We start from the raw sequence: 228,451 nt of genomic DNA, 5'->3' as shown, positions 1-228,451 counted from the left end.
GGCGACCGACGCGGAAGCGACGCCGCAGGCAGACGCGACCGAGACTCCGGCGGAGCCGGAGGCGACCTTGGTCGCGGAGGACACCGACGCGTCCGAATCCGCCCCGCAGGGGCAGGAGGTGGAACCCGAGGCGGTCACCGCCGCCGACGCTCCGGAGGAGCAGGAGAGCGCGGCGGAGCCCGCGACCGCGGAGGCGACCGAGACCCTGGCGGAGCCGGAGGCAGTCGTCGCCGCCGACGACGCGAGCCCGGCCGAGGCCGAGGTCGAGACCGAGGCGGTCACCGCCGCCGACGCTCCGGAGGAGCAGGAGACCGCGGAGGCGACCGAGACTCCGGCGGAGCCGGAGGCCGAGGCGGCCACCGAGATCACCGAAGCCGTCGAGGCGGTGGAGGCGGACACCGACGGCACGAGCCCGGCCGCCGCTCCGGAGGAGCTCGTCGAGACGCCGGACACCGACGACACGGCCACCGCCGAGGCGACGCCGCAGGCGGACGCGGCCGACACCCCGGCGGAGCCGGAGGCGGTCGTCGCCGCCGACGACGCGAGCCCGGCCGAGGCCGAGGCCGAGGCCGAGGTCGAGGCCGAGGCGCCCGCCGGTGAAGCCGACACGGACGCCGACACCGACACCTCCGCCGACACCGATTCGGCCGGCGCGCCCGCCCTCCCCCTCGCCAAGGTGAAGGCCGCCGCCCCGCACCTCGCCGACGCCTACAAGGCCGCCGGCGCCGTGCTCAAGAAGCAGGGGCTCACCGGGGCGCGGGCCGCCGTGTACCTCGTGGTGGACCGGTCCGGTTCGATGCGCGGGTACTTCAAGGACGGCTCCGTCCAGCGTCTCGCCGAGCAGACCGTCGCCCTCGCCGCTCACCTGGACGAGGACGCCACCGTCACGACCGTGTTCTTCTCCACGGACATCGACGGCACCGTCGAGCTCGCCCCCGCCGACCTCACGCCCACCCGCGTCGAGGAGGTCAACAGCACGCTCGGCCGCCTGGGCCGCACCAACTACCACCGCGCGGTGGAGGAGGTCCTCGCCCACCACGAGAAGGCCGACCCGGCGCGACCCGCCCTGGTCGTCTTCCAGACCGACGGCGCTCCCGAGTCGAAGACGGCGGCCACGGCGGCGCTGGCCGAGGCGGCGGACCGCCCGCTGCACTGGCGGTTCGTGGCCTGGGGCGAGGAGGACAACAAGGCCTTCGACTTCCTCCGGAAGCTCGACGGCACGCCCCGTACCGCCGCGTACTTCCCCGGCGCGACCCCGGTCGAGACGGCGCACTCGGCGTTCTACGCCGGTCTGCTCGCCGACCTGGAGTTCTAGAAAGAAGCAGGGGTGACGGTGACCGGCAGGGTCACCGTCACCACCAGCCCGCCGCCCTCCTCCGCACCCCGCGCCACGGCCGTCACGGCGCCCCCGTGCGCGACGGCGATCGACCGCACGATGGAGAGCCCGAGCCCCGCGCCCGGCCCCATGCGGTCCCGCCCCTCGCCCCGCCGGAAGGGCTCGAAGAGCCCGGCGACCTGGTCCGGCGGGACGACGGGCCCGGTGTTGACGACGGTCAGCACCCCGCCCTCGACGCCTACGTCGACCACTCCCCCCGGCACGTTGTAGGCGACCGCGTTCGCGACGAGGTTCCGGACGAGCTGCGAGAGCAGCACCCGGCTCCCCCGTACGACGCCCCCGTCGAGGACCACGTCCACGTCCTCGTACTCCTCCGCGACGACCTCCCCCAGTGGCACGTCCTCCCGCTCCGCGAGCCCCCGCTCGCTCCGGGCGAGGAGGAGCAGCCCGTCGATGAGCCGTTCGCTACGCCGGTTGGTGTCGAGGAGTACGTCCCGCACCGCGCAGTCGTCGTCCAGCCCCACCTGGATGGCGGCGCGCTGGGTCGCCAGGGGAGTCCGCAGCTCATGGGAGGCGTTGGCGATGAACCGGCGCTGACTGTCGAAGGCCGTCTCCAGGCGTCCGAGGAGCGCGTCGATCGTGTCGCCGAGCTCCTTCAGCTCGTCGTCGGGCCCGCTCGCCGCGATCCTCTCGTGCAGGTTCCGCTCGGAGAGCCGCCGCGCCCGGGCGGTCATCTCGTGCACGGGCCGCAGGACCCGCCCGGCGGTCCACCACCCGACGACGACGGCGCCGCAGGCCATGACGACCAGGGCGAGGCAGGACCACATGAGCATCTGGTCGCCGGCGGCGGCGCTGATGTCGTCGCCGAGCCGGTACGCCTCGACGACGGCGACCCCGTCCACCTTCGAGACGATCGCGTCGGTCTCCCCGTCCGTACCGGCTCTGACCAGCAGGTTCACGAGGAGGAGCAGGAGGGCCCCGAGGACCAGGAAGACGCCCCCGTAGACGAGGGCGATCCGGGTCCGGATGGTGGACCCCGCCCCCAGGACGGGCCCGCTCACACCACGTACCCGACGCCCTGCACGGTCCGGATGAGCCCCGGCTCCCCCACCTTCGCGCGCAGCTTGCTCATGCAGACCCGTACGGCCCCGGTGAAGGGGTCGGCGTGGGCGTCCCAGGCGCGTTCGAGGAGCTCCTCGGCGGAGACGAGTGCGCCGTCCGCCTCCAGGAGGATCTGGAGGACGGAGAACTCCTTGGGGGAGAGGTCGAGGTCGCGCCCGTCGCGGGTGGCGGTCCGCCGGGCGGTGTCGACGCGCAGCCCGTCGCGTTCCAGGAGGGGCGGGATCGGCGGGCGGGCGGAGCGCCGGCGCAGGGCGCGTACGCGGGAGACGAGCTCGGGGAACTCGAAGGGTTTGCCCAGGTAGTCGTCGGCGCCGAGGTCGAGGCCTGCGACGCGGTCCTCGACGGCGGTGGCGGCGGTCAGCATGAGGATCCGGGTGGGCGAACCGGCGGCGACGAGCCGCCGGGCGACCTCGTCGCCGTGGACGCGGGGCAGATCGCGATCGAGGACGAGGACGTCGTAGGGACTGACGGCATAGGGACTGACCTCGTAGCGACTGACCTCGTACGAGTCCAGGCCAAGCCGCTCCAGGGCATCGTCGCCGCCATGGACGATGTCGACGGCGAAGCCGGCCCGCCGCAGGCCGACGGCGACGAGCTCCGCGAGGACGAGCTCGTCCTCGGCCACCAGTACACGCATGGCCCCATCCTCCCCGCCAGGATGTTTCGCAGACCTCTCCCCCTGGCCCGCCCACGTTTATCGATGTGAGTGGATCTTCGTACGACCGTTAGGATTTCGACCATGGCGGCCACTGGATCCGAGAAGCAGGGGGCGAAGGCGTTCTACGTCACGACCCCCATTTACTACGTCAACGACGCTCCTCACCTGGGCCACGCCTATACGACCGTCGCAGGCGACGTGCTCACGCGCTGGCACCGTCAGCGCGGCGAGAAGGTGTGGTACCTCACCGGCACGGACGAGCACGGTCAGAAGATCATGCGCACGGCCGAGGCGAACGACGTCACGCCCCAGGCCTGGTGCGACAAGCTCGTCGAGGAGGCGTGGAAGCCCCTCTGGGAGCACCTGAACATCGCGAACGACGACTTCATCCGCACCACGCAGAAGCGTCACACCGACCGCGTCCAGGAGTTCGTGCAGGACCTGTACGACAAGGACGAGATCTACAAGGGCGGCTACGAAGGCCCGTACTGCGTGGGCTGCGAGGAGTACAAGCTCCCCGGCGACCTCATCGAGGCCGAGGACGGCACGAAGCTGTGCGCCGTCCACAAGAAGCCGGTGGAGATCCTCAAGGAGGAGAACTACTTCTTCAAGCTGAGCGAGTACGGCCCGAAGCTGCTGGAGTTCTACGAGGCGAACCCGGGCTTCATCCAGCCGGAGTCGGCGCGCAACGAGGTCGTGAACTTCGTCAAGCAGGGCCTGGAGGACCTCTCCATCTCGCGCTCGACGTTCGACTGGGGCGTCCCGGTGCCGTGGGACGAGAAGCACGTCATCTACGTGTGGATCGACGCGCTCCTGAACTACGCGACGGCCGTCGGCTACAACGAGAACCCGGCGAAGTTCGACGAGACCTTCCCGGCGAACGTCCACCTCATCGGCAAGGACATCCTGCGCTTCCACGCGGTGATCTGGCCCGCGATGCTGATGGCGCAGGGCCTGCCGGTCCCGGGCCGCGTGGCCGCGAACGGCTGGCTGATGGTCGGCGGCGAGAAGATGTCGAAGTCGAACCTGACGGGCATCAAGCCGCAGGACCTGACGTCGCACTTCGGCGTGGACGCGTACCGCTGGTACTTCCTGCGGGCGATCGCGTTCGGCCAGGACGGTTCGTTCTCGTGGGAGGACTTCACGGCCCGCTACACGAGCGAGCTGGCGAACGACTACGGCAACCTCGCCTCGCGCGTGGCGGCGATGGTCGGCAAGTACTTCGACGGCGCCCTGCCGGCCTCGGCGGCCGACGGTGACGCGGAGAAGGCGATCCAGGACGGTCTGACCAAGGCGGTCGCGACGGCCGACGCCAAGATCGGCGAGGAGCTGGACTTCCAGGGCGGCATCCTGGCGATCTTCGACTTCGTGAAGCAGGTCAACGGCTACATCACGGAGCAGGAGCCCTGGAAGGTCGCGAAGGACGACTCTCCGGAGGGCCAGGCCCGCCTGGCGACCATCCTCTACACGGCGGCCGAGTCGCTCCGCGCGGTCGCGGTCCTGCTCAACTCGATCATGCCGGAGACCTCGCAGGCGCTGTGGGACTCGCTCGGCGCCGAGGCGTCCCTGGGCGCCCTGGCCGCGCAGCCGGTCCAGGACGCCGCCACGTGGGGCCAGCTCCCGGCTGGCGCGACGGTGACGAAGGGCGCGGTGCTGTTCCCGCGCCTGGAGGACCCGAAGAAGGACTGACGCCCCCGGCGTACGCGTACGAAGAAGGCCGCCGTCCCCTGCGAACAGGGGCCGGCGGCCTTCGCCGTCCTACGGAACGGGTCACCAGGTCAGGGCGAGGGCGGCGACGGCGGGGGCCATGTAGACGAGCGGGAAGGGCACGTGGGCGTACGAGCGGGCCCGCACGATGGTGATCACGGCGCCGGCGAAGTACAGGATCAGCCCGATCGCGGCCAGGGTCCCGATGACCGGCACGAAGAACCCGACGACGAGCCCGGCGGCCCCGGCGGCCTTGGCGGCGCCGAGCCAGTTCCACCACGACCGCGGCACGCCGTACGCGGCGAGGGGCTCGACGACGAAGGCGGCCTTGAAGAAGATCGCCGCGGCGGAGAACCCGGCCATGAAGGCGGCGACGGCGGTGACGACGACTGCGGTGGTGGACATCTCGGTGAACATCGCGGTGGCTCCTTCAGCCTCTCCCGTGTCCGCCTCGACCGAGCCGGACACAGCACTGACGGAGCCCGGAACGGATGTGTGACAGCCCGCGCGAAAAAACTTCAGCGAACCCAGTTCTTCAGCGGTTCCGTGTCCAACTCCATCCCCACCGGCTCCGGCAGGGAGACCGCCTTTCCGAAGGGCACGGTCGCCACCATCTCGTACCGCTCCCCGTCCGGCTGGGAGTGGACCTTGACCTCGCACGTGGTCCTGTCGACCAGCAGGTACACGGGGATTCCGGTCTCGGCGTAGGCGCGCGGCTTCTCGACACGGTCGCGATGGCCGGTGTCCGAGTCGCCGGAGGTGACTTCGACGACCATCAGGACGCCGTCGGCACTCGCCCACTCGCCTTGGCCGACGAACGCGTCCAGCGGAACGAGGCAGCCGTCGGGGCGGGCGTTGCCCGTACGGTACTTCTCGACTCTCAGGCCCTGGTCCGGGTAGAGCCACCAGCCGGCGTCCCTCTGGATGCAGAGTCGCGTCAGCCACTCGATGGTCCGCCCGTGGTCCCCGTCCGGCACAGCCTTCTCGCCGATCTTCCGGTCGATGAACTCCAGACGCAGGGACTCGTCCACGCACTCGCCAAGACGTGCACGTTCTTCGAACCCCTCCTGAGTCAGGACGCTCACGGCAGAGTCCTCCCGTATCGGTGGTGCCTTCCATTCGCCATGGCAGGCACGTTGACATATGCCAACGGCCTGGGCGCCGAGAATCCTTGGCCTTCATCCCCCCGGGTGACACAGCCGCCCCACAGGCCCGCCCGAGGAAACGCCCAGGTCCGGTGCCTAGCGTGCGCGGCATGGTCGTGACGCGTGAGGACGAGGTGCTGGCCCGGGCTGCGGTGGAAGGGCTGCTTGCGGGGGTGGAGTTGACGCCCAAGCCGGGGCTTACGGATGCCCGGGAGGCGGATCTGCCGGGGCTGAGGTGGTCCGCGCGGGCGCTGGAGCCGGGACTCGCCGCGATGGCGGCGACGGCGCGACGGGTCGGGGAGCCCGGGAAGGCGCTCCGGGGCGAGCTCGGGGCCATCGGGCGGTCCACCGAGCGGTCCATGGCGCGGGCGGACGGCGGGGCGGACGGCGGGGCGGGCCTGCACCACGGGGCCGTGTGGCCGCTGGGGCTGCTGGTGGCGGGGACGGCGCTCGCGCCCGGCGGGACGGTGGAGGAGGTCACCGGACTGGCGGGGCGGATCGCGACCCATCCGGACAGCCGGGCACCGCGCGTGGCCACCCCCGGCTCGTCCGTCTCCGTCCGGTACGGCGCCGCCGGCGCGAGGGGCGAGGCGCGGGCCGGGTTCCCGCACGTGCGGCGGGCGTTGGCGGCCCTGGACACGGCCCGGCGGGGCGGGGCGCGCGAGCCCGAGGCCCTGATCGGCGCGCTGCTCACGGTGATGACGACGCTCCAGGACACCGGCCTGCTGCACGCGGCGGGGCCGTACGGCCTGCGCGAGGTGCAGGACGGGGCCCGGGAGGTCGTCGCGGGCGATCTCCCCCTGGACGCCTTCGACCGACGGCTACGCGAACGGGACCTGCACCCGAGGGGCAGCGGCCACCTGCTCGCCGCCGCCCTGTTCCTGGACGCCCGCTAGGCGCTCCGACGAACGACCACGGTGCATCAGCCGCCCAGGAAGATGCTGCCGGTCACAGCGACGACCAGGGCCACCACGCCGAGGCCGACGAGGAGAAGCCCCAGGGCGAAGACCATGTCCCAGGCCACCTTGAACGGCGAGTAACACACCGCCCTCCTGTCCGTACCGGACGTTTCATAGGCGACGTAGGGGGTCCCGCTGATGCTCTTGCCGCTGATCTGCCGCTTCGTGCCGTCCAGCTCCGTGTACGCGTAGGACGCGGTCCCGTTGTAGGTGTAATCCACGACCTTCTCCGCCTCGACGGTGATGCCGTACCGGGGCAGGTACCACTGCAGGTACGCGAGGTAGACCAGGACGGCACCGAACGCGGAGAGCCCGAGGCCGAGGGGAGCGACGAGCAGGGCCATCAGCACGCCGAGCCATTCACCCTGGAGCCCGACGGCCAGGGCGAGGGCGAGGGATACGCCGCCGATGGCGATCGCCACGTTCCTCAGCATGCGCTGCCACGGATCGTCCTCGGGCTCGGGCGCGGTGTGGGTGGACACCAGCGTCGAGCCGTCGACCGTCTCGGCCTCCTCGGCGCGCACGGGCAGGGCCGCGGTGACGGCCGGGACGAACAGCGCCGCGGCGGCCTCGCTCACGCCGTCGAGACGGTGCACGGCGGGCGCCGTCCCGGGCGGGGCCACGAGCTCGACCGTGACGGTGCGCCCCTCGGCGCGGATGTGTGCGATCGCCTGGAGGGGGATGTTCACCTCCTCGGCGTTCCGGCTCCACATCAGCGCGTCGCCGGTGAACTGGAGCACGGTGCCGTGGGAGTCACGCAGGACGGGTATGGACGACGGGTTCGACATGCCGGAGATCGTAAAGGCCTGACGGGACCGTCGGTCGCTTCGCGAGGAATCCTGGTCCATCCGGGCCCGAGAGGCAGCGGCAGCGGCCACCTGCCGGCCGCTGCCCTGTTCCTGGACGGCCGTCAGGCGTCGCTGCCGGTGTGGGTCTCGTCCGGGTCGACGCCCATCGTCAGCGTGGCGACGACCCCCTTCGCGATCTTCCCCTTCGGGTACTTGAGGGTGAGGAGGCCGCCCTCGGCGCCGTTGCCGGGATAGATGGTGTCGTCGTCGAGGGGCGTGCGCTCGGTGGTGCTGGTGGAGTACGGGGCGACCTCGGCGGAGTCCAGAACGGCGGCCTCCGCGAAGAAGAGCTGCCCGGTGTGGCAGGTGTGCCCGCCCTCGTAACCGGTCGCCGTCATCTTCCCGCCGACGTGCACCTTGGTGTGGACGTGCACGCAACGCCCCCGGTACCAGCCGGGGAAGACCGTCCGGAACTCCACGTACCCGTGCTTGTCGGTGAGCTGGGTGCCGCGCAGGTACCGCTTGTCGTCGGTGGGCTCCTCGTGCCCGCCACCACCTCCACCGCCGGGGCCGCCGGTCGGAGGCGTACCCGTGGGCGGGGTCCCGGTGGGCGCGTCAGTGGGCGGCGTACCGGTCGGAGGCGTACCGCCCCCAGGAGCCCCACCCCCACCACCCGTGCTGAGACTCTCGTACCCCGAGTAGATCCCCAGCGCGTCGCAGTGCCAGATGTCGACGGCGGCGCCCCGCAGCGGCTTGCAGGTCTCGGAGTCGATCACCTTGAGCCGCACGGTCATCGGGATGCCCTCCCGGTCCTCCGTGATGTCCTTCCGGATCTTGTCCGCGTCGATGTAGTACGGCCCTTCGGTCGTCTCCGACGTCAGCCGGTAACAGGCCTCGCCCGCAGTGGGCTTGGCGGACGCCTGCTCCCCGGACGCTCCGTCCGCCGAGGCGGTGGAGACGACCCCGGCGCCGATCCCCGCCGCGACCACGACCCCACCACCCGCGACGAGCGCCCGCCGCCGGGTCATGTCCCGCCTGTGCTTCTGGTTTTCGCTCATGGGCGAGGACCCTAGGAAGCAGGCCTGTCAGGAACGTGGGAGCGGGCTGTGGGTTCCTGTGTACGTCAGTTGCGGACGGCGTACGAGACGAAACCCGCCCAGGCGGTCGGCGTCAGCGCGAGCTGGGGACCGCCGAGGTTCTTGGAGTCGCGGACGTGGACGGTGGCGGGCGTGGTGGCGACCTCGATGCAGGAGTCACCCTCGCTGCCGCTGCTGTAACTGCTCTTGCGCCAGGCGACCTCGATGCAGGAGTCGCCCTCGCTGCTGCTGCTGTAGCTGCTCTTGAACCACGCCAGTTCGGAGGCGTCCCCGGCGGAGATGTTGCGGATCATGTCTCTCCCAGCAGTTGCTCAATGAGGGCAGTCGACTCACGCGGAGTGAGGGCCTGAGCCCGGATGATGCCATACCGCAACTCCAGGATATGGAGCTGTTTCGGCTCGGTCACCGGCCGCCCGTTGGCCACAGCCGCAGAGCGTCCCACCGCCGATCCGTCATCGAACTTCAGCACTTCAATACCGCCCGCCAGTCCGGCGTGCTCCTCGCGATTCATCGGCATCACCTGAAGCTCGACGCTGCGCAACTGCCCAACCTCCAACAGGCGCTCCAGCTGAGCCCGGAGCACCATCCGCCCGCCCAACGGGCGGCGCAGCGTCCACTCCTCAAGGACGAAACTGAGTTCAGGGGCGGGATCTCTCTGGAAGATGGACTGCCGGGCCACACGACCCGCCGCCATCCGATCGACCTCGTCCTGCGTGTACGCCGGCCGCCGCATCAACAGCAGCCCGCGGGCGTACTCGGGCGTCTGCAAGAGGCCGTGGATGTTGAGCGGGTCGTACAACTGAATCTCGACCGCTCGCTCCTCCAGCTTCGCCAAGGCCCGCACCTTTTTCGGGTACCGGACCTTCGCCACGTCCTCCTTCATGGCCGAGATCAGCCCATCCGCTCCCAGTACCTCGTCCGCCTTGTCCAGGAACTCAGGTCGGGGGATCCGCTTCCCGCTCTCGATCTTGTAGATGAGGTCCTCGCCGTAACCGGTGGCCGCCCCGAGCTCGGCGGCGCGCATCCCCACCGCCTCCCTCCGCAGCCTCAACTGCCGCCCCACAGTGGCGACTACGGCCACGCCCCAGTCATCGTCGGGATCGACCTCCCACCCCGGCTCGTCCGCTTCGGTCTTGAGCCGCTGCGCCCCACCGTCCACCGACATACCCGCACCCTTCCCTCGCCCCTTCGTGGCGCGACACCTCCCCCGGAAGGGCTCCGGACAGCCCGGACAGCAGTGGACAAGCTCCGGACAGTCACCCTACGCATCGGCGTCGTCACTGTTCACGGTAAGCGGGGGCGGCCACGCTCGGTGACGTGAATCAGCAGAACACCACCCAAGTCCTTTCACCCGCACGTCACTTCAGCGTTCTCCTGTCCTCCACGCCACGCGGGGCCCGGCTCGCCCGGCTGCTCGCCGTCGAGTGGATGTGGGAGCACGAGGTGCCGTACGGCGTGACGGAGGCCGCCACCCAGGTCGTCGCCGAACTCGCCGCGAACGCGGCCACGCACGGCAGGGTCGCCGGCCGGAGCTTCCGGCTGGCGCTCGTCACCCACGACAGCGTCCTGCGCATCGAGGTGACGGACACCCGAGGCGAGAACCTCCCACGCCTCCAACCACCCATCCCCCCAAGCGACTCCGGACGCGGGCTGCTCCTCGTCGAGGCGCTGGCCGACCGGTGGGGTGTCGGGCTCGGCCCCGTACCCCGGAAGACCGTATGGGCCGAACTCGACCTGCCACGCCCCTGACCTGCGAAGACGATGCAGCCACCGAACCCCGGAAATGCGGAGTTCGGTGGGGCGGAGGGTCTCCCAAAGGACGACCACAGAGAGAAAGAACCCATACCAAGCCCCACCCCTCCCGCCCCGGGCGCACGCTCACTCATGCGGGTGAAGAACATCAACTCAGCTGGATTTCGCCCCGGTTGCCTGCCTTACGCTCAGCTCGGCTGGCATATGACCGCAGACATACGTCGGCCCTCGCCGGGACGGCAATCCCAGTGCGAGGGCCTGACCAAGAGGAAGCAGCATCTTCCCCATGGGTGTTCAGAACACTAGCGTGCGACCGCACTCCCAGTCCCGTAACGACGGGAAAAACCACTCCTCCCGGAGTACCCGGAGGCGCTACGGCGGCGTAGTCCACGACAACGCCCGCCACACCACCCGCTTCACGGTGGTCGGCAACCACCTGGCCCAGCACGAGGACCTGTCTCTCGTCGCGATCGGCCTGGGCGTCCACATCCAGTCGCTCCCGACCGGCGCCCAGGTCGACATCGACACCCTCGCCGAGCGCTTCCCCGAGGGAAAGACCCGGATCGCCAACGCCCTGCGCGAGCTGGAGACCCACGGCTACCTGCGGCGCACCCGGGTACGCACGGACGGGGGCCGCATGGTCACCCGTACGGTCTCCTGCAACCAGCCGGGCCGAACAGGCGGCGGCGAGGGCGACCCGAGCCCCCGCCCCCAGCCCCGGCGGGCACCCGACAAACCACCCCGCCGCCGAGCCCTCCCCGCCGTACCGCAGCCCGCGTACCCCGCCCCGGATCTCCTCCAGACAGCCCTGGGCGTCCTCTCCGGCCTCCGCCGCGAGGACCCCCGACTCCTGATCTCCGCCACGGACGCCGAACACCTCGTCCCGGGCGTCGCCGCCTGGCTGGAGCGCGACCTCACGCCCGAAGCCGTACACCGCGCCCTGACCGCCGGCCTCCCACAGGAACCCCTGCACCGCCCGGCCGCCCTCCTGGCCCACCGCCTCACGGCCCAGCTCCCACCACTGCCACCGTTCCGCACCCCGAACGACCCGGCCGCCCGGCACCCCCTCCAGAACTGCGACACCTGCGACCGCGCCTACAGAGCCCCCGAACCGGGGAGCTGCCGCGACTGCGCGGCCGGCTGAGGAAAGGCTGCCTGGCATGAAGGTGATGACTCGGCCCGATGGGCACAGACGAGGAGCCCCCATGACCATCGCCCCGGACGACGCACGGCAGACCGCCTCCTTCCGCTATCGGGCCATGCGGGACTTCGTCCAGTCCACGGACGACACCGTGCCCGGCAAATTCGAGGTCACCAAGGAAGGGATCGTTCACGACATGACGGCGCCCGTCGGCCCGCACGAGCTGACGACCGTGCACCTCCGCAGACGCCTTGAGAAGGTGATGCCGGAGGAGATGGTGGCCCATACGGGCGAACCCGACGTCGAGGACGCCTCCGAGGGCATCATGCGTCGACCCGACGTGATGGTGATCGCCCTCGCGGACATGGACGTCCCTGGCTCCTTCGACCCCCGCTCGCTCTTCGCCGCGATCGAGGTCGTCTCCCGCTCCAACCCTGACAACGACTGGGTGGTCAAAGTGCGCGACTATCCCTTGATCGGCGTCCCTTCCTACGCGGTCTTCGACCCCCGCACCGGCACCGGAGCCGTCCTCACCGACATCCACCCCACGCCCGACGGCCCCCGCTACGCCACCCGCAAGGACTTCGTCTACGGCGAGGACGTCACCATCGCCGAATGGACCATCTCGACGGAGGACCTGCCGCGTTACGGAAGCGAGCCCGGCGACCAGCCCTGAGCCGCGTGCCCAGGCCGGCCGCCGCCATACTGCTGGTCCTGGAGCAGCGCGGCCTCGACGTTCCCGACGACGTCCGCGACCGCGTCACCAGCTGCACCGACCCCGAGACGCCGCGTGGCTGGCTGGCCCGCGCCGTCACCGCCGCGTCGGCCGAGGAGATCTTCGCGGACGGGTAGAGCCGGCGGGGAGTACGGAAGGGGCCCGGGGACGAGGTTCGTCCCCGGGCCCGCGCGTCGCCGCCCGACTTGACGGGCTCGGTCCTTAGTTCGTTGCTCGTGTGAATGGGCGCGTGGCAGCATGCCTGAGTGACTGGGAACGGGGACGGGATACCGGAGCCTCGACGGGTTTCGAGACTGGCGGATTTGGCGGACGGATCGGTCCCGGTGACCCCGCTGGAACCGGAGGCGGCTCTCGCGACCCCGGCCGCACGGGCCGTGCCGGAGCCTGGGCCTGAGTCTGAGGTCAGTGACCAGGCGGCCGTAGCACGGCGGGAGTTTGCTCGCTTGCTCGGCGAATTCCGGCGTACCGCCGCGCTGGTGCCGTTCGACGACTCCGAAAGCCTGTGGACGGCGGACTTCAACGGGGTCCGCTGGATCTGCGCGTTCTCGGACGAGGAGGCGCTGGCGCGGTTCGCGGTCGCGCGGGGGGAAGCGGGGCGCGAGTGGACGTACCGGACGGTGCTGGGCGCGCGGCTGCTTGACGTGATGGTGCCGATGCTGCCCGGGCCCGGTGGGGTCGCGCTGGACGCGGGCAGTGCGGACGGGGCGCTGTTTCCGCCGGTGGCGGGGATCGTCCCGGACGAGGTGGCGGTGGATCTGGGCGAACGGGGAACGGGGGCACGATGAGCGGAACCGATCCTGATCTCGCGGCGCCGGCGGCGGCGCTGGCGGCGATAGCGAAGGGCATCGACCTGGCCCATGCCGAGCTGAAGGAGCTCGGCATGATCGGCGAGGCGTCGACGGGCCGCGGGTTCTCCGATCTCGCCCTGTCCGGGCTTGAGTTGGGGCACGGCGGGCTGACGTCGGAGTTCGAGACGTTCTGCGAACGGTGGGAGTGGGGGATCCGAGCGCTGACCCTGCGCGGAAACGGGTTCGCTCAGGCGGTCGGCCTGTCCGCGGGCTCGTTCGCGGAGCAGGAGCAGTACGTCAAGGACTCGATCAAGATCGGCGTGAACTCCCTCAACGGAAACCCGCACCTGTCCGAGGACGACGTCAAGAAGATGCGCTGGGACACGATCCGTGACCAGCACACCTGGGACAACGCGGACTGGAGCCCGGAGTCGGTCATCAAGACCCAGCACGAAGTCGATCAGCTCTGGCAGAACACCGGCTACGACGTCATGGATTCGGGGCTGGACTCGATGGAGCGTTCCGGGGTGATCGACCCGGCGGACCGCGACCGTATGGACGAGCGGCTCAGGGAGGACCTCGACCCTGACCAGGCGACCGTCGAACAGGCCGAGCAGCCGCGCTGGGGGGAGAGCCGCTGATGGTGGACTTCGGTGGTCTGCTCGACAAGGGCATCGACAAGATCGGCGAAGGCGTCGACAAGGGCAAGGAGATCGTCGGCGAGGCCGTCGACCACGCGACCGACAAGGTCGGCCAGGGCCTGGACAAGGTAGGCGCGCACGACTGGGCGGACTCGGTCGAGGACTGGGGCGACGGGGTCGCCTCCTCGCTCGGTGCGCAGGTCGGGGAGCAGCAGCTCGGGCAGACCGAGGACGCGGACGAACTCGTCCACGGCAAGCCGGAGAAGATCGCCGAGGCGGTCAAGAACCTGCGGGACTTCCAGCGGGCGTTCGACCTGGTCGGCAGCGGGATGAAGCAGCTGGACTCCGGTCACTGGAAGGGCGAGGCGGCCGACGCGTTCCGGGAGAAGTTCAGCACCCTGCCGACCGACTGGCTGCATGCGGCGGACGCGATGGAGAACGCTGCCAAGGCGCTGGAGACGTACTCCACGGCGGTCGTGAGCGCGCAGGGCAAGGCGCGTGAGGCGATAGCGCTGTACAAGGAGGCCGACCAGGACTCCAAGTCGGCCGTCGACACGTACAACAAGAAGGTCGACGCCTACAACGCGGCGCGCACCGGCGACAGTCCGCTGCCGGATCCCGGTGCCTTCTCCGATCCCGGCAAGGCCAAACGGCAGCGCGCCCGGGAGATCCTGAACGACGCGCGGCAGGCCCGTAACGAGGCCGGGGAGACCGCGAAGGCAGCGGTCGGCTCCGCGCTGGCACACGCGCCGAAGGTGCCGACGGGCCGAGAGAGAGCCTTGCTCGAACTGACCGACTACAGCCTGGGGCAGAGCATCGAGCTGGCCCATGTCGGCGGTGGCGTCGTCAAGGGCGCGGCGGGGCTGGTCAACTTCGTCCGGTCGGTGAACCCGACGGACCCGTACAACCTGACCCACCCGATGGACTACTACAAGGGCGTCAACATGACGCTCGCCGGCCTGGTGTCCACGGCGGCGAACCCGGACAGGGCGCTGAAGAACGCCTGGGACGCGGCGAAGGGCGACCCGTCGGAGTTCATCGGCCGGCTGCTCCCGGAGCTGCTCGGCACGAAGGGCGCGGGGCTCGCACGCAGTGGTGTGCGCATCGGGCTGAACGGCACCAAGCAGCTGCCCGACGGGCAGAAGCCGGACGGCAGCCGCGCGGACCAGGAGAAGAACCCGCCCAGCACCTGCAAGACGGGCAAAGAGACGCGGTGCGAGCGGGATCCCGTCGACATCGCCACGGGCCGCATGCTGCTGCCCCAGACCGACATCGCCCTGCCCGGCTCGCTGCCTCTCGTCTTCCGGCGCGGCTTCGACTCCTCGCGCCGCTCGGGACGCTGGTTCGGCCCGACGTGGTCGAGCACGGTGGACCAACGGCTGGAGATCGACTCGGAAGGCGTCGTCTTCAGCTGTGACGAAGGCAGCCTCCTCGCCTACCCCCACCCCGCGCCCGGCGTCCCGGTCATGCCGAACCACGGTCGGCGGTGGCCCCTGGACCGTGTCGAGGACGGCTACACGATCACCGACCCCGACACCCGCAAGGTCTGGCACTTCACCGACCACGGCGACGGGCTCGCGCTCCTGGCCCAGATCGACGACCGCAACGGCCGCTGGATCACCTTCGAACACGACGAGTCGGGCGCCCCGACGGCGATCGTCCACCACGGCGGCTACCACCTGAAGCTGACGACGAGCGAAGGCCGGGTGACCGCGCTCGCCCTCGCGGGGGCGGCGGCGGACGGCTCCGACCAGGAGATCCTGCGTTACGGCTACACGGATGGCCACCTGACAGAGGTCACCAACTCCTCAGACCGTCCACTTCTCTTCGGCTGCGACGAGCAAGGCCGCATCACCTCCTGGACCGACACCAACGGCAGCCGCTTCGACTACGTCTACGACGACCAGGACCGCTGCACCTACCAGTCGGGCACGAACGGCCACCTCGAAACCACCTTCACCTGGGACGACGTAGACCCCGCGACCGGGCTCCGCGTCACCACCCTCACCGACGGCCTGGGGAACACCTCACGCCACCTGATCAACGAGCTCTCGCAGGTCGTCGCCGAGATAGACCCACTGGGCGCGGTCACCCGCTTCGCGTACGACCGCCACAACCACCTGCTGTCCCGCACGGACCCGCTCGGCCACGTCAGCCGCACCACCTACGACGAACACGGCCGCCCGACCCTGGTGGAGCGCCCGGACGGACGGCAGGCACGAGCCGAGTACGACGCACGCGGATTCCCGATACGCATCGCCGGCACCGACGGCAATGTCACCCGCCAGACCTTCGACGAACGCGGCAACCGCACGTCGGTGACGGACCCCTCGGGAGCGCGGACGGAGTTCGCGTACGACGAGTCGGGCCGGCTCACGTCGGTGACGGACCCGCAAGGCGCCACCACGCGAGTGGTACTGGACGACCGCGGCCTGCCCGTCGAGGTCACCGATCCACTGGGAGCCACGGCCCGCTACGAAAACGACGCGTTCGGCCGTAAGGTCCGCGTCACCGACCCCCTCGGCGGGGTCACCCGACTGGAGTGGACGGTCGAGGGCCTGCCGTCCCGGCGGACCGCACCCGACGGCACGGTGGAGTCCTGGACGTACGACGGCGAGGGCAACTGCCTGAGCCACACGGACGCGATGGGCGGCACGACCCGCTTCACGTACACCGACTTCGACCTGCTGACGTCCCGCACGGGCCCGGACGGAGTCCGCTACGAGTTCTCCCACGACACGAACCTGCGACTGACGCGGGTGACGGACCCGCGGGGTCTGACGTGGGACTACGCCTATGACCCGGCGGGCCGACTGGTCACGGAGACGGACTTCGACGACCGCGCGTTGAGCTACGCCTACGACGCGGCGGCCCGACTGACGTCCCGCGCGAACGGACTCGGCCAGACGATCCGATTCGACCGCGACAGCCTCGGCCGAATCGTCCGCAAGGACGCCGAAGGGGCGGTCACCACCTACGAGTTCGACGTCTTCGACCAACTGGCGACGGCGACGGGCCCGGACGCGACACTGCAACGCCTCCGTGACCGCTACGGCCGTCTCGTCTCCGAGACGGTGAACGGCCGCACGCTCGCGTTCACGCACGACGCGATGGGGCGGCGAGCAGGACGGACGACGCCGGGCGGTTCGACGAGCACGTGGGCGTACGACGCGGCGGGCCGCCGAACGGAACTGACGAGCTCGGGCCGGAGACTGGCTTTCACCCACGACGCCCTCGGCCGCGAAACCACCCGCCACATCGCGGACTTCGCCGTCTTCACGTCGTCGTTCGACACGATGGGCCGCCTCACGTCCCAAGAGGTCACCGACGGCACGAGCGGCCGCCTCCAGCACCGCGCGTACACGTACCGCGCGGACGGCGGCCTCGTAGGCATCACCGACGCGCTCTCCGGCCCGCGCCGCTTCGACCTGGACGGGGCGGGCCGGGTGACGGCCGTCCACGCGCACGACTGGACGGAGCGGTACGCCTACGACGAGACCGGCAACCAGACGGAAGCGTCCTGGCCGACCACCCACCCGTCCCACTCCGCGACGGGCACACGCGCCTACCAGCGCACGCGCATCACCAGCGCGGGGTCCGTCCGCTACGAACACGACGCCCAGGGCCGGACGGTCCTGCGCCAGAAGACCCGCCTCTCCCGCAAACCGGACACCTGGCGCTACGAGTGGGACGCGGAGGACCGCCTCACCGCGGTGACGACCCCGGACGGCACGGTCTGGCGGTACGCGTACGACCCCCTGGGCCGCCGAATATCCAAGCAATCCCCAAGGGAAACAGTCCACTTCACCTGGGACGGCACGACCCTCTGCGAACAGACGACTGAGGACATCACCCTCACCTGGGACCACGCGGGCCTACACCCCTTGGCCCAGACGGAACGCCGCACCGCCCCGGACTCCACAGACGAACGCTTCTTCGCGATCGTCACCGACCTCATCGGCACCCCGACGGAGCTCGTCGACGAATCAGGCGAACTGGCCTGGCGCACCCGCACGGCCCTCTGGGGCACCACATCCTGGAACAAGACAGCCACCGCCTACACCCCCCTCCGCTTCCCGGGCCAGTACTTCGACCCCGAATCGGGCCTCCACTACAACCACTTCCGCTACTACGACCCGGAATCGGCCCGCTACCTCAGCCAGGACCCACTGGGCCTGGCCCCGGCGGACAACCCTGCGACCTACATCCACAACCCGCACACCTGGAGCGACCCGCTGGGGCTCGGTCCCTGTCCGACCCGGATCGAGGGCGGAGGCTGGGACTTTCGTGGGGGTGCGAACCCGCTGGACATCATCCCGAAGGACGCCGTTCAGGAACCTTGGAAGCCAATCCCGGGTGGTGTCGAGCACGGCATCAAGTGGAAGTGGACGGACGATGTCACGGGCAAGACAGTGCGTATGCGCGTGCACGGTCCTGACCTCGGACCGCATGCCGGCGAAAATTCCAGAAGCGGTCCCATCTACCGAATCCAGATCTCGCACCAATTCCAGGACGAGACAGGTAAGCTCTACCACCCTCAGATCGGAAACCCGAAAAGCCCGAACTACAATGAGAAAGCAATCAACGACACCCACGTTCCGTGGCCCAGCGATCTGCCGATACCGTACCCACACTGATCCGAAGGATGGGACACATGGAAAGCAAGTACTACGTCGACTTCCTCCGGGATCTTCTGAGCCCCGACGAATCGGTGCGTACGGAGGCAAGCGACCGAGTTCAGGACTTCGTCAACCTGCTCTCCGGCACCCAGGCCAGAGTAGTGGGGGACCTGATCGCCATGCTGACTCCACACGAGGAGTCCCGGGTGGCCCTGGAGGCGCTCCTGCACGCCCTGAGCGATCTCGACGGGTGCGGGAAGCTCGAAGGCGTCGATCTCTCACCCCTGAGGGAAATCCCGGAATCCGCCATCCACGTCGAGCACCGTGAATACATGGAGGAATTCGCCCCGCGATGAGCACAGCAGCGTCGGAGAAGACGGGACCGGGGACTCAGGGCGTGGCACGCGATGCAGAGTAATCAGCACACAGCTGCTGTCATCCCACGCTGGGCACCTGAAGAGATCAGATCAATTCCGTGGAACTAGGATTCCTCCCCACCATCCCGCTGAACAGGCACCCAGATTCTGGATTCGTTCTCTTCTGCGCCACCGGCGCCCTGACCGAAGTTGTCGACTGGCTGACCGGCGTATGCGACAGCCTCGATGGCGATGCCGCACCGGAGCGAGTCAGTCGATTCATCGACCGCGGCGGCGACCTGGTGTATCTGTGACTTTCCATGCCGGCCACCCTCACGAGGGCACCCTCCACAGCCATTCCGAGCAGGAAGGCCCGTTGCTCGGACCGGACGGAGGCTTCGCGCGGGCATGGCTGACCGGCAAGAGCGTGGTTCCTGTCCCTGCCGGCACCCGTCTGGACACCGCCGTGATGTGCCGCGTCGAAGCAGGGTGTCGGGCTGTGGGCGCGCAGCACCCTATCGACGAGTCAACCGCGGCCGTTGCCCATGGCGTCTCGGCCTCGGTGGTCCCGCGTCAGCCCACCGAGATCGGCCTCGTCGCTCCTGCTCCTCTCGTGCTTCTGCACACCCCGGACCTGCAAGGAGCCGTTCTGTTCCCCGAACCGGGGTACACGCTGATTGCCGGTTCTGAGGCGTTCCTGGCCGCCGCCGTGCCCGAAGGAATCGATGCGGCACGGGCTCGATTCGGACGCTACGCACGAGCGATGAAGAAGCGGTGGCCATATCTCCAGAGGATCGCCACCGCCTACCCGCCTGCACACAGAGCGTGGTCGCACCCCAGCGATGTCACACCGGGCACTGCTTCAGCTCGCCTGGTGTCACTGCTCGGCGCCTTTACTCAGGGAACGTGCACCGCGCCTGAATTCGCCGACGGATGGTGGGAAGCCCGGAGAACCACGCATTCTCAGGGAGAACGGGCAAGCGGAGACTTGGCCGATCTCCTCGATGGAGTGTTCATGCTGCTTGAGGAGTACACACCCGACCCTGAACTCAGAGAGTCCGGCGACCTGACGGACAGTGAGCTGCGGGAGGGTGTCCAAAGCTTGGTCCGGAACACGGAGCGAGGGGCGGAAAGAAGATGATCACGTCTGCTCCCGACGACGGGATCCCCAAGCAATACCTCGACGCTGCTTCGCCGGCGGAGCTGGAACGCTACGTGCTGACGCCTGCGGTCGCGGCCTGGCCGCTTGAGCACTGGGTGCAGTTGAGGGTTCTCGCGGTCGGCCGCATGCAGTCCTCTGCCCTCTCGCGCGAGACCAGGCTCCGCTGGGGACACCTCGCCCTCTCCGCGATCTCCGGAATGGCGCGGAACCAGACGCCCCAGGAGACGATGGCCAACTCCGCCCGCGCGCGTGCCTACATGATCCTGGAGTTCGGCGTGAGCGACTGCGACGCGGCGCGGGACCTCCCCGCTCTCTGCTCGGAGATCCTGCGGAACCTGGGAGTCTCGCTGGAGGCGGCCGAGCGGCTCGCCGAGGATTGGCGGTCGACACCCCGGGAGCGGATGCTCCGACTACGCCGGATCAAGAACATGCTGACTCCGCTGCTTCCCCTTCACGCGCTCCTGAAAGAGGGTGACCCTGTATTCCAAGAGGCGCGAGCCTGGATGAAGCTCATTCCACACCTCCCTTGATAGGCGGACCCATCAGGTGGACGAAACGGAAATCGACAAGCTCCAGATCCATTCCGTGGAGCAGTCCAGCCCTGACGGAGGGGTCTGCATCGCTCGGGTCATCGGGGGCATCGTCCGGACCGGGCAGTCATTCGTCCTCGAAGAGAGCGACGATCCGCGAAGGTTCACACTGGACCGGATCGAGAAATACGGGCGCCCCGTGGAGTTCATGGACCCTCCGCACTCCGTGTTGGTCCACCTGTCCGGCTGCCCCCCCACCGGGCTCCGGTTCGGGAATGTCCTGGTGTGCCGGCCTGACAGTCACGGCCATGGTCACGCTCTCTGCGACGGGTGAGGGAAAGGAGGTCCTGGCACATGTCGAAGCTCTTCGACCTGGCCGGTGAGACGCTCAGCGGGCTCGGCTCGTTGCGGTGGCTGCGGGTCAGCGGTGGGCGCCACCCGCAGTACGGGTACCACCAGGTTCCCTTCCTGGGCTGGAGGTTCGAGGAACCGAGCGCCGAGAAGCTCCGGCGCATCGAGCGGGCTGTCGCCACGACTCCGACCCAGGTGGACTGGCGCATCGACACGTCGCGACGGAACTGGCTTCTGGCTCCCGCCCGCATCCTGGGAGACGGCGAGAACGCCGCGGCCTCGCCCGCCTTCGACGACCGCGTCAAATCCGCTATGCAGGACCAGGATTTCTGCGTTCGAGCATGGGCGGACCTCGGTGCGATGCTACGGACCCTGCGCGAGCTGCGGCCCGGGCTGAAGATGACCTTCACCGTGCGCCCCGGGCAGGGCGAACCCAGCGCCTTCGACCTCGGGGACATCACGTGCGAGGGGGAGAGCGGAGCGGTGGGGTCGGCAGGTCATGTCCCCGACCAGGGGATGATGATCCACCTGTCGGTTCCGCTCCTTCTCGACTCGCTGCGCCCCCTCTTCACCGGCGAGAGGAAGGCGGTCTCCTTCGTGGGTGCCGGCACGTCGTTCCGGCTCGACTTCAGGCACGACCGGAAGGGAACCGTGTCCGTTTCGGCGCAAGGGGCGGCGGTGGGGACATGCGGTCTCGAGGAGCTCGCGGACGCGGTTCTCCGACCCGCTCAGGAGTTTGCGGAGAAGGTTCTCTCGGTCCTTCCCGAAGGGGACGGCGCGAGAAGGGACTTCGCTGCCTCCATGGAGCGGTTCCGTGCGTCGACGACGTGAGGCTCCATGCCGCCGTGCGGCGCGAAGGGGCCCGGAATCATTGGTGGTTCCGGGCTCCTTCGATAACAGAGCGTCAGTGAGCAGAATCGCTCGGACGAGATGCGAGCACTGGTCAACGAACTGGAGAACTGGCCGTGACCGGCGTTGAATTCCTCGCCACTGTCATCACCACCGGAGAGCTGCATGGCCTCCGGATCGGCTCGACACTCGACGAGGTCGACCGGGCATTCCGTCATCCCTTCGTCGATGTCGTCGGCGAAGAAGGGGCGTGGTTGCGGCGGGACTATGGACTCGTCGAGTTCGCCTTCAACCCGGAGCCGGAGCCGGAGTGGGTCATGGCCACCGCGTCGATCCAGTTGCACCGGCTCGCGTCGGACGACGACCTGGCTCAGGCATGGGCGCGAAACATGGGCGTCGAGTTTCGCCGGTACACCTCCTGGGAGGATTGCGCGACAAGCTCTCCCGTACGCAAGGCGTCCCGGAGCTGAAGATCACCGACCAGGGCGGATTCCTCCAGCACCGGGCCGCGTCCTCGAACGTCTCCGTCCTCGTCGTGGACGATGAGGACGAAGAGCGCGGTTACCGCGTCGGCAACGGCGACGTGTGGAGTCTCGATCTGTGGGCGCCGTTCCGGGCGACCTGATGGCGCGCCGGCCAGCGGTGGTCCTACGTCAAGCGACCCGAGGGCGTGACGCTCAGCAGGCTCTCGGTTGTCCTGTCGTGTGACGAGGGGGCCGTGTCCGGCCTCGCGAGTCGTCTTCGAGGGATCCAGGAGCGGCTCGGCTGATCTCCGCCGCTTATGCCGAAGGGCCCGGAACCGTTGTGCGGTTCCGGGCCCTTCGGTGACAGAACGTCAGTGACTAGCGGGCCGCGTCCGGGTGGACCGCGTCCGTGATCGGGCGGTCTTCGGACGGCTTCTCGGCCGTCTTCTCGACCGGCTTGCGGAGCTGGATGTTCAGCTCGCGCAGGCGGGACTCGTCCAGCTCCGTCGGGGCGCCCATCAGGAGGTCCTGGGCGTTGCCGTTGAGCGGGAAGGCGATCGTCTCGCGGATGTTGGGCTCGTCCGCGAGGAGCATGACGATGCGGTCGACGCCGGGGGCGATGCCGCCGTGCGGCGGGGCGCCGTACTCGAAGGCGCGGAGCATGCCCGCGAACTCGTGCTCGACCGTCTCGCGCGAGTAGCCCGCGATCTCGAAGGCCTTGAACATGATCTCGGGCTCGTGGTTCCGGATCGCGCCCGAGGACAGCTCGATGCCGTTGCAGACGATGTCGTACTGCCAGCCGAGGACGTCCAGCGGGTCCTGGGTCTCCAGGGCCTCGATGCCGCCCTGCGGCATGGAGAACGGGTTGTGCGAGAAGTCGATCTTGCCGGTCTCCTCGTCCCGCTCGTACATCGGGAAGTCGACGATCCACGCGAAGCGGAAGACGTTCTCCTCGAACTGGCCGGCGCGCTTGGCGGCCTCGACCCGGACCGGGCCCATGATCTTGGAGACCTCGTCGAACTCGCCCGCGCCGAAGAAGATCGCGTGGCCCGGCTCCAGGCCGAGGCGCTCGGTGAGGACCTTGATGTTCTCCTCGGTGAGGAACTTGGCGATGGGGCCCGTGAGGGCGTTGCCCTCGCCTACGCGGACCCAGGCCAGGCCCTTCGCGCCGAGGGAGACCGCGAAGTCGCCGAGCGCGTCGAAGAACTTGCGCGGCTGGTCGCCCGTGTTCGGGACGGCGAGCGCGCGGACGTGCTTGCCGGCGAAGGCCTTGAACTCCGACGCCTCGAAGACGTCGGAGATGTCGACGAGCTCCAGGGCCGTGCGCAGGTCCGGCTTGTCGTTGCCGTACTTCAGCATCGACTCGCGGAACGGGATCCGCGGGAAGGGGGAGGTCACGTGGCGGCCGCCGCCGAACTCCTCGAAGATCTCCGTCATCAGCTTCTCGATCGGCTGGAAGACGTCTTCCTGCTCGACGAAGCTCATCTCGACGTCGAGCTGGTAGAACTCGCCCGGCGAGCGGTCCGCGCGGGCGTCCTCGTCGCGGAAGCAGGGCGCGATCTGGAAGTAGCGGTCGAAGCCGGAGATCATCAGCAGCTGCTTGAACTGCTGCGGCGCCTGCGGCAGCGCGTAGAACTTGCCCGGGTTCAGACGGGACGGGACGACGAAGTCGCGGGCGCCCTCGGGGGAGGTCGCGGCGAGGATCGGGGTCGCCATCTCGTTGAAGCCGAGGGCCACCATCTTGGAGCGGATGGAGGCGATGACGGCGGAGCGCAGCATGATGTTGCGGTGCATGCGCTCGCGGCGCAGGTCGAGGAAGCGGTACTCCAGACGCCGCTCCTCGTTCACGCCGTCGTCGGTGTTGACCGTGAACGGGATCTGCTTGGCCGCGCCCAGGACCTCGACCGTGGCGGCCTCGATCTCGATCTCGCCGGTGCCGAGCTCCGGGTTGACGTTGTCCGCGCCACGCGAGACGACCTTGCCGTCGACGCGGACGACGGTCTCCTTCGTCAGCTTGTCGAGGACCTCGGCCGCGGCGGTGCCGGGGCGGGCGACGAGCTGCGTGATGCCGTAGTGGTCGCGCAGATCGATGAAGAGGATGCCGCCCAGGTCGCGCCGATTGTGCAGCCAGCCGCTCAGCCGGACGTCGGTGCCGACGTCAGAGGCGCGGAGCTCGCCGCAGGTGTGGGACCTGTACCGATGCATCGTCGTTCATCCAGTCTTCGATATCGGGATCTTCGGGATCTTGGGGTGGGTCGCCGCGCGCCCGCACTTACGGGACGCAAGTCACAGGACACGCAGACAGACGCACCCAGGGTACCGGCCGCCCCATGATCCCTTTTCGAATACTCTCAGTGGCGACCTGCTGTCCGATATTCATAAAGTGGGGCAATGCGCACCGAGGACGTCCTGGCCGCGATCGCGACCGGCCTGTGGCGCTGGGACAACGCGTCCGGGATCGTCTCGCTCGACGCCGAGGCGGCCCGGCTGCTCGGGCTGCCCGCCGAGTCGGTGCGGCTCACCGAGGCGGCCGTACGCTCGCGATTTCACCCGGTCGACTGGAACGAGATCGACGGCGTCGTCAATCTGGCCGTCGCCGAGGGCACCCTCGCCGAGGCCCGGCTGCGGATCATGGACGAGCACGGCCGGGTGATCCGTACCGTACGGAGCAGGTCCAAGCCCCTCATCGAGGGCAACGACTACCAGCTCGTCGGCACCCTCCAGGAAGTCGCCGAGCAGCAGCCCGGCACCGCCGCGCACACCCCGATCACCGGCGACTGGCGCCGCTCCCGCGAGGCCTTCCTCCTCGACGCCGGACGGGCCCTCGCCGAAGCCCGCTCGACCGCCGAGGTGCTGCGCGTGGCGGCCTCCCTGTCGATGCCCGGCTTCTCGCCCGACGGGCTCGCCGTCTTCGGCGTGGCCGGCGACCGGCTGACCGTCATCGGCCACCACGGGCACAGCCAGGGCGACGAAGGTCCGTTCTCGTCGATGGCGCTCGACACCGACTACCCGGCCGCGGAGGTCGTACGGACCGGGCGGGCGATCTACCTGCCGACACCCGACGAGTACCTGCGCCGCTACCCCACCACCTGGCCGCTCGCCCAGCGCTTCGGCCGCCGCTCCTGGGCGTTCGTGCCGCTCGTCGTCGCCGGGCGCACGATGGGCGCCTGGATGGCCGCCTTCAAGCACCCCGTCGCCTTCACCCCCGACGAACGCTCGGTGCTCACGACGGTCGCGCGGATGCTCGCGCAGGCCCTCGCGCGCGCCGGGGTGGCCGAGTCGGAGCGGGAGCTGTCGCTCGGGCTCCAGCGGACGATGATGCCGGTCCTCGGCCCCGGCATCCCCGGCATCCAGGTCGCCGCCCGGTACGTGCCGACCGGCGGCGGGCTCCAGGTCGGCGGCGACTGGTACGACATGATCCGGCTGCCCGGCGGCACCACCCGCGCCGGCGGGCACGGCGCCGGGCGCATCGCGCTCGTCATCGGCGACGTCCAGGGCCACGACGTGCGGGCCGCGGGCCTCATGGGGCAGCTGCGGATCGCCCTGCGCGCGTACGCCTCCGAGGGCCACCGGCCGGACGCGGTGCTCTCGCGCGCCTCGCGCTTCCTGTACGGGATCACGGACGGCGACGACGGGGAGAACGTCGGCCCGCGCTTCGCGACCTGCCTCTACCTGGAGGTCGACCTGGAGACGGGCACGGTCGACATCGCGCGCGCCGGCCATCCGGACCCGGCGGTACGGATGAACGACGGAACGGTTCTCCTCAGGCCCACGGCCGGCGGTCTGCCGCTCGGCATCGACCCCGACACCGACTACCCCACGACCCGGCTCACCCTGGAGCCCGGCGAGACCCTGATGATCTGCACCGACGGCCTCCTGGAGACCGGCGGGCACGACCTGGACACCGGCTGGGAGCGGGTCAAGGAGCTCCTGGAGTCCCACGACGGCGAGGACCTGGAACAGCTCGCCGACACCCTCGTCGAGGCCGTCCACGGCCCCGGCTCGCACCACACGACGGGGCCGCTCGCCGACCGCCGCGAGGACGACATCGCGGTCCTGCTGCTCTCCCGCCGGCCCGCGGGCGCGCTGCCGGAGGCCCCGCGCCGCACCCTGATGACGATCGCCCAGGCGGAGCCGGAGCGGATCGCCGAGGCGCGCGAGCAGCTGCGCCAGCTGCTGCACGACTGGACGGACGAGGACCAGCTCGACTCGGCGGTCCTGATGGTCTCCGAGATGGTCACCAACGTCCTCGTCCACACGGACGGCGACGCGCTCCTGGTCGCCGAGGTCGCCTGCGACGAGAAGGCGCGGCGGCTGCGCGTCGAGGTCTCCGACCAGAGCGACGAGCTGCCGCACAAGCGGCACCCGGGCGAGATGGCGTCGAGCGGCCGCGGCCTGCTCCTGATGGAGATGCTGGCGGACGCGTGGGGCTTCGACCCGCGGGGCGAGGGCAAGTCGATCTGGTTCGAGCTGAACGAGACACCGTCGGGGAACGGCTGCTGCGGGTAGGGCGTAGGCCGGGGGGCGAAGGCCGGGTGGGGCGTAGGCCGGGTGAGGCGTAGGCCGGGTGAGGGTTGGGCCTTGCCTCGTGCCGCCCCGCCGCCCGCCGCCCGCCGCACGGCTCCTCGTACGGCGCGCTCGACCCCCTCGTACGGCGCGCGCGGCCGCCTCGTACGGCGCAGACTGGTGTCGTACGGCCGCCGGGGGGACCACGGAGCGTGCCATGGACATCCACAAGGTCGGCAGCGACACCACCGTCCTGGCCGACAGCCTCGAAGCCCCCGGGGTCGGCCACATCCCCGCCAACGCCTTCGTCCTGACCGCCGCGGAACCGGTCGTCGTCGACACCGGCCTCTCCGTCGAGGACCGCGACTTCGTCGCGTCGCTCGGCGAGGTCATGGACCCGGCCGACGTGCGCTGGATCTGGCTCACGCACCCCGACCGCGACCACACGGGCGGGATCTTCGACCTGCTCGACGCGGCCCCGGACGCGCGCGTGGTCACGACCTTCATCGGCTTCGGCATCATGATGACCGAGCGGGCGCTGCCCATGGACCGGGTGTACTTCCTCAACCCGGGCCAGTCCCTCGACGTCGGCGACCGCACCCTGCACGCCTTCCGGCCGCCGCTCTTCGACAACCCCGCGACCGTCGGCTTCTACGACGACAGGACCCGGATCTGCTTCAGCTCGGACTGCTTCGGCGGCCCGATGCCGACCGCCGAGATCGCGGAGAGCGGGCACGCGAGCGACCTGAAGCCGGAGGACCTGCGGCGGACGCAGCTGCTGTGGGCGTCGATCGACAGCCCGTGGGTGCACATCGTGGACCCGGAGAAGTACCGGGCGACGATCGCGCCGCTGCGGGAGATGAACCCGGAGATCGTGCTGTGCACGCATCTGCCGCCGGCCGTGCGGATGACCGACCGGATGCTGGAGACGCTCGCGATGGCCCCGGACTCCGACCCGTTCGTGGGGCCCGACCAGGCGGCCCTTGTGCAGATGCTGGCCTCGTTCGAGCCGGGCGGGATGGCGACCGCTTAGGGAAGCTAGGGAACCTCGGGAGCTTCGGGAGCTTCGGGAGCTTCGGGAGCTTCGGGAACCTCGGGATCTTCGGACTCGCGGGGCGACCCGTACCGCGCACGCAGCTCGCCCAGGACGCCCGTCGCCGCCGCGGTCAGCGGTACGGCGAGCAGCATGCCCAGGATGCCCGCGACGGACGCGCCCGCCGTGATCGCCAGCATGACCGCGGCCGGGTGCATCTGCACGGTCTTGCTCTGGACGAAGGGCTGGAGGACGTTCCCCTCCAGGACCTGGACGGCGAGGACGATGCCGAGCACCCACAGCGCGATGACGAAGCCCCGGTCGGCGAGGGCGACGAGGACGGCGACGGCGCCGGAGAGGAAGGCGCCGAGGTACGGGATGTAGGCGGTGACGAAGACGAGCGCGGCGAGCCCCACCGCACCGGGCACGTCGAGGACGAGCAGTCCGACGCCGATGATGACGGCGTCGACGAGGGCGACGAAGGTCGTCCCCCGCATGTACCCCTCGACGGCCCCGAAGGCCCGCCGGGCCATGGCCTCGACGGTGTCGCCGGTGGCGCGGGGGGCGAGGGCGCGCAGGGCGCCGGCGGCCCGGTCGGAGTCCTTCAGGAAGAAGAAGATCAGGAGCAGGGCGAGGACGGCGGTGGCCATCATCTGGGCGACGACGCTGAGCCCGCTGATCACCCCGGAGGCGGCGGTCCCGCCGAACTGCTTGAGGAGGCCCTCGGCGTTCTTGGCGAGGTCGTCGAGGGAGGTGCCGGCGGCGCCGAGGTGCTCCGCGATGTCGGCGGCGGCCTGGCGCAGCGAGGAGATGATCTGGTCGCCGGTGTCGATGAGCGCGAGGACGACGATGTACGTGGCGCCGCCGACGACCGTGAGGACGGCGACGACGGTGAGCGCGGCGGCGAGCGACTTCCGCACCTTCATGCGGAGGAGCCGCTTGTAGAACGGCCTGAGGAGGGCGGTGCCGAGCATCGCGAGGAGCACGGGGGTGACGGCCGTCTGGAACACGACGCACAGCCAGATGCCGACGGCGGCGACCCCCGCGGCGAGCAGCAGGACCACGCACCACGCGGCGAAACGACGGGCGGGTTCGGGGAGGAGCGCTCGGGTCGTCTGCACCCGTCCACCGGACCACGCCCGTCGGCGTGTCGTCGCGTGCTGACGGCCGTACGGGTGACGGCCCGTCACCAGCGGTTCGACACCGGTGACGTACGGTCTCCTACCGGCCGTTCGCCGCTACTCGCCGATCCCGTGGACCGCCGGGATCGTGCCGAGCCGGCCCGCCTGGAAGTCCTCGAAGGCCTGGCGGAGTTCGGCCTGGGTGTTCATGACGAACGGGCCGTAGTGCGCCATGGGCTCGCGGATCGGCTGCCCGCCGAGGAGGACGACCTCCAGGTCCGGCGTGTGGCCGTCCTGCTTCTCGTCCGCGCGGACGGTGAGCGTGCCGCCCTTGCCGAAGACGGCGGTCTGGCCCATGTGGACGGGCCGGCGTTCGGCGCCGACGGTGCCGCGGCCGGCGAGGACGTACGCGAGGCCGTTGAAGTCCTCGCGCCACGGCAGGCTGATCTCGGCGCCCGGCCGCAGGGTGGCGTGGATCATCGTGATCGGGGTGTGGGTGATGCCGGGGCCCTCGTGGCCGTCGAGCTCGCCCGCGATGACGCGGAGCAGCGCGCCGCCGTCGGGGGAGGTGAGCAGCTGGACCTGGCGGCCGCGGATGTCCTGGTAGCGCGGGGCCATCATCTTGTCGGCCGCGGGCAGGTTCACCCAGAGCTGGAGGCCGTGGAAGAGTCCGCCGCTGACGACGAGGGACTCCGGCGGGGCCTCGATATGGAGCAGACCTTGACCTGCGGTCATCCACTGGGTGTCGCCGTCGGTGATGGTGCCGCCGCCGCCGTTGGAGTCCTGGTGGTCGAAGGTCCCGTCGATGATGTAGGTGACGGTCTCGAAGCCTCGGTGGGGGTGCCAGGGCGTGCCCTTGGGCTCGCCGGGGGCGTACTCCACCTCGCCCATCTGGTCCATCATGATGAACGGGTCGAGGTACTGGTAGTTGATCCCGGCGAACGCGCGGCGCACCGGGAAACCCTCGCCCTCGAAGCCGGACGGGGCCGTGGTGACGGCGAGCACGGGGCGGGAGACGGCGTCGGCCGGGGCGGCGACGCGCGGCAGGGTGAGCGGGTTCTCGACAGTCACAGCGGGCATGACCGGACCTCCTAGGTGCGACCTTGTACGTCCACTTTAGTTGAACGCTGAACTTTCTGCCACCCGGAACGCGGAACGCCCGGGAGGAATTCCTCCCGGGCGCCCCATGGGGTCAAGAATCGGTCAGCCGTACATCCGGCGCATCGCGTAGTCGACCATCTGCTCCACGGCCTTCGCGTCGAAGACCATGCGGTGGTCGCCCTCCATGTCGAGGACGAAGCCGTAGCCGGTCGGCAGCAGGTCGATCACCTCGGCGCCGGTGATGACGAAGTACTTCGACTCCTTGCCCGCGTACCGCCGCAGCTCCTTGAGCGTGGTGAACATCGGGATCACCGGCTGCTGGGTGTTGTGCAGGGCCAGGAAGCCGGGGTTGTCGCCGCGCGGGCAGTAGACCTTCGAGGTCGCGAAGATCTGCTGGAAGTCCTCGGGGGCGAGGGTGCCGGTCGTGAAGGCGCGTACGGCGTCGGCAAGAGACGGAGGCGAGGGCTCCGGATAGAGCGGAGGCTGCTGCGCGTAGCCCTGCTGCGGCGGGGCGTACTGCTGCTGGGCACCCGGATTCGGGTCGTAGCCGTACATGGGCCCTGAGCCTACTGCGTCACAGATGGCCCGGAAGGGGTTGCTCTTATTACCGGTGGGTAGCATCATCGGAGAGAGCGTGTTGCTACTCGCTGGTACGTGTACGAGGAACCTGCCTCCCCGAGCCTTTACGGAGCCGTCGCCATGGGGCACTACAAGTCGAATCTCCGCGACATCGAGTTCAACCTCTTCGAGGTGCTCGGCCGCGACAAGGTGTACGGCACCGGTCCGTTCGAGGAGATGGACGTCGAGACCGCCAAGAGCATCCTCGACGAGATCCGCCGCCTCGCCGAGAACGAGCTCGCGGAGTCCTTCGCCGACGCCGACCGCAACCCGCCGGTCTTCGACCCGGAGACCAACACCGCCCCCGTACCGGCCTCCTTCAAGAAGTCCTACAAGGCCTTCATGGACTCGGAGTACTGGCGCCTCGGCATCCCCGAGGGCATCGGCGGCACCACCGCCCCGCGCTCCCTCGTCTGGGCCTACGCGGAGCTCCTCCTCGGCTCGAACCCGGCCATCTGGATGTACTCCTCCGGCCCGGCGTTCGCCGGCGTCCTCTACAACGAGGGCAACGAGGCGCAGAAGAAGGTCGCCCAGATCGCGGTCGAGAAGCGCTGGGGCTCCACCATGGTCCTCACCGAGCCCGACGCCGGCTCGGACGTCGGCGCCGGCCGCACCAAGGCCGTCCAGCAGGAGGACGGCTCCTGGCACATCGAGGGCGTGAAGCGCTTCATCACCTCCGGTGAGCACGACATGGAGGAGAACATCCTCCACTACGTCCTCGCCCGCCCCGAGGGTGCGGGACCCGGCACCAAGGGCCTCTCCCTCTTCCTCGTCCCGAAGTACGAGTTCGACTGGGAGACCGGCGAGCTCGGCGCCCGCAACGGCGTCTACGCCACCAACGTCGAGCACAAGATGGGCCTCAAGGCCTCCAACACGTGCGAGATGACCTTCGGCGACCAGCACCCCGCCAAGGGCTGGCTCATCGGCGACAAGCACGAGGGCATCCGCCAGATGTTCCTCATCATCGAGTTCGCCCGCATGATGGTCGGCACGAAGGCGATCTCCACCCTCTCCACGGGCTACCTCAACGCCCTGGAGTACGCCAAGGAGCGCGTCCAGGGCACCGACCTGGCCAACTTCATGGACAAGGCCGCGCCCAAGGTCACCATCACGCACCACCCCGACGTCCGCCGCTCGCTGATGACGCAGAAGGCGTACGCGGAGGGCATGCGCACCCTCGTCCTCTACACGGCCTCCGTGCAGGACGAGATCGCGCTCAAGGAAGCGGCCGGCGAGGACGTCAAGGCGCTGCACGGCCTCAACGACCTGCTGCTCCCGATCGTCAAGGGCTACGGCTCCGAGAAGGGCTACGAGCAGCTCGCGCAGTCGCTCCAGACCTTCGGCGGCTCCGGCTTCCTGCAGGAGTACCCGATCGAGCAGTACATCCGGGACGCCAAGATCGACACCCTCTACGAGGGCACCACGGCCATCCAGGGCCAGGACTTCTTCTTCCGCAAGATCGTCCGTGACCAGGGCGCCGCCCTGAACACGCTCTCCGAGGAGATCAAGAAGTTCCTCGCGGTCGGCACCGGCGGCGAGGAGCTGGCCGGCGCCCGCGACGCGCTCGCCAAGGCCGCCGTCGACCTCGAAGGCATCGTCGGCACGATGATCACCGACCTCACCGCCACCGGCGAGGACGTCAAGAACATCTACAAGGTCGGCCTCAACACCACCCGCCTGCTGCTCGCCTCCGGCGACGTCGTCGTCGGCTACCTGCTCCTCAAGGGCGCCGCTGTCGCCGCCGAGAAGCTGGCCGCCGGCGCCACGGGCAAGGACGTCGCCTTCTACCAGGGCAAGATCGCGGCCGCGAAGTTCTTCGCCGCGAACGTCCTGCCGGGCGTCTCCGCCGAGCGCGCGCTCGCCGAGGCGATCGACTCCTCGGTGATGGACCTGGACGAGGCCGCGTTCTAAGGAACGCCACCACGTCCTGCCGGCACGGCCCGTCCCCGGGGAGGGGGGCGGGCCGTGCCGTTTTTCTTTGGGGCTCGGTTCGCCTCCGGGGCGCTCCAGCCGGGCTCACGGCCCCGACCGTGCTCGACCCCTCCTCCGTCGGGGCCTCCGCGCGCTCGGGACCGTTCCCCCGGCCGCGCCCCTTCGACTCACTCGCCGGGCCCATGTGGGCGCCGGTACCCACCGGCCCCTCAGGAGCCGTGCTGCGTAAGGTGGGGCCCATGAGCAGCGCAGCTTCCCGCCCCACGGCCGGCCCCTTCGACCGCGGTCACACCGATGACCTCATGTCCTTCCTGACGGCCTCCCCGTCGGCGTACCACGCGGTGGCGAGCGCCGCCTCACGCCTGGAGAAGGCCGGCTTCCGGCGCGTCGAGGAGACCGCCGAGTGGGACGGGACGAGCGGCGGGAAGTACGTGATCCGCGGCGGCGCGATCATCGCCTGGTACGTGCCGGAGGGCGCCGCCGCCCACACCCCGTACCGGATCGTCGGCGCCCACACCGACTCCCCCAACCTGCGCGTCAAGCCCCGCCCCGACATGGGCGCCCAGGGCTGGCGTCAGGTCGCCGTCGAGATCTACGGCGGGACGCTCCTCAACACCTGGCTCGACCGCGACCTCGGCCTCGCCGGCCGCCTCACCCTCCGCGACGGCAGCCACCACCTCGTCAACGTGGACCGGCCGCTGCTGCGCGTCCCGCAGCTCGCCATCCACCTCGACCGCGGCGCCAACGACGGCCTCAAGCTGGAGCGTCAGCGCCACATGCAGCCCATCTGGGGCATCGGCAAGGTCCACGAGGGCGACCTGATCTCCTTCGTCGCCGCCGAGGCCGGCGTCGACGCCGAGGACGTCACCGGCTGGGACCTCATGGTCCACCCCGTCGAGGCGCCCGCCTACCTGGGCCGCGACCGCGAGCTCCTCGCCGGACCGCGCATGGACAACCTCCTGTCCGTCCACGCCGCCGTCGCCGCGCTCGCCTCCCTCGCGGGCCGCGACGACCTCCCGTACATCCCGGTCCTCGCCGCCTTCGACCACGAGGAGAACGGCTCCGAGGCCGACACCGGCGCCCAGGGCCCGCTGCTCGGCAACGTCCTGGAGCGCTCGGTCTACGCCCGCGGCGGCGCCTACGAGGACCGGGCCCGCGCCTTCGCCGGCACCGTCTGCCTCTCCTCCGACACGGGCCACGCCGTCCACCCCAACTACGCGGAGCGCCACGACCCGACGCACCACCCGCGCGTCAACGGCGGCCCGATCCTCAAGGTGAACGTCAACCAGCGGTACGCCACCGACGGCAGCGGCCGGGCCGTCTTCGCCGCCGCCTGCGAGAAGGCGGGCGTGCCCTGGCAGTCGTTCGTCTCCAACAACGACATGCCCTGCGGCACGACGATCGGCCCGATCACCGCCGCCCGCCACGGCATCAAGACCGTCGACATCGGCGTCGCGATCCTCTCGATGCACAGCGCCCGCGAACTCTGCGGCGCCGACGACCCGTACCTCCTCGCGAACGCGCTGGTCGCCTTCCTGGAGGGCTGAACTCCCCACACCCCCAGGGGCGTTCGTCTGCTCCCGGTGCCGCACGCACCGGGAGCGGTACCTTTTTCGGGACGAAGTTGCGGGTTCGAGAGGTCGAGTGACTCTCCCTCTTCCCACCCCCGTCCATAACTCAGTAAGTTACTGAGTTATGGACCTCACAATTATCAAGCACGCCGTCGAGGCCGACGATGGCGCCAAGCGACTCAGCATGCGCTTCATCAAGAAGTACGCGGCCCGGGATAGGATCCGGCTGAGCAGCGAACTATGCGAGCAGATCAGTGCAGAGCTTGACAAACTCGACCTAGTCACACTTCCTCGCACTCTTCCGACATCAGAGAACGAGTATGTATGGATCATCCAGAAGAGCGACGTCCTGGGTGAAGTCGTCTATGTCGCCACAGTTCTCGCAAATCTTGAGAAGCTCGGCGCGAACCCCATTCCGAAGCTGTTCGACAACTACCCGCAGGCTAAGGCGGGGTTGATCTGACGGCGCACAACCGGAAGCTCTTCGCCCGCATGTGGAGATCTCCAGCAGCCCTCCATGCCGGAGCGTCGCCCTCCACGCCCTCCCATCAGGCCTTGATCGCCGAACCTCGTACAGGCGAGCGACTCACGAGGAATCTCAACTCCAGTTATGCCGTTGAGTTTTACGTTTGCGGCTGACATGGTCGAAGTGTGACCACCAGCTGAACTGACATGTGCGCAGTGCGAGTTGGCCACACCTACTGCCACTACGTCAGACCTGGAGTCCTCATGAACAGCGCAGGCCACCGGGGTTCCCCCCACCTCGCGGCGTATGACTCGCCCTTGGGCAGCCACGACCACAAGCCGGGGGGCACCCCGGCGAACGACCCGACGAAGCGGGCGAACGACGGGCTGCTGCAGCCGCCCCACGACGAGCCGCCCTGGCGAGCCCTCTACCTCGGCGGCTCCCGCGGCCGGTCGGGTCGGACGATGTCCGCCTTGGAGATCCCTCTCCCGGAGCTGATCTCGTTCAACGACGGGATCAGCATGCACCTCAAGGAGATGAAGAGGCCCCGGCCGACCCGGCACCTGAGCCACCGGTACACCACGGCCGCGGGCTTCTTCGACCTTCTCAACGCCCTCTCCCCGGCCGCGGCGACCGTCTTCCACACCGGTAAGGCGCACATCGACCGCGCGATCGGCGCCGCCCTGGACTGGCTGGTTCACCACCGCGTCACGGATGGGGGAGTGACGCTTGCGCTGATCCGCACGAGCTGCGGGCTGGTCTGGTACCACCTCGCACCGAAGGGAGCGGCTCCTCTCTCGCCGGACTCGCCGCTGCTCACGAGGCTTCCCTGCCCCCAGCCCGAGGCGCGTCTTCCCCTCGTCCTCGCACAGCACCACACGTGGGCCAGCCACCAGTTCCGCACTCGCGGGACCGACACCGCCGACCCCCGTCTGCCCGCGCTGCCGCCGCCCGGTGCGGCCCACCCGATCATCCTGTCGCCCTGAACCGCTCCTTGGGGGTGCCGAGTTCACACCACTCGGCACCCCCCGGGGGTATGCCTCGCCATCCCGTCCCATCACCGCGGAGGTCCATCACCGTGTCCACCGGCATGCCCACCCCCCTCTCCCTCGAAGTCCCTTGGGGAGGAGAGACGATCCAGGTCTCCAACATCGGCCGTCAGCTCCCCCAGGAACCCACCGCGGAGCAGGTAAGCCTCGTCACCGAGGCCGCGCGGAGCAATCCGGGAGTGCGCCTTCCGGACGCGGCTCTGGCGGCGATAGCCCGTACCACAACGCGGCCGGATGCCTTGGCCGTACAGCTCCGCCCCACCACCGAGGACCCCTCCGGCGTGCTTCTGGTCGAGAACGTGGAGGGAGCGACCCTGCACTCGGCCGTGACCCGGGTGTTGACGAGCGAACTGTTCCCCGGCCCCCAGCCCCGTACGGGCATGGAGGTCATGGAGGTGCCAGACCCGCAGGTCCACGGCCTCACCCATGACGGTCGGCCCAGCGCCATCGTCCAGTACCGCTACAAGGACCTCACGCACCTGCGGAACCACGTGTGGCAGACCATCCACGCCACCCTCTCGATCAACTCCTACGCCACATCCATCCTGACCCGGTCGGTGACCCGCAACCTGATCGCCCACCCCGTGGAGATCACCTTCGAGGACGACACCGAGTCGTTCCACGTGCTCGCCGTGAGGGACGGCATCACGCGGCTCGCGAGTGCCTGGGCCGTCCTCGCCGGACCCGGCGCCGACGCTGGAGAGGCCGCCGCCCTCGCCCGAGACGCCCTGCTCGGCGATATCTCCGGCAGCCTCTCCAGTGGCTCTGACCTGGGACGACAGCTCTCCGAGGCCCGGGAGAACTGGCGCGGAGAGCTCCGCAAGGAGTTCGACGAGGAGGCCGGCAGCCTGGCGCCCGGCCCGCGCACCGCGCAGATCTTCCAGTCCTACGTCGTCCCGGCCCAGATCGCCGTCGGCATCGACGGCCACGCGGGCCGCCTCCTGTCCCCGGAGGACCTCTTCGACGACGCCATCCGTTCCGTACTCGCCTCCATCCACGTCGAGTTCAAGCAGTGGGACGCGGCAGCCCAGAACGTGGAGGTCATCACCCGGGCACTCAAGCGGGTCATCCAGACCGGGGACCCGCGCTGGAGCACGGCCCAGCTCCAGGACGTGTACGGCCTCGCCGTCGGGCGCATCGGCGTGGACACACTCCCCGAGCTGTTCGGCGCCGACACCGCACCTCCGGCCACCGCGCTGTGGCGCGCCGTGTACCTCGTGAGCGCGTTGACCCAGCCCGACCTCCTCGACGTGCTGAAGGACCAGGCCAAGGCCATCAAGGGCGGCCAGCGCATGAGCGTGAAGGGCTTCGGTGAACTCCTCGGACCCGTGATCGACCTGCCGTGGCGCTCCCAGAAGAAGCTCGTCACCAAGCAGGCGCGCAACGCGTGGAACAACGGTGGTGTGCTGACCAGCGCCGTCACCGACGAGTGGACCCCCCAGCCCACGACCGACTTCACCACGCTGGTGGAACCCGCCATGCGGGGCGACGTCGACGCCCGCTGCACCCTGGCCGTCGCGGGTGGGGTGGCGCTCATCGCGGACAAGCTCCTGACGCGGAACGTGGGTTCGTCGCTCGGCGTTGCCAAGGAGAAGGGAGGAGTCCCGTTCCGCTCCGACGTGCACCGCGTCATCGAGGGGCTCTCGCGGCAGGACAACGAACTGGGCCTCTGGACCCTGGCGACGGTCGCCAACACGTTCCGGAGTGACGACCTCCCGCAGAACTCGGTCACCAAGCGGAGTCTGATCGGAAAGGAGACGACCGGCTCCACCAGCACGCCCTACATCTATTTCCGGGTCGACCTGGAGGCCGAGGACAAGATCGCCCGGACCCGCGAGGGCGTGCCGGAGATGCTCTACGAATGGGACGTCGTGGCGGCGTCCGACCCCGGTCGCGCGCCGAAGCCCGCCCTGCCCTTCGACACTCCGCCGGCCGGGCCGGAGACCGCGTCGGACCGGGAGGAGGACACCGGAATCCGGGTCAGCGCACCGGACTCGGAGTCCGGAACGTACGAGGACGCCTTCCTGCCCTACGAAGAGGTTCCGGCACCACGGACGGAGGAATCCGCTCTCCTTCCTCCCAGCCAGCGCGCGGCCGAGCACCGCAAGCACCTCCGCCTCCATGTCCAGGCGGCCCGGGACTCCCTGGACCACCTGCTCTACCTGGAGCCGGAGATCGGCGCGCACACCCCCCTCGTGCCGCTGGCCCTCCTCGACGACCTGCACAAACTGCTGCTGGGCATGCAGACCGACATGGAGAACCTGCGCCGGAAGATCACCGACGACCAGCACCAGGACGATGATCCGGAAGGCTCGGAGGACTCGGAGGACCTCCTGTCCTGATCTGCGGCGTCCCTGGACGGCCGTGGCCGGACACGGCCGTCCACGCGAAACATCCGGGAAAGCCCCCGCCCGGCAGCCTCGTCCTCATGCACCGTCACGAGGGCCCGTCCCGGGGGAAGTTCGTCACCGGTATCACCGCCGCCGTCGCGCTCGCCGCGGCGGCGGCGGGCGTCGTCATCGCCCGGTACGACGACCGGCCGCCGTGGGGCACGGACATCGCGTACGAGGGCGGCTACATCCTGGCCTCCCGCATCCGCGGGTACGACGTCGACGGCTCGCGCACGAAGGCGCTGCTCGCCGGGGAGTGCGCGCTCATGGAGCGGCAAGGGATGGGCGGCGAACGGGCCGTCCACGACCCGGCGGCGTGGGTGGCCGGGTGCCTGGACGGGGCTGCGGGGCGCCCGTCCAGGAACCAGGGGATCGTGCGTTAGGCGTCCATGCCCGCGAGGATCAGGGGGAGGCGGGCCGTGCCCGTATCCGTGATCTTCACCGGGACGCCCCAGTCCTGCTGATGGACGTGGCAGGCCGGGTATTCGTTGGCGGGGTCGTCGTCGCAGGACGCGGCCATCGCGGAGACGTGCAGGACGCCTTCGGTCAGCTCCGGGTTGAGGTCGAGCTCCCGGAAGAGGTCCGTGCCCGTGCCCTCGCCGCCGAGCAGCAGCTCCGGCGGGGTCGAGGAGACCAGGAGCCGCGTCGACGGGCCGTAGCGGTCGTCGAGCTTCTGGCCCGTCGGGGCCTGGAAGACGACATCCAGGCGGAGGCGGCCGGGGGCGACCTCCGTCGCCTCGCGCTTGGTGCGGTGGGCGACCGACTCGACCTGGACGGCCTCCTCGGGCAGCCGGAGCCGCGTCAGCCGGTGCCGGGCGGACTCGACGACCACGATGTCGCCGTCGACGAGCACGGCGCCGCTCGGCTCGCGCAGATCGGTGGCGAGCGTCGTCACCTCGCCCGTCGCCGGGTCGAAGCGGCGCAGGGCGTGGTTGTACGTGTCGCTGATCGCGACCGAGCCGTCGGGGAGGGCGGTCACGCCCAGCGGGTGCTGGAGCAGGGCCTGGCCGGCGGCGCCGTCGCGGTGGCCGAAGTCGAAGAGCCCGGTGCCGACGGCCGTGTGCACGACTCCTTCGGTGTCGATCCAGCGCACGGAGCTGGTCTCGGAGTCGGCGATCCACAGCCGGTCCCCGGTGGCGGCGAGCCCGGACGGCTGCGCGAACCAGGCCTCGGCGGCGGGGCCGTCGACGAGTCCCTCGTTCGTCGTCCCGGCGGCGACCTCGACGGTCCCGCTCTCGGGGTCGTACGTCCAGATCTGGTGGACGCCGGCCATGGCGATCCACACCTTGCCCTGCCACCAGGCGACGTCCCACGGCGAGGACAGGTCGACCTCCAGGGCCGGCCCGGACGTGGGCGACCCCTGCCACCACTGCTTTCCGGTGCCGGCGACGAGCTCGATCGCCCCGCTCTCCGGGTCGAACACGCGCAGGGCGTGGTTCACGGTGTCGGCGACGACGACCTTGCCGTCGGGCAGCAGCGCGAGGCCCTGCGGCTCCCGGAACACCCCTTCGCCGATCCGCCGCACGACGGTCTCCCCGTCCGCCGCGAGCTCGACGAGCTGGTGTCGGGTGGTGTCGGAGACGAGGAGGTTCCCGGACGGCAGCAGGACCGCCTTGCCGGGGAACCGCAGATCGGTGGCGACGGGCTCCGGCGCCACGTACGGCCCGTCCCCGCGCCGCAGCGTCCCCTTGGCCTCGTGCTCGGCCTCCAGCTCCTCGACGAGCGTCCGGATCGCGTTGGCGTGCCCCTCACCGGCGTGCTGGGCGACGACGTACCCCTCGGGGTCGATCACGACGAGCGTCGGCCAGGCCCGGACGGCGTACTGCTTCCAGGTCGCGAGCTCCGGGTCGTCGAGCACGGGGTGATGCACCTCGTACCGCTCGACGGCATCGACGACGGCCTGGTGCTCGGCCTCGTGCACGAACTTCGGCGAGTGCACACCGACGATGACCAGCGTGTCCCGGTGCTTCTCCTCCAGGTCACGCAGCTCGTCGAGGACATGCAGGCAGTTCACGCAGCAAAAGGTCCAAAAATCAACAATAACGCACTTACCTCGTAGGTCGGCGAGGGTGAGCTCCTTGCCTCCGGTGTTGAGCCAGCCACCCTTGCCGATCAGCTCGGGGGCACGGACACGGGCACGTCGGCGGGGCTCGGGCGCGGGGGTATGCGCCGGGGCGACATCGTTCATGCTTCAAGCTTGCCATCCGGCCGTGAACGCCGGATCACGCCTGTACGGCGTCGCCTGCCCAATGGATCCGAATGCGCTGCTCCGGAACGATCCTCTGCCCGCGCGCCCCCTTGCTCACCTCAACACGGTCCATGGCGAGCGACAGCCGTTCGCGCCGGGCCTCGTCCGTCGTGTCGGTCCACGCCTCGCGCAGGGTGACGCCATCAAGCATCGGCGACACGTCCACGGACGGCACGGGGAGCTTGCGGAGTTCCGTGCGAAGCCCCTCGATGCGCCCCTTCAGGCGCTCCGAGAGCCGGGCGTAGCGCTCCACGGCTGAGGTTCCGCTGAACTCGCCACGTACGTAGCGCGCGTCCTCCAGATCAGCCAGGCGGGCTTCCTGATCCTGGATCTCGCCCGTGAGCGCATCGCGTTTCGCGAAGGTCTCCGGGTCCGCACGGCGCACCCAGCGATCCGCGATCGCGGCGAGCAGAGGATCGTCCGGTTCAAGGGACGGGAGCTTGGTAAGGAATTGTTCGGTCACGTACCGGTCGACCGTCCCGGCCAGCGCCGACGCTCCGACGCATTGGTTGCCCGCGCGCCGCGCCATGCACTGGTAGCTGCCGCCCACACAGTGCATCCGGCGACCACAGCCAGGAACTGCGCAGTAGACAAGTCCTGTGAGAAGGGCCGTCCCCGCGGGCTTCGGGCGGCGCTTTCCCGCATGGACGAACGTTCTCGATTCCAACGTGCGGATGATCCGTTCACGCTCTCCAACCGTGATAATCCCCTCGCCGATCCCGACCATTTCGAGTGTCTCGGGGTCGCGGTACGGAAAGACCCTGCCCGTGTACTTCCGCTCACCGTCGTCCGTCTCGACGGTCTCGGTCTCCGGCATCAGGCCGGCGAACGCCGGGGATCGCAGGAGCTGCATGATGCTGGCCGCATTCCACTGCCCACCCCTGGGCGACGGGATGTCGTGCTCATTGAGAAGTCGGGCGATCTTGACCAGCGATGTTCCGGCGAGCGCTTCGTCCGCGATCAGACGGGCATAGACAGCGCACTCCGGGTCGTGGGTGAGCTTCTTCGTCTTCGTGTCGACGAGCAGTCCGTAAGGAGGCTGTCCGCCGATCCACTGCCCCTTGCTGCGCAGGTAGCGCTTGGCATGGCCGACGCGCGCGCCGAGATTCTTCGATTCGGACCGGGCGAGCTCGGCGAGCATCGCGACAGCCACGCGCGTCGAGTCGTTCGAGGTGTCGAGACGGTCCAGGACAGAGACGAGGCGGCCACCGGCCTTCTCAATGTCGTCCAGCACCTTGCCGACCTGGCCGATCCCCTTGCGGGACAGCCGGTCCAGTTTCCAGACGATGAGCGTGCCGACAACTCCCGCAGCGACTGCCGCCAGCGCGGCGTCGAAGCCCTTGCGCTCAACGGTCTTGTAGCCAGAACGCCCTCTATCCATATGGACCTTGCGGACAGTCAGGCCGTTGCGTTCGGCCCAGGCACGGCAGTCGGCTTCCTGCCGTTCGATTGCGGTCTTGCCGTCCCGGTCGAGGGACAGACGGAGGTACAGGTCACAGATCGTCTTCTGATGCACACATTCAGCGTGTCCACGCAGCCGGGACTCTCTTGCCTTTCTCGAGCAATAGGGGACAGAAGCGTTTTTCTCGTGATATCGGCAGGGTGCCGTACGAGTGGAAAGTGGGGGCCGGGCGGGGCGGGGAGGCGTGTCTTGGGCGGGGACGGTGGGGTGGGGTTGGCGAGCATGGCCCCCATGACGCACGTGGGCAGATCATCGGATTATTACCGCCATCGGGTGAGAGGCGGACTGCTGGTGGGGCTGCTCGTCCTGCCCAGCTTGGCTCTGCCCGGGCTGCCGGGGGCGTGGGCGGCGGGTGGGGTCGGGGACGGGGCGCTGCGGATGACCGTGACCGTGAACGGGCGGGCGCACAGTGGGGTGCGGCCGCCTGCCGTACGGGTCGGGGCGCAGGTCGTGAAGCGGTACCGCCTCATGAACAGCGGGGAGGCCCATCTGTACGGGGTCCGGGTCGTCGATCCGGCGGTGCCCCCCGGGGCCGTGCGCTGCCCCGGGCGCACGCTCGCCGCGCTCGGGGAGCTGGAGTGCGTCGCCCGGTTCCCGGCGGCCGGCGGGGCACACCGGGCCACCGCGCGCGTCCAGGGCGACATCCCGTCGCTGCGGCGGCGGCTCACCGCGACCGCCCGCACCGGGTACACCGGGGTCGCCGGCGGCCTCCGCCTCACCGAGCGGGTCACGGTCCCGGGAGCGGGTGCGGGCTCGGGCGCGGGGCGGGGGCGGGGGCTGGGGGCGGGGGTGGTGTCGGGGTCGGGGTCGGTCAGCGTCTCGTACCTCGTGACCAATCGTGGCAACCGGGCCGTCCACGCGGTACGCGTCGGGGACCCGGGGCTGGGGCTTGCGCCCGGGGCCCTCGACTGCGGGGCGGGCAGCGGGACCGTCGCCGTACTCGCGCCCGGGGCCTCGGCCCGCTGTACGGCCGTCGTGCGGCGGCCGCCCGGCACCCACCGGAGCACCGGACTCGCCTCCGGCAGCGACCGGGTCACCACCTACGGGCCCGGCGGCGAGCGCCTCCGCGCTCCGACGCTCACCGCCCGGTCCTCGGCGGTGTTCACGCTTCCGCGACGCGCGAGCGTTGCGGCGCCCAAGGCGAATCGGCTGGGGAGCGGTGGGGCGTCGGGGGGCCGTGCCGTTCCAGGTGCTCCTGGGGGTGTGGGGGTTGCTGGGCCCATTGGAGCCACTGGAACGTCCGGGGCCTCTGGGCCCATTGGGGCCGCTGGGCCGTCTGGGCCCACTGGGCCGTCTGGGCCGTCTGGGGCCACTGGGCCCGCTGAAGTTGCCGGGGCTGCGGGGGCTCCCGCGATTCCGCGGGGTGCTGCGGGCGGTGCGGAGGCTGCGGCAGGTGCGGTCGTGGCTCCCGGGGGCGCGGGGGTCGCCGCCGGGGCCGTTCCCGTACCGGCTCCGCCTCCCCCTCCGCCGCCGGCACCGCCCGCCGTCGGGCCGGACGACACCCGACCCGTCGCCGGTGAGCGGACCGGCACCACCCCTACCCCCACCGCCCGCCGCGCCGCCGTCCTCGACAACGAGAGCTTCCTCGGGCGGCTGCGGCGTCGCGGCCGGGAGGCGCACGAGCTCGGGATCGTGATCACCCTGCTGCTGCTCCTGATCCCCGCCGCGATCGCCGCGGCCCTCCTCGGCAACCGGCGGGGCTGACCATGGCCCTGTTCGAGACGCTCGTCGTCGTCCTCGGCGTCGCGTTCGTCGCCGCCCTCGCCGTCGTCGCCAAGACCAGGCTCTTCCCGGTCGGCGACGACGAGGAACCGCGCGAGGACGTCGCCGAGTACATCGCCATGATGGTGTCGGTCCTCTACGCCGTCGTGCTCGGTCTCTGCCTGGTCTCCGTCTGGGACACCCGCTCCTCCGCCGCCGACCACGTCCAGGCCGAGGCGAGCGCCCTGCACCAGACGTACCTGCTCGCCGACGCGCTCCCCGCCGGCCATCGGCAGCCGCTGCGCGACGCCGCCCGCTCGTACGCGAACCACGTCGTCGGCGTCGAGTGGCCGGCGATGGCCGCCCGCGAGCCCCTCGACGCCTCCGGCTGGGCGATGCTCGAACAGCTGCGGCGCGCGAGCGAGGTGTCCGACTCCGACAAGGTGTCCGAGCACATCGCCGCTCAGGAGGTGCTCGCCCAGCTCGGTTACGTCGACGACGCGCGGCGCGGCCGGGAGGCGGCGGCGCAGGAGCGGCTCTCCCCGGTGCTGTGGACGGGCCTGATCATCGGCGGCGCACTGACGCTGGCGTTCATGTTCCTCTTCGGGATCAAGAGGAGCACGACCCATGTGGTGATGGTGATGGGCCTTTCCGGCTTCATCGCGTTCACGGTGCTGCTGATCCATCAGCTCGACTCGCCCTTCGGCGAGACGCTCGGCGCGACCCCGGACGCCTTCGTCCGCTATTTCTCGGCGTGAGCCGAGCGATCACGGGGCAGGCATATCCGCGTGAAATATCTCGTACGGGACAAGATCTTCGCGATCGGCGACGACTACTGGATCGAGGACGAGCAGGGCCGCCACGCCTTCCTCGTCGACGGCAAGGCCATGCGGCTGCGCGACACCCTGGAGCTGAAGGACCCCGACGGGCGGGTCCTCATCGCCCTGCGCCAGAAGATGTTCAGCCTCCGGGACGCGATGACGATCGAGCGGGACGACCGCCCCCTCGCGAGCATCCGCCGCAAACGGCTCTCGCTCCTGCGCAACCACTACCGGGTGACCCTCGTCGAGGGCACCGAACTGGACGTCAGCGGACGGATCCTGGACCGGGAGTTCACCGTCGAGTACGACGGCGAGCTCCTGGCCCACATCTCCCGGCAGTGGTTCCACGTCCGCGAGACGTACGCCGTGAACGTGGTCCGCGAGGACGCGGACGCGGCGCTGCTCGTCGGGGTGGCCGTGTGCGTGATCCGGATGGCGGAGCGGGAGCGCGAGGACTGACCGTTCCTCACATGGCCTTGCACGGCCTCACGCCGCGTACATGGCCTACATGGCCTTGGCCAGGGCCTGCTCCAGGTCCGTCCACAGGTCCTCGACGTGCTCGATGCCGACCGAGATCCGGACCGTGCCCGGCCCGATGCCCGCCGCCGCCAGGGCCTCGGCGTCGAGCTGGTGGTGCGAGGTGGAGGCCGGGTGCATCACCAGGGTCTTCACGTCGCCCAGGGAGACGCTCAGCGACGCCACCCGTACCGCCTCGACGAACGTCCGGCCCGCCTCCCGGCCGCCCGCGAGGTCGATCGAGATCACGCCGCCGCCCCCGTCCGGCAGCAGCCGCTCGGCGATCTCCCGGTCCGGGTGGCTCGCGAGGGCGGGGTGGCGGACGGCCGTGACCGCCGGGTGCGCTTCCAGCCGGGCGCCGAGCTCGGCGGCGTTCGCGCACTGGCGCGCGATGCGCAGCGACAGGGTCTGCATGCCGCGCAGGGTGAGCCAGGCGGCGAACGGGTCGGTGGACGCGCCCTGTTCGACCGTGTGGCGGCGGACGTCGCGGTGGAGGTCGGGGTCCTTGAAGACGGCGACGCCGCCGAGGACGTCGGCGTGGCCCGCGAGGTACTTGGTGGCGGAGTGCACGACGATGTCGGCGCCGTGGTGGAGGGGCCGGCACAGCAGCGGGGAGGCGAAGGTGTTGTCGACGACGACCGGCACCCCGGCCTCGCCCGCGACGGCGGCGAGCGCGGGCAGGTCGGAGACGCGGGTCGTCGGGTTGGCGATGGTCTCCAGGTAGAGGAGGCGGGTCTCGGGGCGCAGGGCCGCCCGCACCTCCTCCGGGTCCGTACCGGAGACGTAGGTGACGTCGACGCCCCAGCGCGTGGCGAGGTCGGTGAGCACCGCGTACGTACCGCCGTACAGGCAGGTCTGGGCGACGACATGGCCCCCGCTGCCGAGCAGGGCGTGCAGGACGCCGTTGACGGCGCCCATGCCGGAGGCGAAGGAGAGGGCGGCGGCCCCGCCTTCGAGGCGGGCCACGGCGTTCTCCAGGGTGCGGACGGTGGGGTTGCCGTGACGGCTGTACATGAACGCGTCGGGGGAGGTGAAGGCCTCGGCGAGGGCGTCGGCCGAGTCGAAGGCGAAGACGTGACCCTGGTGGAGGGGCACGCCGAGCGGCCTGCTGCCGGTGATCTCGACGTGGGGCGGGTGGACGGCGAGAGTCTCGGGGCGGATCCCCGGCTCGGAACGGATCCCCGGCTCGGGACGGATCCCCGCCTCGGGGCGGATCGTCTCGGGAGAGGGGAAGGCGGCTGCGGAGTCGGCGTGGCTCATGTGCCCAGTCTGTGGACCGGCCGTTTGCCTTCCCAGGTCCAATCCCGGCAGATTGGTTCGGCGATGGAGCCAATCAGTCTCTCCCCCGACACGATCGACGCGCTGGTCGCCCGGCTCGGCCGCTGGTCCGCCGGGCGCGGCCCGCTCTACCTCCTGCTCGCCGCCCGGCTGCGCCGGCTGATCGACGAGGGCGCGCTGCCGCCCGGCACGCGGCTGCCGCCGGACCGGCGGTTCGCGACGGCCCTCGCCGTGGGCCGTACGACGGTCGTCGCCGCCTACGACACCCTCCGCCAGGAGGGGCGGCTCGTACGCCGGCAGGGCAGCGGCACCCGGGTCGCCCGGGCGGCGCTCGCGCCGGAACGGCCCCGGGTGACCGAAACGTCGAACCCGCTCTTCCTGCACCTCCTGGAGGCGCCCGACGACGTGATCCTGCTGAGTTGCGCCGCGCCCTCGCAGCCGCCGCCCGAGCTGGCGGAGGCGTACCGCTCGCTCGTCCTGCCGGACGCGGACCTCGGCTACCACCCGGCCGGGCTCGGCGCGCTGCGGGCGGCGGTCGCCGCGCGGTACGCGGCGCGGGGCGTGCCGACCGGTCCGGAGCGGATCCTCGTCACCACCGGTGCCCAGCAGGGCCTTTCGCTCCTCACCCGGCTGCTGCTCGCGCCCGGCGACGGGGTGCTGGTGGAGGCGCCGACGTACCCGGGGGCGCTCGACCTCTTCCGGGAGGCGGCGGCCGTGCCGCTGCCGGTGGCGGTGGGCCCCGACGGTGTGGACGTGGCGGATGCGGTACGGGTGATGGAACGTCACCGTCCGGCCCTGGCCTATGTCGTGCCCCGCTTCCAGAACCCCACCGGGACGGTCCTGCCGCCGCTCGCCGGCCGCCGGCTCGTCGAGGCGGCGAACGCGCTGGGCGTGCCGCTCGTCGACGACGAGGTCCTCGCCGACCTCGCCTTCACTCCCGGTGAAGGGGAGCCGTCGCTCTCCTCCTACGGCGAGGTGATCGCGGTCGGGTCGCTGAGCAAGGTCGTGTGGGGCGGGCTGCGGATCGGCTGGGTACGGGGTCCGGCGCCGCTGATCGCCCGCCTCGCCCGGCTCAAGGCCCTCCACGACCTGGGCAGCGACCTCCCGTCCCAACTCGCCGCGACCCGCCTCCTCGACGACTTCGCCCCGGTCCTGGCCGCCCGCACGGCGGCGGTACGGGCGGGGCACGACCACCTCAGGGCCGAGCTCGCCCGGCGGCTGCCGTCCTGGTCCTGCGCGCCGGCGACCGGCGGCCAGACCCTGTGGGTGCGGCTCCCGCACGGCGACGGCGTCTCCTTCGCCCAACTCGCCCTCCGGCACGGCGTCGGCGTCCTCCCGGGCGCCACGACGGACGCCCTCGGCGGCAGCCTCCGCCACCTCCGACTCCACTTCCTCGCACCGCCCGAGGTCCTCACGGAGGCGGTACGGAGACTGGCGGCGGCCTGGACGGAGTACGCCCCGGACCCGGAGGCGGAGCGCGCGTCCCTCCATGCGATCGTCGTCTGACGACCGAGGCACATCTGACGACCGAGGCATATCAGGGGGCGCCATGCACACCGCCGTCACACCGTTCGCGCTGCGCCCGTGGCGCGAGGGCAAGGGGTACGAGCGGAGGGCCGGCTGGCGCGGCGCCTCCGCCGAGTTCGGCGAGATCACCGTGGAGGCGCCGCTGCGGCAGACCGTGCAGGAGGTCGTCGTCTCGGAGCTGCGGGGCGGTCTGCTCCCGCCGGCGTCGTACGAGGCGCGGGGCATCCACACGGAGACGATCCGGCTGCCCACCCTGAACCGCGCGACCCTCCGCGTCGGCGACGCCCACGTCTCCATGACCCGCAACCGGCTCGGCGCGACGGCCCGTCAGCGGGCGCTCCAGCTCCGGTACGGCGGCGACCACTACCGCCTGTGGGCGCGGGACCGGCGTTCCTGGACGCTGGAGCGCGCCGCGGACGCCGAGGACCCGGGGGTCACCGTGTCGGTCCGCGGGGCGGGGCGCGGGAGCCGGCGACGTCTCGACGTCACGGTGTCGGGCCGGGCGGGCGCCGCGGACGTGTCCCTGGCGCTGATCTTCGCCGGGGTGGACCGCGCGGCGCTCACCCGGGGCGGTGCGGTCCGCGCGGGCTTCTCCCGCGTCGGCCGGCTGTGGGCGGAGGCGCAGGCCTAGGCCCGAGTGGTCCCGCCGGGCTGGAGGAGAGAGGCTGGAAGTGAGCGCGTCCGGGTGTCGAGGGTGCGTACCGAACGGAGCGCCTGCCCGGTCGGAAAGGCCGCGTCATGCGCATGCTGCTGAAGGTCCAGATGGACACCCAGGCCTCCAACGAGGCCATCAAGCAGGGCACCCTGCAGAAGATCGTGGAGAAGGCCATGGCGGAGCTCCGACCCGAGGCCGCCTACTTCACGGCCCAGGACGGCTGTAGGACCGCCTTCATCTTCTTCGACCTGGCCGACCCGTCCCAGATGCCGAAGATCTCGGAGCCCTTCTTCCTCCAACTCGGCGCCAAGATCTCCTACACGCCGGTCATGAACGGGGAGGACCTGAGCAAGGGCCTCGCCGCGCTCACGCCCGACAGCTGACCGCCCGACCGCCCGGCCGCCTCAGGCGCGGCGGACGCGCGGCGCCGCGATGCCCAGGACGCGGTCCTTGAGCGCCGGGAACTGCTCGCGCGTCGTCGTCACCTTCGCCGGGTCGAGGACGACCCGCAGGATCTCCTCGTCCGGGCCCGCCTCCGCGAGGACCTCGCCCCACGGGTCGACGACGATCGAGTGCCCGGCCTGTTCGACGCCCGCATGGGTGCCGGCGGTCCCGCAGGCGAGGACGTACGCCTGGTTCTCGACCGCCCGCGCCCGGGCGAGGAGCGTCCAGTGCTCGCGGCGGCGCGCCGGCCAGCCGGCGGGGACGACGAACGCCTGGGCGCCCGCGTCGACGAGACCGCGGAAGAGCTCGGGGAAGCGCAGGTCGTAGCAGGTGCCGACGCCGAGCGTGAGGTGCGGCAGGTCGACGGTGACCAGGTCCTCCCCGGCGGCCATCATCACCGCCTCGCCCTTGTCGAAGCCGAAGCGGTGGATCTTGCGGTAGGAGGCGGCGAGTTCGCCGTCGGGGGAGAGGACGAGCGAGGTGTTGTAGAGGGCGCCGCCCTCCGCCTCGACGAACGATCCGGCGTGCAGCCAGACCCCGGCGTCCCGCGCGGCATCCGCCATCGCCCGGTGCGTGGGGCCGTTCAGCGGCTCGGCCTCGGCGGCGAACTGCTCGTACGCGAAGGCCCCCATGGGCCACAGCTCGGGGAGGACGACGAGGTCGGCGTGGCCGGATTCCTCCCGTACGAGACGGGCCACGCGGGCCCGTCGGGCGTCGACCGGTTCGTCCGGGTCTACCGCGATCTGGATCAGCGAGGCGCGCACACTACCACCGTCCTGGCATTCGAGCCGTCAACACCGGCCTACGATCGTCACACGAAAGCACTGCCGGGGTGCCTTCGGGCAGCGTAACTTAGCGTCCGAGCCTCCCACCCAGTCGTGTTTTCAGCCCGCGCACCGAAGAACCGCCGAGGGGTCCCGTGACCGTCCATCCCAGCCTCCAGAACTACGCCGACGCCTGGACCCATTCCATCGAGGCGATAGCCGAGCTGGTGCAGCCGCTCGTGGAGGGCGAGTGGAACCGGCCGACCCCGTGCATCGGCTGGTCGGTACGGGACATCGTCTCCCACGTCATCGGCATGGAGACGGAGATGCTGGGCGACCCGCGCCCGATCCACTCCCTGCCGCGCGATCTGTACCACGTACGCAGTGACTTCGCCCGCTACATGGAAGTCCAGGTCGATGTGCGACGGCACCACACCGCGCCGGAGATGACCTCGGAGCTGGAGTACATCCTCATCCGCAGGGCCCGCCAGCTCCGCAACGAGAACCGCTCCCCCGACCACCTGATCCGCGCCCCCCTCGGCGCCGAGCAGTCCCTCGAACTGGCCTACCGGATGCGCGCCTTCGACGTGTGGGTGCACGAGCAGGACCTGCGGGTCGCGCTCGGCGTGCCGGGCAACCTGGACTCGGCCGGCGCGCACATCACCCGGGACGTGCTCCTGGAGGCACTGCCGAAGGTGGTCGCCAAGGACGCCGGGGCGCCCGCCTCCTCGGCGGTGGTGCTCGACGTGACCGGTCCGGTGGAGTTCCTGCGGACGGTGCGGGTCGACGCGGAGGGCCGGGGGACGGTCGACGGGGCGCCCTCGCTGGGCCCGGCGGTGACGCTCGCGACGGACTGGGAGACGTTCGTACGGCTCGCCTGCGGTCGCGTCCGGCCGGCCGACGTCGCCGACCGGGTCAAGGCGGAGGGCGACGAGGACCTGGCGCGCGCGATCCTCGACAACTTCGCGGTGACGCCCCGCTAGAACGGCTTCACGCCGGTACGTGCACGGCCTCCACGCGGCTCGCGACGAGCCGCTCCCGCTCCCTGCGGTGGGTGCGGGCCTTGAGGCGCAGGATCTGCACGATGCCGAACGCCTCCAGGACGAAGACGGACGAGAACGCGATCCGGTAGTCGCCACCGGTCGCGTCGAGCAGCACGCCGACGGCGAGCAGCGTCGTCATCGAGGCGACGAAACCGCCCATGTTGACGATGCCCGAGGCGGTGCCCTGACGCTCCGGCGGATTGGCCGGGCGCGCGAAGTCGAAGCCGATCATCGAGGCCGGTCCGCAGGACCCGAGGACCAGACAGAGGGTGATCAGCAGCCACATCGGGGCGTGGTCACCGGGGTACGCGAGGGTGGCCCCCCACAGCAGCGCGGTGGCCGCGACCGTACCGAGGGCGAGCGGGAGGCGGGCGTTGTGGTGGCGGGCGATGATCTGCCCGTACGCGAGGCCGACGACCATGTTCGAGAGGACGACGAGGGTCAGCAGCTCGCCCGCCGTGCCGCGGGACAGTCCCTGCGCCTCGACGAGGTACGGCAGCCCCCACAGCAACAGGAACACCATGGCCGGGAACTGGGTCGTGAAGTGGACCCACATGCCGAGCCGGGTGCCGGGCTCCCGCCACGACTCCGCGATCTGGCGGCGGACGAAGGCGGCGCCCGCGTGCCGGACAGGCTCGGGCTCGTACCCCTCGGGGTGGTCCTTGAGGAAGAGCAGCAGCAGGACGAGGACGAGGACACCCGCGAGCGAGCTGCCGACGAAGGTGGTCGTCCAGCCGAGGCCGTGCAGGGCGCGGGCGATGAAGATGGTCGAGACGAGGTTGCCGGCCATGCCGAAGAGCGCGGCGACCTGGCCGATGAGCGGGCCGCGGCGGGCGGGGAACCAGCGGCTGCCGAGCCGCAGGACGCTGATGAAGGTCATGGCGTCGCCGCAGCCGAGGAGCGCGCGGGAGGCGAGCGCCGTGCCGTAGGTGGGCGAGAGCGCGAAGCCCAGCTGGCCGAGGGTGAAGAGCAGGACTCCGAGGGTCAGGACCTTCTTGGTGCCGAGCCGGTCGACCATGAGCCCGACGGGTATCTGCATGCCCGCGTAGACGAGCAGCTGGAGTATGGAGAAGGTGGAGAGCGCGGAGGCGTTGACGTCGAAGCGGTCGGCGGCGTCGAGTCCGGCGACGCCCAGGGACGTGCGGAAGATGATGGCGACGAAGTAGACGGCGACGCCCACGCCCCAGACGAGGGCGGCCCGGCGGCCGCCGGGCGGGTCGCCGGGGAGGGTGACGGCGGAGCCGTACCCGTTCCCGTTCCGGTTCCCGTTCCCTGTCCGGTTCCCGTTCCCTGTCCGGTTCCTGTTCCCTTTTGCGTTCCCCTTCCCGCTTCGGTTCGCGTTCCGGCCGCGGCGGGCCCGTCCCTTCCCCTTGTCGGGGTTCACCGGTCCTCACCCCGGACCAGGACCTTGACCCAGGTGAGGTGCTGGCGGACGCAGTGGGCCGCGCCCTCCACGTCGCCGGCGCGGATCCGGTCGAGGATCTCGGCGTGCTCGGCGATGTTCTTGGCGATCCGGTCGGGCTGGGACTGCATCACGGCGACGCCCATGCGGAGCTGACGGTCGCGGAGCTGGTCGTAGAGGCGGGCGAGGATCTGATTGCCGGCGTGACGGACGATCTCGGCGTGGAAGCAGCGGTCGGTGATCGCGACCTCGGCGAGGTCCCCGGCCTCGGCGCGCTGCTTCTGCTCCTCCAGGAGCTCTTCGAGCCGCTCGATCAGCGCGGCGGACGCGGGCACGGCCCGGCGGACCGCGAACTCCTCGACGAGCAGCCGGGTCTCGACGACGTCGGCGATCTCCTGCGCGGAGACGGCCAGGACGAGGGCGCCCTTCTTCGGGTAGAGCTTGATCAGCCCTTCCATCTCCAGCTTGAGCAGCGCCTCGCGGACGGGGGTCCGCGACACCCCCACCGCCAGCGCGAGCTCCCCCTCGGTGAGCAGGGTGCCGCCCTCGTAACGACGGTCGAGCACCGCCTGCTTGACGTGCATGTAGACGCGGTCTGCGGCTGGGGGTGCGGATGCCATGCGTACAGCTTAGATACAACAGAGGTGCAACAGGAGTCGTCGTCCAGGATGCGGACGGAGGCCCTTAGATCCGGAAGTCGTAGTAGCCCTCGCCGCCGACCAGGACGGAGGTGAAACACATGGGGAGACCGCCGGGTCCGCGCGGCACCTCCTGCGAGGTGCGGCGTGTGAAGCCGAGTGACAGACCGGCCACGAACGGGTCCTCGCCGGCGCCGTCGTGGACGCGCCACCCCTGACCCGCGAGGACGTCGAAGATGGCGTCGGCGGGCGTACGGAAGACGTCCTGCCCGTGGAGGAGCACGCGCGTGGGCGTCTCCTTCCCCTCGCCCGGCCACCACAACTCGACGGCCGTGACGGTGTCCTCCTCCTCAAGGAGCACCTCGACGCCCACGCCCGCGCAGGACGTGGAGAGGGAGGCGCGCCGCGTCCCGGGACGGAGCCGGATCCGGGGCTCGCCCCAAGGCGTCGCGGCGGCCTCCGCCTCGTCGAGGTTCATGCCCAGGCGTATGGGCCCGGCGCCGTGCGGCGGTTCGAGGTGGAGGTCCATGCCCTCTACCCAAACATCCGGTGGCGGCAGATGCCACCACCGGATGTCGTCACCGGATGTTTCACGTGAAACGGGCGAACCCGCCTACCTCATCAGGGAGATCACGCCCAGGTGATGAGCCGCTTCGGCTGCTCCAGGATCGCGGCAATGTCCGCGAGGAACTTCGAGCCGAGCTCGCCGTCGACCAGGCGGTGGTCGAAGGACAGCGCCAGGGTCGTGACCTGACGTGCCTTCACCTTGCCCTTGTGGACCCACGGCTGGAGCTTGATCGCACCGACCGCGAGGATCGCGGCCTCGCCCGGGTTCAGGATCGGCGTACCGGTGTCGACGCCGAAGACGCCGACGTTGGTGATCGTGAAGGTGCCGCCCTGCATGGCTGCCGGAGTCGTCTTGCCCTCGCGGGCGGTGGAGACCAGCTCGCCCAGGGACTTCGACAGCTCGGGCAGGGTCTGCGCGTGCGCGTCCTTGATGTTCGGCACGATCAGACCGCGCGGGGTGGCCGCGGCGATGCCCAGGTTCACGTACCGCTTGAGCACGATCTCCTGCGCCGCCTCGTCCCAGGCCGCGTTGATGTCCGGGTTTCGCTTCACCGCGACCAGCACGGCCTTCGCGACGAGGAGCAGCGGATTGACCCGCAGGCCCGCCATGTCCTTGTCGGACTTCAGCTCCTCGACCAGCTTCATCGTCCGCGTGATGTCGAACGTCACGAACTCCGTGACGTGCGGCGCCGTGAACGCCGAACCGACCATCGCGGCCGCCGTCGCCTTCCGCACACCCTTGATGGGGATACGGGTCTCCCGGGCCTCCGACGACACCTCGGCCGCCGCGACGGGAGCCGGCGCCTGGGCCGGAGCCGGGACCGGGACCTGAGCCGGAGTGGCCACGGGAGCCGGGGCCTCGACGACCGGCGCGGGAGCGGGAGCCGCCGCCGCGTGGACGTCCTCGCGGGTGATGATGCCGTCCGGGCCGGTCGGGGTGACCGTCGCCAGATCGACGCCGAGGTCCTTCGCGAGCTTGCGGACCGGCGGCTTGGCCAGCGGGCGGGCTCCGGCCGGCGCGTGCCCGTTGAGCTGCTCCGGTACGGAGACGGCGACGGGCGACGCCTGGACCGGGGCGGCCGGGGAGGCCGGGGCGGTGCCCGCGGGGGCCTTGCGCGCCCGCCGCTTGGTGGAGCTGGCGGCCACGCCGTAGCCGACGAGGACCGGCTGGCGGCCCTTGGGCTCGTCGTCCTCGGCCTCCGGGGCGGCGGGGGCCGCCACCACCGGGACGGCCTCGGCCACCGGAGCCTCGGGCGCGTCCCCGCCGCCCACGTTCACCGAGATGATGACCTGGCCGACGTCGACCGTCGTCCCCTCGGGGAAGCGCAGCTCGTGCACGGTCCCGTCGAAGGGGATCGGCAGTTCGACGGCGGCCTTGGCCGTCTCGACCTCGCACACGACCTGTCCGTCGGTGACCGTGTCGCCGACCTGGACGTACCACTTGAGGATCTCGGCCTCGGTGAGGCCCTCGCCCACATCGGGCATCTTGAATTCGCGGATCGTCACGGTGCTCTCCTCAGTACGCCAGCGAGCGGTCGACGGCGTCGAGCACGCGATCAAGACCCGGCAGGTACTCCTCTTCCAGGCGCGCCGGCGGATACGGCGCGTGGTAGCCGCCGACCCGCAGGACGGGGGCCTCCAGGTGGTAGAAGCAGCGCTCGGTGATCCGGGCGGCGATCTCCGCACCGGAGCCGAAGAACACCGGCGCCTCGTGGACGACGACCAAGCGGCGGGTCTTCTCGACCGAGGCCTGAATGGTGTCGAAGTCGATCGGGGAGATCGAGCGGAGGTCCACGACCTCGATCGACTTGCCCTCCTCGGCGGCGGCCTCGGCCACCTCCAGGCAGGTCTTCACCATCGGGCCGTAGGCCACCAGGGTGAGGTCCGTGCCCTCGCGGGCGACCCGTGCCTTGTGGAGCTCGCCGGGGATGGCCTCGGTGTCGACCTCGCCCTTGTCCCAGTAGCGGCGCTTGGGCTCGAAGAAGATGACCGGGTCGTCGCTCTGGATGGCCTGCTGGAGCATCCAGTACGCGTCGGAGGAGTTCGCCGGGGTGACGACCTTGAGGCCCGCGACGTGCGCGAAGAGCGACTCGGGGGACTCGGAGTGGTGCTCGACGGCGCCGATGCCGCCGCCGTACGGGATGCGGATGACGACAGGCATCTTCACGGTGCCGAGCGAACGGGCCCGGATCTTCGCCAGCTGGGTGACGATCTGGTCGTACGCCGGGAAGACGAAACCGTCGAACTGGATCTCCACGACCGGCCGGTAGCCGCGCAGCGCGAGGCCGATCGCGGTGCCGACGATGCCGGACTCGGCGAGCGGGGTGTCGATGATCCGGTCCTCGCCGAAGTCCTTCTGCAGACCTTCGGTGATCCGGAAGACACCGCCGAGCTTGCCGACGTCCAGGCCCATGACGAGGACCTTGGGGTCGGTCTCCAGGGCCTTGCGCAGCGACTCGTTGAGCGCCTTCGCGAGGGGAAGCTTCTGAACAGCCATGATTACTCGGCCTCTCCGTTCGCGAAGGACGCCTGGTACGCGGCGAACTCCGCGCGCTCCTCGTCGACGAGCGCGTGCCCGTCCGCGTACACGTTGTCGAAGATCGCCATGTGCTCCGGGACGGGCATGGCGCGCACGACCTCGCGGACCTGCTTGCCGAGGGCTTCGCTCTCCGCCTCCAGCTCCTCGAAGAAGGCCGCGTCGGCGTGGCCCTCGTTCTCCATGTACGTCTTGAGGCGCTGGATCGGGTCCTTCGCCTCCCAGGCCTCGCGCTCCTCGTCCCGGCGGTACTTCGTCGGGTCGTCGGAGGTGGTGTGGGCGGCCATGCGGTAGGTGAACGCCTCGATGAGCGTCGGGCCCTCGCCGTTGCGGGCGCGCTCGAGCGCCCAGCGGGTCACGGCCAGGCACGCGAGGACGTCGTTGCCGTCGACGCGGACGCCGGGGAAGCCGAAGCCGGCGGCGCGCTGGTAGAGCGGGACGCGGGTCTGCTTCTCGGTGGGCTCGGAAATGGCCCACTGGTTGTTCTGGCAGAAGAACACGACCGGGGCGTTGTAGACCGCGGAAAAGACGAACGACTCGTTGACGTCGCCCTGGCTCGAGGCGCCGTCGCCGAAGTACGCGAGCACGGCGGAATCCGCGCCGTCCTTGGCGATACCCATGGCATAGCCCGTGGCGTGCAGGGTCTGCGAGCCGAGGACGATCGTGTACAGGTGGAAATTGTTGGTGCTGGGATCCCAGCCGCCGTGGTTCACACCACGGAACATTCCCAGCAGGTTCGTGGGGTCGACCCCACGGACCCAGGCGACGCCGTGCTCGCGGTAGGTCGGGAAGACGTAGTCGTCGTCCCGCAGGGCGCGGCCGGAGCCGATCTGCGCGGCCTCCTGGCCGAGCAGGGAGGCCCACAGGCCCAGTTCGCCCTGGCGCTGGAGGGACGTGGCCTCGGCATCGAAGCGACGGGTGAGGACCATGTCGCGGTAGAGACCGCGCAGCTCCTCGGCGCTCAAGTCGATGTCGTAGTCGGGGTGCTGGACGCGCTCTCCTTCGGGCGTCAGCAGCTGGACGAGCTCGGGCTCCGTCGCTACCGCTTCGGCGCGCGTGCTCGTCTTCTTGGTGGTGCTCGTGCTCGCGCTTGCGGTGCGCTTGGTGCCGCTGCTGCGTCGCGTCGTCTTGCGCGCTGCAGTGCTCTCCACGGTCACGTGCGTGCTCCTCCGTCGGTCCGGCCCCCGGGTTCGCCGGGCAGGCCAGTGCGGCTCCGCCTTCTCCGTGCCTTCGCACGGGGTGGGTGCGACGCGGCCGGGGTCGGGCGTGACAGGTGTCCCGGTGAGCGCCGTCATAGGCACGTTACCCATAGTGCGCCATTCCTGCGAAACCCCACTTGACCTGCGATTTTGCTTGGATTTCCAAGTAAATCGAGAAAAGGGGGACTCTGCCCTGGTCAGCGCATGGACAACGGCCCGACGCCGTCGTCGGAACAAGCGGCACGGTATCCCGCGCACCCCGGGCGCGGGAAGAGCCAATATGTGAGACTGACTGGGTGCGCGAAGAAGGAAAAATCCGGGTATTTCTGCTGGACGACCACGAAGTCGTCCGGCGCGGCGTCCACGAGCTGCTCTCCGTGGAAGACGACATCGAGGTGGTCGGCGAGGCCGGGACGGCGGCAGACGCGCTGGTCAGGATCCCTGCGACCCGCCCCGACGTCGCCGTGCTCGATGTCCGGCTGCCGGACGGCAGCGGGGTGGAGGTGTGCCGTGAGATCCGTTCGCAGGACGAGAGCATCACATGCCTGATGCTCACCTCGTACGCCGATGACGAGGCGCTGTTCGACGCGATCATGGCCGGGGCCTCGGGATACGTCCTCAAGGCCATCCGGGGCAACGAGCTGCTGAACGCCGTGCGGGACGTGGCGGCAGGCAAGTCGCTGCTCGACCCGGTGGCGACCGCCCGCGTCCTGGAGCGGCTGCGCGACGGCAACAACCCGAAGGGCGACGACAAGCTCGCCAACCTGACCGACCAGGAGCGCAAGATCCTGGACCTGATCGGCGAGGGCCTGACCAATCGAGTCATCGGCGAGCGGCTCCATCTTGCGGAGAAGACCATCAAGAACTACGTCTCCAGCCTGCTGTCGAAGCTGGGCATGGAGCGGCGTTCGCAGGCCGCGGCGTACGTGGCACGGCTCCAGGCCGAGCGCCACTGAGGCCCGCGCGGCCCCTGGCCTGCCCGTGCGTCACCCGTACGGAGCAGCCCGGGGCCGACGGCCCGGATTCGGGACCTACGTCCCCGTGAAGGCGGGGCAGGGGCCCCTTTTCCGACACGCTGCCGGTGGCGGAGAGTGGAAGCCATGTCCACCGAGGAGATCCGCGCCATCGAATTGCTCGGCCGAGTGTCGTACGGCCGGGTGGCGACGAGCATGCGAGCGATGCCGTTCGTCGCGCCCGCCCGGCACATCGTGACCGACGGACGCGTCATGATCCGAATGCACAGAGGACTCGGCTACCACCGGGCCTGCAATGGCAGCGTCGTCGCGTACGGCGCGGACAACTTCAACACCGGGGCCGAGAAGATCTGGTCCGTGCAGTTCACGGGCACGGCGGAGATCGTCGAGCCGACCGAGGAGCAGCTCGGGGCGTTCGGGCCCGAGCCGCGGGCCGTGGACGACGAGCCCTTCGAACCGGTCTACATGCGGATCGAACCGCAGTTCGTGACCGTGCACGAGCTCGACTACTCGGCCGGGGACGCCGCCGGGCCGGCCGGCCGCCCCGTCGAGCTGCACTCCATGGACCACTCCACGGAGCGGCCCGTGGACCATTCCCTGGAGCGACATCTCCACCACGTAGCGTGATCTAACATTTGGGGAGTGCCGCGCTCATCTGCAACCCTCGCTCCGCCCGTCGGCGCCCTCCTTCGCCGCTACGCGGCCGCGGGCGAGCCCCTCGCCTGCGAACCCGTCACCCAGGGCCTGCTCAACCGCGGCTACCGCCTCTCCACCACGCGCGGCACCTACTTCCTCAAGCAGCACCTGGACGCCCCCACCGCCGACCGCGCCACCATCGTCCGGCAGCACCGCGCCACCCAGCGCCTGCACGCCCTTGGCCTGCCGGTCGCCCCACCTCTCGCCGACAGCCGGGGCCGTACGGTCGCGGTCATCGACGGCCTCTGCTACGCCCTCCATCCATGGATCGACGGCCGGCACCGCGACGGCACCCAGCTCTCCACCGGCGGCTCCCGCCGCCTCGGCGCGCTCCTGGGGCACGTCCACACCTGTCTGGAACGGGTCATGGAGTCCCCGCCGCCGGGGGACGACCACGAGAGCGCCCGCCCCGAGGACACCTTCCGTGCCATCGAGGAACTGATCGGCCTCGCCCGCGCGCACCGGCCCCACGACAGTTTCGACGCGCTCGCCGAGCACCGGCTGCGGGAGCGCCGCCGGCTGCTCGCCCAGCACGCCCACCACCGGCCGCCGCCGGCCGCCGCGTCCGGCTGGGTGCACGGCGACTTCCACCCGCTGAACCTGCTCTACCGGGGCGCGGAGCCGGCCGCGATCGTCGACTGGGACCGCCTCGGGGTCCGCCCGCGGGCCGAAGAGGCGGTCAGGGCGGCCGCCATCTTCTTCGTACGGCCCGGGGGCGAGCTGGCCCTGGAGAAGGTGCGGGCGTACGCGCGGGCGTACCGGCGGGCGACGGGCGCCGACGGTGCCGAGCTGGCCGCGGCGGCGCACCGGGTGTGGTGGGAGCGGCTCAACGACTTCTGGACGCTGCGCTGGCGCTACCAGCTGCACGACCGAAGGGCCGACCCGCAGTTTCCCGCGGTGTCGGCCCTGGCGGTCTGGTGGACCCGGGAGTACGACGCCGTGCGTGACGCCTTCGCCGGCTGAGCGGGCGGGAGGCGGGGCGCAGGCGGCTTCCGGCGGGTCAGCCGGTGGCGGTGGAACCGCCCGTCGGCGGGGTGTCGCCGTCGCCGCCGTCGTCGGTGGGATCGCCGGTCGGGTCGACCGGCGGCTCCGTGGTGCCCGTCGGGTCCGTCGGCGGCGCCGTCGTCGTCTCCGTCGGCGTCGTCTCGGTGGTCGTCGGCTCGGTGGCCGTCGGCTCCGTCGGCGTCGGCTCGGTCGTCGGCGGCTGCGTGGTCGTCGGCTGCGTGACCGGCGGCTCCTGCGTCCACGGCGGCTGTGTGGCGCCGCCCCCGGTCGACGTGTCCGGGTCCCGCGTCTGCTCCTCCTCGGTGGAGGGCTCCTCGGAGGGGGTGGGCTCCTCGGAGGGCGTCGACGGCGAGTTGCTGACGGTCGTCGGGATCGGCGTCACCTTCTCGCCGCCCTTCTTGCTCGCCGCGTCGATGGCGTACACGACACCCGCGACGACCGCGACCAGCGCGAGCGCCACGAAGAGGATCAGCTTGCCGCGGCCGCCCCGGCCGCCGCCGTTCGAGCCGTACGCCCCGTCCTGGCCGTAGCCGCCGGTGCCGCCCGTGCCGCCGTCGTAGCCGTACCCGCCGACGGCCCCGTCGTCCGGGTTCATCTGCGGAAGGATCCGGCCCTGCGCGGTCTCCCCGTGCATCGGGTGACCCATCGCGGTCGTCGCCGCCATGCCGCCGCCGGGCGTGTGCCCGCCGTCGTGCATGTCGACGGGACCGGTGTTCCACGCGCCGGTGTGGCCGCCCAGCTGCTGCAGCATCTGCAGGCCGTACTGGATGAGCCCGCGCATCTCCTCCGCGCTCTGGAACCGGTCGTCCGGGTCCTTCGCGAGGGAACGCATCACCAGGCCGTCGAGCTCCGGCGGCACGCCGGGAGTCACCTCGGACGGCGGGACCGGCGCGTCCTGCACGTGCTGGTACACGACGGAGAGCGGCGTCTCACCCGTGAAGGGGGGCCGCAGCGCGAGCAGCTCGTAGAGCAGGCAGCCCGTCGCGTACAGGTCGGAGCGGTGGTCGACCGCCTTGCCGAGCGCCTGCTCGGGGGAGAGGTACTGCGGGGTGCCCATGACCATGCCGGTCTGCGTCATCGTCGACTGCGCGCCGTGCAGGGCGCGGGCGATGCCGAAGTCCATGACCTTCACGGCGCCGCTGTGCGTGATGATGACGTTCGCCGGCTTGATGTCGCGGTGCACGATGCCGTGCTGGTGCGAGTAGGCCAGCGCCTCGAGGACACCCGAGACGATGATGAGCGCCTGCTCGGGCCCCGGCGCGTCGGCGCTGATCAGCAGGTCACGGATGGTGCGGCCCTCGACCAGCTCCATCACGATGTACGGCACGGGCCGGCCGCCCACGAGGTCCTCGCCGGAGTCGTACACGGCGACGATGGCGTGGTGGTTGAGCCCCGCGACCGACTGCGCCTCACGGGTGAAGCGCGCCTTCGAGACCGGGTCCTCGGCGAGATCGGCGCGGAGGAGCTTCACCGCCACCGTGCGCCCGAGGCGCACGTCCTCCGCGGCGAAGACCTCGGCCATGCCGCCGCGGCCGAGGCGGTGCGTCAGCCGGTACCGTCCGTCGCCGACGACACCACCGACGCCCCACGATTCCGCGTCCGAGGACGGCACACCGCCACCTGTTCCGGATTCGGGTGCCATCAGTCCTCGCCGTCGTCTGTCGTGCCGTGTCCAGTCGTCACGCTACAGGCTCCGTACGACATCACGGTCCGCGGTTGACCGGCCATCCAATCCCGTCCACGTACACCTGTGCAAATTCGACGGGTTTCCGCGGACACTTCGGGAACGCTTCGAGGACACGTCCTGTGCGGAGGGTCACGGAACGGGCACGCGGCTTGACGTGTCGGTGCCCTGGGGCAGACTTGGCCAGGAAATTCCGGAATTCGACGCCGCCACGCGCGCGTAATGGGGGAAGCACAGATGAGCCAGGACGGCGCACAGGGCCGCTATGCGGGCGGTTCGGTAGCGGGCGGCCGGTACCAGCTGCGCGATCTCCTCGGCGAGGGCGGCATGGCGTCGGTGTACCTGGCCTACGACAGCGCCCTCGACCGACAGGTCGCGATCAAGACGCTGCACACGGAGCTCGGCCGCGAGGCGTCGTTCCGCGAGCGGTTCCGGCGCGAGGCGCAGGCCGTCGCGAAGCTGTCGCACACGAACATCGTCTCGGTCTTCGACACCGGCGAGGACACCCTCGACGGCGCCGTCATGCCGTACATCGTCATGGAGTACGTGGAGGGGCAGCCGCTCGGCTCGGTCCTCGCCTCCGACGTCCGGCAGTACGGCGCGATGCCCGCCGACAAGGCGCTCAAGGTCACGGCCGACGTGCTGGCCGCCCTGGAGGTCAGCCACGAGATGGGCCTGGTCCACCGGGACATCAAGCCGGGCAACGTGATGACGACCAAGCGCGGCGTGGTCAAGGTCATGGACTTCGGCATCGCCCGGGCGATGCAGTCCGGCGTCACGTCGATGACGCAGACCGGCATGGTCGTCGGCACCCCTCAGTACCTCTCCCCCGAGCAGGCCCTCGGCCGCGCGGTGGACGCCCGCTCCGACCTCTATTCGGTCGGCATCATGCTCTTCCAGCTGCTGACGGGCCGTCTCCCCTTCGACGCCGACTCGCCGCTCGCGATCGCGTACGCGCACGTACAGGAGGAGCCGGTCGCCCCGTCCTCCGTCAACCGCGCGGTGACGCCGGCGATGGACGCGCTCGTCGCCCGGGCGCTGCGGAAGAACCCGAACGAGCGGTTCCCGAGCGCCGCGGCCATGCGCGACGAGTGCCTGCGGGTGCTCGCGGCCGGTCAGACCGGCGCCCCGATGATCGTCCAGGGCGGTCCGGTCAGCAGCGGCTCGGGCGTCGGCTCGGCGGTCTTCCCGCCGGTCGGCCAGACCCCGCCGCCGCAGCCGCAGCCCGGCCCGCACGGCGTACAGCAGCCGTACCTGCCGCCGACGCCGCAGCCGGGACCGTACGGCCCCGCGACGCCCGCGCCCGGCCCGTCGTACGGCTACCCGCAGCAGGCCCCGACGCCCGCGCCGGTCTACCAGACCGCGCCGACCCCCTCGCCGTACGCCACGGGCCCGATGCACGCGCCGGCGCCCGCTCCCATGGCGACGGGCGGCGGCTCCCGCCGGAACACCCCGGTGCTCGTGGGCGCCGTCGTCGCCGTCCTCCTCGCGGTCGGCGGACTGATCGTGGTGCTCGACAAGGAGGACGACCCGGGCAAGGAGGCCGGCGGCACGGGCGGCACCACCGGCGGCACGGAGCAGACCCAGACGGCGGCACCCGGCCACAAGGGTCCCGACCTGACCAAGACCATCGACGTGAAGAAGTGCACCCAGCCGTCGGAGTCGAGCGACGACCCCGCCAAGTTCGAGGTTCCCAACTTCACGTACAAGAACATCCAGTCGGTGAAGGACTGCGCCCGGGCGGCCGGGTGGAAGATCATGACCCAGACCCCCGTGGACGAGGCGACGTACGGCGAGGGCACGGTCCTGGAGCAGTACCCGCCGGCCGGCGAGGACATCACGGCCGACGACGCCGAGTTCACCCTCAAGATCTCGACGGGCAATCCGCCGCAGTAGGAGGGACGGCCGGTGGGAACGGCCGTCCCCTTTTCCTCCCCTGACGTCCACCACCCCCGTCCCGGATGCCGGAAGTGTCCCGGCATGTGACGCTGAGTCGACACCTTGGCGGCTCGGTACGGGAGGGGGTCACCCGGTGACTCCAGCACTGCGCAGAGCACGGGCACGGGCCCTCGGCCCCGCGCTCGCCTGCACGTTCGCCTGCGCGTTCGCCCTGTGTGCCGCGCCCCTCGCGTACGGGGCGGAGGCCCCCGGCGGTACGCGGGTGGCCGCGCCGACCACGCCCCCCGCGTCACCCCCGCCGACCACCCCGACCGGGCCCTCCAGACCGTCCGTGCCGCCTGCCACGGGGACGACACCCTCCTCCTCCACGACGCCCCCCGGGGTCCCGCCGCCCTCCACCCCTGGCCCCGGGACGGGAACCGGAACCGCGTCCGGAAGCGGGTCCGCGTCCCCCGGGCGCACCGGCAGCCCCGGCACACCCGTCCCGCCGGCGCCCGCGCCGACCGGCACCGCGCCGCCCTCGCCCTCCACCACCGCCCCGTCCTCTCCCGCCGCGCCGAGCTCCACGCCCACCGACGCCCCCGCCCCCAGCGACGCCACCTCCCTGGCGGGCCGACCGGCCGGAGAGGGCCACCCGCGACCCGGCCGCTCCGAGACGCCGCCCGCCGCCCCGCCGGGCGCCGACCCGCCGTCGGCCGACCCCTCTCGTACCAGGACGGCAACAGACTCCGACCCGTACGAGGCCGCCGAGGAGGACGTCGAAGCGGTACGCGAGGAGGACGAGGCGCTGACCGAGGTGGCGCCCGCGACCCGGCCCGCCGCCGCGCCCGGGACGGCGGCCGAGGCCGCGCCCACCCTGGTCGACCAGCGGATTCCCGTGCTCACCCTGGGTGTGGGGATGGCGCTGATGGGGCTCGGCATCGGTTTCCTGGGGCTCCGTATGCGCCGCCGCTGAGCCGCTCGGCCCGCCGGGTCCCCCTTGAGTCGGACTCTCGCCTTCCGTCTCAGGACGGTTGTCGGCCACGACATACCCGGTATACATACTGAGTATGTCGATCCGTCATGGGCTGCTCGCCCTTCTCGAACGTGGCCCTCGCTACGGCTCCCAGCTCCGTACGGAGTTCGAGTCCCGCACCGGCTCCACCTGGCCGCTCAACGTCGGCCAGGTCTATACGACGCTGAGCCGTCTGGAGCGCGACGGCATGGTCGCGCAGGGGGGCCAGGACGAGGCGGGGCACGCGCTCTACACGATCACGGACGCCGGTCTCGCCGAGCTCAGGACCTGGTTCGAGAAGCCGGTGGACCGCACCAGCCCCGCCCGTGACGAGCTGGCCATCAAGCTCGCCATGGCGGTGGGTGCGCCCTGCGTCGACATCCGCGACGTCATCCAGTCCCAGCGCCGGCACACCGTGAAGGCGATGCAGGACTACACCCGGCTCAAGGCCCAGGCGCTCGTCGCCGTCGAGAACGGGGGCGCGCGGGAACGGGACGACGTGGCCTGGCTGCTCGTCCTGGAGCAGCTGATCTTCCAGACCGAGGCCGAGGCGCGGTGGCTGGACCACTGCGAGGCCCGGCTGATCCGCCTGTCGTCGACAACGGCTTCCGCATCCGCATCCGCATCCCCGCCGGTATCGACACCGACACCGACACCGGCTTCGGCTTCGGCTTCGGCTTCGGCTTCGGCCGATGCGAACACGACCACCCCGGCATCGGCTTCGGGCGGGGCGCGCTGACCGCACGGTCGCACCCCACCCCGTACCGCTGTCGCACCACCTTCCACCGCTCGCTCCGTACCGGCCGAACGCCGCGTACGTCCAAGGGGGACCCCTCCATGTCCACACAGCAGCCCGTGCTGCAGCTCCAGAACCTGACCCGTGTCCACGGCTCGGGCGCCACCGAGGTGCACGCCCTGCGCGGTATCGACCTCGCCGTGTACCCCGGCGAACTCGTCGCCGTCATGGGCCCGTCCGGCTCCGGCAAGTCCACGCTCCTCACCATCGCGGGCGGCCTGGACACCCCGACCTCCGGTCATGTGATCGTCGAGGACACCGACATCACCACCGCGAGCGTCAAGGAGCTCGCCGCCCTGCGCCGCCGCAGCATCGGGTACGTCTTCCAGGACTACAACCTCATCCCGGCGCTGACCGCCGCCGAGAACGTCGCCCTGCCGCGCGAGCTCGACGGCACCTCCGCCCGCAAGGCTCGCGTCGAGGCCCTGGCCGCCCTGGAGGAGATGGGGCTCGGCCACCTCGCCGACCGCTTCCCCGACGAGATGTCCGGCGGCCAGCAGCAGCGCGTGGCCATCGCCCGCGCCCTCGTCGGCGACCGCCGCCTCGTCCTCGCCGACGAGCCGACCGGCGCCCTCGACTCCGAGACCGGCGAGTCCGTGCTCGCCCTGCTCCGCTCCCGCTGCGACGCGGGCGCCGCCGGCGTCCTGGTCACCCACGAGCCGCGGTTCGCCGCCTGGGCCGACCGGGTCGTGTTCCTGCGGGACGGCGCGATCGTCGACCAGACCGTGCGCAGCGAGGCCGACTCCCTCCTCTCGGGCCAGGTGGCGGAGGCGTGAAGACCTGGTTCCACTCCTGGCGGGCCGCGATCCGCATCGCCCGCCGCGACGCCTGGCGCTCCAAGGGCCGCAGCGCCCTCGTCCTGGCGATGATCGCCCTGCCCATCCTGGGTGTCAGTGCCCTCGATCTGACCTACCGCAGCTCCGAACTGTCCCCCACGGAACGGGCGGACAGATCGATGGGCACGGCGGACGCGATATTCCGGGACGCCCACGCCGAGGGCGTTCCGATCCTCCAGGACCCGCCGGGCGAGATGCACACGCCGGTCAAGGACTACAAGGACGAGCCGTGGCCGAACGGCCCCACCGACGTCACCAAGGCGATCCCGGCGGGTTCCACGATCGTCACGGACCGCTCCGGCAGTGCCAAGCTGACGACGTCCCACGGTCTGCTCTCCGCCGAGGTGCGTGAGCTGAAGGCGTCCGACCCGATCACCCGCGGCATCACGACCCTCCTCTCGGGGCGTTTCCCGGAGAAGAACGACGAGGTCATGGCGACCTCGCACTTCCTGGAGGTCAGCGGTCTGTCGGTCGGCTCGACCCTTTCCGCCCGCAACTTCGACCGTACGTATCGGATCGTCGGCTCCTACGAACTTCCCGACGCGCTCGCCGTCCCCCAGGTCAACGCACTGCCGGGTGCCTTCCTCACCCCGTACGCGAAGGCTGTCGAGAAGTCCGGCATGCCCACCCCCGACACCTCCACCTCGTATCTGGTGAAGAAGTCCGGTGGTTTCACGTGGAACACGGTCCAGCAGATCAACGCCAAGGGCGTGGTCGTCACTTCGCGTGCCGTCATGATCGACCCGCCCGCCGAGTCCGAGGTGCCGCTCTTCCAGAAGGAGGGCTGGGGAAGCTTCGACTCCAGCCCGGCGGCCGACGCCGCCGCTCTCGCCGCCGTCGCCACCGTCGTCGGCCTGGCGATGCTGGAGATCTGTCTCCTGGCCGGACCCGCGTTCGCGGTCGGCGCCCGCCGCTCGCGCCGCCAGCTCGGTCTGGTCGGGGCCAACGGCGGTGCCCGCAGCCACATTCGGGCCATCGTGCTGAGCGGCGGTCTCGTCATCGGCGTCGCCGCGGCCGTCGTCGGCACGGTCCTCGCCGTGATCCTCACGCTGGCGCTGCAGCCGGTCCTCGAGGACATGATGAACCAGCGGTTCGGCGCCTTCGACGTGCGGCCGCTGGAGCTGCTCGGGATCGCGCTGCTCGCCGTCCTGACCGGTCTGCTCGCCGCCATCGTCCCGGCGATCACTGCCTCCCGGCAGACCGTCCTCGCCTCGCTCACGGGCCGGCGCGGCGTCCGCCGCAGCAGCCGTGTCCTGCCCCTGATCGGCCTCGCGGCCATCCTGCTGGGCGGCGCGATCGCGCTCTTCGGCTCGATCGCCACCGAGTCGGTCGTCATCGTGGGCGGCGGCTCCGCCATCGCCGAGCTGGGCGTCGTCGCCATGACCCCGGCCCTGGTGGGGCTCTTCGGTCGCACCGGGCGCTGGCTGCCGCTCTCCCCGCGGCTCGCGCTGCGGGACGCCGTCCGGAACCGGGGGCGTACGGCACCCGCCGTCGCCGCCGTCCTCGCCGCCGTCGCGGGCACGGTCGCCGTCTCCACCTTCATGGCCAGCAGCGAGGCACAGCAGAAGGCCGCGTACGAGGCCCGGCTGCCGCACGGGGCGGTCTCCGCCTTCGTCCTGGAGGAGGGCGGCCGGGACGTCCCCGCGGTCCGCGAGGCGATCCAGCGCTACCTCCCCGTCGACGTCCGCGCCGACGTCGAGCGGGTCTCGGTCGGCAAGCCCGGCTGCGCCCCCTGGGGCGGCGGCGGGGCGGGCTGCGGCCGCTACGAGGTCGTGCTTCCCAAGGCACACGAGTGCCCGCTGTACGCCACCTCCCTGCCCGGCGGCGTCGACCCCAGCGAGAAGTACACGCCCGAACAGCGGCGGAAGCTGATCACCGAGGACTGGCGGTGCGACCAGTCCTCCCGCGGCGGCTGGATGTCCGTCGACGGCGGTCTGCTCGTCGGTGACGCGAAGGTCCTCCAGGTTCTCGGCGTCGACGACCCGGGCGCCGTGAAGGCCCTCGCCGAAGGAAAGATCGTCAGCTTCTCCCGGGCCGAGATCGACAAGAACGGCACCGTCGGCATCAAGCAGGTCACCGACATCGCCGCCGCCGACAAGGCTTCCGAGAAGGGCCTGCCCGCGCCGGGGAAGGTCAGCTCCGTCCCTGCCTATCTGGTACCCAAGGGGCAGAAGTCCTACGGCGTCCAGTTGCTGATGACCCCGGCCACCGCGAAGGCCGCCGGACTCTCCACCCTGCCGGCCGGTGCGTACTTCAGCACCGAGCGGATGCCGGACACCGAGGCGCGCCAGAAGCTCGACGGCGAGCTCGCCAAGCTCGGCAGCAACGCCGAGCTGCACGTCGAGGAGGGCTTCGTCAACGAGGACAGCCTCTTCGTGATCGCGCTGGCCGTCTTCGCCGGCCTCGTCACCATCGGCGCCGCCGGTATCGCCACCGGGCTCGCCCAGGCCGACGCCGAGGCCGATCTGAAGACGCTCGCCGCCGTGGGCGCCCCGCCCCGGGTCCGCCGTACGCTCAGCGGCTTCCAGTGCGGAGTCGTCGCGGCGATGGGCGTGGTCCTCGGATCGGCAGCCGGCGTACTGCCCGCGATCGGGCTCCGGCTCACCGAGGCACGCGAGGCGACCAACTTCTACGAGCAGGCCATCGCTCAGGGTTGGGACAACGGCCTTTCGGGCCCGCCGTACGTGCCGATCGTCATCCCCTGGGAGACGCTGGCCGGGCTGCTCGTCGCCGTACCGCTCGGCGCCGCGCTCCTCGCCGCCCTGGTGACCCGCTCGCGCGGCGCCGTGGCCCGGCGCGCGGCGACCTGACAGACCCGGCCCCGTCGGTTCGTTGCGTTCCTGTGCCCCTGTACGAGGGTGGATCACTCTCGTACAGGGGCACACCGTGTGGTGAGGCATGTGTGCGAGAGAATGGCGGCATGGAGATGCCGAGGAATGACAGGTCGCAGGAGAGCCCCCAGGTCCTCATCGTGGGACAGGACGGAACGGCGCTCGGCGGCACTCAGGGTGACGACGAATCCCGCGAGGTCCCGGTGACGGAAATGGTCGAGCAGCCTGCGAAGGTCATGCGGATCGGCAGCATGATCAAGCAGCTCCTGGAGGAAGTACGTGCGGCCCCTCTCGACGAGGCTAGCCGCGTCAGGCTCAAGAACATCCACGCCAGCTCCGTGAAGGAGCTGGAAGACGGGCTCGCTCCCGAGCTGGTCGAGGAACTGGAGCGGCTCTCCCTGCCGTTCACGGACGAGGCGGTCCCCTCCGAGGCGGAACTGCGGATCGCGCAGGCCCAGTTGGTGGGGTGGCTGGAGGGCCTCTTCCACGGCATCCAGACGGCGCTGTTCGCCCAGCAGATGGCGGCCCGCGCCCAGTTGGAGCAGATGCGCCGGGCGCTGCCGCCGGGCGCCTCGCACGACGATGACGACGACGACCGCGGTCACGGCCACGCCGTGCGCTCGGGGCCGTACCTGTAGTCCGCGAGGGCGGAACGGAGGAGGGGCCCGGCGCATCGAGTGCGCCGGGCCCCTCCTTCGTGTCCTGTCCCGCGGATCAGCCCTGCGGCGCCAGCAGCAGCACCTTGCCGACGTGGCCGCCGGACTCCAGCACCCGATGCGCCTCGGCGGCCTCCGGCATCGGCACCGTACGGTCGACGACCGGCCGGACCGTGCCCGCGCCGATCAGCGGCCAGACGTGCTCGCGGACGGCGGCGACGATCGCGGCCTTCTCGTGCGGCGGGCGGGAACGCAGCGTGGTCGCCATGACCGCCGCACGCTTGGCGAGCAGCGCCCCCAGGTTGAGTTCGCCCTTCACGCCGCCCTGGAGCCCGATGATCACCAGCCGGCCGCTGACGGCCAGTGCCTTCACGTTCCGCTCCAGGTACTTGGCGCCGACGATGTCCAGGATGACGTCCGCACCGGCCCCGTCCGTCGCCTTGTGCAGCTCCTCGACGAAGTCCTGCTCGCGGTAGTCGATGAGGATGTCCGCGCCCAGTTCGGCGCAGCGGGCCAGTTTCCCGGGGCTCCCGGCCGTGACCGCGACCCGGGCGCCGACCGCCTTCGCGAGCTGGATCGCCATCGTGCCGATCCCGCTCGCCCCGCCGTGCACGAGCACCGTCTCGCCGGGGCGCAGGTGGGCGATCATGAAGATGTTGGACCAGACGGTGCAGGCGACCTCGGGGAGCGCCGCGGCCGTGGTCAGGTCGACGCCCTCCGGCACCGGCAGGAGCTGGCCGACCGGGACGACGACCTTCTCGGCGTATCCGCCGCCGACGAGCAGCGCGCAGACCTCGTCGCCGACGGACCAGCCGGACACTCCGGGCCCGATCGCGGAGATCCGCCCCGAACACTCCAGACCGGGGTATGGAGAGCTGCCGGGCGGCGGGTCGTAGAAGCCCTGGCGCTGGAGCAGATCGGCGCGGTTGACCGCGCTCGCCACCACCTCGACGAGGACCTCGCCCTCGCCGGGCACGGGATCGGGCACCTCGGCCCAGACGAGGGCCTCGGGACCGCCGGGTTCGGGAATCGTGATCGCGTACATGGCGGCGAGGCTACTCCGGCGGTCGGTGCCCGGTCCCGCACCCTCAGTCCTGCGGTGGCGTGGTGAGCGGGGTCACCGGCGCGGCGCGCACGATGGTGATCACCCGGTCGGTGGGCTGGAGCGGACTGGCGGCCTTGTCGTCGTAGCTGAGCAGCCGGTGGCCACGGAGCACGCTCACCACGAGGTCCTCGGTCTCCCGCACGCTCTTGCCCGCCTCGGCCTTGGTCACCGGACGCTCGACGAGGTCCAGGCCGGAGCCCTGCTGGATGAGGTCCTCCATCACCGTGCCGGCACTGGGGCTCAGCACGGAGAGGCCGAGCAGCCGGCCGGCGGCGCTGGCGCTGGTGATCACCGCGTCCGCGCCGGACTGGCGCAGCAGCGGCGCGTTCTCCTCCTCGCGGACCGCGGCGACGATCTTCGCGCCCCGGTTGAGCTGGCGGGCGGTCAGGGTGACCAGGACGGCCGTGTCGTCGCGCTGGGTGGCGATGACGATCTGACGGGCCCGCTGCACCTCGGCCCGCAGCAGCACGTCGCTGCGCGTCGCGTCGCCGACGACACCGACGAAGCCGTCCGCGTTCGCCGTCTCGATCACCTTGTTGGAGGGGTCGACGATGACGATCTGGTCCTTGTTGAGGCCGGTGGCGCAGAGGGTCTGGATCGCGGACCGTCCCTTGGTGCCGAAGCCGACGATGACGGTGTGGTCGCGCAAGGTGGACCTCCAGCGGTTCAGCCGGAACTCCTCCCGGGTCCTCTCCGTGAGGACCTCGAGAGTGGTGCCGACCAGGATGATCAGGAACAGCACGCGCAGGGGCGTGACCAGCAGGATGTTGGCGAGCCGCGCCGTGTCGCTGTACGGGACGATGTCGCCGTAGCCGGTGGTGGAGAGCGTCACGGTCGCGTAGTAGACGCAGTCGAGGAAGTCGAGCGTCTCATTGGCGTTGTCGTGATAGCCATCGCGGTCGACATAGACGATGAGCACCGTCAGGAGGAGCACGCCGAGCGCCATGAGGAGCCGTTTGCCGACCTGCCGCAGCGGCTTCTCGACGACCCGGCGGGGCAGCCGGATCTGGGGACCCGCGATCCGCTCGTCCGCGTTGCGGGCCATCACGTCACGGCTGGGAAGTTTCACGTGAAACACACTCCTTCGGCCGGGGCGTCCCCCGCCGGTGTCGGCCAGGGAAGGCCGAGGATCTCCAGGTGCTGCCCCGATCGGGCACCACCGGGTGGGACGACCGCCAGGCCGTCGGCCGCGGCGATGCCACGGAGCATGGCCGGTCCGTTGTAGTGCAGCGGGACGGCCCGGTCGGCGCGGCGGACGACCGGGACGAGCCGGGTGTCGTGGGGGTGCCCCTGGACCTCGTCCTGGACAGCGGCCCCACCGGGGGCGCCGTACGACGCCCGGGAGTGTCCGGCGAGGGCGGCGAGCAGCGGCTCGGCGAGCGTGAGGAGCCCGGAGACGGCCGCGAGCGGGTTGCCGGGGAGCCCGACGAGATGGCGGGGGTCCGCGCCCGCGAGCCGGGCGAGCAGCATCGGATGGCCGGGCCGTACCTTCACGCCGTCGACGAGGAGGGTGGCGCCCGCCGCGTCGAGCACGCGGTGCAGATGGTCGACGGGCCCGGCGGCGGTCCCGCCGGTGGTGAGCAGCAGGTCGGCGGTGGAGCCGGTGACGGCGGCGTACAGCTCCTCGGCGTCGTCGCCGATCCGGCGGGTGGCGAGGACCTCGGCGCCGAGGGCCTCCAGCCAGGGTCCGAGCATCGGGCCGAGGGCGTCACGGATGAGCCCCTCGTGGGGGAGTCCCGCCGTGAGCAGCTCGTCGCCGAGGACCAGGATCTCCACCCGGGGGCGGGGGAGGACGGGCAGCGTGTCGTAGCCGGCGGCCGCGGCGAGACCGAGGACGGCGGGGGTCACGACGGAGCCCGCGGGGAGCAGCCGGTCTCCGGCGCGGCACTCCTGGCCCCGGGGGCGGATGTCCTGCCGGGGCCGCACCTCGCGCAGGGCGTGCAGGGTGTGCAGGAGCGAGCCGGGCGTCATACCGCTCTGCTCGGTGCGGGAGTGCTCGCCGCGGATGACCGCGGTCGTCCCGGCCGGGACGCGGGCTCCGGTGGCGATCCGTACGGCCTCGCCGTCGGCCAGTACGGCCGCGGGGGCGTGGCCCGCGAGGACGGCACCCTCCTCACGGACCGTCCAAGGGCCCGTCCCCGCGACCGCCCAGCCGTCCATGGCGGAGGTGTCGAAGGAGGGCAGGTCGGTGAGGGCCAGGAGCGGCCCGGCGAGGACCCGGCCGAGCGCCGCGCCGAGCGGAACAGCCAGCGGCTCCCGCACACCGTGCCCGGCCTGGCCCGCCAGACCGGCTTGAGCGGCCTGACCGGCCTGAGCAGCTTGAGCCGCCTGACCGATCTGTACGGCGCGGGCCGCGGCGCCGGCTTCGGCGGCGGCTGTCCGCGCCGCGGGCCAGGGGGTGGCGCGGTGCGGCTCCTCGGGCGCCGGTGGGCGGGGAGCGGTGTCGGGGGCCACGAGGGCGGACTCCTTGAGGGTCATCCGGCCTCGTCCTGTTCGGCGGCCCAGCGCTTGGCGAGCTCCGCCGCCTTGCGGGCCGCCTCGGCGACCGCCTCGGGGCCGCCCCCGGCAGCCGCGCTCGCCGCCGCGTAGCCGACCAGGAAGGTGGTCAGGGGCGCGGCGGGGCGGGCCACTCCATGGGCGGCGTCACGGGCCAGGTCGAGCAGCACGCCGGTGTCGACGTCCAGCTCGATGCCCAGTTCGTCCTTGACTGCGGTGATCCATTCGTCCAGCACGGTCCCATGCTCCCTGACGCGGGCCCGGGCCGTGGCGATGTCCTCCCAGGTGTCGCAGTCGAAGGAGGCGAGCGGACCGGCGGCGACCCGGGTGAGGCGCAGCCCGTCCGTGAGGTACCGCACCGGTGCGTGGGCCAGTCCACGGAGGTCGTGAGTGAGCCGGGTCAGCTCGCGGACCAGCGGAGCCGTCCGGTACGCGGCGACGAGCGGCTGGTCCCGGCCGTCTTCGTCGGTGAGGACGGCGGCGTCCGCGTCGGGTGCCCCGGCGAGCCCGTCCAGGAGGCGCCGGACGGTGTCCTGGCCGAGGAAGGGCAGGTCGGCGGAGAAGACGAGGAGGACCTCGGCCTCCGTCTCGCCCACGCCGGCGGCGATGGCGGGCATCGGGCCGCCGCCTGGCGGCTCCTCCCTGGTCCAGCGGACGGGGCGGGCGGTCGGGCGGGGGTCCCCGACGACCACGGTCCGGCCGGCGTCGGGGCAGGCCGCGAGCACCCTGTCGAGGAGCGTCCGGCCCCCTACCCGTAGCCCGGGCTTGTCGGAGCCGCCGAGGCGCCTGGCGGCGCCCCCGGCGAGCACGACGGCGTCGTATGCGGTGGTCACCCCAGCAGTATGGGCCGCCGGGCACCGCGGACGTCCGGCCCGTCCCACCACAAGAGACGGGACGGGCCGGACGGACGGGGTGTCAGACCGTGCGGAGCAGGACCGCGGGCTGTTCGACGCAGTCCGCCACGTACCGCAGGAAGCCGCCCGCCGTGCCGCCGTCGCAGACGCGGTGGTCGAAGGTGAGCGAGAGCTGCACCACCTGACGGACGGCCAGTTCGCCCTGGTGGACCCAGGGCTTGGGGATGATCCGGCCGACGCCGAGCATCGCGGCCTCGGGGTGGTTGATGATCGGCGTGGAGCCGTCGACCCCGAACACCCCGTAGTTGTTCAGGGTGAACGTGCCGCCCGTCAGATCGGCCGGCGTGAGCGTGCCCTGCCGGGCGGACTCCGTGAGCCGGGCGAACTCCGCCGTGAGCGACTCGGCCGTCCGCGTCCCCGCGTCCCTGACCACCGGGACGACCAGACCGCGCGGGGTCTGGGCGGCGAAGCCGAGGTGCACGGCCGGCAGCCGGACGATCTCCCGGGCGGTCGTGTCCACCGTGGAGTTGAGCTCGGGGAACCGGGCCAGGGCGTGGGCGCAGATCCGGGCGAGGAGCGCGAGCAGCGAGATCTTCGGCCCGCCCGCCGTGTTCATCGCGCGCCGGGCCGCCATGAGCTCGGTCGCGTCGGCGTCGACCCAGCAGGTCGCGTCCGGGATCTCCGTACGGCTACGCGACAGCTTGTCCGCCACCACACCGCGGAGCCCGCGCAGCGGAATCCGCTCACCGGCCGCCGCGGCACCCGCCGGAGCGGACACGGAGGCACGAGCGGGTGCGAGAGCGGGTGCCGGGGCGACGGCCGGCCGGTCCAGGGCCGCGAGCGCCAGCTCCACGTCCGCCCGCAGGATCAGCCCCTCGGGCCCCGATCCGCGGACCTCCCGCAGGTCGAGTCCCCGGTCCCGGGCCAGCTTCCGTACGAGCGGCGAGATGACCGGCACCGGGCCCGCGGGCCCGGCGGACGCCGGAGCCGCTGCCACGACGGCCGCGGGTGCGGGGGCGGGGGCGGGGGCGGGGGCGGGGGCGGGGGCGGCCGGAGCCTGGGCGGCCGTCGGGCTCGCGTGCCGCACGCGTCGGCGCCGGGCGGCGGGGCCCGCCGTGCCGTAGCCCACGAGCACGTTGCCCGAGTACTCCGAGGAGACGGCGGACTCGGCGGCGGACCCGCCCGCCGTGGGGGCCGCTTCCGGAGCGGCCTCCGCGAGCTCCTCCGGCGCACCCGTGCCGCCCACCGCGACCGTCAGGAGCGGCGCGCCGACGGGCAGTTCGGTGCCCTCCTCGCCGTACCGGGCGGTGACGACGCCGCCGTACGGGCAGGGCACCTCGACCATGGCCTTGGCCGTCTCGACCTCGACGACCGGCTGGTCGATGGCGACGACGTCGCCGACGGCGACGAGCCAGCGGACGATCTCGGCCTCGGTGAGACCCTCGCCGAGGTCGGGCAGCTTGAATTCGAGCACCTGGGCCATCAGCTCTGCGCCTCCCACTGCAGCCGTGCCACCGCGTCCAGGACCCGGTCCACGCCGGGCAGATGGTGCCGCTCCAGCATCGGCGGCGGGTACGGGATGTCGAAGCCCGCGACCCGCAGCACCGGCGCCTCCAGGTGGTGGAAGCAGCGCTCCATGACGCGCGCGGCGATCTCCGCGCCGGGGCCGGCGAAACCGGTCGACTCGTGGACCACGACCGCCCGGCCCGTGCGCCGTACCGACGCGCAGACGGTCTCGTCGTCGAACGGCACGAGCGAGCGCAGATCGACGACCTCCAGGTCCCAGCCCTCGGCCTGGGCGGCCTCCGCCGCCTCCAGGCAGACCGGAACCGACGGGCCGTAGGTGATCAGGGTGGCGCCGGTGCCCCGCCGCCGTACGACCGCCTTGCCGATCGGCTCGACGGGCGCGGGCGCCTCGGGCGACCAGTCGGACTTCGACCAGTAGAGCCGCTTGGGCTCCAGGAAGACCACCGGGTCGTCGGAGGCGATGGCCGCGCGCAGCAGCCCGTAGGCGTCCTCGACGGTCGCAGGGGTGACGACGTGCAGTCCGGGGGTGGCCATGTAGTAGGCCTCGGAGGAGTCGCTGTGGTGCTCGACCCCGCCGATCCCGCCGCCGTACGGGACACGGATGACGATCGGCATCGGCATCGCGCCGCGGGTGCGGTTGCGCATCTTCGCCACGTGCGAGAGCAGCTGCTCGAACGCCGGGTAGGCGAAGGCGTCGAACTGCATCTCCACGACCGGCCGCAGGCCGTACATGGCCATGCCGACGGCCGCGCCGAGGATGCCCGCCTCGGCCAGCGGGGTGTCGGTGCAGCGGTCCTCGCCGAACTCCTTGGCGAGCCCGTCGGTGACCCGGAAGACACCGCCGAGCGTGCCGACGTCCTCGCCCATCACGTGGACGGTCGGGTCCTCGGCCATCGCGTCGCGCATGGCGCGCTGGAGCGCCTGCGCCATCGTCGCGGGCTTGGGCTTCCCGGCGGCACCGGCGGCCTTGGCCGCCTTGGCCGCCGCGGGGCCGGTCGTCGCGGTCGTCATCACGCCTCACCCTCGGCTTCGAGCTCGGCGCGCAGCTGCGCCGCCTGTTCGCGCAGCTGCGTCGTCTGCTCGGCGTACACGTGGGAGAAGAGCTCCATCGGGTCGAGCACCGGGTCGGCGTTCATCCGTTCGCGCAGTTCCGCCGCCATCGTCTCGGCGGCCTCCGCCGCCGCGCGCCTGCCGTCCTCGTCGAGCAGACCACGCTCCGTCAGTTCCCGTTCGAGGATCAGGATCGGGTCGTGCGCACGCCAGGTCTCGACCTCGCCCGCGGCGCGGTAGCGGGTGGCGTCGTCGGCGTTGGTGTGCGCGTCGATCCGGTAGGTGATCGCCTCGACGAGGGTGGGGCCGCCGCCGCGCCGCGCGCGTGCCACGGCCTCGGTCAGCACCTGGTGGACGGCCACCGCGTCGTTGCCGTCGACGAGCCGGCCCGGCATCCCGTATCCGACGGCCTTGTGGGCCAGGGAGGGGGCGGCGGTCTGCTTGGCCAGCGGCACGGAGATCGCGAAGCCGTTGTTCTGCACGAAGAAGACCACGGGGGCCTTCCAGACGGCCGCGAAGTTCAGCGCCTCGTGGAAGTCGCCCTCGCTGGTGCCGCCGTCGCCGACCATGGCGAGGGCGACCACGTCGTCGCCCTTGAGGCGGGCGGCGTGGGCGAGGCCCACCGCGTGCGGGAGCTGGGTGGCCAGTGGGGTGGAGAGCGGCGCGATGCGGTGCTCGCGCGGGTCGTACCCGGTGTGCCAGTCGCCGCGCAGCAGCGTCAGCGCCTGCACGGGGTCAAGGCCGCGGGCGACCGCCGCGAGGGTGTCGCGGTACGAGGGAAAGAGCCAGTCCCGCTCCTCCAGGGCCAGGGCGGCGGCGACCTCGCACGCCTCCTGGCCGGTGGTGGACGGGTACACGGCGAGCCGGCCCTGCTTGGTGAGAGCGGTGGCCTGCGTGTTGTACCGGCGGCCGCGGATCAGCTCCGCGTACAGCCGGAGCAGCAGCGCGGGGTCGGCGTCGGCCACGGCGTCCGTGCCGAGCACGCGCAGCGGCTCGGCGTCGGGCAGCAGCGGGGCGGGATCGGTACGCGGCTGCCACGCCGGCGGCGGGGTGGGCCGGTAGGCGGGAACGGCACCGGGCGGCTCTTGGACTGTCGAACTGCGCTGTTGCAACGAGTCCACCTCCTCGTGGGAGCGGGCATAAGACCCGAAGGCGGGTGGCGCGAGTGTGGCGCGCCTCACCTACCGATTGTTCGGTCGTGGAGGCATTTTGGCTACAGGCACCTTCAGCCTGTGGACAAACGGTTCTCCACAGCCTGGGATAGGAGCAGGTCGTCCACCGGAGAGAGGCGGGGGGACATGGCGGAAGAACAAATGGCCGTCGACCGGAGCGGGGCTCCGGCCGACGCCACAAGCAGGACACTGGGCGGAACACCGGACGCGGCACGAGGCGGGACATTGGGCGAGGCACTCGACAGGCCGCTCGGCGGGACCGAGGGCGAGGTCCCCGAAGAGGCCCTGAGCGCGCCGATCGGCACACCGACGGGCGCCCCGCCGCCACGCCCGCTGGACGCGATCGACCGCGACATCCTGAGGTTGCTGCAAACGGACGGCCGCGCCTCGGTACGCTCCGTGGCCGAGCGGGTGCACGTGTCCCGGGCCAACGCCTACGCCCGGATCAATCGGCTCATCGACGACGGCGTGATCCGCGGCTTCAGCGCCCGCGTCAACCACGAACGGGCGGGGCACGGCGCCTCCGCCTACATCACGCTCAAGATCGTCCAGAACTCCTGGCGGACGGTCCGCGAGCAGCTCAGGGCGCTGCCGGGCGCCACGCACATCGCGCTGGTCAGCGGCGATTTCGATGTGCTGCTGCTCGTGCACACCCCGGACAACCGGACACTGCGCGAGCTGGTGCTCACCCGGCTCCAGTCGATCCCCGAGGTGCTGTCGACCCGCACCCTGCTGGTCTTCGAGGAGACCGACCTCAACACCGACCACCGCCTCTGACCACCCGAAAAGCAGGACGGCCCCCGTAGGGGCCGTCCACAATCCGTCCACGCTCGCTCAGCGGGCCGTCCACAAGCCGTCCACGCTCGCTCAGCGAGCGGTCCGCAGCCCGTCGAACGCCAGATGCGCGACGGTCTCGGCAAGCTGCTCCCGCTCCGCCACCGCGTCCGGATGCGGCCGGTACCACTCCACCAGCGAGTTGATCATGCCGAAGAGCAGCCGGGTCGCCAGCCGGATGTCCACGTCCGCCCGCAGATCACCCTCCGCCGCCGCGGCCTTCAGCAGGTCGGCCACCCGATGGTCGAACTCGCGCCGCCGCTCCATCGCCCACCGCTCGGTCGCGGTGTTGCCCCGCACCCGCAGCAGCAGCGTCACGTACGGCAGCTCCGCGATCAGCACCTCCACGGTCCGGCGCGTGACGTACTCGACCCTCTCGACGGCCCGGCCGCGTACCGCTCCCGGCTCGTCGAGCACCGAGAAGAGCCCGTCGAGCGCCCGGCTGACCGCGCGCCGCAGCAGCTCCTCCTTGCCGGACACGTGGTGGTAGATCGACGACTTGGAGATCCCCGCCGCCTTGGACAGGTGCTCCATGGAGGTGCCGTCGTAGCCGCGCTCGTTGAAGACCCGTACGGCGACCGAGAGCAGCGTCTCCGGGGTGTACGTGTCGCGCTTCGCCGTCGTCATCGGCCTTCCTTTCCTATCCGGGCCGCATCGGCGCTTCCCTTGCGGGCGGTGGCCAGGCACGGCGCGTACCGCCCCGTCGGGTAGCGCTTGTTCATCTCCGACAGCAGGTCGCACACACGCATGTGCCCCACCTTCTCGGCCCACTCCAAGGGGCCGGCGGGGTAGTTGACCCCGAGCCGCATCGCCGTGTCCACGTCCTCGGCGGTGGCGACGCCCCGGTCGACCGCGTCGGCCGCCAGATCGGCCAGCATCGCGACCGTACGGGCGACGATCATGCCGGGCACGTCACCGATCACCGACACCTGCTTGCCGAGCGCCTGGAAGAGGCCCACGGCCTCCGCGAGGACCTCGGGCGAGGTCCGCTCCCCGGTGGAGAGCACGATCCGGGTCGCGCGCGCGTAGTCGAGCGCGAGATCGAAGTAGATGATCTCGTCGCCGAAGTACTCGAAGGCGGTCTCACCGTCCGCGAGGACGAGCTGACCGCCGCCCGGCAGCACGATGAACCCGTCGCCGCCCTTGCGCCGCACCTTGATCCCCGCCTCCTCGAAGAGGTCCGCCAGCGGCTCGGCGGGCCCCAGGTCGCCGCGGACGACGATCCTCGCGGGTGCCTCGGCGGGCGGCGCGTTGTGCGGCTCGGGCCGCTCGGCGCCCTCCTCGTACGAGAACCAGCCCTGCCCCGACTTGCGGCCGAGCCGCCCCGACTCCACGAGCCGCCGCTGCGCGAGCGACGGCGTGAACTTCGGGTCCTGGTAGAAGGACTCCCAGACCGAGCGGGTGACGGCCTCGTTCACGTCCTGCCCGATGAGGTCCGTGAGCTCGAAGGGCCCCATGCGGAAGCCGCCGCACTCGCGCAGGGCGGCGTCGATGGTGGCGGGGTCGGCCGCGCCCTCCTCGTAGACCCGCAGGGCCTCCGCGTAGAAGGGGCGCGCGACCCGGTTCACGATGAAGCCGGGGGTGTCCGCGCAGCGCACCGGCGTCTTGCCCCAGCCCTTCATCGTCTCGTACGCGCGCGTGGCGACGTCCGCGTCGGTGGCGAAGCCGCTGACGACCTCGACGAGCGGGAGCAGGGGCGCCGGGTTGAAGAAGTGGAGTCCGACGAACCGGCCGGGCAGGCGCAGCCCTCCCGCGATCGCGGTGACGGAGAGGGAGGAGGTGTTCGTGGCGAGGACGGTGTCGTCGCCGACGACCTTCTCCAGGTCGGCGAAGAGCTGCTGCTTGACGGGGAGGTGCTCGACGATCGCCTCGACGACGAGCGCCGCGTCCGCGAGCTCTTCGAGGTCCGCCGCCGCGTGCAGCCGTCCGACGGCCGCCTCGCGCGCGGCGGCGTCCAGGCGGCCCTTCTCCACGAGCCGGTCCAGGCGGGCGGTGAGGGCGGCCACGGCCTCCCCGGCCCGGCCGGGGGCGCTGTCGTAGAGCCGTACGGGATGGCCGGCGACCAGCGCGACCTGGGCGATCCCCTGGCCCATGGTGCCGGTGCCGACGACGGCGACGGTGCGGTCCTGTGCGAGGGCGGTCGGCTCACTGGCGGTCACGTCGTCGCTCCCCCTGACGGTCACGTTGGCGCTCATAGGAGTGATCCTCCCCGATGGGTTTTCCACAGGATCGGCGGACCCCCTTGTCCCGACCGATCGTTCGGTTACTCTAACTCCGTACGTGTCTCCCTGCCCAGCTCGACGAGGAGTTGGTCCAACCATGGCCACCGCTCTGCCGACCACCGACCGTCTGGCCGAGAAGCACCGGTCCACGCTCGATCAGGCACTCGCCACGATCCGCACGCGCGCCTACTGGTCGCCGTACCCCGAGCACCCGAAGGCCTACGGGGAGGACGGCTCGCTCGACGCCGCGGCCGGTCTCGCCGCCCACAAGGCCCTGCTGAACACCCGCTTCGAGCTCGACCAGCCCGGCACGGACGGCTGGACCGGCGGCGAGGTCTCGCCGTACGGCCCGGAGCTCGGCATCGAGTACCCGCACGCCGACATCGACGTCCTGCTGCCCGCGATGCGCGCGGGCACGGCCGCCTGGCGCGACGCCGGGGCGGAGACCCGCGCCCTCGTCTGCCTGGAGATCCTGTCCCGGATCTCGGCCCGCACCCACGAGTTCGCCCACGCCGTCATGCACACCAGCGGGCAGGCGTTCATGATGGCGTTCCAGGCCGGCGGCCCGCACGCCCAGGACCGCGGCCTCGAGGCCGTGGCGTACGCGTACGAGGAGCAGACCCGCACCCCCGCCGGGCGGTCCGGCTGGTCCAAGCCCCAGGGCAAGCGCGACCCGCTGGAGCTGTCCAAGGAGTTCACCCCGGTCGGCCGCGGCATCGCCCTGGTGATCGGCTGCAACACCTTCCCCACGTGGAACGGCTACCCGGGCCTGTTCGCGTCGCTGGCCACCGGCAACCCGGTCCTGGTCAAGCCGCACCCGCGCGCCGTCCTGCCGCTCGCGCTCACCGTCAGCGTCGCCCGCGAGGTGCTCGCCGAGTCCGGCTTCGACCCGAACCTGGTCGCGCTCGCCGTCGAGCGCCCGGGCGAGGGCATCGCCAAGACCCTGGCCGTGCGGCCCGAGGTCCGGATCATCGACTACACCGGCTCGACCGCCTTCGGCGACTGGCTGGAGGCCAACGCCCGCCAGGCGCAGGTCTACACGGAGAAGGCCGGGGTCAACACGGTCGTGGTCGACTCGACCGACGACTACAAGGGCATGCTGGCCAACCTGGCGTTCTCGCTGTCGCTGTACAGCGGCCAGATGTGCACGACCCCGCAGAACCTGCTGATCCCGCGCGACGGCATCACCACCGACCAGGGTCCCAAGGCGTACGACGAGGTCGTCGCCGACCTCGCGGCGGCGGTCGGCGGCCTGCTCGGCGACGACGCCCGGGCGAACGGTCTGCTCGGCGCACTGGTCAACCCGGACGTGAAGGCGCGTCTGGAGGCGGCCGCGGGCCTCGGCGAGGTGGCGCTCGCGTCCCGTGAGGTCGTCAACCCCGACTTCCCGGACGCCGTGGTCCGTACCCCGGTCATCGTGAAGCTGGACGGCTCCAAGCCGGACGCCCAGGCCGCGTACTTCTCCGAGTGCTTCGGCCCGGTCTCCTTCGCCGTCTCGGTGGACTCCACCGCCGACGCCCTGGAGCTGCTGCGGCGCACGGTCCGCGAGAAGGGCGCGATGACGGTCGGCGCGTACACGACCTCGGCCGAGACCGAGCGCGCGGTCGAGGAGGTCTGCCTGGAGGAGTCGGCGCAGCTCTCGCTGAACCTCACGGGCGGGGTGTACGTCAACCAGACGGCGGCGTTCTCCGACTTCCACGGCTCCGGCGGCAACCCCGCGGCGAACGCGGCGCTGTGCGACGGCGCCTTCGTCTCGAACCGCTTCCGGGTGGTGGAGGTCCGCCGCCAGGCCTGACCCCGGACCGGTACCGCGGGGGCCCTCCGGGGCCTCCGCGGCCTCTGCGGCCTCTGCGGCCGGTCAGGAGAACGGATCGGGCGAGCGGATACAGGTCCGCAGATCAGGCGAGCGGATCAGACAGAGATGTCGATCTCCGCGTACCGCTGCACCCACGCGTGCATGGCGATCGCGGCGGCCGCTCCGGCGTTGATCGACCGGGTCGAGCCGAACTGGGCGATCGAGCAGACCATCTCGACACGGGCGCGTGCCTCGTCCGTGAGCCCCGGGCCCTCCTGCCCGAAGAGCAGCACACAGCGGCGCGGCAGCACGGTCCGCTCCAGCGGCACCGCGCCCGGGAGGTTGTCGATCCCGATGATCGGCAGGCCCTCGGCCGCCGCCCACGCGGTCAGCGACTCGGTGTCCGGGTGGTGGCGGACGTGCTGGTAGCGGTCGGTGACCATGGCGCCCCGCCGGTTCCAGCGCCGTCGGCCCACGATGTGGACCTCCTTCGCGAGGAAGGCGTTGGCGGTCCGTACGACCGAGCCGATGTTGAAGTCGTGGCCCCAGTTCTCCACGGCCACGTGGAAGTCGTGACGCCGGGTGTCGAGGTCGGCGACGATCGCCTCCCGCGTCCAGTACCGGTAGTCGTCCACGACATTGCGCCGGTCGCCGCCGGCGAGCAGCTCGGGGTCGTACCGCTCGCCCTCCGGCCACGGCTCCGCGTGCGGCCCGACGCCGATCTCGGGGCCGAACCCCTCGTCGTACTGGACCGGCTCGGCCGCCTCTGCCGCTGCTTCTGCCGCTTCCGCCGCCTCGGCTCGGGGATTCTCTTCGGTGGTGCTCACCCGACGAGGGTACGGGGGCCCTGCTCCTCACCCGTACGGCGCTGCTCGGGCAGCGCTCCGGCGGACCGCCGGAGCCCGAGCAGCCGGTCCCTGCCCCGCGCCGCCCGTGCGCCGAGGGCCACCAGGAAGGCCGTCGGCAGGAACACCGCATCGGCGGAGATCATCGCGAGGGAGAAGACCGGCAGCCCGAGGAGCAGGGCGATCCCGGCGTGCTCCAGCATCATCGCGACCAGCAGGACGTTCTTCACCTTGCGGTGGAAGAGCGTGAACGGGAAGGCGACCTGCACGATCACCGTGCCGTAGGTCAGCAGCATCACCATGATCCCGCTGGAGGCGAGCAGCTCGGAGAGCGCGGGCCAGGGCGAGAAGTAGTCCAGGTGGAGCGGGTAGTAGAGGGCGGTGCCGTCCTGCCAGCGCGAGCCCTGGATCTTGTACCAGCCGGCCGTGGCGTAGATCAGACAGACCTCGGCCATGATCACGACGAGGGCGGCGTTGTGCGTGAGGTTGGCGAGGACGTCGAGCAGGGTGCGCGGTTCCCCGGGAGCGAGCCGGCAGACCAGCCACCACAGCCCGTGCCCGAGCCACAGCACCCACAGCAGCACCGGCAGCCACCACTCTCCGGTGACGTCGCTGAACCAGGTGGCGGCGAGCAGGAAGCCGCCGAGCACGATCCACAGCAGCGGACCGACGACGTCCTCACGGACCCCGCGGGCGGCCCCGCGGGCGGCCCTCCTGGCGTCGAGGGACCACACCTGGCCGCAGCGGGTCAGGACGAGGTAGATCGCGGCGAGGTGGAGGACGTTGTCGCCGCCGTCGCCGAGGAAGACGGAGCGGTTCTGCAGCGAGAGGACCCCGACCATGAAGACCACCGACACGGCCCGGGTGTGCCAGCCGACGAGGAGCAGGGCGGCGGAGAGCACCGCGAGCCCGTAGACGAGCTCGAACCAGAGCCGCCCGTCCGACCACATCAGCACGGAGAAGGACCGGTTGTCGGCGATCAGCCGGCTCGCCAGCTCCCAGGACCACGGGCCGTCGGGCCCGTACATCTCGTGCCGGTGCGGCAGCTCGCGCAGCAGGAAGACGAGCCAGGTCAGCGAGAAGCCGATCCGCACGATCGCGGTCTGGTGCGGGCCGAGCGCGCGGCCCGTGACGGCCTGGACGGCGCGGGCGATCCGCCGGTCGAAGGGCTCACGCGTCCGCGCGCGCGTGGCGGTGGGACCGCTCATCGGCCCGCCTCCCCACGGCTCGGGCCGACGGCGTCCGTGTGGCTCCGTGAGGCGCCGTCCGGCCGGTCGGCGTCGGTCACCTGCCACCACGGGAAGTCGCGGTAGGAGGAGGTGACGTCGTGCTTCTCCGTGCTCCACCGGGGCGCGGGTACGGGCCGGGTGACGGCGCGCAGCTGGACGCGCCGCACGTCGGCCCCTGCGACGGAGGCGTGGCCGTCGAGCCGGAGCACCGCGATCCGACGCATGTACTCCTCCGAGAGGTGACCGCGCAGCCCGATGGGGCTGTCGTCGGCGGAGTGCGTGTTCAGGTAGAAGTCCACGGCCCTGCGGAGCTCGTTCTGCTGCGTGTGGCTGGGCAGCGGGTTGTGGCGGATCGCCGCGGCGTCCTGGGCGGTGAGGTCGATCCAGCCGGTGGTGCGGCGGCCGTCGCCGGTGGTGACGACCTCGGCGCGGACCTCGACGGAGACGTTCTGCTGGAGGGGGTTGGGCGCGAAGAGCTTCCAGTTCTGTTCGAACTCGGGGAAGACCCAGTCGGCGACCGCCTGGCCGTGCCGCTTGGTGAGCGTGTTGGACGGTGCGACGTGCAGGAACACCATCGCCAGGTGGACGCAGACGAAGACTCCGGCCACGGCGAGCGCCACGGCGGCGACGACCTGGTAGGGCAGCGACAAGGCCATGATCCCGCTGCCGGCCGGCGTCGTCGCGGTACCGGCCGGACCCGCGGCGGTACCGCCCGGACCCGCGGCGGTACCGGCCGGACCCTCCGCGGGCGAGCCGTTCGTCACCGCGTCAGCGTCCGTTTCGACGTCCGCGTCGATGTCCCTTTCGACGTCCGCGTCCATCCCGCCCCGATCCCGATCGGCCCACCTCGGTTATCCACAGGGTTGACACCATACGGGCCACCGACTCACCATTGAAGTCATTGAACCGAACGATCGGTCGGTAGGGGGTCCGATGACCGCAGTGACGGCAGGGACGACAGGAACCACGGGCGCGCCCGGCGTGTCGGACGCGGCCGTAGCGGCGACACAGGCCGCCTACGAAGCCGTTTTCGACGCCGCAGTGGCCGCCGACGAGCGGATCGAGCCACGCGACTGGATGCCCGAGGCCTACCGCGCCTCACTCGTCCGGCAGATCGCGCAGCACGCCCACTCAGAGATCATCGGCATGCAGCCCGAGGCGAACTGGATCACCCGCGCGCCCTCGCTGCGCCGCAAGGCGATCCTCATGGCCAAGGTCCAGGACGAGGCCGGCCACGGCCTGTACCTGTACAGCGCCGCGGAGACTCTCGGCACCAGCCGCGACGAGCTGCTCGACAAGCTCCACTCCGGCCGCCAGAAGTACTCCTCGATCTTCAACTACCCGACGCTGACCTGGGCCGACGTCGGCGCGATCGGCTGGCTCGTGGACGGGGCCGCGATCACCAACCAGGTCCCCCTGTGCCGCTGCTCCTACGGCCCGTACGCCCGCGCGATGGTCCGGGTCTGCAAGGAGGAGTCGTTCCACCAGCGCCAGGGGTACGAAGCCCTTCTCGCGCTGTCGAACGGCACCGAGGCCCAGCACGCCATGGCGCAGGACGCGGTGGACCGCTGGTGGTGGCCCTCGCTGATGATGTTCGGCCCGCCGGACGACGAGTCGACCCACACCGCCCAGGCGATGGCCTGGAAGATCAAGCGCCACACCAACGACGAACTGCGCCAGCGCTTCGTCGACATCGCCGTCCCGCAGGCCGAGGCACTCGGCCTCACCCTCCCCGACCCCGACCTCCGGTGGAACGAGGAGCGCGGGCACTACGACTTCGGCCCCATCGACTGGACCGAGTTCTGGGACGTCCTCAAGGGGAACGGCCCCTGCAACGACCAGCGGCTGAGCAAGCGGCGCCAGGCACACGAGGACGGCGCCTGGGTCAGAGAAGCAGCCGCGGCCTACGCGGAGAAGCACACCGGAAAGCACGGGGAGGCACAGGGATGACGAGCGACGGTTGGCCGCTGTGGGAGGTGTTCGTGCGCTCCCGCCGCGGACTGTCCCACACCCACGCGGGCAGTCTCCACGCGCCCGACGCGGAGATGGCCCTGCGCAATGCCCGCGACCTGTACACCCGCAGGAGCGAAGGCGTCTCGATCTGGGTCGTGCCCTCCGCGGCGATCACCGCCTCCTCGCCCGACGAGAAGGACCCCTTCTTCGAGCCGGCCGCGGACAAGCCCTACCGCCACCCGACGTTCTACGAGATCCCGGAGGGGGTGAAGCACCTGTGAGCGCCCCCGACACCCGCGAGGCCGCAGCGATCACCACCGCCGCCCTCGCCCTCGGCGACGACGCCCTCGTCCTCTCCCACCGCCTGGGGGAGTGGGCCGGTTCCGCCCCCGTCCTGGAAGAGGACGTCGCCCTCGCGAACATCGCGCTCGACCTCCTCGGCCAGGCCCGCGTCCTGCTCTCCCTCGTCGGCGACGAGGACGAACTGGCCTACCTCCGCGAGGAGCGCTCCTTCCGGAACGCACAGCTGGTGGAACAGCCCAACGGCGACTTCGCCCACACCATCGCCCGGCAGCTGTACTTCTCCACCTACCAGCGCCTCCTGTACGGACAGCTGGCGGCCGGCGACGGCCCCTTCGCCGGCCTGGCGGCCAAGGCCGTCAAGGAGGTCGCCTACCACCAGGACCACGCCGAGCACTGGACCCTGCGCCTGGGCGACGGCACCCCCGAGAGCCACGACCGGATGCAGCAGGCCTGCGACGCCCTCTGGCGGTACACCGGCGAACTGTTCCAGCCCGTCGACGGCCTCGACCTGGACCGCACGGCCATGGAGAGCGCCTGGCTGGACTCCGTCACGGCCGTCCTCGACAAGGCCACGCTCACCGTGCCCGCCGGCCCCCGCACCGGAGCCTGGGCCGCGGGCGCGGGCCGCCAGGGCCTCCACACCGAGTCCTTCGGACGGATGCTTGCCGAGATGCAGCATCTGCACCGCAGCCACCCGGGGGCGACATGGTGACCATGACGGCCCTGGAGGAGGAGCTCAGCCGGATCGCCGGCGCCGTTCTCGACCCCGAGATGCCCGTCCTCACCCTGGAGGAACTCGGCGTCATGCGGGGCGTCCACGTCACCGGCCCGGGCAGCGTCGAGGTCTCCCTCACCCCGACGTACACGGGCTGTCCCGCGATCGAGGCGATGTCCTCGGACATCGAGCGCGCCCTCCACGAGCACGGCGTGCCCGACGTCTCCGTCGTCACGGTCCTCGCCCCCGCCTGGTCCACCGACGACATCAGCGAGGAAGGGCGGCGCAAGCTCGCCGAGTTCGGCATCGCCCCGCCCCGCCCCCAGGGCCCGGCCGGCGGCGGCCCCGTGCCCCTCACCCTGGCGATCCGCTGCCCGAACTGCGGCTCCACCGACACCGAACTCCTCAGCCGCTTCTCCTCCACCGCGTGCAAGGCCCTCCGCCGCTGCACCGCGTGCCGCGAACCGTTCGACCACTTCAAGGAGCTGTAGATGCTGCCCTCAGCCGCCGGACGGGCCGGGTTCCATCCGCTCAGGGTGAGCGACGTCGAGCGGCTCACGGACGACTCCGTGGCCGTCACCTTCGCGGTACCGCCCGAGCTCCACGAGACGTACCGGCACCTCCCCGGACAGCACCTCGCCCTGCGCCGCACGGGCGAACAGGGCGAGGAGATCCGGCGCACGTACTCGATCTGCGCCCCCGCCGCCCCCGCGGGCGAGCCCCCCGTCCTGCGCGTGGGCATCCGGCTCGTCGACGGCGGCGCGTTCTCGACGTACGCGCTCAAGGAACTGACCATCGGCGACCTCGTCGAGGTCATGGAACCCATGGGCCGATTCGCGCTCACCCCGCGCCCCGGCCACTTCGCCGCCGTCGTCGGCGGCAGCGGCATCACCCCGGTCCTGTCCATGGCGGCCACGCTGCTCGCCCGGGAGCCCGCGGCCAGGTTCTGCCTGATCCGGAGCGACCGCACCGCCGCCTCCACGATGTTCCTCGACGAGGTGGCCGACCTCAAGGACCGCTACCCGGACCGCTTCCAGCTGGTCACCGTGCTCTCCCGTGAGGAACAGCAGGCGGGACTGCCCTCCGGCCGCCTCGACCGCGAGCGGCTGGACACCCTGCTGCCCGCGCTCCTGCCGGTCGACGAGATCGCCGGCTGGTTCCTCTGCGGCCCCTTCGGGCTCGTCCAGGGCGCCGAGCAGGCGCTGCGCGGCCTCGGAGTGGACCGGGGCAGGATCCACCAGGAGATCTTCCACGTCGACGACGGCTCGGCACCCGCGCCGGTCGCCGCGGCCGACACCCCCGCACACGCGACCCTGACCGCGACCCTGCACGGCCGCTCCGGCACCTGGCCGGTCGACCGGGGCGAGAGCCTCCTCGACACCGTGCTGCGCTCCCGCGCGGACGCCCCGTACGCCTGCAAGGGCGGCGTGTGCGGCACCTGCCGCGCCTTCCTCGTCGGCGGAGAGGTGCGGATGGACCGCAACTTCGCGCTGGAACCCGAGGAGACCGAGGCCGGCTACGTCCTGGCCTGCCAGTCCCATCCCGTCACCCCGGACGTGGAGTTGGACTTCGACCGCTGACGAGTCCCGGCACCGCCATTCCCTTCCGCTAGAACCTGTTCTATCTTGACGGCTCGTCAGGGCAGAGAGAGCAGGAGCGGCAACGGGAGGGCAGGACAGTGGACTTCACCTTCACCGAAGAGCAACAGGCAGCGGTCGAGGCGGCCAAGGCGGTCTTCGCGAGCGTCACGCCCGACGCGGTACCGAGCCCGGCCCTCACCCCGGGCGCCGTCTCCGAGGACCTCGACCGATCACTCTGGTCCCGCCTCGCCGCCGCCGACCTGCTCGGTCTCGTCCTGCCCCCCGAGCACGGCGGCGCCGGACTCGACCCCGTCGCGTTCTGCCTCGTGCTGCGCGAATCCGCCCGCGTCCTCGCCCGCGTACCCCTGCTGGAAACGGGCGCCGTGGCGATGACCATCGCCCGGTACGCGGACCCGTCGACGGCCGCCGCGCTCCTCCCCCGAGTCGGCCGCGGTGACCTCGTCCTCACCGCCGCCTCCCACGGACGCACCGGCCACGACCCGGCCGACCGCGCCGTCACCGCCCGCCGCGACGGCACCACCTGGATCCTCGACGGACTCCAGAGCACCGTCCCCTGGGCACACGGCGCCGACCTCATCGCGGTCCCCGCGCACACCCCCGAGGACCGCACCGTCCTCGCCCTGATCCCCCGCACCCACGAAGGCGTCACTCTCGCCGAGCAGTACTCCACCAGCGGTGAACTCCTCGCCGAACTCCACCTCGACGCCGTACGCCTCGACAGCACCGAGGTCATCGACGCCGAAGGCGCCTGCGCGCGGCTGAGTGAGCTCCTCACCACCGGCACCTGCGCACTCGCCCTCGGACTCGGCGAGGCCGTCCTCACCATGACGAGCCAGTACACCGGCAAACGCGAACAGTTCGGCCACCCCGTGGCCACGTTCCAGGCCGTCGCCGTCCAGACCGCCGACCGCTACATCGACCTGCGCGCCATGGAGGCCACCCTCTGGCAGGCCGCCTGGCGCGTCTCCACCGGGGCCGACGGGGCGCTCCCCGCGGCCGGGGACATCGCCGTCGCGAAGATCTGGGCGTCCGAGGGCGTCCGGCGCGTGGTGCAGACCGCCCAGCACCTGCACGGGGGCTTCGGCGCCGACACCGACTACCCCCTGCACCGCTACCATGCCTGGGCCAAGCAGCTCGAACTGTCCCTCGGCCCCGCAGGCGCCCACGAGGAGGCCCTGGGCGACCTCCTGGCCACCCACCTCCTGGCCTGACGACCCAGGCCTCAGCTCAGCTCAGAAGAGCTCAGAGGACGAAAGCCGGGCTCCCGCTTCCCGTCACCATCGGACGCCCGGCACCGTCCCAGGCGAGCATCCCGCCGTCGATGTTCACCGCGTCGAAGCCCTGCTGCACCAGATACTGCGTGACCTGCGCCGACCGGCCGCCCACCCGGCACATCACATAGGCACGACCGTGCTCGGCCACCGCCTCCGTCACCTCACCGAAGCGCGCCACGAAGTCGCTCATCGGCACGTGCAGCGCACCCTCGACATGCCCGGCTTCCCATTCGTTGTCCTCCCGGACGTCCAGCACCAGCGCATCGGCCGGCACGGCAGCCGCGTCCACCGAGGGCAGCGGGGAGAAATTCATGGGACTGGCCTTCTCTCGTCAGAACCGCCCGACGAAGTTCGAGCGCACGGAAAAAACCTACTCCACCAGCTTGGCAAGCTCGGTCTCACGCTCGGAGACCTGCGCGAGCAACTGCTCCGCGACCTCCTCCAGGAGCCGGTCCGGGTCGTCCGGAGCCATCCGCAGCATCGCGCCGATGGCGGACTCCTCCAGCTCACGCGCCATCACGGACAGCAGGTCCTTGCGCTGCGCCAGCCACTCCAGGCGGGCGTACAGCTCCTCGCTCTCGCTGAGCCGCTCCTCGGCCGGCACAGGACCGGCCGCCCATTCGTCGGAGAGCTCGCGCAGCTGCGCCTCGTCGCCTCGGGCGTAGGCGGCGTTCACCCGCGTGATGAACTCCTCGCGGCGCTGCCGCTCGGCGTCCTCCCTGGCCAGGTCGGGGTGGGCCTTGCGGGCCAGCTCGCGGTAGAGCCTGCGGGCCTCCTCGCTGGGCCGGACCCGCTTCGGCGCCTGCACCGGCCGCTCGTTGAGCATCGCCGCCGCCTCGGGGGAGAGGCCGTCGGAGTCGATCCAGTCGTGGAACAGCTCCTCCACCCCGGGCATGGGCATGACCGCGGCCCGCGCCTCCTGGGCCCGCCGCAGATCCTCGGGATCCCCGGTACGCGCCGCCCGCGCCTCGGCGATCCGCGCGTCGAGCTCGTCGAGCCGCGCGTACATGGGGCCGAGCTTCTGGTGGTGCAGCCGCGAGAAGTTCTCCACCTCGACCCGGAAGGTCTCGACGGCGATCTCGAACTCGATCAGCGCCTGCTCGGCGACCCGCACGGCCCGCTCCAGCCGAGCCTCGGGCCGCTCGTCCGCAGCCGGCGCCTCCGCCCCCCGCGCGCCACCGGCGGACGCCCCACCACTCACAGACGCCTCACTCTCAGCCCGCTCGCCACCCACGGACGGCCCGCTCTCAGCCCGCTCGCCACCCACGGACGGCCCGCTCTCAGCCCGCTCCGGACCCGCGGACGGCCCGCTCTCGGCCCGCTCGCCACTCACAGACGGCTCGCCCGCAGGCCGCTCGTCCGCGGACCGCTCGGGCTCGGGCCCGTCGTTCGCACCCTGGTCCACGCTCACGTTCACGCCCGCCCACGTCCTCGCTCCGGCTCGTCCCACCCAGCCTACGGTCCTTCGGGGGGGCCTCCCCCCTCCCTCCCCCTCCCCTCCCTCCCCCCGGTGCGGGCGTCGGTCAGACGCCCAGTTCCGCAGCTATCCGCCCCGCCCTGACCGCGGCGAGCAGGTCGGCGTGGTCCGCGGTGGTGCGGTCCGCGTACGTGACGGCGAACGACGCGACCGCCTCGTCCAGCTCCTCGTTCTTGCCGCAGTAGCCGGCTATCAGACGCGGATCGGCGCTGTGGGCGTGCGCCCGGGCCAACAGCGCCCCGGTCATCCGGCCGTAGTCGTCGACCTGGTCCACGGTGAGCGCGGCGGGGTCGACGCTGCCCTTGCGGTTACGGAACTGGCGCACCTGGAAGGGGCGCCCTTCGACGGTGGTCCAGCCGAGCAGGTTGTCGCTCACCACCTGCATCCGCTTCTGCCCGAGGACCACCCGCCGCCCCTCGTGGCCGTGGTCCGGCACGGTGAAGCCCACGGCCGGCAGATACGGCAGGAGGGCAGAGGGTCTCGCCTCCTTCACCTGGAGCACCAGCGGCTCGCCGCGGTGGTCGAGCAGCAGCACGACGTAGGAACGGGTGCCGACGCTGCCGGTGCCGACGACCCGGAAGGCCACGTCGTGGACGGCGTACCGCGCGAGGAGCGGCAGCCGGTCCTCGGACACGGTCTCCAGATAGGCCCCGAGGGAGGCGGCGACGGCCGCCGCCTCGCCGTCGGGAACCCTGCGCAGTACCGGGGGAGCGTCCACGAATCTGCGGCCGCCGCCCTCGGCTTCGGTCACGGCCTCGGTCGAGCGGGCGGCGAACCGGGCGCTGGTGTTGTTCCGGGCCTTCGCGGAGACCCTTTCCAGGGTGCCGAGGAGGTCGCGGGCGTCGGTGTGCGAGACGAGTTCCTCGTCGGCTATCGCGTTCCAGGCGTCGAGGGCGGGCAGCCGGGCCAGGAGGCGCATGGTGCGCCGGTAGGCGCCGACGGTGTCGAACGCGGCCGCCCGGCACACCTCCTCGCTCGCGCCGACTTCGCGCCCGGCGAGGACGAGAGAGGTGACGAGCCGCTTGAGGTCCCATTCCCAGGGGCCGACGATCGTCTCGTCGAAGTCGTTGAGATCCATGACGAGCCGGCCGCGGGCGTCGCCGTAGAGGCCGAAGTTGGCGGCGTGGGCGTCGCCGCACAGCTGGGCGGATATCCCGGTGACGGGGGTCGTGACGAGGTCCTGCGCCATCAGTCCGGCGGATCCGCGCAGGAAGGCGAAGGGGCTCGCCGCCATCCTCCCGACCCGTATCGGTGCGAGCTCGGGCACCCGGTCCCGGCTGGAGTCCTCTACGGCGCGGACGGCGTCCGGCCGGTCGGCCGCGAGGGCCGGCCGGTCGTGCGCGGAGCGGGGCACGCGGCCGCGCAGTCCCTTGCCGGCGTCCCTGGAGGAGACCTCTGCGCCGCTGTCTGCCGCACGGCGCGCGAAGCCCGTCACGTGCGGGACGCGCTCACCGTCCGCCGCCCCGTCCGTACCGCGCTGTCCCGGCACCACGGCCCGGATCTCGTCCATGGGATGCCCTCCCCCGATGCGATGTCCAACATCATCCGGCCCTGACGGTACCGCCGCACCTGATCGACCGTCTCCCCCTGTGGACAACGCCCTGTGGACAACCTCAGACGGCGACCGCCTCCTCCATGTCCTCCTCCATCTCCTCCTCGATCCCGTCCCCTGCCGGGACCTTCTCCCCGACCTTCGTCCCGACCTTCTCCTCGGCCTTCTCCTCGGCCTTCTCCTCGGCCTTCAACCCGCCCGCCGTCCTCAAGGTCTCCGCCCCGGCCTTCACGGCGCCGTTCCTCCTGGCCTCCACGACCCCCGCGGTCACCACGAGGGCGGCTCCGGCGAGGAACCACAGGGCGAGGACGAGGACGTGTCCGCCGAGCGCGTGACCGCCGAAGTACACATGGCTGCGGACGCCTTCGACGAAGCCCGCGCCGTTCCAGAAGGCGTGCAGCGCGCCGAAGAAACCGGGCTGGAGCTCGGGCCGGTAGATGCCGCCGGAGCTCGTGAAGTTGAGCATGACGAAGAGCACCATCAAGCCGAGCGTGGTCCAGCGGCGCAGGAACGTGTGGAGGCCGACGCCGACGAGCAGGATGCCCGCCGCGTACAGCCAGGACATCGCCCAGACTCCGCCGAGCCCCTGGTCGACGAGGTGGAAGACCGGTCCGGCGAACAGGGTGCCGATCAGGCTGACGACCAGCGACATCCCGGCGGCGAGGAGGGCCCTGATCCGCATGGGCAGGACGGCGCCGGCTCCGCCGATGACGGCGACCGAGGCGTAGGAACCGATGCTGAGGGCGACGAGCAGGAAGAAGACCCCCTGGCCGGTGGGGTCGCCGGAGGCGACGGGGGCGACGTCGGTGACCTCGAGCGGGGCGTCCTGTGCGGCGGCGACCTTGGTGAACACCTTCTCGAGGGCCATGGCGCTGGTGTCGGACGAGCCCGAGGCGACGAGGAGCTCGGGCTTCTCGCCGGGGACGTAGGCCCCGAAGCTGCCCTGCTCGCGCAGCGAGGTGACGGCCGTGTCCCGGTCGGCGACGGTACGGACGTCGAGCGCACCGGCGCCCTCGTCCTGGAGCGTCTGCGCGAGGACCTGGGCGCTCGGTCCGGAGCCGACGACGTCGACGCGCAGGTCGTGGGGCGCGGGGGCGTGGAAGGCGCCGAGGTAGGCCAGGCCCATGCCGACGCACATCAGCAGGGGAGTGAGCAGATGCCCGAGGACATGCCGCAACGCGCCGTTGGTACTCGGTCCTGCGGACACCGGGAACCTCCATGGTTGGCTTTTACAACTAAAGAACCGTTGTACTATACAACTGAACCCGCAGGCAACGACACCCGACGACAGGGGAGCGCACCATGACCGGTGGCGCAGAGGTACCGCGCGAGGCGTCCGTGGACGTCATCCAGCGCGAGCTGACGGCCTTCGCGCGCCGCGCCCGCGCCGCGGCGGCCCGGGTCCACCCCGAGCTCCCGCTCGTCTCCTACACGCTGCTCGCCCACATCGACGACCAGCGCGGCTGCCGCGCCACGGACCTCGCGGCCCACTACCTGCTGGACAAGTCGACGGTCAGCCGCCAGGTCGCCACCCTGGAGAAGCTCGGCTTCGTCGAGCGGCGGCCCGCCCCCGACGACCACCGCGTCCAGGTCCTGCACCCCACCGAGGCGGGCGCCGAGGTCCTCGCGTCAGCGCAGACGAGCCGCCTCGCCGCCTACCAGGAACGCCTCAGGGACTGGTCGGCCGACGACCTCGCCCGGTTCGCCGCGTACCTGCTCCGCTACAACACCGCGAGCACGAGCGGCCACCCGGACACCACCCCGCGCTGACCCACCCGACCCGGCCCCACGCCAGGAGAGGCCTACAGCCCCGCGTCCCGGGCCAGCAGCGCCGCCTGCACCCGGTTCTCGCAGTCCAACTTGGCCAGGATCCGGCTCACGTACGTCTTCACCGTGGCCTCGCTCATGTGCAGCCGCCGGCCCGCGTCCGCGTTGGACAGCCCTTCTCCGAGCACGGCCAGCACGTCGCGCTCCTTCTGGCTCAGCGCCGCCACCCGCACCCGCGCCTGCTCCGACCGCGCGGCCTCCCGGCCCGTGGCGAGCCGCTCCACCACGTGCCGGGTCGCCGCCGGCGACAGATAGGCGTCCCCCGCCGCCGCCGCTCGCACCGCCCTGATCAGCTCGGCAGGCGCCGTGTCCTTGAGCAGGAACCCGGCTCCCCCGTGCTCCAGGGCCCGCAGCACGTTCTCCCGCTCACCGAAGGTCGTCAGGACGATCACCCGGGCTGCCGGTGCGGCCCGACGCAGCTCCGGCAGCGCGGAGAGGCCGTCGAGCACCGGCATCTGGATGTCGAGCAGCACCACGTCAGCGGCGTGCGCCCGCGCCGCCTCGACGGCCGCCCGGCCGTCGGCCGCCTCGGCGACCACCTCGATGTCCGGGTCCGAGATGAGGATCATCCGGATCCCGGCCCGGATCAGGGGCTCGTCATCGGCGATCACGACCCTGATGGGCTGCCCTGCCACAGCTTCTCCCCCACGACTCCGATGGGGCCGAGGACAGCGTCACCGCTGCTCGACCACGTACGACTTCTTCTCGATCAGCTTGCCGTCCTTGAAGCAGAACCGGAAAACGGGCTCCTCGTCGAAGGACTCACCGGTCTCCGAGGAGAGCAGCAGCAGACAGTCGGCGCCCTCCGGCCGCTCGGGCCCCTTGCCGCCCAGGCCCGCGGTGGCGATCGAGTCGCCCGAAGGGAGTCGGTCGCGGACGTCGCGCTCGGTCATCCCGACCTTCACCGCGTCGTACTGCTCGGGTTCGATCATCCCTTTCTCCAACGAACCGATCATGAAGAAGAGACCGAAGCCCGCCGCCACCACGAGCAGGACGACCGCGCCGAGCGCGATCCCGCAGCCCAGCGCGACCCCGCCGCCCGCGCCCATGCCCCTGCCTCTGCCCCCGCGCACCGCCATCGCCAGCTCCCGCTCCGTGAACGTCCAGTCGGCCGGTCCGACCACGACCGGACGACCATCGCCCACCAGAGGTCTCGTCGACTGCTGCCGGAAGTCGTCGGCGGCATCGACCAAAGGCGCTGCCTCGGCGACGGGTGCCGCTCCGTACGGCAGCATCCCGGCCACGCGGAACCCGCCTCCGTCGGCCGGACCCGCGTGACACATGCCGCCGACCAGCCGGGCGCGCTCGGCGAGTCCCGTCAACCCCTGTCCGCCGCTCACCACGTCCTTGGCCGGGCCGCCCGTCGACGCCTCGTTGAGGACCTCCACGACGAAGGTGTCCGGCTCGTACCGCAGCTCGACGGCGATCGGCGCCCCCGGCGCGTACTTGTAGGCGTTGGTCAGCGCCTCCTGCACGATTCTGTACGCGGCGTGGTCCGCGGCCGGTGCAAGCGGCCGCTCCTCCCCGAGCCGGCTCAGCCCGACGGTGGTTCCGGCCGCCCTGGCCGCCACCACGAGCCCCTCGATGCCGGCGGTCCCCCGCGCCGCCCGCCCCGTCTCGTCCCCGGCCCGCGCGGGCGCCGAAGCCGTTCCCTCCGTCGCCTCGATCCCGTCGCGCAATATGCCGACGACCTCCCGCAGCTCCTGCATCGCCGTCACCGAGGCGTTCCGCAGGACTCCGACGACCTCGCGCTGCCGCTCGCTCAGCTCCCGGTCCACCTCCAGGGCCCCCGTGTGCACGGCGATCAGCGCCAGCTGGTGCCCGAGGCTGTCGTGCATGTCCTGGGCGATCCGCTGCCGCTCCCGCAGCCGCGCCTGCCAGGCCACCATCGTCCGCTCCCGCAGCAGCTGCGCGTTGCGCTCCTGGAGGGCGTGCAACAGGGTCCGCCGCTGGGTCCAGTAGCGGTGGGCGAGCCCGGGCGCCAGGGTGGTGCCGAGGTAGTAGAGGGTCGCGAGGAAGGCCACCGTGAGCAGCCGCTGCCGGTCCCAGGTCTCCAGGAGCGTCCCGCCGACGTCCAGGACGAAGGCGGCCATGAACGCGGCCAGCGCCCGCCCGGCGCCTGCGATGTACCGGCCGGCCGACCAGCTGACCACGATCAGCAGCGGCCCGAATCCGGGCAGGAAGGGAGCGAGCGCCGCGGCGACGACGAGTACGCCCGCGGGCAGCCTGCGCCGCAGCAACGACAGCACGGCGGCACCGGCGGCGACCCCGGCGAGCCGCCAGCCCTCACCTCCCAGGAGCTCCTCGCTCCCGGCGGCGAGCAGCGCGACGACCACGGCGAGCGAGATCTCACCGGCGGTCCTGCGCCGCGACCAATGTCCCGGTACGGCGAACCATCCCCACCAGGCGGCGACCCTGCCCCCGATCGCGGTCCCGACCCCAGCCCCGGTCCCGGTCTCGTTCCCGCTCGCGCCCGGGTCCCCCGATTTCGACATAACGTCCACGCTCGCACCCTAGGCAGCGACCCCACCCGCGGACGTCCGTCTTTCGTCTCGCCCGGCGACGACAAAAGTCGCGACCTCGCCCCGCCCCACCCCGGAGGCGACCCCGCGGGCCCGACGTGGGAAGGCTCACACTCCGCGGCACACACGCGAAAGCCCCGTAGGTCGATGACCTACGGGGCTTTCGTCTGGTGCGCGAGGGGGGAGTTGAACCCCCACGCCCTTTCGGGCACTGGAACCTGAATCCAGCGCGTCTGCCTATTCCGCCACCCGCGCATTGGTGGCCTCCATGCCCTCTCACCTTTCGGTGCGAGCGCCTGGCGACATCTGAAGATTAGCACGTCGCAGACCGTGGATTCACATCCCTTGTTTCGCCCCCACTCCCGCAGAACAAGGAGAGAGGGAGGCCTGAGGGAGACCCCGAAGGGAACGAGTGGGGAAGGACAGGAAGGGGAGACAGGAAAGCGAAGGAGACGGAACGACCGGATGCAACGGATGGAACGGGTGGACCGGATGCAACGGATGCAACGGGCGGAACAGGTGGAAGGGAGGGAAGGGAGGGAACGGGTCGAACGGAAGGAGACGGGAGGAAGGTGACGGACCGCACTCCGTCTCCGGGGCCGGACCCCGGTCCCACCGCCGCTCCCTCGGCCGGGTGCGGGACACTGTCCACAGGCCACCTCTACGATCCGGGGGAAAGGTCTGTGAGAGGTGACACTCGTCCACAGGGCAGAGAAGGGGAACCAGCCGATTTCCCGACGCGTGGATACGATCAGTAAGCAGTACCAGGACGACAACGACGGAGGAGGTGCCCCATGGGAGTCCTGAAGCGATTCGAGCAGCGTCTCGAAGGTCTGGTCAACGGCACCTTCGCCAAGGTCTTCAAGTCCGAGGTCCAGCCCGTCGAGATCGCCGGCGCGCTCCAGCGCGAGTGCGACAACAACGCGACGATCTGGAACCGCGAGCGGACCGTCGTCCCGAACGACTTCATCGTGGAGCTGAGCGCGCCGGACTACGAGCGCCTCAGCCCCTACTCGGGTCAGCTCGGCGACGAGCTCGCCGGCCTGGTCCGGGACTACGCGAAGCAGCAGCGGTACACCTTCATGGGCCCGATCAAGGTCCATCTGGAGAAGGCCGACGACCTCGACACCGGTCTCTACCGGGTGCGCAGCCGCACCCTCGCGTCGAGTACGTCACAGCCGCAGCCGCCCGCGGCCGGACACCAGCAGCACCAGCAGCCCCACCAGCAGCAGGGCCAGGCGCAGGGCCGCGGCGGTTACGGGTACCCCCCGGCCGGCGCCCCGCCCATGCCCGCCTCGCCCCCTCCCGGCGCCCCCGGCCAGCGGCCGACGGCAGCCGCGGGACGCCCGGCGGGCGGCCCCGTGGCCATGCCCGGCACGGGATCCGGGGCCGGAGCGGGCTCCCAGGTCCGCCGCTGGATCGAGATCAACGGCACCCGCCATCAGATCTCCCGCCCGACCCTGGTCCTCGGCCGCAGCACCGACGCGGACGTGAGGATCGACGATCCCGGCGTCTCCCGCCGGCACTGCGAGATCCGGACCGGAACGCCCTCGACGATCCAGGATCTGGGATCCACCAACGGCATCGTGGTGGACGGGCAGCACACCACCCGCGCTACGCTCCGCGACGGCTCGCGGATCGTCGTGGGTAGTACCACCATCGTTTACCGGCAAGCCGAAGGGTGAAGCGGGGGCAATGTCAGAGCTGACCCTGACGGTCATGCGGTTGGGTTTCCTGGCCGTTCTGTGGCTGTTCGTCATCGTGGCCGTCCAGGTCATCCGTAGCGACCTGTTCGGAACGCGGGTGACGCAGCGCGGTTCACGGCGCCAGGACGCCCGGCCGCAGCAGAACACGCGCCAGCAGGCCGCCGCGCCGCCGCAGCAGCGTGGGCAGCAGCCCACCGCGGGCGGGCGGCAGCGCCGTGGCGCGCCGACCAAGCTGGTCGTCTCCGAGGGCACCCTCACCGGCACCACCGTCGCCCTCCAGGGCCAGACGATCACGCTGGGCCGGGCGCACGATTCGACGATCGTGCTGGACGACGACTACGCGTCCAGCCGGCACGCCAGGATCTACCCGGACCGGGACGGCCAGTGGATCGTCGAGGATCTCGGGTCCACGAACGGCACCTATCTCGACCGGACCCGCCTCACCACCGCGACGCCGATTCCGCTGGGCGCGCCGATTCGCATCGGCAAGACCGTCATCGAGCTGCGGAAGTAGTACGACAATGAGCGGAGCGACCGGAGGGTGGGCAGTGTGGGTCGAGACCGGCTGTACCCCGATGCAGCGTCGACAGGGCAGGTGCGCATGACTCTGTCCCTGCGTTTCGCCGCGGGCTCCCACAAGGGCATGATCCGCGAGGGCAACGAGGACTCCGGCTACGCCGGCCCCCGGCTGCTCGCCATCGCCGACGGCATGGGCGGCCAGGCCGCCGGTGAGGTCGCCTCCTCCGAGGTGATCTCCACGCTCGTCACGCTCGACGACGACGTCCCCGGTTCCGACATCCTCACCTCGCTCGGTACGGCGGTGCAGCGCGCCAACGACCAGCTGCGGATGATGGTCGAGGAGGACCCGCAGCTCGAGGGCATGGGCACGACGCTCACGGCCCTGCTGTGGACCGGTCAGCGCCTCGGCCTCGTGCATGTCGGCGACTCACGCGCGTACCTGCTCCGTGACGGTGTCCTCACCCAGATCACGCAGGACCACACCTGGGTCCAGCGCCTCGTCGACGAGGGCCGGATCACCGAGGAAGAGGCCACCACCCACCCGCAGCGTTCGCTCCTCATGCGCGCGCTCGGCAGCGGTGACCACGTCGAACCCGATCTCTCCATCCGCGAGGTCCGGGCCGGCGACCGCTATCTGATCTGCTCCGACGGCCTGTCCGGCGTGGTCTCCCACCAGACCCTCGAGGACACGCTCGCCAGCTACCAGGGCCCGCAGGAGACCGTGCAGGAGCTGATCCAGCTCGCGCTGCGCGGCGGCGGCCCCGACAACATCACGGTGATCGTCGCCGACGTCCTCGACGTCGACGGCGGCGACACCCTCGCCGGTCACCTCAGCGACACCCCGGTCATCGTGGGCGCGGTCGCCGAGAACCAGGCGGCCCAGCTGAACGACGGCGGGGCGATGCAGACGCCCGCCGGCCGCGCCTCCGGCCTCGGCCGCCCGGCCCCGCACCAGCAGCCGCCCGCGGGCGGCTTCGGTCCGCCCGGCAGCGGCGACGACCACGGCTACGGCGGCATGCCGCCGCAGGGCTCCTTCGAGTCGTACACGGACGACGACTTCGTCAAGCCGCGCACGGGCCGCAAGTGGCTCAAGCGCTCCTTCCTCCTCGTCCTGGCCCTCGCCGTCGTCGGCGGCGGGCTCTACGGCGGCTGGCGGTGGACGCAGACGCAGTACTTCGTCGGCTCCAAGGACCAGCACGTGGCGCTCTACCAGGGCATCAGCCAGGACCTGGCCTGGGTCTCGCTGTCGAAGGTCGAGAAGGACCACCCCGAGATCGAACTCAAGTACCTCCCCGCCTACCAGCGGAAGCAGGTCGAGGACACGATCGCGGGCGGCACCCTCGGCAAGGCCGAGACGAAGATCTCCGAGCTGGCGGCGCAGGCCTCGGCCTGCAAGAAGACCGAGCAGCGCCGCGCCGCCGCCGAGAAGGCCGCGGACCAGGCGAGCAAGCCGCCGGCCGAGACGCCGGAAGGCACGGCCACCCCTGACTCCAAGCCCACCACAGCCGCTCCGTCCCCGGGTCCCACCCTCACCGCGGAGGAGCAGAAGCTGGCCTCGAACTGCGGCAAGCAGTAAGCACCCGTAGGGGGCCTTTCACCACCATGAGCGTTGTCACCAACACGACCACCATCGGCGCGATCGAGGCGCCGAGCCGCCGCAACACCGAGCTGGCGCTGCTCGCGTTCGCCGTCGTCATCCCGGTGTTCGCGTACCTCAACGTGGGCCTGGCCATCGACGGCAAGGTCCCGGCCGGCATGGCCGGGTACGGGCTCGGTCTCGCCCTGCTCGCGGGCGTCGCGCACCTCGTGGTGCGGAAGTGGGCCCCGTACGCGGACCCGCTGCTGCTGCCCCTCGCGACCCTGCTCAACGGCATGGGCCTGGTGCTGATCTGGCGCCTCGACCAGTCGCCGCGGCTGATCGCCACCTCGATGCGCCTGTACGACAGTTTCAGCCCGGACGCGCCGAGCCAGATGATGTACTCGGCGATCGGCATCGCCATGTTCGTGGGCGTGCTGCTGCTGCTGAAGGACCACCGTGTCCTCCAGCGCTACACGTACATCTCCATGGTGGTGTCCCTCGTCCTGCTGCTGCTGCCGCTGGTCCCGGGCCTCGGCACGGACAGCTTCGGCGCCAAGATCTGGATCCGGGTCGGCGGCTTCTCGATCCAGCCCGGCGAGTTCGCCAAGCTGGTCCTGGCGGTGTTCTTCTCCGGCTACCTGATGGTGAAGCGGGACGCGCTGGCGCTGGCCAGTCGCCGGTTCATGGGTCTCTACCTGCCCCGTGGCCGCGACCTCGGCCCGATCCTCACGATCTGGGCGGTCAGCCTCCTCATCCTGGTCTTCGAGAACGACCTCGGAACCTCGCTGCTGTTCTTCGGCATGTTCGTGATCATGCTGTACGTGGCGACCGAGCGGACCAGTTGGATCGTCATGGGTCTGCTGATGGCAGCGGGCGGCGCGGTCGCCGTCAGCTCCTTCGCGAGCCACGTCCAGTCGCGTGTGGCGGCCTGGCTCGACCCGTTCGAGTGCCTGAAGACGGCCACCGACCCCAACATGCTCAACGCCTGTGACCAGATGACCCAGGTGCTGATGTCCTTCGGCTCCGGCGGCATCCTCGGCACCGGCCTCGGCCAGGGCAACTCGGACCTGATCGGCTTCGCCGCCAACTCCGACTTCATCTTCGCCACCGTCGGCGAGGAGCTCGGACTCGCCGGTGTCATGGTCTTCCTGCTCATCTACGGGCTGATCGTCGAGCGCGGTGTCCGCACCGCCCTCGCCGCCCGTGACCCCTTCGGCAAGCTGCTCGCGATGGGCCTCTCCGGCGCCTTCGCACTCCAGATCTTCGTCGTCGCCGGCGGCGTGATGGGGCTCATCCCGCTCACCGGTATGACCATGCCGTTCCTCGCGTACGGCGGTTCCTCCGTGATCGCCAACTGGGCACTGATCGGCATCCTGATCCGGATCAGCGACACGGCGCGCCGTCCGGCGCCCGCGCCCGCCCCGTCCCCCGACGCCGAGATGACCCAGGTGGTCCGTCCGTGAACAAGCCGCTGCGCCGGGTCGCGATCTTCTGCGGCCTGCTCATCCTCGCCCTGCTCCTGCGGGACAACTGGGTGCAGTTCGTCCGCGCCGACGAGCTGACCTCGCATCCCAAGAACACCCGTGTCCGGATCGAGCGGTACGCGAACGAGCGCGGAAACATCATCGTCGACGGCAAGCCGATCACCGGCTCCGTCGACTCCAAGGACGAGTACTACAAGTACAAGCGCACCTACACCGACGGCCCCATGTGGGCCCCGGTCACCGGCTACGCCTCGCAGGCCTACGACGCCAACCAGATCGAGAAGATCGAGGACGGCATCCTCACCGGCAACGACGACCGGCTCTTCTTCGACCGCACGCTCTCCATGTTCACGGGCGAGAAGAAGAGGGGCGGAGACGTCGTCACCACCCTCAACGGCGCCGCCCAGAAGGCCGCCTTCGAGGGCCTCGGCGACAACACCGGCGCCGTCGTCGCGATCGAGCCGTCCACCGGCAAGATCCTCGCTCTGGCCTCCACTCCCTCGTACGACCCCGCCTCCTTCGCCGGCTACTCGAAGAAGGACGAGAAGGCCTGGGTCGCTCTGGAGAACGACAAGAGCAAGCCGAAGCAGAACCGCGCGATCCGCGAGATCTACCCGCCCGGCTCGGTCTTCAAGGTCGTCACCGCCGCCGCGGCGCTGGAGAACGGCAAGGTCACCGACATCAACGCGGCGACCGAGACGCCCGAGGGCTGGAAGATCCCGCTCTCCACGGTGCCGATGAAGAACCACTCCGGCGGCTGTGCCAACGCGAGCCTGAACGAGGCGCTGCGGGTCTCCTGCAACTCCGTCTTCGCGAAGCTCGGTGACGACGTCGGCCGCGACAAGATGGTGGAGATGGCCGAGAAGTTCGGCTTCAACGCCGAACAGTTCACCCCGGTCCGCTCCGCTGCCTCGGTCTACGACAAGAAGGCCGACCGCGGCGGTAACGCGCTGTCCTCCATCGGCCAGTTCAACACCGCGACCACCCCGCTCCAGATGGCGATGGTCACGGCGGCGATCGCCAACGACGGCAAGCTGATGAAGCCGTACATGGTCGACAAGCTGGTCGCCCCGAACCTCGACGTCATCAAGCAGAACGACCCGGAGGAGATGAGCCGGCCGGTCTCCCCGGAGAACGCCCAGAAGCTCCAGCAGATGATGGAGAACGTCGTCTCCAAGGGCACCGGCGGCAACGCCGACCTGAACATGGACGGCGTCAAGGTCGGCGGCAAGACGGGTACGGCCCAGCACGGCGAGAAGAACGCCAAGCGTCCGTACGCCTGGTTCATCTCGTATGCCAAGACCGACCAGGGCTCCCCGGTCGCCGTGGCCGTGATCGTCGAGGACTCCGAGGGCACCAACCGCGAGGACATCAGCGGTGGCGGCCTGGCCGCCCCGATCGCGAAGGACGTCATGAAGGCGGTCCTCAAGAGCCGGGGCTGATCCCGGAACGGTACGAAACACCGAGACGGTACGAACCAGGTACCGGTCAGGTATCAGCTACCGGCCCCGAGCGGTACGCCGTCCAGGGGCCGGTAGCGTATGCGCGAACAGCACACACCGCCGGACCACCCATGGGTGCGGTCGGGACAGACGGAGAGGGCTGGATTAGCTATGGAAGAGCCGCGTCGCCTCGGCGGCCGGTACGAGCTGGGCTCGGTGCTCGGCCGTGGTGGCATGGCCGAGGTGTACATCGCCCAGGACACCCGGCTCGGCCGCACCGTCGCCGTGAAGACGCTGCGGGCCGACCTGGCCCGCGATCCGTCCTTCCAGGCCCGGTTCCGCCGTGAGGCCCAGTCCGCCGCGTCGCTGAACCACCCGGCGATCGTCGCGGTCTACGACACCGGCGAGGACTACGTCGACAACGTCTCCATCCCGTACATCGTGATGGAGTACGTCGACGGGTCGACCCTGCGCGAGCTGCTGCACTCGGGCCGCAAGCTGCTGCCCGAGCGCACGCTCGAGATGACGGTCGGCATCCTCCAGGCGCTCGAGTACTCGCACCGCGCCGGCATCGTGCACCGCGACATCAAGCCGGCGAACGTCATGCTGACGCGCACCGGCCAGGTCAAGGTCATGGACTTCGGCATCGCGCGCGCCATGGGCGACGCGGGCATGACCATGACCCAGACCGCCGCCGTGATCGGCACCGCCCAGTACCTCTCCCCGGAGCAGGCCAAGGGCGAGCAGGTCGACGCCCGGTCCGACCTGTACTCCGCGGGCTGCCTGCTGTACGAGCTCCTCACCGTCCGTCCGCCCTTCATCGGCGACTCCCCGGTCGCGGTCGCGTATCAGCACGTCCGCGAGGAACCGCAGCCGCCGAGCAACTTCGACCCCGAGATCACGCCGTCGATGGACGCCATCGTCCTCAAGGCACTGGTCAAGGACCCCGACTACCGCTACCAGTCGGCGGACGAGATGCGCGCGGACATCGAGGCCTGCCTCGACGGTCAGCCGGTCGCGGCCGCCGCGGCGATGGGGATGGGCATGGGCGGCGCGCCCGCGTACGGCGGGGGCTACGGCGGTTACGCCGAGGACCAGCCGACGACCGCCCTGCGCCAGGCCGACCCGGCCGGTCAGACGTCGATGATGCCCCCGATCAACGGGGACGACGGTGGCTACGGCTACGACGACCGCCCGGACCGTCGCCGCGGTGGTGGCCAGAAGAAGTCGAACACCTCGACGATCCTGCTGGTTCTCGCGGGCATCCTGGTGCTCGTCGGCGCGATCTTCATCGGTGTCTCGCTGATGGACAAGAACGAGGGCCCCCAGCAGGTCACGGTCCCCCAGCTCGTCGGTCAGCCGCTGAAGACGGCGGAGGGTCTCGCGGCCAACGCCCAGGTGAAGGCCGTCCAGGCCGGCACCGAGCGCTGCGAGGAGCCCAAGGGCTCCATCTGCCGCCAGGTCCCGGTCGCGGACAACGTCGCGAAGATGGACACCGGCAGCACGATCCAGGTGTACGTCTCCGAGGGCGCCCCCCTCGTAGAAGTCCCAGACGTCATCGAGCAGTCCCAGGAGCGCGCCGAGCAGACCCTCAAGGCCAAGGGCTTCACGGTCAAGGTCGAGCAGGAGGAGTCCCAGGACAACCCGGGCTCGGTCCTGCGCACGAACCCGGACGCCGGCACCAAGGCGGAGAAGAACTCCGAGGTGACGATCACTGTCGCGAAGCAGATGCTCTCCGAGCTTCCCGACCAGAAGGGCCGGACCTACGACCAGGCCGTCCAGCAGCTGAGCGCCGTCGGCTTCACCAATGTGGCCCGGCAGGACGTGGACTCCGACCAGCCCAAGGACACGGTCATCGACATGACCCCGCAGGGCGGCACGGACCAGCCGAAGGACGTCCAGGTCACGCTGAAGGTCTCCAAGGGCCCGCAGCAGACCCAGGTCCAGATCCCCGCGGACATCGGCGGCAAGCAGTTCAAGGACGTCAAGGCGCAGCTCGAGGCCTTGCAGCTGGTCGTCGTCCAGTCGGGCTCCGACAAGGAAGACGCCATGGTGATGACCTCGACCCCGGCGCCGGGTTCGATGGTCAACACCGGTGAGACGGTCACGGTCATCACCGTGGGCGGCACCGGTGGCGACCAAGGCGGCAACCCGGGTGGCAATCCTGGCGGAGACCAGGGCGGCGACCAGGGCGGCGGCGGCGGCTTCTTCGACTGACAGCCTGATCCGCACCCGTACGCGTACACACGACCGAGCCCCGGCATCCCAAGGATGCCGGGGCTCGGTCGTGGCCGGGACTCAGCCGAACGTCAGCGCAGTTCCGCCGGCGGGGTGCGGTCGCGGTCGACCTTTTCCGTGCGTTCCAGTTCGCCCCAGACGATGTACCGGTAGTCCGAGGTGTACATCGGGGTGCAGGTCGTCAGCGTGATGTAGCGGCCCGGCTTGCTCACGCCCGATTCCTTCGGGACGGGCTGGAGGACGTCCACGTTGAACTTCGTGGTCTCCGGCAGCGTCTTGTAGACCTTGTAGACGTACCAGGTGTCCTTGGACTCGAAGACGATCGGGTCGCCGGTCTTCAGCTTGTGGATGTTGTGGAACTTCGCGCCGTGCCCGTCGCGGTGCGCGGCCAGCGTGAAGTTGCCCTTCTTGTCCTGCGGGAGGGCGGACTTTATCGGGTCGAGGTAGTAGCCGGCGACGCCGTTGTTCAGGATGCCGGGGGTGGTGCCCTGCTTGACCAGGACCTCGCCGTTGTTCATGGCCGGCACGTGCAGGAAGCCGATGCCGTCCTTGGTGTCGAGGGCGCCGGGGCCGTCGGCCCAGCGGTCGCGGACCTGGGCACCGTCCTGGTCGGCCGCGCGGTCGGCGAGGACGTTGGTCCACCACAGCGAGTAGACGACGAAGAGTCCGAGCACCAGACCCGCTGTGATGAGGAGTTCGCCGAAGACGCTGATGGTCCCGGCGATCCGGTTGCGCGCGCGTGCCACTAGGTCGTCCCGTCGTCCCGTCCGGAGGTGTCGGGTCTCAGCCTACGAGTGCCTCGGGCTTTCCCTTGCTGCGCGGGCGTTCCTCGACCAACGTGCCCCAGACGATCATGCGGTACGTGCTCGTGAACTCGGGCGTGCACGTGGTCAGCGTGATGTACCGGCCTGGCTTCGTGAAGCCGGACCCCTTCGGGACCGGGTCGATCACCGAGATGTTCGACGGCGCGGTCTGGGGCAGGATGCTCGCCATCGCGTAGGTGTAGTACGCGTCCTGGGTCTCGACGACGATCGGGTCGCCGGGCTTGAGCTGGTTGACGTACCGGAACGGTTCGCCGTGCGTGTTGCGGTGTCCGGCCACGGCGAAGTTGCCCTGCTTGTCGGAGGGCATGGCCGTCTTGAGCTTGCCGTCGGCGTAGTGGCCGACCATGCCCTTGTCGAGGACCTTGGTCTTGTTGATGCCCTCGGCGATGGGCACGACGACGTCGAGCTTGGGGATGTACATGATGGCGAAGCCCTCGCCGGGCTCGAAGGCCTCCGGCTTGCTGTCGCCCTTCGCCCAGGTGTCCTCTATCTGTTCCTTGGCGCGGTCGGTCTGCTGACCGGCGCGGATGTTCGTCCACCACAGCTGGTAGGTGACGAAGAGGAGCATGACGACGCCGAAGGTGATGAAGAGTTCACCGATGATCCGGCTGGCGACGACACCGACGCTGTCCTTGGCCTCGCGGGCGGCGCGGCGGGCCTCGACGCGCGAGAGGGGGCGGGATTCGCCCGCCGTCCCCCTCCCCGCGCCGGCGGCGGGGGCGCTGCCGCGGCCCTTGCCTCTGCCGCCCTTGGCCGCGCGGCGCCGCTCGGCCCGCCCGGGCCCCTGAGGCCCCTGAGGCCCCTGAGGCGTCTCCACGGCCCGCAGGGCCACCGTCTCGTCCCGTGGGGCCGGTGAGGCCTGTGGGGGCTCCTCCGGCGCGTACGACGCGTACGTGGGCTCGTGAGAGGCCGCGTCATACGGCGGCTCGTACGGCGGCTCGTACGTCGGCTCGTGCGGCGGCTCATACCTCGGCTCGTGCGGTGCCTCGTAGGCGGGCTGCGGCGCGTACGTCGGCCGGGGGCCGTACGGAGCCTCGTACGCGGGGCCGGCCTGGGCCTCGTACGCGGGGGCCGCCTGGGTCTCGTACCCGGGGGCCGCCGGAGTCTCGTACGCCGTCGGCTCGTAAGGGAGTTGCTCCCCCTGCCCGTACGGGTCCACGGGTATCGGCTCCGGCCCCGGGCCTCCCCCGTCCCGGAACCACGGCGAGCCCGTCGTCACGCGACGGCCTTGCCCACCACCGGCGCGAGCCCCGCCGACCGGCCGACCGCCCCCTTATCGCCGCACCGCTCCAGCCAGTTCGCGAGCATCAGGTGGCCGTGCTCGGTGAGGACCGACTCGGGGTGGAACTGAACGCCTTCGACGGGCAGTTCACGGTGGCGCAGCCCCATGATGATGCCGTCCTCGGTCCGCGCGGTGACCTCGAGCTCGGCCGGCAGGGCGGCGGGCTCGGCGGCCAGCGAGTGGTAGCGGGTCGCCGTGAAGGGCGAGGGGAGGCCGGCGAAGACGCCCTTGCCCTCGTGCGTGACAGGGGAGGTCTTGCCGTGCAGCAGCTCGGGCGCACGGTCGACGACGCCGCCGTACGCCACGGCCATCGACTGCATGCCGAGGCAGACGCCGAAGACGGGCACGCCGGTGTCGGCGCAGTGCCGGACCATGTCGATGCAGACCCCGGCCTGCTCGGGCGCGCCGGGTCCGGGCGACAGCAGGACGCCGTCGAAGCCGTCCTGTGCGTGGCTCAGCTCGACCTCGTCATTGCGGAGGACTTCGCACTCGGCACCGAGCTGGTAGAGGTACTGGACGAGGTTGAAGACGAAGCTGTCGTAGTTGTCGACGACGAGAATGCGCGCGCTCACTGGCCGTCCACCGTCACATCGTTGAACGGAAGCAGGGGCTCCGCCCAGGGGAACACGTACTGGAAGAGGGCGTAGACCACCGCGAGTACCAGCACGATCGAGACCAGTGCCCGCACCCACGCGTTGCCCGGCAGATGCCTCCAGATCCAGCCGTACATGACGTCGACCGCCCCTTCCGTTCGTTACGGGGACCAGAGTACGGGGCGAGGGGGCCGTGGGGGGTCAGCTGTCCAAAGCCTGTGGACGACCGTCGGTCACCGGCTGTGTGGCGTCGAGGTGCGCCCAGACGATCAGCCGGTGGCTGCTGCCCCACTCGGGCTCGCAGGTGGTGAGGGTGAGGTAGCGGCCGGGCCCGTCGTAGCCGGCCGCGTTCTTCTTGAGGGGTTTCGGTACGGGGGCGACGACCCCGACGTCGGTGGGCAGGGTCCTGTAGGGGCCGCGGTCGATCCGGTACGTGAACCAGGTCGTCCCGTCGGTGAGGACGACCGCGTCGCCGGGGCGCAGCCGCGGGAAGTCCTTGAAGGGGTCGCCGTACGTGCGGCGATGGCCGGCGACGGCGAAGTTCCCGGTCGCGCCGAGGCGGGTGGTGGCCGCGTAGTGCCCGAGGCCCTTCTTCAGGACGCCCGAGTCTGTGCCTTCGAGGACGGGCCACTTCCAGTCCTTGCCGAGCCGGGGGACGTACATGACGGCGATCCCCTTGCCGGGGGCGTAGGGGCGCGTCGTGGGGGCGGGTGGGGACGAGGGCCCCGGCGCGGGCGCCGGTGCGAGCGGTGCGTCCGCCCACTCCCGCTGGAGGGTGTCGATCTGGCCGGCGCTCGCGCTCTCGGCCTGGACGCCGGTCCAGTACAGGACGTACACGACGAAGAGGACGATCAGGGTGCCGACGGTCAGGCACAGCTCGCTGAAGGTCCGCACGACGAGACGCAAGCCGCCCACGCGCCCCTCCCTGCAGTCCCTCCGGTCAGCTCACCGGCTTCGCGTAGTGGAGGTCCACTGTGCCCGAGTAGCCGGGCAGAGTCACCGCCTTGTGGTCGTCGACTTTCCAGCCGAGCCCGTACGCCTTGACGTACAGCTGGTAGTTCTGGAGAGCCGGGGACTGGGCGAGCGCCTTGCTCAGCTTCCCGCGGTCGCCGACGGCCGTGATCTTGTACGGGGGCGAGTAGACGCGGCCCTGGAGGATCAGGGTGTTGCCGACGCAGCGCACGGCGCTGGTGGAGATGAGCCGCTGGTCCATCACGCGGATGCCCTTGGCGCCGCCCTGCCACAGGGCGTTGACGACGGCCTGGAGGTCCTGCTGGTGGATGACGAGGTCGTTCGCCTGCGGCTCGGGGTAGCCCGGGGCCGCCTGGGCGTTGGGCGGGGCGTCGTCGAGGGTGACGGTGAGACCGGAGCCGGAGACCTCCTTGGTCCCCGCGGTCGCTTCGAGGGCGTCGAGCTTCGCGTCCTCCGCACGGGTGGAACCGTCGTCGCGGGCGGCGAGGCCGTCGACCTGGGAGCGGAGGGCGGCGGTGGACTCGTCGAGCCCGGCGTTCTTGTGGCTGCGTTCCTCGATGAGGTCGGAGAGCCTGAGCAGCGAGGCGTCCGTGCGGATGTTGGTGCCCTTGGCGGTGTTGAAGCTCGTGACGAAGATCAGTCCGGCGAGGGCGAAGACGGCAAGGGTGAGCACCCGGACGGGGCGCCACCTCGTGGTGCGGCCCGGCCCTGTGGGAGTGTCGGCGGAATTGCTCAACGTACCCTGATCCCCTTCGGTGCCGCGGAACCACTACGCTAACGGACGCCCGGGGGACGCAGTCTTCCTCCTACGTCACATCCCGGCGCCAGCCACAGTTCCCTGCGCGGTCACGCAGCGCATCGACAGGAGAGTCCCTCGTGCCGAAGTCACGTATCCGCAAGAAGGCCGACTTCACGCCTACGCCTGCCAAGCAGGCCACCAACATCAAGCTGACGAACCACAGCTGGGTGGCCCCCGTCATGCTGGCGTTGTTCGCCATCGGGCTGGTGTGGATCGTCGTCTTCTACGTCACCGACGGCTCGATGCCGATCGAGGCGATCCGCAATTGGAACATCGTGGTGGGCTTCGGCTTCATCGCGGCGGGCTTCGGCGTCTCCACGCAGTGGAAGTAGCGACGTAGCGAAGCAGCGGGGCAGCGCAACAGCCCGCGATTTATCGGCTGGACCGGCGGCTCGTCAAGCTCTCCCCTGAACTTATCCACAGCGTTGTACACAGCACTGGATAACTTACGAAGATCTGTGGATAACTCGGACGAGGTTGACGCCGGTATGACCGCTTTGTGAGCGCGATCACCTGCCGTGGAACGCACTGCACCCCTCGCCTCCCTGGAGAAACACCAGGTCAGAGGCGAGGGGTGCAGTCTTTCCCCACAATGCGGGGACAAGCCGCCCCACGCTGTGGATAACTCTGGGGAAAGCTTGGAAAAGAGCTCGTCCACAGCCCCCTGCGCTCAGGTGAGCGCAGCGGATCGGGCGAGTACCAGCCCCAGGTCGAGCAGGAGCAGCAGTCCACAGGCCCCGTACTGCACGAGGTCCCTGCGCGCCCTCGGCGCGTGCACCAGCGCGTACGTCACCAGGACGCCCGCGACGAGACCACCGACGTGGGCCTCCCAGGAGATCCCCGGACGGGTGAAGGTCATGAGCAGCGACAGCGCCACGAAGAGGACCACCGGCCGCATGTCGTGCCGCTTGCGCCGGGCCAGCACGAACCAGGCGCCGATCAGGCCGTAGACGACGCCGGAGGCGCCCAGCGAGGGCTGGTTCTGCGCGGCGACGAGATAGGCGAGCACGGAGCCGGAGAGTCCGGAGAGCACGCACAGGACCACGTACCGGATCCGGCCGAGCTCGGGCTCGACGATCCCGCCGATCACCCACAGGCCCAGCACGTTGAAGAGGATGTGCCAGACCTCCTGGTGGAGGACGGTCGACGTCAGCAGCCGGTACCACTCGCCGTCCGCGACCCCGACCACCTCGCCGAGGGCCGGCATGTAGGCGTAGCCGATGAGCACGAGCTCGTCGACGAGCCGGTCCCCGAACAGCAGCACCATCAGGTAGACCGCGAGGTTGATCCCGATCAGGATCTTGGTGACCAGACGGTCGTCGGCCGCCACCCGGCCGCCCGCGAGCGTCCGGGGCTGGTTGGCGTCGGCGGCGTGGCCGGTTCCCGAACCGTTGCGCACACAGTCCGGGCACTGGAAACCGACCGAGGCGGAGATCATGCACTGCGGGCAGATGGGCTTGTCGCAGCGGGCGCAGCGGATGCCGGTCTCGGCCTCCGGGTGGCGGTAGCAGCGGGGCAGGCCGGACTGCGGGTCCATGGGAGGTTCCTTCCCTTGCGTCCCTTCCGTCACTTCCGCCTCAGCGCTTCTCGATCACCACGGAGTCGATCACCACGTCCTGGAGGGGGCGCTCGGTGTGCGGGTCGGTCGCGACCGCCGCGATCGCGTCCACGACCTTCCGGCTCTCCTGGCCCGCGACCTCGCCGAAGATGGTGTGCTTGCGGTTCAGCCAGGTCGCGGCGCCGACCGTGACGAAGAACTGCGAGCCGTTGGTGCCCGGGCCGGCGTTGGCCATGGCCAGCAGGTACGGACGGTCGAAGAAGAGCTCCGGGTGGAACTCGTCGGCGAACTCGTACCCGGGTCCGCCCGTGCCGTTCCCCAGCGGGTCGCCGCCCTGGATCATGAAGCCCTTGATGACCCGGTGGAAGACCGTGCCGTCGTAGAGCGGATCCGAGGAGACCTTGCCGGTGGCGGGGTGCGTCCACTCACGCTCGCCGGAGGCGAGTTCGACGAAGTTGCGCACCGTCTTCGGGGCGTGGAACGGCATCAGCCGGACCTCGATCTCGCCCAGGCTGGTCTTGAGGATCGCGTACAGCTGCTCGGCCACGGTCGCCTTCCGTCCACGTCGTGTCGTATCGCGTCATGTCACGTCTGTCTCTGGCGTGACCGATCCTCGCATGCCCTGGATCACCGCCCCACATGCCCTGGATCACCACCGCACATGCTCCGGATCACCGTCTCGCATGCTCCGGATCACCGTCTCGCATGCTCCGGATCACCGTCTCGCATGACCCCGGCTCACCGCTCCGCGCGTCCCTGCTCGCCGCTCCGCATGCCCCGGATGCCCGCCCCGCATGCCGGACCCCGATCCGACGGGCATGATTCCGAAAAGGATGGAAAGGTGAAAAACCGACATCGTCGCCACCGAGGAGGAGGAATCCCGTGACCCGCATGGACAGCGTGCGCGCCGCGTCAGATTCGGCGAAGGAGAGCGTCCTGCACGCCGCGGAAGTGGTGGCGCCGTACGCCGAAACGGCCAAGGACCAGGCCACGCACTACGCGCACGAGGCGCGGGTGCGGATCGCGCCGAAGGTCTCCAAGGCCACACGACAGGCCCGAGCACAGGCGCGTGCGCAATACGCCTCGTATGTCGCACCACACGTACCACCGCGGGTCGACGCGGCCGCGCACCGCGCGGCGGTCATGACCCGCTCGGCCGCCCGTCAGGCGACCGACTACACCGTTCCGCGTGTCGAGCACGCGGTCGCCGCGACCGGTCCCGTCCTTGAGGAGGCCGGGTCGCGTTCCACCGCCGCCTGGGCCGCGCTGCGCGGGCAGGTGACGCCGAGGGACATTCAGAAGATCGTGAGGAAGCACGAGCGGCGGGCCAGGGCCGGACGCCTCGCCAAGGGACTCGTGGTCCTCGGCTTGGTGGCCGGCGGCGTCTTCGCCGCCTGGAAGTGGTGGGACAAGCAGGCCAATCCCGACTGGCTGGTCGAGCCGCCCGCTCCTACCGAAGTAGGTGAGGGATCCACGCTGTCGTCCGCCGACGGCAGTAACGGATTCCTCGATCCGGAGGTGCAGTTCAAGGAGACCGAGGCCGAGATCGAGGCTGATGCCGAGATCGAGGCGGAGGCGGAGGCCGAAGCCGACGCCGAGGCCGCTGCCGATACGGAGCGCGACGAGCGTCGCTGACCGCTGCGGTCGGCCGGTCTGGAGGGTCTGGAGGGTCTGAAAGGTCTGGCGGGTCTGGAGCTGAAGGGTCTGGAGGAGGTCTGAGGGTCTTGCTCTGAGGATCTCGCGGTTCCACGGGCGCGGGGAGTACGCGTACGCATACGTCGGCTCCCCGCGTCCTACGCGCCCGCCGCCGTCGCCGTCGCGGCGAGCGCCGTCTCCGTCAGCGCGGCCGGGTCGCTCTCGGCCGCTCCACCCGCGTGGCGGTGGCGGACGGAGGGGGAGGAGCCGTGGGCCTCGGCGCCGATGCGCTGCTTGATGGTGGGCGGCAGGGAGCGGTCACCGGCGAGCGGCCACCGATGCGTCCGCTGTGCCGGTACGGAGACGAGGGCACGCTCCCCGGCGGCGGGGACCGCGGCGGCAGCGGCGGAGCCGATGGGCTCCTCGGGCTGCTGCACGGCGGGCTGCTGGGCCGCGGTGGCGGTGCTCGCCAGGCCGACGGAGGCGAGCAGGGCGAAGAGGACGGAGATGAAGGCGGTCCAGAACTGCTTGACCTTGGCGGTGGCCATGATCCCTCACTTTCGTGACGTTCTCGGATGGTTCATTTCGGGTTGCGCGCTTTACGTACTTTCCACATGATGTGGATGCGACCCGAGATTCCCGCGGAACGACGCCGCCGCCGCGCAGTTCTTCCGATGAACACCACCCGTACGGATCAGTGGCCACCTCCCGGCCCCGGCGCCTAGCTCACCGCCTTCTTCACCAGCTCGGCGATCCGCGCCTCGTCGGCGGCGGTCAGCTCCTTCAGGGCATAGGCGGACGGCCACATCGTGCCGTCGTCGAGGTTCGCCACGTCGTTGAAGCCGAAGGTCGCGTACCGCGCGTTGAACTTCTGCGCGCTCTGGAAGAAGCAGACGACCTTGCCGTCCTTGGCGTACGCGGGCATCCCGTACCAGAGCTTCGGCGCGAGCTCAGGGGCGCTCTCCTTCACCACGGCGTGGATGCGCTCGGCCATGTCCCGGTCCGAGTCCTCCATCTCGGCGATCTTCGCGACCACGGCCGCCTCGTCCTCCGCCGCCTTGTCGGCGCGCGATCCGCGGCGCGCGGACGCCTTCACCTCCTTGGCGCGCTCCTTCATCGCGCTCCGCTCCTCCGCCGTCCATTCCTCGGGCTTCGTCTCGGCCGCGGCGGTCTTCTTGGCGGGCTTCTGCGTGTTCGTCATGGCGGGCTTCCTTGCTCTCGTACGGAATACGGATGCGGGTACGGGTACGGGTACGGGTCTGGCTAGGGGTAACGGATGCGGCTACGGGCGGTACGCGCCGGCGATCTGCCGAGTCGTGGCGTTGAGCCGGTTGAACAGGTTGGTGACGCCGACCATGAGGATGATCGCGGCGAGTCGCTTCTCGTCGTAGTAGGTGGCGGCCGTGTCCCAGACTTCGTCGGTGACCGCGTCGGGCCGGTCCGCCAGCCGTGTCGCGGCCTCGGCGAGCCCGAGGGCCGCCCGCTCCGCCGCGGTGAAGTACGGGGCCTCGCGCCAGGCGGCGACCGCGGCCAGCCGCTCGTCGCTCACGCCGGCAGCACGGGCCGTTCTGGCGCCGCCGTCGACGCAGGCGGCGCAGCCGTTGATCTGGCTGACCCGCAGGTGGATCAGTTCCAGCGTCTGCCCGTCCACGCCGCCGGAGCGCACGGCGGCAAGGAGTTCCTGGACGGGCCGCGTCGCGGCGGGCAGTACGGCGACGGGGTTCCGCATACGGGACCGCAGTTCGCTCCGCACCTGTTCACCTCTTCCGGGTCGGTGCCCCGTTCCCTCGGGGCGTGACTCCATGACAGCCCGTTCCGCCCGCCGCGGCCATCGCGGTGGGACACCGTGGGACAGGTGAAACATCCTTGACCTGCGGTGAGTTGGCTCGGAAGACTTCGCCCCGCGCGGGACGGGATCACAGCACCACAGCGGGATACGACGACGACGGGGGACCCATGGACGCACGACCGGCCGACTCACACGCGAGAGCCGCGGGATCGAGAGCCTCGGACGCGAGGGCCGCGGAAGCCAGAACCTCGGACGCCAGAGCCGCGGAAGCCGACCCGCAGGAGGAGCTGGCCGCCCGGCTGCGCCTGCTCCACGAGCTGTCCGGGCTCGGCGTACGGGCCCTCGCGCGGGACACCGGCCTCAGCTCCTCGTCGCTCTCGCGCTACCTCAACGGCCGGACCGTGCCGCCCTGGCCCGCGGTCGTCGCCCTGTGCCGCCTGGTGAAGCGGGACCCCCGCCCCCTGCGGCCCCTGTGGGAGCGGACCTCGAACCCCCTGCCCGCGCCTCCGAAGAGCAGCCGGCAGATCCGGCCGCTGCCCCGCAACGACCTGCCGCGCGACGTGCCCGACTTCACGGGGCGCGAGGAGCGGCTCGCCGCCGTGTTCGCCGCCGTCGAGAGCCACCGGGCGGTCTCCGTCGACGGCATGGCGGGCGTGGGCAAGACCTGTCTCGCGGTCCACGCCGCGCACCGCCTCGCCGCCGATTTCCCGGACGCCCAGCTCTATGTGGACCTGCACGGCTTCACCGAGGGCCGGCCGCCGCTCGACCCCGACTCCGCGCTGCGGATGCTGCTGGCCGCGCTCGACGTCCCCTCCGAGAAGGTCCCGCGCGAGGGCGTCGAGGAGCTGGCCGCCTGCTGGCGGTCGGAGCTGGCGCGCCGCCGGGTCGTCGTGGTCCTCGACAACGCCGCCGACGCCGACCAGGTCCGCCCGCTGCTGCCCGGCGCCGGGCCGTCCGTCGCCCTGATCACGAGCCGCAACCGTCTCCTCGGCCTGGACGAGGTGCCTCCGGTCTCGCTCGACGTCCTGAGCCCTGCGGAGAGCGCGGAGCTGCTGGCCCGTGCCAGCGGCGACCCGGGCGGCCCCGACAGCAGGCTCGCGCGCGATCCGGAGTCCGCCGCCGAGGTGCTGCGGCTGTGCGGCCGGCTGCCGCTCGCCCTGCGGTTGGCCGCGGCGCGGCTGCGGCACCGCCCGGGCTGGACCGTGGGGATCCTCGTGGAGCGGATGTCGGAGGGCGCGAGCGAGGGTGCGAGCGAGTTCGACGCCGAGTTCGGTGCGGCGTTCGCCATGTCCGTACGGCAGCTGGACCGCGCCCGGGCCCGGCTGTTCCGGCTGCTCGGCCTGCTGCCGGGGGAATCGTTCGACGCGTACGTGGTGGCGGCGCTCGCGGACCTGCCGCTGCGCGAGGCGCGGGCGTCCCTCGAGGACCTGGTGAACGCGCACCTCGTCCAGGAGCCGACGCCGGGCCGCTACCGGCTGCACGACCTGGTGCACCAGCACGCGCGCCGGGCCGTGGCGGAGCAGGACGCGGCGCGCGAGCGGGAGCGGGCCCTGCACCGCGTACTGGACTACTACGTCCACGCGACGGCGGCGGCCGACGCCGCCATGCCGTACCTGGCGCCCGGCCGCCCTGCCTCCGCCGGCGCGCCGCCGGCCGCGCTGCCCCGGTTCGCGGACAAGAACGCGGCCTTCAGCTGGCTCGTGTCGGAGTACGGGAACCTCCTGGCCGCCTTCGAGACGGCCGCCGCCGTCGGCGCCGACACGCACGTCTGCGAGCTGCCGCGCTTCCTGCGGGCGTACTTCGCCCGCCGCTGCGGCACCTCCCACCTCAACTACCTCTTCGAGCGGTCGCTCGCCGCCGCCGAGCGCCTGGGGGATCCGCTGCAACTGGCCGAGGCGCACAGCGACCTGGGCTTCGCGCGCTACAACGCGGGCCGGATGCCGGAGGCCACCGCCTCGTACGAGGCGGCCGGAGTCCACGCGGCCCGCGCGGGGGACACCCGGGCGGAGGCCGAACTGGCCCTGCGCCGCGGCTACCTGAGCTGGGACGCGGGACACGTCGAGGAGCCGCTCGACCTCTTCCGGCTGGCGGGGAAGCTGTACGAGCAGGCAGGCAGCCCGACGGGAACGGCGCACGCGGCCGCGTCGGAGGCCTGGGCGATGCTCCAGCTGGGCCACCGGGAAGAGGCGGCGCTGCGGGCCCGGGAGGTGCTGGGCACCCCCCACACGGACCCCGCCTGGCCGCCCGCGCTGACCGCCCGGATCACCCTCGGTATGGCCGTCGCGCCCGAGCGGCCCGAGGAGGCGGTGGAGCACCTGGGGCGGGCGCTGGCGGTTGCCCGTGACGACGGGCACCTCCACAACCAGGCGTGGTGCCTCAACTGCCGGGGCGTCGCACTGCGGCAGATGGGGCGGTACGAGGAGGCCCTGGCCAGCCACCGGGAGGCGTTCGCGCTGCTCGACGAGGTCTTCGAGGAGCACTGGAAGATCCACTTCCTGGACGGTTACGCCGAGACCTGCCGGCTCGCGGGCCGCCCCGACGAGGCCCTGCGGCTGCACCGCCAGGCCCTGGAGCTGGCCCGGAGGCTGGGCAACCGGCACGCGGAGGCGCTGGCCCACGAGGGGATCGCGCTGCTGCGGGAGCTCGCTCCCGACGCGCACTGACCGACACCGACACCGACCCAGAAGACGGAAGAGAAAGAAGGCAACCGCGTTGGGAAGCACCCCGACACCACCATTCTGAATCGATCGCTCCAAAACCTGCTACGGTCCCACCTGACGAAGGGTCGACGAAGCGCCGACGAAGGCACGGCGAAGGAACAGAAGGGGCAGCAGCCATGACACCGTCCTCCTCTCCGCCCCTCACCCGCGTCCGCGTCACGGCGGACCCCGACTGGTACGAGGAGGCCGGCATCTCCCTCGGCATCCGCGTCGGCGGCCTGGTCTTCACCTCCGGACAAGCCCCGATCGACGCGCACGGAACCACCGTCGGCCCCGGCGACTTCGCGGCGCAGGCCACCCAGGCCCTGGCCAACGTGTCCACCGTCCTGGCCAACGCCGGGTCCGGCCTCGACCGGCTGGTGAAGCTCACCGTCTTCGTCACGGACCTCTCCGGCCCCCACCAGGAGGCCTTCGCCGCCCTCCGCGCGAAGCACTACGCCGCGCCCTTCCCCGCGGAGACCTTCGTCCAGGTCGCCGCGCTGGCGGACCCCGCCTGGCTGATCGAGATCGAAGCGGTCGCCACCGCGGCCTGACTCCGGGGGCCGACGTCTTAGGGTGGGAGCATGGCCAGGCCGCGAGAGTTCGACGAGGAGCGTGTCGTGACCGCGGCCATGGAGACGTTCTGGCGGCACGGCTACGAGGGCACCTCGACCCGCGATCTCTGCGACAGCACGGGCCTCGGTCCTTCGAGCCTCTACAACGCCTTCGGCGGCAAGCGCCCGCTCTACCTCCGCGCCCTCGACCGCTACTACGAGACCAGCACCGCCGAACAGGTCGCCCTGCTCCAGGGCCCCGGCCCCGTCAAGAACCGCCTGCGCGCGATGATGCTCCACGCCGTCGACGCGGACCTCGACGAGGCCGACGGCCGCGGCTGCTTCGCGATCAATGCCGCCGTCGAGGCCTCCGGCCCCGACCAGGACGTCAGGGACGCCGTACAGCGCAGCTTCGACCGGGTCGAGAACGAGCTGTACGCGATCCTCACCGCCGGCCGCCACAGCGGCGAGATCCGCTCCACCGGCGACCTCCGCGCCCTCGCCCGCCGCGTCCAGAGCACGTACTACGGACTGCGCGTGCTCGGCCGCGTCCAGCGAAACCGCCAGGCCCTGCTGGACACCGTGGACAGCACCCTCGCCGACCTCTAGACGCCGCCCTGGGCCTTCTCGCGGAACGCCTCCTCAGCCACCCGCCGGGGGGCAGTCCGAGAGCGAGTCGCTCCAGCTGCCGCACCATCGCGCCCATGCTCCTGGGGTTCCTCCTCGACGCGGGGCGGTGGCAGCTGTGGACCGTCCTCGCGCTGATGGTCCTGACGGGCGCGGCGATCCTCCTGTGCGCCGAACGCTCACTGCCACCGCACGCCGTCGACCCCACCGGAAACGGGCACAAAAAAGCACCCCCTTGATCGCGTTTCCGCAGATCAAGGGGGTGCATCCAGGTGGAGCCTAGGGGAGTCGAACCCCTGACATCTGCCATGCAAAGACAGCGCTCTACCAACTGAGCTAAGGCCCCGGAACGAGAACAGCGTACCGGGTCTCCCCCCATGTCCGGCAAAAGGATAGGGACTCCCGGTCCACGACCACTCTCCGTAAGATGCTGATCGAGGTTCGCAGTGGCGAACCTAAGGGATGGGGAGAAGTAATGGACGCAGCGCAGCAGGAAGCCACGGCAAGAGCCAGAGAGCTTCAGCGCAGTTGGTACGGGGAGCCGTTGGGGGCGCTCTTCCGTCGGCTGATCGATGATCTCGGGCTCAATCAGGCCAGGCTCGCGGCCGTGCTCGGGCTGTCCGCGCCCATGCTGTCCCAGCTGATGAGCGGCCAGCGGGCGAAGATCGGCAACCCGGCCGTCGTCCAGCGCGTCCAGGCTCTCCAGGAGCTCGCCGTCCAGGTCGCCGACGGCAGCGTCAGCGCCGCCGAGGCCACCGACCGGATGGACGAGGTCAAGAAGTCGCAGGGCGGCTCCGTCCTCACCAGCACGGCGCAGACCGCCACCGGCTCCGGCGCACCGACCGTGCGCCGCGTGGTCCGCGAGATCCAGTCCCTGCTGCGGTCCGTGGCGGCCGCGGGCGACATCATCGACGCGGCCGACTCCCTCGCCCCGGCGCACCCGGAACTGGCAGAGTTCCTCCGGGTGTACGGCGCGGGGCGCACCGCGGACGCGGTCGCGCACTACGAGTCGCACCAGAACTGACGCGGGACCGGCGGTCGGCCGGTACCGGGGAGACACGACACGACGGGGAGCGGGCGCAGCGCGATGGGTGAGGTCTTCGCTGGTCGGTACGAGCTGATCGACCCGATCGGACGGGGCGGGGCGGGCGCGGTGTGGCGCGCCTGGGACCACCGGCGGCGCCGGTACGTGGCGGCCAAGGTGCTCCAGCAGAGCGACGCCCACACGCTGCTCCGCTTCGTCCGCGAGCAGGCGATGCGGATCGACCATCCGCACGTCCTCGCCCCGGCCAGCTGGGCCGCCGACGACGACAAGGTCCTCTTCACCATGGACCTGGTCGCCGGCGGCTCGCTGGCGCACGTCGTCGGGGACTACGGCCCGCTGCCGCCGCGCTTCGTCTGCGCCCTGCTCGACCAGCTCCTCTCGGGTCTGGCCACGGTGCACGCCGAGGGTGTCGTCCACCGGGACATCAAGCCCGCCAACATCCTTCTGGACGTCACCGGAACCGGGCGGCCGCACCTGCGGCTGTCCGATTTCGGCATCTCCATGCGCAAGGGTGAGCCCCGGCTCACGGAGACCAACTACGTGGTGGGCACGCCCGGTTACTTCGCGCCCGAGCAACTCTTGGGTGCCGAGCCGGACTTCACCGCCGACCTGTTCGCCGTCGGCCTGGTCGCGCTCTATCTGCTCCAGGGCCGCAGCCCGGACTCCCAGGCCCTCGTCAGCCACTTCCTCACGTACGGCACTCCGAGCGCCCCCGAGGGCATTCCGGAACCGCTGTGGCAGGTGCTCGCCGGGCTGCTCCAGCCCGATCCGCAGGCCCGCTTCCGGACGGCCACGGGCGCGCGCAAGGCGCTGGACGCCGCCGCCGAGATGCTGCCCGAGCCGCGTCCCGACGAGCCGCCGGTCGAGATCTTCGACCAGATCGGCCCGCTGCCCGCCGGCTTCGGCCCCCTGGGCCCGACGAGCGCCGCGGGTCCCGGCGGACCAACGGCCGGCCCTCACGGCGCCGTCACCGTCACCGACGCCGTACCGACGCCGCCCAGCGTGCCGCCGACCGGGCCCACCGCGCCCGTACCGCCCCAGCAGCATCCCGCACAGCCCCAGCACCAGCCCCAGTACCAGCAGCCCGTGTCGGCGGCGGCCCCGGCGCACGCGCCGATGCCGAACCCCTCCGAGACGGGCAGCTTCCACCTGCCCCCGCCGGTCACGCATCCGACCCCCTCCTTCGACCAGGCCCCCACGGCCGGGGCGCCGTACGGACAGGCCCCTACTCATCCATACACCGCTCACCCCGTTCAGGTTCCCGATCAGCACACGGCACCGGCGCACCGCGCGGAACCCGCGCCCCCGGCCCCCGTACGCCGACCGGGACCGCCCCCGAAGGTGACGGTCCCGGTCCTGCTGCTCGCCCTGGCCTGCCTCGCGGTCGGCTTCTGGGCCCTCACCCAGACCTGAGGCCGCCCCTGAGCCGCCCGCGAACCGGCCCCCTGAGCCGCCACTGAGCCGCCACTGAGCCGCTGAGAGCCGCCAAGGGACTCAAGGGGCCTACCGCGGCTCTACAACCGCACAACCCGCCCTACGCCCGCTACGCCGCCCGTCGCCGCGCCATCAGCGTCCACGCGCCCAGCCCGAGCAGCAGCACGCTCCCGGTGCCGATCCCGGCCACCGCGACGAGCCGCATGGCTCCGTTCTCCTCGGCCGCCGCCGCTCCGCTCGCGCCGTTCGCCGCCGCCTCCTTGTCGTCGGCGGTCACCGCGAACGGACCCGGGTCCCCGTCGTACCCCGGCCCGGACTTCGCGTTCCCCGTGACGGTCACGCGCAGCGTCAGCGGCACGGGCTTGTCCCCGTACTCCTCGGCGATCGCCGGGCTGAGCGTGGCCGACAGGTAGTACCAGCCGGCGAACCGCATGCCGTTCGTGGCGTCGTTGTACGAGCTGCGGTTCTCGTGCGCGACCGGCCGCTGCGGGTCGAGCGCCAGCGTCGCGGGCTTCCCGTCGTAGCTTCCGGTGTTCTCGTCGACGTGGCCGAGCGCCGGATTGTCGAGGGAGAGCACCAGCGCGTTCCCGACGTACTCGTTCCCGGCGGCGCTGCTGCCGAGCTCCGCGGTGGCGAAGAGCTGCTGCCCCCAGTCGACGGGCACCCGGAAGAAGAGCGTCTGCCCGGGCCGGATGTCGGACCGCCACTCGCCCTGTGTCAGCGAGACGGCATCGTGGAAACCGGCGCCGCCCTGCCGCTTCTGCGGACCGCCCGTCGGCGGCGGGGGCGTGGCGGAGGACCAGGCCTCGGGGAGCTCGGTCGGGCCGGCCTTCTTCAGGCCCGGCTCGGACAGGTGCCGGATCTCCAGCTCCCAGTCGTCCGGGGCCGAGGTCGCCTTCGACGTGCGCTCGACGAGCACGTAGAAGGCGCCCGCCTTCTGGCAGGTGGAACTGTCCGGGTCGACGATGCGGCGGGCGTACCCGGCGAGCGGCCGTGCGTACTCGGCCGAGGAGAACGACACCTGCTGGTAGCCGCAGTCGGTGCCGGAGCCGTCCTGCATGCTCACCTTGAAGCCGTCGCCGTACTCGACCTTGCCCCCGGGCTTCGGCACGGCGACCACGGAGACATAGCTGTTGAGCTTGTCGTCGAGGTCGACGCGGTAGTAGACCTTGCCGTCCTTCTTGAGCGTGTCCCGGTAGGTCTGCCCGGTCTTCAGCTGCTCCGCGTCCGAGCTCGAAGCGGCGCCCTTGACCCGCTGGGCCGCGCCGTCGAAGGCGTACGGCGGGAGCGCGCCCCCGTCGGCCGCCCGTGCCTGGCCCGGCAGCGCCGTCACCGCGCCCACTGCCGCGACCGTCGCGATCAGGGCCCCCGCTCTCCGGCCGATGCGTCCGATGCCGGCCTGCGTCTTCACGCGCCTCTCCCCTTTACTCAAGCAAGCAAATTGTTCGCTCAGGCAAAGCAAAGCCCCGGCCCGCTCACGCGCGGCCGGGGCTCCACCCACAGACGGTTTTCGTCTCAGACACCCGAACCTGCGGGCACGGAGTCGGTCGCCTCCGTCCACAGATCCTGCTCGGCGCGATCCGCCTGGATCTGGCGGTACACGAGGAGCCCGCCGATGGCGGCCAGTGCGACCAGGAGAAGCTTCTTCACCGCGCGACCTCGTCTTTCGTTGACGTAGGAGACTTCTGACGCCCACTCTACACATCGACCGATACCGATCGGTGACCTGTGGGGACTTCAAACCTGCCACAAACAAATCGACCCGGACGGTTGAACCGTCCGGGTCGATCTGAACTGTGGGGCTAACAGGATTTGAACCTGTGGCCTCATCCTTATCAGGGATGCGCTCTAACCAACTGAGCTATAGCCCCGCCGCGCTTGCGGTGTGTGTCCCGCGCGCTGACTCCTGAAGATTAGCGCACGTGGGGGCCAGTCCCAAAATCCGTTCCCGGGTCGGCCCCACACGTCCTACTCGTCCTCGGCGAGCGTCAGCTCCACACCGCCGACGAAACCGGCCGACAGGTTGTAGATGAACGCGCCCAGCGTCGCCAGGGCGGTCATCAGGACCACGTCGATCACGGCGATCACCGAGGTGAACATCAGCACCCGCGGCAGCGAAAGGAACGACTGCAGGTCGAAGCCGTTGGACTCGTTCGAGCCCGTGGCCTCGCTGATCGTGCCGCCGACCGTCGAGAAGACGCCCATGGCGTCCATGACCATCCACAGCACCGCCGCGGCGACGACCGTGCAGATGCCCAGCGCGATGGAGAGCAGGAAGCTCACCTTCATCACCGACCACGGATCGGCCTTCGCCACCCGCAGCCGCGCCTTGCGCGTACGGGGCGTGGTGCGCGCCCCCGTACGCGGTCGGCGCACGGCACCGGCGCCCGTCTGGCCGCCCAGCGTCCCGCCTGCCGGACCGCCCGCCGGGCCGCCCGGCGCCGGAGCGCCGTACGCCTGCGGCGGGTGGTACGGGCCGCCCGGCTGCTGCGCACCCGCGCGCTCGCCGGGCAGAGGCCCGCTGTAGGTCTCGTACGAGGGCTGCTGCCCCCGGGTATCCGTCACCGCAACCCCCTGGGAGTCCGTGGCGGAGCCACGGGCGCCGTTCGCTCCAGCACCAGCAGAAGCTCCGGCGGCCGCCGATCCGGCGCCCGTGGCTCCACTCACGCTCTTACTCCTCGTGCTCCCCGGCCGAGGGCTCCGTGCCCTCGACTGCCTCGGCCTCGACCACTGCGGCCTCGGTCGCCTCGACGACGCCCTCGGCGTCGTCGTCGACATCTTCGTCGTCGCTGCCGGCCTCGGCGTTCCGTGCGATGCCGACGACGGCATCGCGCTTGCCCAGGTTGATCAGCTGGACGCCCATGGTGTCACGGCCGGTCTCCCTGACTTCGTTGACTCGCGTACGAATCACACCGCCGGACAGCGTGATGGCGAGGATCTCGTCCGTCTCCTCGACCACCAGCGCGCCCACGAGCGAGCCGCGGTCCTCCACGATCTTGGCGGCCTTGATGCCGAGGCCGCCACGGCCCTGGACGCGGTACTCGTCGACGGGGGTGCGCTTCGCGTACCCGCCGTCGGTCGCGGTGAAGACGAACGTACCGGGCCGGACGACATTCATCGAGAGCAGCTCGTCGTCCGCGCGGAAACTCATGCCCTTGACGCCCGACGTGGCGCGTCCCATCGGGCGAAGAGCGTCGTCCGTGGCCGTGAAGCGGATCGACTGCGCCTTCTTGCTGACGAGGAGCAGATCGTCCTCGGACGAGACCAGCTCGGCCCCGATCAGCTCGTCGTCGCCGCCGGCCTCGGTCTCCCGGAGGTTGATCGCGATGACACCGCCGGAGCGCGGCGAGTCGTAGTCCTTCAGCGCGGTCTTCTTGACCAGGCCGGCCTTGGTGGCGAGCACCAGGTACGGCGCGGCCGCGTAGTCGCGGATCGCCAGGATCTGGGCGATCTGCTCGTCCGGCTGGAAGGCGAGCAGGTTGGCCACGTGCTGGCCGCGCGCGTCCCGCCCGGCGTCCGGCAGCTCGTACGCCTTGGCCCGGTAGACCCGGCCCTTGTTGGTGAAGAAGAGCAGCCAGTGGTGGGTGGTGGAGACGAAGAAGTGGTCGACGATGTCGTCCTGCTTCAGCTTCGTCCCGCGCACGCCCTTGCCGCCGCGCTTCTGCGAGCGGTAGTCCTCGGTCTTCGTGCGCTTCACGTAGCCGCCGCGGGAGATCGTGACGACGATGTCCTCCTCGGCGATCAGGTCCTCGATGGACATGTCGCCGTCGAAGGGCACGAGCTTGGACCGGCGGTCGTCGCCGAACTTCTCGACGAGCGCGGCCAGCTCCTCGCTGACGATCGCGCGCTGGCGCTCCGGGGAGGCCAGGATCGCGTTGTACTCGTTGATCTTGGCCTGGAGCTCGTCGTGCTCGGCGACGATCTTCTGCCGCTCCAGGGCCGCGAGGCGGCGGAGCTGCATCTCCAGGATCGCGTTGGCCTGGATCTCGTCGATCTGGAGGAGGTCCATCAGGCCGCCGCGGGCGACCTCGACCGTGTCGCTGCGCCGGATGAGGGCGATGACCTCGTCGATCGCGTCGAGCGCCTTGAGCAGACCGCGCAGGATGTGGGCGCGCTCCTCGGCCTTCCGCAGCCGGAACTTCGTCCGGCGGACGATGACCTCGATCTGGTGCGTCACCCAGTGGCGGATGAACGCGTCGAGCGAGAGGGTGCGGGGCACGCCGTCGACGAGCGCCAGCATGTTCGCGCCGAAGTTCGTCTGCAGGTCGGTGTGCTTGTAGAGGTTGTTCAGCACGACCTTGGCGACGGCGTCGCGCTTGAGCACGATGACGAGGCGCTGACCGGTACGGGACGAGGTCTCGTCGCGGACGTCGGCGATGCCGCCGACCTTGCCGTCCTTCACGAGGTCGGCGATCTTCTGCGCGAGGTTGTCCGGGTTGGTCTGGTACGGAAGCTCCGTGACCACCAGGCACTGGCGGTTCTGGATCTCCTCGACCTCGACGACCGCGCGCATCGTGATCGAGCCACGGCCGGTGCGGTACGCCTCCTCGATGCCCTTGCGGCCGACGACGAGCGCGCCGGTCGGGAAGTCCGGGCCCTTGATCCGCTCGATGAGCGCGTCGAGGAGCTCCTCGTGACTGGCCTCGGGGTGCTCCAGCGCCCACTGCGCACCGGCCGCGACCTCGCGGAGGTTGTGCGGCGGGATGTTGGTCGCCATGCCCACCGCGATACCGGCGCTGCCGTTGATCAGCAGGTTCGGGAAGCGGGCCGGCAGGACCGTCGGCTCCTGGTTGCGGCCGTCGTAGTTGTCCTGGAAGTCGACGGTCTCCTCGTCGATGTCCCGGAGCATCTCCATCGACAGCGTCATGAGCTTGCACTCGGTGTACCGCATGGCGGCGGCCGGGTCGTTGCCCGGGGAACCGAAGTTGCCGTTGGAGTCGACCAGCGGCATGCGCATCGACCAGGGCTGGGCGAGGCGGACGAGCGCGTCGTAGATCGAGGAGTCACCGTGCGGGTGGTACGTACCCATGACGTCACCGACGACGCGGGCGCACTTGTAGAAGCCCTTCTCGGGCCGGTAGCCGCCGTCGTACATCGCGTACAGCACGCGACGGTGGACGGGCTTGAGGCCGTCCCGTACGTCGGGCAGCGCGCGGGACACGATGACGGACATCGCGTAGTCGAGGTACGAGCGCTGCATCTCGGTCTCGAGCCCGACGGGCTCGATCCGCAGCACAGGCTCCTGCTCTTCGGTGGTGCCGGGAGTGTTTTCGTCGGCCATTGCTGGTCGTCAGTCCTTTCGTACGGTCAGCTGAGACCGACTCAGATGTCGAGGAAGCGAACGTCCTTGGCGTTGCGCTGGATGAACGAGCGCCGTGCCTCGACGTCCTCGCCCATCAGCACCGAGAACAGGTCGTCGGCCTGGGCCGCGTCGTCCAGGGTGACCTGGCCGAGCACGCGGTGCTCGACGTCCATGGTCGTGACGCGCAGCTCCTCGGCGTTCATCTCGCCGAGGCCCTTGAAGCGCTGGATCGAGTCTTCCTTGATCCGCTTGCCGTTCTGCTTGCCCAGCACGACGAGCGCGTCCCGCTCGCGGTCCGAGTACGCGTACTCGAAGTCGTCCCGGCCCCACTTGATCTTGTAGAGCGGCGGGCGCGAGAGGTAGACGTGACCGGCCTCGACCAGCGGGCGCATGAAGCGGAAGAGGAAGGTCAGCAGCAGGGTGTTGATGTGCTGACCGTCGACGTCGGCGTCCGCCATCAGGATGATCTTGTGATAGCGGAGCTTCTCGATGTCGAAGTCCTCGTGCACACCGGTGCCGAAGGCCGAGATCAGCGCCTGGACCTCGGTGTTCTGCAGGATCTTGTCGATCCGGGCCTTCTCGACGTTCAGGATCTTGCCGCGGATCGGCAGGATGGCCTGGTACATCGGGTTACGGCCGGACTTGGCCGAGCCGCCGGCGGAGTCACCCTCGACGATGAAGATCTCGCACTTGACCGGGTCGTTCGACTGGCAGTCGGACAGCTTGCCCGGCAGCGACGCCGACTCCAGCAGGCCCTTGCGGCGGGTCAGGTCGCGCGCCTTGCGGGCGGCCACGCGCGCGGTGGCGGCCTGGATCGACTTGCGGACGATGTCCGCGGCCTCGACCGGGTTGCGGTCGAGCCAGTCGTTGAGGTGCTCGTAGACCGCCTTCTGGACGAAGGTCTTCGCCTCCGTGTTGCCCAGCTTGGTCTTGGTCTGGCCCTCGAACTGCGGCTCGCTCAGCTTGACCGAGATGATCGCCGTCAAGCCCTCGCGGATGTCGTCGCCCGTGAGGTTGTCGTCCTTCTCGCGGAGCAGCTTCTTGTCGCGCGCGTACTTGTTGATCAGCGAGGTCAGCGCCGCACGGAAGCCCTCCTCGTGCGTGCCGCCCTCGTGGGTGTGGATGATGTTGGCGAAGGAGTACACGCCCTCGCTGTAGCCGCTGTTCCACTGCATCGCGACCTCGAGGGACAGGGCCTTGTCCTTGTCCTCCGCCTCCAGGTCGATCACGGTGGGGTGGATCAGCTCGCCCTTGCGCGAGTTGAGGTACGTCACGAAGTCGACGATGCCGCCCTCGTAGTGGTACTTCACCGTGCGCGCGGTCGGCTCGGCGGCTTCCGCCTCCGGGTCGTCCGCACCGACCGTGGCCTTCGCCGACTCGCGCTCGTCCGTGAGCGTCAGGGTGAGGCCCTTGTTGAGGAAGGCCATCTCCTGGAAGCGGCGCGCGAGCGTCTCGAAGGAGTACTCGGTGGTCTCGAAGATGTCCGGGTCGGCCCAGAAGGTGACCGACGTGCCGGTCTCCTCGGTCGCCTCGTGCTGCACGAGGGGCGCGGTCGGGGCGCCCATCTTGTAGTCCTGCGTCCAGCGGTGACCGTCCGTCTTGATCTCGACGGCGATCTTGGTGGAAAGGGCGTTCACGACGGAGACACCGACACCGTGCAGACCGCCGGAGACGGCGTAGCCGCCGCCGCCGAACTTGCCGCCCGCGTGCAGCACGGTCAGCACGACCTCGACGGCCGGCTTGCCCTCGGAGGCCACGATGCCCACAGGGATGCCACGGCCGTTGTCGATGACGCGGACGCCACCGTCGGGCAGGATCGTCACGTCGATGGTGTCGGCATGGCCGGCCAGGGCTTCGTCGACCGAGTTGTCGACGACCTCCTGCACCATGTGGTGCAGACCGCGCTCACCGGTCGAGCCGATGTACATGCCAGGGCGCTTGCGCACCGCATCCAGGCCTTCAAGGACCTGGATGTTGCTGGCGGTGTACTGGTTGTTCTCGTTGGGGTTGCCGGAATCGGCCACGAAGCGCCCTTTCTGGCACAGCACAAGCCGTTCTCCGGGCATACGGGAGCGGCTGCGTCGTTCGACTTGTTCCGCAGGGTGGCGGGATTGTCTCCCAGTCTACCGGTAGCGCCGACACTCATGGGGGTTTGCCGGTCCCTGAGTCCGCATGTGCCGCCCTGAGCGGACCCGAGACGACTCCCCATATCCAGACAGGCCCCCCAGAGCCCTCTGACGGCCACCCAGCGCTTCGAGTGGTTGCGCGTTGTGGGGATCCGGTGGCCACGTTGTGGGCATGCGTTCCGGCTGGGGCTGGGGGTCCCCCTCTGGGGGGTGGGCACAACGCCACCCGCACGGCGCCCTCTTCCCGGACCCGCACCACGAGAACGGGGCCCGCAGGGGGCCTCGCACACCAGAGAACCCGGCTGCCCGGCGCTCTAGCCGTACGTGTCCCCGGGCCCCACGGACCCCGGCGCCCGCAGCGGCCCGTACGCCCGCCGCGGCGCCCCCGGCCCCAGCACCTTGATGACTCGCACCGTCCCGTGCCCCAGGTCCTCGTTCAGCCGGGCCACCAACCGCGGCGCCAGCAGCCGCAGCTGCGTAGCCCACGCAGTGGAGTCGCACTGCACGGTGAGGACCCGCGCGTCCGGTTCGTCGTCGAACTTCAGCGGTACGCAGTGCTTCGCCAGGTCCTCGCCGACGATCTGCGGCCAGCGCCCCATGACGCCGCCGACCGCCGCCGGGGTCTCCCACCCGCGCTCGGTGATCAGCCGGTTGATCGCCGCGCCGAGCGCCATCGGGTCGCGCCCGTCGGCGCGCGCTCCGGAACGCAGCCCGCCCCCGCGCCGGGCCTGCTTCTTCTGCTGCGCGGCGGCGCCCCGCGCCTTCGCCTGCTCCTTGGCCGCGCGCAGCGCGACCCGCGCCAGGTCGATGCCCGAGGCCTCGGGAACCTTCGGTCCCTCCGGCTGCTCCGGCGCCCCGGCGCCCAGGGACGGCTGCTCGCTCATACCCGCTCCACCGTCCCGCCGGCCACCTCGTACCGCGTCCCCGCGAGGACCCCCGGCACGTCGTCGTCCACCGCCGCCGTCACCAGGACCTGCTCGCCGCCCGCCACCAGCTCGGCGAGCCGCTCGCGCCGGCGCGCGTCCAGCTCGGCGAAGACGTCGTCGAGGACGAGGACCGGTTCGTTGCCCTCGGAGCGCAGCAGGTCGTACGAGGCGAGGCGGAGGGCCAGCGCGTACGACCAGGACTCCCCGTGGCTCGCGTACCCCTTCGCCGGCAGGTCGCCGAGCTTGAGCAGCAGCTCGTCCCGGTGCGGTCCGACGAGCGTGACGCCCCGCTCGATCTCCTGCTTCCGGACCTCGGCGAGCGCGGCGACGATCTGCTCGTACAGCTCCTCGCGGGTGTGCCCGGCGCCCGGCGCGGAGGGGCGGTACTCCAGCAGAATCGGTCCGCCGCCCGGCGCCAGCTGCTCGTACGCCTTGTCGGCGAGCGGCTGCAGGGTGTCGATGAGGTCGAGGCGCTGCGCGAGCAGCTCCGCCCCGGCGCGCGCGAGGTGCTGGTCCCAGACGTCGAGCGTGGACAGGTCCATGCCCCGGCCGCCGTGCCGCCGGGCCATCGCCGCCGACTTCAGGAGCGTGTTGCGCTGCTTGAGGACGCGCTCGTAGTCGGAGCGCACGCCCGCCATGCGCGGTGTCCGCGCGGTGATCAGCTCGTCGAGGAAGCGCCGCCGCTCACCGGGGTCGCCCTTGATCAGGGCGAGGTCCTCCGGCGCGAACAGCACGGTCCGGACGATTCCGAGCACGTCGCGCGGTCTGACCTGTGAGGACCTGTTGATACGGGCGCGGTTGGCCCGGCCGGGGTTGAGTTCGAGCTCGATCAGCTGGGAGCGCTCGCCCTGGGTGACGGCTGCCCGGATGACCGCGCGCTCGGCCCCCATCCGTACCAGCGGGGCGTCCGAGGCGACGCGATGGCTGCCGAGGGTGGCGAGATAGCCGACGGCCTCGACGAGATTGGTCTTGCCCTGGCCGTTCGCGCCCACGAACGCGGTGACGCCCGGGTCGAGCGGAACCTCGACCCGGGCGTACGAGCGGAAGTCGGCCAGCGAGAGATGCGTGACGTGCATGGTGGGCGCCGACCTTCTTCCCCCGGCGGCTGTGCACCGCGGGGTGCACAGCCTGTGGATTACTTCTTGGTCTCGACCGCGTGGCCACCGAACTGGTTGCGCAGCGCGGCGATCATCTTCATCTGCGGGGAGTCGTCCTGACGGGACGCGAACCGCGCGAACAGCGACGCGGTGATCGCCGGCAGCGGTACGGCGTTGTCGATGGCGGCCTCGACGGTCCACCGGCCCTCGCCGGAGTCCGACGCGTAGCCGCGCAGCTGGTCCAGGTGCTCGTCCTCGTCCAGCGCGTTGACCGCGAGGTCCAGCAGCCAGGAACGGATGACCGTGCCCTCCTGCCAGGAGCGGAAGACCTCGCGCACGTCGGTGACGGAGTCGACCTTCTCCAGGAGCTCCCAGCCCTCGGCGTAGGCCTGCATCATCGCGTACTCGATGCCGTTGTGGACCATCTTCGCGAAGTGGCCGGCGCCGACCTTGCCCGCGTGGACCGAGCCGAACTCGCCCTCGGGCTTGAGCGCGTCGAAGATCGGCTGGACCTTCGCCACGTCCTCGGCGGAGCCGCCGTACATCAGCGCGTAGCCGTTCTCCAGGCCCCAGACGCCGCCGGAGACGCCGCAGTCGACGAACCCGATGCCCTTGGCGGCGAGCTCCTCCGCGTGCTTCTCGTCATCGGTCCAGCGGGAGTTCCCGCCGTCCACGACGATGTCGCCGGGGGAGAGGAGAGCGGCCAGCTCGTCGATCGTGGACTGGGTCGCGGCACCGGCCGGAACCATGACCCACACGACCCGCGGACCCTTGAGCTTGCCCACAAGCTCTTCGAGGCTGTGGACATCGGCGAGGTCCGGGTTGCGGTCGTATCCGATGACGGTGTGGCCTGCGCGGCGGATGCGCTCGCGCATGTTGCCGCCCATCTTGCCGAGACCGACGAGACCGAGCTCCATCAGAGATTCCTTAAGCGTCGTGTGCGGTTTACCCGGGTCCGAGCCTACGCCCGGCCCCGGGTGCACACCTGTGGGGTCAGCCGCTCAGGCGACGACCCGTACGAGCAGGTCAGCCGCTGAGCCGCACCGGCATTCTGCGCCTTCCCGGGGGACGACCCCCGGACCCCCGGTACGAACCGCCAGGCGTCAGCCGCTGAGCCGCACCGGCATGATCAGGTACTTGTAGGCCTCGTCCGCCTCGGCGTCCAGGGCGGGCTTGCCGCTGAGCAGCGCCGGCTTGGTGGAGGTCGTGAAGGAGAGCTGGGCGACCGGGGAGTCGATCGCGCTCAGGCCGTCCAGGAGGAAGGTCGGGTTGAAGGCGATCGAGATGTCGTCGCCCTCCAGCTGCGCGTCCACACGCTCCACAGCCTGTGCGTCGTCGCTGGAGCCGGCCTCCAGGATCAGCACGCCCTGCTCGAAGCTCAGCCGGACCGGCGTGTTGCGCTCGGCGACCAGGGCCACGCGCTTGACGGCCTCGACGAAGGGCGCGGTCTCGATCACCGCGACCGAGTTGAACTCGGTGGGGAAGAGCGTGCGGTACTTCGGCAGGTCGCCTTCGAGCAGCCGGGTCGTGGTGCGGCGGCCCGCGCCCTCGAAACCGATCAGGCCCTCGCCCTTGCCGGAGCCCGAGAGCGCCAGCGTGACCGTGTCGCCGCTCGTGAGCGCCTTCGCGGTGTCCAGGAGGGTCTTCGCGGGCACCAGGGCGACCGCGGAGGCGTCCGGGGACTCCGGCTTCCACAGGAACTCGCGGACCGCGAAGCGGTAGCGGTCGGTGGAGGCCAGGGTGACCGTGTCGCCCTCGATCTCGATGCGCACACCGGTGAGGACGGGCAGCGTGTCGTCACGGCCGGCGGCGATGGCCACCTGGGCGGCGGCGGAGGCGAAGACCTCACCGGGGACGGTGCCGGTCGCGGTGGGCATCTCCGGCAGCGCCGGGTACTCCTCCACAGGCAGGGTGTGGAGGGTGAAGCGGGAGGAGCCGCAGACCACGGTCGCCCGTACACCGTCTGTGGAGATCTCCACGGGACGGTTGGGGAGGGCGCGGCAGATGTCGGCGAGCAGCCGGCCGGAGACGAGGACGGTGCCGTCCTCCTCGACCTCGGCCTCGACCGAGACCCGGGCGGAGACCTCGTAGTCGAAGCTCGAGAAGCTCAGGGCGCCGTCCTCGGCCTTCAGGAGAAGGCCCGCGAGTACGGGCGCCGGCGGACGGGCCGGGAGGCTGCGGGCCACCCAGGCCACCGCCTCGGCGAGTACGTCGCGCTCCACCCGGATCTTCACCGGAACCGCCTCCTGCTTGTTGCTGGCTCTTCGTCGACTGAGAGAACCAGTCTGACGTACGCCGCCGACACTCGGTGCTGCTCGGGGTCAAGTCGCGACGAGGGCGCGTCGGAGCTCCGGCGGCGAGTTGTGCACAGGCCCCACTTCGAAGCGGATTCCTAGCTAACTCTAAGTGGGAGTAGTAGTAGGGCCTGTGGAAACGGTGGATAACGTCGTTTTCGCAGGTCAGACCCGTTTTTTTGTCCACCGACCCTGTGGGTGGAACCCGTGGAAAACCAGGGTTCTCTGTGGACACCGAAAAGTTCTGCACACCCGGTACACAGGCCATGGGGAGTTCTCCCCAGCGCTGTCCCCAGCTTTACCCACGTTCCCCACAGCCCAACCGTCCCCCTTGGTGTGACGGCTTTCACTCGACGCGGTGAGGAGGGGTGATTCGTTGCCGAACAGTGGACAGGGGTGTGGAGAAGCTGTGGGCAACCGACAGCCCCCTGTGGGCAGCCGGTGGACAACTTTCCGGTCCCCCTGTGGACGAAAATTTCATCCACAGGCTGTGGAAAGAAGTTGCCAACAAATCCACAAGTGCCTGACCTGGGGTGATGAACTGTCACCAGCCCGGCCTGTGGACACAATCCGGATAACTCGACAGTCCCCACCCTGTGGACGGGAGATCATCCCTCAATCTGTGGAGAACCCGCCACCGGAACGGAGTAATCGAACACCCCGCGCTCGTACACAGCTGTGCACGGCGAACAGGGGCGCCCCCGGAGCGGGTTCGAGAACGCCGAAGGGCGGCCCTGGAGGGGCTCGAGAACGCCGAAGGGCGCCCCGGGAGGTGTCCCGGGGCGCCCTTCGGCCGGCTGCTGTCGCCGCTGTCGCGGCGGTCCGTCAGCCGTTCTTGATGCGGTTCGTGAGCTCGGTGACCTGGTTGTAGATGGAGCGTCGCTCCGCCATCAGGGCACGGATCTTCCGGTCCGCGTGCATCACCGTCGTATGGTCGCGGCCGCCGAACTGCGCGCCGATCTTCGGCAGCGACAGGTCCGTCAGCTCACGGCACAGGTACATCGCGATCTGCCGCGCCGTCACCAGGACCCGGCTGCGCGACGATCCGCAGAGGTCCTCCACCGTCAGCCCGAAGTAGTCGGCCGTGGCCGCCATGATCGCGGGGGCGGTGATCTCCGGCGAACTGTCCTCGCCGCCGGGGATCAGGTCCTTGAGGACGATCTCGGTGAGCCCCAGGTCCACCGGCTGCCGGTTGAGGCTCGCGAAGGCCGTCACCCGGATCAGCGCGCCTTCCAGCTCACGGATGTTCCGCGAGATCCGGGAGGCGATGAACTCCAGCACCTCCGGCGGGGCGTTGAGCTGCTCCTGCACGGCCTTCTTGCGGAGGATCGCGATCCGCGTCTCCAGCTCGGGCGGCTGCACATCGGTGGTGAGACCCCACTCGAAGCGGTTGCGGAGCCGGTCCTCCAGGGTCACCAGCTGCTTGGGCGGCCGGTCCGAGGAGAGCACGATCTGCTTGTTCGCGTTGTGCAGCGTATTGAACGTGTGGAAGAACTCCTCCTGCGTCGACTCCTTGCTCGCGAGGAACTGGATGTCGTCGACGAGCAGGATGTCCACATCGCGGTAGCGCTTGCGGAAGGCGTCGCCCTTGCCGTCGCGGATCGAGTTGATGAACTCGTTGGTGAACTCCTCGGAGCTCACGTACCGCACGCGCGTGCCCGGGTAGAGGCTCCGCGCGTAGTGGCCGATGGCGTGCAGCAGGTGGGTCTTGCCGAGCCCCGACTCCCCGTAGATGAAGAGCGGGTTGTACGCCTTCGCCGGCGCCTCGGCCACCGCGACGGCGGCGGCGTGCGCGAAGCGGTTCGAGGAACCGATGACGAAGGTGTCGAAGAGGTACTTGGGGTTCAGCCGCGCGTGCTGCTCGCCCGGCGCGCCGGAGCCCTGCCCGGAGGAGGAGGGACCGGGACCGCCGTGGACCGGACCGCCGCCCGGCCGGGGACCGGGGCGGGCGCCGCCCTGCGGGTCGGGCAGCTCGGCGCGCTGCGGCTGCTCGTAGCCCCGGGGGTCGTCGTAGCGGGACTGCCGGGACTGCTCCGGGCCGGTGTACGGCGCGCGCTCCTGGTAACCGCCGAGCCGCGGCTGCTGCCAGGACAGGTCCTCCTGGGTGCGCGGCCAGGAGCCGGGGTCGGGCCGCTGCGGCTGCTGGTAGTCCGGGTAGGCCGGGCGTGCGGTGGGCAGCCCGTCGTCGGGCATCGGACGGTGACCGTAGCCTTCGTACTTCTCGTACGGCTCGTGCTGCGGGCGCTCGTCGTAGCGGGGCTGCTGCGCGGGAGGCGCGGGCGGGGTCGGCTCGCCGACGGAGTCGTCGACGGTGATCGCGATCCGGATCGGGCGTCCGCACTCACGGCTCAGGGTCTCGCTGATCAGCGGGGCCAGCCGGCCTTCGAGGACGCGCTTGCCCCACTCGTTGGGCACGGCGAGGAGAGCGGTGTCGGCGACCAGGGCCAGCGGCTGGCAGCGCTCGATCCACTGCTTGTCCTTGGCCTCGATCCCCTGCTGCCCTTCGCCCAGGAGCTGCTCGAGGACGCGTGGCCACACTGCGGCAAGATCGGCAGGTACGTCAGCCACGGGGCACGCTTTCTCGCAGGTCCCACGATGGTGTGGTTCTCGGGGACGGTGGGTCGAAGTCCGTGAGGACGGGTCCGTTGAGGACAGGTGAGGACAGAACGGAAAAGACTGTGGAGTCTCACCACGGTAGTCGGGGCGGCTGACGTGGTTCAAGTTGTTGTCCACAGCCTGTGCATAATGGACCATGGCGACAGGTCGGTTTGACCGGATGGCGTAGCCGCGCGTACCGTGACCAGGTCGAGTTGTCGATGGCTGCTGCCGCCTGCCTCCGATGGGCAAAGATCACGATCTGTGGTCGCGAAGCGGTGCTATCGGGCGTTACGAGCTACTCGTGGGCGCACGGTGACAGCCAGGCGATGTCCCGCCACCACCCGAATCATTTCTGGAGCCCCCGAGTGAGCAAGCGCACCTTCCAGCCGAACAACCGTCGTCGTGCGAAGACCCACGGCTTCCGCCTGCGCATGCGTACCCGCGCCGGCCGTGCCATCCTGGCGAACCGCCGTGGCAAGGGTCGCTCGAGCCTGTCCGCCTGATCCACTTAATCAGGTCATGACGTGCTGCCTACAGAGAATCGGCTGAGGCGGCGCGAGGACTTCGCAACCGCGGTACGCCGAGGTCGCCGGGCCGGTCGCCCGCTCCTCGTCGTCCACCTACGCAGCGGTGCAACGGACCCGCACGCGCCTGGGGAGAGCGCTCCCCCGACGCGTGCGGGTTTCGTCGTGAGCAAAGCCGTAGGCGGTGCGGTCGTACGCAACCAGGTGAAGCGTCGCCTGCGCCACCTTCTCCGCGACCGACTCATAGAGCTGCCCCCCGGTAGCCTGGTGGTCGTACGGGCGTTGCCCGGAGCCGGTGACGCCGACCACGCACAGCTGGCCCGAGACCTGGACGCCGCTTTTCAGCGGTTGCTGGGAGGGGGCGCGCGATGAAGTACCCGCTGCTGGCTCTCATCAAGCTGTACCAGTGGACGATCAGCCCTCTTCTGGGGCCCGTCTGCCGGTACTACCCGTCGTGTTCCCACTACGGATTCACGGCCATCGACCGGCATGGCGCGATCAAGGGCACGGCCCTGACCGCCTGGCGGATCCTGCGGTGCAACCCGTGGTCGCCCGGCGGCGTGGACCATGTCCCCCCGCGGAAGCGCCCTCGCTGGCACGAAATGCTGAGGAACGCGCTGCGCGGCGACAAGGGCGGGTCCACCGCCGAGACGAGCCCGGCCGCCGAGACCTCGCCCAATGCTCAAGGAGCCTGATTAGTGGACACGATTGCCAGTCTGTTCAGCTTCATCACCACACCTGTCTCATGGGTGATCGTCCAGTTCCACAAGCTGTTCGGGGCGATCTTCGGCCCTGACACGGGCTGGGCCTGGGGCCTGTCGATCGTGTGCCTCGTGGTGCTGATCCGTATCTGCCTGATCCCGCTGTTCGTCAAGCAGATCAAGTCGACCCGGAACATGCAGGCGCTCCAGCCGAAGATGAAGGCGATCCAGGAGCGCTACAAGAGCGACAAGCAGCGTCAGTCCGAAGAGATGATGAAGCTGTACAAGGAGACGGGTACCAACCCGCTCTCCTCGTGCCTTCCCATCCTGGCGCAGTCGCCGTTCTTCTTCGCCCTGTACCACGTGCTCTCCTCGATCGCCTCGGGCAAGGAGATCGGTGTCATCGACGGCCCGCTGCTTGCCAGCGCCCGTCAGGCACACATCTTCGGTGCCCCGCTGGCCTCGAAGTTCACCGACAGCGCCGCCGCGGTCGCCGCTCTCGACGCGTCGATCACCTCGGTCCGCATCGTCACCGCGATCATGATCGTCCTGATGTCGGCCTCGCAGTTCTTCACGCAGCGCCAGCTGATGATGAAGAACGTCGACCTCTCGGTGAAGACCCCGTACATGCAGCAGCAGAAGATGCTCATGTACATCTTCCCGGTGATCTTCGCCGTCATGGGCATCAACTTCCCCGTCGGTGTCCTCGTCTACTGGCTGACCACCAACGTGTGGACCATGGGCCAGCAGATGTACGTGATCAACCAGAACCCGACCCCGGGCAGCAAGGCCCAGGACTCCTACCTCCAGCGTCTGCTGAAGAGCATCACCGCCCACGGTGAGGTCCGCGGCCGTCGCCGGAAGACCATCGTGAAGTTGATCGTCGCCAAGGCCACCAGCGATCGCAACGAGAACGAGCGCCGCTTCTTCTCGGGCCTGACCAAGGCCGGTTTCGCGGCCCAGGCCGACGGCACCGTGATCAAGAGCGACACGATCGAGGCCGAGGCCGAGGGCGGCGGCGCCGCCAAGCGGCAGCAGCCCAAGCGCCAGTCCAAGGCTCAGCGCCAGGCCGCCGCAGCGCAGCAGGCCGCGGTGAAGGACGCCGAGGAAGGCTCCGAGCCGGCCGCCGAGCAGGCGACCACCTCGCTGGAGAAGAAGCCGCAGGGTTCGGCGAAGGCCGACGCTGAGGCTGTCGCCGAGGCCGAGACGAAGGACGAGGCGAAGGACCAGGCGCAGGGCGACAAGCCCGCGCGTCCCCGCGCCAACTCCGGAGGCTCCCGCCAGGGCAAGTCCGGTCAGCGCAAGGGCCAGCAGCGGCCCAAGCACCCGTCGTCCAAGAAGTAAGAAGGAGACCGTCCGTGACGGAAGGCATCACCTCCGCCGCCACCGAGGGTGGCGACACCCTGACCCGCCTGGAGCAGGAGGGTGAGATCGCGGCCGACTACCTTGAGGGTCTCCTCGACATCGCCGACCTTGACGGCGACATCGACATGGACGTCGAGGCGGACCGCGCCGCGGTCTCGATCGTCAGCGACTCCAGCAGCCGCGACCTGCAGAAGCTCGTCGGCCGCGACGGCGAGGTCCTGGAGGCTCTCCAGGAGCTGACCCGCCTGGCCGTGCACCGTGAGACCGGTGACCGCAGCCGGCTCATGCTCGACATCGCGGGTTTCCGCGCCCAGAAGCGCACCGAGCTCGCAGAGCTGGGCGCCAAGGCCGCGGATGAGGTGAAGTCGAGCGGCCAGCCGGTCAAGCTGGACCCGATGACCCCGTTCGAGCGCAAGGTCGTGCACGACGCGATCGCCGCCGCCGGTCTGCGCAGTGAGTCCGAGGGCGAGGAGCCGCAGCGCTTCGTCGTCGTACTTCCGGCCTGATCCCTCTCGTAGTGTCGGCCCCGTCTGTTCGCAGGCGGGGCCGATCTTTGTCAGCCTGATAGTCAGCCACCACAGTGCGCTCGCAGGGATTGCGTGCGGTACGGAAGGACGGTTCCCGTGACGGAGGCAGCGGAGCTCCCGGAGGCCCCGGAGCAGGCGCGGACAGTCTTCGGTGAGTACTTCCCGGAGGCCGTGCGGTACGCGGAGCTTCTCGCGGACGCGGGTGTGAAGCGCGGCCTGATCGGCCCGCGCGAGGTCCCGCGACTGTGGGAGCGGCACATGCTGAACTGTGCCGTCCTCTCGGAGGTCGTCCCCGAGGGCGTCACGGTCTGCGACGTGGGCTCGGGCGCCGGTCTTCCCGGCATCCCGCTGGCTCTGGTCCGTCGCGACCTCAAGATCACTCTTCTGGAGCCGCTGCTGCGCCGGACGAACTTCCTCCAGGAAGTCGTCGAGCTGCTGGGCCTCGACCACGTGACCGTGGTCCGTGGCCGCGCGGAGGAGATGCTCGGCAAGATCACACCTGTCCACGTGGTGACCGCTCGCGCGGTGGCCCCGCTGGACCGGCTGGCCGGCTGGGGCGTTCCCCTGCTCCGCCCGTACGGCGAGATGCTGGCCCTCAAGGGCGACACCGCGGAGGAGGAGCTCAACGGCGCTCGCGCCGCACTCTCCAAGCTCGGTGTGGTGGAGACCTCGGTGCTGCACGTGGGTGAGGGGATCGTCGATCCGCTGTCCACGGTCGTCCGGGTGGAGGTCGGCGAGAGCCCGGGTGGGGTGCGGTTCGCCGCAAAGCGAGCCAAGGCAGCCCGGACGAGCAAGACCCGCCGACGCCGCTGAGCGTCGCATACGTACCATTTCGGAGTGTCGAACGGCTCCGACCGGGCAGCAGGGGCATGGTGTTTCACGTGAAACGTCGCTCCCTGCTGCAGGGGATCATCAGCCGCGGCCGCGCGGCTGCCACGCCCCGGGACCGTAAGCCCCGCGTGAAGCCACTCGCGAGGGTTACGGAGTTGTCCACAGAGGTGGATTCACCCACAGAACCACCGACCTCGCTGGTTCACGACCCCGAAAGCATGGCAGGCTCTGCTCATCGCGAGCCTGAAGCCGAGGAGAGTGAATCCTTGCGGTCCGACGCCAACATCGCGGGACCGATGACCGATCCGGTCCCCGGTCCCCGAACCGAATCGGTGGGGGAGGATGTTTCACGTGAAACATTGCCCCCGATGGACGACACCCCCATTGGTCGTGCTGCCCAACTGGCAGTAGAAGCCCTGGGTCGTGCCGGTGAGGGACTTCCCCGACCGGCCCAGACGCGCGTGATGGTGGTCGCCAATCAGAAGGGCGGCGTAGGCAAGACGACCACGACGGTCAACCTTGCCGCGTCCCTGGCCCTGCACGGTGCCCGGGTCCTGGTCATCGACCTGGACCCGCAGGGCAACGCTTCCACGGCGCTGGGCATCGACCACCACGCCGAGGTCCCCTCGATCTACGACGTGCTGGTGGACAGCCGGCCGCTGTCCGAGGTGGTGCAGCCGGTCCTGGATGTCGAGGGCCTCTTCTGCGCCCCCGCCACCATCGATCTCGCCGGTGCGGAGATCGAGCTCGTGTCGCTGGTGGCGCGTGAGAGCCGTCTGCAGCGGGCTATCCAGGCCTACGAGCAGCCGCTCGACTACATCCTCATCGACTGCCCGCCCTCACTCGGCCTGCTCACGGTCAACGCCATGGTGGCGGGCGCCGAGGTGCTGATTCCGATCCAGTGCGAGTACTACGCGCTGGAAGGGCTTGGCCAGCTCCTGCGGAACGTCGAGCTGGTCCGGGGCCATCTGAACCCCGAGCTCCACGTCTCGACGATCCTGCTCACCATGTACGACGGCCGGACGAGGCTCGCCTCCCAGGTCGCGGACGAGGTGCGTACCCACTTCGCCGAGGAGGTGCTGCGGACCAGCATTCCGAGGTCCGTCCGCATCTCGGAGGCGCCGAGTTACGGCCAGACGGTTCTCACCTACGACCCGGGCTCCAGTGGTGCCCTGTCGTACCTGGAAGCCGCCCGTGAGATCGCCCTGCGGGGTGCTGCCCTGCACTACGACCCGCAGCACGCCCATACAGGGCACCAGAACAACCAGCGCAGCATGTCGGAGGGGATCCAGTGAGCAAGCGACCTAGGGGATTGGGACGTGGGCTCGGTGCGCTGATCCCCGCCGCTCCCCAGGAACAGAAGGTTCCGACGGTCGGCATCGGGGTGGGCGCGACCTCCCCCGGCGCTGCCTCCGGGCTGTCTGCGGAGCGGGGCGTGGCCGCCGCGAAGCTGGCGACGCTTCCGCACAGCAGCCCGTCCCCCGACGCGGTGGCGTCGTGGAGCGAGGCCGAGGAGGTGGTCCTGCCGGAGATCCAGGGCGGGGCCTACTTCACCGAGCTTCCGGTCGACGCCATCATTCCCAACCGGCACCAGCCGCGCGAGGTCTTCGACGAGGACGCGCTGGCGGAACTTGTCGTCTCCATCAAGGAGGTCGGCCTGCTCCAGCCCGTGGTGGTGCGCAAGGTCGATGACGAGCGCTACGAGCTCGTCATGGGTGAGCGTCGTCTGCGGGCATCGAAGCTGGCCGGCCTTGAGCGGATCCCGGCGATCGTCCGGGACACCGACGACGAGAAGATGCTCCTGGACGCCCTCCTGGAGAACCTCCACCGGGCCCAGCTGAACGCGATCGAAGAGGCTCACGCCTACGAGCAGCTGCTCAAGGACTTCGGCTGCACCCATGACCAGCTCGCGGAGCGGATCGGGCGTTCCCGCCCGCAGATCTCCAACACGCTGCGTCTGCTGCGACTCTCGCCGCCGGTGCAGCGGCGGGTCGCCGCCGGCGTGCTCTCCGCCGGCCACGCACGGGCCCTGCTCGGCGTGGAGGACTCGGAGGCCCAGGACCAGCTGGCCTACCGGATCGTCGCCGAGGGCCTCTCCGTGCGTACCGTCGAGGAGATCGTGAGCCTCATGGGCTCCGAGGAGCCCGCCGCGGTCAAGCCGAAGGGCCCGCGTGCCGGGGGGCGTGTCTCTCCCGCACTCACCGATCTCGCATCCCGGCTCTCGGACCGCTTCGAGACCCGGGTGAAGGTCGACCTGGGGCAGAAGAAGGGAAAGATCGTCGTCGAGTTCGCCTCGATAGACGATCTGGACCGGATCCTCTCGACCCTCGCCCCTGGTGAGGGGAAGGTCATGGACCACAAGAACACCGAGCAGGACTGACGCTCCCGCTGCGCTGAGGCTGCCCAGGGCGGGTCAGGTTCCGGTCTTCACCGGAGCCCGACCCGCCCTTTGCCTGCGAGCGGTGTCCCCCTGATCGCCCGGTCGATACGATTCTGAGAAGCGTATCCGTGCTCAAGGGCGAGGGAAGCGAGGGGAAACCGTGGGGCGTCGGCTCGTACCGCTCACGCTGGACAACCTTCCGGATCTTCCCCAGCGATGTCGCTCCTGTGTCTTCTGGGAGCTCGACCCGGTCAGCGGAGAGGCCGCCTTGAAGGCGGGGCGTCCGGAGGCGGAGAAGGAAGCCTGGATCTCGGCGGTCCTCCTGGAGTGGGGTTCCTGCGGGCGGGTGGTCTACGTGGACGAGGTGCCCGTCGGCTACGTCCTCTACGCTCCCCCGGCCTATGTGCCACGGTCGACGGCCTTCCCGACCAGCCCGGTGGCGGCTGACTCCGTCCAGCTGATGACGGCCTGGATCATGCCGCAGTACCAGGGCCAGGGGCTGGGCCGGATGGTCGTGCAGACCGTGGCCAAGGACGTGATGAGGCGGGGCTTCAAGGCGATCGAGGCGTTCGGCGATGCCCGGTGGAAGGAACCGGCCTGTGTGCTGCCGGCCGATCACCTCCTGGCCGTGGGCTTCAAGACGGTCCGGCCCCATCACGCGTTTCCCCGGATGCGGCTGGAGCTCCGCACGACGCTCTCCTGGAAGGAAGACGTCGAGATGGCTCTGGACCGGCTCCTCGGCGCCGTACAGAAGGAGCCCGCCTTGCGGCCGCTCTAGTACCGGGACATGAGAACGGCCCGCCCCTTGAGGGGCGGGCCGTTCGTGTTTCACGCTTCATGTTTCACGTGAAACAGAGAGCGTGTCAGCCGTTCGAGGCCTCGAGGAAGGGCGCCAGGTCGCGCTCGATGGCGGCCTTCGGCTTCGCACCGACGATCGTCTTCACGACCTCGCCGCCCTGGTAGACGTTCAGCGTCGGGATGGACATGACGCCGTACTTGGCGGCCGTGCCCGGGTTCTCGTCGATGTTGAGCTTCACGATCTCGATCTGCTCGCCGTGCTCCTTGGCGATTGCCTCCAGCGACGGGGCGATCTGGCGGCACGGGCCGCACCACGCCGCCCAGAAGTCCACGAGGACGGGCTTGTCGCTCTTGAGGACGTCCTCTTCGAAGGAAGCGTCGGTCACAGTCTTCAGGGCCACGGCGGCCTCCTTGTTTTCGCGGGGTGTGGAGTGAGGAAAGACGAGGATCAGACCGCGGGGGTCTCGGCCAGCTTCTCGCTGTCGGCGAGGGCGGCCAGGAAACGCTCGGCGTCGAGCGCGGCGGAGCAGCCGGTACCGGCGGCCGTGATGGCCTGACGGTAGGTGTGGTCGACGACGTCGCCCGCACCGAAGACGCCCGTGACGTTCGTGCGGGTCGACGGCGCGGCCACCTTCAGGTAACCCTCGTCGTCCAGCTCCAGCTGGCCCTTGAAGAGCTCGGTCCGCGGGTCGTGGCCCACGGCGATGAAGAGGCCGGTGACGGGCAGCTGGCGGGTTGCGCCGGTCTTCGTGTCGCGCAGGGTCAGACCGCTGAGCTTCTGCTCGCCGTGGATCTCGGTGACCTCGCTGTCCCAGGCGAACGAGATCTTCGGGTCGGCGAAGGCGCGCTCCTGCATGGCCTTGGAGGCACGCAGGGTGTCGCGGCGGTGGACGATCGTGACGGACTTGGCGAAGCGCGAGAGGAAGGTGGCCTCCTCGATCGCGGTGTCACCGCCGCCGACGACGGCGATGTCGTGGTCCTTGAAGAAGAACCCGTCGCAGGTGGCGCACCAGGAGACACCGCGGCCGGAGAGCGCGTCCTCGTTGGGGAGGCCGAGCTTGCGGTGCTGGGAGCCCGTGGTGACGATGACGGCCTTCGCGCGGTGCACGGTGCCGGCGGTGTCGGTGACGGTCTTGATGTCGCCGGTCAGGTCCACGGCGATGACGTCGTCGGGGACCAGCTCGGCGCCGAAGCGCTCGGCCTGGGCCCGCATGTTGTCCATCAGGTCCGGGCCCATGATGCCGTCACGGAATCCGGGGAAGTTCTCGACCTCGGTCGTGTTCATCAGCGCGCCACCGGCGGTGACGGCGCCTTCGAAGACCAGCGGGTTCAGCGACGCTCGGGCCGTGTAGAGCGCCGCGGTGTAGCCCGCGGGCCCGGAGCCGATGATGATCACGTTACGGACGTCGCTCACGGGTTACTTCCTCGTCTCTGCAGACTGCCACTGCCTACGGGGGCGGTCGTCTCGGTCACTCTCACCCCACCCAACGGATCCTACGGGGCATGCATTCCCGAGATTGCCGCGCGGCACGTGGCCGAGGCAGAGAGCGAGATCAGGAGCGCGGATACGTCTCGCTGAGCAGGAGATCGGCCGCAGGGCTTCCGCTGCTCGTGGACCGGTCCGCACAGGAGGCGTCGAGGACGAAGGCCTGGACCCGGGTGCTGTCCGTCGGGTCGGCCAGGACGACCAGATAGGCGGGCGTTCCCTGGTACTCGCCCCGCTCGTGGGCGAGCACGGCGTCGGTACGGCCGGTGCCGGCCAGGACACAGCCAGGGACAGCACTGTCCCGGTTCCGCTGGGGGCTGGGGGTCGTGGCACCCTCGGCGGACATCGATTCGGGGCCGACTCCCTGCGGCGTCTTGGCCACACTGGCTTCCTCGCCCAGGAGCGCGTGGACGCGTTCCTCGACCGGCGCCCCGGAGAAGGGGGCCAGAGCCACGGCGCTGACGTCCGCCTTCTTGGCGCCCTGCGCGCTGTCGGCGGTGGGGCTACCGCCCTGGCTGAGGAAGAGGCTCGTACCGAGGACGGCGGCGGCGAAGGCGGCGCCGAGCGTGGAGACGAGCGCGATCCGGCGCCGACGCGGCTTTCCGGGGCGACCGGGGCCGGTGGCGGCCTTGGGGCGGCCCGCAGGACGCTCCGCGGCGGGGGAAGGCGGCCCGGAGGGATCCGGCTCGGTGCGGGAACGCCCTGTTTCACGTGAAACAGGGCTGCCGCTCTCCGGCGCGGTGGCCTGGAGAAGGGCTTCGGCGGCGAGCGCGGCGTCGATCCGGCCGGCGATCTCGGCGGGCATGCGGGGCGGCCCGGGCAGCGTGCCCAGGAGGCCCCGGATCTCCTCCAGGGACGTCCTGACGTCCGCGCAGAGGGGACAGCCGTCCAGATGACGGCGTACGGCCGCGGAGCGGCTCGGTGACAGGAGCCCCTCGGTCAGATCGGAGATCTCCGAGACGTCCGGGTGCTGTGTCGTGTCGGCCTTGCCGGTCGTGGAAGTCACGCGCGCCCACCTCCGCCCTTCACAGCAGCTGGATCTGTCGGTCCGGTATCCGTCGGCCCCGGCACCGGTGGGACGGATGTCCCCGGCGTCCGGTTCCTTCCCCCTTCGGTGGCCTCGTTACCCACTGTGTCGGCGCGCAGATGAGTGACCATCGGGAGCAGGCGTGACCGCCCTCGTGCACAGCGGCTTTTCACGGTTCCGGTGGGAACGCCGAGGATACGTGCCGCCTCCGCGACCGGGTATCCCTGCATGTCGACGAGGACGAGTGCGGCGCGCTGGTCCTCGGGGATCTGCGCGAGGGCGGCCAGGAGCTGCCGGTGCAGATCCTGGCGCTCCACGGGGGCCTCGGCCGACTCGTGCGGGTCGAGGAGCTGCTCGAAGCGGTCGGTGTCGTCGACGGGTGAGGTTCTGCGGGAGGCGGTCTTGCGGAGCCGGTCGAGGCAGGCGTTCACGGTGATGCGGTGGAGCCAGGTCGTGACGGCCGACTGGCCCCGGAAGGTGTGGGCGGCCCGGAAGGCGGACAGCAAGGCGTCCTGGAGGGCGTCGGCGGCCTCCTCGCGGTCCCCCAGGGTGCGCAGGGCCACCGCCCACAGACGATCGCGGTGACGCCGCACGAGCTCACTGAAGGCGTCCGGATCCCCGGCGACATGACGCGCCAAGAGCTCCTGGTCGCCTGTGGTCTCGTCTATCGGAGCGTCCAACGGTGAGCCCCTCCCCGTGCGGTGGTCAGCCCACGATCTTGATCTCGGCCAGCTTGCCGCGGTAGCCCCCGTCGTTGGCGGGGAGTTCCGTCAGCCAGACCAGAACGTAGCGGGTCGTGACCGGCTTGGTGGGCTTCAGTGTGACGTTGCTGCCCGATCCGTCCGCCTGGGTCGTGAACCCGTCGGGCGTGGACGGTGCGGAAGAGGCGTCGGAGGGTGCGGTACGGAGTTCCACCGAGGTGTCGCCCACGAACGACAGGTCGACCGAGCTGATCTCCTGGGCCGTGCCCAGGTCGAGGATCAGGCCCACGCCCGACTTCAGGTTGGCGAAGTCGGAACCGTAGTAGTTCACGGTGTGCCAGAACGTGTTGGGGTCACCGTCGTAGGCACGGTCTATGGCCTGGCTGTTCTCCGAACCGTTGCCCAGGGGATCGAAGTCCTGGGCGGACACGATGGAGATCGGCTTGGGCGGCTTGGGCTTCTCGTCGACCGTGGGGGACGTGACCGGCGTCTTGGTGGTCGGTTCCTGGTCGAGGAGCCGGTCGGCGATCTGCCAGCTGCCCAGGCCCAGGGCGGCGATCAGCAGGGCCGAGACGGCCCACTTCAGCGCCGTGCCCGTACGGCTCTGGAGCGGGGCGGGCGGCACCATGACCGGCTGGGTGGCGGCGGGACGTGCCTGGGGGCGTCCGTAGGTGCCCTGCTGGTACGTCGTGCGCTGGTAGTCGGGCGGGGTGGGGAACGTCGGCTCCGGCGGCTTGACGCGGGGCATCGCGGCCACGGCCTTGGCGAGCTCGTCCGGCGTCGTGCAGGGCGGTTCCTGGCGGGACGCGGTGGCCCCGTCGTTGGCGAGGGCGCGCATGGCGATCTCGGAGAGGCCGCGGTGGACTCCTGCCCGGACCTGGTCGGGCGGGAGGAGCCCCACGCCCTTGGGGAGGCCCGAGAGCCCGTAGGCGTCGCTGTCGTACGGCCAGCGCTGGGTGAGCGCCGCGTACAACAGGGCGCCGATCGCCTCGGTGTCGGTGCGCTGCGGGCGTTCGGCGGTGATGCCGCGCAGGGCGGCGTTCACGGCGAGACCACGGATCCGGTACTGGCCGGTGGAGCTGCGCAGGACGGCGCTCGGGGTGAGCCGGAGGTGCGCGAGGCCCTCGCGGTGAGCGGCGGCCATGGCCTGAGAGACCTGGCTGACGAGCTGATAGGCGTCGTGCGCCTCCATCGGGCCGGTCGCGAGCAGCGCGGTCAGCTCGGTGGAGTCGGGCAGCCACTCGTGCACGACGTACACGAGGTCGTTCTCCTCGACGGCATCGAGGACTTGGACGAACCGGGGGTCGCCGAGCAGCGCCGCGGAGCGGGCCGCGGCCAGGACGGAGCGGGCCCGGGGGTGGTCGGCCGGCAGGAGGTGAACTCCGACGGCACGCCGCAGCTTCTCGTCGACGGCACGCCAGCTGCTGAATCCGTCCAGTCGGGTGACGCACTCCTCCAGCCGGTACCGTCTGGCCAGCTTGTGGCCGCTGTGCAGTTCGGGTGCCGTGATGGAGGGTTGTTCGCCGCTCTTTCGTTCGACCGCCTTGTTCTCCGTGGCCTGGGCGGTCGTCGCCGCCGTCTTCTGCGTTTCCGCCACCCCGTCGGTCGCGGCCTTGTCCGCCTTGGCGGTCAGCGGGTCGTCACCGCTGTTGTCGGCCACGTCGACGGCAGCCGTGCTACGTTCCGCCACCGTCGTCCTGCCTCCCCATCCGTTGCGCCACATCCAACAGCCATGCCAATTGTGCCCACAGTCCGACGCTATGCACGACACGCGGTCCCCGCAGATGGTTGTGCGGGGACACCGAATCAGCGTCCCAGGCGTCCCCGCACCATGCCGACCAGGGTGTTCAGCTCCGCGATCCGCATGCGCTTGGCCGCGACGAAGAAGACACCCAGGAGGACCGCTCCGCCGACGAACAGGGCGACGAGGGAGCCCAAGGCGCCTTCGCCCAGGAGCTTCAGCAGTCCGAAGCCGACGGCGCCGGCGACGATCGCCGCGGGCACGGAGGCCATGCAGAGTCGCGCGTAGGTCCGCATCACATGGGTGCCGTCCAGGTCGCCGCCGAGGCGGTTGCGCAGGCGGCGCCACGCGATGCCGACGCCGACTGAGTAGGCGAGTCCGTAGGAGGCTGCCATGCCGACGACGGCCCATTGCGCGGGCAGGAGGACGTAGCAGAGGGCCGAGGCGGCCGCGTTCACGGCGGCGACAATGACCGTGTTGTAGAAGGGCGTCCGGGTGTCCTCGTAGGCGTAGAAGCCGCGGAGCACGACGTACTGGACGGAGTAGGGGATCAGACCGAGGCCGAAGGCCATCAGGATGAAGCCCATGCTCTGGGCGGCCTCGACGCCGCTGGAGGCGTAGAGCAGGGTGCACATCGGGACGCCGAGGGCCAGGAAGGCGAAGGCGACCGGGACGATCGCGACGGCCGAGTTGCGCAGGCCCTGCGAGATGTCGTCGCGGACGGCACCGGGGTCGTTGTCGTGGGCGGCGCGGGAGATCCGCGGCAGCAGCGCGGCCATGACGGAGACGGTGATGATGGCCTGCGGCATGCCCCAGATCAGCTGGGCGTTGGAGTACGCGAGGAAGCCGGCGCCGTTCTTCCCCGACTCCTGACCGGCGGCCGTGGCGAGCTGAGTGACGACCAGGACGCCTGCCTGGTTGGCGAGGACGAAGAGGACGGTCCACTTGGCGAGCTTCACCGTCTTGCCGAGCCCGTGGCCCTTCCAGTCGAAGCGGGGCCGGAAGCGGAAGCCCGTCTCGCGGAGGTACGGGATCATCGCCAGGGCCTGGACGACGAGCCCGAGGAGGGTGCCGATGCCGAGCAGGCGGATGCCCTCGTCGGGAATGGTCTGGACGCCCATCTGGGACTCGGCGGACGTGCCGTAGACCCAGATGAACAGGCCGAACGTGACGATCATGACGATGTTGTTGAGGACCGGCGTCCACATCATCGCGCCGAACTTGCCGCGGGCGTTGAGGATCTGGCCCATCACCACGTGCACACCCATGAAGAAGATCGTGGGCAGGCAGTAGCGGGCGAAGGTCACGGCCACGCTGTTGGCCGCGGCGTCGTCGGCGATCGTGTTGGACATCAGCCGGACCAGCAGCGGCGCCGCGAAGACGGCCGCCACCACGATCAGGCCGAGTGCCACCATCACGAGCGTGAGCAGGCGGTTGGCGTAGGCCTCGCCGCCGTCCTCGTCGTTCTTCATGGAGCGGACGAGCTGGGGGACGAAGACCGAGTTGAGGCCGCCGCCGACGGTGAGGATGTAGATCATCGTCGGCAGGGTGTAGGCGATGGTGAAGGCGTCACCGAGGAGTGCGGCGCCGAGCGCGCCGGTGATCACCAGGCTGCGGACGAAGCCGGTGAGCCGGGAGACCAGGGTGCCGGCCGCCATCACGGCGCTCGACTTGAGCAGCCCGGAGGCGCGGCCGGACTTCTTCGGTGCGGGGGCGGGAACAGGCATGGGGTCCGGCTCCGGGGCGGGCGGGGGCACCTGGCCGGGCATCTGCTGGTCCCGATAGAGGTGCGCGAACGCGTCCGGCTCGGGCTGCTCCTCCCCTGCGCGGGTCACCAGGTCGTCGACGCCGGTGAACTGCACCGTGCGGGCGTCGTCGCCGTACGGCAGGTGACGCGAGGGGCCGTCGGGCTCGGGCGCCGGGGTCTGCGCCCACACGCGGGGGTCCGGGGCGTGCTGGGGCGCGGCGGGCTGCTGGTAGAGCGGCTGAGGCTCCTGGTAGGTACCGGGCGGGGGCGGCGGGTGCGCGGCGCGGTCGTAGAGCGCCTCGGTCACCGGGTCCTGCGCGGAGAGGTCCTGGGCCTGGTACGGGTCGTGGGCGAAGGCGTCCTGGACGTAGGGGTCCTGGGCGTACGGGTTGTTCTGGGCATAGGGGTTCTGCCCGTGCGGGTCGTGGACACCCTGCTGAGGCGAAGGCGGCACCGGTGGGTACCCGGAACCGGGGGGTGCCGCGGGCGTCCCACCGGACGGCGCGGTGCCGCCCGCGCCCTGGCCGCGGTCACCGTCGTACGGCGCGTTCATGGTTACCCCACCTCATCGTCCCCGGCCGACCGGCCACGACATCGCTCAACGGTCCACTTTCTCACCCGGGCCCGACGGGTCGCCGCTTTCGAACCCGGTGTCCGGTGTCGGGTCACTCGGCTGCTCGGGTTCACCGCCCTCGACGTCCTCCGTCTCCGGCGCGGGCTCCGTCTCCGTACTCGCCTCGGGTTCCTCGGCTTCGGTTCCGGATCCCTCGGCTTCGTCGGCTTCGTCGGCTTCCGTCTCCGCCTTCCTGGCCGCGACCCGTTTGCGCTGGCTGTACATCCGTACGCCGGCGAGGACGAGGAGCAGCACGCCGCCGGCGATCACGAGCATCACCGTGGCGGTGATCTCCGAGACCTTCACGTTGAAGGTCATCGGCTGCCCGTAAGGGGTGCCGTCAACGGTGTAGAGCTGGGCCGTCATCGGGACCTGGCCGTTGACGTTGGCCGAGGCGTCGAACTTCACCGACTGGCTGTGCCCGGCGTTGATCTTCACGGGGAGCTCGGCGTATCGCCCGCCGTTCAGCTCCAGCCGGTTGCCGTTGCCGGAGGTGAGGCGCAGGACCAGGTCGTCCACGCCCTGGAGCAGCTTGTTCTGGACGGTCACGGGGATCGTCGCGCTGCGGCCGGACAGCGTGAGGTCCGACTTGTCGACCAGCTGGATGCCCTCGGTGAGATCCTGCAGGTACTTCAGGACGTCGTTCCGGTAGACAGCGGCCGCCCTGGCCTGACCGCGCCAGGAGGTGGACATCTCACGGCTGATCGCGTTGCCGAACGGGGTCACGACACGGTCCGGGAGAGTCAGGACGATCTTGAAGTCGTCCAGCTCGTCGCGGGTGGTCTTCATGTCACGGAAGGTCTGGACGGGCAGTTCCCGGTCGCGCAGCTGCTTCGGGTACCGGGAACCGCTGGGCACCGTGGTGGACGCGTCCGGGTCCGGCTTGGCCGAGGCAGCCGCCTGGAGCTCGATCGGTTGGCTCCAGCGCCGGGCGGACAGCCCACGGAGGGCGTTGGCCATCGTCTGCGCCTGGGAGGCGGTCGGCACCCGCTGCGGGGCGACCACGACGCTGCGCTGCTGCTCAGGCTGTTCCAGGGTGATCGCGAGCGACTGCGCGAGGAACTCCTGGACCGCGAGGGTGGACTTCTCCGCGCGGACCATGTCGCCCTCGAAGGCGGTGGACAGGAGCTCGTCGCTCACGACGGCCGTGGTGCTGCCGTTGCCGAGGGGGCGGGCCGCCGTCGGCGTGTAGGGGAGGTCGTCGCGGACACTGTCGCTGCGGGCGATCACCTTGTTCGCGCCGGCAGAGGTGGCGACGGCCACGATCGAGGGGTCGACGGCCCCTTCCACGGGCCAGGAGAAGTCGGTGGACGGCTGGACGTGGAGGACGGTCTCCACGGTCATCGCCGCGAGCGAGGTCGCCGACTGGAGGTGTCCCAGGGAGCCCGGGACGTCCTTGCCGCGATGGGCCAGGGAAGCGAGGTCGGGGTCGGCGAACGGCAGGGCGACGATCTTGCGGCCCTGCACCGCCGTCTCCAGCTCGTTCAGCCACTGCTCGGCCACGGCCTTGTTCTTGCCCGGGACATGGACCGTGCCGTCCTTGACGCGGTAGCCGTTGGCCATGGCGTCCACGGTGGCCAGCAGGTCCGGGTCGATCACCCAGGTCACCGGCAGGTCCTTGCCCAGCGAGACCATCTGCTCCAGCCGGCCGCCGGGACGCAGCTCGGCGGCCAGGGCGTCGTCCTCGAAGACCGGGGTCTGCTGATCGTCCGTGGCCGTCTCCGCGGAGACGTGGGCCGAGGAGATCAGCGGCCAGAGGTAGGTGAGCTGGGTCTTCTTCTCGGTGGCTTCCGGCTGGTACGGCAGGAAGGTCCGCTCGATGCCGAGCACCCGGTCGTAGCGCAGGTCCGAGGTCTGGCCGGTGAGCGAGACGCCCAGCTGGTAGACGCCGAACTCGTCGAGACCGAGTTCGGAGACCGGCACCGAGAGGGAGAAGTCCGCGCTGAGCCCGGCGCCGAGGCGGGGGATCTTGACGGTGGGGGACTCGTCGAGCGGAGCGGGGTCGCTGTCGCTCCGGTAGCCGGTGCGATCCGACGCCTGGTCGATCTCGCTGCGGCTCGTCATCATCGGGCCGACCCGCAGATCCACGGTCGCGTCGGTGATCGCCTTCTTGCCCCGGTTGGTTACCGTCCCCGAGACGGTGACGGTGTCACCGTCCACCGGTGCGCTCGGGGACAGCGTGTCGAGGGACACATCGACCGTCTTGGAAACGGTGGCTTCCTCAGCGGCGTCCGCCGGTGCGGCGGTCGGAGCCTGGAGCAGACCGGCGAGGAGCGGCGCGCCGACGGCGACCGTGAGGGTGCGCCGCAGCCATCGGCGGGCAGGTGAGGGACCGGTTCCCTGAATGTCTGCCGCCTCGCCCACGCGTTCGCCCATCCTCGTCGTTGTCTGTGGTGCCAGTGGTGTCGATGGTTCCCGGTTGCTGTGTCCAGGCATGGTAACGAGGCACGCCGGGGGCAAGTGCCGGGGACTGCTCCAGCCGATGGGGCCGCGTGCCCGCCCCGCGGGAAAACGAGGACGTCGCGGTGGACCGGGGCACGTACCCTTTTCTGTTGTGCCGAACGCCAACGAAGACACCCCGACCGCACTGAGCCAGGTGCAACGCCGCGCGGTCAGCGAACTGCTGCGTGTGTCCCCTGTCGCCGACGACCTTGCCCGCCGTTTCCAGGAGGCCGGGTTCAGCCTCGCGCTGGTCGGCGGCTCGGTGCGGGATGCCCTGCTCGGTCGGCTCGGCAACGACCTGGACTTCACCACCGACGCCCGCCCCGAGGACGTCCTGAAGATCGTCCGCCCGTGGGCCGACGCCGTCTGGGAGGTCGGGATCGCCTTCGGGACGGTCGGCTGTCAGAAGGACGCCCGCGTCGGAGATGTTGATCAGCGCTTTGAGATCGAGGTCACGACGTACCGCTCCGAGGCGTACGACCGGACCTCGCGGAAGCCCGAGGTCTCCTACGGCGACTCCATCGACCAGGATCTCGTCCGGCGTGACTTCACCGTCAACGCCATGGCCGTGGCCCTCCCCGAGAAGGAGTTCATCGATCCGTACGGCGGTCTGGAAGACCTTGCCGCCCGGGTCCTGCGGACGCCGGGCACGCCCGAGGAGTCCTTCTCCGACGACCCCCTGCGCATGATGCGGGCCGCGCGGTTCGCTGCCCAGCTGGACTTCGCGGTGGCACCCGAGGTCGTCACGGCCATGCGGGAGATGTCCGGCCGGATCGAGATCGTCTCCGCCGAGCGGGTCAGGGAAGAGTTCAACAAGCTGCTGCTCTCGGCGCACCCCCGGAAGGGCCTCGGCCTGCTCGTGGACACGGGTCTCGCCGACCACGTCATGCCCGAGCTGCCCGCGCTGCGTCTGGAGAGCGACGAGCACCACCGGCACAAGGACGTCTACGAGCACTCGCTGACCGTGCTCGACCAGGCGATCGACCTGGAGGAAGACGGCCCCGACCTGGTGCTGCGCCTCGCGGCCCTGCTCCACGACATCGGCAAGCCGCGTACCCGTCGCTTCGAGAAGGACGGCCGGGTCTCGTTCCACCACCACGAGGTGGTGGGCGCGAAGATGACCAAGAAGCGCATGACCGCGCTGAAGTACTCCAACGAGATGATCAAGGAAGTCTCGCGGCTGGTCGAGCTGCACCTCCGCTTCCACGGCTACGGGGACGGCGAGTGGACCGACTCGGCGGTGCGCCGCTATGTCCGTGACGCGGGACCGCTGCTCTCGCGGCTGCACAAGCTGACCCGTTCGGACTGCACCACCCGCAACAAGCGCAAGGCGGCGGCGCTCTCCCGCACCTATGACGGCCTGGAGGAGCGCATCGCCCAGCTCCAGGAGCAGGAGGAGCTGGACGCGATCCGTCCCGACCTGGACGGCAACCAGATCCAGGAGATCCTCGGTATCGGTCCCGGTCCGGCCATCGGCCAGGCCTACAAGTTCCTGCTGGAGCTCCGGCTGGAGAACGGTCCGATGGAGCACGACCAGGCGATCGCCGCACTCAAGGAGTGGTGGGCGGCGCGCGGCTGAGACGCGTCGGGGAGATCGGGTGGGTGTTTCACGTGAAACACCCACCCGATCGTGACCGAGGCAGCGATGCCGCAGAGGGGTGATGTTTCACGTGAAACATCACCCCTCCGTGCGTCGCCTTCGCAGTGCCAGCGCGATCGCCGCGTAGACCACCGCCACGAGGACGACAAGCAGTGGGGAGCGGCCGTCCGGCGGCAGCATCAGCGCGGCGATGCCCGCCGCCCCGACGAAGGCGACGTTGAACAGCACGTCGTAGAGGGAGAACACCCGGCCTCGGTAGGCGTCGTCCACCGTCGTCTGCACCACCGTGTCCGTCGCGATCTTGGCTCCCTGGGTGATCAGCCCCAGGACGAAGGCGGCGACGAGGAAGGGCACGGGGTCGAAGAACAGGCCGAGCGTCGGCACCAGGACGGCGGCGAGCCCAGCGCACAGCGTCATCCAGCCGAAGGGTCCCAGTCGTCCCACCGCCCAGGGGGAGAGGACGGCCGCCGCGAAGAACCCGGCCCCCGAAGCGGCGACGGCGATCCCCAGGAGGCCAAGGCCTTCGGACTCCGTGGTGCTCCAGGCGTAGCGGCTGAGCATCAGCACGGTGACGAGCAGGGCGCCGTAGCAGAAGCGCATCAGGGCCACCGCGGTCAGCGCCCTGGCGGCGGGCCGACGCTCGGCCAGGTGCCGGAACCCTTCGACCAGCCCCCGGGCCGTGGAGGCCAGCGCGGAGGTGAGCCGCTGCGGAACGAGCTCCGCATCGGGTCCGAGTAGCCCCCGGGGCATCCGCAGGGAGGCGAGGGCGGCCAGGAGGTAGAGAGCGGCGCCGAAGGCCACCACGGCCGCGTCGGAGTCGTCCGCGATCAGCCGGACGCCGAAGGCCAGACCGCCTCCGAGCGTGGCGGCCAGGGTGCCGGCCGTAGGGGAGAGCGAGTTCGCCACGACCAGCCGCTCCTCGTCGACGACGCGGGGGAGCGCGGCCGAGAGGCCCGCGAGCACGAAGCGATTGACCGCTGTGACGGAGAGCGCGGAGGCGTAGAAGAGCCAGTCGGGGACGGAGGCGACGACCAGCACGGCGGTCCCGCAGGCGAGCAGGGCCCGCAGGAGGTTCCCGTACAGAAAGACCTGTCGGCGCTGCCAGCGGTCGAGGAAGACCCCGGCGAAGGGTCCGACGAGCGAGTACGGGAGCAGGAGCACGGCCATGGCGGAGGCGATGGCGGTGGGCGAGGTCTGCTTCTCGGGGGAGAAGACGACGTACGTGGCCAAGGCCACCTGGTAGACGCCGTCGGCGCACTGGGAGAGCAGCCGGACGGCGAGCAGGCGGCGGAAGTTCGTCAGGCGCAGGAGTACGCGCAGATCACGTACGACGGACATGGCAGCAAGACTCACATACGAAGAGGGCCCCCGGGCAGCGCCGCGGGGACCCTCTTCGACAAGCGTGTGGCGCTTAGCGCTCGACCTCACCCTTGATGAACTTCTCGACGTTGGCCAGGGCCTCGTCGTCGAAGTACTGCACCGGCGGGCTCTTCATGAAGTAGCTCGACGCGGAGAGGATGGGGCCGCCGATGCCGCGGTCCTTGGCGATCTTCGCGGCGCGCAGGGCGTCGATGATGACACCCGCGGAGTTCGGGGAGTCCCACACCTCGAGCTTGTACTCCAGGTTCAGCGGAACGTCACCGAAGGCGCGGCCCTCGAGGCGCACGTACGCCCACTTGCGGTCGTCCAGCCAGGCCACGTAGTCCGACGGACCGATGTGGACGTTCTTCTCGCCCATCTCGCGGTCCGGGATCTGCGAGGTGACGGCCTGCGTCTTGGAGATCTTCTTGGACTCGAGGCGGTCGCGCTCGAGCATGTTCTTGAAGTCCATGTTGCCGCCGACGTTGAGCTGCATGGTGCGCTCAAGACGGACACCGCGGTCCTCGAACAGCTTCGCCATCACACGGTGCGTGATGGTCGCGCCGACCTGCGACTTGATGTCGTCGCCGACGATCGGGACGCCCGCCTCGGTGAACTTGTCAGCCCACTCCTTGGTCCCGGCGATGAAGACCGGGAGAGCGTTGACGAACGCGACCTTGGCGTCGATGGCGGCCTGCGCGTAGAACTTCGCAGCGTCCTCGGAACCGACGGGCAGGTAGCAGACGAGAACGTCGACCTGACGGTCCTTGAGGATCTGGACGACGTCGACCGGCTCCTCGGCGGACTCCTCGATGGTCATGCGGTAGTACTTACCGAGACCGTCGAGCGTGTGACCACGCTGAACCGTGACGCCCGCGCTCGGGACGTCGCAGATCTTGATGGTGTTGTTCTCGCTGGCGCCGATGGCGTCGGAGAGGTCGAGGCCGACCTTCTTCGCGTCGACGTCGAACGCGGCGACGAACTCGACGTCACCGACGTGGTAGTCGCCGAACTGGACGTGCATCAGGCCGGGCACCTTGGCCGCCGGGTCGGCGTCCTTGTAGTACTCGACGCCCTGGACCAGCGAGGCGGCGCAGTTGCCCACGCCGACGATGGCTACGCGAACCGAACCCATTTCCGGTTGCTCCCTGTTGTGATCGTGGAAGCCCTGCTGTGCGCAGGGTTTCACTTGGCGGTGTCGTCGGACGGATCCGGCCGGGTACTGCCCCCGTGCCGGGGCAGGCCGCCCGTTTCTCCAGAATCGTTGTCGTGCAGAGCGGGGGCGTCGGGACCGGATCGCTGATCCCGTCCCGCCCTCTCGCTCTCGATGAGCTCGTTCAGCCAGCGCACCTCGCGCTCCACGGATTCCATACCGTGGCGCTGCAGCTCAAGCGTGTAGTCGTCGAGTCGCTCACGGGTCCGGGCCAGGGAGGCGCGCATCTTCTCCAGACGCTCCTCCAGCCGGCTGCGGCGGCCTTCGAGCACCCGCATCCGTACTTCGCGCTCGGTCTGACCGAAGAAGGCGAAGCGGGCGGCGAAGTGCTCGTCCTCCCAGGCGTCGGGGCCGGTGTGGGTGAGGAGCTCCTCGAAATGCTCCTTACCTTCCGGTGTCAACCGGTAGACGATCTTGGCCCGGCGTCCTGCGAGTGAAGCGGCGAGAGCGTCCTCGGGGGCGCTGCCCGGCTCCTCGATCAACCAGCCGTTGGCGACCAGCGTCTTGAGGCAGGGATACAGCGTCCCGTAGCTGAAGGCCCGGAAGACCCCCAGCGAGGTGTTGAGGCGCTTCCGCAGCTCGTACCCGTGCATCGGGGCCTCGCGGAGCAGGCCGAGAACGGCGAACTCGAGGATGCCTGAGCGCCTGCTCATCCGTCGCCTCCTCCGCTTCTCGGGACCCTTATGCCGTGCTGATGTATCGACTCGATACATCAGCACGATAGAACGGCCGCACTGTCTCGACAAGTGGGACCGCCGTGACCGGCGTCACATCGTCAATTCACAGCGATCGAGTTGCCTGATTTGGGGTGAACTCGGGCCCTACGTGGGTTTTGGCCGTGCGTAGTCTGTGCGGCATGCAGACCACCGGGAACCAAGCGATGCCGCGGGGCGTCAGTGCTGCGGGTGACCGGCTGCGGTACGGAGGGGCCTCCGATGGGTTCCGTCCGTGCGCATTTCGGGGGGACCGGAACTCAACTGCCGCTTCCAGGCGTACGCGCCTGCCCGAGGAGTAGTCGTTCGATGAGCGAGCATCGTCGCAAAATGCCGTCGCAAGAGCCGCCGACAGGTGGCCGCGCGGCGGCACGGCGCGCTGCCCAGCAGCCGGTGGGCCGCAGGTCGGCCCCGGCCCAGGATGTCGGTAGGGGGGCCCCTTCGGCCTCGTACGGACCGCCTTCTTCCCATGGGGAGGAGCAGCGTGCCTACGGCGGTCGCGCGGAGGCCCGACGGGCCGCGCAGCGCGGTGGCCGCCGAAGGGGGGCCGAAGCCGGCCCCGGGGGCCCTGGTGGTCCTGCCGGTCCCGGTGGAGGACGGCGCGGTGGAGGCGGCGGTGGCGGTCGCGGCAGCGGTCCGGGCCGCGGCTCCGGCGGTCGTCCGCCGGGCAAGAAGCGGATCATCGACTACCCGCGCCACGACAAGTACGGCTGGCGTCGCTGGCTGCCCTCGTGGAAGCTCGTGTCGGGCACGTTCCTGGTGTTCGTCGGCGTGCTGATGGGCGGCGCGGTCTTCGCGTACTCCAACGTGGTCGTTCCGAAAGAGGACGCGACTGCGGTCTCGCAGAACAACATCTACTACTGGAAAGACGGCTCGCGCATGGTCGCGACCGGCAGTGGTACGAACCGCCAGATCGTCGGCATCGAGCAGATTCCGACAGTCATGCAGGAGGCCGTGGTCTCGGCCGAGAACAAGACTTTCTGGACCGACTCGGGCATCGACCCGATGGGTATCGGCCGCGCCGTGTGGAACATGGCCAAGGGTGGCGAGACCCAGGGCGGTTCGACGATCACCCAGCAGTACGTGAAGAACAACCGCCTCAACGACCAGTCGCAGACCGTCACCCGGAAGGTGAAGGAACTCTTCATCTCCATGAAGGTCGGCAACGAGACCAAGAAGCCCGCCATCATGGCCGGCTACCTGAACACCGCGTACTACGGGCGCGGTGCCTACGGCATCCAGGCGGCCTCCCGCGCGTACTTCAACAAGGACTCCAGGCACCTCAACGTCAGTGAGTCGGCGCTGCTCACCGCTGTGCTGAAGGGCGCGACGTACTACGACCCCGCCGGCTACCCCGAGATCGACCCCGAGGCCACGCCCGTGAAGAACCTCGACCGGGCCACCAAGCGGTGGAGCTGGATCCTCGACGAGATGGTCAAGGACGGCAAGATCACGGCCGAGGAGCGCGCGAAGTACACGACGTTCCCCAAGGTGCAGAAGCGCAAGCAGGACGCGGCGCTGACCGGTCAGATCGGTTACCTGGTCAGCACGGCCAAGGCGAACTTCATCAACAACAACACCGAGGGAATCGGCACCAAGGAGCTGGAGCGCGGCGGCTTCGAGATCTACACCACCTTCGAGAAGAAGAAGGTGAAGGCGCTCGAGGACTCGGTCAAGAAGGTCTACAAGGAGCACATCGACCCGAAGAAGCGGCCGAAGACGGACACCAACGTCCAGTTCGGCGGCGCCTCCGTCGATGCCAAGACCGGCGCGCTGGTCGCGATCTACGGCGGCCAGGACGCCACCAAGCACTTCACCAACAACGCCGACACGACCGGTGCCCAGGTCGGATCGACGTTCAAGCCCTTCGTGCTGGCCGCCGCGATGAAGGACGGCGTTCGGGACAAGGACCTCGGTCCCGTCCAGGACGCGTCCTCCCGCACGATCGTGGACCCGGACAAGAGCCGTTACTCCGGCAAGAACGAGCTGAAGATCCGGGAGTACAACGGCGAGATCTGGGAGAACGAGAAGGGGGACGAGTGGCTCCAGACCAATGACGGCGATGAGAGCTACGGCTCCATGACCCTTCGCCGGGCCATGATCAAGTCGGCCAACTCGCCGTACGTGCAGCTCGGCATGGACATCGGCATCGACAAGGTCCGTGACGCCGCCGTCAGGGCCGGTCTGCGCGAGGACTCCCTCGTCAAGGGCGAGGTGCCCTCCTTCTCCCTCGGTATCTCCAGCCCGAGCGCGATCCGGATGGCCGGCGCCTACGCCACCTTCGCCAACAACGGCGAGCAGAACGAGCCGTTCTCGGTGACGAAGGTGGTCAAGGGCGGCAAGACCATCTACACGCACAAGGCCAAGACCGAGCAGGCCTTCTCGTCCGCCATCGCCAGCAACGTCACCGACGTGCTCCGGTCCGTCGTGGAGGACCCGGAGGGCACCGGCCGCAAGGCCGCGATCCCGGGCCGTGCCGTCGCCGGCAAGACCGGTACGACCGACGGCAACAAGTCGGCCTGGTTCGTGGGCTACACCCCGCAGCTGTCGACCGCCATCGACATGTACCGCTTCGACGACGACGAGACGAAGAAGAACCGCGAGTTCGAGGAGATGTACGGCACGGGTGACCGGGACACGATCCACGGTTCGTCGTTCCCCTCGCAGATCTGGAACGACTACATGACGGACGCCGTCAAGGACATGCCGGACGTCAAGTTCCCCGAGCCCGAGAAGCTGGAGGACGCCAAGCCCGTCTTCGGCGGTGGCGCCACCAGCCCGACGCCGTCGCCGACGCCCACCCCGACGCCCACCGAGACCACGGCGGCGCCGACGACGACGGCGCCGACGACGACTCCCCCGGCCACGCCGACGACGACTCCCCCGACGACGACGAAGTCGCCGAAGCCGGACAAGACGACCTGCGACGTCTTCGACTGGGACTGCAACAACCCGGGTGGCGACCCGGGCGGCAACACGGGTGAACCGACGACCACGCCGCCGACCACGACGGAGGCGCCGACACCGACCGATTCGGCGTCGACGGACGACCCGGGCAACGGGAACGGCGGGAGCGGCCCCGGCGGCGGAGACGGAGACGGGGCCTGGACCCCCTGATCCCGGCCGCCCTTTCCCAGGGCAGGGCACACAGCGAGGGCCGTCGCGTCCGTCCGTACCTTCCGTACGGGCCGGACGCGGCGGCCCTCGCCGTTTTCCCAGGGACGTACGGCAGGATGTCCCCCATGCCGAGCCTCCAGAAGACGCGCGAGCCGCAGGACCGGCCGCAGGGCCCGCCGGCGGTCATCCCCACCCACCGTGACGAGGTGGCCGCCGCGGGCAGCGAGCTGATCGGCGGTCCCTTCGGCCGCCGTGCCCTGATCGGCGCCGGTCAGTTCACACCGGTGCGGGTGATCGCCCTCGTGGCCATCGGGATGTTCGCCCTCGGCATGGTGCAGAAACTGCCCTGCTACAACTGGGCCTGGTTCCGGGGCACCACCTCCCAGTACACCCACGCCTGTTACTCGGACATCCCGCACCTCTTCTCCGGGCGCGGGTTCGCCGACGGCCTGGTCCCCTACTTCGACCGGCTGAGCGGCGACATACCGTTCCTGGAGTACCCGGTCCTGACGGGCCTCTTCATGGAGGTCGCGGCCTGGCTGACGCCCGGCAGCGGCACCATGGACCACCGCGAGCAGACGTTCTGGATGGTCAACGCGGGCATGCTGATGGTCTGCGCGGCCGTCCTCGCGGTCTGTGTGGCCCGGACGCACCGCCGCCGCCCCTGGGACGGTCTCCTGGTGGCCCTGGCGCCCTCCGTCGCGCTCACCGCGACGATCAACTGGGACATACTGGCCGTCGCGCTGACCTCCGCCGCGGTCCTCCTGTGGTCGCGCGGCCGGCCGCTCGGCTTCGGCATCCTCCTCGGCCTCGCCACGGCCGCGAAGTTCTACCCGATACTGCTCCTGGTCCCGCTGCTGCTGCTCTGCTGGCGCGCGGGGAAATGGCGGGAGTACGGGACGGCCGTGCTCGGCGCCGCCGGCGCGTGGCTGGTCGTGAACCTGCCCGTGATGCTGATGGCGCCCGAGGGGTGGAAGCAGTTCTATCTCTTCAGCCGTGACCGGAACGTCGACTTCGGTTCGGTCTGGCTGCTGGTCAGCCAGCGGACGGGCACCTCGATCACGCCGGACAAGGCCAATCTGTACGCGCTGATGCTCATGGTGGTCGCCGTGGTCGCCCTCGGCTTCCTGGCGTTCAACGCTCCCCGCAGGCCCCGCTTCGTCCAGCTGGCCTTCCTGGTCGTCGCCGCGTTCGTTCTGACCAACAAGGTCTACTCGCCGCAGTACGTGCTGTGGCTCGTCCCGCTCGCGGCCCTCGCCAGGCCGCGCTGGCGCGACTTCCTGATCTGGCAGGCGTGCGAGGTCATGTACTTCCTGGGCATCTGGATGTACCTGGCCTTCATGAACAGCGGCAACAAGCAGGGACTGCCGGTCGACGGCTACCAGTTCGCGATCGTCCTGCACCTGCTCGGCACGCTGTACCTGTGCGTCATGGTCGTACGCGACATCCTCATGCCCGAGAAGGACCCGGTCAGGCAGGACGGCTCGGACGACCCCTCAGGGGGCGTCCTGGACGGTGCCGAGGACGTCTTCGTCACGGGCAGAGCGGCGCACCCGGCCCGGCACGCCGCACCGGCGGTGGAGGGACCGCGGGTGCAGTGGGGCACGGTCGGAGAGGTGGAACAAGACACCCCCGGGGAAGAACCGGAATCGGAACCGGGCCCCCGGGGGTGAACGTGCTCGACCGGCTCAGCGCTCCACGAGCCGGTCGAACTGCGTCGTGGTGTGGCGCAGATGCGCGACGAGCTCGTCGCCGACGCGGGGCTCCTGGGCGTCGGAGGGCACGAACAGGATCGACACCTGCATGTGCGGCGGCTCGGCGAACCAGCGCTGCTTACCCGCCCAGACGAAGGGCGACAGGTTCCGGTTGACCGTGGCCAGACCCGCCCGTGCGACGCCCTTGGCGCGCGGCATGACGCCGTGCATCGCCTTGGGGGCCTCCAGGCCCACGCCGTGCGAGGTGCCGCCCGCGACGACGACCAGCCAGCCGTCCGACGCGGCCTTCTGCTGGCGGTAGCCGAACCGGTCCCCCTTGGCGACCCGGGTCACGTCGAGGACGGCGCCCCGGTACTCGGTGGCGTCGTGGTCGCCCAGCCAGAGCCGGGTACCGATCCGCGCGCGGAACCGGGTCTGCGGGAACTGCTGCTGGAGCCGGGCCTGTTCCTCGGCCCGCAGGTGGCTCACGAACATGGTGTGCAGCGGCAGACGGGCGGCCCGCAGCCGGTCCATCCAGGCGATGACCTCCTCGACCGCGTCGGTGCCGTCCGGGCGGTCCAGCGGGAGGTGGAGGGCGAAGCCTTCGAGCCGTACGTCCTCGATGGCGGCGTGGAGCTGCTGGAGCTCCTCCTCGTGGACGCCGTGGCGCTTCATCGAGCTCATGCACTCGATCACGACGCGGGCGCCCACCAGGGCGTGGACGCCGTCCACGGAGGACACGGAGCGGATGACCCGGTCGGGCAGCGGAACCGGTTCCTCACCCCGTCGGAAGGGGGTGAGGACCAGCAGGTCGCCGCTGAACCAGTCCTTGATGCGCGCGGCTTCGTAGGTGGTGCCGACCGCGAGCATGTCGGCGCCGAAGCGGGCGGCCTCGTCGGCGAGGCGCTCGTGCCCGAAGCCGTAGCCGTTGCCCTTGCAGACCGGGATCAGACCGGGGAATTGGTCGATGACGGTCTTCTGGTGCGCGCGCCAGCGAGCGGTGTCGACGTAGAGGGAGAGCGCCATGGCCGGCCCGGAACCTTTCTGGTGGCAGCGGTGTATCAAAGATATGTACGAGACTACGGAACCGTCGCCGAAGCGACGCCGCTCAGCGGCGGGACATGTAGATGTCGAGCGCCTTGTGGAGCAGCTTGTTCAGCGGGAAGTCCCACTCGCCGACGTACTCGACGGCCTCGCCGCCCGTGCCCACCTTGAACTGGATGAGCCCGAAGAGGTGGTCGGTCTCGTCGAGCGAGTCCGAGATGCCCCGCAGGTCGTAGACGGTCGCGCCCATCGCGTAGGCGTCGCGCAGCATCCGCCACTGCATCGCGTTCGAGGGCCGGACCTCGCGGCCGATGTTGTCGGAGGCGCCGTAGGAGTACCAGACGTGGCCACCGACGACGAGCATGGTCGCGGCGGACAGGTTCACGCCGTTGTGGCGGGCGAAGTAGAGCCGCATGCGGTTGGGGTCCTCGTTGTTGAGGACGGTCCACATGCGCTGGAAGTACGAGAGCGGGCGCGGCCGGAAGTGGTCGCGGACGGCCGTGATCTCGTAGAGGCGCTGCCATTCGGCCAGGTCCTCGTAGCCGCCCTGGACGACCTCGACGCCGGCCTTCTCGGCCTTCTTGATGTTGCGGCGCCACAGTTGGTTGAAGCCCTTGAGGACGTCGTCGAGCGAGCGGTTCGCGAGCGGGACCTGGAAGACGTAGCGGGGCTGGACGTCGCCGAAGCCGGCGCCGCCGTCCTCGGCCTGCTGCCAGCCCATCTTCCGCAGCCGGTCGGCGACCTCGAAGGCGCGCGGCTCGATGTGGGTGGCCTCGACGTCCTTGAGGCGCTTCACGTCCGGGTCCTGGATACCGGACTTGATGGCGGCGGCGTCCCAGCGGCGGATGACGACCGGCGGGCCCATCTTCACCGAGAACGCGCCCTGCTGCTTGAGGTGCGCCAGCATCGGCTGCAGCCAGTCGTCGAGGTTGGGCGCGTGCCAGTTGATGACCGGGCCCTCGGGGAGGTACGCGAGGTAGCGCTTGATCTTCGGAAGCTGGCGGTAGAGCACCAGACCGGCACCGACGAGCTCGCCGTTCTTGTCGAACCAACCGAGGTTCTCCGAGCGCCACTCGGTCTTCACATCAGCCCACGCCGGGACCTGGCAGTGGCTCGCCGCGGGCTGGCTCTGGATGAATCCCAGATGCTGCTCACGGCTGATGGTCCTCAGGGTCAGGCTCATGCGGGGCGCTCCTCGGCAGGTGTGTCCCCATCGGTCAGGGGCTCCGGCTCTCGCGCCGAAGCCTACTGTGACCGGGGAGCGCCCCGGATGGGCGTGTACGTCCTGACGTGCCGCCGGGCTCAGCCGCTGATGACGCCTCCGAAGAGACCGCCGTGTGCCATGCCGAGGTAGAAGCCCACCGCCGCCAGGCCGAGTCCGACGACCAGTGCGAAGCGCTCGCGGGTCGTCACGGAGATGAACTGTCCGTAGGCCCCGGTCAGGATGCCGATCAGCCCCGACCAGGAACTCAGCAGGTGGAGGCTGTGGAACTGGGCGGTGACGAAGGAGAGCAGGCCCAGCACCAGCGTCACGGCGAGCAGCGTGTCCTGGAGCGGGTGTGGCTTGCCGTCGGTCGAGAAGAGGGAATGGCCGGGGTCGGGTCGCATTGCCTGTGCCATGGGGCACCTCCTGGCGTGCCTGCCGGACGGCGGCGCATCTTAGCGCCGCCGACTTCCGATGTGTACAGATTGCGTCCCCTCACCGGTGAATTTCAACCGCAGGCCGATGTGCAGGTACTCTGTACGGTCTGCACCGGTGTCTGCCCTGGGTCCGTCCTGGATCTCGACGGTGCCCCTCGTTCGTCGAGGGGGATTGTCAGTGGTGGCGGATACCGTTGTTTACGCATCACGACCCTCCTGCCACGGAACGACCGTGGCCGCTGAGTCCAAAGGAGGTGGGTTCCACATGCGTCACTACGAGGTGATGGTCATCCTCGACCCCGATCTGGAGGAGCGCGCTGTCGCCCCCCTGATCGAGAACTTCCTCTCCGTCGTCCGTGAGGGCAATGGAAAGGTCGAGAAGGTCGACACCTGGGGCCGTCGTCGTCTCTCGTACGAGATCAAGAAGAAGCCCGAGGGCATCTACTCGGTCATCGACCTGCAGGCCGAGCCTGCGGTCGTCAAGGAGCTCGACCGCCAGATGAACCTGAACGAGTCGGTCCTCCGGACCAAGGTCCTCCGCCCCGAGACCCACTGAGCTTCTAGCTCAGAGGTCATCGGGTTCGAGTAGCTACAAGCAGCCAGAAGCAATCCCGCCGAGAGGTTCCCCCATGGCAGGCGAGACCGTCATCACGGTCGTCGGCAATCTTGTCGACGACCCCGAGCTGCGCTTCACCCCGTCCGGTGCGGCGGTCGCGAAGTTCCGTATCGCGTCCACCCCCCGCACCTTCGACCGTCAGACCAACGAGTGGAAGGACGGCGAAAGCCTCTTCCTCACCTGCTCGGTCTGGCGTCAGGCGGCGGAGAACGTCGCCGAGTCGCTTCAGCGAGGCATGCGCGTCGTCGTGCAGGGCCGGCTGAAGCAGCGGTCCTATGAGGACCGTGAGGGCGTCAAGCGCACGGTCTACGAGCTGGACGTCGAGGAAGTCGGCCCCAGCCTCAAGAACGCCACGGCCAAGGTCACCAAGACCACTGGTCGCGGTGGTCAGGGCGGCTACGGCGGCGGTGGCCAGCAGCAGGGTGGCGGCAGCTGGGGTGGAAACTCCGGCGGCGGTGCCCCGCAGGGTGGCGGCGGTGCTCCCGCCGACGACCCGTGGGCGACCGGTGCTCCTTCCGGCGGCTCCGGCGGCCAGCAGGGCGGCGGAGGCAGCTGGGGCGGGAACTCCGGCTCCGGCTCCGGCGGCGGCTACTCGGACGAGCCCCCCTTCTAGGGCACACGCCCTCGAAGTGGCTCGTACTCCCACTTCTTGATCACACAGGAGAAACACCATGGCGAAGCCGCCTGTGCGCAAGCCTAAGAAGAAGGTCTGCGCGTTCTGCAAGGACAAGACCCAGTACGTGGACTACAAGGACACGAACATGCTGCGGAAGTTCATTTCCGACCGCGGCAAGATCCGTGCCCGCCGCGTCACCGGCAACTGCACGCAGCACCAGCGTGACGTCGCCACGGCCGTCAAGAACAGCCGTGAGATGGCGCTGCTGCCCTACACGTCCACCGCGCGATAAGGAAAGGGTGACCGAAAAATGAAGATCATCCTGACCCACGAGGTCTCTGGCCTCGGCGCCGCCGGCGACGTCGTCGACGTCAAGGACGGCTACGCTCGCAACTACCTGGTCCCGCGTGGTTTCGCGATCCGCTGGACCAAGGGTGGCGAGCAGGACGTGGCGCAGATCCGCCGCGGCCGCAAGATCCGCGAGATCGCGACCATCGAGCAGGCCAACCAGGTCAAGGCCCAGCTCGAGGGTACGAAGGTCCGTCTGGCTGTTCGCTCCGGCGACGCCGGCCGTCTCTTCGGCTCCGTGACCCCGGCCGACATCGCCTCGGCGATCAAGGCCGCGGGTGGCCCCGACGTCGACAAGCGTCGCGTCGAGCTCGGCTCGCCGATCAAGACCCTGGGCTCGCACCAGGTGTCCGTGCGTCTGCACGCCGACGTTGCCGTGAAGCTCGGCGTCGAGATCGTCGCCGCGTAACGCTGCCGCCGGCGCTCTGCGCTGAGCAGTAAGGAAGGGCCGCACCCCTCGGGGTGCGGCCCTTCCGCTGTTTCACGTGAAACGTTCAGCGCGTGGCGCCCGTGACGATCCAGCGGCCAGAGCGCGCCCGGAGCCAGAGCGTCACCATCCGGACCGTCATCATCAACGTCATCGCCCACCAGAGGGCGGTCAGTCCGCCACCGAGCACCGGGACGAGCAGGGCGACCGGGGCGAAGACCGCGAGCGTCAGCAGCATGGCCCAGGCCAGATAGGGGCCGTCACCCGCGCCCATGAGCACTCCGTCGAGGACGAAGACGACCCCGGAGATCGGCTGGGACAGGGCGACCACCAGCAAGGCGGGGAGCAGGGTGTCCTGGACGATGGTGTCGCCGGTGAAGAGCGGGATGAACAGGGGGCGGGCGACGATGAGGAGCGCGCCGAGCACCACCCCTGAGAGCACGCCCCACTGGACCATGCGGCGGCAGACCTGGCGGGCGCCGTCGGCGTCGTTCGCGCCGAGATAGCGGCCGATGATGGCCTGGCCCGCGATGGCGATCGCGTCGAGGGCGAAGGCCATCAGGCTCCACAGGGACAGGATGATCTGGTGGGCGGCGACCTCGGCGTCACCCATCCGGGCCGCGACAGCGGTGGCGATCATCAGGATGGTGCGGAGCGAGAGCGTACGGACCAGGAGGGGGGCGCCGGCCTGGGCGGAGGCTCGGATGCCGACGGCGTCGGGGCGGAGGGAGGCGCCGTGGCGCCGGGCGCCCCGTACGACCACGACGAGGTAGGCGGCGGCCATGCCGCACTGGGCGATGACCGTGCCCCAGGCCGAGCCGGCGATCCCCAGGCCGGCGCCGTAGACGAGCGTGAGGTTGAGCGCTCCGTTCACGGCGAAGCCGCCGACGGCCACGTAGAGCGGCGTACGGGTGTCCTGGAGGCCGCGCAGGACGCCGCTGGCGGCCAGGACGACCAGCATGGCGGGGATGCCGAGGATGGAGATCCGCAGATAGGTCACGGCGTAGGGGGTGGCCGTGTCGGAGGCGCCGAAGACGTCGACGAGCCAAGGGGCCGTGGGCAGGGTCACGGCGACGACGGCAGCTCCGAGGAGGAGAGCGAGCCAGATACCGTCCATCCCCTGTCGGATGGCGGCCTGGAGGTCGCCGGAGCCGACGCGCCGGGCGACGGCCGCCGTGGTCGCATAGGCGAGGAAGACGAAGACGCTGACGGCGGTGGACAGCAAGACACCGGCGATCGCGAGACCCGCGAGCTGGGGGGTACCGAGGTGGCCGACGATGGCACTGTCGACCATCAGGAAGAGCGGCTCGGCGACGAGAGCGCCGAAGGCCGGCAGGGCGAGGGAGACGATCTCGCGGTCGTGCTGCCGACGGACGGCCTTGGGGGTCGCGGGGGCCTGGATCATGGGGTCAATCTAATCTTCCACAGGTAAGAGATGCAATGTCCTTGAGACTATTACTCCGCGATGGCGCGGGGCTTCGGGTGTGGGCCGTTTGTTCTGATCTTGGCCCGGGGGGAGAACTTTTTCTCCCCCACAGGCCGTGGATGGAAAAGGTGCAGGTCAGATGGGTGAGGCTGGGGGTGTTATGAGTTTGTCCACATGGCTGTCCCCCGCTCCGTGCACAGGATCCGGGGAGTTCTCCACAGCATCTGGCCGTTCACCCACAGGCCCTGTGGATAACCAGATTGGCTGACGCTCCTCGCGGGCCTACCGTGGTCCGGCACCCGACGCGCCAGCAGCGGTCGCAAAGCCACTCGTTGATCAAGGCCGTGGCGTAAGAAAGAGTGGCACGGCGAGGTCCGCGGAGCGGACGGGAGGAGGTGGCTTGGTGAGCGTTCCCGAGCCCATGGACGACCCTTGGGCCGACAGCGGACCAAGCGACCGGCTGCCCACCCGTACCCGAGGAGAAGGGCGCGGCCGGGGCCGCGGGCGTGACGACCGGCACGAGCGCGGCAACGACGGCCCGTGGGACGGCGGACTCTCCGGTTTCGAGCGAGTCCCCCCGCAGGATCTCGACGCCGAGCAGTCCGTCCTCGGCGGCATGCTGCTCTCCAAGGACGCCATCGCGGACGTCGTGGAGATCATCAAGGGCAACGACTTCTACAAGCCCGCCCACGAGACCGTCTACGCCGCGATCCTCGACCTCTACGCCAAGGGCGAGCCGGCCGACCCCATCACGGTCGGCGCCGAACTCACCAAGCGTGGTGAGATCACCCGCGTCGGCGGCGCCTCCTACCTCCACACCCTGGTCCAGTCGGTACCGACCGCGGCCAACGCCTCGTACTACGCCGAGATCGTCCACGAGCGCGCGGTGCTGCGCCGCCTCGTGGAGGCCGGCACCAAGATCACGCAGATGGGCTACGCGGCCGACGGAGACGTCGACGAGATCGTGAACTCGGCGCAGGCCGAGATCTACGCGGTCACCGAGCAGCGCACCACCGAGGACTACCTGCCGCTCGGCGACATCATGGAGGGGGCCCTCGACGAGATCGAGGCGATCGGCTCCCGCAGCGGTGAGATGACGGGTGTGCCGACCGGATTCACGGACCTCGACTCGCTCACCAACGGACTGCACCCCGGCCAGATGATCATCATCGCGGCCCGTCCCGCCATGGGTAAGTCGACCCTCGCCCTGGACTTCGCCCGGGCGGCCTCCATCAAGCACAACCTGCCCAGCGTCATCTTCTCCCTCGAAATGGGCCGCAACGAGATCGCGATGCGCCTGCTCTCGGCGGAGGCCCGGGTCGCGCTCCACCACATGCGCTCCGGCACGATGACCGACGAGGACTGGACGCGGCTCGCCCGCCGCATGCCGGACGTCTCCCAGGCGCCCCTCTACATCGACGACTCCCCGAACCTGTCGATGATGGAGATCCGCGCGAAGTGCCGCCGGCTCAAGCAGCGCAACGGCCTCAAGCTCGTGATCATCGACTACCTCCAGCTGATGCAGTCGGGCGGCTCCAAGCGGCAGGAGAGCCGTCAGCAGGAGGTCTCCGACATGTCGCGAAACCTCAAGCTCCTCGCCAAGGAGCTGGAGCTGCCCGTGATCGCGCTCTCCCAGCTGAATCGTGGTCCCGAGCAGCGCACCGACAAGAAGCCGATGGTCTCCGACCTGCGTGAATCCGGCTCGATCGAGCAGGACGCCGACATGGTGATCCTGCTGCACCGCGAGGACGCCTACGAGAAGGAGTCCCCGCGGGCCGGCGAGGCGGACATCATCGTGGGCAAGCACCGTAACGGCCCGACGGCCACGATCACCGTGGCCTTCCAGGGCCACTACTCGCGCTTCGTGGACATGGCCCAGACCTGACCGGGCGCGAGTGAGCGGCAATCCACCGGGTGTCAGGAAGACGGGCGCGGCTGCGGGCGGGTCGTCCCCGGGAGGCAGGTGACCGCCGGGTTGTACGTGGTGAACTGGCCCTTGGGGTTCTTCTTCCACAGCCAGAGATGCAGGGCGTAGTGGACGGGCTGGCCGGGGAAGTTGCCACGGTTGGGGCCCTTGAAGGGCACCCCGAACATGCTCGGCCGGTCGTCGTCCGTCTTCAGGTTCTGGTCGCGGTCGTAGACCAGCCACTCCACGCCGACGAGACGCTTGCCGCCCTTGCCGTCGTCCTCGTAGAGGAGGGCGGCGGGCTTCGCGGGGTCCGTCGAGTTGTCGTAGGCGTGGTTGAAGTGCGGGTAGCCGAGCGCTCCCGTGCCACCCGCCCGGTCGAAGACGCAGTACTGATCGGGCTTGTAGCCGGCCCGCACACCGTTCGCGTGCTGCTGGTACGGAGCGGTCACCCGATAGGTGACCGCCTTGTCCGCCGCCGCCCTGCCGGGCTCGGGTCCGGCGACGGCGGGCGCCATGGCGAGTGCGGTGGCGCCGGTCAGGACCAGGGCGAGCGTGCGGGCCATGTGCGGACTCCTCAACGGCGGTGGGGCTCGAATGCCCCACTAGCCCTTCCCCCACCCGCCTCACCCGTCCCACGGACGGTCCGGACGGAGGACACGCGGGCGGCGGCTGGCGGCGTTGGCGAGTTCCGACACGAAGCTGAGACGCCGGGTGTCCGACACCCGCAGACCACGGGACTGGCTCCCGACACGGGCGGGGGAGGACGCCGGTCCGGTGCCGCTCGGTCTCATGGACCGTGAAGGCGTACCGCTGCTCACCGTCCTCGGCACACGCGAAGTGGAAGAGGCCCGGCTCCCACCAGACCGTGAGGGCGCGGGTGCCGTGCGAGCCGAACCGCTCCGCGAGCAGCCCGAACGGGGCCATGTGGTCCACCGTGTACGGCTCCCACAGCGGGACCGCCGCCGCGAGGACCCGCCAGGCGCCGTCCGTGTCGCCCCAGCGCGCCAGCCTCCCTGGCCTCGGTGACCGCGCGCCCGAAGGGCCCGGTGAGGCGTACTCGTAGGTGCGCTGCCTCATCTGCTCCAGAATGGCCCTGGCTCGTTCCCTGTCCTCCGCGTACTCCTCGGTCGCGGGGCCCAGCCCGAAGCCGTCGTCACCGCGGCGCTCACGCAGATGGTCGCGCACCTTCAGGGGCAGCACCTCGCCCGCGTACAACGGATCGTCCATGCGCGGATCGACCTGCACCCAGCCGTGTCCGTCGAGGAACGACCGCAGCTGCGCGGTCAGCAGGCCGGCCCGCGGCCAGCCGAAATCCTGCGCCTCGCCGAAGAGGGCGAGGGCCTCGTCCAGTTCACCTCTCAGACAGGCCAGCCGGGCCTTCTCCACCGTGGCGTCGAGTTCCCGGGTCACGGTGTTCTCGAAGCCGGCGTGACTGCCGCCCAAGCGGTAGAACCCCTTGTCCATGTCCTCCATGAACGCGCGGAACGAGGCGTAGCGGCTGGGCCGTTCACCGCTCCACCCGTGACGGACGTACACCGCCCACTCGCCGTCGGCGCCCATGTCGCCCGGGTCGAGCAGCACGTCGGTCATGTCCGAGTCGAGGGAAAGCTGTAGGGCCCGGCCCCACGTGCCGGCGAGGAGCACCTCCTCCTCGGCCGGGTCCTCGTCCAGGTACAACCGGATCCGCCGGGGCGAACCTCAGCCAGCGGTTCCGCACGAGGTCCTCGTCCAGCTCCTCTCAGGCGGCAGCGGGGCGGGCGGAGGCGAGGGCCCGTACGCCCGTCAGGCTGTCGGCGTGGGTGGGCGACCAGCCGAGTTCCCGCTCGGCCTTGCTCGCGTCGAGGCGCAGCTGGGTGGTCATGCAGGTGTGGACCAGGGGAGCCGGCTTGAGCAGCCAGAGCGGGACCCGCAGGGGCTTGGGAGCCCCGAAGGCAGCGGCGACCTCCTGGACGTGCGTGCCGAAGGGGAGAGGGGTGCGGTCGGCGATGTTGTAGGCCTGGCCCGGGGTGCCGCTCTCGACGGCCAGGACGACGGCCCGTGCCGCGTCGTCGACGTCCACCCAGGAGAGGGCGCGTCCGTGGTCGGCGACCACGGGCAGGGAGCGCTTGCGCAGGAGAGGGAGCACGTCGTTGTCGGTGACCCCGGCACCGTAGAAGAAGCCGAACCGCAGGCTGATCGCGTCCAGTCCTTCCGCGGTGAAGGCCATGCGTTCCTTGGCGCGCATGGCGCCGACGTGGCGCTCCAGCCATGTGGTGGTGCCGCGCGGGCCGAAGGGGGTGTTCTCCTCGGTGACGAGGCCGGTGCCGTGGTCGCCGTAGCCGTAGCCGAACATCATCGACTCGACCACGAACCGGCGGGCGCCGGTCGCGCGGGCGGCGGCGAGCAGGTTCTCCGTGCCCCGGGTCCGCAGGGCGTTGGTGGGCACCATGCTCTGGTGGCGTGCCATCGACTCGCCCTTGAGAGCGGTCGCCGCGTGGACGACGACGTCGAAGGCGAGACCGTCCACCGCCCTGAGGACGGCGGCGGCGTCCAGGAGGTCGGCGCGCAGCGTGTTCGTGGCGCTCCGGCCGAGCCCCGCGACCTCGTGACCGGCGGCGGTCAGCTGCCGGGTGGCGCTCCGGCCCAGTGCGCCGCTCGCTCCTGCCAGCAGAACCTTCATGTCCGTGCTCCTTTCCGATCCCATCCGGTGATGTTCATGGGACGGATCGGGAAGCTTCGGATGTGACATCACGTTGGATGGGTTCTATGACGACACCTTTCGACACTTTGCTGCCCGGTACCGAGCGGGCCCTGCTGCACCGCGTGGCGGTCGCCCAGTCCGAAGGGCGTGCGCCCTCTTTTGTCGGGGCGGTGGTCCGTGACGGAGCGCTCGTGTGGAGCGGTTCGCGCAGCTGCGTGGACGACCACGCGCCGGATGACGACACGCAGTTCAGGATCGGTTCCCTCACCAAGGTGTTCACCGCCGTGCTGGTGATGCGTCTGCGGGACCAGGGACTGCTCGACCTCGACGATCCACTGGAGCGCCACCTCAAGGGGACGGGCGTCGGCGAGGTGACGATCGCTCAGCTCCTCGGCCACAGCGGTGGTCTCGCGGCCGAGACGCCCGGCCAGTGGTGGGAACGGTCCTCCGCCGCGTTGCGCCCGGAGCTCTCCGACGTTCTGGGGGAGCGGCCCTCCCTCCGGACCCCGGGGCGCGGCTTTCACTACTCCAACCCCGGCTACACCCTGCTCGGTGCGCTCGTCGAGGAGCTGCGGGGGGTCTCCTGGGAGGAGGCACTGCGGCGCGAGATCCTGGAGCCGTTGGGGATGAGCCGTACGACGCTCGACCCGGTCGCTCCGCACGCGGGTGGCTGGGCGGTGCACCCCTGGGCCGATGTGATGCTGCCCGAGCCGTCCGAGGACCTGGGGCTGATGGCGCCGGCCGGACAGCTGTGGTCGACGGCGGCGGACCTCGGCCGGTTCGCCGTGTTCCTCGCGGCGGGCGACGAGCGGGTGCTCGTGGCGGCGTCCGTGGAGGAGATGCGGGCGCCTGCCTCCCCTGCCGGTGAGGGTGATTGGGAGGGGAGCTACGGGCTCGGTCTCCAGCTGCTGCGCAGGGACGGCCGGACTCTGATCGGGCACACCGGCTCGCTGCCGGGCTTCGTCGCCTGTCTGTGGGTGAGCGTGGAGGACGGACTGGCGGGGATCGCCCTCGCCAATGCCACGTCCGGGCCGCTGACGGCAGCCGTGGCGGCCGATCTCGTGCGCATCGTGGCGGACGCCGAGCCGAGGTTTCCGGAGCCCTGGCGCCCCCTTCCGGAGGCCGACGTCGACGAGGAGCTGCTCTCCCTGACCGGGCCCTGGTACTGGGGCACGTACTCCTACGGGCTCCGGCTCGGGCCCGAGCGTTCCGTGGTGCTGGAGCCGTTGAGGGGAGCCGGGCGGCGGGCTCGCTTCCGTGCGCTGCCCGAGGGCGGCTGGGTCGGTCTCAACGGCTACTACGCGGGGGAGACGCTCCGGGTGGTGCGGCGCCCCGACGGCAGCGTGAGCCACCTCGACCTGGCGTCCTTCGTCTTCACCCGGGAGCCGTACGAGCCGGGGGACGCGGTACCGGGCGGGGCGGACGAGGCGGGCTGGCGCGGCCTCTGAGCCGTCCGCCTGCTGGTTGCCTCTCCGGCCTCCACCTCGTGTTTCACGTGAAACAGCGCGTTTCACGTGAAACAGCGCGCCGGGTCGCCGGCCGGCGCGCTGTCCGTCCGCCGGGTGGCCTCAGAGGTTCTTCTTGAAGCCCACGTGGGAGGCCTCGAAGCCGAGCCGCTCGTAGAAGCGGTGGGCGTCGGTGCGCGTGACATCGGAGGTCAGCTGGACCAGTCCGCACTCCTGGCGGCGGGACTCCTCGACGGCCCATTCGATGAGCTGTGTTCCGAGTCCGCTGCCGCGCTCGTCGGCGTGGATGCGGACGCCTTCGATGATGGAGCGGGTGGTGCCTCGGCGGGAGAGTCCGGGGATCACCGTCAGCTGGAGCGTCCCGACGACCTTCTCCCCGCGGACCGCCACGACGACGTGCTGGTGGGGATCGTTCGCGAGGCGCTCGAAGGCGGCGAGGTACGGGGAGAGGTCGTCGGGGGACTCGCGCTGCGCACCCAGTGGGTCGTCGGCGAGCATTGCCACGATGGCCGGGAGATCGGTGGCGTCGGCGGGGCGTATGTCAAGATCGCTCATGCTCCGCAGCGTACGCACGATCCTCCGCTGTCGTCGCCCTCTCTCCCGCGTCAGACGGTGACGCCCACGCCCTCCACGACCTGGACCAGAGGCGCCAGCTCGGGGTTCTTCGCGGCTTCGTCGAGGGCCTCGCGCAGCGCGCTGTCGTTGGTGGGACGGGCCTCTTCGAGGAGCTTCTGGCCGGCCTCGGTGACATCGGTGTAGATGCCCCGCCGGTCGGTGGCGCAGAGGTACCGGGTGAGCAGGCCGCGGTCCTCGAGCCGGGTGACGAGCCGGGTGGTGGCGCTCTGGCTCAGCACGACGGCGTCGGCTACCTGCTTCATCTGGAGGTGACCGCCGGGGCCGCTGTGCTGGCGGCTGAGGACGTCGAGGAGCGAGTACTCGCGGACGCTCAGACCGTGCCGGGACTCCAGGGCGCGCTCGATGTGCGACTCGATCCTGCCGTGCAGCAGGGAGAGGGCGCACCAGCGCTGTGAGAGCGCGGTCAGTGCGGGGTCCGTGGCGGTCATGGGTTCTCCTCGGTGTCTCCTCGGCGCCGGAGCGGCTCACGAACCAGGGTAGACGATGCAGCGCAATAATGCGCGTCTGCAAGTAAATCTGTCCGGGGTCCGAGGGGAACGGAGGTCAGCCCGCCGCGACGGTCAGGGGAGCGAAGCGCCGACGCCAGTCGCCGGGGAGGTCCGGGAGCGCCCGGACCATCACGGCGGTGGTGGCGATCGAGTCGATGCCGTTCTCCTTCGCCCAGCTCAGCAGTGTCGTGTGGCGTACGTCGATGTCCGTGCGCAGCGGCCGGTCGGTGGCGGCGGCCAGGGAGGCGAACAGCGCCTGGGCCGTGGCCGGGTCCCTGGCGAGCAGCGGCCCGACGACATGCGTGTCCATGTTGGGCCACGCCGCCGCGAAGCCGGTGATCTCGCCGTCCTCCTCCGCGACCCGCAGGTGGTCCGCGAACGCGGGCAGCCGCGTGAGGATGGGCGTGCGGTCGAGGCCGAAGATCTCGCGGTCCAGGCGCACGATCGCTTGGAGGTCCTCGGCGATCGCCGGGCGGACGGGGACGTCCGGCGCGGGCGTGGTGAAGCTGAACTGTCCGCGCACCATCTCGGACCGGCTCGTCTCGATGAAGCCGAGCTGCTCGTAGAGGGGCTGGCCGTTGGCGGTGGCGTACAGGGTCAGCGGGGTGTCACCGGCTTCCGCCAGGACGTGCTGCATGAGCCGGCGTCCCACCCCTTGGCGTGCGTGTGCCTCGGCGACGAGGACCATGCCGATCGCGGCGAGCCCCGGGCCGTACGAGGTGACCACGCAGCAGGTGACCAGCCCCGTGCCGGACGGGTCGTCGATGCCGTAGCCGGTGCCCGCCGTCAGCAGGTGGCCCCACTTGTGCTCTTCGCGCAGCCACCCCCGGTTCTCGGAGAGGTCGGCGCAGGCGAGGAGATCGTCCGCGGTGAGGCGCCGGATGGGGAGCTGAGCGAGAGCTGAGGGGGAAGTCGGCATGCCTTTCAGGCTGACCGAAGCAGTGATCTTCCGTCCACCGGTTTACGAGATCCGGCCGATTACCCGGGAAGCGTTGATTCCTGCCGCTGGGATACGGACGATGTTTCACGTGAAACCGAGTGAATCGATGGAATCCCGACACAGCAGACTGCACCTCTTCGACCTCGACGGCACGCTGATCAGGGGTTCGGCCGCCGCTGTGGAGATCTCCCGGCAATTGGGCCTCGCGGAGGAGATCGCCGCATTGGAGGCGGGGTTTCTGCGAGGGCTCACTCCGGACGAGTTCGCCGTGCGGGCCCGCGAGCTCTGGTCCACGCTCACCTCGGAGCAGGTCGACGCGGCCTTCGAGGGTGCGCCCTGGCTGGCGGGTATCCGTGAGGTCTGGGCCGACATCAGGGCCCGGGGTGAGCGCTGTGCGGTCATCTCCCTTTCGCCCGACTTCTTCGTCGAGCGCCTCCTCGACTGGGGCGTCGACACGGTGCACGGCTCACGTTGGCCGGCTGTTCCGTTCACCGAGCCGATCCATCGGCCCGGCATCCTCGACGCGGCGGCGAAGGTACGGATCGCTCGGGAGCTCTGCGCGGAGTACGGCATGGAATGGGCCGACTGTGTGGCCTATGGGGATTCGATGTCCGACGCCGAGCTCTTCGCGATCGTGCGGGACACCGTGGCCGTGAACGCGGACCATCATCTCGCCGGACGTTCCCGCCACAGCTACACCGGAGGGGACCTGCGAGAGGCCTACGACTTGGTCCGAAACGCCGCAGCTTAGCCGCAAACCCGGCTGTATGGCCTGAGAACTCCGCTTTCCGTCCGAAGTGGTGCCCGGAAATGTCATGCTGCGGGCACGGAAGCCGGCCAGCGTGAGGCGAGGCACATGATGGATGTTCCGATCACCACGACGGACGGGACGGAGGCCCGAATACCCGGAGAGGCCTCCCCCGACGCGATTCTGGTCCGCCGCACCCTGGCGGAGATCGCACCCGTCGCCGACCAGGTGACCTCGTACTTCTACGCCCTGCTCTTCGTCCGGAACCCCGAGCTGCGCGAGATGTTCCCCGCGGCCATGGACACCCAGCGGGACCGGCTCCTGAAGTCCCTCCTGACAGCGGCCGAGCACCTGGACGACGTACCCGTCCTCACCGCGTACCTGGAGAACCTCGGCAAGGGACACCGCAAGTACGGCACCAAGGCCGCCCACTACCCGGCCGTCGGCGAGGCCCTCATCGGAGCGCTCGTCCGGTACGCCACGGCGAGCTGGGGCGAGGAGACCGAGGCGGCCTGGGTCCGTACGTACACGACGATCTCCCAGATCATGATCGACGCGGCGGCGGAGAACGAGGAGCACGCGCCCGCCTGGTGGCAGGCCGAGGTGGTCTCCCACGATCTCCGCACCCCCGACGTCGCCGTCGTCACCCTCCGGCCCGACCAGCCGTACCCCTTCCTTGCGGGGCAGTACACGACGCTGGAGACCCCCTGGTGGCCACGGATCTGGCGCCACTACTCCTTCGCCTCGGCGCCCCGGCCCGACGGACTGCTCTCCCTTCACGTCAAGGCGGTCCCGGCGGGCTGGGTGTCCAACGCGCTGGTCCACAGGGCGCGCCCCGGAGACGTCCTGCGCCTCGGCCCGCCGGCCGGCTCCATGACGGTCGACCACTCCACCGACAGCGGACTGCTCTGCCTGGGCGGTGGGACCGGGATAGCGCCGATCAAGGCCCTGGTCGAGGACGTCGCCGAGCACGGGGACCGGCGGCCGGTCGACGTCTTCTACGGGGCGCGCAGCGGTCACGACCTCTACGACATCGACACGATGCTGCGGCTCCAGAAGACCTTCCCCTGGCTCTCCGTCCACGCGGTCACCGAGGAGCAAGGACGGCTCCCGGACGCCGTCTGCCGCTACGGATCCTGGGAGGAGCGCGACGCCTACCTCTCGGGCCCGCTCGGCATGGTCCGGCGCGGGGTCGACGCCCTGCGCGGAGCAGGCGTGCCGTCGGACCGCATCCGGCACGACTTCCTTGCCGAGCTCGCCACCGCGAGCGGCGGCGAGCTCACCCCGGAGAACGGTGATCAGCCCAGGTCGGGGGCGTGCATGGCGCGAACCCCCTCGATGTTGCCGTCGAGGTAGTGACGCAGGGAGAGAGGGACGAGGTGGACGGCGGCGATGCCGACCCGGCTGAACGGCACCCGGACGATCTCGTACTCGCCGACCGGTTCGTCGATCTCGGGGCCGTGTCGAAGGGACGGGTCCATGGAGCCGAGCCGGCACACGAAGAAGTGCTGGACCTTCACCCCGGAGACCCCGCCGTCGACGATGTGCTCGACGGTGTCGACGAAGCACGGCACCACGTCGGTGATCTTGGCGCCGAGTTCCTCGAGCACCTCCCGATGCAGGGCCTCGACGACGGTGGCGTCGGAAGGCTCCACGCCACCACCGGGCGTGAGCCAGTAAGGATCCATCCCCGGCTTGGTGCGTTTGATGAGGACGAGATCGTCCCCGTCGAGCAGGATGGCGCGTGCGGTGCGCTTGATCACGGGCCGTTCGGTCATGGGAAGAAAATGGCCCGTACGCGGTGTCCTGAAACTCACCAGTCCCCTGCGGCCTGCAACAAACCCTCGTGCGCCCGCGCGATGTGCGAGAGCGCGAGCGTGCCGGTCCGCACCACCAGGAAGTACGTCCGCAGCGGAGGCACCGCAGGGTCGAGCAGCGCCACGAGCCGCCCCTGATGCAAGGCGTCCTCGCACAGATAGCGCGGCAGGACGGCAAGACCGGCACCGGAGGCCGCGGAATCCCGTACGGCTCGCAGGTCGGGGGCGATCACGGTCGCGGTCGCCGCCGGCTTGGTCTCGAAGACGGCGGCCCAGTAGCGGGAGACGAACGGCAGCGACTCGTGCACCTCGACCACCGGAAGCTGTTCCAGGACCACCGCCCCCTTGCGGAGCAGCACTTCGGGGGCGAGCCGGGCCGCCCAGCGCGGGGCCGCGACCAGCACGTGCTCCTCGTCGCAGAGCGGCGTCGCCACGAAGAGACCGCCGCGGGGGCGGGCCGTGGTGAGGGCCAGATCGTGGTGGCCGGCCGCGAGCCCGTCGAGGATCTCCTCCGCGTTCCCGAGAAAGGTCGCCCGGATCGCGAGCCCCTGGCCGACCAGCGGGGTGAGCGCGGGCAGCGCGCGGAGCGCGGTGAACTCCGGGGGCCCGGCAACATGGAGGGTACGGACGCCGCTCTCCTCGTCGAGCCCGGTCTCGGCGATCTCGACCAGGGCGTCCAGATGGGGCGCGGCGCGGTGTGCGAGCTCGTCGCCGATCGTGGTCGGCGTGACCCCACGCGCCTGCCTGAGGAAGAGCGGCCGGCCCAGCTGCCGCTCCAGGGTCCTGATCTGGCTGGTGACGGCGGGCTGGGACAGCCCCAGGAGCGCGGCGGCGCGGGTGAAGGAGCCGGCCCGGTGCACCGCGACGAACGTGCGCAGCAGGGCCAGATCCATGTCCGCCCCCTCCCGGCCGTGCGGCCGTTCGACTCAGGCGGTCGGCTGACTGCGCCTCAGGACCGTCCAACTATAAATAAGTCGATAGGTCTCTGTCGCTACCGTGATTGGACACTGACGCACAGTCAACTAGCCTTGTTCAGGCGGTCTCCGCGCGTGGAACCGAGGCGTTCCGAGCCACGAGGGGGGAGGCTCGGAGCGCCCCGTTCCGCGCGCCTGCGTCCGGCCGGGTGTGGCAGGAACGGTCGCTGCCACCACGACGACTCAGCCGGTGGCTCCGGCCTCGTCGAGGGCGCGCAGCACATCGGCGATCAGGTCCTCCGCATCCTCGGCACCCACCGAGAAGCGGATGAAGCCCTCCGCGACCGCGTCCCCGCCCCAGCGCCCGCGCCGCTCCGCCGTGGAGCGCACGCCGCCGAAGCTGGTGGCGTCGTCCACGAGTCGCAGCTCTTCGAGGAACCGCTCGGCCCGCTTCCGGTCCGCCAGCTCGAAGGAGACCACCGGGCCGAAGCGCCGCATCTGCCGGGCCGCCACCGCGTGCGACGGGTCGCCCGGCAGCCCCGGGTAGCGCAGCCCGGTCACGTCGTCGCGCTCGGCGAGTACGTGCGCGAGGGACAGGGCGGTGGAACACTGCCGGTCGATCCGCAGCTGGAGGGTGGCCAGCGAACGGTGGGCGAGCCAGGCCTCCATGGGGCCCGGGATCGCGCCGACGACCTTGCGCCAGCGCCGCACCTCCGCCGCCCGCAGGGGATCCCGGCAGCTCACGTGCCCGAGCAGGACGTCACCGTGCCCGGTCATGCCCTTGGTGTCGCTGGCTACGGAGAAGTCCGCGCCCAGCTCCAGGGGCCGTTGGCCGAGCGGGGTGGCGAGGGTGTTGTCGACGGCCACGAGCGCCCCCGCGGCATGCGCCTCGCGCACCAGACGCCGGATGTCGCAGACGTCGAGCCCGGGGTTGGACGGGGTCTCGATCCAGAGCAGCCGGGCGCCTTCGAGGACGGCGAGCTGCCCGTCGCCGCCGGTCGGCGCGGTGCGGACCTCGATGCCGTACGCCCGCAGCTGCTCGTGCAGCAGCGGCAGGGCCTGGTAGCCGTCGGTGGGCACCACCACCGCGTCGCCGGCCTTCAGCTGGGAGAGGAGGACAGCGGAGATCGCGGCCATGCCCGAGGCGAAGACCAGCGTCTCGACGCCCTGCTCCCCCGGTGCCTCCAGCTCGCCGATGGCCCGTTCCAGATGGGTCCAGGTCGGGTTCTCGTCGCGGCCGTACGCGTACCCGCCCGTCGGCTCGCCCGGCAGATGGAAGTGCGCGGCGAACACCGGCCCCGGCAGGGTCGGTTCGTACTTCACGGGCTCGGGGAGCCCGGCCCGCACGGCGAGGGTGCCGTCACCCAGTACGCCGGCCGTCCGCCGGCCGGGGTCGCTTGCCTGGTCGGTCACGCTGTCCGTCCCTCCACTTCCGCACGTACGGCCGCGAGCAGTCCCCCGCTCGCGGCCTCCACCATCTCCAGGCATTCCTCGAAGCCCTCCCGGCCCCCGTAATACGGGTCGGGGACGTCGAGCGCGTCCCCCGCGGCCGGGTCGTAGGAGCGCAGCAGCCGTATCCTCGCCGCTTCCTCGGGGGTGCGGGCGAGTGCCCGGAGCTCCCGCAGATGCCCTTCGTCCAGCGCGATCACCAGGTCGACGCCGGGGAACCAAGAGGCCTGGAACCGGCGGGCGGAGTGCGCGGACGTGTAGCCGTTCTCGTCCAGGACGGCGACCGTGCGCGGATCGGCACCATGGCCCTCGTGCCAGCCGCCGGTCCCCGCGCTGTCGACCTCCACCGCCCCGCCGAGGCCGGCCTCCTCCACCCGCCGGCGGAAGACGTGCTCGGCCATCGGCGAGCGGCAGATGTTGCCCGTGCAGACGAAGCACACGCGATAGGTCACGGTCATCGGGCTCAGTCGCCGTCGGGGAGCACGACGTTCAGGGCCCACGAGACGAGGGAGATGATCAGGCCGCCGAGGACGGCGGTCCAGAAGCCCTCCACGTGGAAGCTGAGGTCGAACAGGTCGGCAAGCCAGGACGTGAGCATCAGCATCAGGGCGTTGACCACCAGGGTGATCAGGCCGAGCGTCAGGATGAAGAGCGGCAATGTCAGCAGTTTGACGATGGGCTTGACCAGGAAGTTCACGAGCCCGAAGACCAGGGCGACGAGAATGAGGGTCAGGGCCTTCTTGCCGGTGCTCTCACCGGTCAGGGTGATGTCCTGGACCAGCCAGATGGCGACTCCCAGGGCGCCCGCGTTCGCGAGCGTCTTGACTACAAAATTCTTCATGTGTCTGATCGTGGCAGACATGATCGGGCCAAGGGCAGGGGCTGACAGGCGATGAAGGCATTCCGGCTGGACGAACTGGAAGCGGAGCGCGCCGCGAACCAGGGCGCCTATCTCCAGTTCCTGCGGGAGCGGAACATGTCGGTGGGCCTGTACGCGCTGGACGCCGGGGCACTCGACCCGCAGCAGCCGCACGGCCAGGACGAGGTCTACTTCGTGGTGAGCGGCCGTGCGGCGATCACGGTCGGGGAGGAGACGACCCAGGTGGCGCGCGGCAGCGTGGTCTACGTGCCGGCCGGGGTGCCCCACAAGTTCCACCACATCAGCGAGGACCTGCGGGTCATGGTGGTCTTCTCCCCGCCGGAGGGCTGAGCTCAGCTCTCCGATGCGGAAGCGGTGACCCCCTAGGGGACGGATCAGGGGAGAGCGGGGGCCCCGTGGCCCCCGTGAGCCGCTTTCCGCCCCTAGCCTTGAGGGTGTTCGGCGCGGAGTGCGCGGAACAGATCTTCGAGAGCGAGGTAGGACCATGGCCGTACAGGAGATTCTCGCGGGGATGCCCTGGTGGGTGAAGTGGGTCGCCATACCCGCTCTCGTGCTGCTGGTCTTCGGCGGACTGATCACCAGCGTCCTGACCTTCGTGGTCGCGCTGCTGTTCAAGGTGCTGCTCTTCGTGGCCCTCGTCGCCGGACTCGTCTACGTCGTGCGGAAGTTCAAGAACTCCACCGGGTCGCGCGAGGACTGGTAGCACAAGCTGCGGAGCCGTAGGCAACCGATGGCGGACATTAGCCCGCCCGGGGGAACGCAGGGGTGGAATCCAGGCAGGGCCTCAAAGGCTGCCACTAGAGTGGAATCCCTCCGCCGTGTTGGGGACTACGGGCGTAGACCGCCGTACTGACCAGCGGTTTCCCAGGCCCGGCGGGCGCGCGGGGGCGGCCCCCGCGGGCGGATGCACTGCATCCGTCGTCACGCCTGGGGGTGACCTTTGGCCACGGCTACGCAATCTGCTGCACCTACTCTGATCGGCTCGGTGCAGCGGGCGCTGAGACTTCTGGAGGCCGTGTCCTCCCATGCGGACGGCGCCCCGGCCAAACAGCTCGCCCGTGAGACGGGCCTTCCGCTGCCCACCACGTACCACCTGCTCCGCACCCTGACGCACGAGGGCTATCTACGCCGCGAGAAGGGTGTGTTCGTCCTGGGCGACGCCGCCGTCCGACTGGCCGGCGGCGGAGCTGTGCAGAATCGTCGCATCAAGATCGAAGACTCCCTTGCCCGCTGGCGGGACGAGATCGGTGTGCCGGTGTACTTCGCCCTCTACCGCGAGGGCGAGATCGAGCTCGTCGCCGTCGCGGACACTCCCTCGGCCCCCGCGGTCGAGGAGTGGGCCGACTTTCGCGAGACCGCGCACGCGCACGCCATCGGGCAGTGCCTGCTGAGCCAACTCGATCTGAAAGCTCGTCAAGACCACCTCGACCGCCATCCGGTGGAAGCCATCACTCCGTACACGGTGCGTAACCGCCGTGTGCTTTTGGATCGTTTGGGCGGTTTGGGGCGAATGGAGCCCCTGGTAGAGCGTCAGGAATATGCACTCGGCACGGTCTGTGCCGCCATTCCCATCACGGCGGGCTCCGCGGCGGCCGCGATGGCCATTTCCCTCCCCCTTCACCAGGAAGAACGGTTGCTCCCAGCAGTCGAGCGGCTACGTACGGAGATCGGAAGGCTCTTCAGTTCGCTCGCGTTCTCTATCAGTATCTGAAAAATCACTCCTTGTGATCTGCTAGCGCTTACAGCACGATTGCGTCAAGAGGGCCACGGGGGATCATTCCTGGCCGTTTCGGTCACAGCTTTCAGCAGCTGTGTTTACACAACTGCTTCATCTACTGCGGGGTACATGATGCGAGAGTCGGTTCAGGCCGAGGTCCTGATGAGCTTCCTCGTCTCCGAGGAGCTCTGCTTCAAGATCCCAGTCGAGCTGCGATACGAGACCCGGGATCCTTACGCGGTGCGGATGACCTTCCATCTCCCCGGAGACGCGCCCGTGACCTGGGCGTTCGGTAGGGAACTGCTGCTCGACGGGATCAACAAGCCGAGCGGGGACGGGGACGTGCACATCGCCCCGACGGACCCCGATGGGCTCTCGGACGTTTCCATCCGGCTTCAGGTGGGCGGCGACCGCGCCCTTTTCCGGGCGAGCGCGCCGCCGCTGGTCGCCTTCCTCGACCGCACGGACAAGCTGGTTCCGCTTGGTCAGGAACGGACACTCGGCGACTTCGAGGACAACCTGGAGGCGGCACTCGGCCGGATTCTGGCAGAGGAGAACGCCGGCTGAGACCCCGTCGGCACAGCGACGGGGTCCACCAGGGAACGGGACGGGACGCGGAGTGCGGGGTGCGGGAGTGCGGGACGGACCGGCCCACACCCGGAATCCCTACTTCGCGCGGCGGCGCCGACCGCCCCGTACCGCCGCCGCCCGGGGCTTCCCGTCGGCGTCGGCTCCCGGCCGGTCGGCGGAGACCACCAGCGCCGCGAGGACCGTGGTGAGCGGCACGGACGCGACCAGACCGATCGAACCGACCAGCGTTCGGACGATCTCCACCGCGACCAGTTCGCTGTTGGCCACCGTGCCCATGCTGCTCTGCGCGATCGAGAAGAGCAGCAGCAGCGGCAGGGCGGCGCCCGCGTAGGCGAGGACCAGGGTGTTCACGACCGAGGCGATGTGGTCGCGGCCGATCCGGATCCCGGCCCGGTACAGCGCGCGCGGCCCCATGCGCGGGTCGGCCTGGTGCAGCTCCCAGACCGCCGAGGTCTGGGTGACGGTCACGTCGTCGAGGACACCGAGCGAACCGATGATGACGCTGGCGAGCAGTAGGCCGGACATGTCGATGTCCGGGTACAGGCCGTGGATCAGGCCGGTGTTGTCGTCGGTGTTGCCGCTGAGCGAGGCCCAGCCGATGAAGAGCGAGCCGAGCAGGCCGATCAGCAGCAGCGAGATCAGCGTGCCGAGCACCGCGACCGAGGTGCGGGCCGAGAGCCCGTGGCACAAGTAGAGCGCGATCAGCATGATCGCGCTCGACCCGACCACCGCCACGACCAGCGGATTCGAGCCCTCCAGGATCGCCGGCAGGATGAAGAACGTCAGCACCAGGAAGCTCGCGACGAGCGCGACGAGCGCCATCAGGCCCTTCATCCGGCCGACGACGACGACCGCGACGGCGAAGATCCCGGCGAGCAGCGCCATCGGGAGCTTCCGGTCCACGTCCGTCACGGAGTACTGGAGATCACGCGGGGCGTCGGGGGCGTACGCCACCACCACGCCCTGCCCCTCGTGCAGTTGGCGCGGCGCGTCGGGCTGCACGATCTCGGTGAACGTACGGCCCTTCTCCGGGCCGCTGGTGACCTCGACCGTCGCCTTCTCGCACTGACCCTGCTGGGCTTCGACCGCCTCGCGTCCCTCGGGCGTGGAGGTGTCGCCCGTCGGCGGGACCTGGGCGGCGTTCACGTCCTTGCAGTCGACCTGCTCGACGGAGACGACCGTGCCCTGCTCGGTCTGCCGGTCGAAGCCGACCCCGGTGCGCTCGTGCGCGGGAGTGCCGCCGGGCCACAGGACCGCTAGTCCGACCACGACGGCGGTGGCGAAGGGGATCAGGACCGCGGCGATGACCTTGCGGAGATGCCGGGAGACGGGGGCGGCGGGGCCGTGGCTGTGGCTGTGCCCGTGCCCATGGGAGGGGCCGGAATCGTGCCCGTGCCCATGGTCGGGACCGGGGACGTGGCCGTGCGGCTCGGGGGGCTGCTGGGGGGAAGTCACCGACCGATCATCGCAAGAACGGTGGGGGCCCACTGGTCAGCACGCCAGGGATGGCGCTAGCGTGGTGACCACTTTGCACACGCGGGAGCTCGGAGCACCGGGCTGAGAGGGCGCTGATCACCGTACGCACGTACGGGAGGAGGCTGCGCCGACCGCCGAACCTGTTACCGGGTAATGCCGGCGTAGGGAGATCGGTCTCATGACCATTCAGGATGCACGCACGCCTGCCTCCGACCAGGACGGCACGTCCGTCGACGGCGCCCGCACGCCGGGCTGGCACAAGGGCTACGTCGAGGGTTCGCGCCCCGACCTCCGGGTCCCGGTCCGTCAGGTGCACCTCACCAACGGCAAGGACGTGACGCTGTACGACACGTCCGGTCCGTACACCGACCCCACCATCGACACCGATGTACGGCGCGGCCTGGCGCCGTTGCGCGAGAACTGGATCATCGCGCGCGGTGACACCGAGGAGTACGCGGGCCGTCCCGTCCGCCCCGAGGACGACGGCATCAAGCACACGTCGCCGCGCGGTGGCGGGCTCAAGAACCTCGACGCCGTCTTCCCCGGTCGTCCGCGCCTGCCGCGCCGCGGCCGCGACGGCCAGGCGGTGACGCAGCTCGCGTACGCCCGCCGGGGGGAGATCACCCCGGAGATGGAGTTCGTCGCGATCCGCGAGAACGTCTCCCCCGAGGTCGTACGGGAGGAGATCGCCGCGGGCCGCGCGGTGCTCCCCGCGAACGTCAACCACCCGGAGATCGAGCCGATGATCATCGGCAAGCGGTTCCTGGTGAAGGTGAACGCCAACATCGGCAACTCCGCCGTCACCTCCTCCATCGAGGAGGAGGTGGAGAAGATGACCTGGGCCACCAAGTGGGGCGCGGACACGGTCATGGACCTGTCCACCGGCCGCAACATCCACACCACCCGCGAGTGGGTGCTGCGCAACTCCCCCGTGCCGATCGGCACCGTGCCGCTCTACCAGGCCCTGGAGAAGGTCGACGGCCGGGCCGAGGACCTGACCTGGGAGATCTACAAGGACACGGTCATCGAGCAGGCCGAGCAGGGCGTCGACTACATGACGGTCCACGCCGGTGTGCTCCTGCCGTACGTGCCGCTCACCGCGCGCCGCAAGACCGGCATCGTCTCGCGCGGCGGCTCGATCATGGCCGCCTGGTGTCTCGCCCACCACAAGGAGAACTTCCTCTACACGAACTTCGAGGAGCTCTGCGAGATCCTGGCGGCGTACGACGTCACGTACTCGCTCGGCGACGGTCTGCGCCCCGGCTCGATCGCGGACGCCAACGACGAGGCGCAGTTCGCGGAGCTGCGCACGCTCGGCGAGCTGAACACGATCGCCAAGCGGCACAACGTGCAGACGATGATCGAGGGCCCGGGCCACGTCCCGATGCACAAGATCAAGGAGAACATCGACCTCCAGCAGGAGATCTGCGAGGAGGCGCCGTTCTACACGCTCGGCCCGCTGACGACGGACGTGGCGCCCGCCTACGACCACATCACCTCCGGCATCGGCGCGGCGATGATCGCCTGGTGGGGCACGGCGATGCTCTGCTACGTCACGCCCAAGGAGCACCTGGGCCTGCCCAACAAGGACGACGTGAAGACGGGCGTCATCACGTACAAGATCTCCGCCCATGCGGCGGACCTCGCCAAGGGGCACCCGGGCGCGCAGGAGTGGGACGACGCGCTGTCGGACGCGCGGTTCGAGTTCCGCTGGGAGGACCAGTTCAACCTGGCGCTCGACCCGGTCACCGCCCGCGAGTTCCACGACGAGACGCTGCCGGCGGAGCCCGCGAAGACCGCGCACTTCTGCTCGATGTGCGGTCCGAAGTTCTGCTCGATGAAGATCTCCCAGGACATCCGGCGTGAGCACGGCGGCACGCAGCAGGAGATCGAGGCCGGGATGGCGGAGAAGTCGAAGGAGTTCGCGGAGGCCGGCAACCGCGTCTACCTGCCGCTCGCGGACTGACCGCGGCGGCTTCCGAACCGGCACCACGCCGGCTTCTGAGCAGGCACCGGCCCGCGACCCACGGGGGAGTCGCGGGCCGGTGCCGTTGTCAGGTGGGGTGCCGTCGTCAGCCGACGGTGTCGTCGTCCCGGTCCATGGCGGCGAGGGCGTCGCGGAGGAAGGGGACGACGCCGCGTTCGAGCAGGGCGAGGCGCCAGGCCTCGCGAGCGTGGGACAGCTCGTCGTCCGCCGCGGTGGCGGGCGTACCGGCGCCGACCGTCGCGGTCGGGCTGTTGCGCAGGGCGGTCCGGAGGAGGCCGGCGGCCGCGCAGAGCAGGCCCGCCGCGGCGACCGCGCCGAAGACCAGGCCGGCCGTCAGCAGTGTCGCGCCGAACACCACGGTGGGCGCGATCGCGTGCAGGAGCGCGCCGACCAGCAGGAAGATGAAGGCGGCCGACCCGGCGAGGACAGGCACCATGACGGTCACGATCGCGACGATCCCCGCGCCGGAGCCGTCCTGCGGGGCGGGGACGCGGGTGGCGACCGCGACGCGGCTCTGCTCGCGGACCTTGACGAAGTGGTCGTACTCGCTGGACGCCGCGGTGGTGATCAGCGCTGTCGCGTTCAGGGCCATGGAGCGTAGTTGCCCGACCGTGAGCCGGGTCCCGACTCCGGCGAGATCCGGACGTGCGTGGGCGGTGCTCAGTGCGTCGTCGAGGACCCGCTCGTACTCGGCGCGATCCTCGGTCAGCAGGTACGGAGCCACGTTCATGTGCATCCCCCGATGCTCCGCAGGCCCTGATCAGCCGTGGAGAACAGCCGGTCGGGCGGAAACGGAGGAGAGCCTGCTACGGATGGTCCGATGGTATTGCGGTGACGCCATGGGCTGACAGAGTGTTTCCGGAAATCGCCTTCCCCGGATGCGCAGGGTTATGCGTCAGCCGTTCAGCGGGAGTTGGACGACCAGCAGCTTTCCGGCCATGGTCACGCCGCCGTCCATGGCGATCGCCAGGCCGTCCGCGTACACGTGCGGTCCGTCGACGATCGGGCCGCCGCCGCCCTCGCTCTCCTCCGTGCCGACCTGGCCGAGGAGGTACGGGATGGGGCTGTGGCCGTGCACGATCCGGCTGCCGCCGTAGGTGGAGAGCAGCTCCTGGACGGCCTGCGGGCCGCCCTCGTCGCGGAACGCGAAGCGCTTCGTGAACTTCCGGAACACGTCCCAGACCTCGTCGGCGTCGCTCCGGTTGAGGATCTCGTGGACCGTCTCGTTGACGTCCTCGATGGTCTCGCCGTATTCGAGGTACGCGGTGGTGTCGGAGTGCAGGAGGAGGTGGTCGTCCTCCAGGACCACGGCGTCGAGCCGGGACATCCACTGGAGGTGGACGTCCTGGAGCCGGTCCATGTCGTGCTTCTGGCCGCCGTTGAGCAGCCAGGCGGCCTGGAAGGTGGCCGTGCCCGCACCGGAGTTGACGGGGGTGTCGCCGAAGCGCTTGGCGCCGATCAGCAGCAGCTCGTGGTTGCCCATGAGGGCCTTGCAGTAGCCACCGGCGGCGGCGGCCTCGGCGGAGAGCCGCATGACGAGGTCGATGACGCCGATGCCGTCGGGACCGCGGTCGGTGAAGTCGCCGAGGAACCACAACCGGGCGTTGCCCGCGGCCCAGCCGCCGTTCTCGTCGACGAGGCCCTGGGCGCGCAGGGCGGCGACGAGTTCGTCGAGGTAGCCGTGGACGTCGCCGACGACGTAGAGCGGGCCGGGGCCGTCGCCGGTCGTGGCGGCGGGGTCGGGCGCGGTGGCGGCGTCTGGGGCGACCCGGACCTGGACGGTGTCGCCGCGGTTGATGACCGGGAGGTCGCGCTCGGTCGGCGTGTAGCCCTCGGGCAGGGCGCCCTCGGGGAAGGCGCTGCCGGGGTGGCCGGTGGCGACCGAGATGATGGAGGAGCCGGTGGTGCTGGTGGTGGCGCCGGCGTACGAGGGGGCGACGCGGCGGCCCAGGAGCAGGGTCGGGTCGGCGGGCGCGGGTGCAGGCGCAGGTGCCGGTGTGGGCGGTACGGGCGCGGACGCGGGTACGGGTGGTACGGGCGCGGGTGCGCCGGCGGCGGGCGCGGACGGGGGCGCGCCGACGACGGGGAGCGACCCGCTCGGTGCTGCCTCGACGGTCCGCGCGGGCGCGGTGGCCGGCATGGGCGGAGCGACTGGTGTCGCGACCGGTGCCTCGGCCGGTGCTTCGGCAGAGGGAAGGTGCTCAGCCGACGGAAGATGCTCGGCGGCCGGTGCGGGCGTCGGCAGCGGATCCGCTGACGTCGGCTCGGCGGCGTGGCCCTGTACGGGCACCCGGGCGTACGGCGGTACGCGGAAGTCGCGCAATGTCGCCGTGCGCACCACGGGCTCCTGCCCGGCCCCCTGAGTCATGGACCCCTCCACCACCGTCGCGATGCCCTGCACATCGTGGACCGGCCTGGTCGGGGTGGCCCACGATGTCGTCCGCCCATCATAGGAATGAGCGTCCTCCTGTGTGACGCACCAGGGGTGGTGAATCCGGGTCCACTCCGGGTTCACCGGTTGTTTCGCCCGAATTGAGAAGGTCCAGTCCAGGGTTGAGGCCGGTACGGTGCTCGGTTTCGCCGCCCCTGCCCACGGGCAGGGGCGGGGGCGGCGGTTTCGGTGAGCCTCGGTCAGTCCTTCGCGGGTGAGCGCGGCGGGCTGACCGTGGTGCGCGGCGAGCGCCGCTGCGAGGACGTGCGGACGATGAGTTCGGTCGGTATCACCTGCTCGACCGGACCGTCCGTATCGATCCCCTCGATGGCGTCGATGAGGAGCTGGACGACGGCCGTGCCGATCCTGCGTGGCTTGAGCGAGAGCGTCGTGATGGGCGGTTCGGTGGTGGCGTAGACGGTGGACTCGCTGCAGCAGACCAGCAGCAGGTCCTCCGGGACGCGCAGCCCGTAGCGGCGCGCGGCCGCGAGGAGATCGGTTCCGTTGGGATCGAAGAGGCCGTACACGGCGTCGGGTCGGTCCGGGCGGGCGAGCAGCCGGTCGGCCGCGATGGCGCCCGCGCACGGATCGTGCGCCGGATAGGCCTCGTAGACGGGGTCCTGGCCGACCCGCTCGCACCAGTTGAGGTACGCGGTGGTGGACAGGCGGGTGTACGTGTCGGTGGTGGTTCCGGTGAGGAGGCCGATGCGGCGGGCGCCGGCGTCGGCGAGGTGGTCGAGCAGATCGAGGACGGCGGCTTCGTGGTCGTTGTCGACCCAGGCGGTGACCGGAAGGGTGCCGGCGGGGCGTCCGTCGGAGACGACGGGGAGGCCCTGCCGGACCAGTTCGGTGACGACCGGGTCGTGGTCGGAGGGGTCGATGACGACGGTGCCGTCGAGGGCGACGTTCGACCAGACGTCATGGCGGGAGGTGGCGGGGAGGATGACCAGGGCGTAGCCCCGGGCGAGTGCCGCCGATGTGGCTGCTCTGGCCATCTCCGCGAAGTATGCGAATTCGGTGAAGGTGAAAGGTTCATCCCCGTACGTGGTCACGGTCAGGCCGATGAGTCCCGATTTGCCCGTACGGAGCGTGCGGGCCGCCGCGGATGGGCGGTAGCCCAGCCGGTCGGCGACCTCGCGGACGTGGCGGCGGGTGGCGTCCGGGAGTCGGCCCTTGCCGTTGAGCGCGTCGGAGACAGTCGTGATGGAGACCCCGGCGGCGGCGGCCACGTCCCGGATGCCTGCCCGGCCCTGCCGGCTTCCCCGGGTCTGTGCCCGGCTCACCTGGTGCTTCCCTGCTGCTGTCATGGCGAGCCGATAGTAGGGCGATGAGGGGAGGTCGGGACGGCCGCATATGCAGGCATTGACAGGCACGTTTCTGCATGATCGAAAACGGTCAATGGGTAAGGAATCCAAGGCAGTTAAGGGTTCTTCCATGCGACCTAGGGTTGCCGAACGGCGTAGGCCTGGCGAAGGGGCGAGGTCTCGAAGAGGTCTCAACTCACCTCTACGGGGGATGCGCGCCACGGCGCCCGCCACCGGCGCGCGCCACCCGGGCTCGCGCTCCCCCTCTCCACGGGCTCGCCGCGGGAGGGATCGGGAGCGGTATCCACAGCGTGTCCCTCCTGTTGTCCACAGGCCATTCGCAGCGGAGGCGAATCCTCATAAGGTGAGGAGTATTGGCGGTACGGACGGTCGAGGAGGCCACACTGTGAGCGAGACCAGCGGGACGAGCACCGGCAGCCCCAAGCTGCGCGCCGAGCTGGACGGCGTCCCCACCTACAAGCCGGGCAAGCCGGCCGCCGCGGGCGGTCCCGTGGCCTTCAAGCTGTCGTCCAACGAGAACCCCTATCCGCCGCTGCCCGGGGTCATGGAGAGCACGCTGGCCGCCGCCGCGAACTTCAACCGCTACCCGGACATGGCGTGCACGGGCCTGATGCAGGAGCTCGCCGACCGGTTCGGGGTGCCGGTCTCGCACATCGCGACGGGCACGGGCTCGGTCGGGGTCGCGCAGTCGCTGCTCCAGGCCACGTCGGGCCCGGGCGACGAGGTGATCTACGCCTGGCGCTCCTTCGAGGCGTACCCGATCATCACGCAGATCAGTGGTGCCACCTCGGTACAGGTGCCGCTGACCGACGGCGACGTGCACGACCTCGACGCGATGGCCGCGGCGATCACCGACCGGACCCGGCTGATCTTCGTCTGCAACCCCAACAACCCCACGGGCACCGCGGTCCGCCGGGCCGAGCTGGAGCGCTTCCTCGACCGGGTGCCCTCGGACGTCCTGGTCGTCATCGACGAGGCGTACAAGGAGTTCGTCCGCGACACCGACATCCCGGACGGCATCGAGCTCTACCGTGACCGGCCGAACGTCGCCGTGCTGCGTACGTTCTCCAAGGCGTACGGCCTGGCGGGGCTGCGGGTCGGCTTCGCGATCGCCCACGAGCCGGTGGCGGCGGCGCTGCGCAAGACGGCGGTCCCGTTCGGGGTCAGCCAGCTGGCGCAGGACGCGGCGGTGGCCTCGCTGCGGGCCGAGGACGAACTGCTCGGCAGGGTCGGCTCGTTGGTGGCCGAGCGTGAGCGGGTCCACGCGGGGCTTGTGGCCCAGGGCTGGACCGTGCCGGACACCCAGGCGAACTTCGTCTGGCTGCGGCTCGGTGAGCGGACGCTGGACTTCGCGGCGGAGTGCGAGCGGCACGGCGTGATGGTGCGGCCGTTCGCGGGAGAGGGCGTGCGCGTCACGATCGGTGAGACCGAGGCGAACGACCTGTTCCTGAAGGCGGCGGAAGGCTTCCGCGAGCAGGGCTGATCAGCGGCCGGCGACGAGTTCCACGCGGATCGGGTCGCCGTCCCTGACGGTGGCCAGGATCCGCGGGTCGCCGTCCAGCGAGCCCAGCAGGTTGCAGGGGCTCGCGAGCCGGCACTCGTCTCCCCGTGAGATCGGGGTCGGGCCGTAGGGGAGGGCGAGGGCGTCGCCCTCCGTCCAGAAGGCCACCGTGCCGGGTTCCACGACCTGGCGCGCGCCGTCCTCGACGGGGACGGAGACCGGAGTGTCGAAGTAGACCTCCTCGCCCCAGGTCCGGGCGGTGGAGGAGATCGGGAGAGCCCCCGCGAGCGCCGCGCTCGTGGGGGTTTCCTCAAGGGTCGCCGTGGTGTGTCCGGCCGGCCAGGAGATGTGTATCCGAAGGGTCACGCCCCGGATTCAACAATATGTTGAAGGTCCTGGGAAGAGGTGACCTTCGGCAGAGGGACCCCGACTGAAGGTACGGATTTCGTATGAGCCATAATGCTTGTGAATGTGAACGCGTTCACAAGCGTGTCCTGGTTCATCCCTTAATGGGTGGGATTATCGGGACAAACTGCCGATGTGACCACGGCGAGTAAGGAGAAAACGACGTGGACCTCGCTCTTGCGCCAGAGACTCTCGCGCGCTGGCAGTTCGGCATCACCACCGTCTACCACTTCCTCTTCGTCCCCCTGACGATCTCGCTCGCCGCCCTCACCGCCGGTCTCCAGACGGCCTGGGTGCGGACCGAGAAGGAGAAGTACCTCAGGGCGACGAAGTTCTGGGGCAAGCTCTTCCTGATCAACATCGCCATGGGTGTCGTCACCGGCATCGTGCAGGAGTTCCAGTTCGGCATGAACTGGTCCGACTACTCCCGTTTCGTCGGCGACATCTTCGGTGCCCCGCTCGCCTTCGAGGCGCTCATCGCCTTCTTCTTCGAGTCCACGTTCATCGGCCTGTGGATCTTCGGCTGGGACAAGCTGCCCAAGCGGATCCATCTCGCCTGCATGTGGATGGTGTCGATCGGCACCATCCTCTCCGCCTACTTCATCCTCGCGGCGAACTCGTGGATGCAGCACCCCGTCGGCTACCGCATCAACGAGGAGCGCGGCCGGGCGGAGCTCACCGATTTCTGGCTGGTGCTCACCCAGAACACGGCCCTCACCCAGTTCTTCCACACCATGACGGCGGCCTTCCTGGTCGGCGGCGCGTTCATGGTCGGCATCTCCGCGTTCCACCTGGCGCGCAAGAAGCACATCCCGGTGATGCGGACCTCGCTGCGGCTCGGCCTGATCACCCTGATCATCGCCGGCCTCGGCACCGCCATCAGCGGTGACCTGCTCGGCAAGGTCATGTTCAAGCAGCAGCCGATGAAGATGGCCGCCGCCGAGGCGCTCTGGGACGGCGAGGCGCCCGCGCCCTTCTCGATCTTCGCCTACGGCGATGTCGACAAGGGCCACAACAAGGTCGCCATAGAGATCCCGGGACTCCTGTCCTTCCTCGCGAACGACGACTTCACCTCGTACGTCCCGGGCATCAACGACATCAACAAGGCCGAGCAGGAGAAGTTCGGACCCGGCGACTACCGGCCGAACATCCCCGTCGCGTACTGGGGATTCCGCTGGATGATCGGCTTCGGCATGGCCTCGCTGGGCATCGGCATGCTCGGCCTCTGGCTGACCCGCAAGAAGTTCATGCTGGCACCGGGGATGCGGACCGGTGAGGACGAAGTGCCGAATCTGGTCCTGTTCAAGCGGAAGGCGCTCAGCCCCCGCTTCACCACGTGGTACTGGATCGTCGCCCTCTGGACCATGGGCTTCCCGCTCATCGCCAACTCCTGGGGCTGGATCTTCACCGAGATGGGCCGTCAGCCCTGGGTCGTCTACGGCGTGCTGCGCACCCGGGACGCGGTCTCCCCCGGTGTCTCCCAGGGCGAAGTGCTCACCTCGATGATCATCTTCACCGCCCTCTACGCCGTTCTCGCCGTGATCGAGGTCAAGCTCCTCGTCAAGTACGTCAAGGCGGGACCGCCGGAGCTCACCGAGGACGACCTCAACCCGCCCACCAAGATCGGCGGGGACTCCCGTGACCCCGACCGCCCCATGGCCTTCTCGTACTGAGGCTCAGGAGAACGAGGCATGGAACTCCACGACGTCTGGTTCGTACTCATCGCCGTCCTCTGGATCGGCTACTTCTTTCTCGAAGGCTTCGACTTCGGGATCGGCGTCCTGACCAAGCTGCTCGCCCGCGACCGGGCCGAGAAGCGGGTCCTCATCAACACGATCGGTCCCGTCTGGGACGGCAACGAGGTGTGGCTGCTCACCGCCGGCGGCGCGACCTTCGCCGCCTTCCCCGAGTGGTACGCGACGCTCTTCTCCGGGTTCTACCTGCCGCTGCTGATCATCCTGGTCTGTCTGATCGTCCGGGGCGTCGCCTTCGAGTACCGGGCGAAGCGGCCCGAGGAGAACTGGCAGCGCAACTGGGAGCAGGCGATCTTCTGGACCTCCCTGATCCCGGCGTTCCTCTGGGGCGTGGCCTTCGGCAACATCGTCCGGGGCGTGAAGATCGACGCGGAGATGGAGTACGTCGGCACCTTCTGGGATCTCCTCAACCCGTACGCGCTCCTCGGCGGTCTGGTCACGCTCACCCTCTTCACCTTCCACGGCGCGGTCTTCGCCTCGCTCAAGACGGTCGGTGACATCCGGGTGCGCGCCCGGGCGCTCGCACTCAAGCTGGGCCTGGTCGCGGCCGTGCTCGCGCTCGTCTTCCTGATCTGGACCCAGGTCGACACGGGGGACAGCTGGAGCCTCGCAGCGATGTTGATCGCCGTGGTGGCCCTGGTCGGCGCCATCGGTGCCATCAAGGTGGGGCGCGAGGGCTGGTCGTTCGCGCTCTCGGGCGTGACGATCGCCGCCGCGGTGGCGATGCTCTTCCTCGCGCTGTTCCCGAACGTCATGCCGTCTTCGCTCAACCCCGAGTGGAGTCTTACGGTGACGAACGCGTCGTCGAGCCCGTACACGCTCAAGATCATGACCTGGTGCGCGGCGATCGCGACCCCGTTGGTGCTGCTCTACCAGAGCTGGACCTACTGGGTGTTCCGTAAGCGCATCGGTACGCAGCACATCGCTGACGCTCACTAGCTGACCGACGCACGAGCTCACTAGAGGGGCATGTTTCACGTGAAACCGATCGATCCGCGTCTGCTCCGGTACGCCCGGGCCACCCGTCTCTTCCTTGCCGCGGTGGTCGTGCTCGGTCTGGCCGGGGCGGCGCTGGTCGTCGCCCAGGCGATGCTCATCGCCGAGATCGTGGTGGGGGCCTTCCAGAAGGGCCTGGCGGTTTCCGATCTGACCACCCCTCTGCTGCTGCTCGCGGGAGTCGCGGTGGCGCGGGGGGGCGTCTCCTGGCTGACCGAGCTCGCCGCCCACCGGGCGAGCGCGGCGGTCAAGTCCGAGCTCCGCGGCCGGCTCCTCGCCCGGGCGGCCGCGCTCGGACCCGGGTGGCTGAGCGGCCAGAAGGCGGGTTCGCTGATCGCGCTGGCGACGCGGGGCGTCGACGCGCTCGACGACTACTTCGCCCGCTACCTTCCGCAGCTCGGCCTCGCGGTGGTCGTGCCGGTGGCGGTCCTCGCCCGGATCGTCACCGAGGACTGGGTCTCGGCGGCGATCATCGTCGTCACCCTGCCGCTCATTCCGCTCTTCATGATCCTCATCGGCTGGTACACGCAGGCGCGGATGGACCGGCAGTGGAAGCTGCTCTCCCGGCTCTCCGGCCACTTCCTGGACGTCGTCGCGGGCCTGCCCACCCTCAAGATCTTCGGCCGGGCGAAGGCCCAGGCCGAGTCGATCCGCGCGATCACCTCGGAGTACCGGCAGGCGACGATGCGCACCCTGCGGATCGCCTTCATCTCCTCCTTCGCCCTGGAGCTCCTCGCGACCTTGTCGGTCGCGCTCGTCGCCGTGACCATCGGCATGCGGCTGGTCCATGGCGAGCTCGATCTGTACACGGGGCTCGTCATCCTGATCCTGGCGCCAGAGGCCTACCTTCCGTTGCGGCAGGTGGGCGCGCAGTACCACGCGGCGGCCGAGGGGCTCGCTGCGGCGGAGGAGATCTTCGAGGTCCTGGAGCAGCCCGTGCGCGAGGGCGGTACGGGGGCGGTTCCGGGCTCCGTGCGGCTGGAGCTCGACCGGGTGACCGTGCGGCACGCGGGGCGCGCCGAACCGGCCCTCGACGCGGCGACGCTGACGGTCGAGCCCGGCGAGACGGTGGCCCTGGTCGGGCCGAGCGGCGTCGGGAAGTCGACGCTCCTCGACGTGGTGCTCGGCTTCGTGGCGCCGGAGGAGGGCGGTTCCGTCCGGGTCGGCGGCGAGGACCTCGCGACGCTGGACCTGGAGGGCTGGCGGTCGCGGATCGCCTGGGTGCCGCAGCGCCCGTACCTCTTCGCGGGGACGATCGCCGAGAACGTACGCCTGGCCCGCCCGGACGCCTCCGACGAGGCGGTACGGGAAGCCCTGCGGGATGCCGGGGCGGACGGGTTCGTCGCGGGGCTTCCCGAGGGGCTCGACACCGCGCTCGGCGAGGACGGTGCCGGACTGTCGGCGGGCCAGCGGCAACGGCTGGCGCTCGCCCGGGCGTTCCTGGCGGACCGGCCGCTGCTGCTGCTCGACGAGCCGACGGCCGCGCTGGACGGCGAGACGGAGGCGGGCGTCGTCGACGCGGTCCGGCGTCTCGCGGCCGGCCGGACGGTTCTGCTGGTGGTCCACCGCCCTGCGCTGCTCGCGGTCGCGGACCGGGTGGTGAGCCTGGTCCCGACGGCGGCAGGGGAAGCGGGTTCCGCCGAGTCGGAGTCGGTCGGCGTGGCCGGTTCGGTCGGCGCGCGCGGCCAGGTGGAAGCGGCGGACGCGGGGGCCCGGTCCGGTGGGGACGGGGTCGTCGCAGGCGTACCGGACGGCGGGTCGGACGCCCGGTCCGACGCCGGATCGAGCGGCTTGGCCGACGAGGGAGCCGGAGCGGGCTCCGGGCGGTCGATGCTCGGGCGGGTCCGGGACATGGCCGGTGAGCTCAAGGGACGCATGGCGCTCGCCCTGCTGCTCGGGAGCCTGGCCCTCGGTTCCGCCGTCGGGCTCATGGCCGTGTCCGGCTGGCTCATCTCCCGGGCCTCCGAACAGCCGCCCGTGCTCTATCTGATGATGGCCGTCACCGCCACGCGCGCCTTCGGCATCGGCCGGGCCGTCTTCCGGTACGCCGAGCGGCTCGTCTCGCACGACGCCGTGCTCCGGATGCTCGCCGAGCTCCGGGTCTCCGTCTACCGCCGCCTGGAGCGGATCGCCCCGGCCGGGCTGCGCCGCACCCGCCGCGGAGACCTCCTCTCCCGGCTCGTCCAGGACGTCGACGCGCTCCAGGACTACTGGCTGCGCTGGCTGCTCCCGGTGGGCGCCGCCCTCGTCGTGGGCGTCGCCTCCGCCGGGTTCACCGCGTGGCTGCTGCCCGAGGCCGGGGCCGTCCTCGCCGTGGGCCTGCTGGTCGCGGGCGTCGCCGTCCCGGCGGTCGGCGGGGCCTTCGCCCGCCGGGCCGAGCGCCGGCTCGCCCCCGCACGCGGCGCCCTGGCGACCGCCGTCGCCGACCTGCTCCGCGGCTGCGCCGAACTGACGGTCGCGGGCGCGCTGCCCGGCCGGGTCGAGCGGACCCGGACCGCCGACCGGCACCTCACCTCCATCGCCTCGCGGCAGGCCGCGGCCACCGCGCTCGGCGCCGGTCTCTCCGCGGTGGTCTGCGGACTGACCGTCGCGGCCGCCGCGCTCGTCGGCGTCCAGGCCGTACGGGACGGGCGGCTCGACGGAGTGGCCCTCGCCGTGGTCGTCCTGACACCGCTCGCCGCCTTCGAGGCCGTCACGGGCCTGCCGCTCGCCGTCCAGTACCGGCAGCGCGTCCGGCACAGCGCCGAGCGGGTCTTCGAGGTGCTCGACGCCCCCGTCCCCGTACACGAGCCCGACAGGCCCGAGACTCCCCCGGCGAGCCCGTTCCCGCTGGAGCTGACAGGGCTCTCCGCCCGGCACGCCGGGCAGGACCGGGCGGCGCTCGCCGACTTCGGGCTCACCCTGGAGGCCGGGCGCCGGGTCGCCGTCGTCGGTGCCTCCGGCTCCGGGAAGACCACGCTCGCCCAGGTGCTGCTGCGGTTCCTGGACGTGGAGAACGGCATGTACCGGATCGGCGGCGTGCCCGCCTGGGAGCTCGACGGCCACGCGGTCCGGCGGTTCGTCGGCCTCTGCGCCCAGGACGCCCACATCTTCGACAGCTCCGTCCGGGAGAACCTGCGGCTCGCGAAGGTCGGGGCGAGCGACGAGGAACTGCGCGACGCGTTGCGCCGGGCCCGGCTGCTCGACTGGGTGAACGGTCTCCCGGCCGGGCTCGACACCCTCGTGGGCGAGCACGGCTCCCGGCTCTCCGGCGGCCAGCGGCAACGTCTCGCGCTCGCCCGCGCCCTGATGGCCGACTTCCCCGTCCTCGTGCTCGACGAGCCGGCCGAGCACCTCGACCTGGCCACCGCCGACGCACTCACCGACGATCTGCTCCGGGCAACGGAGGGGCGCACCACCGTTCTCATCACCCACCGGCTGCACGGGCTCGACGCCGTCGACGAGGTGGTGGTCCTGGACGAGGGCCGGACCGTGCAGCGCGGCCCGTACGCCGACCTTGCGGAGGCGGAGGGCCCGCTGCGCCGGATGCTGGAGCAGGAGCGGGAGACCGATCTGCTCGTCGTCGGCGCCGGGCAGAGCCGGGCCGCGTCCGACGCATGAGCGGGGCATGAGCGGGTCATGAGCGGGGCGGTAGGCCATCGGCCGACTTTTCTCGCCAAATAGGACTAACTAGGCTCAGGCTCATGACCGCCGCCGCGTCCGACGCCTCGGACCCCCTGGAAGCCGCCACTCGGGCCACGCGCAGCCTCCAGGGGCTGTCCACGGAGCTCACCGCCCGCGTACCGCAGCTCCTGGAGGCCATGCGGTCGGTCGGTACGGGGCTCGAACTCCACTCCACCCTCGACCGGATCTGCGAGACCGCCGCCGAACTCGCCGACGCCCGCTACGCCGCGATCGGGGTCGTCGACGAAGAGGGCAAGGGACTCTCCGACTTCGTCACCTTCGGCGTCGGCGAGGACGTGGCCCGCCGGATCGGACGTCTCCCCGACGGCCACGCCGGGCTGCTCGGCGCGCTGATCCGCGACCCGCAGACCATCCGCCTCGCCGACCTGTCCACCGATCCGCGCGCGGCCGGTTTCCCGCCGGGACATCCGCCGATGCGGACCTTCCTCGGCGTGCCCATCCGGGTCCAGGGCGAGATCTTCGGCAACCTCTACCTCGCCGAGAAGCACGGCGGCGGCGAGTTCAACGACTACGACGTCCACATGGTCAGGGTGCTCGCCACGGAGGCGGGCATCGCCATCGGCAACGCCCGCCTCTACGAGGCCGCCCGGCAGCGCGAGCGGTGGATCGACGGCTCGGTCGCCGTCACCACGGCCCTGCTCTCCGGCGGCGACGCGGACGACGCGCTCGCGGTCGTCGCCGAACAGGCGCGCCGACTCGCCGACGCGGACGCCGGCATCGTGCTGCTGCCCGCCGAGGAGGGGGGCCTGGAGATCGTCGCCGTCTCCTCGCCCCGCGCCACCAAGTCGCTGGGCGTCGTGATCCCGCCCGAGAGCGCCGTGGTCGAACAGCTCCTGGAGGGCGAGGCGGTCTTCGTGGCGGACGCCTCGACGGACCCGCGCATGATCAGCCGGCTGACCTCCGCGTACGGCCCGAGCATGATGCTGCCGCTGCAGAGCGGCGGGCGGGTCCTCGGCGCGCTCGCCACGCCCCGGATGAGGGGCGCGCGCCCGTTCACGGAGACGGAGCGGACGCTCGCCACGCAGTTCGCCTCCCAGGCGGCGCTCGCGCTGATGATGGCGGACGCGCAGCGGGACCGGGAGCGTCTCGCCGTGTTCGAGGACCGTGACCGGATCGCCCGTGACCTGCACGACCTGGTCATCCAGCGGCTCTTCGCCACCGGCATGATGCTGGAGAGCGCCCAGCGCAAGTCGATCGTGCCGGCCGTGCGCGAAGGCGTCGGGAAGGCCGTGGACGAACTGGACGTGACGATCCAGGAGATCCGTACGGCGATCTTCGCGCTCCAGCAGGGGCCCGCCGAGGCCCCGTCGGGACTGCGCACCCGTGTCCTGCGGGAGATCAACATGGCGGCCGTGCCGCTCGGCTTCAAGCCCGCGCACCGCTTCCTCGGCGTGATCGACTCGGCGGTCGGTGAACTCACCGGCAAGAACCTCATCGCCGCCCTGCGCGAGGCCCTCTCGAACGCCTTCCGGCACGCGGAGGCGGGCCGGATCGAGGTGGTCGTCGACGCCACGGTCACGCTGCCCGACGGCTCGGCCGGGGTACGGCTCTCGGTCGCGGACGACGGCGTCGGCATCCCGGAGGGCGGGCGGCGCAGCGGGCTGCGCAACCTGGCGCGGCGGGCCGAGTCGCTGGGCGGCGCGAGCTGGTGCGGGCCGGGCCTCGGGGAGGACGGCGGCGGTACGACGGTGGTGTGGGAGGCCCCGCTCTGACGGCGGGGTGTGACTACGGGGTGTCCCGCCGCGCGTCCAGTGCCTCCGCCACGAGCCGCTCGATGACGACGGCCACCCCGTCCTCGTTGTTGCCGACCGTACGACCGGAGGCGGCGGCGATCACGGCGGGGTGGGCGTTGCCCATCGCGTACGAGCGGCCGGCCCAGCTGAGCATCTCGATGTCGTTGGGCATGTCGCCGAAGGCGGCGACCTCCTCGGCCGAGATGCCGCGCTCGGCGCAGCACCGGGCCAGGGTGGAGGCCTTGGAGACGTCGAGGGCGCTGACCTCCAGGAGAGCCGTGGGGCTGGACCGGGTGAAGGAGGCCAGTTCGCCGGCGGCCTCCCTGGCCAGGGCCAGGAACGCGTCGGGGTCGAGCTCGGGGTGCTGGGCGAGCAGCTTGAGCACCGGGGCGGCGGCGCCCGGCGCCTCCTCGAAGAGGAGCTTCTCGGCGGTGGCGACGGTGGCGCCGGGGTCGAGGAAGAAGGGCGGGTACTCCGGCTCGTAGTGGATGCCGGTGGTGAGCTCGACCGCGAAGGAGGTCCCGGGGGCGGCGGCGCGCAGGGCCCGCACGACGTCGAGGGCGACCGGCCGCTCCAGCGGGCGGACCTCCAGGAAGGTGCCTCCCGAGTGGAGGTCGACGACGGCGGCACCGTTGGCGCAGATGGCCAGGCCGTGGCCGTGGACGTGGTCGCTGACGACGTCCATCCAGCGGGCCGGCCTGCCGGTGACGAAGAAGACCTCGATACCGGCCCGCTCCGCGGAGGCGAGGGCGGCGATCGTGCGCTCGGAGACGGACTTGTCGTCGCGCAGGAGCGTGCCGTCGAGGTCGGTGGCGATCAGCCGGGTCGCCGGGGCCGCCGGAGCGGAGGAACGCGGGGAGCGGGGAGAGGTCACCGCACCATTGTTCCGCACCGGACGCACGGGCGTGCGAGGAGGTGCACATATGAGTAGGCGAATTCAGTGGCGCGACCCGTCCCGGAGCGTCCTGATCTGGCCGTAAAACGCTCGTTCGGTTCCGTGCGGGCGTGGGGAGGATTCCAGGAGAGCTGACGGCATCTCCAGGGGGTGGGGCATGGTCTCGGGCCGGCGGTGTGACGAGTGCGAGGCCTGCGGTGCGCCGTACGGCATGTGGATAGCGAGTCTCGGGATGGCGCTCTGCGGGAGCTGTGAGCAGGCCGGGTCGGATCATCCGGCGCGTGATCCGGTGCTGGTCGGCGACGTCCTGGCGGGGATGACCGCGGCCGTGACGCACGCGGCCCGCACCGGGAGGGCCGTGCCGGACGCGCGGAGCTCGTCGCCCGCGACCTGCGACGCGTGCGGGGCCGGCGCCGCCTGGCACCGGACGGTGCGCGGGCGCTGGGTCATGATCGAGCCGGGGGAGCTGCCGGCCCGGGTGGTTCCGGCGGGCCGGCGCTGGCGCGTGGCGGGCGACGGTACGGCGGTCAACGTCGGCCGCGCCGTACCGTCCGACACCTGCCGGGTCAGCCACTTCGACGTGTGTCCCGGACGGCCCGCGCCGACCGGCTCACCGGTGCTGCTCGCCCTGTGGCGCGGGCACGCCCGGCGCGCGACCTGAGCGCGGGCCCCGGCGACGTACGAGTGCGGCGGGCGGCTCAGCCCAGCTGCGAGAGGGCCTCGGTGGCGATCTTCTCGAAGACGGCCTGGTCGGCGGCGAAGTCGGAGTCCGCGATCGGCCAGTGGATCACGATCTCGGTGAAGCCGAGGGCCCGGTGGGTGCCGGCGAAGTCGACGAAGGCGTCCAGCGACTCCAGCGGGCGACCGCGGTCCGGGGTGAAGCCGGTGAGCAGGACCTTGTCGAGCTCGGCCACGTCCCGGCCGGTTTCGGCGCACGCCTTGCCGAGCTTCTCGACCTGGCCGCGCAGGGCCTCCACCGACTGCTCGGGGGTGCCCTCTTCGAAGATCTTCGGGTCGCCGGTCGTCACCCAGGCCTGCCCGTACCGGGCGGCCAGCCTCAGCCCGCGCGGCCCGGTCGCCGCCACCGCGAACGGCAGTCGCGGGCGCTGGACGCAGCCGGGGATGTTGCGGGCCTCCTCCGCCGCGTAGAACGTGCCCCGCTCCGTCACCGATTCCTCGGTGAGGAGACGGTCGAGCAGCGGCACGAACTCGCCGAACCGGTCGGCCCGCTCCTTCGGCGTCCACGCCTCCTGCCCGAGGGCGGTGGCGTCGAAGCCGTTGCCGCCGGCCCCGATGCCGAGCGTGATCCGGCCCCCGGAGATGTCGTCGAGCGACATCAGGTCCTTGGCGAGGGTCACGGGGTGGCGGAAATTGGGCGAGGTCACGAGCGTGCCCAGGCGGAGCCGCTCGGTCGCCGTGGCCGCGGCGGTGAGGGTGGGCAGCGCGCCGAACCACGGGCCGTCGCAGAAGGTGCGCCAGGAGAGGTGGTCGTAGGTGTACGCCGTGTGGAACCCCAGCTCCTCGGCGCGCCGCCACTTCTCGCGGCCTCCCTCGTGCCAACGGTCGATGGGAAGGATGACGGTGCTCAGACGCAGGCTCATGGTCCCGAGCCTACGGCGGTCCGTGAGGGATCAGCGGACGTTGCGGTTCATCCAGGGGGTGAGCGAGCTGCCCGGGATGAGCTCCTTGTGCGTGGTGTCGCCGGGGAGCGGGACGACCAGCCACCAGCCGGGCGGGAAGAACCGGCCCTTCACGTGGGCGAGGCCGCCGAGGACGGAGCGGAGGAAGGCGGGGACCGCGTCGCGGGGGACGTCGGCGAACTCGATGCCGTCCACGATGATCCTGGCGTCGTCCTCGGGGAAGATCTGGACGGTGAGCGAGGGGGAGCCGCCCAGCTCGACGTAGGCCTCGTGCGGCAGGGAGCCGTCCGTGTCGAGGACGGCGAACGCGCCGGCGGAGGTGCGCCGGGAGGTCTGGTCCGCGCCGATGTCGTCGGTCACCGTCATCTCCAGGTGGAACTCCTGGGCGATCTCGCGGATCGCGGTGACGGCCGCTTCGGTGGTGGGCAGGTGCGGGTGTGCCATGGGGGTGATCATGCCTCAGCCGTCCGGCTCAGGGCGCGGTCGGGTCTCAGGAGGGCAGGCGGAGGAACTCCGGAGGCACGGCGTCGGTCAGCCAGACCCCGTTGGCGCTGACGTGGAAGACGTGGCCCGCGCGGTGCATGGCGCCGGCGTCGACGCTCAGCACGATCGGCCGTCCGCGCCGGGCGCCGACCCGGGTCGCGGTCTCCCGGTCGGGGGAGAGGTGCACGTGGTGGCGGGCCATGGGGCGCAGCCCTTCCGCCCGGATCGCGGGAAGCCGGTCGGCGACCGTGCCGTGGTAGAGGTACGCGGGCGGTTCGGCGACCGGCAGGTCCAGGTCCACCTCGACGGTGTGGCCCTGGCTCGCGCGGATGCGGGTCCCCTCGATCGCGAAGCGCTTCTTGTCGTTGGTCGCGACGACGAGGTCGAGTTCCTCGCGGGTGATCGGGAAGCCGTGCGCGGCCGTTGCCCGCAGGAGCGTGTCGATCTCGGTCCAGCCCTGCGCGTCGAGGACGAGGCCGATGCGCTCGGGCTGGTGACGCAGATGCTTGGAGAGGTACTTCGACACCTTCACCGTGCGCCGTTCGTCCATTGTTCTCCGATGAATTGAAGCGGACATGTTTGATCCACAGCCAAAGTAGGTTATCCACAGGCTAGTTGGCGATTCTGTGGACAACGTGGCTGCTGTTTAAGGCGTATTGGGCAAGTTAGCTGGTTATCTGCTGAGTTGCGGCAAGGCTGTCCAATGTCCTCTTATGGACCTCGCGTTCCGCGGCAGCCGTGATGAACGCCGCGACACCCTCCGCGCCAACGAGATTCTGTACGGCCCGAATCGTCCCGGCGGGCAGACCCACCGAGCGGGGCTCGTCGTCCCTCGCCGGCGGTGCGTCGGGCGAGAGGTGGAGCTGGAGGTGCTGGGTCGCCAACAGGCGCATGGCCCGCGCCAGTTCGGCATCGACCGTCTGCTGGGCGAGCGGCCGGAGCCGCCGCACCATCGTCGCCGCCTCGGCCGCGTCCGCGTCCGTCGGGGGCCGGTGCTCCAGATAGCGAGCGAAGACGTGCTCGGTCGTGAACTCCAGGAAGCGGGAGGCGATGTGCTCGACCTGGTCGCGAAGCTCCCGCAGATGCCCGGTGATTGCCGGAAGCGGCACCCCGGCCGCGTACAACTCCACGGCCACGGACAGCTCTTGCGGGCTCGGTACGAGGTACTCCTCCGCCTCCCGGTCCGGAAGCCGCTCCAGTACGCCGAGCTCGACGGCCTCCCGGATGGCGTCCTCGTCGGGCTTGCCGCCGAAGCGGGCGTCCAGCTCCGCGCGGGATATCCGGGCCGCCTCCTCGTCCGTCCACGGCCCATGGACCTCCGCGACCAGGCCGAGTACCCCGCCGAGGCCCCGGCCGGTGTCCCAGGCCTCCAGGAGCTCCTTGATCGAGGCCAGCGTGTAGCCACGGTCGAGGAGGTCGGCGATCTGGCGCAGCCTGGCGAGGTGCGCGTCCCCGTACACGTTGGACCTGCCGCGCCGCTCGGGGCGGGGCAGCAGACCGCGGTCCTGGTAGGCGCGGATCGTCCGGACCGTGGCCCCGCTGTGATGCGCGAGGTCCTCGATCCGGTACTCCGGCTGTGCTGACTGCTCGGACAAACCCGCTCCCACCGCCCGCTTTCCGCACCCCGTCGCCGCGGGGCCCCTCCTGGGAGGGATCGTACGACCGCGCGTCCCTCCCCCGACCCGCCTACGCGGGCGGCTGCCAGCGGGCGAAGGCCCGCAGCGCGCCCGGGCTCAGCCGGGACAGGGCGTGGATGCCCCGGGCCTCAGGAGTCACCGGGACGACGGCCCGGTCGTGCAGGACCGCCCCCAGGATCGCGTCCGCGACCTTCTCCGGCGGGTAGTTCCGCAGGCCGTAGAGCCGGGTCGCCTTCTTCTGGCGCCGCTTCTCCTCCGCATCGTCCGTGACCCCCGCGAACCGCGTGGTCGCGGTGATGTTGGTGTTGACGATGCCGGGGCAGATCGCGGACACCCCGATGCCCTGGTCGGCCAGTTCGGCGCGCAGGCACTCGCTGAGCATCAGCACGGCCGCCTTCGACGTGCTGTACGCGGGCAGGGCACGGGAGGGCTGGAAGGCGGCCGCGGAAGCGGTGTTGACGATGTGACCGCCCTGGCCGCGCGCGGTCATCTGCGCGCCGAAGATCCGGCACCCGTGGATCACGCCCCACAGGTTGACGTCCAGGAGCCGCTTCCACTCCTCGCTCGTCGTCTCGAAGAAGGAGCCGGTGAGCCCTATGCCCGCGTTGTTGACCAGGACGTCGACGATCCCGTACTCGCTCGCCACCTTCGCGGCCAGCTTCTCCATCGCCTGCTCGTCGGCGACGTCGACGGTCTCGCTCCAGGCCTCGGGAGCGCCGATCAGCCGGGCCATCTCGGCCGTACGGCTCGCGCCCTCGGCGTCCCGGTCCACGGCCACGACCCGGGCGCCGGCCTCCGCGAACGCGAAGGCGGTGGCCCGCCCGATGCCGCTGGCGGCCCCGGTCACCAGGACCAGCTGCCCGCCGAACCGCTCGGCGTACTCCGGCTTCACCCCGCTCCTCGCCGCCGTCGCCGCGACGGGCCGGCGAGCACCCGAGGCCCCGGTCGCCGGGTCGTCGTTGGCCCGGACGAACTCGGCGATCCAGGCCGACAGCCGGTCCGGCCGGGTGCGCGGCACCCAGTGCTTGGCGGGCAGGGTGCGCCGGGTCAGGTCCGGCACCCAGGTGCCCAGGTCGTCGTAGAGCCGCTCGGAGAGGAAGGCGTCACCGGTCGGCGTGATCAGCTGCACGGGCACGTGCGCGTACGCGTCGGGGCGCGGCCTGCCGAGACGGGCGCGGACGTTGTCCCGGTAGAGCCAGGCGCCGTGCGCCGCGTCGCTCGGCAGTGAGGGCGTCGGGTAGTCGCCGGCCGGGACCTTCTCGACCCGCTCCAGGATCTTCGGCCAGCGCTTGCCGAGCGGCCCGCGCCAGGCGAGCTCCGGCAGCACCGGCGTGTGCAGCATGTAGACGTACCAGGACTTGGCGCCCTGGCCGAGGAGCTGCCCGACGCGACGGGGGGTGGGCCGGGTCATGCGCTGCTTGATCCAGTGCCCGAAGTGGTCGAGGCTCGGCCCCGACATCGAGGTGAAGGACGCGATCCGCCCCTCGGTGCGCGGGACGGTGACGAACTCCCAGGCCTGCACCGAGCCCCAGTCGTGGCCGACGAGATGGACCGGCCGGTCCGGGCTGACGGCGTCGGCGACCGCGAGGAAGTCGTCCGTCAGCTTCTCCAGCGTGAAGCCGCCGCGCAGCGGGGCCGGAGCCGTCGACCGGCCGTGGCCCCGGATGTCGTACAGCACGACGTGGAACTCCTCGGCCAGCCGGGCCGCGACCTCCGACCAGACCTCCTTGGAGTCCGGGTAGCCGTGCACGAGCACCACGGTCGGCCGGTCCGCGTCGCCCAGCTCGGCGACACACAGCTCGACCCCGCCCGTACGGACCCAGCGCTCCCGCACACCCTTGAGCCCCGCCATCAGACCGCCCCCTCGTTCCAGCGCCGCACGTGCGGCAGATCGTCGTCCAGCCAGAACGCGCTCTGCTCGGGATCCTTCGAGTCGGTGACGACCAGGATCTCCTCGAACTTCGCGCCCGTCCCCCGGAATCCGAGGTGCGGCTCGACCGCCCACAGCCCGGGCACGGGCGGGTGGTCGGAGAACGTGTACGGCGACCAGAGCGGCGACCAGCCGTCCCGGTGGCCGTGGATCGCGTCGCTCGCCAAGCCCTTGATCGCCTGCGTCCCGAAGCCGAAGAGCGTCGGCGACCAGCGGCGCTCCTTCACCCGGTCGATCTTGTGGGCGATGACGCCGAAGGGGTAGGCCCGGTGCCGGTTCGCGTACCCCTGGCGGACCATGAGCCGGTCCACGTCCTCGTATATCTCGCGCAGCGTACGGCGCTCGCGGACCTCGTGGAGTATCAGCTCGCGGTGGTCGCGGAGGTCGGCGAGCAGCTTGTCGTGCAGGGGGTTGAGGCCCAGGCAGCCGCTGTAGCCGATGTCGGCGGTGTGGCCCTTGTAGACAGGCGCCATGTCGAGGATGAACGGCATCCCCGCCTCCAGGCGGCGGTTCGTCGGGAAGAACTGCAGGGGGATCTTGAAGTCCACGAAGGCCGTGCGGTCCCCGAACCAGGCGAACGGCCGGTGGAACCAGTCCCGCACCCCGCGCTCGTACAGCCACTCCCGCTGCATCCGGGCGGCCTCGCGCTCGGTCACTCCCGGCTTGAGCTGCGCCGCGACGGCTTCCGCGCACTCGTAGGAGAGCCGCTGCACTTCCCTGAACCCCCGCAACTCCACGGAGAGTTCCCCTGTCACTGCTGAGCCCATGCCATCCGCCGTCCCGTGTGAGCGCCCGATCGCACTACGCGTCCGTAACTTGACACCGATGAATGTGACAATGCCCGGCGGCTGAGTCAAGGGGTCGGACGGCAGCCTGTGGAAAACGACTTTCGTCGCGACCCCCTTACGGGCTTGTACTCCTCTGGTCGGAGAAGGATCGAGCCGTTGGGCTGACGACCGCTGTGGCGCACACCACTACCGTCGTGCCTGTGACTGTGATCGCGACCGAAAGCCTCAGCAAGCGGTACCCCCGGGTGACCGCTCTTGACCGGCTCTCCCTGGACATCGGGCCCGGTGTGACCGGACTCGTGGGTGCCAACGGAGCCGGCAAGTCCACCATGATCAAGATCCTGCTCGGACTCGCCCCCGCCACGGAGGGCCGGGCCGAGGTGCTCGGCCTCGACGTCAGCACCTCCGGCGCGCAGATCCGTGAGCAGGTCGGCTACATGCCGGAGCACGACTGCCTGCCCCCGGACGTCTCGGCCACCGAGTTCGTCGTCCACATGGCGCGGATGTCGGGCCTGCCCGCGACCGCCGCCCGGGAGCGGACCGCCGACACCCTCCGCCACGTCGGCCTGTACGAGGAGCGCTACCGCCCCATCGGCGGTTACTCGACGGGCATGAAGCAGCGGGTGAAGCTCGCGCAGGCCCTCGTCCACGACCCGAAGCTGGTCCTCCTCGACGAGCCGACCAACGGCCTCGACCCGGTCGGCCGTGACGAGATGCTCGGACTGATCCGCCGCGTCTGGACCGACTTCGGCATCTCCGTCCTCGTGACCTCGCATCTCCTCGGCGAGCTGGAGCGCACCTGCGACCACGTCGTCGTCATCGACGGCGGGCAGCTGCTCCGCTCCAGCTCCACCAGCGACTTCACCCGGACCACCACGACGCTCGCGGTCGAGGTCACCGACTCCGACACCCACCCCGACGGCACGGGGGCGCTCCGCGCGGCCCTCACCGACGCCGGCGTGACGATCCACGCGGGCGTGGAGGACGGTCTGCCGGGCGCCGGTCACATCCTGCTCCTGGAGGCGGCCGGCGAGGAGACGTACGACCTCGTGCGGGACACCGTCGCCGGTCTCGGCCTCGGTCTCGTCCGCATGGAGCAGCGCCGCCACCACATCGCCGAGGTCTTCCGGCCCGAGACGCCCCCGCGGCACGAGGAGGTGCCGGCCCGATGAGCACCCAGCTGCCCCACCCCTCCCAGGCCGCTCCCGACACGACGCAGATCCACAACATCGGCTACCGGTCCTACGACGGCCCGCGCCTCGGCCGGGCCTACGCGCGCCGGTCGCTGTTCTCGCAGTCCCTGCGCGGTGCCTACGGCCTCGGCCGCAGCGCCAAGTCGAAGGTGCTGCCGATGCTCCTCTTCGCCGTGATGTGCGTCCCGGCGCTGATCCTCGTCGCGGTCGCCGTCGTCGGGAAGCAGTCCAAACTGTCGATCGAGTACACGCAGTACGCGATCTACCTCCAGGTCGTCATCAGCATCTACCTGGCCTCGCAGGCACCGCAGTCCGTCTCCCGGGACCTCCGGTTCCGGACGGTGCCGCTGTACTTCTCCCGCCCGATCGAGCGCGCGGACTACGTCCTCGCCAAGCTCGGCGCGATGGCCTCGGCGCTCTTCATCCTGACCGCCTCGCCGCTGCTGATCCTCTGGATCGGCTCGCTGCTCGCCAAGATGGACTTCGCCGAGCAGACCAAGATGTTCGGCCAGGGGCTCGTCTCCGTGGCGCTGCTCTCGGTGCTCTTCGGCGGCATCGGACTCGTCATGGCGGCCCTCACCCCGCGCCGCGGCTTCGGCGTCGCCGCCGTGATCGCCGTCCTGACCGTCTCGTACGGGGCGGTCTCCACCCTCATGGGCATCGCCTTCGCCACCGAGAACGCGGGCGCCATCCAGTGGCTCGGCCTCTTCTCGCCGATGACCCTCATCGACGGCGTACAGAGCGCCTTCCTGGGTGCCCCTCCGGGCTTCCCCGAGCTCGGCGGTCCGAGCACCGGTGCCGGCGTGGTCTACGTGCTGGTCGTCCTCGCGCTCATCGCCGGCTCGTACGGCATCCTGATGCGCCGCTACCGAAAGGTCGGGCTGTGACCGCCCTCCACATCGACCACGTCTCCCGCTGGTTCGGAAACGTCGTGGCCGTGAACGACGTCACGATGTCGGTGGGCCCGGGCGTCACCGGCCTCCTCGGCCCGAACGGCGCCGGGAAGTCCACCCTGATCAACATGATGGGCGGCTTCCTCGACCCCTCCACGGGCAGCGTCACGCTCGACGGCCAGAAGATCTGGGGGAACGAGTCCGTCTACCGCCAGATCGGTGTCGTCCCCGAGCGGGAGGCGATGTACGACTTCCTCACCGGTCGCGAGTTCGTCGTGGCCAACGCGGAGCTCCAGGGCCTCGGCGACAAGGAGGCCCAGGCGGCCCTCGCCACGGTCGAGATGGAGTACGCCCAGGACCGCAAGATCTCCACGTACAGCAAGGGCATGCGGCAGCGCGTGAAGATGGCCTCGGCCCTCGTGCACGAGCCGTCCGTGCTGCTCCTGGACGAGCCGTTCAACGGCATGGACCCGCGCCAGCGCATGCAGTTGATGGACCTGCTGCGGCGGATGGGCGGGGAGGGCCGCACGGTCCTCTTCTCCTCGCACATCCTGGAGGAGGTCGAGCAGCTCGCCTCCCACATCGAGGTGATCGTGGCCGGGCGCCACGCGGCCTCCGGTGACTTCCGCAAGATCCGCCGGCTCATGACGGACCGGCCGCACCGCTATCTCGTCCGCTCCAGCGACGACCGGGCGCTGGCCGCCGCACTGATCGCCGATCCGTCCACGGCCGGGATCGAGGTCGACCAGGTGGAAGGCGGACTGCGCGTCCAGGCGGTGGACTTCGGGCGGTTCACGGAGCTGCTGCCCAGGGTCGCGAAGGACCAGGGCATCCGCCTCCTGACGGTCTCGCCCTCGGACGAGTCCCTCGAATCGGTCTTCTCGTACCTCGTCGCGGCCTGAAAGGAGCCTGATCGATGTATAACCCCACAGTCGCCCGGCTCACCTACCGGGCCCTCCTCGGCCGCCGGCGGGCGTTGATCCTCTTCCTGCTGCCCGCCCTGCTGGTGCTCATCGCGGCGGCGGTCCGGGCCTTCAACGGCGCGGACGACCAGGTCGCCGCCGACGTCCTGGGCGGCTTCGCGCTGGCCACGATGGTGCCGCTGATCGGCGTGATCGCCGGGACGGGCGCGATCGGGCCGGAGATCGACGACGGTTCGATCGTCTACCTGCTGTCCAAGCCAGTGAAGCGGTCCTCGATCATCTTCACGAAGCTCATCGTGGCGATCGCCGTGACCATGGTCTTCTCGGCGGTGCCGACGTTCATCGCCGGATTCGTCCTCAACGGCAACGGCCAGCAGGTGGCGATCGCGTACACGGTGGCGGCCCTGGTGGCCTCCATCGCCTACAGCGCGCTGTTCCTGCTGCTCGGCACGGTCAGCCGGCACGCGGTGGTCATCGGCCTGGTCTACGCGCTGGTCTGGGAGACCCTCTTCGGCTCCCTGATCTCCGGCGCCAAGACCCTGAGCGTCCAGCAGTGGTCGCTCGCCCTCGCGGAGAAGGTCACCGGTGACGGTCTGATCGACTCCGAGGTCGGTCTCACCACGGCGACCGTCCTCCTCGTGGCGGTCACGGTCGTGGCGACCTGGTTCGCCGGACACAAGCTGCGGACGTTGACCCTGGCGGGCGAGGAGTAGGCCCAGGACCACACACGGAGTCGGTACGACTCCGAAGGTCGTCGCACGGCTCCGGGAGGCCCTCCCGGAGCCGTTCCGCGCCCCCCTCAGACCACACGGTCCCGGGCCGCGAGGAGACCCACGGCGAGGGCCACCGCGCAGACCCCCAGGACCAGGGCGATCGGCAGGGTCCAGGAGCCGGTGGCCTGGTGCAGGGCGCCGGCGGCCAGCGGACCCACCGCGCCGAGCAGATAGCCGACCGACTGCGCCATCCCGGACAGCCGGGACGCGGTCGCCGCGTCCCCCGAGCGCAGCACGATCAGGGTGAGGGCGAGGCCAAGCGCACCGCCCTGGCCGACGCCGAGCACACCCGACCAGAGCCAGGCGCCCTCGACGGGCGCGACGAGCAGGCCGACGTAACCGGCCGCGACCAGCGCCGTGACCAGGACGATCAGCGGCCGCTGACTCCGCGTCCGGCCGGCGAGCAGCGGTACCGCGAAGGCGCCCACGATCTGCGTGAGGGTGTTGAAGGCGAAGACCACCCCGGCCGTGGAGCGGCTCATCCCGTGGTCGGTGAAGATCGTCGGCATCCAGGCGATCAGCACGTACGTCCAGACCGACTGCATGCCCATGAACAGGGTCACCTGCCAGGCGAGCGGCGAGCGCCAGAGGCTCACCGGGCGGGCGTCGCCGGCCGGGACGGCCCGTACCTCGTGGCCCGTACGGCCCCTGGCGATCACCACCTGCGGCAGCCAGGCCACCGCCGCGACCAGGGCGAGCAGCGACCAGACGCCGAGCGAGGCCTTCCAGCCGCCGCCGAGGGCCTCCTCCAGCGGCACGGCGGCCGCTGCCGCCACCGTCGCGCCGGCGATCATCGCGCCCGTGTAGACGGAGGTCATCGCCGCTGCCCGGTCCGGGAAGTCCCGCTTGACCAGGCCGGGCATCAGGACGTTGAGCAGGGCGATCGCGGTGCCGACGAGGATCCCGCCGCCGTACAGCGCGTACACGGACGGCAGCACGCGCGCGAGGATGCCGACGGCGAGCAGGAGGAGCGCGGCGAACAGCACCCGCTCGGCGCCGAAGCGGCGCCCCAGCCACGGCGCGACCAGTGCGCCCAGGCCCAGGAAGAGCACCGGGACCGAGGTGACGAGCGAGCTCGCCGTCGAGGAGAGACCGAGGGCGGTGGAGATCTCGCCCACCAGGGGCGCCACGCTCGCCAGCGAGGCCCGCATGTTCAGCGAGGCCAGCACGATCCCGACGAGGAGCACCGCCGGGTGGGCGAGCAGCGCGCGCCGGGCCGCCACGCCCTCGGCCGAGGCGACGACCCCGGCCCCGCCCCCGGCCTCGGCGTCGACCAGCACGCCCACCGAGGCCTGATCCGGCGTCCGTATCTCCCCGCTCACCGGCTCTCCCCCGTGTTCCCCGTCTTCCCCGACCGCTCCTGTTCGTCCGTCAGCGCCACGACCGCCTCCATCGGCACCCGCAGCAGCTCCCGTGCCTGCCGCTCCGCCTCCTCCGGGTCGCCCGCCTCGATCGCCGCGGCCAGGGCCTCGTGGGTGTCCATGTCGACCGGCGGCATCTCCCGATCGCCGAGCGCCTCCACCAGCACTTCGTGCACCTGCGCCGAGAAGAAGCGGTACACCTCGACGAAGGCTGCGTTGTGCGTCGCGCCCACGACCGCCAGGTGGAAGGCGAGGTCCGCGTCCGCGTCCCGGTCGCCCTCCTCCCGCAGGGTGGTGAGGGTGGCCCGCAGCCGCACCAGGTCGTGGGTGTCCCGGCGTACCGCCGCGAGCCTGGCGGCCTCCGCCTCCAGGGCGATCCGCAGCTCGATCACGTCCGCCGCGCCCGCGTGGCGCACCCCGGACAGCACGGCGGCGGGATCGGCGGTCGACCTGACGAAGGTGCCGTTGCCCTGCCGGGACTCCAGGAGACCGGCGTGGACGAGGACCCGGACCGCCTCGCGGACGGTGTTGCGGCCCACGCCGAGCTGCCGCGCGAGCTCGTGCTCGGTGGGGATGCGGTCGCCGACCGCCCACTCCCCGTCCGCGAGCTGCGCACGCAGCTGTTCCACGACGGAGTCCACCAGCGAGGTCCGCCCCGCCGCCTTGAGTGCCATGCTGTTCCGACCCCTCTATTCGCCCGGTTGCCCAGTCATCCTACAACTGACCATGTGGGGGACACCGGACTACTGTGGGCCCGTACGCGGACCGAACACCCTCACCACCCTCGGGAGTCAGTCATGTCAGACCGCTTCGACGTCGTCGTACTCGGAGCTGGCCCCGGCGGCTACGTCGCCGCCATCCGCGCCGCCCAGCTGGGCAAGCGGGTCGCGGTCGTCGAGGAGAAGTACTGGGGCGGTGTCTGCCTGAACGTCGGCTGCATCCCCACCAAGGCGCTGCTGCGCAACGCCGAACTGGCCCACATCTTCAACCACGAGGCGAAGACCTTCGGCATCAAGGTCGACGGCACCGTCACCTTCGACTACGGCGACGCCTACCGCCGCAGCCGCTCGGTCGCGGACGGCCGGGTCAAGGGCGTCCACTTCCTCATGAAGAAGAACGGGATCACCGAGTTCGACGGCCGGGGCACCTTCCTCGACGCGAACACCCTCCAGGTGGCCAAGGCCGACGGCACCTCGGAGACGATCACCTTCGAGAACTGCATCATCGCCACCGGCGCCACCCCGCGTCTGCTGCCGGGCACCGCCCGCAGCGAGCGCGTCGTGTCGTACGAGGAGCAGATCCTCGCCGAGGACGCGCCGCAGTCGATCGTCATCGCCGGCGCCGGTGCGATCGGCATCGAGTTCGCGTACGTGCTGAACAACTACGGCACCAAGGTCACGATCGTCGAGTTCCTCGACCGCATCGCCCCGCTGGAGGACGAGGAGGTCTCCAAGGAGCTGGCGAAGCAGTACCGCAAGCTCGGCATCGACGTCCTGACGTCCACCCGTGTCGAGGCGATCGACGAGTCCGGCCCGCAGGTCCGCGTCACCGTCACCGGCAAGGACGGCGCCCAGAAGGTCCTGGAGGCCGACAAGGTCCTCCAGGCCATCGGCTTCGCGCCGAACGTCACCGGCTACGGCCTGGAGGCCACCGGTGTCGCGCTGACCGAGCGCGGCGCGATCGACGTCGACGGCCGCTGCCGCACCTCCGTGCCGCACATCTACGCCATCGGCGACGTGACCGCGAAGCTGATGCTCGCGCACACCGCCGAGGCCATGGGCGTCATCGCGGCCGAGACCATCGGGGACGCCGAGACGATGGAGCTCGACTACCCGATGATCCCGCGCGCGACCTACTGCCAGCCGCAGATCGCCAGCTTCGGCTGGACCGAGGCGCAGGCCCGCGAGAAGGGCTTCGACGTCAAGGTCGCCAAGTTCCCGTTCGTCGCGAACGGGAAGGCGCACGGTCTCGGCGACGCCACCGGCTTCGTCAAGATCATCGCCGACGGGACGCACGGCGAGATCATCGGCGCCCACCTGATCGGCCCCGACGTCACCGAGCTGCTGCCCGAGCTGACGCTGGCCCAGCAGTGGGACCTCACGGTCCACGAGGTCGCGCGGAACGTCCACGCGCACCCGACGCTGGGCGAGGCCGTGAAGGAAGCGATCCACGGCATTGCCGGACACATGATCAATTTCTGAGGTTTCTCACGGTTCCGGGTGATAGGCACTGCAAGGTGCCGATTACAGAATCCCCGGACAGCGACACGTCTCCGGGTGGCGAACCATCCCGACCGATCAGGTCGTGGGTGCGTTCGTCACCCGGTACGCATGTCTGGCTGCTGGTCATCGCGATCACGAGCCTCGTCATCGCGCTCTCCCCCGACGGCCTGGAGAGCTATCTCCTCCACCGCAACAGCAGCAACCTCCACCAGCTCGCGCACGACCCGGTGCGGGCTCTGCTCGGCAGCGCGTTCTGGATCGAGGAACCGGCGGACCTGCTGCTCTACGCGGTCCTCTTCGAGCTCTTCCACGCTCCGGTGGAGCGGTGGCTCGGCACGCCGAAGTGGCTCTTCACCGTGGCCACGGCGCACATCGCGGCGACCCTCATCAGCCAGCAGGTCGTCCTGGACGCCATCCGCGACCACGACGTGCCGCGCAGCATGGCGCACGTCGTCGACATCGGGGTCAGCTACGGGCTCGCCGCCTCCGTGGGCATCCTGACCTACCGGCTGCCTCGCCCCTGGCGCTGGTTCTACCTCGCCGGAGCCGTCGCCTTCTTCCTCGTACCGCTGCTGACCGGCCGCACGTACACCGACCTCGGGCACGCGATCTCCCTGGCGATCGGCCTCGCCTGCTACCCGCTGACCCGCGGAAAACCAGTCGCTCCCGAACAGCGCACCGGCGCACACTAGTCGGGCGGGGGAAACGGGGGATCTCCCGGAAGCGGCCGCTTCGAGCGCGCGGACGTGTACGTCCGCGCGAGGCCGTGAACGTCGAAGGCCCGCTCCCTTGAGGGGAGCGGGCCTTCTTCGGTGTCCAGGAAGCTCAGGCGCTCAGCAGGCGCTCCAGGACGACGGCGATGCCGTCCTCCTCGTTCGACGAGGTCACCTCGTCCGCCACCGCCCGCAGTTCCTCGTGCGCGTTGCCCATCGCCACACCGTGGGCCGCCCAGGCGAACATCGGGATGTCGTTCGGCATGTCGCCGAAGGCGATCGTCTCCGCGGCCTTCACGCCCAGCCGGCGCGCGGCCAGGGAGAGTCCCGTCGCCTTGCTCAGACCGAGCGGGAGGATCTCCACGATCCCCGGCCCGGCCATGACGACGTCCACGAGGCCGCCGACCGTCTCGCGCGCGACCCGCGTCAGCTCGTCGTCGCTCAGCTCCGGGTGCTGGATGTAGAGCTTGGTCAGCGGCGCCGCCCACAGCTCCGCCGGATCGTCGTACGGGACGTACGGCAGGGGGCCCTCCTGGACCTGGTAGCCGGGGCCCATCAGGACCTCGCCCTCCAGGCCGTCGCGACTGGCGGCCAGCGCCAGCGGGCCGATCTCCGCCTCGATCTTGGAGAGCGCGAGCCCGGCGAGCTGCCGGTCCAGGGTCAGCGAGGTCAGCAGCCGGTGCTCACCGGCGTGGTAGACCTGCGCGCCCTGCCCGCACACCGCGATCCCCTCGTAGCCGAGGTCGTCGAGGATGTGCCGCGTCCAGGGGACCGCCCGGCCGGTGACGACGATGTGCGCGGCGCCCGCCTCGGTCACGGCGGCGAGCGCGTCCCGCGTGCGGCCGGAGACGGACTCGTCGGCGCGCAGCAGCGTGCCGTCGAGGTCCGTCGCCACCAGGCGGTAGGGGAAGGGGCTCACTTGGCGATCGGCTCCAGGACCTCGCGCCCGCCCAGGTACGGCCGCAGGATCTCGGGCACGCGCACCGAGCCGTCGGGCAGCTGGTGGTTCTCCAGGATCGCCACGATCGTGCGCGGTACGGCGCACAGCGTGCCGTTCAGGGTGGCCAGCGGCTGCACGGTCTTCTTGCCGCCCTGCTCGTCGCGCATGCGGACGGAGAGGCGGCGGGCCTGGAAGCTGTTGCAGTTCGAGGCGGAGGTCAGCTCGCGGTACTTGCCCTGGGTCGGGATCCACGCCTCGCAGTCGAACTTGCGGGAGGCGGAGGCGCCGAGGTCACCGGTGGCGACGTCGATGACCTGGAACGGCAGCTCCAGCGCGGTCAGCCACTGCTTCTCCCAGTCCAGGAGTCGCTTGTGCTCGTTCTCCGCGTCCTCGGGCGCGACGTAGGAGAACATCTCGACCTTGTCGAACTGGTGGACGCGGAAGATGCCGCGGGTGTCCTTGCCGTACGTGCCGGCCTCGCGGCGGAAGCAGGGCGAGAAGCCCGCGTACCGCAGGGGCAGCTTGTCCGCGTCGATGATCTCGTCCATGTGGTACGCGGCGAGCGGGACCTCGGAGGTGCCGACCAGGTAGAGGTCGTCGTTCTCCAGGTGGTACACGTTCTCCGCGGCCTGGCCGAGGAAGCCGGTGCCCTCCATGGCGCGCGGGCGGACCAGCGCCGGGGTCAGCATCGGGATGAAGCCGGCCTCGGTGGCCTGGGCGATCGCCGCATTGACCAGGGCGAGCTCCAGGAGGGCGCCCACGCCGGTCAGGTAGTAGAAGCGCGAGCCGGAGACCTTGGCGCCACGCTCGACGTCGATGGCGCCGAGCGCCTCGCCGAGCTCCAGGTGGTCCTTGGGCTCGAAGCCCTCGGCCGCGAAGTCGCGGATGGTGCCGTGCGTCTCCAGGACGACGAAGTCCTCCTCGCCGCCGACCGGGACGTCCGTGTGGACGATGTTCCCGAGCTGGAGCAGGAGCCGCTTGGCCGTCTCGTCGGCCTCGTTCTGTTCGGCCTCGGCGGCCTTGACGTCGGTCTTGAGCTGCTCCGCCTTCTGCAGGAGCTCGGCGCGCTCCTCGGGCGTGGCCCTGGGGATCAGCTTTCCGAGCGACTTCTGCTCGGATCGGAGCTCGTCGAAGCGGACGCCGGACGACCTGCGCCGCTCATCGGCGGAGAGCAGGGCGTCGACGAGCGCGACGTCCTCTCCACGGGCGCGCTGGGAGGCGCGAACACGGTCGGGGTCCTCACGGAGCAGGCGAAGGTCAATCACCCCACCAGGCTACCGGTGCCCGCTTGCGCGCCCCCACCGCATAAGGTCGCGCGTGTTGTTTTGCCCGAATTGCCGCTCGGGGAAAAGCGGATCTCGGGCCGCCGCATTCACTTATCCACAGGCTGTGCGGAAGTTCTGTGGACTACGGGGAAGATCGCGGGGATTCCTCGCGGCGGGCCTGGCAATTCCGTGATCAAACGTCATTTGCCCACTCATTCGGGTGGGAATTGCTCGCTCCAAAGAGTTGACCCGCGGAAACGTGGTGACGGATGCGCCATCGGCACACTGTGGATGGCTTGGACGTGACCGGGGTGCGGCTGGGGTGATTTGTCGACCATGTCGGATTGCGATGTCGACTTGTCCCCAGGTCGAGCCGAGCCCTGTGGATAACCTCTGTGGGTAACTGAAAAGTATGCAGGTAGGACTAGTTGTTCGTACCTGTGGACGACCGCCCCCGGCGGCGGGAGCGGTCGGTCAGTATCGGGTCAGGCCCGACCGTCCTGGGCCCTCGCCAGCCAATCGGAGGCCGCCATGAACTCCACGTCCGACGTCCCGCGCCGCAGCGCCGACACGTCCCCGACCGCGACGCCCGCCCGCGGGTACGAGCCGAGGAAGCGCACCTTGGGGCAGTTCCGCTGGAGCCCCATCAGCGCCTCGCCCACCCGGCGGTCCGAGATATGGCCCTCGGCGTCCACGGCGAAGCAGTAGTTCCCGATCCCCGCTCCCGTGGGCCGGGACTGGATCAGCATCAGGTTCACCCCGCGCACCGCGAATTCCTGGAGCAGTTCGAGGAGGGCACCCGGATGATCGTCCCCCAGCCACAGCACCACCGAGGTCTTGTCCGCGCCGGTCGGAGCCGCCGGGCGGGCCGGCCGGCCCACGAGCACGAACCGGGTCTCGGCGTTCTCCGCGTCGTGGATCTCCTTGACCAGCGGCTCCAGACCGTAGGTCACCGCCGCGAACTCGCCCGCGAAGGCGGCGTCGAACCGGCCCTCCTGGACCAGCCGGGCCCCGTCCGCGTTCGACGCGGCCGACTCCCACAGGGCGTCGGGCAGGTGCGCCCGCAGCCAGTTCCTGACCTGCGGCTGCGCCACGGGATGGCCCGTGACCGTCTTGATCTCCGAGAGCTTGGTCCCCGGCCGCACGAGCAGCGCGAAGGCGATCGGCAGCAGCACCTCGCGGTAGATCATCAGCGGCTCGCCGGAGGCCAGCTCGTCCAGCGTCGCGGTCACCCCGCCCTCGACCGAGTTCTCGATCGGTACGAGCGCGGCGGCGGCCTCCCCGTTCCGAACGGCGTCGAGCGCGGCCGGGACCGAGACCATCGGGACGAGCTCCCGGGTCGCGGCCTCGGGCAGCGTACGCAGCGCGGCCTCCGTGAAGGTGCCTTCGGGACCGAGATACGTGAACCGGGTGGCGGACATACCGTCACCCTAATGCTCGCCGGGCGCGGGAGCCGCCCGCTTCGACGACATCTCGACCGGTTACGCCTCTTACGCCTCCAGGAGCCGCTGGCCCACGTACTCGCCTTCGGCGGGGCCGCCGGGGATCGCGAAGAGGCCGCTCGACTCGTGCCGGATGAACCGGGACAGCGCGTCGCCCCGGTCGAGCTTGCGCTGCACCGGGACGAATCCCCGGAGCGGATCGGCCTGCCAGCAGACGAAGAGCAGTCCGGCGTCCGGTGTCCCGTCCGGGCCGATCCCGTCGTGGAAGGAGAAGGGCCGGCGGAGCATCGCCGCCCCGCCGTTCTGTTCGGGGGCGGAGATCCGGGAGTGAGCGTCGGCCGGGATCACCGGCATGCCGTCCGTACCGACCTTGTTCAGATCGAGCTCGGTGGTCTCGGTGCCGCCGGAGAGCGGGGCGCCGTCGGACTTCCGGCGGCCGATCACCTGCTCCTGCCGGTCCAGCGGCAGCTTCTCCCAGTCGTCGAGCAGCATCCGGATCCGCCGCACCACCGCGTACGAACCGCTGGCCATCCACTCCTGGGCGCCCGTGGCACCGGCCGGGACGAAGATCCGCTGGTCGAAGTCGGGCTCGGTGGGCTTCGGGTTGCCCGTGCCGTCGACCTGACCCATGAGGTTGCGCGCGGTCATCGGCTGCGCGGTGGCTCCGGCCGAGCGGTTGAAGCCGTTCATCTGCCAGCGCACCCGGGCCGCGTCGCCCGCGTCCTTCTGGACGGCCCGCAGCGCGTGGAAGGCGACGAGGGCGTCGTCGGCGCCGATCTGCACCCACAGGTCGCCCTCGGAGCGCCGGGCGTCGAGGGCGTCGGAGGAGAAGGCGGGCAGCGGGTCGAGCTGGGTGGGTCGGCGCGCGGCCAGTCCGGTGCGGTCGAAGAAGGTACGGCCGAAGCCGAAGGTGACCGTGAGGGAGGAGGGCCCCGCGTCGAGCGCGATGCCCGTGTCCGCGGCCGGGGCCTTCCCCGCCATCAGTGCCTTCGCCGTGGCCGACCAGCGGCGCAGCAGGGCGGCGGCCTCCTTGCGTCCGGCGCCGGGGGCGAGGTCGAAGGCGAGGAGATGGCCGCGGGACTGGAGGGGATCGGTGATACCGGCCTGATGTTTCCCGTGAAACATCACCTCGGTCGCGCCGACCGAGGTCAGCGCCTGCGGCCCGCCAGCCCCGGAGCCGGCCGTGGTGTCGTCGCCGGACACCGCCGAGGAGATCCCGACGCCACCGGCCGCGCCGATGACGAGCCCGGCCGCGCCCGCCGCGCCGACGGTGCCGAGAAGGCGGCGCCGGGAGATGTCCACGGGGGTGTTGTCGCCGCGGCTGTCGCTGTTGCCGCTGTTGCCGCTGTTGTCGCTCTCGGTCACGAGGGTCAGCCGATCTTCACGTTCTTGTCGATGGTGGTCTGGTCGATGTCGGAGGTGCGGACGGTCACTTGGATCTTCCACTCCCCGGGCATCGGGATCTGGACGCCGTTCGCGCTCCAGTGTCCGGTCTGGATGCGGTCGGGGGCGACGGGCAGCGGGCCGACGTCCTTGGCCTCCAGGGTGAAGGCGACCTTGATCTCGGGGACGTCCAGAGGCTTGCCGTTGGGGCGCTCGACGAAGACGTGGAGCGCGTTGGCGCCGGTGCGGCCGGGGTCGAGGCTGAGACGGACGACGCCCTTGCCGTCGACGCCGCCGGTGTCGAAGGGCAGCCGGACGTCGACGGGACGGTCGGGCACGGCGGCCGAGCCGGCGGTGGCGCCGGTCCGGCCGGCCTCCTCCTCGGTGCGGCCGGGCTCGGTGGAGGTGAGGACGGTGGTCACGGCGAGGAGGACAACGGCGACAGCGGCCTCGGTCAGCACCGAGCGGCGCAGACCGGCCCGCTCGGGGTCGGCGTCCCGCTCCCGCTTGCGGCGGGCGGTGGCCACGGCGGCGCGCTGCCGGGCGAGCTGGGCGGCCCGCTCGGGGTCGGGCTCGGGCTCGGCGTCGGGTCCGGGCTCGGAGGCGACGCCGACGAGAACCTCGGCTGCCTCGACCTTCTCGGCTTCCTCACCCTCCTCCGCTGCCTCGGCCTCCGTGTCCGGTTCCTCGGTGGGTGTCGGATCGGCGAGGCGCTGGGTCCAGCGGCGCGAGATCCAGGCGATGCCGAGGAGGACGACCATCAGACCGATCTTGACCAGCAGCAGCTGCCCGTAGCGGGTGCCGGTCAGGGCGGACCAGGAGCCGACCTGGCGCCAGGACTGGTAGAGCCCGGTGGCCGCGAGGACGACCACGGAGCCGAAGGCGACCTTCGAGAAGCGTTCCACCGCCGAGCGCTCGACGGAGGGCGTCCGGTAGAGGGCGACGAGCAGCACCGTGAGTCCGCCGAGCCAGGCGGCGACGGCCAGCAGATGCAGGATGTCGACGGGCATGGCGATACCGGGCTGGATGCCGGTCGACGCGTGCTCCGCCAGCGCCCAGGTACCGGCGATCCCGGCGGCGACGACCGTGCCGCCGAGGCCGAGGCCGAAGGCGAGGTCCTTCCTCTCCTTCGGGTCGGTACGGCGGGCATAGGAGCCGAAGAGGACCGCGACGAACAGCGCCGCGGCGCCGAGCAGCAGCAGACGGGAGGTGAGCGCGGCCCCGGTCTTGGTCTCCAGGACGGACTTCAGGCCCGCCAGGTCGAAGGCGTCGGAGAGTTCGCCGGAGCCGGTGTACGGGTTGCGGAGGAGGAGCATCGCGAGCGTGGCGACGGTGAGGGTCAGCCAGCCCCGGACCACGGTCCGCTGGACCGGGCGGACGCCCGCCCCGCGCGGCCAGCAGGCCAGGACGAAGGCGCCGCCGCCGACGAGGACGGCGAAGGCGGCGTACGAGAGATAGCGCGCGATGCCGTAGAGGGTGCCGACGAGTCCGCCGCCGGCGTTCTGCTCGGGCAGCGTGACGGAGGTCGTGGAGGGGGCACCGATGGAGAAGGTGAAGGCGCCGGCGATCGGGTGGCTGTCGGCGGAGACGGTCTGCCAGGCCACGGTGTACGTACCGTCCGGCAGTCCGGCGCGGAGCCCGACTCCGTACCGGACGATGGCACCGCTGCACAGGTCGCGTATCTCGCCGGTGTCGGCGCGCCGTCCCGCCGGGTCGAGGACCCGGATCGAGTCGGCGCTCATCGCGACCTGCTCGGAGAAGGTCAGGTTGACCTCCTTGGGAGCGGTGGCGACCACCGCCCCGTCCCTCGGGTCGCTTCCGGTGAGCGCCGCGTGCGCGGAGGCGGGGGCGGCGCCGGCGAGCAGTGTGCCGAGCAGCGCGGCCGCGAGGATCAGCAGCCGGGCGACGGCGGTACCGAGGCGCGGGGCGGTGGTTGTCATCTCTGTGTCACTCCGTCAACGAGCTCAGTGCTGCTGCGGGTTGTGGTTGGCTGCCTCGACGGGAACGTCGACCTTGATGGGGTCGGACTTCTCGAAGTGGAGCTCGATGCTGACCTTCTCGCCCTGCTTGGGCTTCTTCTTCAGCTCCATGAACATGATGTGGTTGCCGCCGCGTTCGAGCTTCAGCTCCCCGTTCGCGGGGATGTCGAAGGACTTCACCTCCACCATCTTCTGGTCCTTCGTCTCGTGGATCGTGACGTCGTCCGAGAGGGGGCTGGTGACGGAGGTGAGCTTGTCCGCCGTACCGCCGTCGTTGGTGACGGTGAGGAAGCCGCCGGCCATGTCCATCACCGGCTGCGGCATGTACGCGCCGCTGACCTTCAGCTCGGGCTTGTCACTGTCGGACGAACACCCGGTCAGCGCGAGTGCGGCGGCGAGGGCCACGGCGGCGGACAGGGCGGTGGTGCGGCGGTTCACGGGTTCTCCCCCTTGATGAGCTTCGGCAGGTCCTTGGCGTAGTCCTCGACGGTCGTGTCCTCGCCGTACAGGACGTAGCCCTGGTCGGTGGTGGGCGAGAAGGCGATCACCTGGGCGCCGTGCATGGAGACGACCTTGCCGTTCTCCGTCTTCGGCGGGTCGATGCCGATGCCCATCGAGCGGGCGCCCGCCTGGATGGCGGAGAAGTCGCCGGTGAGACCGGTGAACGAGGCGTCGCCGGCGGCGGGCAGCCACTTGGCGAGCTCGGCCGGGGTGTCCCGCTCGGGGTCGGTGGTGACGAAGACGACCTCGAGCTTGTCCTGGTCGGCCTTGGGGAGCTGCTTCATGGCGATGGCGATATTGCTCATCGTCATGGGGCAGACGTCGGGGCAGTGCGTGTAGCCGTAGTAGACGAGGGTCGCCTTGCCCTTGGTCTGCTCCCGCAGGTCGTACTTCTGGCCCTTGGTGTCCGTGAGGACGAGCGAGGGCTTGGTGAACGGCCGGTCGAGGACGGTGGCGGCCTTGGTGGAGTCGTCGACGCCGGAGACCTCGGCGACCGAGCTCGAGCCCGTGCCGGAGGCCTTGTCGTCCTTGTCACCGAGGCCGACGGCCGCGGTGATGCCGAGCGCGGCGACGATCGCGACTGCCGCGACGATCAGCGGCGTGCGCCGCCCGGGGCGGGCGGTGCCGTCCCCGGGCTGCGAGGTGGGTGTCTTCTCTGCGGACATGGTGGTTCTTTCCGAACTGGTCGGGTGGAGGGAGAGGGAAGGAAGGGGGAGCGTCAGGCCGAGCGGCGGCGGCCGGCGAGGACGCCGAAGGCGACGCCGGCGATGCCGACGAGGATGCCGATGACGCCGAGGATCCGGGCCGTGGTGTCGGAGGAGGAAGAGGCGGCGGCCGTCTTCTCCTCGTGGGCGCCGGCCTTGTCGTCGTGCCCGCCCTTCGCGTCGGTGGAGGCGGAAGCCGAGGCCGACGGAGAGGTGGCGGCGCCGTGGTGGTCATCGCTCGCGGCGGAGAGCTTCAGGACGGGGGCCGGGTTCTGCGGCTCGTCCGCGCCCTCCTTCGCCTCCTCGATCCAGCGCACGACCTCCTTGTTGTCGTACGTCTGGATGGCCTTGAGCACGAGCTGGTCCGCGTCCTCGGGCAGCTGGCCGAGGGAGAGCGGGAACTGCTGGAACTGGCCGGGGCCGATCTTCGAACCGTCGGCGGTCCAGGTGACCTTGGAGACGGCCTCGTTGATCTTCTTGCCGTGGAGCTCCAGCGGCTTGCTGAGCTTGCTCTTCGTCACCTCGGCCTTCCAGCCGGGGACGGGCTGGGGCATGACGGAGGCCAGCGGGTGGTCGAGCGGGAAGTTGACCTCCAGCTTCACGGTGGAGGCGTTGTCGCGCTCGTTCGGGACCTTGATGTTGACGGTCGCGTAGCCGCCCTTGGCGGCCTCGCCCTGCGGCTGCACGCTGACGTGCGCGAAGGCCGTGCCGGACAGCAGCACGACGGAGGAGAGCGCGCTGCCACCGGCGAGGGCGACACGCGTGGCGGCGGAGAGACGCGAGGAGGAAGAACGGGAAACGTTCATGGCAGAAGACACTCCAGCTCGGGAGAGGACGGCGGGATCCGGCACGCCGAGGGGCGATACCCCTGTCGAGAGGGGCGGTACCCCTGTCGAGGCGTGCGGGCGTACGCGGCGCCGCTCCTGGTGAGCGGTCCGCGTCAGGCTGCGAGGACGCAGTCGGCGGCCGGAGGGCCGCGCCTGATCACCGTGTCCTCGAGCGCCTCGAACACGGGCGGCGGAGAGGAGTCGAAGGCCGTACGGGCCGGCCGCCGCGATCCGGCGTGCGGGGCGGCGGGCAGCCCGGCGAGCAGGCTCCGTACGAGGCGGAGGGCGGCCCGCAGCGAGCGCACGAGGGTGCACTCGGCGAGCTCCGTCGCGCCCTGCTCGGAGAGCTGGACGAGCCGGACCAGGGCCCGGTCGCCGCGGCGCAGCAGCCAGCCCGCGGCGAGTGCCGCGAGCAGATGGCCGAGGAGCATGGGCAGTCCGGGCAGGAGCCCCGCGGCCGGAGCCGTCGCGTGCCCCAGGTGGGCGTGGGCGTCGGCCGGGTCGAGCCCGGCGTCGGCGACGACCCGGGCGGCGTCGGCCGGGCTGAGAGCCCCGGTGCCCGCTCCGCAGACCAGCTTGGCGGCCATCCGCACGAGCGCGTCGTCGGCCGTGGGGCTCAGCGCGAGAGGCCGCTGCCCCAGGCTGAAGAGGGTGTGCAGGCCGAGCTGCCCGCCCGCGAGGGCGCCGACGACGAAGGCGAGGGAGCGTTCGCGTCCGGTGAAGAGGAGCGTGGTCCCGAAGACGCCGAGGAAACCGGCGACGAGGGTCCACAGGGCGATGCCCGCACAGGCGGCGAGGGCGTGTCCCAGCGCGGACAGCACGACGCAGACCGCGGTGAACACCGCGGCCCTCAGCAGCCGTGGAGCGAGCGCGGGGGCAGTCATGGCGGGCCCATCATCGCACCAGGGGTACGTCCGGCATGAGGCAGGTCCGGAAGGTCGTTCTTGGGCGTCTTCGGGGTGACATACACCGGCGTATCGGCGTGGTGCATCCGCCGAACGAGCGCTCTTGTCGCCTTCGGGGGCTTACGAAGGGTTCCGTCCGGCAATAGGTATCGGTATGTCGAGCCGCTGCCGGGAGGCTGGAGCATGAGCATCTGG

210 protein-coding genes, 3 tRNA genes, 1 pseudogene and 1 riboswitch (2 of these 215 only partly in view) are annotated in these 228,451 nt (G+C 70.6%); of the genes and pseudogenes, 102 read left to right on the top strand and 112 right to left on the bottom strand.

All coding sequences use genetic code 11. The annotated features are described in order from the left end of the window. Positions 1-1,315, top strand: partial view of a VWA domain-containing protein gene (locus ACIBG6_RS18795; RefSeq protein WP_399223691.1) — the 3' portion only. Its footprint begins 713 nt before the window's first position; 1,315 of the gene's 2,028 nt are visible here — the last part of the coding sequence; its start codon lies beyond the left edge, outside the window; its stop codon occupies positions 1,313-1,315. Here the strand turns inward: ACIBG6_RS18795 and ACIBG6_RS18790 are convergent. Together ACIBG6_RS18790 and ACIBG6_RS18785 are read right to left on the bottom strand one after the other, a co-directional pair. Further along, positions 1,312-2,397: an ATP-binding protein gene (locus tag ACIBG6_RS18790; protein WP_399223690.1), complete on the bottom strand. Its 1,086-nt coding sequence runs from the start codon at positions 2,395-2,397 to the stop codon at positions 1,312-1,314. The genes ACIBG6_RS18795 and ACIBG6_RS18790 overlap by 4 nt on opposite strands. After that, entirely contained in the window at positions 2,394-3,095 is a 702-nt protein-coding gene (locus ACIBG6_RS18785; RefSeq protein ID WP_399223688.1) for a response regulator transcription factor, read from the bottom strand. The genes ACIBG6_RS18790 and ACIBG6_RS18785 overlap by 4 nt, the downstream gene beginning before the upstream one ends. A gap of 102 nt (positions 3,096-3,197) precedes the next feature. Between ACIBG6_RS18785 and metG the strand changes: the two genes are divergently transcribed. After that, a complete protein-coding gene (gene metG, locus ACIBG6_RS18780; protein WP_399223687.1) occupies positions 3,198-4,805 on the top strand; it encodes a methionine--tRNA ligase in 1,608 nt (535 codons plus the stop codon). 81 nt (positions 4,806-4,886) lie between these two features. On the opposite strand, the gene ACIBG6_RS18775 is transcribed toward metG, so the two are convergent. Both ACIBG6_RS18775 and ACIBG6_RS18770 read right to left on the bottom strand, forming a co-directional pair. Beyond that, entirely contained in the window at positions 4,887-5,240 is a 354-nt protein-coding gene (locus tag ACIBG6_RS18775; RefSeq protein ID WP_399223686.1) for a DoxX family protein, read from the bottom strand. Between the two features lie 101 nt (positions 5,241-5,341). Further along, on the bottom strand, positions 5,342-5,908 hold the full coding sequence (locus ACIBG6_RS18770) for a Uma2 family endonuclease (protein WP_399223685.1): 567 nt from the start codon (positions 5,906-5,908) through the stop codon (positions 5,342-5,344). A 170-nt stretch (positions 5,909-6,078) separates the two neighbouring features. Here ACIBG6_RS18770 and ACIBG6_RS18765 point away from each other — a divergent pair, with 170 nt between their 5' ends. Further along, on the top strand, positions 6,079-6,864 hold the full coding sequence (locus ACIBG6_RS18765) for a triphosphoribosyl-dephospho-CoA synthase (RefSeq protein WP_399223684.1): 786 nt from the start codon (positions 6,079-6,081) through the stop codon (positions 6,862-6,864). A 26-nt stretch (positions 6,865-6,890) separates the two neighbouring features. Here the strand turns inward: ACIBG6_RS18765 and ACIBG6_RS18760 are convergent, their stop codons facing one another. The 4 genes from ACIBG6_RS18760 to ACIBG6_RS18745 form a co-directional block, all read right to left on the bottom strand. Further along, entirely contained in the window at positions 6,891-7,715 is an 825-nt protein-coding gene (locus ACIBG6_RS18760; protein ID WP_399223683.1) for a hypothetical protein, read from the bottom strand. Between the two features lie 122 nt (positions 7,716-7,837). Beyond that, on the bottom strand, positions 7,838-8,773 hold the full coding sequence (locus ACIBG6_RS18755) for an intradiol ring-cleavage dioxygenase (RefSeq protein WP_399223682.1): 936 nt from the start codon (positions 8,771-8,773) through the stop codon (positions 7,838-7,840). A gap of 65 nt (positions 8,774-8,838) precedes the next feature. Next, positions 8,839-9,105 (bottom strand): DUF397 domain-containing protein, encoded by a 267-nt coding sequence (locus ACIBG6_RS18750; RefSeq protein WP_399223681.1) that lies wholly within the window; start codon positions 9,103-9,105, stop codon positions 8,839-8,841. Next, positions 9,102-9,977: a helix-turn-helix domain-containing protein gene (locus ACIBG6_RS18745; RefSeq protein WP_399223680.1), complete on the bottom strand. Its 876-nt coding sequence runs from the start codon at positions 9,975-9,977 to the stop codon at positions 9,102-9,104. The genes ACIBG6_RS18750 and ACIBG6_RS18745 overlap by 4 nt, the downstream gene beginning before the upstream one ends. Before the next feature lie 152 nt (positions 9,978-10,129). Between ACIBG6_RS18745 and ACIBG6_RS18740 the strand changes: the two genes are divergently transcribed. From ACIBG6_RS18740 to ACIBG6_RS18675, 14 genes are all read left to right on the top strand, one after another. Continuing rightward, complete coding sequence (locus ACIBG6_RS18740) at positions 10,130-10,561, top strand: ATP-binding protein (protein ID WP_399223679.1); 432 nt, start codon at positions 10,130-10,132, stop codon at positions 10,559-10,561. Between the two features lie 289 nt (positions 10,562-10,850). Then, a complete protein-coding gene (locus ACIBG6_RS18735; protein ID WP_399223678.1) occupies positions 10,851-11,708 on the top strand; it encodes a helix-turn-helix domain-containing protein in 858 nt (285 codons plus the stop codon). A gap of 61 nt (positions 11,709-11,769) precedes the next feature. Further along, the gene (locus ACIBG6_RS18730) at positions 11,770-12,381 is read left to right on the top strand and encodes a Uma2 family endonuclease (RefSeq protein WP_399223677.1); all 612 of its coding nucleotides are present in this window, start codon (positions 11,770-11,772) and stop codon (positions 12,379-12,381) included. Between the two features lie 5 nt (positions 12,382-12,386). Further along, positions 12,387-12,557, top strand: coding sequence for a hypothetical protein (locus ACIBG6_RS18725; RefSeq protein WP_399223676.1), 171 nt, complete (start codon positions 12,387-12,389; stop codon positions 12,555-12,557). A gap of 129 nt (positions 12,558-12,686) precedes the next feature. After that, the gene (locus ACIBG6_RS18720; RefSeq protein WP_399223675.1) at positions 12,687-13,226 is read left to right on the top strand and encodes an SseB family protein; all 540 of its coding nucleotides are present in this window, start codon (positions 12,687-12,689) and stop codon (positions 13,224-13,226) included. Continuing rightward, complete coding sequence (locus ACIBG6_RS18715) at positions 13,223-13,870, top strand: hypothetical protein (protein WP_399223674.1); 648 nt, start codon at positions 13,223-13,225, stop codon at positions 13,868-13,870. The genes ACIBG6_RS18720 and ACIBG6_RS18715 overlap by 4 nt, the downstream gene beginning before the upstream one ends. Beyond that, entirely contained in the window at positions 13,870-18,507 is a 4,638-nt protein-coding gene (locus tag ACIBG6_RS18710) for a putative T7SS-secreted protein (protein WP_399223673.1), read from the top strand. Before ACIBG6_RS18715 ends, ACIBG6_RS18710 begins: the two co-directional genes overlap by 1 nt. A gap of 17 nt (positions 18,508-18,524) precedes the next feature. Next, complete coding sequence (locus tag ACIBG6_RS18705) at positions 18,525-18,845, top strand: hypothetical protein (protein ID WP_399223672.1); 321 nt, start codon at positions 18,525-18,527, stop codon at positions 18,843-18,845. Between the two features lie 119 nt (positions 18,846-18,964). Continuing rightward, entirely contained in the window at positions 18,965-19,159 is a 195-nt protein-coding gene (locus ACIBG6_RS18700; RefSeq protein WP_399223671.1) for a hypothetical protein, read from the top strand. Between the two features lie 62 nt (positions 19,160-19,221). Beyond that, positions 19,222-19,986, top strand: coding sequence for a colicin immunity domain-containing protein (locus tag ACIBG6_RS18695; RefSeq protein ID WP_399223670.1), 765 nt, complete (start codon positions 19,222-19,224; stop codon positions 19,984-19,986). Beyond that, positions 19,983-20,537, top strand: coding sequence for a hypothetical protein (locus tag ACIBG6_RS18690; RefSeq protein ID WP_399223669.1), 555 nt, complete (start codon positions 19,983-19,985; stop codon positions 20,535-20,537). Before ACIBG6_RS18695 ends, ACIBG6_RS18690 begins: the two co-directional genes overlap by 4 nt. Before the next feature lie 354 nt (positions 20,538-20,891). Continuing rightward, positions 20,892-21,719: a hypothetical protein gene (locus ACIBG6_RS18685; RefSeq protein ID WP_399223668.1), complete on the top strand. Its 828-nt coding sequence runs from the start codon at positions 20,892-20,894 to the stop codon at positions 21,717-21,719. Between the two features lie 134 nt (positions 21,720-21,853). Further along, positions 21,854-22,207, top strand: coding sequence for a hypothetical protein (locus ACIBG6_RS18680; RefSeq protein WP_399223667.1), 354 nt, complete (start codon positions 21,854-21,856; stop codon positions 22,205-22,207). Further along, positions 22,165-22,362 carry a hypothetical protein gene (locus tag ACIBG6_RS18675; RefSeq protein WP_399223666.1) on the top strand — a complete coding sequence of 66 codons (198 nt, stop codon included), beginning with the start codon at positions 22,165-22,167 and terminating at the stop codon, positions 22,360-22,362. Before ACIBG6_RS18680 ends, ACIBG6_RS18675 begins: the two co-directional genes overlap by 43 nt. 217 nt (positions 22,363-22,579) lie before the next feature. On the opposite strand, the gene aspS is transcribed toward ACIBG6_RS18675, so the two are convergent. Further along, positions 22,580-24,406, bottom strand: a complete 1,827-nt coding sequence (aspS, locus tag ACIBG6_RS18670) for an aspartate--tRNA ligase (protein WP_399223665.1) — start codon at positions 24,404-24,406, stop codon at positions 22,580-22,582. A gap of 186 nt (positions 24,407-24,592) precedes the next feature. On the opposite strand from aspS, the gene ACIBG6_RS18665 reads away from it, so the two are divergent. Both ACIBG6_RS18665 and ACIBG6_RS18660 read left to right on the top strand, forming a co-directional pair. Continuing rightward, a complete protein-coding gene (locus tag ACIBG6_RS18665) occupies positions 24,593-26,710 on the top strand; it encodes a SpoIIE family protein phosphatase (RefSeq protein WP_399223664.1) in 2,118 nt (705 codons plus the stop codon). Between the two features lie 214 nt (positions 26,711-26,924). Beyond that, positions 26,925-27,740, top strand: a complete 816-nt coding sequence (locus ACIBG6_RS18660) for an MBL fold metallo-hydrolase (protein WP_399223663.1) — start codon at positions 26,925-26,927, stop codon at positions 27,738-27,740. A 5-nt stretch (positions 27,741-27,745) separates the two neighbouring features. Here ACIBG6_RS18660 and ACIBG6_RS18655 read toward each other — a convergent pair whose 3' ends face one another. The 3 genes from ACIBG6_RS18655 to ACIBG6_RS18645 all read right to left on the bottom strand — a co-directional run bounded on the left by ACIBG6_RS18655 (position 27,746) and on the right by ACIBG6_RS18645 (position 30,517). After that, positions 27,746-28,861 carry an AI-2E family transporter gene (locus ACIBG6_RS18655; protein WP_399223662.1) on the bottom strand — a complete coding sequence of 372 codons (1,116 nt, stop codon included), beginning with the start codon at positions 28,859-28,861 and terminating at the stop codon, positions 27,746-27,748. 117 nt (positions 28,862-28,978) lie between these two features. Continuing rightward, a complete protein-coding gene (locus ACIBG6_RS18650) occupies positions 28,979-29,941 on the bottom strand; it encodes a pirin family protein (protein WP_399223661.1) in 963 nt (320 codons plus the stop codon). A 123-nt stretch (positions 29,942-30,064) separates the two neighbouring features. Continuing rightward, complete coding sequence (locus ACIBG6_RS18645) at positions 30,065-30,517, bottom strand: SseB family protein (protein WP_399223660.1); 453 nt, start codon at positions 30,515-30,517, stop codon at positions 30,065-30,067. Between the two features lie 144 nt (positions 30,518-30,661). Here ACIBG6_RS18645 and ACIBG6_RS18640 point away from each other — a divergent pair, with 144 nt between their 5' ends. The 6 genes from ACIBG6_RS18640 (at position 30,662) to ACIBG6_RS18615 (ending at position 38,371) form a co-directional block, all read left to right on the top strand. After that, positions 30,662-32,491, top strand: coding sequence for an acyl-CoA dehydrogenase (locus ACIBG6_RS18640; protein ID WP_329622419.1), 1,830 nt, complete (start codon positions 30,662-30,664; stop codon positions 32,489-32,491). 260 nt (positions 32,492-32,751) lie between these two features. Then, positions 32,752-34,059 carry a M18 family aminopeptidase gene (locus ACIBG6_RS18635; RefSeq protein ID WP_399223659.1) on the top strand — a complete coding sequence of 436 codons (1,308 nt, stop codon included), beginning with the start codon at positions 32,752-32,754 and terminating at the stop codon, positions 34,057-34,059. A 148-nt stretch (positions 34,060-34,207) separates the two neighbouring features. Continuing rightward, positions 34,208-34,546 (top strand): hypothetical protein, encoded by a 339-nt coding sequence (locus ACIBG6_RS18630; RefSeq protein WP_399223658.1) that lies wholly within the window; start codon positions 34,208-34,210, stop codon positions 34,544-34,546. Positions 34,547-34,812: 266 nt separating this feature from the next. After that, a complete protein-coding gene (locus ACIBG6_RS18625; RefSeq protein ID WP_399223657.1) occupies positions 34,813-35,535 on the top strand; it encodes a hypothetical protein in 723 nt (240 codons plus the stop codon). 104 nt (positions 35,536-35,639) lie between these two features. Beyond that, entirely contained in the window at positions 35,640-37,940 is a 2,301-nt protein-coding gene (locus ACIBG6_RS18620; protein WP_399223656.1) for a hypothetical protein, read from the top strand. Between the two features lie 86 nt (positions 37,941-38,026). Continuing rightward, positions 38,027-38,371 (top strand): hypothetical protein, encoded by a 345-nt coding sequence (locus tag ACIBG6_RS18615; protein WP_399223655.1) that lies wholly within the window; start codon positions 38,027-38,029, stop codon positions 38,369-38,371. Here ACIBG6_RS18615 and ACIBG6_RS18610 read toward each other — a convergent pair. Further along, positions 38,368-40,176, bottom strand: coding sequence for an NHL domain-containing thioredoxin family protein (locus ACIBG6_RS18610; protein ID WP_399223654.1), 1,809 nt, complete (start codon positions 40,174-40,176; stop codon positions 38,368-38,370). The genes ACIBG6_RS18615 and ACIBG6_RS18610 overlap by 4 nt on opposite strands. Before the next feature lie 34 nt (positions 40,177-40,210). Beyond that, positions 40,211-41,752: a recombinase family protein gene (locus ACIBG6_RS18605; RefSeq protein WP_399223653.1), complete on the bottom strand. Its 1,542-nt coding sequence runs from the start codon at positions 41,750-41,752 to the stop codon at positions 40,211-40,213. Between the two features lie 1,347 nt (positions 41,753-43,099). Between ACIBG6_RS18605 and ACIBG6_RS18600 the strand changes: the two genes are divergently transcribed. The 3 genes from ACIBG6_RS18600 to ACIBG6_RS18590 are packed head-to-tail and all read left to right on the top strand — an operon-like array spanning position 43,100 to position 44,679. Then, positions 43,100-43,402: a hypothetical protein gene (locus ACIBG6_RS18600; RefSeq protein ID WP_399223652.1), complete on the top strand. Its 303-nt coding sequence runs from the start codon at positions 43,100-43,102 to the stop codon at positions 43,400-43,402. Positions 43,403-43,404: 2 nt separating this feature from the next. Beyond that, positions 43,405-44,157 (top strand): hypothetical protein, encoded by a 753-nt coding sequence (locus tag ACIBG6_RS18595; RefSeq protein WP_399223650.1) that lies wholly within the window; start codon positions 43,405-43,407, stop codon positions 44,155-44,157. Between the two features lie 30 nt (positions 44,158-44,187). Next, on the top strand, positions 44,188-44,679 hold the full coding sequence (locus ACIBG6_RS18590; RefSeq protein ID WP_399223649.1) for an LURP-one-related/scramblase family protein: 492 nt from the start codon (positions 44,188-44,190) through the stop codon (positions 44,677-44,679). 45 nt (positions 44,680-44,724) lie between these two features. Here ACIBG6_RS18590 and ACIBG6_RS18585 read toward each other — a convergent pair whose 3' ends face one another. Further along, positions 44,725-45,996 carry a trans-sulfuration enzyme family protein gene (locus ACIBG6_RS18585; RefSeq protein WP_399223648.1) on the bottom strand — a complete coding sequence of 424 codons (1,272 nt, stop codon included), beginning with the start codon at positions 45,994-45,996 and terminating at the stop codon, positions 44,725-44,727. 63 nt (positions 45,997-46,059) lie between these two features. Between ACIBG6_RS18585 and ACIBG6_RS18580 the strand changes: the two genes are divergently transcribed. The 3 genes from ACIBG6_RS18580 (at position 46,060) to ACIBG6_RS18570 (ending at position 48,579) form a co-directional block, all read left to right on the top strand. Then, on the top strand, positions 46,060-47,520 hold the full coding sequence (locus tag ACIBG6_RS18580) for a PLP-dependent aminotransferase family protein (protein WP_399223646.1): 1,461 nt from the start codon (positions 46,060-46,062) through the stop codon (positions 47,518-47,520). A 43-nt stretch (positions 47,521-47,563) separates the two neighbouring features. Continuing rightward, positions 47,564-48,172, top strand: coding sequence for a hypothetical protein (locus tag ACIBG6_RS18575; protein ID WP_399223645.1), 609 nt, complete (start codon positions 47,564-47,566; stop codon positions 48,170-48,172). A 107-nt stretch (positions 48,173-48,279) separates the two neighbouring features. Continuing rightward, a complete protein-coding gene (locus ACIBG6_RS18570) occupies positions 48,280-48,579 on the top strand; it encodes a hypothetical protein (RefSeq protein WP_329622409.1) in 300 nt (99 codons plus the stop codon). 21 nt (positions 48,580-48,600) lie between these two features. On the opposite strand, the gene ACIBG6_RS18565 is transcribed toward ACIBG6_RS18570, so the two are convergent. After that, on the bottom strand, positions 48,601-49,404 hold the full coding sequence (locus tag ACIBG6_RS18565; protein ID WP_399223644.1) for a carbon-nitrogen family hydrolase: 804 nt from the start codon (positions 49,402-49,404) through the stop codon (positions 48,601-48,603). A 155-nt stretch (positions 49,405-49,559) separates the two neighbouring features. On the opposite strand from ACIBG6_RS18565, the gene ACIBG6_RS18560 reads away from it, so the two are divergent. Further along, entirely contained in the window at positions 49,560-50,387 is an 828-nt protein-coding gene (locus tag ACIBG6_RS18560; protein WP_399223643.1) for a maleylpyruvate isomerase family mycothiol-dependent enzyme, read from the top strand. A gap of 7 nt (positions 50,388-50,394) precedes the next feature. Here ACIBG6_RS18560 and ACIBG6_RS18555 read toward each other — a convergent pair. The 6 genes and pseudogenes from ACIBG6_RS18555 to pdhA (ACIBG6_RS18530) form a co-directional block, all read right to left on the bottom strand. Then, positions 50,395-51,678: pseudogene (locus ACIBG6_RS18555) on the bottom strand (nitrate/nitrite transporter); the annotation flags it as partial. A gap of 149 nt (positions 51,679-51,827) precedes the next feature. Further along, positions 51,828-52,469: a GntR family transcriptional regulator gene (locus ACIBG6_RS18550; protein WP_399223642.1), complete on the bottom strand. Its 642-nt coding sequence runs from the start codon at positions 52,467-52,469 to the stop codon at positions 51,828-51,830. A 64-nt stretch (positions 52,470-52,533) separates the two neighbouring features. Next, complete coding sequence (locus ACIBG6_RS18545) at positions 52,534-53,016, bottom strand: hypothetical protein (protein ID WP_399223641.1); 483 nt, start codon at positions 53,014-53,016, stop codon at positions 52,534-52,536. A gap of 101 nt (positions 53,017-53,117) precedes the next feature. Further along, positions 53,118-54,539 (bottom strand): dihydrolipoamide acetyltransferase family protein, encoded by a 1,422-nt coding sequence (locus tag ACIBG6_RS18540; RefSeq protein WP_399224012.1) that lies wholly within the window; start codon positions 54,537-54,539, stop codon positions 53,118-53,120. Positions 54,540-54,570: 31 nt separating this feature from the next. Continuing rightward, positions 54,571-55,551, bottom strand: coding sequence for an alpha-ketoacid dehydrogenase subunit beta (locus ACIBG6_RS18535; protein WP_399223640.1), 981 nt, complete (start codon positions 55,549-55,551; stop codon positions 54,571-54,573). 2 nt (positions 55,552-55,553) lie between these two features. After that, positions 55,554-56,747 (bottom strand): pyruvate dehydrogenase (acetyl-transferring) E1 component subunit alpha, encoded by a 1,194-nt coding sequence (gene pdhA / locus ACIBG6_RS18530; RefSeq protein WP_329622403.1) that lies wholly within the window; start codon positions 56,745-56,747, stop codon positions 55,554-55,556. A 338-nt stretch (positions 56,748-57,085) separates the two neighbouring features. Here pdhA (ACIBG6_RS18530) and ACIBG6_RS18525 point away from each other — a divergent pair, with 338 nt between their 5' ends. The 3 genes from ACIBG6_RS18525 (at position 57,086) to ACIBG6_RS18515 (ending at position 59,422) form a co-directional block, all read left to right on the top strand. Next, on the top strand, positions 57,086-57,745 hold the full coding sequence (locus tag ACIBG6_RS18525; protein WP_399223639.1) for a response regulator: 660 nt from the start codon (positions 57,086-57,088) through the stop codon (positions 57,743-57,745). A 144-nt stretch (positions 57,746-57,889) separates the two neighbouring features. Continuing rightward, positions 57,890-58,390, top strand: coding sequence for a pyridoxamine 5'-phosphate oxidase family protein (locus tag ACIBG6_RS18520; protein ID WP_399223638.1), 501 nt, complete (start codon positions 57,890-57,892; stop codon positions 58,388-58,390). Positions 58,391-58,405: 15 nt separating this feature from the next. Then, positions 58,406-59,422 carry a phosphotransferase gene (locus ACIBG6_RS18515; protein ID WP_399223637.1) on the top strand — a complete coding sequence of 339 codons (1,017 nt, stop codon included), beginning with the start codon at positions 58,406-58,408 and terminating at the stop codon, positions 59,420-59,422. Positions 59,423-59,459: 37 nt separating this feature from the next. Here ACIBG6_RS18515 and ACIBG6_RS18510 read toward each other — a convergent pair whose 3' ends face one another. Beyond that, positions 59,460-61,106, bottom strand: a complete 1,647-nt coding sequence (locus ACIBG6_RS18510) for a protein kinase (protein ID WP_399223636.1) — start codon at positions 61,104-61,106, stop codon at positions 59,460-59,462. Between the two features lie 279 nt (positions 61,107-61,385). Between ACIBG6_RS18510 and ACIBG6_RS18505 the strand changes: the two genes are divergently transcribed. The 6 genes from ACIBG6_RS18505 to ACIBG6_RS18480 all read left to right on the top strand — a co-directional run bounded on the left by ACIBG6_RS18505 (position 61,386) and on the right by ACIBG6_RS18480 (position 69,142). Beyond that, complete coding sequence (locus ACIBG6_RS18505) at positions 61,386-63,044, top strand: protein kinase (RefSeq protein WP_399223635.1); 1,659 nt, start codon at positions 61,386-61,388, stop codon at positions 63,042-63,044. A gap of 136 nt (positions 63,045-63,180) precedes the next feature. After that, entirely contained in the window at positions 63,181-64,002 is an 822-nt protein-coding gene (locus ACIBG6_RS18500) for a hypothetical protein (protein ID WP_399223634.1), read from the top strand. Positions 64,003-64,096: 94 nt separating this feature from the next. Next, positions 64,097-64,780 carry a PadR family transcriptional regulator gene (locus ACIBG6_RS18495; protein WP_399223633.1) on the top strand — a complete coding sequence of 228 codons (684 nt, stop codon included), beginning with the start codon at positions 64,097-64,099 and terminating at the stop codon, positions 64,778-64,780. Positions 64,781-64,878: 98 nt separating this feature from the next. Beyond that, positions 64,879-65,613, top strand: a complete 735-nt coding sequence (locus tag ACIBG6_RS18490) for an ABC transporter ATP-binding protein (RefSeq protein WP_024760337.1) — start codon at positions 64,879-64,881, stop codon at positions 65,611-65,613. Then, on the top strand, positions 65,610-68,483 hold the full coding sequence (locus ACIBG6_RS18485; protein ID WP_399223632.1) for an FtsX-like permease family protein: 2,874 nt from the start codon (positions 65,610-65,612) through the stop codon (positions 68,481-68,483). Before ACIBG6_RS18490 ends, ACIBG6_RS18485 begins: the two co-directional genes overlap by 4 nt. Positions 68,484-68,593: 110 nt before the next feature. Next, complete coding sequence (locus ACIBG6_RS18480; protein WP_024760339.1) at positions 68,594-69,142, top strand: bacterial proteasome activator family protein; 549 nt, start codon at positions 68,594-68,596, stop codon at positions 69,140-69,142. Positions 69,143-69,218: 76 nt separating this feature from the next. On the opposite strand, the gene ACIBG6_RS18475 is transcribed toward ACIBG6_RS18480, so the two are convergent. From ACIBG6_RS18475 to pdhA (ACIBG6_RS18445), 7 genes are all read right to left on the bottom strand, one after another. Then, positions 69,219-70,205 (bottom strand): NAD(P)H-quinone oxidoreductase, encoded by a 987-nt coding sequence (locus ACIBG6_RS18475; RefSeq protein WP_399223631.1) that lies wholly within the window; start codon positions 70,203-70,205, stop codon positions 69,219-69,221. 43 nt (positions 70,206-70,248) lie between these two features. Then, positions 70,249-71,310, bottom strand: coding sequence for a potassium channel family protein (locus ACIBG6_RS18470; RefSeq protein ID WP_399224011.1), 1,062 nt, complete (start codon positions 71,308-71,310; stop codon positions 70,249-70,251). A gap of 20 nt (positions 71,311-71,330) precedes the next feature. Continuing rightward, entirely contained in the window at positions 71,331-72,743 is a 1,413-nt protein-coding gene (locus ACIBG6_RS18465; RefSeq protein ID WP_399223630.1) for a molybdopterin molybdotransferase MoeA, read from the bottom strand. Continuing rightward, positions 72,740-73,594 carry an NTP transferase domain-containing protein gene (locus tag ACIBG6_RS18460; protein ID WP_399223629.1) on the bottom strand — a complete coding sequence of 285 codons (855 nt, stop codon included), beginning with the start codon at positions 73,592-73,594 and terminating at the stop codon, positions 72,740-72,742. The genes ACIBG6_RS18465 and ACIBG6_RS18460 overlap by 4 nt, the downstream gene beginning before the upstream one ends. Before the next feature lie 82 nt (positions 73,595-73,676). Next, positions 73,677-75,098, bottom strand: a complete 1,422-nt coding sequence (locus ACIBG6_RS18455) for a dihydrolipoamide acetyltransferase family protein (protein ID WP_399223628.1) — start codon at positions 75,096-75,098, stop codon at positions 73,677-73,679. Then, the gene (locus ACIBG6_RS18450) at positions 75,098-76,153 is read right to left on the bottom strand and encodes an alpha-ketoacid dehydrogenase subunit beta (protein WP_399223627.1); all 1,056 of its coding nucleotides are present in this window, start codon (positions 76,151-76,153) and stop codon (positions 75,098-75,100) included. Before ACIBG6_RS18450 ends, ACIBG6_RS18455 begins: the two co-directional genes overlap by 1 nt. Further along, a complete protein-coding gene (gene pdhA, locus ACIBG6_RS18445; RefSeq protein WP_399224010.1) occupies positions 76,153-77,313 on the bottom strand; it encodes a pyruvate dehydrogenase (acetyl-transferring) E1 component subunit alpha in 1,161 nt (386 codons plus the stop codon). The genes ACIBG6_RS18450 and pdhA (ACIBG6_RS18445) overlap by 1 nt, the downstream gene beginning before the upstream one ends. A 177-nt stretch (positions 77,314-77,490) precedes the next feature. On the opposite strand from pdhA (ACIBG6_RS18445), the gene ACIBG6_RS18440 reads away from it, so the two are divergent. Beyond that, positions 77,491-78,141, top strand: a complete 651-nt coding sequence (locus ACIBG6_RS18440; RefSeq protein ID WP_399223626.1) for an Lrp/AsnC family transcriptional regulator — start codon at positions 77,491-77,493, stop codon at positions 78,139-78,141. A 90-nt stretch (positions 78,142-78,231) separates the two neighbouring features. Here ACIBG6_RS18440 and ACIBG6_RS18435 read toward each other — a convergent pair whose 3' ends face one another. Continuing rightward, positions 78,232-78,825: a TetR/AcrR family transcriptional regulator gene (locus ACIBG6_RS18435; RefSeq protein WP_399223625.1), complete on the bottom strand. Its 594-nt coding sequence runs from the start codon at positions 78,823-78,825 to the stop codon at positions 78,232-78,234. After that, complete coding sequence (locus ACIBG6_RS18430) at positions 78,822-80,393, bottom strand: 3-hydroxyacyl-CoA dehydrogenase (protein WP_399223624.1); 1,572 nt, start codon at positions 80,391-80,393, stop codon at positions 78,822-78,824. Before ACIBG6_RS18430 ends, ACIBG6_RS18435 begins: the two co-directional genes overlap by 4 nt. Positions 80,394-80,517: 124 nt before the next feature. On the opposite strand from ACIBG6_RS18430, the gene paaN reads away from it, so the two are divergent. Beyond that, entirely contained in the window at positions 80,518-82,215 is a 1,698-nt protein-coding gene (gene paaN, locus ACIBG6_RS18425; RefSeq protein ID WP_329622388.1) for a phenylacetic acid degradation protein PaaN, read from the top strand. Between the two features lie 116 nt (positions 82,216-82,331). Here the strand turns inward: paaN and ACIBG6_RS18420 are convergent, their stop codons facing one another. From ACIBG6_RS18420 to ACIBG6_RS18410, 3 genes are read right to left on the bottom strand one after another with little or no spacing between them, the layout of a single operon-like run. Beyond that, positions 82,332-83,042, bottom strand: a complete 711-nt coding sequence (locus ACIBG6_RS18420; RefSeq protein ID WP_399223623.1) for a TrmH family RNA methyltransferase — start codon at positions 83,040-83,042, stop codon at positions 82,332-82,334. Continuing rightward, entirely contained in the window at positions 83,039-84,268 is a 1,230-nt protein-coding gene (locus ACIBG6_RS18415) for an HTTM domain-containing protein (protein WP_399223622.1), read from the bottom strand. Before ACIBG6_RS18415 ends, ACIBG6_RS18420 begins: the two co-directional genes overlap by 4 nt. Further along, positions 84,265-85,110 (bottom strand): DUF5819 family protein, encoded by an 846-nt coding sequence (locus tag ACIBG6_RS18410; protein WP_399223621.1) that lies wholly within the window; start codon positions 85,108-85,110, stop codon positions 84,265-84,267. The genes ACIBG6_RS18415 and ACIBG6_RS18410 overlap by 4 nt, the downstream gene beginning before the upstream one ends. Positions 85,111-85,222: 112 nt before the next feature. Between ACIBG6_RS18410 and paaA the strand changes: the two genes are divergently transcribed. From paaA to ACIBG6_RS18380, 6 genes are all read left to right on the top strand, one after another. Next, a complete protein-coding gene (paaA, locus tag ACIBG6_RS18405) occupies positions 85,223-86,239 on the top strand; it encodes a 1,2-phenylacetyl-CoA epoxidase subunit PaaA (protein ID WP_384137896.1) in 1,017 nt (338 codons plus the stop codon). Then, on the top strand, positions 86,236-86,523 hold the full coding sequence (paaB, locus tag ACIBG6_RS18400; RefSeq protein WP_399223620.1) for a 1,2-phenylacetyl-CoA epoxidase subunit PaaB: 288 nt from the start codon (positions 86,236-86,238) through the stop codon (positions 86,521-86,523). Before paaA ends, paaB begins: the two co-directional genes overlap by 4 nt. Further along, complete coding sequence (gene paaC / locus ACIBG6_RS18395; protein WP_399223619.1) at positions 86,520-87,257, top strand: 1,2-phenylacetyl-CoA epoxidase subunit PaaC; 738 nt, start codon at positions 86,520-86,522, stop codon at positions 87,255-87,257. The genes paaB and paaC overlap by 4 nt, the downstream gene beginning before the upstream one ends. After that, on the top strand, positions 87,251-87,751 hold the full coding sequence (gene paaD / locus ACIBG6_RS18390; protein ID WP_399223618.1) for a 1,2-phenylacetyl-CoA epoxidase subunit PaaD: 501 nt from the start codon (positions 87,251-87,253) through the stop codon (positions 87,749-87,751). Before paaC ends, paaD begins: the two co-directional genes overlap by 7 nt. Further along, positions 87,752-88,840, top strand: a complete 1,089-nt coding sequence (locus ACIBG6_RS18385; RefSeq protein WP_399223617.1) for a 2Fe-2S iron-sulfur cluster-binding protein — start codon at positions 87,752-87,754, stop codon at positions 88,838-88,840. It abuts the gene before it with no gap. 98 nt (positions 88,841-88,938) lie between these two features. Then, complete coding sequence (locus ACIBG6_RS18380) at positions 88,939-90,072, top strand: acyl-CoA dehydrogenase family protein (RefSeq protein WP_399223616.1); 1,134 nt, start codon at positions 88,939-88,941, stop codon at positions 90,070-90,072. Between the two features lie 31 nt (positions 90,073-90,103). Here the strand turns inward: ACIBG6_RS18380 and ACIBG6_RS18375 are convergent, their stop codons facing one another. The 4 genes from ACIBG6_RS18375 to ACIBG6_RS18360 form a co-directional block, all read right to left on the bottom strand. After that, positions 90,104-90,448 carry a rhodanese-like domain-containing protein gene (locus tag ACIBG6_RS18375; protein ID WP_399223614.1) on the bottom strand — a complete coding sequence of 115 codons (345 nt, stop codon included), beginning with the start codon at positions 90,446-90,448 and terminating at the stop codon, positions 90,104-90,106. Between the two features lie 57 nt (positions 90,449-90,505). Next, positions 90,506-91,336 carry a hypothetical protein gene (locus tag ACIBG6_RS18370; protein ID WP_399223613.1) on the bottom strand — a complete coding sequence of 277 codons (831 nt, stop codon included), beginning with the start codon at positions 91,334-91,336 and terminating at the stop codon, positions 90,506-90,508. 322 nt (positions 91,337-91,658) lie between these two features. Then, entirely contained in the window at positions 91,659-93,122 is a 1,464-nt protein-coding gene (locus ACIBG6_RS18365; protein ID WP_399223612.1) for a DUF2252 domain-containing protein, read from the bottom strand. Positions 93,123-93,225: 103 nt separating this feature from the next. Next, on the bottom strand, positions 93,226-94,371 hold the full coding sequence (locus ACIBG6_RS18360) for a hypothetical protein (RefSeq protein ID WP_399223611.1): 1,146 nt from the start codon (positions 94,369-94,371) through the stop codon (positions 93,226-93,228). Positions 94,372-94,466: 95 nt separating this feature from the next. On the opposite strand from ACIBG6_RS18360, the gene ACIBG6_RS18355 reads away from it, so the two are divergent. Next, complete coding sequence (locus ACIBG6_RS18355; RefSeq protein WP_399223610.1) at positions 94,467-94,934, top strand: MarR family winged helix-turn-helix transcriptional regulator; 468 nt, start codon at positions 94,467-94,469, stop codon at positions 94,932-94,934. 32 nt (positions 94,935-94,966) lie between these two features. Here the strand turns inward: ACIBG6_RS18355 and ACIBG6_RS18350 are convergent, their stop codons facing one another. The 3 genes from ACIBG6_RS18350 to ACIBG6_RS18340 all read right to left on the bottom strand — a co-directional run bounded on the left by ACIBG6_RS18350 (position 94,967) and on the right by ACIBG6_RS18340 (position 97,768). After that, complete coding sequence (locus ACIBG6_RS18350) at positions 94,967-95,626, bottom strand: response regulator (RefSeq protein WP_399223609.1); 660 nt, start codon at positions 95,624-95,626, stop codon at positions 94,967-94,969. Positions 95,627-95,665: 39 nt separating this feature from the next. Next, a complete protein-coding gene (locus ACIBG6_RS18345) occupies positions 95,666-97,486 on the bottom strand; it encodes a sensor histidine kinase (RefSeq protein WP_399223608.1) in 1,821 nt (606 codons plus the stop codon). Positions 97,487-97,681: 195 nt separating this feature from the next. Then, positions 97,682-97,768: transfer RNA gene (locus tag ACIBG6_RS18340), tRNA-Leu, on the bottom strand. Between the two features lie 539 nt (positions 97,769-98,307). Here ACIBG6_RS18340 and ACIBG6_RS18335 point away from each other — a divergent pair. From ACIBG6_RS18335 to pknB, 6 genes are all read left to right on the top strand, one after another. After that, positions 98,308-99,198, top strand: a complete 891-nt coding sequence (locus ACIBG6_RS18335; RefSeq protein ID WP_399223607.1) for an FhaA domain-containing protein — start codon at positions 98,308-98,310, stop codon at positions 99,196-99,198. 10 nt (positions 99,199-99,208) lie between these two features. Then, a complete protein-coding gene (locus ACIBG6_RS18330; protein WP_399223605.1) occupies positions 99,209-99,733 on the top strand; it encodes an FHA domain-containing protein in 525 nt (174 codons plus the stop codon). A gap of 87 nt (positions 99,734-99,820) precedes the next feature. Continuing rightward, positions 99,821-101,314 (top strand): Stp1/IreP family PP2C-type Ser/Thr phosphatase, encoded by a 1,494-nt coding sequence (locus tag ACIBG6_RS18325; RefSeq protein WP_399223604.1) that lies wholly within the window; start codon positions 99,821-99,823, stop codon positions 101,312-101,314. 26 nt (positions 101,315-101,340) lie between these two features. Continuing rightward, the gene (locus ACIBG6_RS18320) at positions 101,341-102,780 is read left to right on the top strand and encodes an FtsW/RodA/SpoVE family cell cycle protein (RefSeq protein WP_399223603.1); all 1,440 of its coding nucleotides are present in this window, start codon (positions 101,341-101,343) and stop codon (positions 102,778-102,780) included. Further along, the gene (locus tag ACIBG6_RS18315; protein WP_399223602.1) at positions 102,777-104,243 is read left to right on the top strand and encodes a peptidoglycan D,D-transpeptidase FtsI family protein; all 1,467 of its coding nucleotides are present in this window, start codon (positions 102,777-102,779) and stop codon (positions 104,241-104,243) included. The genes ACIBG6_RS18320 and ACIBG6_RS18315 overlap by 4 nt, the downstream gene beginning before the upstream one ends. 171 nt (positions 104,244-104,414) lie before the next feature. Further along, complete coding sequence (gene pknB, locus ACIBG6_RS18310) at positions 104,415-106,460, top strand: Stk1 family PASTA domain-containing Ser/Thr kinase (protein ID WP_399223601.1); 2,046 nt, start codon at positions 104,415-104,417, stop codon at positions 106,458-106,460. 92 nt (positions 106,461-106,552) lie between these two features. On the opposite strand, the gene ACIBG6_RS18305 is transcribed toward pknB, so the two are convergent. The 6 genes from ACIBG6_RS18305 to ACIBG6_RS18280 all read right to left on the bottom strand — a co-directional run bounded on the left by ACIBG6_RS18305 (position 106,553) and on the right by ACIBG6_RS18280 (position 110,888). Continuing rightward, positions 106,553-107,227, bottom strand: a complete 675-nt coding sequence (locus tag ACIBG6_RS18305; RefSeq protein ID WP_399223600.1) for a class E sortase — start codon at positions 107,225-107,227, stop codon at positions 106,553-106,555. Between the two features lie 37 nt (positions 107,228-107,264). Then, entirely contained in the window at positions 107,265-108,524 is a 1,260-nt protein-coding gene (locus ACIBG6_RS18300) for a class E sortase (protein ID WP_399223599.1), read from the bottom strand. Continuing rightward, a complete protein-coding gene (locus ACIBG6_RS18295) occupies positions 108,521-109,159 on the bottom strand; it encodes an aminodeoxychorismate/anthranilate synthase component II (protein WP_399223598.1) in 639 nt (212 codons plus the stop codon). Before ACIBG6_RS18295 ends, ACIBG6_RS18300 begins: the two co-directional genes overlap by 4 nt. Further along, the gene (locus tag ACIBG6_RS18290; protein WP_399223597.1) at positions 109,156-109,317 is read right to left on the bottom strand and encodes a hypothetical protein; all 162 of its coding nucleotides are present in this window, start codon (positions 109,315-109,317) and stop codon (positions 109,156-109,158) included. The genes ACIBG6_RS18295 and ACIBG6_RS18290 overlap by 4 nt, the downstream gene beginning before the upstream one ends. 64 nt (positions 109,318-109,381) lie before the next feature. Continuing rightward, positions 109,382-110,086 carry a class E sortase gene (locus ACIBG6_RS18285; RefSeq protein ID WP_399224009.1) on the bottom strand — a complete coding sequence of 235 codons (705 nt, stop codon included), beginning with the start codon at positions 110,084-110,086 and terminating at the stop codon, positions 109,382-109,384. Positions 110,087-110,120: 34 nt separating this feature from the next. Next, positions 110,121-110,888, bottom strand: a complete 768-nt coding sequence (locus ACIBG6_RS18280; protein WP_399223596.1) for a DUF881 domain-containing protein — start codon at positions 110,886-110,888, stop codon at positions 110,121-110,123. Between the two features lie 140 nt (positions 110,889-111,028). Here ACIBG6_RS18280 and crgA point away from each other — a divergent pair, with 140 nt between their 5' ends. Beyond that, positions 111,029-111,283, top strand: a complete 255-nt coding sequence (crgA, locus tag ACIBG6_RS18275; protein WP_317597154.1) for a cell division protein CrgA — start codon at positions 111,029-111,031, stop codon at positions 111,281-111,283. A gap of 338 nt (positions 111,284-111,621) precedes the next feature. Here crgA and ACIBG6_RS18270 read toward each other — a convergent pair whose 3' ends face one another. Continuing rightward, positions 111,622-112,488, bottom strand: a complete 867-nt coding sequence (locus tag ACIBG6_RS18270; protein WP_399223595.1) for a rhomboid family intramembrane serine protease — start codon at positions 112,486-112,488, stop codon at positions 111,622-111,624. Positions 112,489-112,528: 40 nt separating this feature from the next. Then, positions 112,529-113,056 carry a peptidylprolyl isomerase gene (locus ACIBG6_RS18265; protein WP_399223594.1) on the bottom strand — a complete coding sequence of 176 codons (528 nt, stop codon included), beginning with the start codon at positions 113,054-113,056 and terminating at the stop codon, positions 112,529-112,531. A gap of 335 nt (positions 113,057-113,391) precedes the next feature. On the opposite strand from ACIBG6_RS18265, the gene ACIBG6_RS18260 reads away from it, so the two are divergent. Continuing rightward, positions 113,392-114,144 carry a DUF5324 family protein gene (locus ACIBG6_RS18260; RefSeq protein ID WP_399223593.1) on the top strand — a complete coding sequence of 251 codons (753 nt, stop codon included), beginning with the start codon at positions 113,392-113,394 and terminating at the stop codon, positions 114,142-114,144. Positions 114,145-114,302: 158 nt separating this feature from the next. Here ACIBG6_RS18260 and ACIBG6_RS18255 read toward each other — a convergent pair whose 3' ends face one another. The 3 genes from ACIBG6_RS18255 to ACIBG6_RS18245 form a co-directional block, all read right to left on the bottom strand. After that, complete coding sequence (locus ACIBG6_RS18255; RefSeq protein ID WP_399223591.1) at positions 114,303-114,692, bottom strand: DUF6344 domain-containing protein; 390 nt, start codon at positions 114,690-114,692, stop codon at positions 114,303-114,305. A 173-nt stretch (positions 114,693-114,865) separates the two neighbouring features. Then, the gene (locus ACIBG6_RS18250; RefSeq protein ID WP_399223590.1) at positions 114,866-115,345 is read right to left on the bottom strand and encodes an iron chaperone; all 480 of its coding nucleotides are present in this window, start codon (positions 115,343-115,345) and stop codon (positions 114,866-114,868) included. 81 nt (positions 115,346-115,426) lie between these two features. Continuing rightward, positions 115,427-115,885: a carboxymuconolactone decarboxylase family protein gene (locus ACIBG6_RS18245; protein ID WP_399224007.1), complete on the bottom strand. Its 459-nt coding sequence runs from the start codon at positions 115,883-115,885 to the stop codon at positions 115,427-115,429. Between the two features lie 215 nt (positions 115,886-116,100). Between ACIBG6_RS18245 and ACIBG6_RS18240 the strand changes: the two genes are divergently transcribed. The 4 genes from ACIBG6_RS18240 (at position 116,101) to ACIBG6_RS18225 (ending at position 120,052) form a co-directional block, all read left to right on the top strand. Next, positions 116,101-118,596 (top strand): ATP-binding protein, encoded by a 2,496-nt coding sequence (locus tag ACIBG6_RS18240; RefSeq protein ID WP_399223589.1) that lies wholly within the window; start codon positions 116,101-116,103, stop codon positions 118,594-118,596. A 173-nt stretch (positions 118,597-118,769) separates the two neighbouring features. Then, positions 118,770-119,186 carry a RidA family protein gene (locus ACIBG6_RS18235; protein WP_399223588.1) on the top strand — a complete coding sequence of 139 codons (417 nt, stop codon included), beginning with the start codon at positions 118,770-118,772 and terminating at the stop codon, positions 119,184-119,186. Positions 119,187-119,216: 30 nt separating this feature from the next. After that, positions 119,217-119,795, top strand: coding sequence for a TetR/AcrR family transcriptional regulator (locus ACIBG6_RS18230; RefSeq protein WP_399223587.1), 579 nt, complete (start codon positions 119,217-119,219; stop codon positions 119,793-119,795). A gap of 95 nt (positions 119,796-119,890) precedes the next feature. After that, entirely contained in the window at positions 119,891-120,052 is a 162-nt protein-coding gene (locus ACIBG6_RS18225; protein WP_399223586.1) for a hypothetical protein, read from the top strand. 34 nt (positions 120,053-120,086) lie between these two features. On the opposite strand, the gene ACIBG6_RS18220 is transcribed toward ACIBG6_RS18225, so the two are convergent. Further along, a tRNA-Ala gene (locus ACIBG6_RS18220) sits at positions 120,087-120,159 on the bottom strand. Between the two features lie 129 nt (positions 120,160-120,288). On the opposite strand from ACIBG6_RS18220, the gene ACIBG6_RS18215 reads away from it, so the two are divergent. Both ACIBG6_RS18215 and ACIBG6_RS18210 read left to right on the top strand, forming a co-directional pair. Then, entirely contained in the window at positions 120,289-120,837 is a 549-nt protein-coding gene (locus ACIBG6_RS18215) for a DNA-binding protein (RefSeq protein WP_150268275.1), read from the top strand. 63 nt (positions 120,838-120,900) lie between these two features. After that, entirely contained in the window at positions 120,901-122,271 is a 1,371-nt protein-coding gene (locus ACIBG6_RS18210) for a serine/threonine-protein kinase (RefSeq protein WP_399223585.1), read from the top strand. A 130-nt stretch (positions 122,272-122,401) separates the two neighbouring features. On the opposite strand, the gene ACIBG6_RS18205 is transcribed toward ACIBG6_RS18210, so the two are convergent. The 11 genes from ACIBG6_RS18205 to dnaA form a co-directional block, all read right to left on the bottom strand. Beyond that, a complete protein-coding gene (locus tag ACIBG6_RS18205; protein ID WP_399223584.1) occupies positions 122,402-123,703 on the bottom strand; it encodes a hypothetical protein in 1,302 nt (433 codons plus the stop codon). A 104-nt stretch (positions 123,704-123,807) separates the two neighbouring features. Then, the gene (locus ACIBG6_RS18200) at positions 123,808-123,942 is read right to left on the bottom strand and encodes a DLW-39 family protein (protein WP_003958712.1); all 135 of its coding nucleotides are present in this window, start codon (positions 123,940-123,942) and stop codon (positions 123,808-123,810) included. Positions 123,943-124,089: 147 nt separating this feature from the next. After that, positions 124,090-124,163, bottom strand: a tRNA-Ile gene (locus tag ACIBG6_RS18195). A gap of 97 nt (positions 124,164-124,260) precedes the next feature. Beyond that, on the bottom strand, positions 124,261-124,857 hold the full coding sequence (locus ACIBG6_RS18190) for a DUF3566 domain-containing protein (RefSeq protein ID WP_399223583.1): 597 nt from the start codon (positions 124,855-124,857) through the stop codon (positions 124,261-124,263). A 106-nt stretch (positions 124,858-124,963) separates the two neighbouring features. After that, entirely contained in the window at positions 124,964-127,573 is a 2,610-nt protein-coding gene (gene gyrA / locus ACIBG6_RS18185) for a DNA gyrase subunit A (protein WP_399223582.1), read from the bottom strand. A gap of 41 nt (positions 127,574-127,614) precedes the next feature. Continuing rightward, the gene (gene gyrB, locus ACIBG6_RS18180) at positions 127,615-129,642 is read right to left on the bottom strand and encodes a DNA topoisomerase (ATP-hydrolyzing) subunit B (RefSeq protein ID WP_399223581.1); all 2,028 of its coding nucleotides are present in this window, start codon (positions 129,640-129,642) and stop codon (positions 127,615-127,617) included. Between the two features lie 392 nt (positions 129,643-130,034). Further along, positions 130,035-130,604 (bottom strand): DUF721 domain-containing protein, encoded by a 570-nt coding sequence (locus ACIBG6_RS18175; protein WP_399223580.1) that lies wholly within the window; start codon positions 130,602-130,604, stop codon positions 130,035-130,037. Further along, a complete protein-coding gene (gene recF / locus ACIBG6_RS18170) occupies positions 130,601-131,722 on the bottom strand; it encodes a DNA replication/repair protein RecF (protein WP_399223579.1) in 1,122 nt (373 codons plus the stop codon). The genes ACIBG6_RS18175 and recF overlap by 4 nt, the downstream gene beginning before the upstream one ends. Positions 131,723-131,781: 59 nt before the next feature. Next, on the bottom strand, positions 131,782-132,660 hold the full coding sequence (gene gnd / locus ACIBG6_RS18165; protein WP_329622350.1) for a phosphogluconate dehydrogenase (NAD(+)-dependent, decarboxylating): 879 nt from the start codon (positions 132,658-132,660) through the stop codon (positions 131,782-131,784). 186 nt (positions 132,661-132,846) lie between these two features. Beyond that, positions 132,847-133,977 carry a DNA polymerase III subunit beta gene (dnaN, locus tag ACIBG6_RS18160; protein WP_015034855.1) on the bottom strand — a complete coding sequence of 377 codons (1,131 nt, stop codon included), beginning with the start codon at positions 133,975-133,977 and terminating at the stop codon, positions 132,847-132,849. Positions 133,978-134,862: 885 nt separating this feature from the next. Next, positions 134,863-136,605: a chromosomal replication initiator protein DnaA gene (gene dnaA, locus ACIBG6_RS18155; RefSeq protein ID WP_399223578.1), complete on the bottom strand. Its 1,743-nt coding sequence runs from the start codon at positions 136,603-136,605 to the stop codon at positions 134,863-134,865. A 395-nt stretch (positions 136,606-137,000) separates the two neighbouring features. On the opposite strand from dnaA, the gene rpmH reads away from it, so the two are divergent. The 9 genes from rpmH (at position 137,001) to ACIBG6_RS18110 (ending at position 143,741) form a co-directional block, all read left to right on the top strand. Then, entirely contained in the window at positions 137,001-137,138 is a 138-nt protein-coding gene (rpmH, locus tag ACIBG6_RS18150) for a 50S ribosomal protein L34 (protein ID WP_003967884.1), read from the top strand. Between the two features lie 21 nt (positions 137,139-137,159). After that, entirely contained in the window at positions 137,160-137,531 is a 372-nt protein-coding gene (gene rnpA, locus ACIBG6_RS18145; protein ID WP_079037505.1) for a ribonuclease P protein component, read from the top strand. Further along, a complete protein-coding gene (gene yidD, locus ACIBG6_RS18140; RefSeq protein ID WP_015034858.1) occupies positions 137,528-137,854 on the top strand; it encodes a membrane protein insertion efficiency factor YidD in 327 nt (108 codons plus the stop codon). The genes rnpA and yidD overlap by 4 nt, the downstream gene beginning before the upstream one ends. Before the next feature lie 3 nt (positions 137,855-137,857). Then, a complete protein-coding gene (yidC, locus tag ACIBG6_RS18135; protein ID WP_399223577.1) occupies positions 137,858-139,204 on the top strand; it encodes a membrane protein insertase YidC in 1,347 nt (448 codons plus the stop codon). Positions 139,205-139,218: 14 nt separating this feature from the next. Further along, on the top strand, positions 139,219-139,731 hold the full coding sequence (locus tag ACIBG6_RS18130) for a R3H domain-containing nucleic acid-binding protein (protein WP_329622346.1): 513 nt from the start codon (positions 139,219-139,221) through the stop codon (positions 139,729-139,731). 117 nt (positions 139,732-139,848) lie between these two features. Beyond that, entirely contained in the window at positions 139,849-140,565 is a 717-nt protein-coding gene (rsmG, locus tag ACIBG6_RS18125) for a 16S rRNA (guanine(527)-N(7))-methyltransferase RsmG (RefSeq protein ID WP_399223575.1), read from the top strand. 236 nt (positions 140,566-140,801) lie between these two features. After that, a complete protein-coding gene (locus ACIBG6_RS18120) occupies positions 140,802-141,878 on the top strand; it encodes a ParA family protein (protein ID WP_317597196.1) in 1,077 nt (358 codons plus the stop codon). Next, positions 141,875-142,963 carry a ParB/RepB/Spo0J family partition protein gene (locus ACIBG6_RS18115; protein ID WP_399223574.1) on the top strand — a complete coding sequence of 363 codons (1,089 nt, stop codon included), beginning with the start codon at positions 141,875-141,877 and terminating at the stop codon, positions 142,961-142,963. Before ACIBG6_RS18120 ends, ACIBG6_RS18115 begins: the two co-directional genes overlap by 4 nt. Positions 142,964-143,123: 160 nt before the next feature. Continuing rightward, a complete protein-coding gene (locus ACIBG6_RS18110) occupies positions 143,124-143,741 on the top strand; it encodes a GNAT family N-acetyltransferase (RefSeq protein ID WP_399223573.1) in 618 nt (205 codons plus the stop codon). Between the two features lie 85 nt (positions 143,742-143,826). Here the strand turns inward: ACIBG6_RS18110 and trxA are convergent, their stop codons facing one another. From trxA to ACIBG6_RS18075, 7 genes are all read right to left on the bottom strand, one after another. Further along, positions 143,827-144,162, bottom strand: a complete 336-nt coding sequence (trxA, locus tag ACIBG6_RS18105; RefSeq protein WP_399223572.1) for a thioredoxin — start codon at positions 144,160-144,162, stop codon at positions 143,827-143,829. A 47-nt stretch (positions 144,163-144,209) separates the two neighbouring features. Beyond that, positions 144,210-145,175: a thioredoxin-disulfide reductase gene (trxB, locus tag ACIBG6_RS18100; RefSeq protein WP_399223571.1), complete on the bottom strand. Its 966-nt coding sequence runs from the start codon at positions 145,173-145,175 to the stop codon at positions 144,210-144,212. Between the two features lie 139 nt (positions 145,176-145,314). Next, positions 145,315-146,253 (bottom strand): zf-HC2 domain-containing protein, encoded by a 939-nt coding sequence (locus ACIBG6_RS18095; RefSeq protein WP_399223570.1) that lies wholly within the window; start codon positions 146,251-146,253, stop codon positions 145,315-145,317. Then, positions 146,250-146,954, bottom strand: a complete 705-nt coding sequence (gene sigM, locus ACIBG6_RS18090; protein ID WP_399223569.1) for an RNA polymerase sigma factor SigM — start codon at positions 146,952-146,954, stop codon at positions 146,250-146,252. The genes ACIBG6_RS18095 and sigM overlap by 4 nt, the downstream gene beginning before the upstream one ends. A gap of 25 nt (positions 146,955-146,979) precedes the next feature. Continuing rightward, complete coding sequence (locus ACIBG6_RS18085; RefSeq protein WP_399223568.1) at positions 146,980-148,665, bottom strand: protein kinase family protein; 1,686 nt, start codon at positions 148,663-148,665, stop codon at positions 146,980-146,982. 116 nt (positions 148,666-148,781) lie between these two features. Continuing rightward, positions 148,782-151,016, bottom strand: coding sequence for a murein biosynthesis integral membrane protein MurJ (gene murJ / locus ACIBG6_RS18080; protein WP_399223567.1), 2,235 nt, complete (start codon positions 151,014-151,016; stop codon positions 148,782-148,784). A gap of 45 nt (positions 151,017-151,061) precedes the next feature. Next, a complete protein-coding gene (locus ACIBG6_RS18075) occupies positions 151,062-153,440 on the bottom strand; it encodes a DUF6049 family protein (RefSeq protein ID WP_399223566.1) in 2,379 nt (792 codons plus the stop codon). Positions 153,441-153,630: 190 nt separating this feature from the next. Between ACIBG6_RS18075 and ACIBG6_RS18070 the strand changes: the two genes are divergently transcribed. Then, positions 153,631-155,097, top strand: coding sequence for a CCA tRNA nucleotidyltransferase (locus ACIBG6_RS18070; RefSeq protein ID WP_399223565.1), 1,467 nt, complete (start codon positions 153,631-153,633; stop codon positions 155,095-155,097). A gap of 99 nt (positions 155,098-155,196) precedes the next feature. Here the strand turns inward: ACIBG6_RS18070 and ACIBG6_RS18065 are convergent, their stop codons facing one another. From ACIBG6_RS18065 to ACIBG6_RS18055, 3 genes are all read right to left on the bottom strand, one after another. Beyond that, the gene (locus tag ACIBG6_RS18065) at positions 155,197-156,456 is read right to left on the bottom strand and encodes an MFS transporter (RefSeq protein WP_399223564.1); all 1,260 of its coding nucleotides are present in this window, start codon (positions 156,454-156,456) and stop codon (positions 155,197-155,199) included. A 73-nt stretch (positions 156,457-156,529) separates the two neighbouring features. Continuing rightward, positions 156,530-157,612 carry an inositol-3-phosphate synthase gene (locus ACIBG6_RS18060; RefSeq protein ID WP_399223563.1) on the bottom strand — a complete coding sequence of 361 codons (1,083 nt, stop codon included), beginning with the start codon at positions 157,610-157,612 and terminating at the stop codon, positions 156,530-156,532. A gap of 50 nt (positions 157,613-157,662) precedes the next feature. Then, a complete protein-coding gene (locus ACIBG6_RS18055; RefSeq protein ID WP_329622335.1) occupies positions 157,663-158,343 on the bottom strand; it encodes a helix-turn-helix transcriptional regulator in 681 nt (226 codons plus the stop codon). A 369-nt stretch (positions 158,344-158,712) separates the two neighbouring features. Between ACIBG6_RS18055 and ACIBG6_RS18050 the strand changes: the two genes are divergently transcribed. Both ACIBG6_RS18050 and ACIBG6_RS18045 read left to right on the top strand, forming a co-directional pair. Continuing rightward, on the top strand, positions 158,713-161,520 hold the full coding sequence (locus ACIBG6_RS18050) for a transglycosylase domain-containing protein (RefSeq protein WP_399223562.1): 2,808 nt from the start codon (positions 158,713-158,715) through the stop codon (positions 161,518-161,520). A gap of 125 nt (positions 161,521-161,645) precedes the next feature. Then, positions 161,646-163,193, top strand: coding sequence for a glycosyltransferase family 87 protein (locus tag ACIBG6_RS18045; protein ID WP_399223561.1), 1,548 nt, complete (start codon positions 161,646-161,648; stop codon positions 163,191-163,193). Between the two features lie 15 nt (positions 163,194-163,208). Here ACIBG6_RS18045 and ACIBG6_RS18040 read toward each other — a convergent pair whose 3' ends face one another. The 3 genes from ACIBG6_RS18040 to ACIBG6_RS18030 all read right to left on the bottom strand — a co-directional run bounded on the left by ACIBG6_RS18040 (position 163,209) and on the right by ACIBG6_RS18030 (position 165,878). Further along, positions 163,209-164,240 (bottom strand): alanine racemase, encoded by a 1,032-nt coding sequence (locus ACIBG6_RS18040; RefSeq protein WP_399223560.1) that lies wholly within the window; start codon positions 164,238-164,240, stop codon positions 163,209-163,211. Positions 164,241-164,322: 82 nt separating this feature from the next. Then, on the bottom strand, positions 164,323-165,441 hold the full coding sequence (locus ACIBG6_RS18035) for a peptidoglycan bridge formation glycyltransferase FemA/FemB family protein (protein WP_024760417.1): 1,119 nt from the start codon (positions 165,439-165,441) through the stop codon (positions 164,323-164,325). A 119-nt stretch (positions 165,442-165,560) separates the two neighbouring features. Next, the gene (locus ACIBG6_RS18030) at positions 165,561-165,878 is read right to left on the bottom strand and encodes a hypothetical protein (protein ID WP_399223559.1); all 318 of its coding nucleotides are present in this window, start codon (positions 165,876-165,878) and stop codon (positions 165,561-165,563) included. A 286-nt stretch (positions 165,879-166,164) separates the two neighbouring features. Here ACIBG6_RS18030 and rpsF point away from each other — a divergent pair, with 286 nt between their 5' ends. The 4 genes from rpsF (at position 166,165) to rplI (ending at position 167,888) form a co-directional block, all read left to right on the top strand. Then, a complete protein-coding gene (rpsF, locus tag ACIBG6_RS18025) occupies positions 166,165-166,455 on the top strand; it encodes a 30S ribosomal protein S6 (RefSeq protein ID WP_005482942.1) in 291 nt (96 codons plus the stop codon). 73 nt (positions 166,456-166,528) lie between these two features. Further along, positions 166,529-167,128, top strand: coding sequence for a single-stranded DNA-binding protein (locus ACIBG6_RS18020; protein ID WP_384569243.1), 600 nt, complete (start codon positions 166,529-166,531; stop codon positions 167,126-167,128). Between the two features lie 58 nt (positions 167,129-167,186). Next, on the top strand, positions 167,187-167,423 hold the full coding sequence (gene rpsR / locus ACIBG6_RS18015) for a 30S ribosomal protein S18 (protein ID WP_003967857.1): 237 nt from the start codon (positions 167,187-167,189) through the stop codon (positions 167,421-167,423). Between the two features lie 18 nt (positions 167,424-167,441). Beyond that, positions 167,442-167,888 (top strand): 50S ribosomal protein L9, encoded by a 447-nt coding sequence (gene rplI, locus ACIBG6_RS18010; RefSeq protein WP_399223558.1) that lies wholly within the window; start codon positions 167,442-167,444, stop codon positions 167,886-167,888. A gap of 85 nt (positions 167,889-167,973) precedes the next feature. Here the strand turns inward: rplI and ACIBG6_RS18005 are convergent, their stop codons facing one another. Beyond that, positions 167,974-169,311, bottom strand: a complete 1,338-nt coding sequence (locus ACIBG6_RS18005) for an MATE family efflux transporter (protein ID WP_399223557.1) — start codon at positions 169,309-169,311, stop codon at positions 167,974-167,976. Between the two features lie 424 nt (positions 169,312-169,735). On the opposite strand from ACIBG6_RS18005, the gene dnaB reads away from it, so the two are divergent. Then, complete coding sequence (gene dnaB / locus ACIBG6_RS18000) at positions 169,736-171,217, top strand: replicative DNA helicase (RefSeq protein WP_399223556.1); 1,482 nt, start codon at positions 169,736-169,738, stop codon at positions 171,215-171,217. Positions 171,218-171,249: 32 nt separating this feature from the next. On the opposite strand, the gene ACIBG6_RS17995 is transcribed toward dnaB, so the two are convergent. Together ACIBG6_RS17995 and ACIBG6_RS17990 are read right to left on the bottom strand one after the other, a co-directional pair. Further along, the gene (locus ACIBG6_RS17995) at positions 171,250-171,804 is read right to left on the bottom strand and encodes a hypothetical protein (protein WP_399223555.1); all 555 of its coding nucleotides are present in this window, start codon (positions 171,802-171,804) and stop codon (positions 171,250-171,252) included. A 1,175-nt stretch (positions 171,805-172,979) separates the two neighbouring features. Next, a complete protein-coding gene (locus ACIBG6_RS17990; RefSeq protein WP_399223554.1) occupies positions 172,980-173,900 on the bottom strand; it encodes an NAD-dependent epimerase/dehydratase family protein in 921 nt (306 codons plus the stop codon). 86 nt (positions 173,901-173,986) lie between these two features. Between ACIBG6_RS17990 and ACIBG6_RS17985 the strand changes: the two genes are divergently transcribed. After that, the gene (locus tag ACIBG6_RS17985; protein WP_399223553.1) at positions 173,987-175,369 is read left to right on the top strand and encodes a serine hydrolase domain-containing protein; all 1,383 of its coding nucleotides are present in this window, start codon (positions 173,987-173,989) and stop codon (positions 175,367-175,369) included. A 120-nt stretch (positions 175,370-175,489) separates the two neighbouring features. On the opposite strand, the gene ACIBG6_RS17980 is transcribed toward ACIBG6_RS17985, so the two are convergent. From ACIBG6_RS17980 to ACIBG6_RS17970, 3 genes are all read right to left on the bottom strand, one after another. Continuing rightward, on the bottom strand, positions 175,490-175,942 hold the full coding sequence (locus tag ACIBG6_RS17980) for a GNAT family N-acetyltransferase (protein ID WP_399223552.1): 453 nt from the start codon (positions 175,940-175,942) through the stop codon (positions 175,490-175,492). Between the two features lie 50 nt (positions 175,943-175,992). After that, the gene (locus ACIBG6_RS17975; RefSeq protein WP_317597235.1) at positions 175,993-176,451 is read right to left on the bottom strand and encodes a MarR family transcriptional regulator; all 459 of its coding nucleotides are present in this window, start codon (positions 176,449-176,451) and stop codon (positions 175,993-175,995) included. A 115-nt stretch (positions 176,452-176,566) separates the two neighbouring features. After that, entirely contained in the window at positions 176,567-177,430 is an 864-nt protein-coding gene (locus ACIBG6_RS17970) for a GNAT family N-acetyltransferase (RefSeq protein ID WP_399223551.1), read from the bottom strand. A gap of 100 nt (positions 177,431-177,530) precedes the next feature. Between ACIBG6_RS17970 and ACIBG6_RS17965 the strand changes: the two genes are divergently transcribed. Together ACIBG6_RS17965 and ACIBG6_RS17960 are read left to right on the top strand one after the other, a co-directional pair. After that, positions 177,531-178,202, top strand: a complete 672-nt coding sequence (locus tag ACIBG6_RS17965; RefSeq protein WP_399224006.1) for an HAD family hydrolase — start codon at positions 177,531-177,533, stop codon at positions 178,200-178,202. A 108-nt stretch (positions 178,203-178,310) separates the two neighbouring features. After that, a complete protein-coding gene (locus ACIBG6_RS17960; protein WP_399224005.1) occupies positions 178,311-179,555 on the top strand; it encodes a globin domain-containing protein in 1,245 nt (414 codons plus the stop codon). Here the strand turns inward: ACIBG6_RS17960 and ACIBG6_RS17955 are convergent. From ACIBG6_RS17955 to ACIBG6_RS17935, 5 genes are all read right to left on the bottom strand, one after another. Next, the gene (locus tag ACIBG6_RS17955; protein WP_399223550.1) at positions 179,498-179,977 is read right to left on the bottom strand and encodes an NUDIX domain-containing protein; all 480 of its coding nucleotides are present in this window, start codon (positions 179,975-179,977) and stop codon (positions 179,498-179,500) included. The two genes, ACIBG6_RS17960 and ACIBG6_RS17955, sit on opposite strands and share 58 nt — an antisense overlap. Before the next feature lie 35 nt (positions 179,978-180,012). Next, positions 180,013-180,909, bottom strand: coding sequence for a LysR family transcriptional regulator (locus ACIBG6_RS17950; protein ID WP_399223549.1), 897 nt, complete (start codon positions 180,907-180,909; stop codon positions 180,013-180,015). Positions 180,910-181,173: 264 nt separating this feature from the next. After that, on the bottom strand, positions 181,174-182,343 hold the full coding sequence (locus ACIBG6_RS17945) for a cystathionine gamma-lyase (protein ID WP_399223548.1): 1,170 nt from the start codon (positions 182,341-182,343) through the stop codon (positions 181,174-181,176). Then, on the bottom strand, positions 182,340-182,831 hold the full coding sequence (locus ACIBG6_RS17940; RefSeq protein WP_399224004.1) for a low molecular weight protein-tyrosine-phosphatase: 492 nt from the start codon (positions 182,829-182,831) through the stop codon (positions 182,340-182,342). The genes ACIBG6_RS17945 and ACIBG6_RS17940 overlap by 4 nt, the downstream gene beginning before the upstream one ends. 11 nt (positions 182,832-182,842) lie before the next feature. After that, the gene (locus ACIBG6_RS17935) at positions 182,843-183,220 is read right to left on the bottom strand and encodes a phage holin family protein (RefSeq protein ID WP_399223547.1); all 378 of its coding nucleotides are present in this window, start codon (positions 183,218-183,220) and stop codon (positions 182,843-182,845) included. Between the two features lie 51 nt (positions 183,221-183,271). Between ACIBG6_RS17935 and ACIBG6_RS17930 the strand changes: the two genes are divergently transcribed. From ACIBG6_RS17930 to ACIBG6_RS17915, 4 genes are all read left to right on the top strand, one after another. Beyond that, entirely contained in the window at positions 183,272-183,589 is a 318-nt protein-coding gene (locus ACIBG6_RS17930; protein ID WP_329622315.1) for a cupin domain-containing protein, read from the top strand. Positions 183,590-183,743: 154 nt separating this feature from the next. After that, positions 183,744-183,962: a DUF5326 family protein gene (locus tag ACIBG6_RS17925; RefSeq protein ID WP_317597250.1), complete on the top strand. Its 219-nt coding sequence runs from the start codon at positions 183,744-183,746 to the stop codon at positions 183,960-183,962. A gap of 282 nt (positions 183,963-184,244) precedes the next feature. Further along, a complete protein-coding gene (locus ACIBG6_RS17920; protein ID WP_055642422.1) occupies positions 184,245-184,970 on the top strand; it encodes a helix-turn-helix domain-containing protein in 726 nt (241 codons plus the stop codon). A gap of 138 nt (positions 184,971-185,108) precedes the next feature. Further along, the gene (locus tag ACIBG6_RS17915) at positions 185,109-185,543 is read left to right on the top strand and encodes an SsgA family sporulation/cell division regulator (protein WP_317601948.1); all 435 of its coding nucleotides are present in this window, start codon (positions 185,109-185,111) and stop codon (positions 185,541-185,543) included. A 99-nt stretch (positions 185,544-185,642) separates the two neighbouring features. Here the strand turns inward: ACIBG6_RS17915 and ACIBG6_RS17910 are convergent, their stop codons facing one another. Continuing rightward, entirely contained in the window at positions 185,643-187,022 is a 1,380-nt protein-coding gene (locus ACIBG6_RS17910; RefSeq protein WP_399223546.1) for a YibE/F family protein, read from the bottom strand. A gap of 71 nt (positions 187,023-187,093) precedes the next feature. After that, positions 187,094-187,228: riboswitch (TPP riboswitch) on the top strand. Here ACIBG6_RS17910 and thiC point away from each other — a divergent pair. Continuing rightward, positions 187,222-189,009: a phosphomethylpyrimidine synthase ThiC gene (gene thiC, locus ACIBG6_RS17905; protein ID WP_399223545.1), complete on the top strand. Its 1,788-nt coding sequence runs from the start codon at positions 187,222-187,224 to the stop codon at positions 189,007-189,009. It overlaps the preceding riboswitch by 7 nt. 106 nt (positions 189,010-189,115) lie before the next feature. On the opposite strand, the gene ACIBG6_RS17900 is transcribed toward thiC, so the two are convergent. From ACIBG6_RS17900 to ACIBG6_RS17890, 3 genes are all read right to left on the bottom strand, one after another. Then, complete coding sequence (locus ACIBG6_RS17900; protein WP_399223544.1) at positions 189,116-189,766, bottom strand: hypothetical protein; 651 nt, start codon at positions 189,764-189,766, stop codon at positions 189,116-189,118. Between the two features lie 159 nt (positions 189,767-189,925). Next, complete coding sequence (locus ACIBG6_RS17895; protein WP_399223543.1) at positions 189,926-191,398, bottom strand: metallophosphoesterase; 1,473 nt, start codon at positions 191,396-191,398, stop codon at positions 189,926-189,928. 263 nt (positions 191,399-191,661) lie between these two features. Next, on the bottom strand, positions 191,662-192,768 hold the full coding sequence (locus ACIBG6_RS17890) for a LacI family DNA-binding transcriptional regulator (protein WP_399223542.1): 1,107 nt from the start codon (positions 192,766-192,768) through the stop codon (positions 191,662-191,664). Between the two features lie 403 nt (positions 192,769-193,171). Between ACIBG6_RS17890 and hisC the strand changes: the two genes are divergently transcribed. Continuing rightward, on the top strand, positions 193,172-194,269 hold the full coding sequence (hisC, locus tag ACIBG6_RS17885; protein ID WP_399223541.1) for a histidinol-phosphate transaminase: 1,098 nt from the start codon (positions 193,172-193,174) through the stop codon (positions 194,267-194,269). On the opposite strand, the gene ACIBG6_RS17880 is transcribed toward hisC, so the two are convergent. Beyond that, entirely contained in the window at positions 194,270-194,653 is a 384-nt protein-coding gene (locus ACIBG6_RS17880) for a cyclophilin-like fold protein (RefSeq protein WP_399223540.1), read from the bottom strand. Between the two features lie 203 nt (positions 194,654-194,856). Between ACIBG6_RS17880 and ACIBG6_RS17875 the strand changes: the two genes are divergently transcribed. The 4 genes from ACIBG6_RS17875 (at position 194,857) to ACIBG6_RS17860 (ending at position 202,838) form a co-directional block, all read left to right on the top strand. Beyond that, on the top strand, positions 194,857-196,365 hold the full coding sequence (locus tag ACIBG6_RS17875; RefSeq protein WP_399223539.1) for a cytochrome ubiquinol oxidase subunit I: 1,509 nt from the start codon (positions 194,857-194,859) through the stop codon (positions 196,363-196,365). Between the two features lie 18 nt (positions 196,366-196,383). Beyond that, a complete protein-coding gene (cydB, locus tag ACIBG6_RS17870; RefSeq protein ID WP_399223538.1) occupies positions 196,384-197,385 on the top strand; it encodes a cytochrome d ubiquinol oxidase subunit II in 1,002 nt (333 codons plus the stop codon). Positions 197,386-197,424: 39 nt separating this feature from the next. Next, positions 197,425-201,042 (top strand): thiol reductant ABC exporter subunit CydD, encoded by a 3,618-nt coding sequence (gene cydD / locus ACIBG6_RS17865; RefSeq protein ID WP_399223537.1) that lies wholly within the window; start codon positions 197,425-197,427, stop codon positions 201,040-201,042. Positions 201,043-201,125: 83 nt separating this feature from the next. Next, positions 201,126-202,838: a GAF domain-containing sensor histidine kinase gene (locus ACIBG6_RS17860; protein ID WP_399223536.1), complete on the top strand. Its 1,713-nt coding sequence runs from the start codon at positions 201,126-201,128 to the stop codon at positions 202,836-202,838. Between the two features lie 13 nt (positions 202,839-202,851). Here the strand turns inward: ACIBG6_RS17860 and ACIBG6_RS17855 are convergent, their stop codons facing one another. Further along, on the bottom strand, positions 202,852-203,733 hold the full coding sequence (locus ACIBG6_RS17855; protein WP_399223535.1) for a Cof-type HAD-IIB family hydrolase: 882 nt from the start codon (positions 203,731-203,733) through the stop codon (positions 202,852-202,854). Between the two features lie 232 nt (positions 203,734-203,965). On the opposite strand from ACIBG6_RS17855, the gene ACIBG6_RS17850 reads away from it, so the two are divergent. Next, positions 203,966-204,415 carry a DUF6083 domain-containing protein gene (locus ACIBG6_RS17850; protein ID WP_399223534.1) on the top strand — a complete coding sequence of 150 codons (450 nt, stop codon included), beginning with the start codon at positions 203,966-203,968 and terminating at the stop codon, positions 204,413-204,415. Positions 204,416-204,452: 37 nt separating this feature from the next. Here the strand turns inward: ACIBG6_RS17850 and ACIBG6_RS17845 are convergent, their stop codons facing one another. The 6 genes from ACIBG6_RS17845 to ACIBG6_RS17820 form a co-directional block, all read right to left on the bottom strand. Further along, positions 204,453-205,355, bottom strand: coding sequence for an LLM class flavin-dependent oxidoreductase (locus ACIBG6_RS17845; RefSeq protein WP_399223533.1), 903 nt, complete (start codon positions 205,353-205,355; stop codon positions 204,453-204,455). A gap of 30 nt (positions 205,356-205,385) precedes the next feature. Beyond that, the gene (locus ACIBG6_RS17840) at positions 205,386-205,838 is read right to left on the bottom strand and encodes a hypothetical protein (protein ID WP_399223532.1); all 453 of its coding nucleotides are present in this window, start codon (positions 205,836-205,838) and stop codon (positions 205,386-205,388) included. A gap of 46 nt (positions 205,839-205,884) precedes the next feature. Beyond that, a complete protein-coding gene (locus ACIBG6_RS17835) occupies positions 205,885-206,427 on the bottom strand; it encodes an RNA 2'-phosphotransferase (RefSeq protein ID WP_399223531.1) in 543 nt (180 codons plus the stop codon). Between the two features lie 115 nt (positions 206,428-206,542). Beyond that, positions 206,543-207,472 (bottom strand): MerR family transcriptional regulator, encoded by a 930-nt coding sequence (locus ACIBG6_RS17830; RefSeq protein ID WP_399223530.1) that lies wholly within the window; start codon positions 207,470-207,472, stop codon positions 206,543-206,545. Positions 207,473-207,563: 91 nt separating this feature from the next. Further along, complete coding sequence (locus ACIBG6_RS17825; RefSeq protein WP_399223529.1) at positions 207,564-209,366, bottom strand: SDR family oxidoreductase; 1,803 nt, start codon at positions 209,364-209,366, stop codon at positions 207,564-207,566. After that, positions 209,366-210,211, bottom strand: coding sequence for a M24 family metallopeptidase (locus ACIBG6_RS17820; RefSeq protein WP_399223528.1), 846 nt, complete (start codon positions 210,209-210,211; stop codon positions 209,366-209,368). The genes ACIBG6_RS17825 and ACIBG6_RS17820 overlap by 1 nt, the downstream gene beginning before the upstream one ends. A gap of 227 nt (positions 210,212-210,438) precedes the next feature. Here ACIBG6_RS17820 and ACIBG6_RS17815 point away from each other — a divergent pair, with 227 nt between their 5' ends. From ACIBG6_RS17815 to ACIBG6_RS17800, 4 genes are read left to right on the top strand one after another with little or no spacing between them, the layout of a single operon-like run. Beyond that, positions 210,439-211,404, top strand: coding sequence for an ABC transporter ATP-binding protein (locus ACIBG6_RS17815; RefSeq protein ID WP_399224003.1), 966 nt, complete (start codon positions 210,439-210,441; stop codon positions 211,402-211,404). Beyond that, positions 211,401-212,312, top strand: coding sequence for an ABC transporter permease (locus ACIBG6_RS17810; RefSeq protein ID WP_399223527.1), 912 nt, complete (start codon positions 211,401-211,403; stop codon positions 212,310-212,312). Before ACIBG6_RS17815 ends, ACIBG6_RS17810 begins: the two co-directional genes overlap by 4 nt. After that, entirely contained in the window at positions 212,309-213,220 is a 912-nt protein-coding gene (locus tag ACIBG6_RS17805) for an ABC transporter ATP-binding protein (protein ID WP_399223526.1), read from the top strand. The genes ACIBG6_RS17810 and ACIBG6_RS17805 overlap by 4 nt, the downstream gene beginning before the upstream one ends. A gap of 14 nt (positions 213,221-213,234) precedes the next feature. Continuing rightward, on the top strand, positions 213,235-213,954 hold the full coding sequence (locus ACIBG6_RS17800) for an ABC transporter permease (protein ID WP_329622290.1): 720 nt from the start codon (positions 213,235-213,237) through the stop codon (positions 213,952-213,954). 86 nt (positions 213,955-214,040) lie between these two features. On the opposite strand, the gene ACIBG6_RS17795 is transcribed toward ACIBG6_RS17800, so the two are convergent. Together ACIBG6_RS17795 and ACIBG6_RS17790 are read right to left on the bottom strand one after the other, a co-directional pair. Next, on the bottom strand, positions 214,041-215,336 hold the full coding sequence (locus ACIBG6_RS17795; RefSeq protein ID WP_399223525.1) for a CynX/NimT family MFS transporter: 1,296 nt from the start codon (positions 215,334-215,336) through the stop codon (positions 214,041-214,043). Further along, a complete protein-coding gene (locus tag ACIBG6_RS17790; RefSeq protein WP_399223524.1) occupies positions 215,333-216,049 on the bottom strand; it encodes a FadR/GntR family transcriptional regulator in 717 nt (238 codons plus the stop codon). Before ACIBG6_RS17790 ends, ACIBG6_RS17795 begins: the two co-directional genes overlap by 4 nt. Before the next feature lie 123 nt (positions 216,050-216,172). Here ACIBG6_RS17790 and lpdA point away from each other — a divergent pair, with 123 nt between their 5' ends. Together lpdA and ACIBG6_RS17780 are read left to right on the top strand one after the other, a co-directional pair. Beyond that, positions 216,173-217,576 carry a dihydrolipoyl dehydrogenase gene (gene lpdA, locus ACIBG6_RS17785; RefSeq protein WP_399223523.1) on the top strand — a complete coding sequence of 468 codons (1,404 nt, stop codon included), beginning with the start codon at positions 216,173-216,175 and terminating at the stop codon, positions 217,574-217,576. 107 nt (positions 217,577-217,683) lie between these two features. Continuing rightward, positions 217,684-218,289, top strand: a complete 606-nt coding sequence (locus ACIBG6_RS17780; protein WP_399223522.1) for a rhomboid-like protein — start codon at positions 217,684-217,686, stop codon at positions 218,287-218,289. Between the two features lie 133 nt (positions 218,290-218,422). Here the strand turns inward: ACIBG6_RS17780 and ACIBG6_RS17775 are convergent, their stop codons facing one another. The 9 genes from ACIBG6_RS17775 to ACIBG6_RS17735 all read right to left on the bottom strand — a co-directional run bounded on the left by ACIBG6_RS17775 (position 218,423) and on the right by ACIBG6_RS17735 (position 228,235). After that, a complete protein-coding gene (locus ACIBG6_RS17775; RefSeq protein WP_399223521.1) occupies positions 218,423-219,229 on the bottom strand; it encodes an HAD family hydrolase in 807 nt (268 codons plus the stop codon). Next, positions 219,226-220,515, bottom strand: a complete 1,290-nt coding sequence (gene serS / locus ACIBG6_RS17770) for a serine--tRNA ligase (RefSeq protein WP_399223520.1) — start codon at positions 220,513-220,515, stop codon at positions 219,226-219,228. The genes ACIBG6_RS17775 and serS overlap by 4 nt, the downstream gene beginning before the upstream one ends. 485 nt (positions 220,516-221,000) lie before the next feature. Further along, entirely contained in the window at positions 221,001-221,936 is a 936-nt protein-coding gene (pheA, locus tag ACIBG6_RS17765; protein WP_399223519.1) for a prephenate dehydratase, read from the bottom strand. Between the two features lie 69 nt (positions 221,937-222,005). Beyond that, positions 222,006-223,259 carry an iron uptake transporter deferrochelatase/peroxidase subunit gene (efeB, locus tag ACIBG6_RS17760; RefSeq protein ID WP_399224002.1) on the bottom strand — a complete coding sequence of 418 codons (1,254 nt, stop codon included), beginning with the start codon at positions 223,257-223,259 and terminating at the stop codon, positions 222,006-222,008. A gap of 68 nt (positions 223,260-223,327) precedes the next feature. Next, positions 223,328-225,280: a copper resistance protein CopC gene (locus ACIBG6_RS17755; RefSeq protein WP_399223518.1), complete on the bottom strand. Its 1,953-nt coding sequence runs from the start codon at positions 225,278-225,280 to the stop codon at positions 223,328-223,330. A gap of 24 nt (positions 225,281-225,304) precedes the next feature. Next, a complete protein-coding gene (locus ACIBG6_RS17750; protein ID WP_399223517.1) occupies positions 225,305-225,757 on the bottom strand; it encodes a copper chaperone PCu(A)C in 453 nt (150 codons plus the stop codon). Next, on the bottom strand, positions 225,754-226,485 hold the full coding sequence (locus tag ACIBG6_RS17745; protein WP_399223516.1) for an SCO family protein: 732 nt from the start codon (positions 226,483-226,485) through the stop codon (positions 225,754-225,756). The genes ACIBG6_RS17750 and ACIBG6_RS17745 overlap by 4 nt, the downstream gene beginning before the upstream one ends. Before the next feature lie 53 nt (positions 226,486-226,538). Then, the gene (locus ACIBG6_RS17740) at positions 226,539-227,330 is read right to left on the bottom strand and encodes a YcnI family protein (RefSeq protein ID WP_399223515.1); all 792 of its coding nucleotides are present in this window, start codon (positions 227,328-227,330) and stop codon (positions 226,539-226,541) included. A gap of 134 nt (positions 227,331-227,464) precedes the next feature. Continuing rightward, entirely contained in the window at positions 227,465-228,235 is a 771-nt protein-coding gene (locus ACIBG6_RS17735) for a hypothetical protein (protein ID WP_399223514.1), read from the bottom strand. 204 nt (positions 228,236-228,439) lie between these two features. On the opposite strand from ACIBG6_RS17735, the gene ACIBG6_RS17730 reads away from it, so the two are divergent. Next, positions 228,440-228,451 carry the 5' end (the start) of an ATP-binding protein gene (locus ACIBG6_RS17730; protein WP_399223513.1) on the top strand. It continues 435 nt past the right edge of the window, so only the first 12 of its 447 coding nucleotides appear in the window; it begins with the start codon at positions 228,440-228,442; its stop codon lies off the right edge, out of view.

Origin of the sequence: Streptomyces sp. NPDC050842 (genome assembly GCF_044456565.1) — a bacterium.
Classification (GTDB): domain Bacteria; phylum Actinomycetota; class Actinomycetes; order Streptomycetales; family Streptomycetaceae; genus Streptomyces.
The sequence above is the reverse complement of the archived record's forward strand: the minus strand, read 5'-3'. Positions and strand labels throughout refer to the sequence as shown.

Bases quoted from the DNA above. Each gene is read 5' to 3' on its own strand.
- ACIBG6_RS18785 (WP_399223688.1), bottom strand. From the start codon at position 3,095: ATGCGTGTACTGGTGGCCGAGGACGAGCTCGTCCTCGCGGAGCTCGTC.
- metG (WP_399223687.1), top strand. From the start codon at position 3,198: ATGGCGGCCACTGGATCCGAGAAGCAGGGGGCGAAGGCGTTCTACGTC.
- ACIBG6_RS18775 (WP_399223686.1), bottom strand. From the start codon at position 5,240: ATGTTCACCGAGATGTCCACCACCGCAGTCGTCGTCACCGCCGTCGCC.
- ACIBG6_RS18765 (WP_399223684.1), top strand. From the start codon at position 6,079: ATGGTCGTGACGCGTGAGGACGAGGTGCTGGCCCGGGCTGCGGTGGAA.
- ACIBG6_RS18760 (WP_399223683.1), bottom strand. From the start codon at position 7,715: ATGTCGAACCCGTCGTCCATACCCGTCCTGCGTGACTCCCACGGCACC.
- ACIBG6_RS18755 (WP_399223682.1), bottom strand. From the start codon at position 8,773: ATGAGCGAAAACCAGAAGCACAGGCGGGACATGACCCGGCGGCGGGCG.
- ACIBG6_RS18750 (WP_399223681.1), bottom strand. From the start codon at position 9,105: ATGATCCGCAACATCTCCGCCGGGGACGCCTCCGAACTGGCGTGGTTC.
- ACIBG6_RS18745 (WP_399223680.1), bottom strand. From the start codon at position 9,977: ATGTCGGTGGACGGTGGGGCGCAGCGGCTCAAGACCGAAGCGGACGAG.
- ACIBG6_RS18735 (WP_399223678.1), top strand. From the start codon at position 10,851: ATGGGTGTTCAGAACACTAGCGTGCGACCGCACTCCCAGTCCCGTAAC.
- ACIBG6_RS18730 (WP_399223677.1), top strand. From the start codon at position 11,770: ATGACCATCGCCCCGGACGACGCACGGCAGACCGCCTCCTTCCGCTAT.
- ACIBG6_RS18715 (WP_399223674.1), top strand. From the start codon at position 13,223: ATGAGCGGAACCGATCCTGATCTCGCGGCGCCGGCGGCGGCGCTGGCG.
- ACIBG6_RS18710 (WP_399223673.1), top strand. From the start codon at position 13,870: ATGGTGGACTTCGGTGGTCTGCTCGACAAGGGCATCGACAAGATCGGC.
- ACIBG6_RS18705 (WP_399223672.1), top strand. From the start codon at position 18,525: ATGGAAAGCAAGTACTACGTCGACTTCCTCCGGGATCTTCTGAGCCCC.
- ACIBG6_RS18690 (WP_399223669.1), top strand. From the start codon at position 19,983: ATGATCACGTCTGCTCCCGACGACGGGATCCCCAAGCAATACCTCGAC.
- ACIBG6_RS18685 (WP_399223668.1), top strand. From the start codon at position 20,892: ATGTCGAAGCTCTTCGACCTGGCCGGTGAGACGCTCAGCGGGCTCGGC.
- aspS (WP_399223665.1), bottom strand. From the start codon at position 24,406: ATGCATCGGTACAGGTCCCACACCTGCGGCGAGCTCCGCGCCTCTGAC.
- ACIBG6_RS18665 (WP_399223664.1), top strand. From the start codon at position 24,593: ATGCGCACCGAGGACGTCCTGGCCGCGATCGCGACCGGCCTGTGGCGC.
- ACIBG6_RS18660 (WP_399223663.1), top strand. From the start codon at position 26,925: ATGGACATCCACAAGGTCGGCAGCGACACCACCGTCCTGGCCGACAGC.
- ACIBG6_RS18650 (WP_399223661.1), bottom strand. From the start codon at position 29,941: ATGCCCGCTGTGACTGTCGAGAACCCGCTCACCCTGCCGCGCGTCGCC.
- ACIBG6_RS18645 (WP_399223660.1), bottom strand. From the start codon at position 30,517: ATGTACGGCTACGACCCGAATCCGGGTGCCCAGCAGCAGTACGCCCCG.
- ACIBG6_RS18640 (WP_329622419.1), top strand. From the start codon at position 30,662: ATGGGGCACTACAAGTCGAATCTCCGCGACATCGAGTTCAACCTCTTC.
- ACIBG6_RS18635 (WP_399223659.1), top strand. From the start codon at position 32,752: ATGAGCAGCGCAGCTTCCCGCCCCACGGCCGGCCCCTTCGACCGCGGT.
- ACIBG6_RS18630 (WP_399223658.1), top strand. From the start codon at position 34,208: ATGGACCTCACAATTATCAAGCACGCCGTCGAGGCCGACGATGGCGCC.
- ACIBG6_RS18625 (WP_399223657.1), top strand. From the start codon at position 34,813: ATGAACAGCGCAGGCCACCGGGGTTCCCCCCACCTCGCGGCGTATGAC.
- ACIBG6_RS18620 (WP_399223656.1), top strand. From the start codon at position 35,640: ATGCCCACCCCCCTCTCCCTCGAAGTCCCTTGGGGAGGAGAGACGATC.
- ACIBG6_RS18615 (WP_399223655.1), top strand. From the start codon at position 38,027: ATGCACCGTCACGAGGGCCCGTCCCGGGGGAAGTTCGTCACCGGTATC.
- ACIBG6_RS18610 (WP_399223654.1), bottom strand. From the start codon at position 40,176: ATGAACGATGTCGCCCCGGCGCATACCCCCGCGCCCGAGCCCCGCCGA.
- ACIBG6_RS18595 (WP_399223650.1), top strand. From the start codon at position 43,405: ATGGCCCTGTTCGAGACGCTCGTCGTCGTCCTCGGCGTCGCGTTCGTC.
- ACIBG6_RS18585 (WP_399223648.1), bottom strand. From the start codon at position 45,996: ATGAGCCACGCCGACTCCGCAGCCGCCTTCCCCTCTCCCGAGACGATC.
- ACIBG6_RS18580 (WP_399223646.1), top strand. From the start codon at position 46,060: ATGGAGCCAATCAGTCTCTCCCCCGACACGATCGACGCGCTGGTCGCC.
- ACIBG6_RS18575 (WP_399223645.1), top strand. From the start codon at position 47,564: ATGCACACCGCCGTCACACCGTTCGCGCTGCGCCCGTGGCGCGAGGGC.
- ACIBG6_RS18570 (WP_329622409.1), top strand. From the start codon at position 48,280: ATGCGCATGCTGCTGAAGGTCCAGATGGACACCCAGGCCTCCAACGAG.
- ACIBG6_RS18550 (WP_399223642.1), bottom strand. From the start codon at position 52,469: ATGGCATCCGCACCCCCAGCCGCAGACCGCGTCTACATGCACGTCAAG.
- ACIBG6_RS18545 (WP_399223641.1), bottom strand. From the start codon at position 53,016: ATGGACCTCCACCTCGAACCGCCGCACGGCGCCGGGCCCATACGCCTG.
- ACIBG6_RS18540 (WP_399224012.1), bottom strand. From the start codon at position 54,539: ATGCCCGATGTGGGCGAGGGCCTCACCGAGGCCGAGATCCTCAAGTGG.
- ACIBG6_RS18535 (WP_399223640.1), bottom strand. From the start codon at position 55,551: ATGGCTGTTCAGAAGCTTCCCCTCGCGAAGGCGCTCAACGAGTCGCTG.
- ACIBG6_RS18520 (WP_399223638.1), top strand. From the start codon at position 57,890: ATGTCCACCGAGGAGATCCGCGCCATCGAATTGCTCGGCCGAGTGTCG.
- ACIBG6_RS18510 (WP_399223636.1), bottom strand. From the start codon at position 61,106: ATGGCACCCGAATCCGGAACAGGTGGCGGTGTGCCGTCCTCGGACGCG.
- ACIBG6_RS18505 (WP_399223635.1), top strand. From the start codon at position 61,386: ATGAGCCAGGACGGCGCACAGGGCCGCTATGCGGGCGGTTCGGTAGCG.
- ACIBG6_RS18495 (WP_399223633.1), top strand. From the start codon at position 64,097: ATGTCGATCCGTCATGGGCTGCTCGCCCTTCTCGAACGTGGCCCTCGC.
- ACIBG6_RS18490 (WP_024760337.1), top strand. From the start codon at position 64,879: ATGTCCACACAGCAGCCCGTGCTGCAGCTCCAGAACCTGACCCGTGTC.
- ACIBG6_RS18480 (WP_024760339.1), top strand. From the start codon at position 68,594: ATGGAGATGCCGAGGAATGACAGGTCGCAGGAGAGCCCCCAGGTCCTC.
- ACIBG6_RS18475 (WP_399223631.1), bottom strand. From the start codon at position 70,205: ATGTACGCGATCACGATTCCCGAACCCGGCGGTCCCGAGGCCCTCGTC.
- ACIBG6_RS18470 (WP_399224011.1), bottom strand. From the start codon at position 71,310: ATGGCCCGCAACGCGGACGAGCGGATCGCGGGTCCCCAGATCCGGCTG.
- ACIBG6_RS18465 (WP_399223630.1), bottom strand. From the start codon at position 72,743: ATGACCCTCAAGGAGTCCGCCCTCGTGGCCCCCGACACCGCTCCCCGC.
- ACIBG6_RS18455 (WP_399223628.1), bottom strand. From the start codon at position 75,098: ATGGCCCAGGTGCTCGAATTCAAGCTGCCCGACCTCGGCGAGGGTCTC.
- ACIBG6_RS18450 (WP_399223627.1), bottom strand. From the start codon at position 76,153: ATGACGACCGCGACGACCGGCCCCGCGGCGGCCAAGGCGGCCAAGGCC.
- ACIBG6_RS18440 (WP_399223626.1), top strand. From the start codon at position 77,491: ATGGCGGAAGAACAAATGGCCGTCGACCGGAGCGGGGCTCCGGCCGAC.
- ACIBG6_RS18435 (WP_399223625.1), bottom strand. From the start codon at position 78,825: ATGACGACGGCGAAGCGCGACACGTACACCCCGGAGACGCTGCTCTCG.
- ACIBG6_RS18430 (WP_399223624.1), bottom strand. From the start codon at position 80,393: ATGAGCGCCAACGTGACCGTCAGGGGGAGCGACGACGTGACCGCCAGT.
- paaN (WP_329622388.1), top strand. From the start codon at position 80,518: ATGGCCACCGCTCTGCCGACCACCGACCGTCTGGCCGAGAAGCACCGG.
- ACIBG6_RS18415 (WP_399223622.1), bottom strand. From the start codon at position 84,268: ATGAGCGGTCCCACCGCCACGCGCGCGCGGACGCGTGAGCCCTTCGAC.
- ACIBG6_RS18410 (WP_399223621.1), bottom strand. From the start codon at position 85,110: ATGGACGCGGACGTCGAAAGGGACATCGACGCGGACGTCGAAACGGAC.
- paaA (WP_384137896.1), top strand. From the start codon at position 85,223: ATGACCGCAGTGACGGCAGGGACGACAGGAACCACGGGCGCGCCCGGC.
- paaB (WP_399223620.1), top strand. From the start codon at position 86,236: ATGACGAGCGACGGTTGGCCGCTGTGGGAGGTGTTCGTGCGCTCCCGC.
- paaD (WP_399223618.1), top strand. From the start codon at position 87,251: ATGGTGACCATGACGGCCCTGGAGGAGGAGCTCAGCCGGATCGCCGGC.
- ACIBG6_RS18385 (WP_399223617.1), top strand. From the start codon at position 87,752: ATGCTGCCCTCAGCCGCCGGACGGGCCGGGTTCCATCCGCTCAGGGTG.
- ACIBG6_RS18375 (WP_399223614.1), bottom strand. From the start codon at position 90,448: ATGAATTTCTCCCCGCTGCCCTCGGTGGACGCGGCTGCCGTGCCGGCC.
- ACIBG6_RS18365 (WP_399223612.1), bottom strand. From the start codon at position 93,122: ATGGACGAGATCCGGGCCGTGGTGCCGGGACAGCGCGGTACGGACGGG.
- ACIBG6_RS18355 (WP_399223610.1), top strand. From the start codon at position 94,467: ATGACCGGTGGCGCAGAGGTACCGCGCGAGGCGTCCGTGGACGTCATC.
- ACIBG6_RS18345 (WP_399223608.1), bottom strand. From the start codon at position 97,486: ATGTCGAAATCGGGGGACCCGGGCGCGAGCGGGAACGAGACCGGGACC.
- ACIBG6_RS18335 (WP_399223607.1), top strand. From the start codon at position 98,308: ATGGGAGTCCTGAAGCGATTCGAGCAGCGTCTCGAAGGTCTGGTCAAC.
- ACIBG6_RS18330 (WP_399223605.1), top strand. From the start codon at position 99,209: ATGTCAGAGCTGACCCTGACGGTCATGCGGTTGGGTTTCCTGGCCGTT.
- ACIBG6_RS18325 (WP_399223604.1), top strand. From the start codon at position 99,821: ATGACTCTGTCCCTGCGTTTCGCCGCGGGCTCCCACAAGGGCATGATC.
- ACIBG6_RS18320 (WP_399223603.1), top strand. From the start codon at position 101,341: ATGAGCGTTGTCACCAACACGACCACCATCGGCGCGATCGAGGCGCCG.
- pknB (WP_399223601.1), top strand. From the start codon at position 104,415: ATGGAAGAGCCGCGTCGCCTCGGCGGCCGGTACGAGCTGGGCTCGGTG.
- ACIBG6_RS18290 (WP_399223597.1), bottom strand. From the start codon at position 109,317: ATGTACGGCTGGATCTGGAGGCATCTGCCGGGCAACGCGTGGGTGCGG.
- ACIBG6_RS18270 (WP_399223595.1), bottom strand. From the start codon at position 112,488: ATGGACCCGCAGTCCGGCCTGCCCCGCTGCTACCGCCACCCGGAGGCC.
- ACIBG6_RS18255 (WP_399223591.1), bottom strand. From the start codon at position 114,692: ATGGCCACCGCCAAGGTCAAGCAGTTCTGGACCGCCTTCATCTCCGTC.
- ACIBG6_RS18250 (WP_399223590.1), bottom strand. From the start codon at position 115,345: ATGACGAACACGCAGAAGCCCGCCAAGAAGACCGCCGCGGCCGAGACG.
- ACIBG6_RS18240 (WP_399223589.1), top strand. From the start codon at position 116,101: ATGGACGCACGACCGGCCGACTCACACGCGAGAGCCGCGGGATCGAGA.
- ACIBG6_RS18235 (WP_399223588.1), top strand. From the start codon at position 118,770: ATGACACCGTCCTCCTCTCCGCCCCTCACCCGCGTCCGCGTCACGGCG.
- ACIBG6_RS18230 (WP_399223587.1), top strand. From the start codon at position 119,217: ATGGCCAGGCCGCGAGAGTTCGACGAGGAGCGTGTCGTGACCGCGGCC.
- ACIBG6_RS18225 (WP_399223586.1), top strand. From the start codon at position 119,891: ATGCTCCTGGGGTTCCTCCTCGACGCGGGGCGGTGGCAGCTGTGGACC.
- ACIBG6_RS18215 (WP_150268275.1), top strand. From the start codon at position 120,289: ATGGACGCAGCGCAGCAGGAAGCCACGGCAAGAGCCAGAGAGCTTCAG.
- ACIBG6_RS18210 (WP_399223585.1), top strand. From the start codon at position 120,901: ATGGGTGAGGTCTTCGCTGGTCGGTACGAGCTGATCGACCCGATCGGA.
- gyrA (WP_399223582.1), bottom strand. From the start codon at position 127,573: ATGGCCGACGAAAACACTCCCGGCACCACCGAAGAGCAGGAGCCTGTG.
- ACIBG6_RS18175 (WP_399223580.1), bottom strand. From the start codon at position 130,604: ATGAGCGAGCAGCCGTCCCTGGGCGCCGGGGCGCCGGAGCAGCCGGAG.
- recF (WP_399223579.1), bottom strand. From the start codon at position 131,722: ATGCACGTCACGCATCTCTCGCTGGCCGACTTCCGCTCGTACGCCCGG.
- gnd (WP_329622350.1), bottom strand. From the start codon at position 132,660: ATGGAGCTCGGTCTCGTCGGTCTCGGCAAGATGGGCGGCAACATGCGC.
- yidD (WP_015034858.1), top strand. From the start codon at position 137,528: ATGAAGTACCCGCTGCTGGCTCTCATCAAGCTGTACCAGTGGACGATC.
- ACIBG6_RS18120 (WP_317597196.1), top strand. From the start codon at position 140,802: ATGGCAGGCTCTGCTCATCGCGAGCCTGAAGCCGAGGAGAGTGAATCC.
- murJ (WP_399223567.1), bottom strand. From the start codon at position 151,016: ATGAACGCGCCGTACGACGGTGACCGCGGCCAGGGCGCGGGCGGCACC.
- ACIBG6_RS18065 (WP_399223564.1), bottom strand. From the start codon at position 156,456: ATGTCCGTCGTACGTGATCTGCGCGTACTCCTGCGCCTGACGAACTTC.
- ACIBG6_RS18060 (WP_399223563.1), bottom strand. From the start codon at position 157,612: ATGGGTTCGGTTCGCGTAGCCATCGTCGGCGTGGGCAACTGCGCCGCC.
- ACIBG6_RS18055 (WP_329622335.1), bottom strand. From the start codon at position 158,343: ATGAGCAGGCGCTCAGGCATCCTCGAGTTCGCCGTTCTCGGCCTGCTC.
- ACIBG6_RS18050 (WP_399223562.1), top strand. From the start codon at position 158,713: ATGAGCGAGCATCGTCGCAAAATGCCGTCGCAAGAGCCGCCGACAGGT.
- ACIBG6_RS18045 (WP_399223561.1), top strand. From the start codon at position 161,646: ATGCCGAGCCTCCAGAAGACGCGCGAGCCGCAGGACCGGCCGCAGGGC.
- ACIBG6_RS18040 (WP_399223560.1), bottom strand. From the start codon at position 164,240: ATGGCGCTCTCCCTCTACGTCGACACCGCTCGCTGGCGCGCGCACCAG.
- ACIBG6_RS18035 (WP_024760417.1), bottom strand. From the start codon at position 165,441: ATGAGCCTGACCCTGAGGACCATCAGCCGTGAGCAGCATCTGGGATTC.
- ACIBG6_RS18030 (WP_399223559.1), bottom strand. From the start codon at position 165,878: ATGGCACAGGCAATGCGACCCGACCCCGGCCATTCCCTCTTCTCGACC.
- rpsF (WP_005482942.1), top strand. From the start codon at position 166,165: ATGCGTCACTACGAGGTGATGGTCATCCTCGACCCCGATCTGGAGGAG.
- ACIBG6_RS18020 (WP_384569243.1), top strand. From the start codon at position 166,529: ATGGCAGGCGAGACCGTCATCACGGTCGTCGGCAATCTTGTCGACGAC.
- rpsR (WP_003967857.1), top strand. From the start codon at position 167,187: ATGGCGAAGCCGCCTGTGCGCAAGCCTAAGAAGAAGGTCTGCGCGTTC.
- rplI (WP_399223558.1), top strand. From the start codon at position 167,442: ATGAAGATCATCCTGACCCACGAGGTCTCTGGCCTCGGCGCCGCCGGC.
- ACIBG6_RS18005 (WP_399223557.1), bottom strand. From the start codon at position 169,311: ATGATCCAGGCCCCCGCGACCCCCAAGGCCGTCCGTCGGCAGCACGAC.
- ACIBG6_RS17995 (WP_399223555.1), bottom strand. From the start codon at position 171,804: ATGGCCCGCACGCTCGCCCTGGTCCTGACCGGCGCCACCGCACTCGCC.
- ACIBG6_RS17990 (WP_399223554.1), bottom strand. From the start codon at position 173,900: ATGAAGGTTCTGCTGGCAGGAGCGAGCGGCGCACTGGGCCGGAGCGCC.
- ACIBG6_RS17985 (WP_399223553.1), top strand. From the start codon at position 173,987: ATGACGACACCTTTCGACACTTTGCTGCCCGGTACCGAGCGGGCCCTG.
- ACIBG6_RS17980 (WP_399223552.1), bottom strand. From the start codon at position 175,942: ATGAGCGATCTTGACATACGCCCCGCCGACGCCACCGATCTCCCGGCC.
- ACIBG6_RS17975 (WP_317597235.1), bottom strand. From the start codon at position 176,451: ATGACCGCCACGGACCCCGCACTGACCGCGCTCTCACAGCGCTGGTGC.
- ACIBG6_RS17970 (WP_399223551.1), bottom strand. From the start codon at position 177,430: ATGCCGACTTCCCCCTCAGCTCTCGCTCAGCTCCCCATCCGGCGCCTC.
- ACIBG6_RS17965 (WP_399224006.1), top strand. From the start codon at position 177,531: ATGTTTCACGTGAAACCGAGTGAATCGATGGAATCCCGACACAGCAGA.
- ACIBG6_RS17960 (WP_399224005.1), top strand. From the start codon at position 178,311: ATGGATGTTCCGATCACCACGACGGACGGGACGGAGGCCCGAATACCC.
- ACIBG6_RS17955 (WP_399223550.1), bottom strand. From the start codon at position 179,977: ATGACCGAACGGCCCGTGATCAAGCGCACCGCACGCGCCATCCTGCTC.
- ACIBG6_RS17950 (WP_399223549.1), bottom strand. From the start codon at position 180,909: ATGGATCTGGCCCTGCTGCGCACGTTCGTCGCGGTGCACCGGGCCGGC.
- ACIBG6_RS17935 (WP_399223547.1), bottom strand. From the start codon at position 183,220: ATGAAGAATTTTGTAGTCAAGACGCTCGCGAACGCGGGCGCCCTGGGA.
- ACIBG6_RS17930 (WP_329622315.1), top strand. From the start codon at position 183,272: ATGAAGGCATTCCGGCTGGACGAACTGGAAGCGGAGCGCGCCGCGAAC.
- ACIBG6_RS17925 (WP_317597250.1), top strand. From the start codon at position 183,744: ATGGCCGTACAGGAGATTCTCGCGGGGATGCCCTGGTGGGTGAAGTGG.
- ACIBG6_RS17915 (WP_317601948.1), top strand. From the start codon at position 185,109: ATGCGAGAGTCGGTTCAGGCCGAGGTCCTGATGAGCTTCCTCGTCTCC.
- thiC (WP_399223545.1), top strand. From the start codon at position 187,222: ATGACCATTCAGGATGCACGCACGCCTGCCTCCGACCAGGACGGCACG.
- ACIBG6_RS17900 (WP_399223544.1), bottom strand. From the start codon at position 189,766: ATGCACATGAACGTGGCTCCGTACCTGCTGACCGAGGATCGCGCCGAG.
- ACIBG6_RS17895 (WP_399223543.1), bottom strand. From the start codon at position 191,398: ATGACTCAGGGGGCCGGGCAGGAGCCCGTGGTGCGCACGGCGACATTG.
- ACIBG6_RS17890 (WP_399223542.1), bottom strand. From the start codon at position 192,768: ATGACAGCAGCAGGGAAGCACCAGGTGAGCCGGGCACAGACCCGGGGA.
- cydB (WP_399223538.1), top strand. From the start codon at position 196,384: ATGGAACTCCACGACGTCTGGTTCGTACTCATCGCCGTCCTCTGGATC.
- ACIBG6_RS17860 (WP_399223536.1), top strand. From the start codon at position 201,126: ATGACCGCCGCCGCGTCCGACGCCTCGGACCCCCTGGAAGCCGCCACT.
- ACIBG6_RS17850 (WP_399223534.1), top strand. From the start codon at position 203,966: ATGTGGATAGCGAGTCTCGGGATGGCGCTCTGCGGGAGCTGTGAGCAG.
- ACIBG6_RS17845 (WP_399223533.1), bottom strand. From the start codon at position 205,355: ATGAGCCTGCGTCTGAGCACCGTCATCCTTCCCATCGACCGTTGGCAC.
- ACIBG6_RS17840 (WP_399223532.1), bottom strand. From the start codon at position 205,838: ATGGCACACCCGCACCTGCCCACCACCGAAGCGGCCGTCACCGCGATC.
- ACIBG6_RS17835 (WP_399223531.1), bottom strand. From the start codon at position 206,427: ATGGACGAACGGCGCACGGTGAAGGTGTCGAAGTACCTCTCCAAGCAT.
- ACIBG6_RS17825 (WP_399223529.1), bottom strand. From the start codon at position 209,366: ATGGCGGGGCTCAAGGGTGTGCGGGAGCGCTGGGTCCGTACGGGCGGG.
- ACIBG6_RS17820 (WP_399223528.1), bottom strand. From the start codon at position 210,211: ATGGGCTCAGCAGTGACAGGGGAACTCTCCGTGGAGTTGCGGGGGTTC.
- ACIBG6_RS17810 (WP_399223527.1), top strand. From the start codon at position 211,401: ATGAGCACCCAGCTGCCCCACCCCTCCCAGGCCGCTCCCGACACGACG.
- ACIBG6_RS17800 (WP_329622290.1), top strand. From the start codon at position 213,235: ATGTATAACCCCACAGTCGCCCGGCTCACCTACCGGGCCCTCCTCGGC.
- ACIBG6_RS17790 (WP_399223524.1), bottom strand. From the start codon at position 216,049: ATGGCACTCAAGGCGGCGGGGCGGACCTCGCTGGTGGACTCCGTCGTG.
- lpdA (WP_399223523.1), top strand. From the start codon at position 216,173: ATGTCAGACCGCTTCGACGTCGTCGTACTCGGAGCTGGCCCCGGCGGC.
- pheA (WP_399223519.1), bottom strand. From the start codon at position 221,936: ATGTCCGCCACCCGGTTCACGTATCTCGGTCCCGAAGGCACCTTCACG.
- ACIBG6_RS17755 (WP_399223518.1), bottom strand. From the start codon at position 225,280: ATGACAACCACCGCCCCGCGCCTCGGTACCGCCGTCGCCCGGCTGCTG.
- ACIBG6_RS17745 (WP_399223516.1), bottom strand. From the start codon at position 226,485: ATGTCCGCAGAGAAGACACCCACCTCGCAGCCCGGGGACGGCACCGCC.
- ACIBG6_RS17740 (WP_399223515.1), bottom strand. From the start codon at position 227,330: ATGAACGTTTCCCGTTCTTCCTCCTCGCGTCTCTCCGCCGCCACGCGT.
- ACIBG6_RS17735 (WP_399223514.1), bottom strand. From the start codon at position 228,235: ATGACTGCCCCCGCGCTCGCTCCACGGCTGCTGAGGGCCGCGGTGTTC.